Origin of the sequence: Psychrobacter sp. KFRI-CH2-11, from assembly GCF_038239325.1 — a bacterium.
GTDB lineage: Bacteria > Pseudomonadota > Gammaproteobacteria > Pseudomonadales > Moraxellaceae > Psychrobacter > Psychrobacter celer.
Genome location: NZ_CP151283.1, coordinates 2,249,181 through 2,479,866, shown reverse-complemented (window position 1 = coordinate 2,479,866; position 230,686 = coordinate 2,249,181). Strand labels below are relative to the sequence as shown.

The following is a 230,686-nucleotide window of genomic DNA, read 5'->3' as shown; positions in this document are numbered from 1 at the left end:
CAAAACGCCCAGACACAGCTGCAGCAGTTATTTGCCATGACGGGCGCGGTGGTGACGGTGACCACCCAAGGCGCGGGAGCGTGTCAGTTGCCCTCGTAGCACGTCAGTCGACTGTATTATGATTTTTTAAACTCAGCAATGGCCAACTGACGAGCCGCTTTATGCTCGACCATCGGCACAGGGTAGTCGATATCAGCAAACTTGCCGCCCTTTGCCAGCTCTTTACGCATCTTGTCTTCACTATGCAAAATGCTGGCAGGAATATCTTTTAATTCAGGTAGCCAAGTTTTGATAAACACGCCATCCTTGTCATGTGTTTTGCCTTGGCTAAAGGGATTCATGATCCGGAAGTAAGGCGCAGAGTCCGTACCGGTTGAGGCGCTCCACTGCCAGCCGCCATTATTAGAGGCAAAGTCGCCATCGATCAGCTGCTGCATAAAATAGCGCTCGCCTAAGCGCCAATCAATCAGCAAGTCTTTGGTCAAAAACATCGCTGTGACCATACGCAGGCGATTGTGCATAAAGCCAGTCGCATTTAGGCCGCGCATCGCCGCATCAACGAGTGGCACGCCTGTCTTGCCAGTACACCATGCCTCAAGGTCATCCTTGTCATATGACCAATCAATCTTCTTATCTGTCTCTTCTTTATAGGCCTTGTGGCGGATAAGAGCCGGCTTGTCCACTAGCACATGGCGATAAAAGTCGCGCCATGCCAGCTCACTTATCCAGCGATTGATGTCTTCATTGTCGCCATCATTGCCGTGTAGTTTTTCTTGCGCTAGGCTTGCCTGTAGATAGCATAATCTAGGACTGATGACGCCAATGGTCAGGTAGGCGGATAGCTGACTGGTGGCCTCGAGGCTAGGCGTATCACGGCTGATATCATAGTCGTCGATGTCGTCGGCAATAAAGTCGTTTAGACGCTGACAGGCGGCTGTTTCGCCTGCAGGGTAGGCGGCGCGGGCTTTTGTTAATTGAGCATCCATATCGAGATGCTGCGATAAATCAGCCTTTTGCCGTGCGTTTTGATAAGTGCTGACCACCTTGTTACTCAATGCTTCGATGTCTTGTAGCGTGGTGGCGCTGTCTTTTGATAATTTTAGCTCGATTTTATTATTATTTATGGCGGTGGCTTCATGCATTTGTATGCTGCTGATATCCAAAGTATGCCGCCATTTTTTATAAAACGGGGTAAACACTTGATACATGCTATCGCCATCATTGGTGGTGATGCTTTGTGGTGGCAAGATACATTGGTCGTGCCAGCGTACAAACTCGATACTGTCCTTTGCTAGCTGCTTTGCTAGTTTTTCATCACGGTCGATCTCATTGCCTTCGTACTCATGATTGGCCATGATACAGCGGATATTATTGTCCTGACACAGTATGCTGAGCGCGTCGATGCAGTCGGCAAAGCTGGGGCAACGTTGTACAGTCAATGTGATGTTTAGCTGCGCTTGTAGCGATTTGGCAAGTATGGGCAAGGTGCGGGCGATATGATCCACCTGTACTAAGGAAGTATCGTGCGCATGCCACTGCTCTGGCGTCAAAAAAAACACCGCACTGACGCGCGCATGATCTGCCTGCGCGCGCTCACAAAGTGCCGTCAGCGCTGTATTGTCATGCAGTCGTAAATCTCGGCGAAACCACATTAGATAATGCGGTATATTCATATCCGTATTATCATTGTTATCGCCATTAGCAGACGCAGTCTTAGACATGCAAGTATCCTTATACCAATCAATCGTAATCATAAACAAAACTATGAATAAAAGTATGCTAGGATAAGTTTTTTGATGCAATGGGTTTGGCAGATGAGTAACAAATCAGCATCATAGAATCAGGTCAACATAAGAGGGATACAACGAGATTGGGATCACCAGACTCTCAGTGCAATATACGCTCAGGACAAGGGTAGATATTGAACCTATTAAATCTTTTAAGCCTTTCAAATTAAGGTCAAACAATGCAGGTGAAGTTTTGCGGGTTTACCCAGCTCAGTGATGTTCAGACCGCTGTGCAGTTGGGTGTGGATGCGGTTGGTTTGGTGTTTTATCCACCAAGCCCGCGTGCTGTCACGCCCAAACAGGCGCAGGCATTGAGTGCCGCTGTACCAGCGTTTGTCAGTGTCGTGGCACTGGTGGTCAATATGACTCATGATGAGCTGCTGGCGCTGGCAAACCATGTACCTTTTGACATCATTCAATTCCACGGCGACGAAACGCCTGAGCAGTGTCAGCAGCTGGCAAGCGCGGTCAATAAACGCTGGATCAAGGCGCTACGTATCGATGCCGAGCAAGACACGGCAGCTAGCGTGCGCGCGCGTATCGATAGCTTTGCCGCGATGGGTGCCAGTAGTATCTTGCTTGATGCCTATCATCCGCAAAAATACGGCGGTACGGGCGCGCGCTTTGATTGGCGTTTGATACCACAGGACAGTGCGCTACCGATTGTCTTAGCCGGCGGCCTCGCTGCTGATAATGTCGCAGGCACACTTGATTTACCTATCTATGGCGTCGATGTCAGCGGCGGTATCGAATCTGCTAAAGGCAAAAAAGACGCTGCCAAAATGCGCGCCTTTATGAAGGCAGTCAAACGTGACCGATGGCAAAACGAGACGGTCACTGACGGGCTCTAAGATAATTGCTATATTGGTGTCTATATGATGTCTATATCTTGTTATTTTCTCGTTATTCCGAAATTTTGCTTGTCGCCTAGTTATATGACGATATGGCGGCAAGCCTAGACGCTTTATCTCCTTCATTTTTATATTAAAAGCCCCACTTATCGTAGGAATTATCATGAGTCATGCCTCAAACAAAGCGCTATCTGATGCTGCAAAATCTATCAATACTTTTACCAATCCAGCAGATGTGCAAGACTTTAACCAATACCCTGATGCACGCGGACACTTTGGCGTCCATGGCGGTCGTTTTGTTTCTGAAACGCTGATGGCGGCATTAGAAGAGCTTGAAACCTTATATACCAAAGTCAAAGCCGACCCGGCTTTTTGGGAAGAATATCACAACGATTTGGTCAATTATGTCGGTCGCCCAACCCCGCTCTATCATGCCAAACGCCTGAGTGATGAGATCGGCGGCGCGCAGATTTACTTTAAGCGTGAAGACCTCAATCACACAGGTGCACACAAGGTCAATAACACCATCGGGCAGGCTTTACTCGCCAAGATGTGCGGTAAAAAACGCATCATCGCCGAGACGGGCGCAGGACAGCATGGCGTGGCGACAGCGACAATTGCCGCGCGCCTAGGCTTAGAGTGCATCGTCTATATGGGCGCTGATGATGTCGAGCGCCAAAAGATGAACGTCTATCGTATGCGCCTGCTCGGCGCGACAGTGGTGCCAGTGACGTCTGGCTCGCGCACTCTCAAGGACGCGATGAACGAAGCGATGCGCGACTGGGTGACCAACGTTGACACCACTTATTACATCATCGGCACCGTTGCAGGGCCGCACCCTTATCCGCTACTGGTTCGCGATTTTCAAGCAATCATCGGTAAAGAAGCGCGCATTCAGCATTTAGAAAAAACCGGCAAATTACCAGATGCACTGGTCGCTTGTGTCGGTGGTGGCTCCAATGCGATTGGTCTATTCTTTGACTTCTTAAACGATACAGAGGTGAAAATGTATGGCGTCGAGGCCACAGGCGATGGCATAGAGACTGGCCGCCATTCAGCGCCATTGGCTGCTGGTCGCATCGGCGTGTTGCATGGCAACCGTACTTACCTGATGGCAGACGATGAAGGTCAAATCCAAGAGACGCACTCTATCTCAGCGGGTCTTGATTACCCTGGCGTCGGTCCTGAGCATAGCTTCTTAAAAGACATGAAACGCGTTGAATATGTCGGCTGCACTGACAAAGAGTCGTTGCACGCCTTTCATGAAGTTACGCGCAAAGAAGGTATCATACCTGCATTAGAGTCTGCGCATGCTGTCGCTTATGCATTGAAACTGGCGAAAACCATGACCCCTGAGCAATCTATTGTCGTCAATATGTCGGGTCGCGGTGATAAAGATTTGCATTCAGTGATGAAGGCAGAAGGGATTGCGTTGTAGTAGTAGGCATTGTTTTTACGACAAACCCACGTTGATGACATACATTGAGTGGCTCTTTGATTGAATGGTAAAGCGCCACTATAGCCAGTTTTTATTAATTTTAGAGACGATTATGACCCGAATTAAAAGTATGACCAGAATTGAAAGCACCTTTGGGACCCTAAAAGCGCAAAATAAAAAAGCCCTGATTCCTTATGTCATGGCAGGTGATCCAACGCCTGATAACTTTGTTGGCTTGCTACATGATCTTGTCAAGCATGGCGCAGATATGATTGAAGTGGGTTTGCCGTTTTCTGACCCCATGGCCGATGGTCCAACCGTTGCCTTGGCGGGCGAGCGCGCTTTAGCAGCTGGCACCAGCACCCGCGATGCCCTAAATATGGTGGCAGAGTTTCGCAAGCAAGACACGCAAACGCCAATTATCCTGATGGGTTATCTAAACCCTGTCGAGATCATCGGCTATGATAATTTCGTCACCTTATGCGAGCAGGCAGGCGTCGATGGTATTTTGATGGTGGATTTGCCGCCAGCGGAGGCGGGGAGCTTTACTCAGCACTTGACTGAGCACGCGATGAATGAGATTTTCTTATTATCGCCCACCACTTTGCCTGAGCGCCGTGAGCAAGTGCTGACCCACTGCGGCGGCTATATTTATTATGTGTCGCTCAAAGGCGTGACCGGCTCAGCGACGCTCGATACCGATGATGTCGCCATTCAAGTACAAGCCATCAAAGCAGAGACCGATCTGCCGGTCTGCGTGGGTTTTGGTATCCGTGATGCGGCCTCTGCCAAAGCGATCGGTCAGCATGCTGACGGGATTATCGTTGGAAGTGCGCTGGTGCAAAACTTCGCTGATATCGATGCTAGCGATGCGGCGGCAGTGGCCAATGCTCAACAAAAAATCATGGCAAAAATGGACGAGCTGCGCGGTGCTTTAGACAGTTTGACAGTTTGACAGTTTAACGAACGGTATCATAGGTAAGCGGTGAGTTGTCCAAGGTGTCCCTAGATAGGTGATAAGCTGAGGCGACGGCGCGCTGGACGAATGACAAGGTTTATCATAACAGGGTTTATAATAACAATGTCTATAAAGACAGCGCGAAATGGCTTTGCTAAAGTTAGTTTACGTGTGTAAACTAACCTCACATATAAATTGTGACCGTCTCGCATGAGCGTATCTGCTGATGGCTTATATCATCGAGCGCTGTGACGGTTACATTGATTTTATAAATGGACTCTTAGGGACAAGTAAACGAGCCAACTTTCCTGTAAGCCTTTGATAATGGCGAATACTATGACTGATACAATAACCAAAGCTGATATGACAACTCCAAACAATATCGAAAAAACCGCAACTGACAAACCCAGCGCCGAAAAAAACGGCAATGCTGCTGGCCAATCGTGGTTTAATCGCCCAATACCTGGTATTAAGCAGCAACTGACCGCTCCATTGACTGCGGTTGAGACTGAACCATCGACCAAGTGTAGCAACTGCCATTCGATGATTACCAATACCGCGCTGATTTTTAACTGTTATGTATGCCCGCATTGTGACCATCATTTACCGATGAGCGCTCGTGAGCGTCTAAACTGGCTGCTGGATCAAGTAGATGGCGAGCTGGGGCAAGAGTTCAATGCAAAAGATCCATTGAGCTTCGTCGATAGTAAGCCGTATCCACAGCGCATGAGCGAAGCACAAGACAAGACAGGCGAGTCTGAAGCGCTGATCGTGATGTATGGCAAGCTGCGCAATCTAGACATTGTCACTTGTGCCTTTGATTTTCGCTTTATGGGCGGCTCGATGGGTTCGGTGGTCGGTGATCGGTTTGTCCAAGCCGCTGAAAAAGCCCTTGAGGAAAAAATACCACTGGTCTGCTTTGCAGCCTCAGGCGGCGCGCGTATGCAAGAAGGTTTGCTGTCGTTGATGCAAATGGCGCGCACCGCCGCTGCGATTGAGCGCTTGCGATTGGCGGGTGTACCGTATATCGTAGTGTTGACCAATCCTGTCTATGGCGGTGTGACAGCCTCGCTGGCGATGCTAGGAGACATTCATTTGGCAGAGCCAAAAGCGATGATTGGTTTTGCTGGCAAGCGCGTGATCGAGCAGACGGTACGCGAAACCTTAGAAGAGCCGTTTCAGCGCGCTGAGTTTTTGTTAGAGCATGGGGTGGTGGATGAAGTGGTGCATCGTCATCAGCTGATCGATACCATTTATCGTCTGCTGGCAAAACTGTGTCACGTCACCAATGTGGATGCGTAACGCCGCACCGGTTATGGCGCTTATCGCATAGCCATAGCTACAAAACTGCTCTTAAAAATAGCATTTATCGTCAATCACGGTAAATGCTATTTTTGCTTTTTGGCTAGGTAGTTATATACTGTCTTCAGTTTTTATTTGATTCTTTTTTGATAGGTTTTCTTCATGTCTGACTCCTTAGTTGCTACCTCAAGTACGCCCGATAACCAGTCTAGTTTGACCGAATGGCTCAATTATATGCAGCAAATCCATGTGTCGGCGATTGACATGGGGCTGTCGCGCGTGTTGCCAGTGGCTGAGGCGTTAGGCTTGGTACAATCCGCCAAAAACGATGCTTATGTATTTACTGTAGCGGGCACCAATGGTAAAGGCTCAACGACCGCAGTGATTGCACAAATGTGTCAAGCGGCAGGGTATAAAACGGCGCTGTATCAATCACCGCATTTAAGCGTTTTTAATGAGCGGGTGCTTATCGATGGCGAGATGGTCAGCGATGAGACCTTAATCAATGCCTTTAGTAAGGTGGAGGCAGCGCGGCTGCAGTGCGATTTGACATTGTCGTTCTTTGAGATGACGACACTTGCTGCATTATTGATATTTGCCGAAGCAAACTGCGAGGTATGGGTATTAGAAGTGGGACTGGGCGGTCGCTTGGATGTGGTTAATATCATCGATCCTGACATGGCGGTGATTACCAATATCGGTATCGATCATATCGATTGGTTGGGCGACAATGTCGAGGATATCGGACGCGAAAAGGCAGGTATCTTGCGTGACGATATCACGCTGATTTATGGGGCGACTACGATGCCAGATAGCGTGCAGCAGGCGATTGATCAGCATCAAGCGCGCTGCTATCAGGTCGGGCAGGACTTTGCTTACCAAAGCCTCGACTCAGCCACATGGCAGTATAGCAATGCCGCTGTCACGATGCAGCTACCGCGCCCAGCATTGTCGCTTATGAACACTGCCAATGCCTTATCAGCTGTGCTGGCCAGTCCATTAGATATCGATATCAGTGCCATCGAGCAGGCGCTGCAGACAGTCAAGCTGGCAGGACGGTTTGATTACCGCCATACCCAGCAGCGTCATTGGCTATTTGATGTGGCGCACAATGAGCAGGGTGTCGAGTTTTTATTGGCGCAGCTTGTACCGCTTTGGCAGCAGCACCTCGCTGAGCAGCACGAGTCTATAGACAGTCATAGCGGCAGCCAACCTGCCAGCATCAAAATGCTGTTTTCTATGTTAGGTGATAAAGATGTCGACCATGTCGTCCAGCGCTTAAGCCAAGCTGGCTTGCCGATCAGCGAGTGGTTTATCGCGGAGATTGACTATCCACGTGCCGCGAGTACCGAGCATTTATACAGCGTCCTGTCTCGCCATGTCGAGCAGGCGCAGATACATCAGTTTGACAGATTAAAAGAAGCCACGCAGGCGGTGATGCAAGCGAGCGATGCGCAGGATCTCATCGTGGTGTGTGGCTCGTTTCATACTATCGGTGAGGCATTAGCAGCACTGACTGCCGATCAGTGATAGTCGATGATGTGACGACCCGTGAGTGATGAAAAGGGCTTTGCTTTCATGTTACGCTTAGCACAAGTGTGATAGCAGACAGCGCGAAAAATATGCTTTATAATCAAAGTGATTGAAATATAGCGTATAACGCCAAAAAACTGACGGATGGGTAAGCTTGTAGAGCCTTGCCCGCCAAGGTTTTAAAGCGATAGCTGCGCCGCTCAATCAACCTTATTACCAACTAAGAGACGTAAACGGATGAACTTTTCGAGACAAGCCTTATTGGGCATTGGGATGATTATCGGCGGTAGCGTGATGCTATACGCTATGGTGCAACAAATCGGCGATAACAGTCAGCCTGCGCCGACCTCAGCGATGGTCGAAAGCTCAAGTACTGAGCAAACCACGCAGCCGCCATTGACAACAGACATCGAAACAGAAAAACGCATCTTGGCACAAAAACAAAAAGAGCGCGCCGCTCGCGTCGCAGAGCAAGAAAGACGTGCTCAGCAGTTTTTGATTGAGCAAGAAGCTGCTGAAGCTGAAGCACTAGCCAAAGCGCGCGCAGAAAGCCAACAATATATAACAAACACTACCGCTGCTGACGATAGCGACAGCACCGCAGCTGAGAAAAAAGACGATACCGCTTCGGCAACAGCAAGCCTTGAAGGTACGGAAAGTTCTGAAAGCACTGATAGCAATACGGCGCAAGCCGCCGCCGAAAAATTAAAAACTGCCCAGCAGCAAGAAGCCAAACGTCAAGCCGCTCTCAAAGAGCAACAAGCCGCCAAAGAATTGGCACAGCGGCAACAGCAAGCGGAACAAGCCAAACAAGCCAAGCAACAAGCAGAGGCCAAGCGTCAAGCAGAAGCTGAGCGTCAGGCTGCCGAGCAGGCCGCCGCAAAAAAGCAAGCGGCTGAAAAAGCTGCCGAAGCCGCCAAAAAAGAGCCGCCCAAATCCCCCACTGACTATGAAGTCAAACGAGGCGACGGCCTGATTAAACTTGCCAGACAGTATAACGTACCGGTGGAAGCGCTGGCTCAGGCAAATAATATGTCACCCTCGACCTCACTGCAGCTGGGTCAGACACTGACTATTCCTTCACGCAAACAAGTACAGCGTCTAGAGCGAGAAGCAGCGGCAGCCGAAAAAGCGCGTGAAGCGCAGCGCAAAAAAGAAGAAGCATTGGCGAAAAAATCAGCAGAGGCCAAACGTGATGCGCAGCAAAAACTGCGTGATGCCCGCCAACAGGTCAAGGAAACCGATGCCAAAGGAAGCTTTGGGGTGCAGGTCGCACTTGCCAATGATCAGGCCAAAGCAGATGAATTGGCCAAAAAGTTTCAGGCAGCAGGGTATCAAGTAAAGACCAGTCCGACCAGTCGCGGTGTCCGCGTCATCGTCGGTCCTGAGCGCGGTAAAGTGGCAGCGCTGGCGCTCAAAGACAAGATCAACAGCGACCCTAAAGTAAACACCACCAGCGCTTGGGTATTATACTGGCGCTAAACCGCGATTAATGTATCGCCGCTGGTAGTGAGTGCTGGTAGTGAGTATAGACACCTTCGCTGTTTCTATGATATGAGAAAACACGACACTAGATGTCGTGTTTTTTGTTTTATTGATTGCTCGGCTGGGTAGGTTTCGCTACCATGCCGCGCATTTATTCTGTTTTTGTATCACCTGTCAGCCTAAAAAGGTTGACCTGCCGTGATTATTCAAATGCCCATCTGTGCTTGTGAACCGTTGCAGCTGGGACTTGGATAATCACTTGTTTATTTTATAAGGTAAAACCATGTCGTTTGGCGTTGTATTTTTAATATTGGCCGTTGGGTTTTTAGGGCTAATTACGTTACCAAAACTATCCTCAAAGCGTCAAAGCACCGAGCCTGAGCCAAAGCCTGTGCGCGGTGATGAGTTGGCCATTTGGCCATTTGCACCGATGCCTATCATGACTGATACTGAGGTGATTTTTTTTAAAAAATTAAAAAACGCCTTGCCCGAGTATCACATATTTGTACAGGTGCAGCTGTCGCGAATCATCGAAGCCAATAGCGATGAGACCTCCGAGCGTAGCTTTTGGTTTAACCGCATTTGTCGTCAGAGTGTCGATTATGTCATCGTCGATATCGACGCACAGACCACCTTGGTGGCTATCGAGCTTGATGATTGGACACATAGCAGCAAATCACGCCAAAAAGCCGATGACAAAAAGGACAAAGCCCTTGCTAGTGCAGGTATTCCTATCGTGCGCTTTCACGCTGAGCGTATGCCAAGCGCGGATATGCTCAGATATGAGCTGATGCAGGTGATTGAGACGTACTGATAATGATCGTCATTGGCCGTGATTAAAACTGACCTCTCGGATTGAGGGTGCGGGCTACTCACACTGCCGCGGATAGATGACAATTGGCCTGTCGCCTTCAAAATATAGCCCTGTCTTTGGTAGGCTCTTCTTTGACCAAGTCTGTGCAAGCGCTCGTCTGGCGTAACGGTCATAAAAGCTGCGTTTGGTAAACCACTCAATATAGTACGCGCGCCGCAGAGTGCTCGTATCGAGCGTCGCAAGACTGACGGCGTCGCTGTTATCACACCATTCATGCAGCGGAAAGCTGGGCGTTAGCCAATCAGGTTTATCAAAGCCATAGATATTGAGCGGCAAAAAAAAGCGGCCTTTGATAATACCGTAGCGTTTGTCGATTTTTACTTGTCCGTGATCAGCGGTATCGACCCACACAGCGCGGAACTGCTTGGTCTGCATGTGGGTCATTTTGCGCTGTAAGTTATCATTGGAATTGATACCGACCCAGTTTGCAGGCTCAAAAGGCGGTGCCCCCATAAAAAACTTGATCGCCAGCTCCCAGTGTTCGGTCAGATTGTCCTGATGATTGTATAAAATCAGATCCAGCTCGCCTGTCGTCTGTTTGCCGTTATATAACTGCACATTGTTAGCAAGCGTCTCGTACGGATGTAATTTGCGCGCAAAGCCATCTTCTAGCCAAAATGATAACAATCCCTCAAAGTGAAAACCTAAGCGATTGGGACTGGGACGTGTCAGCAGATATCGCGTCAGCGCCTGATACGCATTGGTGGTATCGAGCTCCTCTAAGCGTGCCTGATAGGCTGCAAACTGCTGCTGCCAAAAGTGTGCGCTATGGACCGACACGGTATGTGTGTTCTGATGCGGCGCAACGTCCAACCACTTTGTTAAGACAGTGGGGCAGGCCAGCACATAAGCCAAATCGCGCACATATGGGCGCCGATAAGCTTCCCACGGTGCGGTATGTAGATAAGTAAACGGGCCATGAACCGTCGGCTCGATCATAGGATAAACCATCATTACAGTGTACGTTTACCCTAGCGGCTCATGTACCAAAAGTCTATAGTCAATCGATGGCGTATTATATTATGCTAAAATTGCAACTGTCTGGCCGCTAATGGGCGACCATTTATCCATCTTATATAATGAGGAATACGCCATGAAATACCTATTACAAATCGACTTTCCCTATAGTGGGCCTTTTGGTCACGAGTTTTTTGCCGCGATGAAAGAGCTGGCCGCTGATATCGCAAACGAGCGCGGTCTGGTCTATAAATTATGGACAGAAAATAAAGACACGCAAGAAGCGGGTGGTATCTATGTGTTTGATAACTTAGATGACGCTAATCGGTATTTGGCCAAGCATACCGAGCGCTTAGAGTCGTTTGGATTTACAGGCATCAAGTCTAAAGTGTTTGTCATCAATGAAGCGCTGAGCGCGATTACGAAGGCGTCTTTGTAGTATTTGGTAAGAAGTCATTAACCATAAAAAAAGCCAACCATTGCTATCAATGGTTGGCTTTTTCTTTAACTACGATGTTTGGTCGGAACGGCAGGATTTGAACCTGCGACCACCACACCCCCAGTGTGGTGCGCTACCAGACTGCGCTACGCCCCGAATGACTGACTATTTTACGCAAAATTAGGCATATTGCAAGGGCTATTTATCTTGCTACCCATTTGCCCCAAAATTTGACATATCCATAGCCAGTATGAGCGCCATATTAGCAGAGCTATCCCAGCAGCTCTTTTAAAATTTGGTTGACTTGCTGTGGGTTTGCGCTACCGCGGCTGGCTTTCATCACTTGCCCGACCAGACCATTAAAGGCTTTTTGCTTGCCGCCTTTATACTCATCTACCATCGTTTGATTGTTGGCGATGACCTCTTCGACCATGGCTTTGATAGCGCCAGTGTCCGTTTCTTGTTTTAGGCCCTTTTCTTCGATGATTTTATCTGCCGCATCATCGCCGTCGCCGCCTTCGCGCTCATATAAGGCACTAAAGACTTTTTTGGCCAATTTGCCAGATAGCGTATCGTCTTTGATACGAGCCAGCATACCAGCCAATTGCTTGGCGCTGATAGGGGAGTGGGTGATGTCTTTATCATCTTTGTTGAGGGCACCGAGCAAGTCGCCCATCACCCAGTTGGCTGCCATTTTGGCATCTTGCTGGCCCACTTCTGCCACCACAGCTTCGAAATAATCAGCAAGCTGACGGCTGCCTGTTAGGATGCGAGCATCGTATTCTGACAGACCAAGCGCTACCTCAAAACGGCCACGGCGAGCCACAGGCAGCTCAGGCATGGCAGCACGAATGCTGTCAATCGTATGCTGCTCGATACGGACAGGCAGTAAATCAGGGTCAGGGAAATAACGATAATCGTTGGCGTCTTCTTTGGTGCGCATGGTGCGGGTTTCGTCGCGCTCAGGATCATAGAGCATCGTTGCCTGCACGACTTTGCCGCCGTCTTCGATGATGTCGATTTGACGTTCGATTTCGCGGTTGATGGCGCGCTCGATAAAACGGAACGAGTTTAGGTTTTTGAGCTCAGTACGAGTACCGAGCTCGCCGCCAGGTTTGCGCACAGAGACGTTACAGTCACAGCGGAATGAGCCTTCTGCCATGACCGCATCCGAGATACCCAGCCAAGTGACCAGCTGATGAATGGCCTTGATATAAGCCAGCGCTTCATCCGCTGAGCGCATGTCAGGCTCAGAGACGATTTCGATGAGCGGCGTGCCCGCACGGTTGAGATCGACACCCGTCATGCCATCGACGGCATCGTGGACTGATTTACCCGCGTCTTCTTCTAGATGCGCGCGGGTGATGCCCATCCGTTTTGGGTATTCGTTTTTTTCGCCTTCATTGACCACCACATCGATATAGCCGGTACCCACGATAGGGTTGGCCATTTGGGTGATTTGATAGCCTTTGGGCAAATCAGGATAAAAGTAGTTTTTGCGATCAAAGGTGTTAAAAAGACCCAGCTCGGCATTGACGCCCATACCGAACTTCAGTGCGCGCTCGACCACGCCAGCGTTGAGTACCGGTAGCACGCCAGGTAAGCCTAAATCGACGATGTTGGCTTGGCTGTTTGGCTCGTGGCCGAAGTCAGTTGGGGCGCTAGAGAAAATTTTACTGTCAGTGTTTAGCTGGCAGTGAATCTCAATGCCGATGACCACTTCGTAACCATCAACAAACAATTCGGGACGAACGCTGTCGTTATGAGCGGTATTCTCAGTCGTAGTAGCTGTGTTCATTATACCGTCTCCTTTGCGACGAGTGAGTGTTGTAGATGATGATCGGTATGCTGCTGAAACAGATGAGCGGTCGTTAGCAGCTGACTTTCTTGCCAGTGCTTACCGATTAACTGTAAACCGATCGGCAGACCTTCTGAGGTCAAACCAACGGGCTGACTGAGTGCGGGCAGACCCGCTAGGTTGACTGCGATGGTATACACGTCGCCTAGGTACATGGTCGCAGGGTCGAGGTCTTCTGCCAGCTTATAAGCTGCGGTCGGCGCGGTGGGACTAGCGATGACATCACAATTGGCAAAAGCATCATCAAAGTCTTTGACGATTAAGCGGCGCACTTTTTGCGCTTTGGTGTAGTAAGCGTCGAAATAGCCTGCCGATAGTGCATAAGTACCAGTGAGGATACGGCGCTGTACTTCAGGGCCAAAGCCTTCAGAGCGTGAGCGCGTGTATAGGTCAATCAGATCTTTTGGTGTTTCACAGCGATAGCCAAAGCGCACGCCATCAAAGCGTGATAGGTTGGAAGACGCTTCGGCAGGGGCGAGCATATAGTAAGTGGCCAGCGTGATATCGGGATCGGTGATATTGACCTCGACGATGGTCGCTCCCAGTTCTTCGTATTTTTTGAGTGCGGTACGGGCGGCTTGTTCTACTTCGCTGTCGAGGCCTTTGCTAAAGTATTCTTTGGCGACGCCGATACGTAGTCCTGCAAAGGGTTTATCGCCTGCAGCGGCCTCTGCATCATTGATGTCTTGTACATAATCTGGCATGTCGTGCTTGATGGAGGTGGCATCGCGCGGATCATGACCGATCATCGGCTGCAGCAGATAGGCACAGTCTTTGGCGCTTTTGCCCATGCTACCGGCTTGGTCGAGACTTGAGGCATAGGCAATCATGCCAAAGCGTGACACACGGCCATAAGTGGGCTTGATGCCGGTGAGGCCACAAAACGAAGCTGGCTGACGAATCGAGCCGCCCGTATCACTACCGGTCGCCACAGGCACAAAACCGGCGGCGACAGCGGCTGCACTACCACCAGATGAGCCACCAGGGACGCGCTCCAAATTCCATGGGTTTTGTACCGTGCCATAGTAAGAGCTGCTGTTGTCTGAGCCCATTGCAAACTCATCCATATTGAGCTTACCTAGGCTGATCATGCCCGCTTTTTCGATATTGGTCACGATGGTGGCATTATAAGGCGAGACAAAATTGTGTAGCATCTTTGAGCCACAAGTGGTCAGCACGCCTTGGGTACAAAAGATGTCTTTATGCGCCATGGGCACGCCGAGCAGGGGACGCTTATCGCCTTGGGCGCGCATCTCGTCCGCGGCTTTCGCTTGCGCGCGCGCCGTCTCAGCGGTGTGGGTGATAAAGCTGTTGACCTTAGTGTCTAGGGCGTCGATACGTTTGATATAGTGTTCGGTTAATTCTGCGCTGCTAAACTGCTTTTCTTGCAAGCCTGTAATCAGCTGCTCGGTACTTAATAGGTGAATCTCAGACATAGGGTGTCGTCCGTCAAAGTGTTAATAGCATAAAATAAGATAAAGCCAATAAAGCTAATAGAGTCATGCAAGTCGTTATTCAATCACTTGTGGCACCAGATATAGGCCGTCTTCGATCGCTGGTGCGACCGATTGATTGCGCGTGCGATCGATATCATGTTTGGCGACGTCAGCACGCAGCTCTTGGCAGGCTTCATGGATGTTTGATAAAGGCTTGATGCCTGCGGTGTCGACACTGCTTAGCGTGTGCATCAGTTTTAACACTTTGCTAATGTCGTCCGCGTAGCTGCTCGCCGTGCTTTCATCCACGCCCAAGCGGGCAAGGTTGGCAACTTCTAAGATTTCTTCACGGCTGACGTTGTTGTCAGACGTTGCTGGTTGCTGTGACATAGTTTCTCCAATGAAGGACAGTTTTGGTTAGTGTCAATTTGGGTGGTGTCAAGACATGACCACTAAAAATAAGAGGATTGCTAAATAAGATTGTATCTTGAGTTGGATTATTATAAAGCATCTGGCCTAAGTTTACAGAGCACAGCATTTGATTGATGCATAATATCAACCAAGTTAAAATGATTTACAAAACTGACCGTATAGTTAGTGTTTCATTCTTAAATGCTCACCCATTGTTCGCTGAAATACGTTACAGTATGCACCTGCTACTGAGCAAAATCATCATCTGTCTGTAGCGCCTTATTAGTTATTGAATTAAATGGTCTTTCATGAAGTCAAATGGTCTTGCTGACGATTTCAAACTTTGTAACAACTTTTAGCATCTAGGACCAAAATCCTGACTTACTGACGCAAATATCTATGTTTTTTTTGAGCCAAATCGGTATAATTTGCCTCAGTTTTTTCATTTCATTATTATTGCTTAGGTTTGACTTGTTGCGAGGTTCAGTTTTCGCCACAGGTAATGTCTATCGACGACCTGCTCAACACTGACGAGGAACGCCTCAGTCACTCTCATTCGCCTCATTCGCCTCATTTGTAATACGCTGGAAATATTAGTCATGAACCTGTTTGGATTTTTATCAAATAATATCGCTATCGACCTCGGTACTGCGAACACCCTTATCTTTATTCCTAATAAAGGCGTCGTGCTTGACGAGCCTACGGTGGTCGCGCTACGAAGTAATCGTACTCAAAACCCTACCGTCGCCGCTGTTGGTATCGATGCCAAGCAGATGCTAGGTCGTACACCTGCCAACATCACCGCCATTCGTCCACTAAAAGACGGGGTGATTGCAGACTTTGAGGTGACCCAAAAAATGCTAAAGCACTTTATCACTAAGGTAAAAGCCAAACGTTTTATGGCGGAGCCAAATGTGGTGGTATGTGTGCCATGCAAGTCTACTTTGGTAGAGCGTAAAGCGATACGTGAGGCGGTGTCATCAGCGGGCGCCAATAAAGTATTGCTGCTTGAGGAGCCAATGGCAGCAGCAATCGGTGCTGGCATGCCTGTCCATGAAGCCAGCGGTTCGATGGTGGTGGATATCGGTGGCGGTACCACTGAGATTGCTGTGATTGCACTATCTGGCTGCGTCTATGCCGAGTCGATTCGTATCGGCGGCGATATGTTTGATGAGGCCATTATCACCCACGTACGCCGTACTCATGGCTGCGTCATCGGTGAGACGACAGCTGAGCGTATCAAACAAGAAGTGGGCTCGGCACTAAACGAAGACAGCCAGCTAGAGGTAGAAGTACGTGGTCGTAGCATGGCAGAGGGTGTGCCAAAGACCTTTACCGTCAATTCAGAAGAAGTACAAAAAGCCCTTAGCGATCCATTAAGCGGTATCGTCAGTGCGGTCAAAGCAGCACTCGAGCAAACGCCACCTGAGCTATCATCAGACATCGCTGAGCGCGGTATTGTCTTGACAGGGGGCGGTGCGCTATTACGTGATTTAGACAAGCTTATCTCCAAAGAGACCGGTCTGCCAGTGACGGTCGCCGAAGATCCATTGACCTGCGTGAGCCGCGGTGGTGGTATTGCGCTTGATTTTATCAATAACAAAAGCCTAAACATGATCTTTGTCTAAACGATTTTAGCAGGCGCATGGCTGGGGTGGTACTAGTCGTGCGCTGATGAGGGCAGTAGAGCGCGTGGCAGTATCCATCATGTTCAAAAGACCCTAATAAGTACAAAGTACGCTCAAGCCATGAAAAGCAAGACCATATTCTTGCTTATTTTAAAATTGCTAATTAGACCTCTTATGATTCCAAGTATTTTTGCCCGTCAGCCGTTATCACTTCGTAAGACTGCCATTGTATTGATAGTCGCTTCGATACTGATGTGGTTTGATAGCAAAAACGCAGAGTGGTTTAACCCTGTCCGTAATACCAGCCATGCCGCCATGCAGCCCATCTATCAGCTGTCACTGTTGCCGAGTTATGCTCAGCACTGGGCTAGTGGTCGTTTACAGTCCAAAGAAGCCTTGCGCCGCGAAAACATGCAGCTAAAATCACAGCTGATCCACGCGCAGGCCAAGCTGCAGCAGCAAGATTATATCTTGGCACAAAACGCTCGCTTGCAAGGCATTTTGTCGACCACCAAGCCTGAGCAGTTTGATCTTAATTTGGCGCAAGTGATTGGTACCGACACCAACTTACTCAGGCAAATTGTGGTGATCAATAAAGGCGCGCAAGATGGCGTACAGGTGGGTCAGACGGTCATCGACGAAGATGGTATTTTGGGGCAAATCATCAATGTCTATCCCAACACCAGCCGATTGCTACTAATCACCGATGAGCAGCAGTCTGTGGCGGTGACGGTCAAACGTACCGGTCAGCGTGCCATCGTGACAGGCAAAGGCATCCCGACGTCTTTGAGTTTGGATTATGTGTTTAAAACTTCAGATGTGCGGGTGGGGGATGAGCTAGTGTCGTCAGGGTTGGGTGGCCGTATCCCAGCAGGGTATCGCGTTGGCCGTATCGCTCAGATCGAGGACACGCAGGCGGATAACTTTAGAAGCATCGAGGTCACACCCACTGCCAATTTTATTGACAATGCCTATGTACTGATATTGCAAGACAAGCTGATTAATAAAAACAATACCGTCATCAATTAGCTATCGCCTAAGCCTAAGAAGGTGTCTCATCGTTTGGCGTTTGCAGCTGCTACGTCTCATTAAGGTAAGTGCTCATGTCGTATCCTGATTCTGAGAATGAAACAGTACTGCTGATTGCTGTCATTATTGTCAGTATCGTCGTGGCCTCATCCCTCAATGTCTATCCATTAAGCCCCAGTATGGCCACCTTGCGACCCATGGTCATGATTATGGTGCTGATTTTTTGGCTGTTGTTTCAGCCGCGCTATGTCGGTATCTTTACCGCCTTTACGGTGGGCATCATTGCCGATTTGTTGATGGATACCCATTTAGGTCAGCAAGCCTTTGCTGCTGTGCTGGTCGCTTTTGTTATCAAAGTTACCAGTATTTATGTCAGACAATTAAATACATGGAGCGCTTGGCTACTTGCCAGTTTTAGTTTGCTAATCTTTCAGTTGACGCTGTGGATATTGCAAATGTTTATCCAAAATGTGTTTGTCGCTCAGTCCGCTTTGTCATTAGTCATGAGTATTCTTAGCTGGCCTTTGGTGCTTTTGGTGCTACGTAAGTTTGCGCGTTGATACTGACGCATCCATGAGCGAGTCGATCATCCTATAAAACAAGCGCGCTCATTGTGCGTGCTGCTAGCAAAATACGCCCTCATGAAATGTTAAAACGAATCAACATGACCGTATTTATGACCTTATCTGCAAGCGCTGTCAGCCCACAAGTTTATACAATCAGACAAATTTATATAATAAGAGATGAATCATGGATATTATTTTAGCGTCCGGTTCGCCGCGTCGTCGTGAGCTGTTGTCTAGAGCGCAGCTGGACTTTACGGTCATGAGTGTCGATATCGACGAAACCCCGCATGCCAATGAACCCCCCAAAGACTATATCGAGCGCATGGTCGCGACCAAAGCGGCCGCCGCGGTACAGCAGCTAAATGCTACCAGCAGGGAAGAGAATGCCGATAAAGACGTTGAGTCGCGTCTGGTGTTAACAGCCGATACCATCGGTGTCTTAGCAGACGGCAAGACGGTGCTGGTCAAGCCTACAAGCCGTGAGCAGGCGTATGAGATGTGGCAGCAGATGTCTGATACGGTGCATGAAGTATGGACAGCGGTGCAAGTGACCCTTATCGCCCGCTCTGCTCATCTGGTGCGCTGCGATAACGCCGCTGTCCATGCAACAGCCGTCCATGCACTCAAGCAGCCTGTATGGCAGGTCGTTTCTCAGCAGCAGCTCACGGAGCGCACGGCGGTGACCTTTATTCCCTTAACGGCGCAGATGATGCGTGAGTATTGGGACAGCGGCGAGCCTCAAGACAAAGCAGGAGGTTATGGCATTCAGGGGTTAGGCGCTACTTGGGTGAGCCGTATCAACGGTAGCTATACCAATGTCGTCGGCTTGCCACTTGCGCAAACGTTGGCCCTGATCAATACCGTCAGCCAGCACAGCAGCGCAAGTGTGTCATGATAATCAGCTGCTGAGTTGTTTTTGTGCACACACTTTTTATCCACATAATGACACGCTAGGATAATGGGCAAGCACAAGGCGCATTTGTTACACTGTAAGCCTAACAGGCGATGAACGTCGAATAAGAAAGCTGAGAGATAAGAGAAAAATATTATGTCCGAAGAGCTGCTGATTAATATTAGTCCAATGGAGTCGCGTGTCGCCGTGCTAGACAACGGCATTTTGGGCGAGATTTATATTGAGCGTCATCATAAATTGGGGTTGGTGGGCAATATTTATTTGGGTACGGTGGTACGTGTCCTGCCAGGTATGCAGGCCGCTTTTGTTGATATCGGTCAATCACGCACAGCGTTTTTACACGTCAACGATATGCAGCGCGAGCCGCGTCCGGTAGTAGATAAGACAAACACAATAGCCAACGACAGTCACGCTCAAGCTGGTACTACTGTCGATGGTATGGCCAATGAGCACGCGATTAGCGATGACACCGTGATTGGTGCGACAGAAGACCTAGCAGTGACGCCGCCTGTGGTCGAGGTGCAGAGTACAGAAGTCGTACCAGCCGCCAAGACCTTGATTCAGCACCGTTTGCATGAGAGCCAACGTATCCTTGTGCAAGTGACCAAAGATCAGCTCGGCAGTAAAGGCGCGCGCTTGACCACCAATATCTCGCTGCCTTCACGTTATTTGGTTTATCTACCATCGAGCGACCATATCGGCATCTCACAGCGTATCGATGGCGCTGATGAGCGCACGCGTCTAAAAACCGAGCTGACCTATCTGATGCAGACAGTCAATCTCAAGGGCGGCCTGATTGCACGTACGGCTGCTGAGCGTGTGCCAGTCGCAAAACTAGAAGAAGACATCTACTATCTGTTGCAGTTATGGCGAACGATCTGCGCACGCCGTCAAGAGATCAATCATCATCAAAGCTCAGAGCTGATCTATCAAGAATTATCCTTACCGTTACGTTCGATACGCGATTTGGTACATAGTGATACCGAAAAAGTCGTCATCGATAATAAGCAGGTGTATGAGCAAGTCAGATACTTTGCCAAAGAGTTTGTACCCTTTATCTATGATCGCATCGTTCACTACACGGCAGAACAATCACTATTTGATGTGCACCGAGTCGAAGATGATCTGCGAGATGCGCTCAAACGCCGTGTCGATCTCAAATCTGGCGGCTATTTGATTATCGATCAAACCGAAGCCATGACGACCATTGATGTCAATACCGGCTCTTTTGTCGGTGGTCGCTCATTAGAGGATACGGTTTATAAGACCAATCTTGAAGCCACCCATGCCATCGCCCGCCAACTACGACTGCGCAATCTGGGCGGTATTATTATCCTCGACTTTATCGATATGCTCGAGCAGCAGCACAAAGATGACGTATTGACCAGTCTGCAAGAGCAGTTGGCGCAAGATTATGCTAAGACCAAAATCACCCAAGTCAGTGAGCTGGGCTTGGTTGAAATGACGCGCAAACGTACCCGTGAGTCGCTGGGGCAGCAGCTCTGTGAGCCGTGTTCTACCTGCCAAGGTCGCGGCTTTGTTAAGACCGCTGAGACCGTCTGCTTTGAGATTTTTCGCGAAATCATGCGCTGCGCTCGCACTTATAATTCTCCAAAAAAGTTTACCGTGGTGGCTCATGCCGCTGTGATCGATTTACTGCTCACCTCAGAATCAGACACCGTCGCTGATTTGGAGTATTTATTAGGCCGGGTTATCACCTTCGATGTCGAAAACCTTTACACTCAAGAGCAGTATGATATCGTTTTAGACTAGCGAGTGAATTGAATACACACCCTAGAATAACGGCCATTATTGAGAGGTTTTATTGATGTTTTATCAGGGTGTAAAAGAGACTTTAATAAAAATATTATCGATAAAAACGCTTGTTTATAAAGGGTAAAATCTCAAGCGCCCATTGATATTACTCTTGCAATGACCAAAATTCTATGTATAATACACACCACTGAATTATATATGCGCAGCCAATAAAACAGCTGGCGCTATGACAGCTAGAGCATCGTTTCTAGCACTATTTCATTATGCCTTTGCTGACATCCATAAAAGTGGGAGGGTTGGCGGGGCTTTAAATTATTTTGCTTTTAGCACGCTGCTGGTTCTCTCGAAGAACAGATTCTGCAAAGAATGGGAAGCCGCTTGAAGTAAATCTTTAACCAAACGGCTTTTGATCATAATCTTGCAGCGCAAGAATGACAAAGGCACATATTAGGAGCTTGCTGGCATGGCTAACCAGAGAATCCGTATCCGTCTCAAGTCATTTGATCATCGTCTGATTGATCAGTCGGCCCAAGAGATTGTCGATACTGCAAAGCGCACCGGTGCGCAAGTTTGTGGTCCTGTACCGTTGCCGACTCGCATTGAGCGTTTCAACGTTCTAACCTCACCACACGTCAACAAAGACGCACGTGACCAGTACGAAATTCGTACCCACAAGCGTATGGTTGATATTGTTCAGCCTACTGACAAAACTGTGGATGCGCTAATGAAGCTTGATTTAGCGGCGGGTGTTGACGTTCAAATTGCTTTGGGTTAATGCAAAACACACCCAACCCATTAATATAAGATATAAAGAGGTCTAAAATGGCGATCGGTTTAGTCGGTAAAAAATGCGGCATGACCCGTGTCTTCACTGAAGCAGGCGCATCTATCCCTGTCACAGTGGTTGAGGTCGATGCAAACCGCATTACTCAAGTAAAAAATACTGATGTAGATGGTTATCAAGCCATCCAAATCACCACAGGTACCCGTCGTGACAGCCGCGTAACGGCCGCACAAAAAGGTCACTTCGCGAAAGCTGGCGTTAAAGCTGGCCGTGGTGTTTGGGAATTTCGTGTCAATGATAGCGAACTTGAAGGTCGTGAGATTGGCGGTGAGATCCTAGCTGACTTGTTCGAGCAAGGTCAGATGGTTGATGTCACAGGACAAAGTAAAGGTAAAGGCTTTCAAGGCGGCGTAAAGCGTCACAACTTTAGCATGCAAGATGCGACTCACGGTAACTCAGTATCTCACCGTGCCCTTGGTTCAACTGGTCAGAACCAGTCTCCAGGTAAAGTCTTCAAAGGCAAAAAGATGCCAGGTCAAATGGGTAACAAGCGCGTTACCGTTCAGGGCCTAGAAGTGATATCAGTGGATGCCGAAAAAGGGTTACTTGTCATCAAGGGTGCTATCCCAGGTGCCACCGGTGGCGATGTCATCGTACGTCCGTCAGTCAAAGCCTAAGCAAGGGGATTAACGTGGATTTAAAAACAGTTACAGGTGCGGCGGTTGAGCTTTCTGATACGGCTTTTGGTCGTGAATTCAACGAAGCATTAGTGCATCAGGTCGTCACTGCATATCTTGCAGGTAGCCGTCAAGGTACACGTGCGCAAAAAACCCGTGCCGAAGTTTCTGGCGGTGGCATCAAGCCATGGCGCCAAAAAGGTACTGGTCGCGCTCGTGCAGGCTCTATTCGTAGCCCAATCTGGCGTTCAGGTGGTCGTGCATTTGCTGCAAAACCACAAGATTGGTCACAGAAAGTAAACCGTAAAATGTATCGCGGTGCGATGCAGTGTATCCTAGCCGAATTGATTCGCCAAGAGCGTTTGATTTTGGTAGAAGAGCTAAGCGTTTCTGAGCCAAAGACCAAAGAGCTGATTGCAAAGTTAAATGAGCTTAATGCACCTCGTGCACTCATCGTCACCAAAGAAGTTGACGAAAATTTATACTTAGCCGCTCGCAACATTCCACACGTCAATGTACTTGGTACAAACGAAGTGGATCCAGTGAGTTTGATCGCATTTGATAAAGTGATCATGTCAGTTGAAGCTGCGAAACAATTTGAGGAAGCACTAGCATGAATAACGCAAGACTTTATCAGGTCTTAAGAGGGCCTGTATTCTCAGAAAAATCTCAAATGCTTGGCGACTCACTTGGTGTGCAGGTATTTAAAGTTGACTCTAACGCTACTAAGCTAGAAGTCAAAAAAGCAGTTGAGATGATGTTCGAAGGTGTTGAAGTTACTAAAGTGAACACTTTGAATGTTAAAGGTAAGACAAAGCGTTTTGGTAAGAGTATCGGCCGTCGTAACGACTATAAAAAAGCCTATGTTACCTTAAAAGCTGGTCAAGATGTACAAATGGCTGATGCTGGTGAAGAAGTTGCAAACGCGACTGATTCTACTAGTGAAACAGCGAACAACGAATAAGGATTACACTCATGCCTATCGTAAAAGCAAAGCCAACATCACCAGGCCGTCGTTTTGTTGAAAAAGTGGTGCATCCACACCTTTACAAAGGTCGTCCTTATGCAGCGCTTGTCGAATCAAAAAGTAAGTCAGGTGGTCGTAACAATAACGGTCGCATAACCACTCGTCACGTTGGTGGTGGTCACAAGCATCATTATCGTATTATCGATTTTAAACGTACTAAAGACAATATCCCAGCGACGGTCGAGCGTATCGAATACGATCCTAACCGTACTGCTCATATTGCACTACTTAAGTACGCTGATGGCGAACGTCGTTATATTATTGCACCAAAGAAACTAGCTGCTGGCGATACTGTACAGTCAGGCGAAGCTTCTCCAATCCGCCCAGGTAACTGCTTACCGCTAAAAAACATCCCATTGGGTACTGTGATTCACAATATCGAGCTTAAAATCGGTAAAGGTGCACAGATTGCTCGCTCTGCGGGTGCTAGCGTTCAGCTACTAGGCCGTGATGGTATCTACGCAATTCTACGTCTACGTTCAGGTGAGACTCGCCGCGTACACGTGAACTGCCGTGCGGTTATCGGTGAAGTATCTAATACTGAAAATAACTTGAAATCACTTGGTAAAGCCGGTGCTTCACGTTGGCGCGGTGTTCGTCCTTCAGTTCGTGGTGTCGCTATGAACCCGGTTGATCACCCACATGGTGGTGGTGAAGGTCGTAACAAAGGTCGCCATCCTACTAGCCCTTGGGGTCAGAAGTCTAAAGGACTTAAAACGCGTCACAATAAGCGTACTGACAGTATGATCATCCGTCGCCGTCGCGCCAAGAAGAAATAAAGGAAGAATTTCATGCCTCGTTCATTGAAAAAAGGTCCATTCATAGACGCGCATTTGTTTGCCAAAGTTGAGAATGCTATTGACACCAACTCTCGCAAGCCAATTAAGACTTGGTCGCGCCGCTCGATGATTCTGCCACAAATGGTTGGCCTAACTTTATCTGTTCACAACGGCCGTACTCACGTACCGGTTATCGTAAGCGAGCAGATGGTTGGTCATAAACTAGGTGAATTTGCCCCGACTCGTACATATCGTGGTCATGGCATTGACAAAAAAGCTAAGAGATAAGGTGCTTACCATGGAAGTAACTGCAAAATTACGCGGTGCCGCCATATCGGCACAAAAAGTTAGACTCGTTGCTGATGAAGTTCGTGGCAAATCGATTGAGCGTGCTTTGGATATCCTAACGTATAGCAACAAAAAAGGCGCTGTGTTTGTTAAGAAATGCCTTAACTCAGCCATCGCCAATGCCGAACACAACAACGGCTTAGATATCGATACTTTAAAAGTATCAACCATCTACGTTGATGAAGGCATTACGCTAAAACGTATCCTACCACGTGCTAAAGGTCGCGCTGATCGTATCAGTAAGCGTACTTGTCACATCACTATAAAGGTAGGAGAATAAGTTATGGGTCAAAAAGTACATCCAATCGGAATTCGTCTTGGTGTTGTAAAAAAGCATAACGCAAACTGGTATGCTAACCCTAAACAATACTCAGAATACCTCATCAACGATATTCAAGTTCGTGAGTATCTACGCAAAAAGCTAGACAACGCGATGATCAGCAACATCATGATCGAGCGTCCTACTGGCGCAGCTAAGATCACCATCGCTACTGCGCGTCCTGGTATCGTGATCGGTAAAAAAGGCGAAGATATCGAAAGACTTCAAAAAGAATTGACCAAAATCATGGGCGTACCTGCTCAGGTCAACATTGAAGAAATCACATCGCCTGATCTAGATGCACGTTTGGTAGCAGACGGTATCGGTAGCCAGCTTGAGCGCCGTGTTATGTTCCGTCGTGCCATGAAGCGCGCCGTACAAAACAGCATGCGCTCTGGTGCTAAAGGTATTAAAGTTGAGCTGTCTGGCCGTCTTGGCGGTGCTGAGATTGCTCGTACTGAATGGTACCGTGAAGGTCGTGTGCCATTGCATACACTCCGTGCTGATATTGACTATGCGTCAATTCGCGCCGAGACAACTTACGGCACCATCGGTGTTAAAGTTTGGATTTTCCGCGGAGAGATCCTTGACGGTATGAACAGTGTTTACAATCCCGTCAACGAAGAGAAGCCTCGTGCGCCAAAACGCCGTGGTCGTGGAAACCGTCGAAACTCAGACAGAGGTTAAACTATGTTACAGCCAAAACGTACCAAGTTTCGTAAAATGCACAAAGGTCGTAACACAGGTCTTGCTCATCGTGGAAGCACCGTTGCATTCGGACAAATTGGTCTAAAATCACTGACGCGTGGTCGTATGACAGCTCGTCAAATTGAAGCAGCACGTCGTACCATCACTCGTAAAATCAAGCGTGGCGGTAAAATTTGGATTCGTGTATTCCCAGACAAACCAATCACCAACAAGCCTCTAGAAGTACGTATGGGTAAAGGTAAAGGTCCTGTCGAGTATTGGGTATGCGAAATCAAACCTGGTAAAGTGCTATATGAAATCGAAGGGGTCTCAGAAGAGCTTGCTCGCGAAGCCTTAACGCTTGCTGCGGCAAAACTGCCCTTTAAAACTACCATTGTTAAGCGGACGATAATGTAATGAAGATCAGTGAATTACGTGATAAATCATTAGAAGAACTGACCCAGTTACTTGATGAAAAGCAACTTGATGCTTTCCGTATTCGTATGGCTAAAGCAACTGGTCAGTTGGGTAATACCCATGAAGTACGTGCCAATCGTCGTACGATTGCTCAGCTTCAGACTTTGATTAACGAGAAACAACGAGGCGACTCATGAGCGATAACAATCAAACAGCTACCAATGCTAGCGTATTGACAGGACGAGTTGTCAGCGACAAGATGGACAAATCCATCACAGTTTTGATTGAGCGTCTGGTCCGTCATCCTTTGTATGGCAAACAGCTTCGTCGTTCTACAAAAATCAAAGCCCATGATGAGAATAACGTTTGCCAACAAGGCGACCTTGTCCGCATCAAAGAAACGCGTCCAATCTCAAAAACTAAGTCTTGGACTTTAGTTGATGTGGTTGAAAAAGTAGAAAAAATCTAAGTAAATTGCATTAAAAGCCAGAAGCTGTTAAAATAGCCGCCTTTTTAAGGATGCTGATTGCGCCCGTCGCATATCACTCACATTAAGAGTAAGTCGCGGTTATTTATTAAAAAATGCCGTCTACTCATACTGTGCTAGCGGCAGCAACTGGTTTTTATTGCTCATACGTGTGGAGTAACGCTATGATTCAGGTTGAGTCAATGCTGGAAGTTGCAGACAATAGCGGTGCAAGGCGAGTTCAGTGCATTAAAGTACTGGGTGGTTCTCATCGTCGTTATGCATCAGTTGGCGACATTATTAAAGTAACGGTTAAAGAAGCCATTCCGCGTGGTCGTGTCAAAAAAGGCGACGTGATGAATGCAGTAGTTGTACGTACCAAAAAAGGCGTTCGTCGTCCTGATGGTTCTGTCCTGCGTTTTGATGACAATGCTGCGGTATTGTTGAACCAAAATAAAGCACCGATTGCAACTCGTATTTTTGGACCGGTAACTCGTGAACTACGTGGTGATCAGTTTATGAAAATTGTATCACTAGCACCAGAAGTATTGTGAGGTAATCCATGTCAAAATTACGTAAAGGCGATACAGTTATCGTGATTGCTGGGAAAGACAAAGGCAAGCAAGGTACTGTACAAGCTGTAAAAAATGATCGTATTAAAGTTGAAGGCATTAACATCGTCACCAAGCACCAAAAGCCAAATCAGGCGACTGGTACTGAAGGTGGTATCGTTAAGCAAGAAGCTTTTTTGCATATTTCAAATGTCGCAATCTTAAATGCGCAAACCCAAAAAGCAGATCGTATTACTTATCAGTTTGACGAAGACGGCAACAAACAACGCGTCTATCGTTCAAACGGTGAAGTAGTGGCGACTGCGTAAGACACTAAGGGTGTAATGGTAATGGCAAGATTAAAATCTTTATATAACGATAAATTAAAACAGCAAATCAAAGAAGAGCTTGGTTTGGCAAACGTGATGCAGGTGCCTAAAATCACCAAGATCACACTGAATATGGGTGTAGGCGGCGCGTCTCAAGACAAGAAATTGCTTGAAGGTGCTGTTTCTGACATGACCGCTATTGCTGGTCAAAAACCTGTTATCACCAAAGCGCGCAAATCAGTTGCTGGTTTTAAGATTCGTGAAGAATGGCCAATTGGCTGTAAAGTAACGCTACGCGGTGAGCAAATGTACGAATTTTTAGATCGTCTCATTGCCATTGCAATTCCTCGTATTCGTGATTTCCGCGGTTTTTCGCCTAAAGCCTTTGACGGACGTGGCAACTACTCATTGGGTATCAAAGAACAAATCGTATTCCCAGAAGTAGATTTTGACAAGATCGATCGCATCCGCGGTATGGATGTGACCATCACTACGTCAGCAGGTACTGATGAAGAAGGTCGTGCGTTGCTTAAAGCATTCGGCTTCCCATTTAAATAAGGTAAAGACGTTATGGCAAAGAAGAGCATGATTAACCGCGAATTAAAACGCGAAAAAATGGTTGCTAAGTATGCTGAAAAGCGTATCAAGCTAAAACAAACTATCAGTGATATCAACGCATCAGACGAAGAGCGTATGGACGCGATGTTAGAGCTACAAGCACTACCACGCAACGCCTCACCAGTACGTCTACGCAATCGTTGTGCTATCACCGGTCGTCCTCACGGTTACTTCCGCAAGTTTGGCTTATCACGCAATATGCTGCGTGAGCGTGTCATGCAAGGCGATGTGCCTGGTGTTCGTAAAGCAAGCTGGTAAGGAGTAACTACATGAGTATGCAAGATACCGTTGGGGATATGCTAACCCGTATTCGTAACGCACAAATGGCCAATAAAGTATCGGTAGCAATGCCGAGCTCTAAACTACGTAAATCAATCGCTGATTTATTGGTTGCTGAAGGTTATGTGGCGAGCGCAGTTGTGACAGAAGAAGAAAACAACAAAGCGACACTAACTATCGAGTTAAAATATTTCGAAGGCCGCCCTGTCATCGAAACGATCCAACGTTATAGCCGTCCTGGCCTACGCCAGCATCGCGGCAAAGACGCTATCCCTACTGTTAAGCAAGGTATGGGTGTTGCTATCGTATCAACCAGTCAAGGCATCATGAGCGATCGTGCTGCACGCGCTGCTGGTGTCGGTGGTGAAATCGTCGCATTCGTTGCCTAATTAGCATTTGTTGCTTAGGTAATCAGACGATAAAGTCTACTTGAACCCATTAAGCCTGTCGTAATTTATAGTGGTACATGACAAGCTTAGAAAGCTAAACATCAGATTTTAATAAAATTGTATGGTGTTTAATGGGGACAATTATGCTAAACTAGCAGGCTTTTTAGCCTGTTAGTTTTTTCGCTAATAAAAGCAAGTTAATTTTTTAAGGAATATTCCTATGTCTCGTGTGGCTAAAGCCCCAGTGACGCTGCCAAACGGCGTAAGCGTTACTTTGAACGATCGGCAGGTCGAAGTTAAAGGCAAGAACGGCACTATGTCTTTACGCCTGCATGAATTGGTCGAGCTGAAACAGGAAGATGATGCTATCATTTTCTCACCTGCAGTCGATTCAAAAGAAGCTATGATGCACACAGGCACCATGCGCGCACTGTTAAACAACTATGTAACAGGCGTGAGCGAAGGCTTTGAAAAACGTCTTCAGCTAATTGGTGTTGGTTATCGCGCACAAGCTACTGGTAACAAAGTAACCCTAAACGTTGGTTACTCACATCCAGTAGAATATACGCTACCTGAAGGTGTGTCAGCTGAAACCCCAACGCAAACTGAAATCGTTTTGAAATCAAACGATAAGCAGCAGCTTGGTCAAGCAGCGGCTAATATCCGTGGTTTCCGCCCACCTGAGCCTTATAAAGGTAAAGGTATTCGTTATAGTGACGAGCATGTGATTCGCAAAGAAGCTAAGAAAAAATAAGGTGAGTTGAAATGTTTGATAAAAAAGCAGCTCGTCTACGTCGAGCAAAGAAAACCCGTGCGCATATCCGTCATCTAGGCGTTCATCGCTTAACGGTTAACCGTACACCAAGACATATTTATGCCCAGATTATCTCTCCAAACGGTGGTGAAGTGATTGCTCAGGCATCTACCTTAGACAGCAGCTTACGCTCTGGCTCAACTGGTAATGTTGATGCAGCAACGTCTGTAGGCCAAATGATCGCAGAACGCGCAAAAGCAGCTGGCATTACGAAAGTTGCCTTTGACCGTAGTGGTTTTAAATATCATGGTCGAGTAAAAGCTTTGGCTGAAGCTGCTCGCGAAAACGGATTGGAGTTTTAATCATGGCTAGAAATGATAAAAATGATAAAAATGAACAGACTGACGGTCTAGTAGAACGCTTAGTTACCGTTGATCGTGTTGCAAAAGTAGTTAAAGGTGGTCGTATTTTCTCATTCACCGCCTTGACGGTAGTGGGTGATGGTAATGGCCGTGTTGGTTTTGGCCGTGGTAAAGCACGTGAAGTGCCAGCTGCTATCCAAAAAGCACTAGAAGCTGCTAAGCGCAACATGATTACTGTTGAGCTAAATGATGCAACTTTGTATCATCCGATCAAAGCACGTCATGGTGCTAGTAAAGTCTTTATGCAGCCTGCATCTGAAGGTACTGGCGTAATCGCCGGTGGCGCAATGCGTGCGGTATTAGAAGTTGCTGGTGTCAAAGATGTTTTGACTAAATGTTATGGTTCTACCAACACTGCTAACGTTGTTCGTGCAACGTTTAACGGTTTACGTGATATGTCAACTCCAGAAAAGATGGCAGCAAAGCGTGGTAAATCTGTAGACGAAATCTTGGGTTAACTTAGACTAGGTGAGTTACGATGAAAAAAATGAAAGTCACTCAATTTAAATCGGGTGCCCATCGCCTAAAGAGCCACAAAGCGAGCTTGAAAGGATTGGGTTTACGCCGTATTGGTCATAGTGTGGTCGTTGAGGATACTCCTTCAACCCGTGGTATGGTTAATCGCGTCAACTACATGGTAAAAGTGGAGGAAGCGTAATGGGTCTTAGATTAAATGAATTATCACCAGGTGTTGGCGCAAAGAAAACTGCCCAACGTCGTGGTCGTGGTATCGGTTCAGGTCTTGGTAAGACTGGTGGCCGCGGTGTAAAAGGCCAAAAGTCTCGTTCAGGTTCTAGCATTCGCTCAGGATTTGAAGGTGGTCAAATGCCTTTATATCGTCGTCTACCAAAATTCGGTTTTACCAGTAAAATGGCAATGACAACTGCAGAAGTTCGTCTGTCTGAGCTGAACAAAATTGAAGGCGATGTGGTTAGCATTGAAACGCTAAAAGCAGCCAACCTTATCCGTCACGATATGAAACGTGCTCGCGTTATGCTATCAGGCGAAGTTACTAAAGCTTATACCTTCAAAGGTATCAAAGTAACAAAAGGCGCTAAGCAAGCAATCGAAGCTGCTGGTGGTAGCATCGAGGAGTAGTAACGTGTCAAAACAATCAATGACCTCAAGTGGTATACCGCTCAATCCATTTGCCTTCATACGCAAGTATGATGAGCTATGGACGCGTTTATTATTCTTAATCGGCGCATTGATTGTTTATCGTTTAGGGTCGCATATTCCAGTACCGGGTATCAATCCGGTCAACTTGGCTGATCTGTTTTCGCGCAACGAAAATACCATTTTGAGCATGTTCAATATGTTTTCAGGTGGTGCGCTAGAGCGTATGTCGATCATGGCACTTGGCATCATGCCATATATTTCAGCATCGATTATTGTACAGATGATGTCTGCGGTACTGCCATCGCTTGAAGCCCTCAAAAAAGAAGGTGAAGCAGGACGACGCAAGCTAAACAAGTATACCCGTCAAGGAACGCTTGCTTTGGCTCTAGTACAGTCATTAGGAATGTGTGCTGGCTTAATCAGCCAAAATCTTACTTTATCTACCGGCCTGACCTTTTATATTCCAGCGGTTACTTCGCTGGTAGCAGGTGCTATGTTCTTGATGTGGCTTGGTGAGCAGATTACAGAGCGCGGTGTCGGTAACGGTATCTCAATGCTGATTTTTGCCAGTATTGTAGCCGGTACGCCAGGTATGATTTCGCAGTCTATCGAGCAGGTCAATCAAGGTCAGATGAATTTGATTGTACTGTTTATTTTTGTGTTACTAGGCATCGCGGTGACCGCTGGTATCGTTTATATTGAACGTGCCCAGCGCCGTGTCCCTGTTAATTATGCACAGAAACAGCAGCAAGGGCGCAAGATTTATGCTCAGCAGCAGTCACATTTGCCGCTGAAATTAAACATGGCAGGGGTTATTCCCGCCATTTTTGCCAGCTCTTTATTGTTGTTTCCAGCCAGTTTAGGGCAGTGGGTCGGTCAGTCAACAGATCCTACTTTTACACAAAAAATATTACAAAATATGGCATTGGTACTGTCGCCAGGACAACCGCTATATTTAGTACTGTTTGGCGCAATGATTATTTTCTTCTGTTATTTTTATACGGCATTGGTCTTTAGCCCGCGTGAAGTAGCAGAAAACCTTAAACGTAGTGGAGCGTATATTCCAGGTATTCGCCCCGGACAACAAACTCAGCGTTACCTCGATCATGTATTAAACCGACTGACCTTTATTGGCGCGATGTATATGACGGTTATTTGTTTAATGCCAATGGTCGTCCAGTCATCGTTTGGTGTACCTTTCCAGCTTGGTGGTACGTCTTTGCTGATTATGGTGGTTGTGGTAATGGACTTCATCTCGCAAATTCAAGCGCACTTGATGACCCATCAATATCATGATCAGACGTTAATTCAATCGCCCACTCAACCTTAAATGAGCGGTACGATATCTCAAAGGAGCATGCTATGAAAGTTCAAGCATCAGTTAAAAAGATTTGTGGTAGCTGTAAAGTTGTGCGCCGTAAAGGCCGTGTACATGTTATTTGTACAGCAGAACCTCGCCACAAGCAACGTCAAGGTTAATATCTAGTAGCAACAAACCTTCGGTTTTGTTACTATAGCAATTAATACTTGAAAAATAACGGCGGATGCGATATCATCCGCCACTTGCCGTAGTTTATGCAAAACTTTTATAATGCTGTCGATGAATGGGCTTGTTGATGAGTCAAAGTAGCGATAGTCATTATAAAAGCTTTCGTATTGACAGCAACAAATCTGAAAAATACAGCCTTATTGATAAATAACGCTTATTTTTCTTTAATGGAGAGAAATCAATGGCTCGTATTGCCGGCGTAAACATTCCGGATAATAAGCATGCTGTTATTTCACTAACTTACATCTTTGGTGTAGGCCGTACCACTGCTCAGAAAATTTTAGACGCAGTTGGCATCGCTCCTACTACTAAAGTCAGTCAGTTAGATGATACACAGTTAGATGCTATCCGTGCACAAGTTGCAGAATACATGACTGAAGGTGATCTTCGTCGTGAAGTGTCTATGAATATCAAGCGTTTGGTTGATCTAGGCTGTTACCGTGGCATCCGCCATCGCCGTAACCTGCCTGTTCGTGGTCAAAACACCAAAAACAACGCTCGTACTCGCAAGGGTCCGACACGCCCTCTCAAAAGATAATTAACTTAGGAAGCTAAAAGATGGCTAAAGACACTCGTAGTCGCAAAAAAGTGACTCGTCGTTCAGTATCGGAGGGCGTTGCCCATATCCATGCGTCTTTTAATAACACCATTGTTACGATTACCGATCGTCAAGGTAATGCACTGGCTTGGGCCACTTCAGGTGGACAAGGCTTCCGTGGTTCACGTAAATCTACACCATTTGCAGCCCAGGTTGCAGCTGAAGTTGCTGGTAAAGCCGCTCAAGAGTATGGTGTTAAGAATATCGATGTTTTGGTCAAAGGACCAGGACCGGGTCGTGAGTCTGCGGTAAGAGCACTAGGTGCATTGGGTTATAAAGTAAACAGCATTTCTGATGTAACCCCAATCCCACACAATGGTTGCCGTGCGCCGAAAAAGCGCCGCGTCTAATATTAAAGACGAAGCTTTTTATCATAAGAGCTTATAGGAGACATAACAATGGCCCGTTATATTGGACCAAAACTCAAATTATCACGTCGTGAAGGCACAGACTTAGGCCTTAAGTCTGGTGTTAAGCCATATGACGTAAAAACAAAGAAAGCTGCTCGTCCACCTGGTCAACATGGTGTGAGCCGTAACAAAAGCTCAGAGTACTCTTTGCAGTTACGTGAAAAACAAAAAGTTAAGCGTATCTACGGTGTACTAGAGCGTCAGTTTGCGAACTACTATAAAGAAGCTGCTCGTAAGCGTGGTGCTACTGGTGAAAACCTACTAGCCATGCTTGAGAGCCGTTTAGACAACGTAGTATATCGCATGGGCTTTGGCTCAACTCGCGCCGAAGCACGTCAGCTAGTCAGCCATCGTGCTGTTATGGTAAAAAAAGCTGGCCGTGATGAGTTTGTTCGTGTGAACATTCCATCAATTCAGTTGCAAGATGGTGATGTCATCGCTATCCAAGAGAAGTCTCGCGAACAGCTACGTATCAAAAACGCTATCGAACTAGCGACTCAGCGTGGCATTCCAGAATGGCTAGATGTTGATCACAGCAAACTACAAGGCACGTTTAAACAAGCGCCTGATCGTATTGATCTACCTGCTGAAATCAACGAAAGCTTGATCGTTGAGCTATACTCTAAGTAAATGACGTACCGCTCAATGTCATAATCATGGCGTTGAGCAATGAACGTTAATTAAACCAGTTTAATAAATCGAGGTGACATCATGATGCTAAATGCAACTGAGTTTCTAACGCCGAACGCCATTAATGTGGATACGGTGAATGAAACGATTGCGAAAGTCACGCTCGAACCGTTAGAACGCGGCTTTGGGCATACCCTCGGGAATGCTCTGCGTCGCATCTTGTTATCTTCATTACCTGGTGCTGCAGTCATTGAAGCTGAGATTGATGGTGTTGACCATGAGTACTCAACGCTTGAAGGACTACAAGAAGACGTACTTGACTTGCTTTTGAACCTAAAAGGCTTGGCGATTACCCTTCATGACCAAAATGAAGTATTTTTGACCTTGGATAAACAAGGTCCAGGCACTATTACTGCTGCAGACATCACGCTACCGCATAATGTCGATATCATCAATCCAGATTTGGTGTTGGGTACATTAAGTGACCGTGGTCATCTTAAGATGCGTTTGCGCGTAGTAATGGGTCGTGGATATGAGCCAGCAAACCAGCGCCGTGAAGATGGTGACACCAAAGCAATCGGACGTTTAAAGCTTGATGCAAGCTTTAGTCCTGTGCTACGTGTTGCTTATCAGGTTGAGAACGCTCGCGTAGAGCAGCGTACTGATCTTGATCGTCTTATCGTTGAGCTTGAAACTAATGGCACTATAGATCCAGAAGAAGCAATTCGTAAAGCAGCCACTATTTTACAACAACAGATTTCTATCTTTGTTGACCTAGAAGCTGAAGAAGCGCCTGAGCCTGTGAAAGAAAAAGAAGAGGTCGATCCGGTGCTATTACGCCCTGTGGACGATCTTGAACTAACGGTTCGCTCAGCCAACTGCTTGAAAGCTGAAAACATTTACTATATCGGTGATTTGGTACAGCGTTCAGAGACTGAACTACTAAAAACCCCAAATCTTGGTAAGAAATCATTGACCGAAATCAAAGACGTACTAGCGTCTAAAGATTTAGAGCTCGGTATGCGCCTAGACAACTGGCCGCCAGCTGACCTTCGTGTCGATGATCGCTTTTCTTATCGTAGCCGTTAAACTTTAAGGATTTTTGACTATGCGCCATCGTAAGAGTGGAGTCAAGCTGGGTCGTACCGGCAGTCATCGTAAGGCAATGTTTCAGAACATGACCAACTCATTGTTTGAGCATGAACTGATCAAAACTACTTTGCCAAAAGCTAAAGAATTGCGCCGCGTTGCTGAGCCATTGATCACTTTGGCTAAAGAAGACAGCGTTGCTAATCGCCGTTTGGCATTTAGCCGTATGCGTAGCAAAGCTATGGTCGGTAAACTATTTGGCACGTTAGGTCCTCGTTACCAAACGCGTCCAGGTGGTTATTTACGTATCGTAAAATGTGGTCATCGTGACGGTGACAACGCGCCAATGGCTTATGTAGAATTGGTTGATCGCGACTAATTTTGCATTGACGATATAATGTATAAAAAAGGCTCCAATTGAATTGGAGCCTTTTTTTATGTTTCGAGTTTGTCGCTAATTACAATAATAATGAATCAACATCGGCTGCACCTTGTCTGATGATTTCAGGCACCCCACCAGTCATATCTACAATGGTCGTCAGCTTGGTGGTCTTGATACCAGCATTGATCAAACCATCAATTTGATTGCTTAATAGTTCTTCGATTTCAAAGGGATCATCAAGGATGTTGTCACGCTCGGGCAGTATCAATGAGCTGGTCAAAATTGGTTCATCCATGGCTTCTAATAATGCTTGAGCGATAGGATTGCTTGGTACACGGATACCAATGGTTTTTTTCTTAGGATGCGCCAGCTTTTTAGGGACATCTTTTGTCGCATTTAGGATAAAAGTAATTGGGGCTGGGGTATGCGCTTTTAGCTGTTTATACTGAGCATTGTCTACGGTCGCATAGGTGGCAATCTCGCTTAAATCGCGACAAAGTAAAGTAAATTGGTGTTTGTCATCCAGTGCGCGGATTTGCTTAAGTTTGTCTAAGGCCTCTTTTGCGCCCAAACGGCACCCAAACGCGTAGCTGGTATCGGTAGGGTAAATGATTAGTTGATCTTTGCGCAGCAGCTCGGCTGCTTGAGCGATCAGACGAGGCTGCGGATTGTCGGGATGAATATAAAAAACTTGCATAATCGTTCCTTATTTTATAATTATAACAGTATCGATGATCGGTACTACGTCGCCTTATTGTGAGTCATACTCCGGGTCAATGACTGCTGACACGGGGGTATGATATAGAGTGACAAAGACAAGTAAGGCACTTTACTGGTTTAGTATAACGCAAGGCAAATATAAGTTTAGTGGTAGGGCGTTACGATGCGTAGAAAATCGTTAACGGTTTATGATGATATCAAAAGCGCCTGCTTTATTTTAGCCGCGCTTATGGTGACTTTATAGACGATGCTGCGTGAGATAAATACCAGCAGCACAGAGCACATATACTATATGTTCGTTTTATTTAAGATGAATTATAAATTAATTGCACACGCACAAAAAAGTATGCAATAAGGTTTTAGCATCGCGGGGCAGGGTATGAGGGCGGGCGATATAGTCCTCAGCTTGCTGATATACGTCGAGTGCAAAGGTGCTACCGCTGGTATCGAAGTCCGCAAACAAGTTGTCTTGTGACACTCGAAACACACGCCCGCATGCTAAGGTGAATAAACACTCTAGGGCTTGCGGTTTGATTTCTACGCGCTCAAACGCTTGCTGCTGCGCTTCACTACGGCCATCTGGGGCATACCAGTAGCCAAAGTCTGCCAACTGCCGACGCGCCTCACCAGCGATGCACCAATGGCTGCACTCGTGCAGGGCGCTGGCAAAGAACCCATGCGCGAACTCAATTCTCGCTGGTAGAGAGTCTGTTGCAGGGAAGTATTCTGGCTCACCCTGACCACGAACCAATACAACCTTTTGATGCGCAAATACTGTATTAAACAGGCCAATCAGCCAATCAGTCGCCGCTTTCTCACTATCTGCTTCTGAAGGCTGCTGGCCACTGTCTACTTTTATAGTAGATATTTTTTGCCAGTCCTCTTGCCAGATTGATAGGTGCGCATTTGTCATGAGTGATGGTAGTGCACTATCTGGGCGGCTAGAGGCTATTAAATGGCTCAGCCGCTGACGTAATATCGGTGCGTGAATACGAGGCTGGAGAGTAGAAAAATCCATTGGATCGGTAAAACAAGTCATAGATCGAGTACAGAGTAAATAGAGAATAAAGACAAAAGACCTTGTGAGAAGAGGCCAAGTGACAGTGCTAAACGGTAGTGTGAAGCGACAATGCGGTAAAATATAGCCGGGATCAAAAAATAGTAACATACTAGCGCTGGCACCCCTCGGTGCTTTCCGTTAGTATGGCAAGCAATATTATACACCGTTTTGATGAATGAGGCCGCGCATGTCAAACACTTTAGAAAATAAGCCGTCAGCAAATAACACTGACCATAAAAAAGCGCCCGTATCAAGCGTTATGCCTGAAAATATCTCGTTAGATAAATGGGCCGACAGTGGGTTTGAGTGGGCAGGAGAGGTGGAACCACGCAGTTTTGAGCGTTTGGCTGCCATACTGACCACAGAGCATGAGCAACAAACAATACAGCTAAATACTCAATTATACCGTCATAATAATGTGCTGCATCTCGCCTTTACCTTGGCGGGCGATATCTGGCTCACCTGTCAGCGCTGTTTGCAGCCAATTGCCATTGATTTGTCTGATGATTATGACATTGCTTTGTTGGATGATGACAGCCAAATAAGCTTGGTCGATGAAGAGCAGGATTATTTATTACTTGATGAAATCATTCCTGAACAATCGCCAGAAAACTTGCTGCCATTAAAAAAGCTGGTAGAAGATGAGATATTGCTTAAAACACCCATGGCCCCTAAGCACGATGATTGTGAAATGAGTGTTGAGCAGTTTGGTGAGATTCCAGAGGAAGAAGAAAACGAAAATCCTTTTGCAGCATTGGCATCGCTCAAAGGCAAACTATAATCGCGGTGGCAAATGAGCCTATGGCAGATTATGATGCCTTTTATCCGCTTTCTGTCAAAGAGTGAAAGGCAGGGCTTTATTAATCCATCAAACATGCGTATAATGTCCGGTTTATTGCATTCTAGCAACAAGTTGCTTGCTGATAGAAGCTGACTGGGCAAATTTCCCATCGATTTTAGACGCAGTCAGCACTTTATGTAGGTGGCAATCTATTTAACCAATGATGCTTAAGACTTAGGTTGTTGTGATTCTATAGCCTCTGTCAGTATCGACTAAAGCTGAATTTTAAGCTTATCCCTTTAAGTATAGGAGCTATATCATGGCTGTTCAAAAAAGTCGTAAAAGCCGTTCTCGTCGTGACATGCGCCGTTCACACCATCGTATGGAAGTGGCTGAGCTAAGCGTAGATGCTACCACTGGTGAAAAACATCGTCGTCACCACATGACTAAAGATGGTTTCTACCGTGGCCGTCAGTTATTTAAGGTCAGTCAAGACGCTTAAGTCGTTGGTTTTATAATGGTCAATACAAAATAATGATAGTACAGGTGACTATCATTATTTTTGTGTCGCTGTTATGAGGCAATTCGCTTTAAGCCAAAAAAAGCCAAGTTATTTCGCTATCATAAATTATGTGGCTGGATAACTTGGCTTTTTGCTATCGTTTTTTTAGACTTTTTGTCTAAAAAGCGTATGATGTTATTCTCTTTTGTAGACAAGCACCGATGTAGCTACCATCCATTAAATCGGGGTTTTGCTCAGCTTTGCTGCACCACCTACTATGATAATAGCGTGTGTCAGTGTATAGTTTACGAATGTTCCGTTTTTTAGACCAAACGTCAAATCAACGGCTTTATACAGTATTTAATAATATAATAACCCCCATTGATTTAGGGATATTTCCAATTAAATAAGGAATATTGGTTATGGCCTCTGTACCCGATATGGTAAAAAAGCAGCCGACTCGTATGGCGGTGATTTTTCCTGGACAAGGATCGCAAGTAGTCGGGATGACTAGCGAGCTTGCTGACCTCTACCCAGAGATTCGTGAAACCTTTACCGAAGCCAGCGATGCGCTTGGCGAGGACTTATGGGCAATCTGTCAAGACGAAGAAAAGCTCAATCAAACCCAATATACGCAGCCTGCGCTACTCACAGCAAGTATGGCAATTTGGCGTATCTTACAACAAAAAATCACCACGGCGCCTTGCTACTTAGCGGGTCACTCGTTAGGTGAGTACAGCGCCCTTTGCGCCGCTGAAGTGATCTCACTTGCCGATGCTGTCACCTTGGTACATAAACGTGGCCAGTTGATGCAAGAGGCTGTGGTCGGTGTAGATACCGCTATGGCAGCTGTGTTGGGGTTAGAGGATCACCGAGTCGAAAACCTCTGTGAGCAAGCGACCGAGCATGTCGATGATGCCATCGTGGGCGCTGCTAACTTTAACAGTCCAGGGCAAGTGGTCATTTCGGGCAACGCAGCTGGTGTGAATGCTGTTATCGATAAAGTACAAAATACGGGCAAAAAATCCATACCTTTGAAGGTCAGTGTACCGTCTCACTGCGCATTGATGGCGCCTGCAAGTGACGCCCTAGCCGAGATATTGGCAGGTATCAAGTTTGATCAAGCCACCATTCCTGTGATTCAAAACCGCCATGCGCGCGTTGAAACCAGTGCCGCTGGCATCAAACAAGCACTGACTGAGCAACTAAGCCAACCAGTTTTGTGGTCACAGACCATGCAAGAGCTGGCTGATAAACAAATTAATGTATTAATCGAATGCGGCAGTGGCAACGTACTCAGCAACTTGGCCAAGCGCCAAGCACAGCCGATTACCAGCTATCCTACAGATAAGCCTGCCCGTCTGGATAAGTTAATGGAGGTGTTATCATGAGCCGCACAATTACCCTAGTCACTGGTGCCAGTCGCGGTATCGGTAAAGCTGTCGCCAAGCGGTTTGCAAAAGAAGGACACTTTGTGATTGGCACGGCGACCACCGAAAAGGGCGCTGAGCTGATTGATGAGTATCTACACGATACTGGCGGTATCGGCCGCGTATTAGATGTCCGTGATACTGCGCAAATCGAAAAGTTATTTGAAGAGATTGAAAGCGTCTACGGTGCTGTACAAGTATTGGTCAACAATGCCGGTATCACCCAAGACGGGTTGCTAATGCGTATGAAAGACGAGGATTGGGAAAACGTCGTCGATACCAACTTAACCTCAGTCTATCGTATGAGCAAACGTGCGGTACGCGGCATGATGAAAGCACGCCGAGGACGCATCATCAACATCACCTCTGTGGTGGCGCAGATGGGTAATGCAGGTCAGTCCAACTATGCTGCTACCAAAGCGGGTGTTGAAGGCTTTAGTCGGACGCTGGCGCGCGAGATTGGCTCAAGACAGGTGACCATCAACTGCGTCGCACCAGGTCTGATCGAAACGGACATGACGGACGAGTTGGACGAGCGCTTGCTAAACTCGATGCTCGACGCTGTCCCTATCAGCCGTTTGGGTCAGCCAGAAGATATCGCTGCTGCTGTACACTTCCTAGCCAGCGATGAGGCCAGCTATATAACTGGCGCGGTCATTCCAGTCAATGGCGGGATGTATATGTAAAGTGACGCACAAGTGTTACATAGAAATAATAAAAAACTGTGTGAACGAGTGTAAACTATAATAAAGGGTGTTATAATGACGGACACTTTTATGTCAAAGCACTGTATCATGACAGGACTTTAGTAGACATTAGACAGACTGTATCAGGTGTCATAGAGTACTCAGACAGCGATGTCGCTGATCTGGCAAATCCCATTTTATATACCATGCTATAGAGTGTAGACCGCACGCTAGAGCAGTTTATTAAAAATAATAGATGATAAAGGAGCAATCTACATGAGCAACGATACCGAGCTAAGAGTTAAATCAGCTGTGGCTGAGCAATTGGGTATGAACGTTGAAGACATCAACAACGACGCCTCATTCATGGAAGATCTAGGTGCAGATTCACTAGATTTGGTTGAGTTGGTAATGTCATTTGAAAGTGATTTTGGTATCACTATTCCTGACGAAGACTCTGCAGAGTTGACCACGGTTCAAAAAGCAATCGATTACGTACAAGCCCAGCTATAATGCTGTAGTCATCGCCATCTGATTGGCTCAGCCAGTCTAAAAAGCCGCTTGCCCTATGGGTTGGCGGTTTTTTTTGTGCTTGTTGCATTTCATATATGGACCTCAGGGGTACATTTGAGTGTTTAGCAATCTCAAAGTATTAACATATACTTTATGAAATTAACATTACTCAACATACTCTTACTATTTAAATGAAGCGTTTTTGTTATACTCAAAATGTCGACGTGATGCAGACATCGTTGTATACGGATTGATGCTATGTATGAATTAATTGCATATGAAGCTATTGCGTTAACGTTTATATACGATGAATATTCCTGACATCACTGATAGTGAGACATTATCTACAACAATAACGATGCATAACAAATAACAATAGTTCAAGGAGTAGTTAGATGGGTATTTTTAGTTTTGCAAAAGACATCGGCGAAAAAATCTTTAACCGTGATGATGCCAAACATGACGCCAAATCAGAGACCAAAGCAGATGCTAACACCCCAGTACAGAGCACTGAGCCTTCTGCCCAGTCAGTAGCCAATATTTTGCTTCGCCGTATTCAGCAGCAAAATCTGAATATCAGCAATCTAAAGATCAAATACAATGGTACGACAGATACTGCAGAAATCAGCGGTAATGCCAAGACACAAGCAGACCGTGAAAAAGCCATTATCGCTATTGGTAACGTGCAAAATGTAGCAAAAGTCATCGATAATATCGATATCGAAGAAGATGCTCCAGAATCAACCATGTATACGGTAAAATCTGGCGATAGCTTATCGAAGATTGCCAAAGAGGTGTATGGCTCATCTGGGGATTATATGAAGATTTTTGAGGCCAATAAGCCCATGTTATCTGACCCAGACAAAATTTACCCAGGCCAAGTCTTACGTATTCCAAAACCCTAATGTAATAGCTTAATACAATAGATAAATAAGCTGGAAAGTGTTGTATTAAAAAGTACTGTATTAAAAAGATTGCTCACCCAATAAACAGCGTCTCTTACATAAGAGGCGCTTTTTATTGGGTAAGAGGTTGTTGACATCACTGGTTAAAGCTATTTGACTAAGCAGCGACTCATCATAAGAAGCGAATAACCATAAGCATCTGTGATAAGACAGGATATTAATCATCAGTACCGCTGAGCTTTCGTTGTTGTTCAGCGATTGCCCAATGTATATGCTCGTCTAGCATGGCGTTATGGGTCTGCAGCTTAGCCTGCAACTGGGTAATAACTTCTTGACAGCCGTTGGCATTGCCAAGTGCAATCGCGATATTGCGTAAAAAATTAACGTAGCCTGTGCGTCTAAGCGGGCTGCCTTGGGTTTTTTGCATAAAATCCGCTTCTTGCCATTGCCACAGCTCAAGCAAACTGCTGTTGTCAAGACTGTGCCGCGGTGCAAAGTCTTCGACAGTTGTGATATTGGCATAACGGTTCCACGGACAGATGAGCTGGCAATCATCACAACCAAAGACGCGATTGCCAATGGCGCGGCGATATTTTTCATCGATAATACCATCATGTTCGATGGTCAAATAAGAGATACAAGCAGAGGCGTTTAGCTCATAAGGCGCGACAATGGCCTGAGTGGGGCAGACATCAATACAAGCGCTACAACTGCCGCAATGCGACTTGACAGGAGCGTCGTCTGGTAGCTCGAGACTGATGAACAGCTCTCCTAGTACAAAAAAAGAGCCTGCTTGTTTGTTGAGTAGCAAAGTATGTTTGCCTGTCCAGCCAAGACCAGCGGCATCTGCGATTGGCCGCTCAAAGATGGGGGCTGAGTCACTAAATGGCCGAAAAACAAACTCTTGCGCCGAGCCGATATCCAAATGTTGCCACTCAGGAAGCATGGCTTCGATTTGTAATGCCAATTGCTTTAGGCGACTGCGCATGGTTTTATGATAGTCGCGCCCTCGCGCGTAACGCGCTATGATGCCTTGATTGGGAAAATCGTTATCAGCGACCGTCCGCGGCGTAGGCGTCTGCGTCAAATAATCCATGCGCACACTGATGATGGTTTTGGCACCCTCTACCAGTTGGTCGGGATGAGCGCGCAAATGGTGATTGTTGTGCATAAACTGCAACTGTCCTTCATAGCCTTTTGCCAGCCATTGCTGTAGCTGCGTCATCTGCTGAGCAAATAACGGATGATGCACGGAGAGAAAACCACAGTCCCCAAACCCCAACGCCTGTGCTTGAGACTTAATCCACTGCTTGACATCCTCGGCACTTGTGAATGGTGAGTCATTTTTGACGTCGATTTTCTTGCTGGGTACCTGTGACAGGTGAGCAGGCGTCTCAGCCGCTGTCTGGCCGTTAGAGGTGTCAGGTAGGTCGGGTTTTGAGAGAGTAGACATAAAGGATAATAAAAATCAAAGAAGTACCGCTATGATAAGGCAGTGAGTATGGAGTGCAAGCATAAAAATGAATAAAGGAGCAAATATGAAACCGGATTGTCATTTAGCAGCATTAGCGTCAATAACGCCTAATGAGGCCACGGCACTGTATAACAGTGAGCAGGTCTATGCCATGGAGCAGGCTTGGTTTGCACAAGGGCACGATAGCTTTGGGCTTATGCAGCAAGCAGCGTGGCAGATGGCGCAGTATATACAAAAGGCAAATGAACAAAAATGTGCGAGGCCGAGCGCTTCTATCAACGGTACACCTGCCCGTCGTCATAGGTATCAGCAGCGGGTCAGTATCTGGGTAGGTAAGGGCAATAATGGCGGTGATGGCTGGCTCATTGCGCATTATCTACGGCGTATGGGCTGGCAGGTACAGGTCGTGACAGTTGGTTTTAGTAAAGACGATCTTGAGACAGATAACTCCATAATAAAGGATACTGATATAAATAGTGCGACATCTATCTCTGATGCCGAAAGAGCGAAACAAATAGCATTGGCACATGGGTGTCGTTATCAGCGCTTTGAAGAGATGTGCGCTGAGTGGAACGCTAGCCCTAATATCGATGCTGATGCTGATGCTGATGCGAGTACATGGCAAGCGAGTGATTATGCAGCGCATGCTGATGTCTATATCGATGCAATCTTCGGTATCGGGTTGGACCGTGCGCCAGCAGGCATCTACCAGAGCGCTATTTATCGGTTTAACCAATTGGCCAAATGCTATAAGCCGTTTGTGATTGCGGTGGACATTCCTAGTGGTTTGGTCGCGTCGACAGGTGAAGTGTTTTCTGGTGCCGCGATACAGGCGGATATGACTCTGTGCTTGGTGGCGCGTAAGTTTGGTCTGCATACCAAAGACGGTATGGATTATAGTGGCCAAGTCGTCGACATCGCGCTGATACCTTATGCGCTGGGGGATAACGCTCTTAAACCGGTGGCAAAGCTGGTCACAAGTGCGTACGCTCTAACCCCTCGCCAACAAAACAGCTATAAAGGTAGCTATGGCCATGTGCTCATCATCGGTGGCAACCGTGTGGATGGCTCGCAAGGGATGGGCGGTGCGGCGATACTATCAGCTTCTAGTGCCATGGCAACGGGAGCAGGTAAGATCACTGTGGCATGTCATGAGGCTTTTCATGCAGCCTTGCTGACCTCACTGCCTGATGCCATGACGATAAACCTACATGATGTCGATGGGGTAAGGCAATTGCTTAAGGGAGCCAGCGTCATCGCTATCGGTATGGGCTTGGGACGTGATGATAAGGCCAAAAAATTATTTGTCTGCTATCTAAACGCTGCCATTGCAGAAAAAAAACCAATCGTCATCGACGCTGATGGCCTGTATCATCTGGCAGCTTTGCACAAGGAGCATCACCCGCTTATCGCCGCCTTGCAGCAGCATAGCGCCCATCACTCAGTCTGCCTGACACCGCACAGTGGTGAAGCCGCAAAGCTATTAGGTATGGAGGTCAGTCAAGTAGAGAGCGACAGATTGGCTGCTATTAGACAGTGTGCGACAGATTATGGTGGTGATTGGGTATTAAAGGGTGCAGGATCGTTGGTGCTAGAGCAAAGAGTGCAGCAGGCACAGATCTATGTCTGTGCGACAGGCAATGCAGGCATGGCGACAGCAGGCATGGGCGATGTCTTATCTGGTCTGATCGCTGGACTGCTGGCGCAAAAGGATTTGATAAGAGAGTTGCGCGGTCTACAGCAAGCAGTGCTTCTGCACGGTATGGCAGGCGATATGTTGATCAACCAAACCGATAAAACGGCGTTATTGATTGGTCAACGAGGGCTACAGGCGCAAGATATGCCGGCGGCCATTCGTCATGTCATGCAGGAACTTACCGTCAGTGATGACAGCTGGTCGTAAGACCAACAGGAAGACCGATAACGCTATAGGTAGGGTGTGCCCTCAATTGAGTCATAGTCATCCAAATAGGCGAGAGTTGAAAACACGTCCCAATCCACTGGCATAAGCGGCAAACCGCCATGCCCAGAGCGGCAGTTTACAAGGCTGCAGAGTTGCCGCAATATTGATCGATGGCTTGCTGCACCCGTTCACGTTTTAGCTCAATCTCTCGGCCATCCAAATATTGACGTTTACCATTGGCATCCATTTCATAGATACGGCCACCGACATTGAGGTTGGTCAAGTTATTACGTAGTGACTGACAACGCTGCGCATTGGCTTGTGCCTCTTGCTCTTTGATGCGAGCCTCTAGCTGTGCCACGCGTTGCTGCTCGGCGGTCTGAGCATTGCTACTTTGACTGGCATCTGTTTTTCCCGCCATTTCTCCTGCGTTGTTTTGCCGTCCATCGCTGCGAAACTCAATCAACTCGACATTTTTGCCATTTTGCGGTGCATGTTGGCTATATTTTACCTCACCATGCGCGCCGATAGACTTATACACTTGAATAGCATGACTGGCGCTCATCGACAGCATTAGCATACCTGCCATACTCGCACTGACAAGGAGTTTGGCAGCAGTATATTGTGAAAACGCATATGCCATAGCAGAGTTCCTCTTAAGCGGCAAAATAAAAATATCGATATAAATATAACACTTTAGTATTGGGATGGTACTAAAAATGTACCGAGGTTTGATTCTATCAAATAATTCTTATCAATGTATATTATTTAATAACCAATAGTTAGGGATAGGGGATATAAGTTTTTCTTGACAATAGCTGATAAACCATCGAATATAAGGACAGTTGATTGGTCAGTGAGCGGCTTTTATGATATTGCCGTGGCACTTGAGGACAAGGACCAAAGGTTACTTATCGGTAGCTTGCAGGTTTTGTTTTCTTTGTGATGATGTGTGTTGTGAGGGTGGTCAGGAAGACCACTACAAATCACAATATACATTGTCTCCGGACTTATCTGTCTACAATGACTAAGATAAACTTGTTATTTGAACCCTACTAAGTGTCATGCTTACGTTTGTCTCAAAAACGGCTCGATATGTAATGATAATACGAAATCAATAGTCGGTTATAGGACTTAACGACCTTGTTATACGCCACTAACCATAAGTGCTATCTGATTTGTTTATGATGATTTATGTATCTTGTGTCAACGCCATTGCATCCGTTAGTCTGACAGATGCTAAGTTTTGAAAACAACGGTTTTGAGAACAGCTGCTTGGTAATCGCACTCAATAATAAGCTTCTTTTATAGATGCGCTCGCATCTTGTCATCGTACATCGATAACTTCCTGTCACAAACTGACCTCAATACCTTGCTGTATTTGAGTCTAATGCTGTGTCCAAACAGTATGACTTACGTATGGTGGGCACACATTCTTGATATGGATAAGAGTTGGCGCTTGTTTTATGGTGCTAAAAATCACACCAGTCGGTAATGGTTTTTTATTATAAAACACCGCAAATTCTCGCCGCAAAAAAAGGTGATGACAGTGACGCAAACCACGCAAAGTCCGAATATGACCGGACATACCCAGACGGGTAATGCCGCAAAAAACTTCGAAGAAAAACAGCAACGTCTTGCAGAGGATAGTGCGCAGCCAGTGATGCTATCTGGTGCTGAGATGTTGGTGCAATCGCTGACCGATGAAGGGGTTGACTATATCTTTGGTTACCCAGGTGGCGCGGTACTTCATATTTATGATGCTTTGTTTCAACAAGACGCCATTGAGCATATTTTGGTACGTCATGAGCAGGCCGCAGGTCATATGGCAGATGCCTATTCACGCGTGACAGGCAAGACAGGGGTGGTGCTCGCCACCTCAGGCCCTGGTGCGACCAACACGGTGACGGCCATCGCAACCGCCTTTATGGATTCAGTTCCGATGGTGGTGATTTCAGGTCAGGTGCCAAGCAGCTTGATTGGTGAAGACGCTTTTCAAGAAACAGATATGGTTGGGGTATCACGCCCTATCGTCAAGCACAGCTTTCAGGTGCGCCATGCCAGCGAAATCCCGATGATCGTCAAAAAAGCCTTTTATATCGCCCAGTCTGGACGCCCAGGTCCTGTGGTTATCGATGTGCCAAAAGACATGACGGCTCCTAGTGAAAAGTACGCTTACGAGTATCCTGCTGAGGTATTCTTGCGCTCGTATCAGCCATCACAAAAAGGCCATAGCGGTCAAATCAAAAAAGCGGTTGAGACTCTGTTATCAGCACAGCGCCCTGTCGTCTATGCTGGCGGCGGCGTGATTTGGAGTAAAGCCCACGAAGAGCTGACCGATCTTGCTCATCGTTTAAACTTACCTGTGACCAACACCTTGATGGGACTTGGCACCTTCCCAGGCTCAGATCGTCAGTTCTTAGGTATGTTAGGTATGCATGGCACTTATGAGGCCAACATGACTATGCACCACGCGGATGTCATCTTGGCAATTGGCGCACGCTTCGATGACCGCGTGACCAATAACGTCAAAAAATTCTGTCCAAATGCGACGATTATCCATATCGATATCGATCCGGCTTCTATTTCTAAGACGATCAATGCCCATATTCCAATCGTCGGAGATGTCAAAGCGGTCTTGACAGATATGCTAGGTATCATTGGTGATGACAAAGAGCTTGAGCAGCATGCCTTGCAAGACTGGTGGTCGCAAATCAACGAGTGGCGTACGCGTCATGGCTTGCGCTACGACACCAGTACCGATGAAGGTATCAAGCCGCAAAGCGTCGTCCAAGCCCTGTGCAAAGTGACAGATGGCAAAGCCATTATCACCAGTGACGTCGGTCAGCATCAGATGTTTGCCGCTTTGTATTACACCTATGATGAGCCGCGTCAATGGCTAAACTCAGGTGGTCTTGGCACCATGGGTGTGGGACTGCCTTATGCAATGGCGGCCAAGCTTGTAAGGCCTGAGCGCGATGTGGTGTGCATCACTGGTGAAGGCTCTATTCAGATGAACATCCAAGAGCTATCGACTTGCTTGCAATACAATCTACCTGTCAAAATATTAAACCTAAACAATGCTCAGCTGGGTATGGTTAAGCAGTGGCAAGACATGCTGTATGAAGGCCGTCACGCACAGTCTTATATGAATTCACTACCAGATTTTGTGAAGTTGGCAGAGAGCTACGGTCACGTCGGTATCAAAATCACCGATCCTGCGACGATGGAGGCTCAGCTGGCTGAAGCCATGGCAATCAAAGACAGACTGGTATTTATCGATGTTTATGTCGATCGTCATGAGCATGTATATCCAATGCAAATCGCGGGTCAATCCATGCGTGATATGTGGTTAACAAAAGGGGAGCGCACCTAATGCAACAACAACATCTGATTTCGGTATTGATGGAAAACGAAGCGGGTTCGTTGTCGCGATTGGTCGGCTTGTTTTCCCAGCGTGGCTATAACATCGAGACCCTCAACGTCGCGCCCACTGATGACCCAAGTATCTCGCGTCTGACCGTGACGACCATTACCTCACCTGAGCGAATCGAGCAAATCACGAAACAATTGCATAAATTAATCGAAGTGGTTAAGGTACTGAATCTGACGGATAATGTCCATGTCGAGCGTGAGCTGATGCTGATCAAAGTGCGCGCGACTGGCAGCGTACGCGAGGAGATTAAGCGTAGTGCTGATATCTTCCGCGCACAAATCGTGGATGTGACATCCAATCTATATACCATCCAAATTGTCGGTGATAAAGCCAAGCTAGACGGCTTTATCGATGTGATTGGCCGCGAGCGTATTATGGAAGTGGTTCGCTCAGGCGTCATCGGTATCGCACGTGGAGAAAAAACCCTAAGTCTTTAGTCGGCAGTAGTGACTAATACTGTGAACAATGTAGTTTATTATCAACAGCGCGCTCATCTTAGCCCACACTCTATGAGAATGGTTGAAGTAGGAGCGCTTACTATCCATGGCACGCCATGATTGAGGAAAAGGACTCTATTTATGAACGTTTATTATGATAAAGATTGTGATCTATCGATTATCCAAGGCAAAAAAGTGGCCATCATTGGCTACGGCTCACAAGGTCATGCCCACGCGCTGAACCTACAAGACTCAGACGTCGATGTCACCGTGGGCCTACGTGCCAACTCGGGCTCATGGAAAAAAGCTGAAAATGCTGGTCTAAAAGTCGCTGAAGTCGAAGAAGCGGTAAAAGCGGCCGACGTTGTCATGATTTTGACGCCTGATGAGTTCCAAAAAGAGCTTTATAATGAAGTAATCGAACCCAACATCAAAGAGGGCGCTACCTTAGCTTTCGCGCACGGTTTTGCCATTCATTACAACCAAGTAGTGCCGCGCGGTGATCTTGATGTCATCATGGTCGCACCAAAAGCACCAGGTCATACTGTTCGCTCAGAGTTTACCAAAGGCGGCGGTATCCCAGATCTTATCGCGATCTACCAAGACGCATCTGGTCAAGCCAAGCAGTTGGCACTATCTTATGCAGCAGGCGTGGGCGGTGGCCGCTCGGGTATCATCGAGACGACATTTAAAGATGAGACAGAAACCGATTTATTCGGTGAGCAAGCAGTGCTTTGTGGCGGCGCAGTAGAGCTGGTCAAAATGGGTTTTGAGACGCTAACAGAGGCAGGTTACGCGCCAGAAATGGCATATTTTGAGTGCTTGCATGAGCTAAAGCTTATCGTCGACCTCATGTACGAAGGCGGTATCGCTGACATGAACTACTCGATCAGTAACAACGCTGAATACGGCGAATACGTCACTGGTACAGAGGTCATCAACGAGCAATCACGTGAAGCGATGCGCAATGCCCTAAAACGCATCCAGTCTGGTGAGTACGCGAAGATGTTTATCTCTGAAGGCGCGACCAACTACCCATCAATGACTGCCCGTCGCCGTAACAACGCTGAGCATCAGATCGAAATCACTGGTGCCAAACTGCGCGCTATGATGCCATGGATCGGTGGCAACAAGATCATCGATAAAGACAAAAACTAAACCAAAGCACTAAGCCTACGCTTATAAGTAGCCATATGCGCTATCTTTAGACTGGCTGCGTTAAACAAACCCATGTTATCAATAGATAGCATGGGTTTTTTGTAGGTGGGTATGGGCCAAGAATACATGATATGGGTTGAAAATCAAAAAACGCTGCCCAATATAGGCAGGCATTACGATCTTAATTATGGTAGCTAATAGTGATGATAGTTGGTGCGTATAGCAGTTAGCTGCCACGTATTTTTTGTTGATGGTTGCCGCCATCAGTATTTTGTTTTTTTATCTTTGTCTTATTGTCGCAAAGTGCTTCTTTTTTCTAGAATACAGGTTGTCTGTTGTGCAAATATCTTATCCTGACTGGCTAACGCCGCAATTCGTTTACATTACTCTGAGCGCTGTGGTAGCAGTCTTGATTTGGATAGAAGGGGAGATGCTCAAAAAAACAGACGGCAAACTGCCCAAATCAAAGTTTTTTCAGATCAGCTCATTATTGGATACATCGTGGTTTTTTGTCTCTGTCGTCATGCTCTATGCCATAGACCTAACGCCACTGGCCATTACCGTCCCAGCGGCCTATGGTATCTATACCACCTTTGGCTGGGTCTATGGCACACGCCTGCTCAAACGTAAGGGCATTCCAGACTCACCGCAGGATCTGGTGGTTCCGGCCAAATACATCGCTTATAGCCAGTCGTTTTCATTGATATTTTTTGCGCTTTGTCTATTGGTACTAAGTGCGCCATGGCTCCCGATATCGCAGGGGTAGGTCGCTATGTAGTCATCTCGTTAGAAGGATGAATAGAAGAATAAAAGGATGGCCAAATAAAAGTAACGTCGATCATAACGAAAGCAGTTGATGTTATTGTTGATAATTCCTTTATTATCAAATAATTATGTTGTATCAGTACTGCCGATGATCATTGGTTTTTATTCCTCATAACTATTTACAAAAATCATCAATTTAAGCTGTTGCCGTTAGGAAAAGCTGTTATAATCGGCTTGTACTCAGAGGATTTAAAGCAATAACTTTGCTTTATTTAACAGAGGCTTGGTGGTTTTTGCCAGTCCGCTGCAACAAAAGTCATTTGGGTATATATCAATTAATCGGTGACGACACCAGTCTCGCCAACAGTTAAAGAGTTAGGAAAATTTATGTCAGATAAAGTTGAAGGCACTGTAAAGTGGTTTAATGAAGCTAAAGGTTTTGGTTTTATCGCTCAAGACAACGGCGGACAAGACGTATTCGCTCACTACAGCGCTATCCAAGGTAACGGTTTCAAAACTCTAGCCGAAGGCCAAAAAGTGTCGTTCATCTTAGGTGAGGGCAAAAAAGGTCCACAAGCTGAGCAAATCGAAGCACTATAATTTCTTTGCTGTTTGGGCACACTGATGTTCAGTACGCTCGATGACAGTTAGAGTGACGATATGCATAAAATTTTTGTTTATAAAAACAATAAAAATACTGTTTAGACTTTAAAAAAAAGCAACCTCTTATCAGGTTGCTTTTTTTGTGGGGTTTGTTTTTCGGTTATTTTCGATATAGGATTGATTGAGAATAGCGATATAAGGTTGATTTATGAAGTGGCAGACATGGTTTTCGATTGATTGGCAGCAGCTGGTGGGCATATCTTTATCTGCTGCAGGGTTTTATGTGGGCTTGATGCTTTTTACTCGCTTGATGGGGCTGCGCAGTTTTTCAAAAATATCTAGTCACGACTTTGCCATGACGGTTGCTATCGGTAGTATTTTAGCCTCTACGGTGTTGTCTGATTCGCCATCACTGATGCAGGGTCTATTTGCTGTGGCGGTGTTATTTGTCATGCAAGGGCTGATTTCTATGATCAGGCGCAAGGTCAAACCACTCAAATCGTTGATTGACAATAGAGCCATTATATTGATGGCTCACGGCGAGTATTTTGCAGACAATTTGGCCGAGGCAAATTTAAGCACCAGTGATGTACAAGAAGTGCTGCGCAAAAATGGCCTAAAGTCCAAGACAGAAGTGTTTGCGGTGATTATGGAGACGACAGGAGACATGAGCGTCATCAAAAACAATGACGTCCCGCCTGACTGGGCGTTGTTTGATGACATACGTGACAGCGAGCTGTTGATGAGACCGAGCCACCATGAGTCAAACTAAGCTCAGGCTGCTTTGATGAGCTATGGCGCGCCAAACACTGGTAGGGTAAGAAGTCATAACAAAGCCTTAAGCAAGCTGTATGCTAGCAATGCTATAACGGAGTGAAGAATAAAGCTTGGGTTCAAAAAAAGGAAGAGGACATCAGGGGGGGGATTGTGCGTTTATAAACTATTTATTATAGAATGGTGACAAATTTATGACGCATTATTCACGGCGTTGTCTTGACCTTAGGCCTGTGCTCACGCAAGATACGTAGGTCTGATAATAGCGGCGGGCTTAGCCTTAGTGGATTTTATTAATAAGAAATATGCGACAAATATGCGTTTTGGTATTGTTTCATCTCTCTTAATTAACTACTATCTATTGACGCAGTATAAACCTTGAGTAGTATTTTGAACGACAGTTTGAATAACCATGAACCTTTGGTTCTTAACTGGCAATTTTTTAATTCATAACATTAATAAACGAGGAACGTATGAAAGCATTAGTAGCGGTCAAGCGTGTCATTGATTACAACGTAAAAGTTCGTGTAAAAGCTGATAACTCTGGCGTTGATTTATCAAACACCAAGATGTCAATCAACCCTTTTGATGAGATTGCAGTAGAAGAAGCAGTTCGTCTAAAAGAAGCTGGCGTCATTGACGAGATTATTGTTGCCTCTATTGGTCCTAAAGAGTCACAAGAGCAGATTCGTGCGGCCTTGGCACTGGGTGCGGATCGCGGTGTTTTAGTATTGACTGACGACAAGCCATACCCTCTACAAGTCGCTAAAATTCTAAAAAATATCGCCGAAAGCGAAAGCACCGATATCATTCTTTTGGGTAAACAAGCGATCGATGATGACAACAACCAAACAGGTCAGATGCTCGCAGCATTGATGGGTATCGGTCAAGGCACCTTTGCATCAGAAGTAAAAGTCGAAGGCGATAAAGTAAACGTCACTCGCGAAATCGATGGCGGCTTACAGACAGTTGCGCTTGATTTGCCAGCAGTCATCACCACTGACTTGCGCTTGAATGAGCCACGTTATGCCAAATTGCCAAACATCATGAAAGCGAAGAAAAAACCGCTTGATGAAAAAACGCCAGCTGATTTTGGTGTAGATATGGCATCTAAGCAAGAGATTATCAAAGTCGTACCACCTGCTGAACGCAAAGCTGGTATCACAGTGGGTTCTGTTGATGAGTTGGTCGATAAGCTAAAAAATGAAGCAAAAGTAATCTAATATCTTAATGATTGGATACTTCGCGGCGGCACATTGTGTACAAGGCTACGCCTATAAAGCTGCGTCTATAAAGATAAGTCATAGGGCCATATAGACCACGTTGTACACAAACCACTTCATGAATCGATGATACGAACAAATAAAGGATTAAAACAATGGCAATTTTGGTATATGCAGAACATGACAATGCCAGTCTAAAAAAGGCAACTTTGAACACCATCGCAGCAGCAAAACAAATGGGCGATGACGTTCATGTATTGGTCGCAGGTAGCGGCGCGCAAGCAGTCGCTGATGAAGCAGCAAAAGCTGAAGGCGTGACCAAAGTATTATTGGCAGACAACGCAGCATATGAGCACCAATTAGCGGGTAATGTGGCTCTATTGGTTGCTGATGTGGCCGGCGATTATAGCCATATCGTTGCTGCAGCGACCACCACTGGCAAAAACTTTATGCCACGTGTTGCCGCATTGCTAGATGTGAGCATGCTCTCTGAAGTCTCAGCAGTCGTAGATGCGCAAACCTTTGAGCGTCCTATCTATGCTGGTAACGCAACCGCTACCGTGAAGACATCAGAAGATAAAGTGGTCGTTACGGTTCGTACCACAGCGTTTGATCCAGTAGCTGCTGACGGCGGCTCGGCGGCGGTTGAGACTATTGACAGTGTGCAAGAGACGGGCAAGGCAAGCTTTGTCAATGAAGAGATGGCGCAGTCTGACCGTCCTGAGCTGACGTCAGCGAGTATCGTTGTCTCTGGTGGCCGTGCATTGGCAAACGGTGAGAACTTCACCAAATACATCGAGCCATTAGCTGACAAGCTAGGCGCTGCGGTTGGTGCATCACGTGCCGCTGTGGATGCAGGCTATGTACCAAACGATATGCAGGTCGGTCAAACCGGTAAGATCGTTGCGCCGCAGCTATATATCGCAGCTGGTATCTCAGGTGCGATTCAGCATTTGGCCGGTATGAAAGACTCTAAAGTCATCGTGGCGATCAACAATGACCCAGAAGCGCCAATCGCTAGCGTTGCTGATTACTTCTTAGAAGCAGATTTGTTTGAAGCGCTTCCTGAGCTAACCAGCAAAATCTAAGCTTACATGACTAAGCGCTTATCTGTGTTTATACATAGTTAATGGTAAGTTAAAGGCCTTCGGTTTATTGGACCGGAGGCTTTTTTATGAGTGTTTTATCACAACCGCAAAAGACGATAATGTCGTGATGATTGGCTGATAACATGCTATGTTATACGGCTGAGAGGTAACGATAGCAGTGATGACGCTGTCTATTAATGGCTTTATAAAGCAAAGGCTTTATAAAACCAAAGCATCAATCAAGGAATGAGTAATCTAAAGGATTAGGAGATACCAATGAGTGCAGCACTACATACGGCAACAGCTTTGCCCCAAGAGTGGCAAGAGTGGGTGATGACCAATATCATGCGCGGCGTACAGACAGACGCCATCATCGACACCCTAAAAAACCATCGCTTTTCTGATGCTCAGATCAAAGCTGCGTTAAGCGACGAGCCAGAGCTGGCAGCGAATGAGAGCAAGCAGACCATACGCAAGCTGCCAAATAATTGGAAAGAGTGGGTCGCTAGCAACTTGCTTGCAGGAACGAGCAAGGCGGGTATAGCTAAGACGCTGGCGCAACAAGGGTTTAGCAGCGCTGAGATTGCGCTAGAGATACAAACCGCGAGCAAAAGCCCTTATCTACGAGCAGCGGCAAAAACCGCTCAGACCCTCAAAAAACGTGAATGGCTACTTGCGACTTGTGACCACCTCGCGCGGTTAGACCCTGGCTACAATCAGCAGCTTGAGGTCATCGATACGCCGGCTTTTGAGGTGTTTATTAAAAACTACTACAGTAAGCACAAACCCGTCGTGCTCCAAAACGGCATCGAGCATTGGCCAGCGCTCAAAAAATGGAGCCCGCAATACTTTGCTGAGGTCTTGGGCGCGGCTGAGATTCAAGTACAGTTTGACCGTGAAAGTGATGCGTTGTTTGAACGTCATTCTGATAAATACCGCAAATCGATGCGCATGTCTGAGTTTGTCGATATGATAGAAAATGATGGCGAAAGCAACAATTATTATATGACTGCCAACAATACACAGCAAAATGTCGATACCATTAGGCCTGTATTTGCCGATATTGGGGATTTTGGAGACGGCTATCGCCAGCTTTTGGCTGATGATCCAGCCTTTAGCACGTATTTTTGGATGGGACCAAAAGGTACCTTTACGCCGTTACACCATGATTTGACCAATAACATGCTGGTGCAAATCTACGGTCGCAAAAAAGTCACCTTGATTCCAGCGTGGCAGGTGCCGTGGATGTACAACGATTTGCATGTCTATAGTGAAGTGGATTTTCCTAATGTGAATCTAAAAACTCACCCGCTAATGCAGCATGTCACGCCTGTTGAGGTGACGATTGCGGCAGGCGATGCGTTGTTTATTCCGATTGGATGGTGGCACTGCGTGGAAGGGTTGGATAAATCCATTAGTATCAGCTTTACCAATTTCAATGCACCAAACAGCTATGCAGAAGGCTTTAAAAAAGCACAGGGCTGAGCGGCATCATAAAGGTTTTTCGGTTTTGTGACTTCAACGAAAAAGGACTGATAACCTACTGCGTTATCAGTCCTTTTTATGCGTATCTCGAAAGCTGAGGCACGCGTTTTAGCACAAAGATAGGTGCACTAAAGGGTAGTGTATTTCCGTTGACGTAATGTCTCATATAGACATAGTGAGCCTGCGATGGCGACGTTGAGGCTTTCTTGACCATTGGGCTGTGGTAGGGCAATGGGCGTGGCGCATTGCATCAGCTCGGCAGACACCCCTTGACCCTCATGACCCATAATCCAAGCGATAGGCTGGGTCAAATCGTGCTGATAGATAAGCGTATCAGTGTGGGAGCTGGTGGCAAATAACGGCGCTTGCACATGATCTAAAATGTCTTGAATACTCAAGCCTTCATAGATATGTAGGGCAAACTGTGCGCCCATACCTGCTCGCAAGGTCTTAGGCGACCAAGCCTGCGCCGTCGCGCTGGTGCATAAAACATGAGGGATACCAACCGCCGCCGCTGTGCGCAGCAAGGTGCCCACATTGCCACTGTCTTGTACGTCATTGAGGATCAAACAATCCTCTGCAATCATCGGTAAGCTGGGCGCGGGTATGGTAATCAGCGCCATGATATCGATACCCGTACCGAGACTACGAATACTCTCGTACAGCGAGTCTGATAGCGTTATGATCGGCGTATGACTTGGTAGGCGCGTCAATAGTTGCCCGACCTCAGGATGCGTATGCGCTGATTCAGCCAGCAGGATTTGGGCAAATGGATAATCACTACGCAAGGCGGCGTCAATTAAATGTACGCCTTCGAGCACGGTTTGGCTGTGTTTTTTGCGCTGGCGGGCTTGCGTCAACAAACCTTTGACCAGCTTGACGGTGTTATTCTTATCTGAGGTAATCAGCTCGGTGGGGTTTGCTACCATAATAGATCGCTTAGAGAAAAATATAAGTGGAGCAATCAGGATAAGGCGCGATTAAACAACATAATCGTTATCCTGATTGCGATAAACCGATGGGTCAAGCTTATGAGTGAGCGTGCTGTACGTGCAAGTCTTTGACATAGTTGACTTCATTTTTGCTGCCTAATACCACCGGCACACGTTGGTGAATGTCGGTCGGCTCGATGTCCAAAATACGGTTGATGGCATCTGTCGCCGCGCCTCCTGCCCGCTCAATCAGCAAGCTCATCGGATTGGCTTCATACATCAAACGCAGCTTACCTGCCTTGTTAGGGTATTTGGTGTCGAACGGATAAGTAAAGAGACCACCGCGGCATAAAATGCGATGAACATCACCGACCATTGCAGCGACCCAGCGCGTATTAAAATCACGGCCGCGTACGCCCGTTTTGCCCGCGATAAGCTCATCGATATATTGCTGCATTGGCGCCAGCCAGTAGCGATAATTGGAAGCATTAATAGCATATTCGCTGGTATCGGCGGCGATTTGCACATGGTCATTGATAAGAATATAGTCGCCACTGTCTGGGTCTAGGCTAAACATAACCACATTATCAGCGATGGTCAGTGCCAGCACCGTAGAGGTGCCATATAGCAAGTAACCGGCCGCCAGCTGCTGATTGCCCGCTTGCAAAAAGTCACTGTTTTCGCTGTTTTGACCTTGGCGCTCATACGGTAAGATAGAAAAAATGGTGCCGACCGCCATGTTGATGTCGATGTTTGATGAGCCGTCGAGCGGGTCAAACAACACCAATAAGCTACCATCTGCATTGGCAGGGGTGGCATCATCTAACTCTTCTGAGGCGACGCCTGCGCAGTGAGTGTTTTTTGCTAAGGCGTCCAGCAGTAAGTCATTGGCCAGCACGTCTAGCTTTTTTTGCTCTTCGCCTTGGACGTTCTGATTGCCCGCTTCGCCCAAGATATCGGCGAGCGCGCCTTTTTTGAGCAGCCCAGAGATGGTCTTGCCCACCTCCGTCACGGTGGTGATTACGTTGCTAAGCGCAGGGTCTTTAGCATGCGCGTCTAGATAATTTGCTAAGGTGCTCATAAGGCTTCCTGATAAGTTATATAAAGAGATAAAATAAAAAACGGATCATGATAAAAAGATGTCGTGGCCATCGCTCAACGGCTAAGCAAATTTTGAAATAGCTGATAGCGCGTCTTTGTCCTGACCACAAAATCAGCTACACTATGTGTATTGTTAATGATTTATGGTTTGACTCGGCGGCGTCCTGAAGGCGACAAGATATCTCACCGATAAGACGCTTGTGTCATTAGGGTAAATTGTAGCAAATAAGCGCTAAAAAGTCCCCGTGTCTGCCCATGCCAGCACCAAATGATCAAATAAAAGCCAATAAAGACTGACGGGCTGTGTATTATGGTCGTATCTTATACAGTCCCTCATATAGCCTCATATCAACTCACAATAAAGACGTGCCCTTATGCCAAACTCTATCGATAATCCCTTAACGCAGTCGGTCTCACCCACTGATTATGCCAAGTTTGATCCCAATACCATTCATCAAAGGCTCAATAGCTCATTGAGCCGTCCGCAGCTCAATGCAGACAGTAGTATTCGTCACTTTTTGGGCGTAGAGGGACTCAATAAGGCTCAGCTGCAAGCAATCATCGCCAAAGCAGAGACTTTTTTTGACGAAAATGGGCAACTGATTAACCGTCCTGAGCTTGAAGGCTATACGGTGATGAACTTGTTTTTTGAACCATCGACGCGTACCCGTACAACCTTTGAGGTGGCTGAAAAACGTCTTGGTGCCAATGTGCTCAATATCGATATCGAACGCTCCAGTACCAAAAAGGGCGAGAGCCTACGCGATACGTTGTGGAATCTGCAAGCCATGACCGCAGATATCTTTGTGGTGCGTCATTCGGCCTCGGGTGCAGCGCACTTTATGGCGACAGAGGTGACGCCTGATATCGCTATCATCAATGGTGGGGATGGCTGGCATGCGCATCCGACTCAAGGTATGCTCGATATGTTGACGATTCACCGCGAAGCACCGCGGCCGTTTGAGGCGCTATCAGTAGCCATTATTGGTGATATCAAACACTCTCGGGTAGCTCGCTCGGACATCAGTGCGCTGCAGACCTTAGGCGTAAAAGACATTCGTGTCTGCGCGCCGCGTACCCTGCTGCCCAAAGGTATTGAGCGGTATGGTGTCAAGGTCTATGAAGACATGAATGCGTGCGTCAGTGATTGTGATGTCATCATGGGCTTGAGAATCCAAAATGAGCGTATTGGCTCGCCGCTACTGGCATCATCTAGCGAGTACTACAAACATTATGGCATCACTCCAGAGCGGGTGGCATTGGCCAAGCCTGATGCCCTCGTCATGCACCCAGGGCCGATGAACCGCGGAGTAGAGATTGCCTCAAGCGTGGCTGATGGCGCTCAGTCGGTCATCTTAAAACAGGTGAATAATGGTATTGCGATTCGTATGGCGGTGTTGGCATTGGCCATGGAAGGTCAGCGCGCCCATCAGACGTCTCGCCTATAAAGCCCAAACGACTATTTTACTTTTTTTTATTTTTATTTTATCGATACGGTAATAACGCTCATGTCTACTACACTCAATACAGATGCGCCGATATTTGACCACCTGCCGGCTGCCATCAAACAATCATTACCAAGCACCGTCTATGACAAGCTCGCAAGCTTAGAGGCGGGGCGCGAGATGTGGCTGCTCCCACCATTGGTCGACCTGTGCGCGCGTTTGCGCGAGCCAGGTCAGCAGCAGCATGGCACCTTACAGTCAGAAGGGTCAGCGGCGCGTGGCAATGGGTTTTTGCATGTGGTCATTCCGCCCGACACGACCCCCATTTTAGAAAACGGCTCATTATTAAAAGGCCTACGTGAGCGTGCGCTGAGCGATGGCGGCATTCATTTGCATATTTTAGGCGCATTGACAGCAGGTCTAGAAGGTGAGCGCCCCTCTAACATCGCTGGCCTAAAAAAAGGCGGCTGCATCGCGGTTTCTAATGCGCGCAGACCTTTTAGCAACGATCTGGTGCTGCTACGCACGCTTGAGTACGCGGCCACGTTTGGTATGAAGGTGTTCTTTTATCCCAATGAGCCAAGTCTGGCGGGAGAAGGGGTGGCGCATGAGGGCTATATCGCATCTTATCATGGCTTACAAGGTATCCCGTGGATCGCTGAGACAGTGGCTTTGTCTACGCAGCTGCTGATGGTGGAAGAAACAGGCATTGCCGCCCACTTTAGCCAGCTGTCTTGCAAGTCTTCGATTGAGCTGATGCGCTGGGCAAAAGATAAGGGCTTGCCTGTCACGTGTGATGTGGCCATGCATCAGCTGTATTTGACCGATGATAATTTGGAAGGTTTTAACGCCCAAGCGTATGTGCTGCCACCGCTGCGTAGTAATACCGATCAGCAAGCCATCCGCCGTGGCCTAAAAGACGGGACCATCGATGCCATCTGTAGCCATCATGAGCCACTCAATAGCACCGCCAAAAAAGCCCCGTTTGCTGAGAGCACCCCTGGTATCTCAAACTTTGATACTTTTATGGCGCTGGCTTGTCAGTTGGTACACGATGAGGTCTTAACGCTCGAGCAACTGGTAGATAAAGTCTGTCTCAATCCGGCCAAAATCGCCGGCATCAGTGAGAAATATGAGCACATCGGTGGCGCGGTATTGGTCGATCCTACACTAAAATGGCAAGTCACCAAGGAGTCTATGCTCTCAAACGGCAAAAACACGCCATTCTTTAACCAGCAGTTGCAAGGCCGCGTCGTGGAGACTTTCTTTGGCTAATCTGCCTCGATCAGATGATCGTTTGCCGCCATCTGTCGAGGATAGCTCTTCTCATGCGCCCCACCGATTACACAAGCCGGCGAGCACCGCCAGTGAATCTATCAAAGCGGTGGCCATCTATGAGGTGGTCAAAGGGACGGGGGCTATTCTTGGCGCTGGGGCGTTATGGTCGTGGAATGCAAGCCTTGAGTACTGGCTAAGCCATGCAAATGACGCTTGGCAGCAAAGCTTCGGTCAGCTGCTAGCGCCGCAGATCGAAAGTGCGGTGCGCATTGCCCAGCAGGCCAGTAAAAACTGGCCCGTGTTTTTGCTACTGATCGTTGCGTACGCCAGCTTGCGTTTTTTGGAGGCGTATGGCTTGTGGCAAGATAAGACATGGGCGTATTGGTTTGGTGTGCTGGGCTATGGCATATTTATACCTATCGAGATTTACTATTTGCTAGCTCACCCGTTTGATTGGTTTAAGCTTGCGATACTGCTCTCAAATATCGTTATCGTGTTTGTGGTTTATCGCAATATGAAACGAAAGGGGTTGATATAACGATTTTATTTGGCCCATCAACTCAGTAGTACCGTCAAACATAGTCGAGTCCAAATAAATCAGATACATGGCTATCAAGTCGCTCAATGAAACGTTGTTTTTCTTGCGTGCTGTGCCTACGCCGACAGAGATTAGGAAAAACAACGTTTCCTCTCAAGGTATCGTTTTTATATCGGATTGACTGGGCAGCAGGCCGGCATAGCAATAAATGCTTATGCTGGTCTTTTTTTATGGTGATAATAGAGGGCCAAACGACTTTTAAACGAATTATAGCGTGGCGGCCTGTTTATCAGGTGCAATGCTTTTTGCGACCTTACCAACGCTCAAGCCTTGTACCAAGATAGAGAAGATAACCACCGCATACGTGAGCGCCAGTAAAATATCACGCTCTGCGCCCGTTGGTAGCTGCAGCACCAGCGCCACCGAGATGCCGCCGCGCAGTCCGCCCCATGTCAGTACTTTCCACGCCCCAGTTGGCAAGTCAAGCTGCCGCTGAAGGGTCTTGGTGGTCATACCGACAACGATAAAACGGGCAAGCAAGGCAATAACAATCGTCAAACCTGCAGCGATAAACAGATTGCCAGAATATGCAATCATCACCACCTCAAGCCCAATTAAGACAAATAAAATCGCATTGAGAATCTCATCGATCAGCTCCCAAAATAGGTCGATATAGTGTCTTGTTTTGTCACTCATCGCCAGTGCTCGTCCGCGATTACCGACCATCAGCCCCATCATGACCATGGCCAGTGGCCCTGAGAGATGCCAATGACTGGCCAGCGCATAGCCGCCGATCACCCCCGCCAGCGTCAATAGCACCTCTTCTTGATAACTATCAATGCTCTTTAGCATATAGTACAAAATCGCCCCGAGCACCAGACCAAACACAATGCCGCCGCCTGCCTCAACGGCCAAGGTATGGGCCACATAGTTGGCTGTTGGGATATCGCCGCTGGACAAAATACCAAGTAGCAGGACAAAAATAACGACGCCGATACCATCATTAAACAATGACTCGCCTGCGATGACGGTCTCTAAGCTTTTTGGGGCGCCAGCGGATGATAAGATGCCCATCACCGCGATAGGGTCGGTCGGCGAGATTAAAGCGCCAAACAACAAACACCAAAGAAACGGCAAGCCAAATCCAAAGAAGGGCAACATAAGGTAGAGCGCAGTGGCGATTAGCAGGGCCGAAACTAGGGTACCCACGCAGGCGAGAATACCAATGGGCAGTCGATAGCGTTTTAAGTCACCGATATTGACATGCAGCGCCCCTGCAAATAAAAGCATCGAGAGCATACCGTCCAATAGCACCTCGGTAAAATCTAGCTGCTCTAGTAAGCTCACTTCATAATCAATGAGCTGGTCGAACCCCAAAAAACCCAAAAAAATCGCACCGATAGATAGGACAATCGAGATGACCATGACTCCAATGGTCGTGGGCAGACCGATAAAGCGATGATTGACATAGGTCAGCAGGGCAGTAATCGATAAAAAGATAGCGCTGATTTCAAGTATGGTCAGGCTGGTTGCAGATGCCATAAAACAGGTCTCTTAGGAGTGATAAGTAGTAAAAGTAATCAGTACAAATTATTTAGCGTGCGCCTGCAGACTTTGGCGAATGCTGGCGGCAAAGTCGCTGACATAGTGAAAGTGTTGGTGCTGCGAGTTTTTATCAATAATAAAGGCTTTGGCTTGCTGGCACATCGCGCTTACGTCATCGATAAGCTCTTGGTAGCTTAGGTTTTCTTCTCCTGCGCGCTCAATCAGCTGTAGCTCATGCAGCAAGGTCTGCTGCTGTGCTTGATTGATACAGGCATAGTTGAGATTGACCATCGCTTGACACAGCGCCTTTAGAACCATGGCATCAGCTGCGGCATAGCGCCGAATCTCTCCAAGTGAGGTATTGATGAATTCTGATATTTTGGGCGTATAAGTCACCACGGCCAAGATAGCCACGCGCTGCTGCGCCACCACTTGTTTTGGTATGGCAGTATGCGGCGGTTTGTCACGGTGCTCGGCAGGTATATAAAAATGATAGGGGCTGGGCGGCTGACGACGTATCATAATGCTCAGGCAACTGGTGAGCGATTGTACGCAGTTGACGGCTGTTTTTGGGTCATTGATACCAGGTGAGAGGGCGCGCACCGCAATCTCGGTCATCTGCCCCAGACTATAGGCAATATCATTGGAGTGTGCCAGTCGCTGCTCGATACGAATACAACCGGCAAAGCGCTGCCAAAACATACCATCAGGGGCACGTGGTACCACGGCTAACTGCGGCGTTGCGGTTTTTTGCCTATTATTGGGATGGTCTGTCGGACGTTGATAAAAATGCCCAATGACGTTTTTGTCAGTGACATAATCACCGAGGTTACTTTGTAGATGCACCACGCCGCCATACTCTTGAGTCAGGGTGATTAATGACTCCAGATAAATGTGCTGCAGGTAGCCGGATTGCGGCGGATAAATCGGCGTTGCCTGCCACTGGCGAAACTGCTCGACATCGTGCTGCTCGACATCGCACTGATGCTGAATATCACAATAATCGCCATACCAGTAGTGAATATTATTAATGGCATCGTTGCTGGCGTTTTGAATGACGTGCGAGGCCTGAATAGCGTGGACCATATGCTGGACAAAATAGACCAATAAAAGCGCACAGATGATCGCCATGATAATGCCAAAGGTCACCGCCAATTGCGGTACGCCAAAGGCCACATCATACTTATGAATCGACTTGAGTACCAACAAGCTATAGCTAAAGGTGCCAATAAACGCCCCTAAGACAAACTGATTTGGTGTGTCTGTCAAAAAGTTGCGTAATAGCCGTGGGCCAAACTGGGAGGAGGCCATCGAAAGGACAGCGATGGTAATTGAGAACGTCGTACCAGCAACGCCCAATACAGCGCCAGCAATCGAGGTCATGATGGCCCGCGCCGCATCGTCATCACCCGTAAAAGCAAAAGTAATCTCTCGAACGGTCTCGCGGTCAAAATGCTGATCTATCGTCACCAATACTGGCGCCAGTAAGATGCCAGCGATGACGCAAGCAGTTGGAATAAACCAATAAGAGCCGATCAACTCCTGCCACAAGTTTCTTAAACGGTCGGGCAGGTCAGTCAATGTCTGTAACGACCAAAGCTGCGAAAATGCCTTCATCCTCTGCAGTGAAAACATGAGTAGTCGTTTAAAAAAGCCATTTTCAGGGTGTTTGTCCAATGTTCGCGCTCCAAAAATGACTGACGAGATCGTATATAATGAATCTATTTTAAAACAGGTACCGTCCTACAGGGATTCATTGTTCTTGCGTGCTGCGTCTACGCCCTATAGCCGGTTCAAAATAAAATGGTGATAAGTTTAAGCGTGCCGCTAGGGTAATCTTTTGACTATTCATTACCTTATCATATAAATAATAACGATGAAAAACTTAGTCAAAATAAGCCCCTATCATAGGAGCTTATTTTTATCATTATTGTGTATTATCAATTAGCTGATTAGACTATAAAACCAAGTACTTATCGCGTTGCTTACTTTTGCTAGCGTAGAAGGTTGCTGATGATTACTATTGGCGCTTGCCAACTGCATTTGCATGGTGTCTGTCGTCACTGCTTGTTTTTGCATACTATCTACTATCAGTGGTAGATTTTTGCCAGCGCTAGATAATATCAAACTCGAGTTTTGCGTGAGCATCGTCCATCTTTGGTTGCCGCCACCTGTACAGCTATAGCGAATGAGTCGAGCGCGATTATTACTCATATAGCCATTTTCTAAGTCAAAGCATTGATTGCCTTGCTTGATGGCGTTGGCGGATACATCCATTTGCCAAACTTGCGAGCTTGCTTGATCATCACAAGGGGCTAGGTTAATGACATTGCCACCTTGCGGCATTAGGCACTGATCTGGTGCCATTTTATTGTGGATACGACCTTTGCTGTCTTGAATCCATTGCTCAGAGTCATCTCCTGTGCAAGCACTTGGTCCGCTGATAAAGGCATTGAGCTTACCATCTTCTAATGTCTCGACCTTAAGACAGTTGTTACCATTCATGAGTGGGCTGACATTTGCTAAAGGCTGATCATCTTGCAGTTCTAATTCGTTGACAAACTTATGAAAGGCAGTGATGACCTCCGGCCCGCCATCGATTAAATCATCACGATAAACATCGACCCAACGATTTAGGCGATGCATGGTCTGTTGTTGCTGCTCATAACGCTCGAGTACCTGAAAGGCAAGCGGGCTAAGCGCTTGACTGAGTGCATCACGATCATCTTTATAAGAGTGGTAGATCAGCTCACCCTCGGCGTCCAAATTGATAGTCGAGTTGGCCGATTGATCGATAAGTTGTTGTTCTAATAGTGGTAATTCGATTTTTCTTAAGGCGCTAAAGCCATGCTCTTTACCAAAAGTAACGGCTGGCTTAATGGGGTCGCTATAGGGACCAATAGCGGTTGATGATAATAATACCTGTGCTTCGTTGGCTTTTTTACAATACAAATCGACTTTGTTAGGGTTTTCAGAAATCGCTAAATTGACGTGAAATTTATTGGCATTGCTATTGCCCTTCATGCGATGAGGGGCAAGGGCGATGTTATTGACCATATTATTACTATAAGTGACGGTCAGCCAGCAGCTAGCGACGTCAGCTGAAGTATTCGCCGCCGGTAAATCAAAGACGTTACCCCAGTTACCTCGTGCTGCCGGATAGATAATACCCTTTTGGGTGACAGGGTCATAGCCGCCTAAAATAGTATAAACAGGCACGCCTTGCAAACGCGGTCTTAAATAGTTGCCATCGGCGCTGTTGTACCAAACATTATTAGATCGTGGTACTTTTGGTTGTGCGATCTGCATTCTTTGACGCTCAGCATCCCATTTTTTATAGCCCGTCGGTGAGTCACTGGCAAACATATAACGATCAAGTGCTGGCTGGATTTTGGTTTTTGTACTATAGCCGGTGTAATGAGTATAGCGCGAGATGTCACTGTTATTAGAGCCACCAGACATGGCGTCACGACCATAGCTGTATTGACCTAAGAAAGTAGGTGAGTCTTCAGTACCGGCACCGATGTCTTTTCGCCACCATTCAAAGTTACCCCGCATTCTATTTCTAAGGGGCATGTAACCCCAACCACTATCGGCATGGTGCTCTGACCAGAATTTTTTATCACCAACTTTACCTGGATAATGCCCCAATCCATAATGATGGCCAATTTCATGACTAAACTCATTACCGACCGAGTCAATCAAAGTCAGCATACCATTGCCACCGCTCAAGCCATGGTTGAATGTACCGTTGGCGTATTTGCCACGGGCATGGTGTGCATTGACATTTTGGGTGAGCTGCGGCTGCTCTTGGCTTAACATCGATGCGCTAGTGATGCCCCAGTTGGCAAGGTTAATACCGACGCCAAAGGTTGATTTGCCCGTGTTTTCGCGCATATCACCCCTGTATACGCTGCCATCTGAGCTGCTACCTGAAGCTGTATCATAAATAGTACCGTTCGCTACCATCACCCGATCAAGCACGACGTCATCGTATTTAGCGACAGTCATCTTTGCTGCTGGAATGGTCTGGAAATAATCTGCGCCCGCCTTTTCTGGCTGTAGCAGCATATAATGACCATTGTTGTTTACAGTCACTGGGCTCAAAAGACCAAGACGGATATTGGTTAAGACCAGCTCGCCTGGCGCCGCAAAGTCTATTTTATTCTCTAGTAATTCACCGCTACGATTTTGTTCATCGACAATGCGAATCTTAAGGCCGCTTTGTACTTCATTCCAGTTGAGTTTGGTTGACCAAGCGCGCTTACTATAGGCGACCCGTGGTCTATCATCGCTGTTGTTTTGGTCAGACGGTGGGATTTGAGTCGGGTCGTCTAAATTGACCCTGCGTAATAACAGACCATCTTGATAAATCTCAGCAACTAGTTGATTGACTGCTCCCATCTCAAGCGTAGGCGTAACCAGTAATAAGGCCTCTTTTTCTGCAGTTAGGCGTGGCATGTTTTTTGCTTCGTTGCCCTGAGGATCTACCGTATGATTCTGCCCAAATTGAATCATAGCTTGGAAAGAACCTAGTAAATCAGAACGGATCTCTCGTGTTTCACCGGCACCGTCATAGTCAAAGAAGCCTAATTGATAATAATCAGCACGGTCTTTTTGTGGTTCTGGATATTTGATTGGCGTACTCGGCTCAAGCGGTGTTAATGGTTCGCTAGGTTTGATTGGCGTACTCGGCTCAAGCGGCGTTAATGGCTCACTAGGTTTGATTGGCGTACTTGGCTCAAGCGGCGTTAATGGCTCACTAGGTTTAATTGGCGCGCTCGGCTCCAGCGGCGTTAATGGCTCACTAGGTTTGATCGGCGTGCTTGGTTCCAGCGGCGTTAATGGCTCACTAGGTTTAATTGGCGCGCTCGGTTCCAGCGGCGTTAATGGCTCACTAGGTTTGATCGGCGTACTCGGCTCAAGTGGCGTTAATGGCTCACTAGGTTTGATTGGCGTGCTCGGCTCAAGTGGTGTCAGCGGCTCACTTGTATCAGGTGGAACCACCACAGGCGGCTTATCAGATGGTGCAGGCTGTGTGTTGTCATCATTACCTTCACCGCATGCAGATAGCATTATAGAGATGATGCCGATACTTATGGTTTTTAATGGAAACGCTGTGCTATGTGTCAAAAGAATACCCCAACAAATGTGTTGCTGGGAATATAACAGCTATATGAATAAACTGTACTACATTTGTTTTTTTATTTCCAATTAGCTTTCTTTTATATATTTTAGCAAACTAATTTTTATTGTTAGAGCTGTGTTTAGGGTTGTCCGCTTCGGTGATGATTGTGCTTTTGTGTCCCCATCTGCTGGTTTGTGGAGACGGCGGCGTTTCTGGGTCTATAGGAATGATGATTTCATTATCATATGCATCACATTCAACCTTACTGTCCTTGTTATAAGCGGCTGGATCAAAGTGCGGGGTCGCTGTTGTATCAGTTGACTGTCGAGCTAAGCTGTTAGGAGCGGCTTGCGATGTTTTTCTAAATTCAGATTTTTTAAACAAAGGGTGTGGGGTGTTTTTATTCGTGCCTTTATCATCAGGGTTTTTGCGCGGTTGGGCGTTGGTAAAGATAACATTCAACGGCAAATCTAGCTGCTGCTTGGCATAGGCTTCTGTATGCTCAAATCGATCCACTAGGAGGCTGAGCCATGGCTTTTGCTCTTCTACTCTTATCTCATCGAGCTCGTCTTTGATCGGCAAAGGGTAGGGCAAAGTGCGATAAAAATCCCACAATGTCATCTTGCTCAAGTCTTTTTTGAGTACATAATCCTCATCTTCGGTCATGGTGATGAGGTTGCTGTCTTGGAGATAGTTGATATAGGTGTACCATTTGGGTAGCTCTTTGCGGCCCAACACATTGCGCAGGGCTTGCTCACTGACCGCTTCGCCTTTTAGATGATGGGTGTACACAAGGTTTAACATGTCGAGCAAGCTGAGCAGTGGATGGCGCGGGTAGACTTCTTCGGTCTCAAAAATGGTCAAGGTATAGCTGATCTCAACGCCTAACAAAATCAAATTCCAAGACAGGTATATCCATAACAAAAAGATAGGCAAGGCGGCAAAGGCTCCGTAAATGGCCTCATAGCTGGTAAAGTTTGCCATCACTGTACCAAACAGATGCTTCATCAGCTCAAAGATAATCGTCACAAAGACCCCAGCGATGGCTGCATTTTTTGCGGGCACACGGGCTTTGGGAATAAACCAATACATCCCTATAAAGCCGGCCATGGTAATACCAACCGACACCACTTGTACCCAAAACCCCCAATCAATACCGTAGCCTGCTATTTGGCGATTTAAAAAACTCAAGCTTTGTACCGTGCTCGAAGCGATAAACGCCGTACCCAGCACCATAGGCCCCAAGGTGACAATCGTCCAATAGCGCAGCAGACTCTTTATACCACCTGAGCGGCTCTCCACCCGCCAGATTTGATTAAAAGCACGCTCAATGGTGGTCAAGGTCATGATGGTGGTAAAAAACAGCACCATGGCGCCGATGATGGTAAGGTTCGATGATTTTTCAGCGAAGCTATTGATATACTCACTGACTTGCATGCTCGATTGCGGCAATAAGTTGCTATAAATTACCTCGTATATCTGCGCTCTGACGGATGCCAGTGCCGGTACAGAGGACAATATCATGAGCAAAACGGTCAATACAGGCACGATCGATAGCATGGTGGTATACGTAAGGGAGGCAGCTTTTTGTTGGCAGTTGTCTTCAAAAAAGTGCCGCGTCAAAAACCGTAAAAACTGGAACCAGCGCTGATGTAAAAATGGGAGTCTTTTGCTTAAGTTTTCCATAGTGACCGTTTAGCAAGAAGTAGAGAGACAATAGTGTAACAAAGATGCGTCGTTATCATCTGCCGTTTAATTGTGTCAAAATGCACAGCGGCTCAATGCACAGCGGCTCTTTAATAAGGCATCGCGTAACCGTAGCTGGAGTAGGTGATCGTAAAATAGTCGTCAGCTGGTTTGCATGTCGGTGAATGACTGGGGCATAATGAGCACATCATCGCATCGCCTATCGCGGGCGATATCGTTATTGATCGGTAAATAATGACACATAGATAATAATATCAATGATTTTATGAGGAAGGACGGTTAATGAGTCAGGCCAACCCTTACGTTTTGGTGCTTTATTATTCAAATTATGGCACGACAAAGACATTAGCATACGCCATCGCTCAAGGTATCGAAGAGGCTGGGATGACAGCGCGCATCCGTACAGTACCGACCGTCGCGCCTGAGACTACGGCCAGCAAACCTGCGATTCCTGATGAGGGCGATCTGTATTGCACCATGGACGATCTCAAAGACTGTAGCGGCCTTGCACTCGGTAGCCCCACGCACTTTGGCAATATGGCCGCGCCCATGAAGTACTTTTGGGACAGTACGGTCACGCTTTGGCTGGCGGGCAATCTACAAAACAAACCTGCCTCAGTATTTACGGCAACAGGTTCGATGCATGGTGGCCAAGAGTCCACATTGCTCACGATGATGTTGCCATTGATGCATCACGGTATGATCATCGTTGGGGTACCGTATGCTGAGCCTGCACTAAATCGGACGCATCGCGGCGGGACGCCTTATGGTGCCAGTCACGTGAGCGGTGCATTACATGACCAACCTGTAAATGATGATGAGCGCGAGTTAGGTATCGCTCAAGGTCGGCGTTTGGCGATTAGTGCCCGTGCATTGGCACAGGCCAATTGGCAACGATAAACGGCTTTTGTCTTCTACTATCTTTTATCTTCTACTATACTGTCAGTAGCCCCCAACTGTCGCTGCTGTGAATGAGGAAACCTGTATCTCTAATGGCTACCAACCGCTCTGATAGCGACACCCATAGCAACGCGCCAACTGTAGAGTCTGGGCGCGCGGCCACACCGCAAAAACCTATTACGCCCATGCGTCAGCGCTTGATGATGACGTGGCTGATTTGGTTGGTGTATAGACTGCTTGGGTTGCCCATCTTAATCAATGTGTTTAATGCCAGTCACCCTGATATTGTGGGCGGTATCGCATGGCAAGCACTATGGCTTTTGCCAGCTTTTATACTGACGCCATGGATCGTGCGCGGGCGCTCGCCTTATGCATTATTGGTCGGTAGTATGTTTACTCTAGTATATTTGGGCGCAAGTGGAGTGGTGCTGTTTACTCGCGCGTATGGCAGCAGCTGGGCGGAAATAGCGGTATATCTGTTTGATTTTGTATTGTTGTTTGCCATCAACATTTGGTTGTTTATTTTACTAAAACGCCTGCCGTCGATGAATAATGTCGTCAAGAAGCCGCGCTCTCGCTAGATTGGTTTTTACCTCTGCTGTTGGCATAAAAAATCTTAGATAACAAAAAGATTGGATAACAAAAAGCGGCACTCTCATGTAGAGTACCGCTTTTTTTATAAGGCTCGCTCAGCGTCAAGTGAGCGATAAGCTGAAACTTAATTGACCTTAGTCAGCTCTAGATCCATCTTTTTACCATCGTTAATCTGACTGACTTTTACGGGCAGATAATCCAAGCTTGGCGCTAACCAAAAACTGGTTGAGCGGTCATTGTCGTCATGAATACGGTCAACACGGACAGTATCAAAGGTACCGGCTGGTACCGTGACTTTGGTATTGCCCGATTTTTTAAATGGCGTTTTTTCTACCTTGTCTTTTTTGGCCATGTAGTAGTTACCAGAGAACTTACCGTTTAGTAAATCTTGACGAATTTGCACCTCAAGACTTAAGTCATCAAAGGCTTGCTGCGCCATATCCATGGTCATGGTTTTGCCTTTATAAGTACTGGTAACTTTTTTGCTGCTTGGGTTAAAGCTTAGCTTGTGCGTACGGCCGAGACCCAGCAGTTTATAAGTGGTGCTGGCCTGCGTTGGAATGACGTTGTTACCCTTGATGGTAAAGGTACTGCTTTGCGACGCATTGGCAACACCTGCCACCCGTGCTTTGACATTATATTTCCAAGTATTGCCCGATTTGCCTAGCGTACGGGTGGCAGTACCTTTGTATTTGTCTTCTACCGTAAAGCTATAATTGGCACTAGAGGGCTGGACGGTTTTGGCGCTAGCGAGGGTGGGTGCGGTCATACTCAAGGCTCCAATAGCAGCAATGCTCACACCTGTGGTGAAGGCGGACAATACTGTCGATTTGCTGCGGGCGGGGTTGTTAATGTTAGATTTAGATATAAAGCTCATGGATAGTCCTTAATACATTCTGTTTATCACTGTCTGTTTAAAACTGTCTGTTTAAAACTGCTTGAGCAGTGGTAAATTATTGCTATTATTATGATCTCAGAGACTATGATGGTCATACTCTGTTACACTTTCAAGGCAGGCACTCCCAAGTGACGTTTGCCTCTTGTAGCCAATGTTACTAGCCACGCGGTCGCCCTATCTGTACGTAACTTGCTGTAAAACTAGTAAAGCACAGCGCTGCCTACAAAGTTGCCCAATAAGGCTGCCTGACAGCTGATATACGAACAGGATAAAAAATTCTTGTAAATTTTTGGTTTTTACACTTGAACCAAACTCCCCCTGCCCCCACTTTTTGATACAAGCTCAAAGCTTATCTATGAGATGTCACTTTTTGGTTACATTTCTTATAGATACTGGTCTTGAGACCATTAATTCAAATAAACCCTTTAACGTTATAACCAACTTTTGGAGTCATATCGATGAACATTCGTCCTTTACATGACCGTATCGTCGTTCGCCGCGTAGAAGAAGAGCAAAAGACTGCTGGTGGTATCTTGCTACCTGGTTCGGCACAAGAAAAACCATCACAAGGTGAAGTGTTGGCAACAGGCAATGGTCAGATTCGTGACAATGGCGACATTCGCGCGTTAGATGTAAAAGCTGGCGACAAAGTCTTGTTCGGTCAATATGCTGGTCAAACCGTGAAAGTTGACGGCGAAGAACTACTTATTATGAAAGAGTCTGATGTATTGGGTGTGCTAGAAGGCTAGTCCTTTTGAGTATGATTGAGTACTCAGCATATCTTTGACCATAAGCGTTTTTAATGACCTATATTTAATGACGCTCATTTAAAACGTCAAGCTGGTCAATACACTATCGACTCATTTAAATGTATTTTTATATTTATAATAATGGAGTAAATTAACATGGCAAAAGATGTAAAATTCGGTATTGATGCTCGTAAACAAATGATGGACGGTGTCAACGTTTTGGCAAACGCCGTAAAAGTCACGCTAGGCCCTAAAGGTCGCAACGTGGTGATTGACAAGTCTTTTGGCGCACCAACCATCACCAAAGACGGTGTGTCGGTTGCCAAAGAGATCGAGCTTGAAAACAAATTCGAAAACATGGGCGCGCAGTTGGTTCGTGAAGTCGCGAGCCGCACCAACGATGTCGCTGGTGACGGTACCACGACGGCGACCGTATTGGCTCAGTCGATCTTGCAAGAAGGCATGAAGTCTGTCGCTGCTGGCATGAACCCAATGGATCTCAAGCGCGGTATCGACAAAGCGGTACGCGAAGCGGTTAAAGAGATTCATAACCTATCTACCCCAGCTGATGATCACAAAGCAATCGCCCAAGTAGGCTCTATCTCTGCCAACTCAGACACCAAAATCGGTGAGCTGATCTCGCAAGCGATGGAAAAAGTCGGTAAGCAAGGCGTTATCACGGTTGAAGAAGGCTCAAGCTTTGAAGATACCCTAGAAGTGGTCGAAGGTATGCAGTTTGACCGTGGTTATATCAGCCCATACTTTGCCAATAAGCAAGACAGCCTAACTGCTGAATTTGAAAACCCATATATCTTATTGGTTGACAAAAAAATCAGTAACATCCGTGAAATCGTGCCACTACTTGAGCAAGTCATGCAGCAAAGCAAGCCATTGCTAATCATTGCTGAAGACGTAGAAAACGAAGCATTGGCTACGCTAGTGGTCAACAACATGCGTGGCGGCCTAAAAACTTGTGCCGTTAAAGCACCAGGTTTCGGCGATCGTCGTAAAGCCATGCTAGAAGATATCGCAACGCTCACTGGTGGTACAGTCATCTCTGAAGAGATTGGCCTGAGCCTTGAGACGGCGACCCTAGAGCAATTGGGTACTGCGAAAAAAGTCACTGTTGGTAAAGAAAACACCGTCATCGTCGATGGTGCTGGTAACAAAGCCGACATCGAAAACCGTGTTGAATCTATCAACCGTCAGATCTCAGAGTCTACCTCTGACTACGATAAAGAAAAGCTACAAGAGCGTGTGGCCAAACTGGCAGGCGGCGTAGCAGTTATCAAAGTCGGCGCGGCTACTGAAACAGAAATGAAAGAGAAAAAAGACCGCGTTGATGATGCGCTACATGCCACTCGCGCTGCGGTTGAAGAAGGCGTTGTCCCTGGTGGCGGTGTTGCATTAGTCCGTGCGATGAATGCCTTGTCTGACTTAACTGGCGACAACGACGACCAAAACGCAGGTATCAACATTCTACGCCGCGCGATGGAAGCACCACTTCGTCAAATCGTCACCAACTCAGGTGAAGAAGCGTCAGTGGTCGTCAATGAGGTGAAAGGCGGTAGCGGTAACTATGGCTATAACGCTGCTAGTGGCGAGTATGGCGATATGCTAGAAATGGGTATCCTTGACCCTGCCAAAGTATCACGCTCAGCATTAGAAAACGCAGCCTCTGTTGCCGGTCTGATGCTCACGACTGAAGCGATGATTACTGATCTACCAGAAGGTGATGACCCAATGGCTGCTATGGGCGGCGCTGCTGGTGGAATGGGCGGTATGGGTGGAATGGGCGGCATGATGTAATTTTACTTCTGCTACAAAGCGATTTCTTTTTGTCAGACGCGCTCAATGTACAATAGGTGCTATTTCCGCTCGTCTTCCTTGATAAATCGCTTTTCGCTGAAAGTATGAATAACATCACGTACCTGTAAAATCTAGTCCAAATAAAACCCCCGATAGGCTGAGCTTATCGGGGGGGGTTTTTATGCAAGATAAGTATGTTTTGGCTAAAAGATTACGCATCTGCCTCATTACGTCGAAACGTCCACGTTTTATCATCAGACAGCTCATCGATATAATAATATCCTGCCAAGTCAAAATTCTTTAATTGCTCAGCCTTGGTCAATTTATTGTCAGCGGCGTATTTCACCATCAGGCCGCGCGCTTTTTTGGCATAAAAGCTAATTACTTTATAGCTGCCGTTTTTTTCGTCCTCAAATCTGGGCGTGATAACCTTAGCATTTAACGTTTTCTTTTTTACCGACTTAAAATACTCATTGGAGGCCAGGTTTATCAATACCTTGTCTTCGCTATCAGCCATGCGTGCATTGATAACATCAGTCACTTCCTCGCCCCAAAACTCGTATAAGTTATCTCCGCGCTCATTTTTCAGCTTAGTACCCATCTCTAGGCGGTACGGCTGAATCAAATCTAGTGGTTTCAATACGCCATACAGCCCCGACAAAATACCCAAATGCTCGTTGACGTAGATGGCAGTGTCCTTGTCCATACCATACATATCCAGACCCGTATACACATCGCCATCAAATAGGTAAGCGGCAGGCTTGGCGTTTTCGGTGGTAAAAGGTTTGTCATTATCCCATTGCCACTGCTGGTTGCGCGCTGCATTGAGCTGCGCCAAATCGTCAGAGATGCTCATCAGCGCTTGCAAATCAACCGGCTCTTTTGTCTTAAGTATTTTCATTAATGCCTGCGCATGGTCAATCAGCTCAGGCTGGCTATAGTAGTTGCCTAGGTTGACAGGGATGTCGTCTGTCTCATTTAAAGACTTGGCGGGAGAGAGTAAAAAATACATGGCTAATCCTTATTCTGTGAAGTCAATGACTTATCCATCGCGGTGTCAAGTGCTCTGATTATACCTTATATGCAATTTTAACGTGATTTGACGTCATGGTTGAGGGATTTTGCTGCTTTATCGAATAATAATAAACACTTGAAAGGTAGTTAAGATGACCAGTAGGCTATATTTGGCAAGGGGTTAGCTTTCGTAGAAAAATAAAAGTTTTTAATATAACAATAAAAGTTATCCAGATGGTGTAAATGCCTAACTTTTAATTTTACTTGTTGGTCACCATTAGGCAATGAAAGTTGGCGGATGATGTCTCTATAATAAAAAGACATGATGGTGATGTAGTCATCATTTATTAAATTGATAGCCTTTGGTCAACATCTTGAACCAACAACGACCAAAGGTTTTTTTGTCCCCTGTGCTTTTTAAATGTGCGTTGAGGGTATTAAAGGTAGTCATTGAGACGTAAATAAAGTCATTAGACGTAAGTAAGGAGACGGTATGAAAATCGGTGTAATCAGTGCAGATATCGCAAGCGAGAGCCGTGTCGCGCTAACCCCAGACGCAGTCAAAAAACTGCGTAAGCTTGGGTTTGAGGTCGTCATCCAGTCAGGTGCAGGGCAGGCAGCCTACTATGCTGATGCGCTGTATCAGGCGGCAGGAGCAGACATTGCCAGCAGCAGCGCCGAGGTGATTGCCCAGTCTCAAATTATTACCACCATTCACGACTTGCCCACCGAAGTGACAGAGCATTTGAGCGCAGGCCAAATCGTCGTCGGGATGCTAGACCCTTACCGCAATACGCAGTTAGACAATTATGCTGCTAAAGGCGTTACGGCCTTTGCGATGGAGCTATTACCGCGCACACTGTCACGTGCCCAAAACATGGATGTGCTGTCGTCACAAGCCAACCTTGCAGGCTACAAAGCAGTGCTGCTGGCCGCCAATGAATACTCGCGCCCATTTCCGATGTTTATGACCTCGGCAGGGACAGTAAAACCCGCTAAAGTAGTGATCTTGGGTGTCGGTGTTGCAGGGTTACAAGCCATCGCGACAGCCAAGCGTTTGGGCGCGGTGGTAGAAGCCAGTGATCTGCGCCCTGCTGCGAAAGAGCAGGTGGAGTCGCTGGGCGGTAAGTGGCTGGATGTGCCGATGAGTGACGATGAAGCACAAAAAGCCAAAGCAACGGGCGGCTATGCGTGGACGCCATCAGAACAATATATCAAAGATCAAGCTGCAGTCGTCGATAAGGCGTTGAGCAATGCCGATATTGTCATTACCACAGCACAAATCCCTGGTCGTCAAGCTCCGCGCTTAGTCCATCAGGCAACCCTTGCCAAAATGAAAGCCGGCTCGGTGCTGATCGATATGGCAGCTGGCACAGGCGGCAACGTCGAGGGCAGTGCGCCAAATGAGACTGTCACCACAGACAATGGCGTGCGTATCGTTGGCGCGGCCAATATTCCATCACAGCTAGCGGCGCAGTCTTCAGACTTGTATGCCAATAACCTTGTCAACTTTATCACCACCTTAATTGCACCAGCTGCTACAGATGATGCGTCAGCAAATAAACTGGCACTGAACTTAGATATGGAAGATGAGATTCAGGGTGCACTGGCAGTGACCCACGACAACCAAGTGCGCTTGACCAAACGCTAGCCCTTGCTGATCGCCATGCATTTGCCAGACACGAATAAATTTTTAGGAGGATAAGATGATTGCCACCATTTTAGCGGCAGCGCCTGCCGGTGCAGCCATGAGTAGCACACCATTTGTCGCAATTTTTACCGTATTTGTACTCGCTATCTTTGTTGGATATTACGTCGTTTGGGGTGTGACCCCAGCGCTACATACGCCATTGATGGCGGTGACCAACGCCTTATCAAGTATCGTGATCGTCGGTGCGATGCTACAGACCGTCCATATCGACGGCTCGATGTTTACCCCGACCAGTTTGCTTGGTGCTTTTGCGGTATTTTTGGCCAGTATCAATATCTTTGGTGGTTTTGCGGTGACTGAACGTATGCTCGCGATGTTTAAGCCCAAAGCAAAAAAAGCGCCAGTAGCAACATCTGAAAATGGAGGTGATGCATGAGCGATTTAACCCAATTTATTGCCACCAATGCAGATTGGTTTTATTTAGTCGGCGCTATCCTCTTTGTTTTAACGTTACGCGGATTGTCGAGTCCAAAGACAGCGATTCATGGTAACCGCTTTGGTATGGCAGCGATGGCAATTGCTGTTATCACCACCTTTTTCTTAGTAGAAGGCCCTGTACTGTGGTTAATCATCGGTGCGATGATCTTAGGTGCCATCGTCGGCATGTGGAAAGCAAAAACCGTCGCGATGACGCAAATGCCAGAAACGGTGGCGTTGATGCACTCATTTGTCGGTTTGGCAGCGGTGGCGATTGCGCTTGCCACGGTACTGCATACCGAGCAGCAGCATGGCGCGGTTGCCCGTGTTGAGCTATTTATCGGGTGCTTTATCGGTGCGATTACTTTTTCTGCCTCTGTCTTTGCTTTTGGTAAGCTTGCGGCAAAAAGCTGGGCAAAAACAGTCACTGGCGGCTGGGTAAAACCTGTTCAAGCCTTGCTATTTATAGCGATGATTGGGTTTGGCGGAGTGTATTTTGTCACGGATTCCTTGCCTGCGTTTTATGCGATGGCAGTGATTGCAGTGATTTTTGGCTGGATGTGGATTGCGCCCATCGGCGGCGGTGATATGCCAGTAGTCGTGTCGCTACTGAACTCATTTTCAGGTTGGGCGGCAGCAGGTATTGGCTTTACGCTGGGCAACTCGATGCTCATTATCGCAGGTTCGCTTGTTGGCTCCTCAGGTGCTATTTTATCTTATATTATGTGTAAAGCCATGAACCGCTCTCTACTAAACGTTTTGTTTGGTGGTATGGGCACGTCAGCGGCCGCTGCAGGCGATGATGATGGCGCACCAAAAACATATAAAGCAGGCTCAGCAGAAGACGCAGGGTTCCTTATGTCCAATGCCAGCAATGTGGTCATCGTACCAGGTTACGGTATGGCACAAGGCCGCGCGCAAAACGCGGTAAAAGAATTGTACGAGCTATTAAAAGACGAAGGTGTCAACGTTCGCTTTGCCATTCATCCTGTTGCTGGTCGTATGCCAGGGCACATGAACGTACTATTGGCAGAGGCCGACGTGCCTTATGACGATATCCTAGAGATGGATGAGATTAATTCCGACTTTGCCAGTACCGATGTGGTCTTGGTCATCGGTGCCAACGACGTCGTCAACCCGTCAGCAAAAGACGATCCGACATCTCCTATCTTTGGTATGCCCATTTTAGAAGCCAACAAAGCGCAAACGGTAATGGTCATCAAGCGTTCGATGAGCACCGGCTATGCAGGTCTTGATAACAGCCTCTTCTATATGGACAAAACCATGATGATCTTTGGCGATGCCAAAAAGATGGTCGAAGAGATGGTACGTAGTATCAATGGCGGCGGTCATTAATCGCTAAAATCAGCTTTTCAGCATAAGTTTTGAGTATGTTTTCTTAAATAAAAAAGTCACTTAGGTGGCTTTTTTGCGTTAAGGTAGGCCATCTTTCTATTCAGTTAGACTTTATACAAAATCAGAATTAAGAGAGTCATTTATGAACATGTTGATACGTTTTTTTATTATGATCAGTTTGCTAAAACAGCAGCGTGATAAACAGTCAGTAAAACAGCGTCTGAGCGCCGAGATGTTGGCCACACCGATAGTACGTCAGTACCGTGTCTTGCCGCACGATATGGGGTTTCGCGATCATCTGCCCAATTATCGTTATTTGTCCTTTATAGAATTAAACATCACCAACTGGCTGATGACTTGCTGTCATCAAAAGGGGATAAAAAATCTTGGCTGGATTATCGCCATGCAAGAGATGGTCTATCTTAAAGAAATCAAATTTCTTAATAAAATGGCGGTAAATAGCGTGCTTGTCGGTTGGGATAAAAAATACGTGTATTTTGAAACGCGGTTTTTTGTCAAACATCAACTGATGGGTATTGGGATGACGAAGTTTGTCTTGACCGATAAAAAAGGCAAGTGCGCGCCGGCGGTATTGGATATGCTCGGCGAGCTGACCAATGACGTCATCGACTCATGGAATGCGCATCAAGTAGCGATAAAGTCTGCGCCGGCTGCTCACTAGCTGACTGTAAGACAGTTTGGTGAAACAACATGGCTATAATCGGCTGCCGAAGTTTGGTACGATGTAGGCTGCTAAATCGTCGATAAGAGAACTGACAAAAGAGCTGACAAGCGATCGCGCCACTCAACGTAATATTTTTAACTGACACAAGCTAAGGAGCCACCATGACCCCGCAAAAACTAAAATGGACAGACAGCCTCGATATCGCCATTGAGCTTTATGAGAAGTTTCCAGAGGTCGACCCGCAGTACATTCGTTTTACTGATTTGCACCGCTGGGTGACTGAGCTTGAAGGCTTTGATGATGATCCGCAGCGCTCAAACGAAGGTATTTTAGAAGCCATTCAGATGAATTGGATCGATGAAGCCGATTAAGGCGATTTTCTTCTTTAACAGTACATCCAATAACAATAACAGAGAACAACAGGGCAGGCAGCATCATGACGTCTCAAATTAAAGAGTTAGCCGAAGCGATCGCATGCAAAGGCATCAGTGTGCGTACCACCAATCACGCCGAGACGCGTCACGAAACGGCAAAACTGGGCCGCTTATGGCAAAAGTTTTATCAAAATCACATGGGCGACTTGCCTGAAGGTGAAGATATTTATGGCGTTTACCACAATTATGAGAGCGATGATTTGGTCGGTGCTTTTGATGTGGTGGCCAGTTGGGAGGTAACGGGTGAGCCTGAGGCATCAAGCGCGCCTAATCCTGCAGGCGGCTTGGTCGCGGTAAACATTCCTGCAGGCAAGTATTTGGTTTTCTCTGAAACAGGCAATATGCCAAATACGGTAATGAATGCATGGGAAAAGGCATGGGAGTACTTTAACGATCCAAACTGTGAACACACTCGCAACTTTGATGTAGACTTTGAGCACTATATCGATGGGAATTTAGAGTACGGCCAAGTCGACCTTTATATAGGTATTAAATAAAGCCATAACTATAGTCAATCCTAAATAAAACAGATACATTATATATCAAGGTGGAACTGGTCTAAATTTTCCTTGCGTGCTGTGCCTACGCAGACAGAGGCTGCGAAAAATTTATCCCAGTCCCACTGTATCGTTTTTATACTGAATTCACTATAGCCAATAACTTAAATGAGTTTTGAGCCAAAGCCGCCCATAAAAAAGCGCCAGTCATCTAAGACTCGCGCTTTTTTACTTTTCGGTTTTATCTACACAGTTACTCTAATAACAAATTTTCCAAAATTCCTTCATATATCTGCGCCAATTTGCCCAAGTCATCCACTTCTACTTTTTCATCGACCTGATGAATGGTGGCGTTACGGACACCAAGCTCGACCACTTGCGCACCAGTCGGCGCGATAAAGCGTCCATCGGATGTACCGCCTGATGTCGATAGCGTCGTGTCTGTACCTGTGACTGACTTGATCGCATTCTGACAGGCTGAAACCAGTTTTCCTTCAGGGGTCAAAAACGGCTGACCGGATAATTTCCATTGGATATCATAACTGGCTTTGCTATCAGCAAAATGCTTATCAAAGATAGCATGGGTTTTTGCTTTGAGTTCTTCTTCACTGGTTTCGGTCGAGAAGCGAAAGTTAAAGACGACCTCTAAGATTTCGGGGATGACGTTGGTTGCGCCCGTACCACCATTGATATTTGAGACTTGTAAAGTCGTGGGCGGGAAGTAGTCGTTGCCGTTGTCCCAAGTTGCTGATGTCAGCTCGCTGAGCGCCGCCATCGCTGCATGGATAGGGTTAGATGCCAAGTGCGGATAGGCAACGTGACCTTGTTTGCCAGTGACCGTCAACACCGCACCCAACGAGCCGCGGCGTCCGTTTTTGATGATATCGCCTAGCGTATCAGTACTTGACGGCTCACCAACGAGGCAGTAAGTTATTTTTTCTTGACGGGCCTCTAAGGTTTCAATGACTTTCACCGTGCCATTGATAGAAGGACCTTCTTCGTCTGAAGTGATTAAAAAGGCAATCGAGCCATTGTGCTCAGGGTGACTCGCGACGAAACGCTCGGCGGCGATGGTAAAGGCTGCAATGCCCGTTTTCATATCTGCCGCACCGCGCGCCCAGAGATAGCCGTCTTTTATGGTTGGGGTAAAGGGCGGGTAGGTCCAGTTTTTTTCGTCACCCGTCGGTACGACATCGGTATGACCAGCAAAACAAATCACAGGGTCGGCTGTACCACGGCGTGCCCAGAGGTTTTTGACTTCTGCGTGTTCGCCGCTCTGCTCTTTATTACCAAAGTACATAAACTCGCAGTCAAAGCCTGCTTGCGCTAGGCGAGACGACAAAATATCTTGACAGCCATCATCATCTGGAGTGACGGAAGGGCGCTCAAGTAAAGCGATGCTTAAGTCCAGTGTTTGCTGCTGATGAGTCATGTTTTGATTGTGAGCGTCAGACATGAAAAAACCTTTTTATTATAAAGTGAGAGGATAAGATTTTGGATTAAAGACTAGGGCGTGTTGCACATTCAACCATGGCACAAGCCGTAGCGGCTTATGATAGATTTATACGTTTTACATACTATCTTCAACAAACGGCACCAAACCATCTCGGCGCATCCATGTTGCGATAGAGTAGCGTTGCCGATGAGCGATTTGTACTTGATGTTGCAGATCGCTATCAAATATGACTAACCTGTTGGCAACAGGCATGACACTGTGATGGCTGCCGTGTTTATCAATGATTTCTAACGCGCCGCCATCGCTGGCTGTCCATTCATCATTAAGATAAAAAACCGCTGAGATAACACGCTCGTCGCGGCCCGCAGGATTGTCGCTGTGCCATTGATAACCAAAGCCTGCCGGATAGCAGGCATAGTGTGCTTCACTATGGCGAATACCAGCAAACAAGCTTTGATTGAACAAAGCCGCTAGCGCGTTGATGGACTGCAAGTAATAAAACCCAGCAAAAAAGTTTTTTGTGATCCAGCGGATGCGATCACCGCGTATGTCACGGACTCGCACCCCGGCCGTCAGCTCGGCGTCTCGGTATTGGACAAACCCACTCTCTGCCTGCAACGCCAGTAACGCTGTATGCGTAAACACCTCATCGATTACTATCCAACCATCATCGACGAGCTGATCGAGCTGTTTATCGGTCAGTTTATCAGCCCAGCACACCTCAAAGTCTGACATCTGCAAGGCATCTTGGCTCAATGACTTATCGTCTATGTCAGCGCAATTAGGGCTGTATGGGGTGAATCGCGGCGGATTGTCAGGACCTATTGGATGATCGACCACCAGCTTTGTCACATTTAGGTTGCTAATAATCTTAGTCATCTCACCTCGTTATTATCAATCAGCTGGCATTCAAGGCCCTTTTATTAAGAGCATTTACCAAAACCACATTATCTTTTACGCTGCCTATGCTACCATAGATGCAATTTTTCTTACTTTAAACTTTTGAGATTATGAACTATAAACACGCCTACCACGCTGGTAACTTTGCTGATGTGGTAAAACACATTTTATTGGTACAACTGCTTAATCAGCTGAGCCAAAAAAACAAACCCTTTTATGCGCTCGACGCTTACGGTGGTCGCGGTCTTTATTCACTCAGCAGTGAAGAAGCGCGCAAAACTGGTGAAGCCGAGGGCGGCATCAAAGCATTGTTAAAGCTCGATGACACCAAGATGGCACAAGCCCCAGCGGCTGTCAAAGACTATCTAGCAGGCATCAAGCAAGCCAAAGCCACTTATGATAATAAAGTCTACCCGGGTTCGCCATGGTGGATCGCCCATCATATCGAAAAAAACCCAGACACTGGCGTACGCGGCGAAGCGTTTGAGGCCAAAGCCAGCGAATATGATGCGCTCAACTACCAATTGTACAAACTGCCCATTGGCATTCATCATCGTGATGCGTTTGAAGGCGTCACCGCTGTGATTCCGCCAGCCGAGCGCCGCGGTCTTATTTTTCTTGATCCTCCTTATGAGCAAGAGCATAAAGACTTTACGCGTCTGATCAATTTACTCGTCGCCGCCTATAATAAATGGCCACAAGGCACATACGCACTTTGGTTCCCGATCAAAAACATCGAAGCCGTTGAGCTGTTTTACAAAAAGCTGAAGCGTACCGAGATGAGACGTCAGCTGGTCTGTGAGCTAAATATCTATCCAAATGATGTCGCCGTGGGTCTCAATGGCACAGGTTTACTCGTCATCAATCCGCCATGGCAATTTGATAGTCATGCCCGTGAGATATTGCGCTTTTTGCAGCCTGCTTTAAAAGTCGCTGATGCGCCAGAGCTGACACCTGATAGTGCTACCAATGTCCGCTGGCTAGTTGGCGAATAAGGATACCGTTATGACGACTGAGCAACCATCTCACCATAGTCTAAATGATAATGCCGCAACTCAGCCGCCTTTTGTTGACGAGCATGAGTTCAATATTCGCATGGCGGATAATGATAATTACGATGGCTTAACGTTTGAGGTGATTGAGACAGAAGTTGCAGAGGGGCAGCCGGTGGTCAGCCGCGGTGTCTATTTGGCCCCCAATTTGATTACCACCTTGTCGTTGTTGTCTGGCTTTTATTCGATTTTGGCCAGTACCCAAGGATCGTTTTACAAAGCCTCTCTGGCTATATTTTTGTCGGGGATTTTAGATGGGGCTGATGGCCGCGTCGCACGTATGCTCAATGCGCAAAGTCCCTTTGGCGAGCAGTATGACTCTCTAGCAGATATGCTGGCCTTTGGGGTTGCGCCTGCTATTTTGGTATATAGTTTTGCGTTGCAGCCGCTAGGCCGCATTGGTATTGGCTGTGCTTTTGTTTTTACCGCTTGCGCCGCTTTTCGTCTAGCGAGGTTTAATGTACAAATAGGCGAAGTTGATAAAAAATACTTTGTCGGTTTGGCCAGTCCATTGGCGGCTATATTGGTCACGTCCGCTGTCATGGTCGCGGTCGATCATAATGAGTGGGTCGGACAGTATGATACCGCTATTATACTCTTGTTTGCGGTGTGGGTTGTTATCTGTGGTCTGCTGATGGTCAGCAATGTCAAATACTATAGCTTTAAAGAGTTTGATAAAAAGAAAGTCCCATTTGTGGTACTTATTATTGGAGTGTTGATCATGAGCATCGTCCTCTATGATATTCCTGTTGGAATCTTAGCCATTGGCATTCTCTATGCGTTATCGGGCATTTTTACGACGATTAAAGCAAAAGCAAAAAGTTAGAGCTGCCTTTAAGCTTTGTATCTAGGGATTTACCGATAGGTAGATCCCCTTTTTATATTTTTAAGCACGATGCTAAGCCCAAGGATATAGACTGAGATAAACAAAAATAATGATGAATAGATATTAATAGTAATAACAATTAGTTAGGAGGAGTCATCGGAGATACAATTAAAGAGTGCGAATTATTTATCAGTTCCCCCTTGACCCCCACCCAAATACGCGTATAATGCCACCCAGTCGAAAGGGAAGGCGGATAAAAGAGTGACTCATTTAAAGAATGATTCATCATTTTAAACTCCAAATCTAACCAACTGATTTAAAATAAACCAAATTAGTTCTTGACTTACCAAATAAAGCGTCTATAATACGCACCTCATCAGGACGAGCTAAGTATTACTAGGGTAGATTACATAGTAACAACGCAGCGAACCTTGAGAAACAAATTAGATAAAAAGCTTGACAAACCAAATCGTTATGATATGATAGTCGGCTCGCTAGATAGGATAAACCACTAAGGTTTAGCGCTATTTAGCCTTACTTGCTATAAGTAAGCGAAACATCTTACTACTGGACGACAGTATAAGACACTATTTAAAAGCACAACTAAAGAACAACTTGTGTGGATTTTTGCTGATTTAGAATGCTAAAAAATAAAGTTGGTTTTACTCTCATTTCGGGAGTCAATCTAACTATAAAAATTATCATTTACTCAGCAGAAAAACTCAAAGTTAATTCATTACGAACATAATTTTAAGCGATTTGCTAGAATAAATGAGCCAAGTTTAGAAGCTTCTTTAAAGAGCTTCATAGCAAGATTAAACTGAAGAGTTTGATCATGGCTCAGATTGAACGCTGGCGGCAGGCTTAACACATGCAAGTCGAGCGGAAACGATACCAGCTTGCTGGTAGGCGTCGAGCGGCGGACGGGTGAGTAACACTTAGGAATCTACCTAGTAGTGGGGGATAGCTCGGGGAAACTCGAATTAATACCGCATACGACCTACGGGAGAAAGGGGGCAGTTTACTGCTCTCGCTATTAGATGAGCCTAAGTCGGATTAGCTAGATGGTGGGGTAAAGGCCTACCATGGCGACGATCTGTAGCTGGTCTGAGAGGATGATCAGCCACACCGGGACTGAGACACGGCCCGGACTCCTACGGGAGGCAGCAGTGGGGAATATTGGACAATGGGGGCAACCCTGATCCAGCCATGCCGCGTGTGTGAAGAAGGCCTTTTGGTTGTAAAGCACTTTAAGCAGTGAAGAAGACCATATGGTTAATACCCATATGCGATGACATTAGCTGCAGAATAAGCACCGGCTAACTCTGTGCCAGCAGCCGCGGTAATACAGAGGGTGCAAGCGTTAATCGGAATTACTGGGCGTAAAGCGAGCGTAGGTGGCTTGATAAGTCAGATGTGAAATCCCCGGGCTTAACCTGGGAACTGCATCTGATACTGTTAAGCTAGAGTAGGTGAGAGGGAAGTAGAATTCCAGGTGTAGCGGTGAAATGCGTAGAGATCTGGAGGAATACCGATGGCGAAGGCAGCTTCCTGGCATCATACTGACACTGAGGCTCGAAAGCGTGGGTAGCAAACAGGATTAGATACCCTGGTAGTCCACGCCGTAAACGATGTCTACTAGTCGTTGGGGAACTTGATTCCTTAGTGACGCAGCTAACGCAATAAGTAGACCGCCTGGGGAGTACGGCCGCAAGGTTAAAACTCAAATGAATTGACGGGGGCCCGCACAAGCGGTGGAGCATGTGGTTTAATTCGATGCAACGCGAAGAACCTTACCTGGTCTTGACATATCTAGAATCCTGCAGAGATGCGGGAGTGCCTTCGGGAATTAGAATACAGGTGCTGCATGGCTGTCGTCAGCTCGTGTCGTGAGATGTTGGGTTAAGTCCCGCAACGAGCGCAACCCTTGTCCTTAGTTACCAGCGGGTTAAGCCGGGAACTCTAAGGATACTGCCAGTGACAAACTGGAGGAAGGCGGGGACGACGTCAAGTCATCATGGCCCTTACGACCAGGGCTACACACGTGCTACAATGGTAGGTACAGAGGGCAGCTACACAGCGATGTGATGCGAATCTCAAAAAGCCTATCGTAGTCCAGATTGGAGTCTGCAACTCGACTCCATGAAGTAGGAATCGCTAGTAATCGCGGATCAGAATGCCGCGGTGAATACGTTCCCGGGCCTTGTACACACCGCCCGTCACACCATGGGAGTTGATTGCACCAGAAGTGGTTAGCCGAACCTTTTAGGACGGCGATCACCACGGTGTGGTTGATGACTGGGGTGAAGTCGTAACAAGGTAGCCGTAGGGGAACCTGCGGCTGGATCACCTCCTTATAGACGCATTCGGTCAGCAAGAATTCACAACAAGTTGTTCTTTAGTTTAAGCTTACGTTTTAGGACGTACTAGGGTCTGTAGCTCAGCTGGTTAGAGCACCGTGTTGATAACGCGGGGGTCGGTGGTTCAAGTCCACCTAGACCCACCATTATACATGGGGCCATAGCTCAGTTGGTAGAGCGCCTGCCTTGCACGCAGGAGGTCAACGGTTCGACTCCGTTTGGCTCCACCACTACAAACTTTGGTAGCTTAGCGTGCAAATAAATACAATAGGTATTAAATAGAAACAAGTGATTTATCTTTGAACAAAGACACGATTACTTCTTTCTGTTTTATACGGAAATCTATGACTTGACGAGAGCATAGAGACTATTTAAAAACATAGATATGAGTCTGGGTTAGCAACAACATTTCACGTGTTATTGCTAACCTGAAGACTAGCCTTTTAACGACATTGTTTGTTATCCCAAGGGCTAGTCTTCAAAGTAAAGAGAACTGAATCAAGCGTAAACATAGGTGATATCGTTATAATTGCTGACAAAGACCCTTTGGGGTTGTATGGTCAAGTAATTAAGCGCACATGGTGGATGCCTTGGCAGTCAGAGGCGATGAAAGACGTGACAGCCTGCGATAAGCTTCGGGGAGGCGGCAATATCCTGTGATCCGGAGATTTCTGAATGGGGAAACCCACTTACCATAAGGTAAGTATCTTGTACTTGTACAAGAAGCGAACGAGGGGAAGTGAAACATCTCAGTACCCTTAGGAATAGACATCAATTGAGATTCCCCTAGTAGCGGCGAGCGAACGGGGAGAAGCCGATTAATGCTAATGTAGAAGAACAGCGTGGGAAAGCTGACCATAGTAGGTGATAGTCCTGTATTCGAAACATTAGCGTTAACATATTAAGTAGAGCGGGGCACGAGAAATCCTGTTTGAAGATGGGGGGACCATCCTCCAAGGCTAAATACTCCTGACTGACCGATAGTGAACCAGTACCGTGAGGGAAAGGCGAAAAGAACCCCTGTGAGGGGAGTGAAATAGAACCTGAAACCGTGTGCGTACAAGCAGTGGGAGCCACCTTGCGTGGTGACCGCGTACCTTTTGTATAATGGGTCAGCGACTTATATTCTGTAGCAAGGTTAACCGTCTAGGGGAGCCGTAGGGAAACCGAGTCTTAATAGGGCGTCTAGTTGCAGGGTATAGACCCGAAACCGAGTGATCTATCCATGAGCAGGTTGAAAGTGCCGTAACAGGCACCGGAGGACCGAACCCACTGTCGTTGAAAAGCCAGGGGATGACTTGTGGATAGGGGTGAAAGGCTAATCAAACTCGGTGATAGCTGGTTCTCCCCGAAAGCTATTTAGGTAGCGCCTCGGACGAACACCATTGGGGGTAGAGCACTGTTTCGGCTAGGGGGTCATACCGACTTACCAAACCGATGCAAACTCCGAATACCGATGAGTGATATCCGGGAGACACACGGTGGGTGCTAACGTCCATCGTGGAGAGGGAAACAACCCAGACCGCCAGCTAAGGCCCCAAATTCCTAGTTAAGTGGGAAACGAGGTGGGAAGGCATAGACAGCTAGGAGGTTGGCTTAGAAGCAGCCATCCTTTAAAGAAAGCGTAATAGCTCACTAGTCGAGTCGGCCCGCGCGGAAGATGTAACGGGGCTCAAACTAGGAGCCGAAGCTGCGGATTTGAATTTGTTTTCAAGTGGTAGGGGAGCGTTGTGTAAGCCTGTGAAGGTGTGTTGTAAAGCATGCTGGAGGTATCACAAGAGCGAATGCTGACGTGAGTAACGATAATGCGAGTGAAAAGCTCGCACGCCGGAAGATCAAGGGTTCCAGTCCAACGTTAATCGGGGCTGGGTGAGTCGACCCCTAAGGCGAGGCCGAAAGGCGTAGTCGATGGGAAATCGGTTAATATTCCGATACTTGTTTATGATGCGATGGAGGGACGGAGAAGGTTATGCCAGCTCAGCGATGGTTGTCTGAGTGGAAGGATGTAGGTTTATAGCTTAGGTAAATCCGGGCTATTTTATACCGAGATCTGATAGCAAGTCCTACTTGTAGGACGAAGTGGCAAATACCATGCTTCCAGGAAAAGCTTCTAAGCGATAGTCATAAACGAATCGTACCCTAAACCGACACAGGTGATCAGGTAGAGAATACCAAGGCGCTTGAGAGAACTCTGCTGAAGGAACTAGGCAAAATGGTACCGTAACTTCGGGAGAAGGTACGCTGCTGATGGTGAAGGACTTGCTCCGTAAGCTATTGGCAGTCGCAGATACCAGGCTGCTGCAACTGTTTATTAAAAACACAGCACTCTGCAAACACGAAAGTGGACGTATAGGGTGTGATGTCTGCCCGGTGCTGGAAGGTTAATTGATGGGCTTAGCGTATGCGAAGGTCTTGATCGAAGCCCCAGTAAACGGCGGCCGTAACTATAACGGTCCTAAGGTAGCGAAATTCCTTGTCGGGTAAGTTCCGACCTGCACGAATGACATAATGATGGCAGCGCTGTCTCCAGCAGAGACTCAGTGAAATCGAAATCGCAGTGAAGATGCTGTGTACCCGCGGCTAGACGGAAAGACCCCGTGAACCTTTACTACAGCTTTACATTGAACTTTGACCTGACTTGTGCAGGATAGGTGGGAGGCTTTGAAACCGAGACGCTAGTCTTGGTGGAGCCAATCTTGAAATACCACCCTGGTCATGTTGGGGTTCTAACTCAGGTATAACAATACCGAGGACAATGTATGGTGGGTAGTTTGACTGGGGCGGTCTCCTCCTAAAGAGTAACGGAGGAGTACGAAGGTGCGCTCAGAACGGTCGGAAATCGTTCATAGAGTATAAAGGCAAAAGCGCGCTTAACTGCGAGACCCACAAGTCGAGCAGGTACGAAAGTAGGTCTTAGTGATCCGGTGGTTCTGTATGGAAGGGCCATCGCTCAACGGATAAAAGGTACTCTGGGGATAACAGGCTGATACCGCCCAAGAGTTCATATCGACGGCGGTGTTTGGCACCTCGATGTCGGCTCATCTCATCCTAGGGCTGAAGCAGGTCCTAAGGGTATGGCTGTTCGCCATTTAAAGAGGTACGCGAGCTGGGTTTAGAACGTCGTGAGACAGTTCGGTCCCTATCTACCGTGGGCGTTGGAAATTTGAGAGGATCTGCTCCTAGTACGAGAGGACCAGAGTGGACGAACCGCTGGTGTTCGGGTTGTCATGCCAATGGCATTGCCCGGTAGCTACGTTCGGATGGGATAACCGCTGAAAGCATCTAAGCGGGAAGCCCACCTCAAGATTAGATTTCCCTAAAGAGCCGTTCAAGACTAGGACGTTGATAGGCAGGGTGTGGAAGCGCAGCGATGTGTGGAGCTAACCTGTACTAATTGCTCGTTTGGCTTGACCATACAACACCCAAGTGGTTTGTATCAAGCATTATATCGATATCACCTTTATCCTTGATTCAGTTAGGATAAGTGATACTTAAGTCATTAAGTAAAACAAACACAGACTCATATCTAACCCCCTTTGCTGACGACAATAGCACGATGGCACCACCTGATCCCTTCCCGAACTCAGAAGTGAAACATCGTTGCGCCAATGGTAGTGTGGCTCCGGCCATGTGAGAGTAGGTCATCGTCAGCTCCCTATACCCTAAAAGCCCCCTAACTTGATTGTTAGGGGGCTTTTTTTTACTTTCAGTTATTGTACTACTCTAAATTTCATGTATTGATTGGCTACTAGTTATTATTCGTTCATTCCATTACACTATTTATAAAGTGCATTTAATCTGTTTAAAAGGAATGAAAATGACAACCTCAAAAATAACCTATCAAGGTGACTTGCGTACTAGCGCTATTCATTTGCAATCAAACAATGAAATTATTACTGATGCGCCGACTGATAATCAAGGCAAGGGTGAAGCTTTTTCACCGACTGATTTGTTAGCGACGAGCTTGGCAAGCTGTATGTTAACGATCATTGGGATTAAAGCTCGTGATATGGAGATTGATATCACCGGTACTACCGCTGAGGTGACCAAAGTGATGACAGCTGATCCAAGACGCGTCAGTGAAATACATGTCGCGATCACTTTTAATCGGCAGCTAGATGAGAAAACGCAAAAGATATTTTATAACACAGCGCTGACTTGTCCAGTTGCGAAAAGCATCCATCCTGATATCATGCAAAAGGTGACTATTTATTCTAAGAACTGATATATTTTATAATGGTGATTAATATGGCTACTAAAACCTTACTTATCGTCGCGCATGCGCCATCACCGAATACTAAGAAGTTGGCGCAAGCGGCCTACGATGGCGCTAATCATCCCGATATAGATATCAACGTCATACTTAAATCTCCTCAAGATACGCAGCCTGAAGATGTATTAGCAGCCGATGCATTATTATTAGGCACGACTGAGAACTTGGCGTATATGGCAGGATTGACCAAGGATTTCTTTGATCGTTGTTATTATCCAGTACTAGAAAAAAAACAGGGTATGCCGTTTGCGTTATATATTCGCGCAGGACACGATGGTACAGGGACTAAAAATGCGATGAAAACGATTACGACGGGGCTGCGCTGGGAATGGATTCAAGAAGCGCTAATTTTACAAGGTGATTGGCAAGAGGCGTTCACTGAGCAAGTCGAAGAGCTGGCAATGACATTGGCAGCAGGCATTGAGGCAGGTATCTATTAGGTCGTTGTGGTGGGTTATTATTGCTTATCTTCGTTATTGATATCTGTGCTTGATGAAAACAGTATTATAAGGATGGCCGTAGTGTTTAATAGTGATTCAGATAATACGCAATTGATTACTCCAGCTGGAGCGCCATTTTCGCAAGCGTGTGAAAATAATAAAGCACCTATCTTAAACGTGCTACAAAAAGAGCTACAAGAGCATACTCATGTCTTAGAAGTCGGCTCAGGTACCGGCCAGCATAGCGTTTACTTTGCACCAAGATTGCCACACCTACAATGGCAAACCAGCGATGTAACTGATAATCATCAGGTGATACAAGCTTGGCAAAATCGTTATCCTGCGCCGAATTTGCATGCGCCTGTCGCGTTTGATTTGACGACAGATTCGATACCGAGCTCAACGATGGGCAAGCCTTATGATGCCGTGTTTACGGCCAATACATTGCATATCATATCGTGGTCATTGGTACAGCAACTTTTTATTTTGGTTAGCGATAGTTTACCTATAAACGGCAAGCTGATTGTTTACGGGCCATTTAATGAAGACGGACGCTATACCAGTGCAAGTAACCAGCAGTTTGATCTCAGTTTGCGCCAGCGTGATGCTGGTAGCGGTGTCCGGCATAAAGAAGATATCATTGCTTTAGCCAACACTCACCATTTAACATTAATGACTCAATATCAGATGCCAGCGAACAACCAAATTTTGGTTTTTCAAAAAATAACCGCTAACTAAGTCAGCGGTTATTTGCGTTTTAATATCAGTATCAAGTTCTAACCAGTATTACGTAGTCCTGCTGCAAGGGCATTGATACTGCGAATCAGGGGATCTTCTACCGACAGTTTGTCGGTACTTTTAGCATCCTTATTATCAGGTTGGCGCATGCGTTTGAGTAGCTCGATTTGGATATAGTTGATCGGGTCTAAGTAAGCATTGCGCCATTGTAAAGACGCTGCCAGCTCTTGCTGCGTGGACAATAACGAGGTTTGCTCAAGCAGGGAGTTTAGGCCATAGTGAGTAAGCGCGTGCTCTTGCTCGACGGCCTGCATGACCTGTGTGCGTAAGTGTTCGTCTTTGCACAGCAGGCTGTAGGCGTGGGCGATATTCATCTCCGATTTGGTAAAGGCCATTTCGATATTGCTGATAAAAGCACTAAAAAACGGCCAGTTTTTATTCATCTCTTTCATCAATCCTTCGTTTTGTTTGACACTCTCTAATGCCGTGCCTACGCCATACCATGCAGGAAGAGTAAAGCGGGCCAATGACCAGCCAAATACCCAAGGTATCGCCCGAATGGTTGATTTGCTTGGCAAGCCTTTTTTGCGGTGGGCAGGGCGCGAGCCGATATTTAGCAAAGAGATCTCTTGTACAGGCGTGGCCTCGGAGTAAAACTGATAAAAGCCTTCTGTATTATCCGTCAATGCTCGATATTGCTGCTCACCAGCATCGGCCAAATCCGCAAACAGTGCTTCATAGCTATCGAGCTGGCCCGGCTGCGCTACAAAGCGTGATGAGCTGGCTTTTAGCGCGCCTGTGATGCCCATGGTTAGCTCAAACACTGCCGTATCTGGATTGGCATACTTGGCATAGAGCACTTCGCCTTGCTCGGTAAACTTGATTTGTCCGTTTAATGTGCCAGCAGGCTGAGCGGCGATGGCCTGATGAGTGGAGCCGCCGCCGCGACTGACAGAGCCGCCGCGGCCATGGAACAGACGGGTGCTGATGCCGTATTGGTTGGCAATACGGGTGATAGTCTGCTGGGCGCTATACAGCTGCCAAGCCGAGGTGATGATGCCGCCGTCTTTAGAAGAGTCCGAGTAGCCCAGCATAATCTCTTGAATATTGCCTGAGTGCTCAAGTAGCTCGCGATACAGCGGGTTATCCAGCACCGTTGGCATGATTTTATCGATGTTTTTAAGGTCTTCGATGGTTTCAAACAATGGTGCTACCGGCAAGGCGGCAAATAAGTGTCCGTCGTCATCGATACCAGACAAACCCGCAAAACGCATCAGCAGCAGTACTTCTAGCAGCTGACTGGCGTTATTGGTCATTGAGATCACGTAGCTGCCAAAAGTATCGTCGCCGACCAATTTGCGCAGTTTGGCCACCGACTGCATCAAGGCTAGCTGTTCACGGGTTTGCTCGCTTAAATTATCGGTATAAATCAGTGGCGTGCCTGGTTTTTGTAGTAGGCGGGTCAGCCATTCTTGGCGCTCTGCTTCGCTTAGCACCTTGTAATCGGGCAAGTTGGAGGCATTGGCAAAAATATCGGCAATGACCTCGCCATGATAGCCTGAGTCTTGGCGAATATCGAGCGCGGCCAGATGAAAGCCGCAGGTTTTGACCAAGCGGATGGTATCTAGCAGTAGCCCTTCGGCATGGGCGCTATCATGCGTGTTGACGCTCTTGCGGATAAGGCGTAAGTCATCTAACAGTGCGGCCGGCGATAAGTACGCGTCTTTTGCTGCATTGTCGTCTGTGCCTTGGCTTTGGATATACTGGTTGGTGGCTTTTATTTTGGCAAGGATGAGTGATAACAATCTACGGTATGGTTCATGATTGTAGTCATCAGGGTTATAACAAAACACCTGCTGATCTAGCTCGCTGTAGTCTTGGATGCGCTCATAAATCTCGGGCGCGATGGTAACGATGCTATCGCTATGAATGAGCTCGCGGCGCAGCTTTCGGATCAATACTTGATAATGGCGCAGCACCGTATTGGCGTGCATCAACACGGCCATTTCTGTGGTCTCATGAGTGACAAAGGGGTTGCCATCTCTATCGCCGCCGATCCAAGAGCCAAAATTGACAAAAGCGGGTAGCGCATAGTCACTAAGCTCTGGATAAATCTCTACGATTGCGTCTTTGATATTGCGATAGACTTTCGGTATAGCGGTAAAGAGACTGGCGTCAAAATAATGCAGGCCATTATTAATCTCATCATAGACCAAAGGCTTGCGAGTACGGACTTCATCTGACGACCATAGTAGATCAATGGTTTCCGCGGTTTTTTGTTTGGCCTGCTCAAAGGCGAGACTGCCCTCAGGATAGACACCCATGGCATCGGTGTGCTCATATAGCGTTTGCAAGATATTCATCGTCGTACGGCGACGCGCCTCGGTAGGGTGCGCGGTAAAGACAGGGATAAATTTTAGCTGATCGATGAGCTCTTTGATTTGTTCAGGTTCGATCTGCCGCTCGCGGCATTCTGATAAAGTGCGACGAAAAGAGCCTTCCCAGCTTTGGTTAGACTCCGCGCGCATCACTCGCCGCTGCTCACGTAAGTAGTTTTCTTCGGTCAAATTTGCCAAAAAAAAGTAAATAGAAAACGCGCGAATGACATTTTTTAGTGTTTGATTGTCTAGCGAGGCGATGAGCTCGATAAGTTGCTTTTTTTGTCCGTCGTTATGCTCGCGGCGCTCTTGGATAAAACCTTGGCGCAAGGTCTCGATGGTATCTAAGGTTTGTTGCCCAGATTGGCGAGAGATGGCTTCGCCTAAAAACGATCCTAATAAACGAATGCGCGCACGCAATACGTCGTTATCTAATAACATAACTGTCTTCCTTGTCTATAACTAGGGAATATATCCAATAAAGCTTGGATATGGCTATTTTCCTTACTCAACGAACAATACGCCCTAGACGGATGAATAAAGACGGCCCGTAAATACAGTTACGAACCGCCTTATACAAAGTGATACATCAAGCCTTTTATGATGGCTATAAGCGATGGTTATAAAAATTTTGCTTGTTCAGAACTCGCCGCTAGTGTTTGCCACAGCTTTGATGTCGGCTGACTTTATTTTATGGCTGTCCTTATAATTTAACTGATAATAGGCCCGAACGCTATCGATATTCTTGAGGCAAAAAATCTAAAGAACGCTGCCATGAGCGTTAAGGACTTAGCAATATATTTGATGATAGTAATGTGCCAATAGTTTGGGTCATTGGTTTAACCAAAAATCAACAAGCTTCACGATATATGTGACATAAATCGCGAAGTTTTTAAGTAAGATGAGTGATGAGCACCATGGTTGGCAATGCTAGCAGTTGACATTGCGAACGGTTGGCACTGCCAGTCATAGTAGCGAAAGAGCAACAATAAAAAGTTAGATAATCAACTGCCGCGTAACCCATAAAACATGAAGCGACAGCCGAAGTCACTATATAGATACCAGGATATAAATACTGGGTTTACGCGCTTTGGATGGTTTCATCAGAGGCCATTTTATTCATCAGCTAGGATATATTATGAAAAAGCATCTTGATCATACTGACCCCGCAAACAACATGACTATTGAACGTGGACATGGTGGCGAGACGCACCAGCGTGCAGACGATGATGGTAAAGTCTTAACGACGCAGCAAGGCGTTGCGATTTCTGATAACCAAAACTCATTAAAAGCTGGCGCACGTGGGCCAACTTTGCTAGAAGATTTTGTCCTGCGTGAAAAAATTCATCATTTTGACCATGAGCGTATCCCTGAGCGTATCGTCCATGCACGTGGTAGCGCCGCACATGGTTATTTTGAGTTGACAGAATCGTTAGAAGAATACACGACCGCCAAAATTCTTACAGAAACAGGGAAGCAGACACCTTTATTTACTCGTTTTTCGACCGTGGCTGGCAATAAAGGCTCAAAAGATACGCCTCGCGATGTCCGCGGCTTTGCGGTCAAGATTTATACCGAAGAAGGTAACTGGGATATCGTTGGTAATAATATGCCGATTTTCTTTATTCAAGATGCCATGAAATTCCCAGATCTGGTGCATGCAGTCAAGCCGGAGCCTGATCGCGGCTTTCCGCAGGCAGCATCTGCTCATGATACCTTTTGGGACTTTGTGTCGTTAAGTCCTGAGACCATGCACAATGTCATTTGGCTGATGAGTGATCGAGCGCTCCCGCGTAGCTTTAGCATGATGGAAGGCTTTGGCATTCATAGTTATCGTTTGATTAACAAAGACGGAAAAAGTACCTTTGTACGTTTTCATTGGAAGCCAGTAGCAGGTGTACAGTCGCTTACTTGGGATGAAGCGGTAAAAATATCTGGTGCTGATCCTGATTATAACCGCCGTGACATGTATGAAGCGATTGATAATGGCAAATACTTTGAGTGGGAGTTCGGTGTTCAGTTATTTACTGAAGAAGAAGCCAATGAGTTTCCATTTGACCATCTAGATGCGACCAAGTTGATTCCAGAAGAGACGGTGCCTGTGAAAATCATCGGTAAAATGGTCTTGAACCGTAACCCTGATAACTTTTTTGCAGAAACGGAGCAAGTAGCATTTTGTCCGTCACATCTGCCGGCTGGTATCGATTTTAGTAATGATCCTTTACTGCAAGGTCGTCTATTTAGTTATCTTGACACCCAGCTGTCGCGTCTGGGGTCGCCAAACTTTGCGCAAATCCCTATTAACGCGCCAAAATGTCCGTTTGCCAATAATCAGCAAGACGGCCACATGCAAATGCAAGTACCCAAGACGCGTACCCTCTATGAGCCACAAAGTCTGGATTTAGATCGTCCACGTGAAAGCGTCAAAAAAGGCTTTGAGTCGTATGCAGAGCGCTTAGATGATAATGTAAAAGGCCGTATTCGCGCAGAGAGCTTTGCAGACCACTATAGCCAGCCGCGCATGTTCTACCGTAGTCAAACCCCAGCTGAGCAGGCACATATTGCGACGGCCTACGCATTTGAGCTGGGTAAAGTAGATACTCCTCATGTACGTACCCGTATGCTCAGCCACCTGCTGCATATTGATGAAGATTTGGCCAAGCGCGTGGCAACTGCCTTGGGTATGGAGTTACCAGAGCCTGCTGATGCGGCAGCGCCTGTACAAGACATGACGATATCAGAGGCTGTACAGACCATCGGCCGTACGCCTAAGAGTTTAAAAGGGCGATTGGTGGGTATCTTGGTCGCCGAAGGCTCTAAGCATAGCGAGATTAAAAAGTTCGAAGATGCGGTCAATGCTCAGGACGGGATGGTAAAAATCGTTGCGCCGAGTAAAGAAGTAAAACTAGATGATGGTACTCGCATACAAGCTGAAGAGCGCGTAGCAGGGGCGCCTTCGGTATTTTTTGATGCGGTGGTCAGTATCATCATGCCAGAGCAAGCCAAGAAACTAGCAAAAGACAGCTCGACCTTAGATTGGTTTACTGATGCTTATGTACATTGCAAAGCCATTGCCTACTGCGGAGCGACTGAAGAATTCATCTTAAGTAAGCTGCCAGTAGAAAAAGACAGCTTTGTCACGCCTCTTGCTGACTTAGATGCCTTTACCGAAAATGCCAAGTCGCGTCTGTGGGAGCGTGAGCCAAAGGTTCGTGACCTTGCATAGTTGACTGGTACGGTATCAGTTTTTACCTTCAAACGCTTTATCTTAAACTCAGCCTAGGTGCTGAGTTTTTGCTTTTTTAGGGCTGGGTGCGGCAGTGTATGATTTAAAGCTGACATAAGGTGAACTATTTATAGTCACAAGCGTTCACTCAAAATCGTTTTTTTAGCCATAATGAACGTTATACTAAATAGCAAATGGATTTAATAAATGCTCATGGCATTGAATCATGGGTCAGGGAATAAATAATAATGAGCTTATGTGAGATTGTACGTTTAGAAGGCTATATCCAAAGTACCTATCTTGCGGTATATCCAGACAAGATCATGCTGTTAGATGGTGGCTGTCGTCCTGATGTGGCGTTGGTGCTTGATTATATAAAAACGACGCTACAACGCCCGCTAACGGATCTAAAGGTGGTGATGGTCACACATATGCACCCTGATCATGCTGGCGGTGCTCTGCAGTTTAAAAAACAGACAGGCTGCCTGATCGTATCAGCAGACAAAAAAACTCAGTGGTATGGCGGTATCGGCGGGCGAGCCATGCATGTCATCGATATGAATTTGGCGCATTATGTGGCGAGACGGCAAGGACGCTCGGCCAAAAATCTTTATTACCCGGCACATCTGAATCCTGATGTGATGGTAAAAGATGGCGACTGCGTGCCTGAGTTTGATGAGTGGCAAGTGCTTGAAACGCCAGGGCATACAGATCGTGACTTATCGCTATTTCATCTGCCAAGTCGGCAAGTATATACAGCAGACTTGATTATCAAGCTGCGTCACAAGTTCGTCGCGCCATTTCCTATTTATGATCCAAAACTCTATATCCAGTCGCTGCAAAAAATCAAAGCGTTAAAGCCCTCGGTGGTGATGATGGCGCATGGCCGCGAGCTGGCGATAGACGACGCCACTTTTGATATGCTCATCACGCAGGCACCCAAGCATCCGCGTACCATCAAAGACACCATCAAACATAAGCTGCTATGGCGCAAAGACGCTGACTTTACTGTCTTTTCGCGTCGCCGTAAATCCAAACGATAGCGCTAACAGGCACGCAAAAAAAAGCCCCGTCACTATTAAGTTAGTGATGGGGCTTTTCAAATATGGTGGGCCGACCGCGACTCGAACGCGGGACCAATTGATTAAAAGTCAACTGCTCTACCAACTGAGCTATCGGCCCTGAGAAGCGTATAAAAAAAGCACTGCTTTTTTAGCTTCGCAAGAGAAAATCCTTTAAATAGGGTTTTCTAACATTTATGCATATAATCAATGTATCTGACGCTATGCAAGAATAATTTTCTTAAAAGAAAACTATATAAATCTAAACATCTTAATGATGTTTTTTACTCATTTATCACTACCGGATAGGGCAGAACGATAAACAAGCATCAAACTAAATATGGTGGGCCGACCGCGACTCGAACGCGGGACCAATTGATTAAAAGTCAACTGCTCTACCAACTGAGCTATCGGCCCTGAGCGAGGATAAAATGAAGTACTACTTCATCCGAGTGCAAGAGAATTTACATTTTCGTAAATTCTAAGAAACTCGATATCAACACTAGGTTTGCATATTACTGCAAGAGAAAATTCTTTAAATAGAATTTTCTATCAAGCTTATTATCTGAGTATATCGTATTATCAATATTAGCAGAGACAGTAAGCTTGGTTTCTCGTTTAGAAAGTTTGTATCCCTAAACGTGAGAGCACATTATATATATTATTATGACAATTACAACCCCACATGATAAAAAAAGTGCAAATCTGGCAGGATTTTTTAGTTTTTTTGCCATTTTTATCATTTTTGCTCTTTTTAGCCGTGTGTGTTTGGTCAATGCGTCATTATGTGTCGTGATTAGTCTCGAGATAGTGCGTCAACGGGATCAAGTTTGGCGGCATTACGGGCTGGCAAAAAGCCAAATACAATCCCAATGAGCGTCGAGCAAACAAAAGCTGCGATAATAGAGGTCGGTGAGTAGATGACTTTAAAGCTATCGCCGCCGATGCGGTTGATCAGCTCACCGATGGCAAATGCCAAGCCAATACCCAGTAGTCCTCCTAAAATACAAACCAAAACAGCCTCTATCAAAAACTGCTGCATGATATCGCTTTGCCGCGCCCCAACCGCCATACGCACCCCAATCTCGTTGGTACGTTCGGTCACAGACACCAGCATGATATTCATCACCCCGATACCGCCGACGATCAGTGAGATAACCGCCACTGAGGAGATGAGCAGCGTCATCGTCCCTGTCGTGGCCTCGATGGTCTGGCGAATAGAGTCAGAGTTGATAATCTGAAAGTCCGCCTTGCCATGACGGCCTTCTATCAGCTCGTAGATAGCAGACTCGGCGACACTAGATGAGACACTGTCATCGAGTAATGCCACAAAACGATTGATATAAGCGCCGCCCGTAATACGGGACATGACGGTGGTATAGGGCATATATATGGTGGGTGTGGTGATATCAGGGCCAAAGCCGCCATCGTTCTCTGCCAGTACACCGATCACCCGCCCTGGTACGCTGCCGATTAGTATGACCTCACCGATAGGGTTGTCGATATCGGCAAAAAAAGCCTGCTTGGCATTGTCGTCGATGATGATGTCCTGACTGCGCAGACTGATACTTTGTGCATCAAAGCCTTGACCTTGTACCAGTGTTTCACCTGTGACTTGTAGATAGTCTTCGCCGATCCCATTGACCGTTGCGTCTTCTTGTACACTGCGATAACGAACGCTAGAGGTGCTATTTACTTGCGGACTGACGCTAATGACGTAAGGTTGATTGCCCACAGCTTGCGCATCTTCAGGGGTCAGGTTGTCGTCATTATACCGGCGGCGCGGATCGCCTCTGGGGTAGCCGTCATTGACAGTAATGGTGTTGGTGCCCAATGAGCTGATGTTGGCAAGTATCTGCTGCTGTGAGCCTTGACCGAGGCCGACGATAGAGACCACCGCCGCGATGCCGATGATGATGCCCAGCATGGTAAGCAGGGTACGCATTTTGTGCGCACGCATGGCGAGCAAGGACATCTTAAAAGCTTCAAGCAAGCGATCAAGAAAGCTTGCCAAGGCGCTTTTGCGGTGGCTACCTAGAATAGGAGCTGGCTGCTGGGTGGTTGGCTGATAATGCTCGGTTTTATAATCTGCAATGATATGGCCGTCTTTTAGCTCAATGACACGCTCGGCTTGCTCGGCCAGATGCGGATCGTGGGTGACCATGATGATGGTATGACCCTGAGCATTTAGGTCATGCAAAATCTCCATCACATCATCGCCGGACTTGCTATCGAGCGCGCCTGTCGGCTCATCGGCCAAAATTACATCACCACCGTTCATCAAGGCTCGAGCGACAGAGACTCGCTGCTGCTGACCGCCTGAGAGCTGATTAGGACGGTTGTCGACTTTATTGCCTAGTCCGAGATCGGTGAGCAGCGCCTCTGCCCGTGTCATGCGTGCACTCGTATCCATGCCTGCATAGACGGCAGGGACAGCGACATTATCACGGGCGCTGATATCGCCGAGCAGATGATAGCGCTGAAAGATAAAGCCGAAGTGCTCACGGCGCAGCTCGGCCAGCTCGTCAGCATCAAGCTTGTTGGCTGATTGTCCATAAATCTTATAGTCTCCCGCTGTCGCTTGGTCCAAGCAGCCCAAGATGTTCATCAACGTCGACTTGCCAGAGCCAGACTGACCGATAATCGCGACCATCTCGCCTTGATAAATCGTCAAGTCAATATCGTGCAACACGCGAATGGTCTGCTCACCTGCCGCAAACTCCCGAATAATCCCCGATAGCTGCATGATGGGCTTGGTAGGAGGAGTGGCTACTTGGCTTTTTTTATCAGCTATCAGCGAGCGCTCGCTCGGCTGTGGAGAAGGTTGAGGTGTCATCATAGCAGTGTCTCAATAAGGTCATGAGCTTTGTCATAAAAGCGCTTGTGTGCGTCAGTGCTTGTATGGCCGAGTGAGTTTAAGACAGATTCAGTTAACATCTACATTCTTGGCGGGCCACCTGCGCGGCGACCACTGCGCAAGCCTTCTGCATTTTCTGTACTGATGATGATTTCTTCGCCTGCTGTTAGGCCACTGAGTATTTGCGCGTTGACGCGGTTGTCGATACCGACTGTGACGGCGCGCTTCTCTACGCTGCCGTCGTCTTTTAACACACGGACAAACTTACTGGTATGCTCAGACGTGTTATTACTTACTTGGCGGCTGGTTGCATCTGTGGTTTTGCCATCAGCAGGCCCGTCATGGATGACAGCAGAGGGCACCAGCAGTGTGTTTTTTGCTTGATCGATGACAATGTAAATCTGCGCGGTCATATCGATGCGAAATAAACGCTCAGGATTGGGAACTTCAACGTAGCCGACGTAGTAGATGGCGGCATCGGTGGAGCTGGTTTCGCTGATTTTTTCTGGTGCAGGCTCTATTGCGGTCAAGGTAGCATCGTACTTTTGGTCTGGATTGCCAATGATGTTGAAATAAGCGGGCATGCCAGCTTTAACATTGATGACATCAGCTTCAGAGATTTGCGCGTTGATACGTACGGTCGAGAGGTCGGCGAGAGTGACTAGCGTCGGGGTGGTTTGATTGGCATTGACCGTGGTGCCTTGCTCGGTGGTGATCGAGACGACAGTACCAGAGATGGGTGCGCGGATAGTGGTATAGCTCAAATCCTCGCGAGCAGTATTGACGTTGGTCTCTGAGATGCGTAGCGCCGCTTGCTGGCTATTGATATTGGCGTCTGTGGTGGCGATAGCGGCTTTGGCTGTATCAATAGCGGCGCGCGCATTGGCCACCGCGGCCTTTGCTGTCTCGACGTTGGTCGCTTGTGTGTCATGCTCCTGCTGCGATATTGCATCGATAGCGACTAAGTCTTGTAGGCGAGCAAAATCAGACTGAGCTTGTTTGAGCTCAGATTGGCGGCTGGCAAGATCGGCGTAGGCGCTCTTGAGGCTGGCTTGTCGGCTTAGCGCTTCTGCACGGGCGCTTTGTAGTGCGGCGCGGCTTTGCTCTAGACTGGCTTGCTGATTGCTTAAGTTGTTGTTTTGTGTCACTTGATCGATTTGGGCAATCAAATCGCCTTGCTGCACTTCGTCTCCCACCTCTACATAGAGCCGTTTGACCTCACCTGATACCTGCGCGCCGACATCGACGGTATTGAGGGCTTTGACCTTGCCTGAAGCCATGACGTTATTTTCGATATCACCGACCTCCACCTTCGCCGTTAGGTAGTTAGGCGCTGTTTCTTTTGGCATAAAAAAACGATAGGCCAGCGCGCTGAATACGACGACGACCAAAGCGACCACTGCCCATTTGATCGCAGGTTTTTTGCTTATTTTGCCCATGACAACTATCCAATCACAATAAAATCAAGTGTAGCTATAGTAGAGGCTTGCTGCGCAAAAAGGAATGGCAATTAGTTTAAGAAAGGTTAAGGAGGATCGAGAGAACCAAAATCTGCCACTCGGTTGTGGCGGATTTGGTCGTCGTTTATACAAGTAATTTAGGGATGGCGGTCAAACGAGAGGTGTATCAAGTGATAAACAAGCGTTTGCCAGACAGCTCAAGCGCTGCTTGTAATAGTAGCTCCCATGCAGGCTGACGGATAAGTCCTTTGATGGCTTGGTCGCAGCGATAAAGCAGCGCCGGCCACTGCGCGGTCTGCGCCTTTGACTGGCGACGACACGCCTGCTGATATAAGCCTTGTTTGCTGCGCCAAATGCCGAGCGCCTGCGGGTCTTGTCCATCTAGCAGCTGCATAATCTGGCGCATGTCTTTACTGATTGCCCACAGTACCAACGTCGTTGGCTCATCGGTGGCCTTGAGCTGCGTGATGATTTTGACTACCTGCGCGCTGTTGCCAGCCAGCATGGCATCGGATAAATCAAAGACACTAAACTGAGCATCACTGACCAGCGCGGCTTGTAGATCATCAATATCTAATGCGACGTTTTCGGTAGGAGCTTTGCCATCAGTTGAGCTGGTAGAGTGATGGGTTGACTGTTGATGAGGAGTTGCCGCAGGTGCGAGCTGCGGCGCAAACAGATAAGAGAGCCGCCATAAGGTTTGATAGGCGCTTAGCAGATGATGCTCGGTATGCGACATCAGCAGCTGCCACGCTTCTTGTGACAGCGTGAGGCCAAACTGCTGGGCCTGTATCTGTAATAGCTGCTGACGCTGCTGCTCATTGTACAAGTTGCAATCAATCACATGACCGTACTGAGCAAACGGCGCAAACCATTTGCTGCTCTGGCTGCGCTTGTCTTGCTTAGGCGTAAGCCATAGCAGGCTTTGACTATGCGTGCCTGCTTGTGCCTCGATAGCAAAACGTTCGAGTGCGGCAATGACGGCTTTATCAGGTTTATGATTGCCTGTCACAATCAGCGCACTGGCATCGTCAAACAACGACTGACTGCCAAGCTCGGATAGCACATCTTGCCAGCTTTTTACTGACACCAGTTCGATACGTTTGATGGCATAGTTTTGCGCGCGCCAGTGCGGACGCATGGCATCGATAAGCCATTGACTGAGTAACGGCTCATCACCGTGTGCCAGCCACAAGCCAGCTACTGCCGCCGCGGGTTGTAGTAGTTTTGGATAGGCTTGGATAAAAGTATCTTGCATAGGCTGATGATACACAGGTTAAAAAAAGAAGAAAAGAGCGGCATTACATGATCATGAAGAATGACGAAGCATTCCTACAAACTTATAAAATTACTGGGCGTTTGGCACCATCACGGTGGGTGCAGTGGCGCTGTTTATCATGGGTACTGCCTGCTTATTAGAAGGTGGCACTTTGGGTAAGGAGATGGCGACGTATTGATCCGTGATACGGCGTGCCAAGCGCTCATAGAGCCAGTCACGAATCTGATCGCCTTGCTGATCGTCAGTGCTAACCGAGGCTTCGTTGTACTGATAGCTGCGATCGACTTGGATGGCGTTTTTGAGTATCACAGGTTTGCCATTTTCAAAGGTCTGATAACTGACATCGGCTGAGAGCACCAAACGGATTTCTGTCAAAACCCCAACCAGCTCATAACGCTTAAATCGCACATTGCTGATATCGATGACGGCGATGGGCTCTGCATGTGCTTGTCGATTGTTACGTGCCACATCATCTAAGGTCATATTGCTCATGACTTCCGCGCCTAGGGTTTTTAGGCGCTGAGTCAATGGCAGCTTGAGCGGAAACGACGTGCGATCATCCTCGATAATGACCGCTGTTTTGGCCACATCGAGCAGCATTGGTGTTTCATAACCGCGCAGCTGAAAGCCGCAGCCACTCAGTGCGGTGGTGGCACCGAGCACGGTCATCATCGGCAAAGCAGCCAGTAACGCTGTCGCAAGTTTTCGTCCGCTGGTCGATGATTGTGACGGTACTGCTCGGTGCTTATACGACATAATCGCTATCCTTTAATGATAAAAAGCTTGGAGAGTGTCCTCAAATCCTCGTCTTTGGCCTAGTGAAGCAGTAAAGGCCGCTATCGATGGAGGTGAGGGCACGCACTAAGGTAATAAAGACGCATCGCAGAACAGCGCTAGCGGGTAGCGCCTAGCTAAAGCTAAAGACGATGTACTAGCCTGCGACCACGATATTGACCAGCTTATTGGGCACGACGATCTCTTTTTTGATGTCCCCTGTCAAAAACTTGGCCACACCCTCAAGTGCGCGTGCTTGCGCTTTTAGCTGCTCAGGGTCGCTGTTGGGGGCGACATCCATTTTGCCGCGCATCTTACCATTAACCTGCACCACCATGGTGATGGTGTCTTGTACCAGTGCGCGCTCGTCGACAGCAGGGTAGCTTAAGTTGACCGTATCGACACCCAGCTGCTCAAGCAAATGCTCGCCGACGTGCGGTGCGTAGGCAGATAGCATGATTAATAAATCAATCAATGCTTCGTGCTGTACTTGCAGGTCTTGCTCACTGCTGGCTTTAAAACCAGTCAGCTCATTGGCAAGCTCCATAAGACTTGAGACTGGCGTGTTTAGCGCCAAGCGCTCGCCTAGGTCACTGTCGATCTTGGCGATGGTTTCATGAGTCTTACGGCGTAAGTTTTTCGCCGCTTTGCTAAGGTGCTCTGTGTTTAATGCTTCGTTATTGAGCGTGGCTTTATTTAATGCATCAGGGCTTAGACTTGCAGCCGCTAGGGCTTGCATATGGTCGGTTGCGATGCGCCATACTTTTTTGACGAAGTTATAAGGGCCTTTTAGCGCGTCATCTGACCACTCAAGCGTCTGGTCGGCAGGGGCGGTAAACAGCGTGTACAAACGTACGGTATCCGCGCCATATTTATCGATGGTGATTTGTGGATCGACGCCGTTGTTTTTTGATTTGGACATTTTTTCTATTTTGCCGATGGTGACAGGCTGTCCATCAGATTTTAAAATCGCTTTAACTGGCTGACCGCGCTCGTTGTAGTCGATATCGACATCTTCGGTGAAGTAGTAAGTGGTGCTGCCATCAGCGTTGCGGCGGTAAAAAGTGCCCGCAAGCACCATGCCTTGCGTCATCAAGTTGGCAAATGGCTCATTGCCTGATACCAAGTTTTCGTCGCGCATGAGCTTATGGAAGAAACGCGCATAAAGTAGATGCATGACCGCGTGCTCGACACCGCCGATGTATTGATCGACAGGCAGCCATTTATTGGCGGCAGATTTATTGACCATGTTTTGCGTGTCGTTTGGACTGGCAAAGCGTGCGTAGTACCAGCTCGACTCAACAAAGGTGTCAAAGGTATCCGTCTCGCGCTCAGCTGGGTTGCCGCACTTTGGACAAGTGGTATTGACAAACTCTGGCATACTTTTGAGCGGGTTGCCGCGGCCATCAGGGACGACATCCGTTGGCAGTACGACAGGTAGATCTTGCTCTTCGACAGGCACCGTGCCGCAGTGCTCACAGTTGATCATTGGTATAGGGCAGCCCCAATAGCGCTGACGTGAGACGCCCCAGTCACGCAGACGATACTGGATTTTTTTCTTCGCAAGCTGTTGTGGCTCAAGTTTGGCAAGCATTGCCTCAAACGCTTGATCAAAATCCAAGCCGTCAAATTCGCCTGAGTTCACCAAGATGTTGCGCTCAGTATAAGCAAGATTTGGCTCAGAGCCGTCCGCTTGAGCCGCAGCAAGGACAGATGCTTCAAAGTCTGCAGGCGACTGGATGACTTGCTTGATAGGTAGGCTGTATTTGGTGGCAAACTCATAATCGCGCTCATCGTGCGCTGGTACCGCCATCACTGCGCCTGAGCCGTAGCTCATCAAGACATAGTTGGCGACCCACACAGGGACTTCTTCACCAGTGAGAGGATGGGTCACGGTCAGGCCTGTATCCATACCGATTTTTTCGGCTTTGGCCAGATCCGCTTCGGCGACCGAGCCTTTTTTGCACAGTGCACAAAACTGAGCGATGGCGTCATCCTGCTCAGAGGCGTACTGCGCTAACGGATGCTCAGCGGCAACGGCGACATAAGTGACGCCCATCAAGGTATCAGGGCGAGTGGTAAACACCTCTAAGGTGTTGCGCTCGCCGCTCAGCTCATAAGGGAAGTGTACTTCCATACCCGCGCTACGGCCGATCCAGTTGCGCTGCATGGTCAGAACTTCAGATGGCCAATGACCCTCTAGCTGGTCTAAATCATCGAGCAGCTCATCGGCATAATCAGTGATGTTAAAGTAATACATCGGGATGTCGCGCTTTTCAACGGGCGCGCCACTACGCCAGCCTTTGCCATCGATGACTTGCTCGTTGGCAAGGACGGTGTTGTCGACCGGATCCCAGTTGACGGTAGAGAGTTTTTTGTAGACCAAGCCTTTTTTGTAGAGCTGCAAAAACAACCACTGCTCCCACTGATAATACTCAGGGCTACAAGTGGCAAACTCACGTGACCAGTCGATAGAGAGACCGAGCAATTTTAGCTGGGCGCGCATGTTGTCGATGTTGGCAAATGTCCAAGCAGCAGGCGGCGTTTGGTTGGCGATGGCGGCGTTTTCTGCTGGCAGGCCAAAGCCATCCCAGCCCATTGGCTGCATGACATCAAAGCCTTTGAGGCGATAATAACGGCTGAGTACATCAGAGATGGTATAGTTACGCACGTGTCCCATGTGCAGCTTGCCACTTGGGTACGGAAACATCGACAGCATATAGCGACTTGGTTTGTCGCTTGGCTCATTGCTCACTTCATAGCGTTTGTCCGTTGCCCACTTGGCTTGTTGTGCCGCTTCGATCAGCTGCGGTTGGTATTGGGTAGGGTCTATGGAAGTATTGTTGGTCTGATTGGTATTAGCAGTTTCTGCTGTCACGGCGTTGCTCATAGTCGGCTCGAAATTGATGATTACAGATAAATTGGGTAAAACAAAATAATGCCATAGCATAGCGTAATTTGGCGAAAATTGCGATGGTATGATGACGCGTTTGCGCGCTGTCACGACGACAGGTTGGCAAGTTGGGGGAAAGGCATCATAGTAGCGACAGGAGGTTTTTGTTTAACAAACCAAAAATTAACCGGCTTCGGTATAATACAGCGACTAATGATTATGGATTGGGAGTTTTTATGAGCATCACTGTTTATGGCATCAAATCTTGTAGCACCATGAAAAAAGCGTTTACTAAGCTTGATGAGTTGGGTGTCAGCTATGATTTTCATGATTATAAAAAGCAGGGTATTGATAAAGAGAGCGTAGAGCGTTGGGTAGATGCGCTAGGTATCGATAAAGTGCTAAACAAGCGTGGTACCACATGGCGCAAGCTGACCGATGAGCAAAAACAAGCCGCTGATGACAGTGTAGATAAAGCGATAGATTTGCTGGTAGAAAACACCAGCATGATTAAACGTCCGATTGTGGAAGGTCAGATTGACGATAAAAATCAAGGTCAGCCAATATTGTTGTGCGGCTTTAATGAATCTGAGTTTGAGGCGGTTATTTATAAATAATTTTTATAAAAAAGCTGTCACTTTGACAAATTATAAACTATGCTCTCATAGATAGAATTAAGTTTACTAATTTATAGGGTCTATTGAACATTCAGATGTGCTACCAGCACGATATCTGAATGTTCAATAGACCCTAATGTTCGAGGATAGAATGATGAAAAAATTATTACTGATGGCTACGCTTGCAGCAGCACCTATAATGGCCACAAGCGTACAGGCGGCAGACTCATCAACTAAAGTAACCTTTGCAAAAGACAGCTATTGCGGTAACTTTACAGGCAATATCAAAGATGGCAAAGTGTTTCGTTTATGGCTTGCAGCAGACCAGAATTTAGTGATTCGTAATGTCGGCGATGATCGCATCAATATGGCTTACGTCTCAGGGCCAAGTGGTCGATTGGACGGTGACCGCTATGATAATGAAACGTCTTATATTACTGAGAGCAAAGGCAATCACTATATGAAGGTTTATGGTAATAGTTACCATAGTTCTGTTGAGTTCTGTGCTTATTAAATTCATCATTGTTTGAATGAATGTTGATGGGCCATAAAATTGATAGACAGTTAAAAAGCCCAAGCTTAGAGTCTAAGCTCGGGTTTTATAATACCTACGACAAACCAAATCACACTGAAGCACCAAATAATGAGCACGTAAAGACGAATTTGCTCTGCTGTCCAATCAAGCGCAAACCACTCAATCATAAAGAACGACTTCCAGCCTTCTATCCAGCGCGCACCGCCGTAGCCAATAATCCACCAGCAATATAGGCTCTCTAAAACAAACAGTAGGCACCACAGCCACAGCGGCATGATCGACTCCTCAAGAAGTTAAAGCATGGCCGCATCAAGGTCACGGCTAATCAAAGTACCGACACCTTCGTTGGTAAAGATCTCAAGCAAGGTTGCATGCGGCACACGGCCATCGACGATGACGGCGCTTTTGACGCCGCCACGAACCGCATCGAGCGCGCATCCTATTTTAGGAATCATACCGCCTGAAATGGTGCCATCTGCGATCAGACTATCGACAGTTTTTGGTGTCAGGCCCGTCACCACTTTACCATCACGGCCCAAGACGCCTTTGATGTTGGTCAAGAGCATGAGTTTTTCTGCCTGCAAAAACTCCGCCACTTTACCGGCCACCAAGTCGGCATTGATATTATAAGTATGCCCTTCGCTATCGACGCCAAGTGGGGCGATGACAGGGATGAAGTCGGAGGCAATAAGCATATTTATCACGTCTTTGTTGACGCTCACCACATCACCGACAAACCCCAAATCCACAGGTACAGCGACTCCATCGGTACCTATTTTGTCCATCATCAGTTTTTTTGCTTGGATTAAGTTGGCATCTTTACCAGTTAGGCCGATAGCGCGGCCGCCGTGTTTGTTGATGAGACTGACGATAGATTTGTTGACGCTGCCGCCTAGTACCATCTCGACGACATCCATGGTGCTTTTGTCAGTGACACGCATGCCATCGATGCGATCAGACTGCCGCCCCAACTCTTTTAGCAGGTTGTCCACCTGCGGGCCGCCGCCATGAACGACGACAGGATGCATGCCAACGGTTTTGAGTAAGACGATATCACGGGCAAAGGAGCTCTCAAGCGCAGGGTCAGTCATGGCGTTACCGCCGTATTTGACCACGATGATCTTATCGACAAAGCGCTGAATATAAGGCAAGGCCGTGGTCAATACTTCAGCGGTGATTTTGGCATCGTCTAGATTAAGCGTCATTACAAACTCCTACGGTAAAGGTACAGGGTAAAAAATATAAGCCAAAAAAGTGGGGGTGATAAGTTATTCAGCAGCAATCGCGATGATTTGCTCTGCCAGTCTTTGATCAAAGGGTCGGCACAAAGCGGCAAATCTGTTTTGTACTTCTTTTAAATCGTCAAGACTATCACCTGCAAAGCGCGCGGTCAGGTGATGACTGGTATTGGACTGCCGCAATACGCCAAAACCATGCGCAAAATCCAAGCGCACACCGTCGATACAGCTCAGTCTCGTGCCGATAGGCAATAACTGCCGCGCCTGCGCTAAGGTGATAGCGGGCTGTTGCGCTATACAATCACAAGACGAGCGTTCATTAACAACTGCGTGGCTGCAGGCGGGATTGACCAAGCAATCTTCTTGAGAATCTGCTATATCTGACTGCTCGCGGGCCGCATCCATGAGCTGCTGTATATACTGACAAAAAACCTGTAGCTGCGTCACGATAGAGCGCTCGCGCGTGAGGGCATACGGTATTGGCAGATAATGATCGGCGGTACTGACCAGCGTAGGCAGGCTTTGGGTGATAGCTGCTAAGGAGGTTTGGGTAACATCGTCCGGCTGAGCGGCCAATCCATGCAATAGCCGTAAAGCCGCGTACATGGCATCATCATAAGCGATAAAACGCTTGTCATTAAAAATAAAATGCCCTGATAGCTCGCCTGCAAAGACAATGCGGCTATCGGTATGCTGCATCTGCTGGCGCATCAGACTGCTCCCCGTCCGGCTCACGATAGGCTCAGCGCCCAGCTCGGCCAGCAATGCAGGCAGATGGTGAGAGCACTTAATATCAAACAGTACTTGAGGCACCGCGGTTGAAGCTGGGTTAGGCGCGCTATCGCAGAGCGCGGATTTTGCCAGTAGATACAACAGATGATCCGGCATCACTGTCTTGCCATTTTCATCGACGACCATCAGCCTATCGCCATCGCCATCGAACGCCAGTCCGATATCGGCTTTGTGCGTGGTGACCGCTTGCTGCAACTGTTTGAGCCGACTTGGCTCAGTAGGATCGGGGTTGCCTAAGGGAAAGTGACCGTCTGCTGTATTGTTAAGCATGATAACGCTCTGACAAAAACGCTGAAATAAAGGCTGAGCGATGTGACTGGTCGCCCCATGCATACAGTCGATCACTACCGTCAGCTCAAGCTTGGGCGCAGCATGGCGCCAGTCGCTGCATGGCTGCTGGGCTGCGCTGTATTGTCCGTGATGGTGCGATGCTTTATCACAGGCCTGCTCACCACTTATAGGGTATAGACTTATAGGGTGTAGAGGGTATAGCTGGATAAAAACATGATAAATGGCATCGATATAGCCATGACTCACTTGCTCCGTTGGCAGATGACCCATCGAACCTATCGCTGCAGTCAGAGCAAGCGGCGTATCAGGAGGCGCTAGCTGCTGATAGAGCGCCTGAATTTCAGCACAGCTAGGGGACTGATGGTTTACCAGCCATTTTATGCCTAGTATATTTTTGGCCGAGTGACTGGCGGTCACCATGATGCCGTGTCCCTGATATTGCGCTGCCCAATATGCCATCATCGGTGTGGTCACCAAACCGAGCTGAATGACATGCAGGCCATGCTGTGCCAAGATATTCGCTAAGGTATGTGCGATGTCATCACTGCTGCAGCGCACATCGTAGCCGATGACGACGATGCTTTGTTTATTGGTGTTGTTTATGGTATTGGGAAGGATATGCTGCTGATTGATGCTGTGCTGATCCGTGTTTGACTGACTGATATTTGACCGATCGACGTTTGCCAAAACATCCGTATCAGCACTGGTGCCTCGGTATTCGGCGGTTTGATACAGATAGGCAAAAGCGTGCCCCAACGCTTGAATAAAATCGGTGGTAAAATGCTGACGCGGCCCGCGAATATCATAAGCACGAAATAAGGATTGCTGCGCAGCAAAAGATGGCATCGCTTACTCTCCTTATGGCGTGATGGTTAAAATAGTAGAGGTTTTCTAGAGCTTGTCTTCAATTCAAGCGACAGTTATTAAATAGTCAAAAAAAGCAAGTCGGTCTACTGGCGACCTGAATGACCAAAACCGCCTGCGCCGCGCGCACTGGTCTCACTAAACTCTGACACCACGGTAAACTCAGGACGAGCGACAGGGACGACAATATACTGCGCCATGCGCTCTGCTGGGTTTAATACAAAATCCTCAGCGCTACGATTCCAGATACTGACCATCAGCTCGCCTTGGTAGTCGGCATCGATCAAACCCACCAAATTCCCCAAAACAATACCGTGCTTATGGCCCAGTCCTGAGCGCGGCAGAATCATCCCAGCATAATTAGGGTCCTCGATATACACAGCCAGACCTGTACCGACAAGATGTGTTTCCCCGGCTTTGATGGTCAAAGGCGCATCGATACAAGCGCGCAAATCAATACCAGCACTACCATCGGTCGCACGTGTCGGCAAAGAAAAAGCCTTGTCTTCAACGATTTTTGGGTTTAACACTTTTACTTGTACAGCTTGCATAACGCACTCACTCAACGATTGGATAGGTTGTAAATTAAATTCAAAAAAATGCCTGATTTAGGCGAAGCCGATTGGCTTTGTAAAAATAAAAAAAGTCAATGACTACTACATGACAGCTTTGGTGCTCACTCACAGTATCAGCACACTTGCTAGGCCCAAAAACGACATAAAACCGACAATATCAGTGACGGTGGTCAAAATCACCGACGCTGATAGAGCAGGATCGATATTCATGCGTTTTAGGAGTAAAGGAATGCTAATGCCTGAGACATTGGCCGCAGTCATATTGATGGCGATTGCCAAGCCAATGACCGCACTGATCTTGATATCATGAAACCACAATTGGGCGATAAACGCCATGATTATTGCCCATATCATACCGTTTATCGCGCCGACCCACAGCTCTTTGTTCAGTAGCCATAAACGGTTGGAGCCACCAATTTGACCCATCGCCATACCACGAATGACGACTGTTAAGGTTTGCGAGCCAGCGATACCGCCCATACTGGCAACCACGGGCATTAAAATCGCCAGCGCCACCACTTTTGCCAACACCGCCTCAAACTGACCGATGACCGCCGCCGCTAATAGCGCGGTACACAGATTGATACCAAGCCAGATACTACGGCTTTTGGCGCTGGTCAAGATAGGAGCAAACAGCTCCTCATCTTGGCTGACACCTGCGAGGTTTTTCATGGTGCTATCGACATCATCTTGGATAATCTCCATGATGTCCTCGCCATTTAACTGACCGACCAGCTCGCCATGGCTGTTGATGACGGGGGCAAAACGAATGTCTTCTGAGCGAAAAATCGCCGCCGCATCGGTGATGTCGAAGCGATCATTGATGGTGACGGCAGGGTCGATAAGCACTGAGACCAAAGTGGTTTGATCATGTTTGATCAAATCCACCAAGCTTAGCAGCCCAAGCAATTGCTGGCTTTGATCGACGACCAACAGCTCTTGGCTTTCGTCATCGAGTAGATCGTCATTGTCACGCAGCCATTCTTGTACCTCAGCCAGCGTAATGTCGTCTCTGACCTGAATGAGATCAGGGTCCATATAGCTACCGACTTCCCAATCGGCATAGGTGTCGAGCTTATTGACCTGCACACGGATATCTTCGTCCAGCGTCGCCATCACCGAGGTGCGGACGCTGTCGGTCACCGTGTCCAAAATCTCTGAGATGTCTTGGGCATCTAGGTCTTGTGTAAACAGTGATATCTCTTTGGATGAGATGTTTTCCATCAACGGCTGGCGCGTATCGACTTCTAGCTCGGCCAGCACCTCACCTTTGATGTTATCGGGTACTTGCTCCCAAATCAGCAGGCGGTTTTGTGTTGGAAAAGACTCAAGTAAGCTGGCAATTTCATATTCTGATTGCTTGTCTAAAAACGCGGTAATGTCCTCAAATGCCCTGTCAGCCACCAGACCTTGTAGATACAGCAGCTTGTACTCAGCGCTATACTCTGCAGGATTGTAATCTCCTTGCAGGGTCGATGGTCGTTCTTGTTCAGGCGGTGGCGTAGGCATAAAGGTTCCAATGTTTTTTACAAATGCTAGGACAGGTACTAGGGCGTGTCTTCAATTCACTCGGTAGTTGTTTCATCACGCAGCCATGTCGATGTTTTCTGTGCTGTGCCCTTATGATAACAAAGACAGGGACGGGCGATGAAGGCTGAACGTTTAGTGACCGTTAACGATTGCCCAATAATGCCCGAATATTGGCCAAGTATTCATCAGCGACTTTTTCAGGGTCTTTGCTGGCTTTTTTCTTTTTGGCTTTGGCAGGCCAGTCGATATGATCCTCTGGCAGCTCATCTAAAAACCGCGACTCGGAGGTGACGCGCATTTGTCCACCAGCACGGCGCTGGGTTGCCAGCGTCAGCGTCAGCTCACGGCGCGCGCGGGTGATGCCCACGTACATCAAACGCCTCTCTTCTTCGATGGTCTCACTGATGATAGAGTTGCGATGCGGCAGCATCTCTTCTTCTAACCCCATGATATAGACAAAATCAAACTCCAAGCCTTTGGCCGCGTGCAGGGTCATCAGATTGACTTTATTGGTGTTTTCTTCTTCTTGCTGCTGCTCGAGCATATCGAGTAATACCAGTTTGCGAATGATGGTATCAATGGTGCGATCTTCATCGTCTTCTGCGCGGTTGATCAGCGACTGAATACTGGTGTAGAGCATGTCGATATTGTCAAGGCGGTTTTTTTCTTGCTGCGGCGTCTTGGCGTCGCTGCGGACAAAGTCGATATAGCCTGTCTCATCAATCATCTGGCGCACGATGGGGACTGGGTCAGGGTGCTGATCCAGCTCGCGGGTATAGTGCTCGATAAACTCGCCAAACTCCTTTATCGTACCATAGGCTTTGGATGGCAATACGTGCGAAAGGCCTGCATGGGTACAAGAGGCGAGTAGGGAGATACTATGCTCTTGGGCAAATAAGCCTAACTTCTCAAGCGTTGCAGGCCCCATACCGCGTTTGGGCGTGTTGATGATACGCAAAAACGCACTGTCGTCTTCTGGGTTCAATATCAGGCGCAAATAACCCATGATGTCTTTGATTTCACTGCGTGCAAAAAACGACTGACCGCCAGAGAGCTTATAGGGCACTTGCAATTGGCGCAATTGTGCCTCGAGCATACGCGCCTGAAAGTTGCTGCGATAAAGCACCGCGTATTGCTCCCACTCATTGCCAAAGCGCAGCTTGTGTGTGACGATTTCTTTGGCGACGCGCTCGGCCTCGTCATCGTCATTACGGCAGTTGATGATGCGGATTTTTTCGCCTTGGCCTTTATCCGACCAGAGCTTTTTTTCAAATAAATGCTCGTTGTTAAGAATCACCGCGTTGGCTGAGGTCAAAATACGGGTGGTCGAGCGGTAGTTTTGCTCGAGCATGACGATTTTTAGTTTGGGAAAATCTTCTTTGAGCAGTGCCATGTTTTCAGGTTTGGCACCGCGCCACGCATAGATCGACTGATCGTCATCGCCGACCACGGTAAAGCGACCTTGCGGCCCAACCAAGTATTTGATCATCTCGTACTGGGCGGTGTTGGTATCTTGATATTCATCGACCAATAAGTAGCGAATGCGGTTTTGCCATTTGTCGCGCAGCTCCCTGTTTTCACGCAGTATCTTGGTTGGCAAGACGATCAAATCATCAAAATCCACAGCGTTATACGCACGCAGATTGCGCTCATATAGACCATATAGCGTGGCAAAAATCATGTCCTCTGGATCGTCCAAGGTCTCCATCGCCTTATCCGGCTCAATCAAGTCGTTTTTCCAGTCTGAGATCATCTTGATGGCTTTGCCGACCAGCTCACGACTCTCAGCGCCGCTTAGGTTGTCGCGCATCATCAGCTCCATCAGCAGGCGCTTACTGTCGTCGCTGTCCATGATAGAAAAATTGCCCTTGAGCGGCGTATGCATCAGCTCATAACGCAAAAACTGCAGACCAAATTGGTGAAAGGTTGAGACCGTCAGACCGCGCATCTTGTCGCTAGGGAGTAGCTTGCTGACACGCGCCTTCATCTCGCGCGCCGCCTTGTTGGTAAAGGTCACCGCGGTGATACGCTCCGCTGGCATGTTGCACTCTTCAATTAGATACGCAATCTTGCGGGTGATCACTGATGTCTTACCAGAGCCGGCACCCGCCAGCACCAGTAGTGGGCCTGAGACGTAGAGCATGGCCTCGGATTGTTTGGGATTGAGTTGACTCATAACGTGACCTGTAAGACAAAAGCAAAAGATAAAATATAGTCGGTTCTAAATAAAAGCGTCATGTATTTATTGACCAGCAAGGCCGATAAAAATTTTCTGGCGTGCTGTGCCGCTGCAGACAGAGGCTGCAAAAATTTCTATCAGCCTTGCTATAACATTAACATTTTATAGTGAACTGACTATAGCGGTATAAAACAGTACCGACAGCCGCTGGATAAAAATAAACCATCACTGTCATCTAAGAGGGATAAACAAATATCGCCAATATAGGCTAAGATTTTTCATTAGATATTTTTCATCAGATATCGTGCTGTAGGTTTATCATTACCAAAGATGATTGAGACGCTGCCAAAGGTGTCTTTGTGCCAATGGCGAGACATCATTAAAATTCGGTGAGGTATTATAAAGCAAAAACAACGACTTTGGGGAGGAGATGGACGAGCAGAGATGCCGAGTAAAGCCAAGTGGTTTTGCTCAATAATGATATGATATCAGTCATAAGTAAAAGTTATGGATTTGGGGTTAATATAAGGTAATGTCTATATCATAATTTATAGTAAAAAAAACATATTTTTTTTATAGAGAAAGTGACCGTTCAATACAGTTAAAAACTAGCTTTTAGACACTGAAATGCGTATAGTACGTAAATAATTTATGCCAGTTGTCTCGTCCATTGTTGACTACGTGTAATGAGTTATTAAATCAATTAAGTAAGCAGTGCGATATGATATTGATTTAATAAGTTGATCTTACGTTGTTACAAGCGGGGTTAGACGACCAGCTTGCTCCGTATGTCTAGCGGAACCTCTACAGTTGGTCATGTCTGACATCGTCGTCAATACACTTGATAATTGGCTATTACCAGCACAGTACCTAATATGGTTATTTAGTCGTTACTTAAATACAGTGGCTCAATGACAGTCGCTTTGTGTTTTCGTCTGCGTCAAGCCTGCCGCTCACCGATCCTTGTTGGTCAGTCTCTGCGCGGCGCTTGGCACTCGATTGGGTGAGGAGCACGTATTATCATGTCTGCTTTTAATTGGTCAGCAATTGCTTTTATCTTAGCCGCCATTGGGCTGGTTGTTTTTATGCTGGTCGTGCCGCGTTTGCTTGGCGGTCGCTCTCAAGGCTCACAAAAAGAAGAAGTATTTGAAGCGGGTGTTGTCGGAGCAGGCAACGCCCGTATTCGTCTGTCTGCCAAATTTTATTTGGTGGCGATTTTCTTTGTTATTTTCGATTTAGAGGCGCTTTATCTTTATGCGTATGCCGTTTCAGTGCGCGAAGCCGGTTGGTTAGGGTTTGCTGCCGCCGCCATCTTTATCACAATCTTAATCATCAGTCTGATATATGAGCTGAGTCTGGGCGCGATGAACTGGGCACCAGCGGACAAGCGCCGCAAAAAACCTCGTCTACATGCCGCGCCAGCTGGATTTAATTTGGCAGACATCACCCGTTTTGATGGGGCGCACGAGCTGATGGTCGATCCGACAGGTAAAGTCCCAGCGCAGTCATCAGGGCAGATCAACGTCTCAAACAATATTGAGACCAATCGTCGCCATCTACAAAATATCGATCATATCAATACCACGGGCAATGTGACCTCCGTGGATTTTGCCACGTCTGCGCAAAAAGACAGTGTTGAGCGTTAAGACGGTCAAGCTGTACAAAACCTTAGGGTTTATGATGGTATATCAATGATCACTTATGAATAATGGGCGCGCGCGGTGGCAAGAAGATAGTCCTGCAGTGCCCCATATAAAGGTTGTATGTTATGAAATACACATTAACAAAAGCCAACCCTGATGCAGATACCTATCCTGCTCAGACCAGTCAAACGGTCAATGACCCTATCGAAGATGAAGTCAATAAAAACGTCTTTATGGGTCGTCTCGAAGACCTTGTCCATTCAACAGCAAACTGGGGTCGCAAGCACTCGCTTTGGCCATTTAACTTTGGTACCTCTTGCTGTTATGTCGAATATGCCACCACGTTAACTGCGGTTCATGACTTATCGCGATTTGGTGCCGAAGTCATTCGCGCCTCGCCGCGTCAGGCCGATGTGATGATCGTTGCTGGGACTTGTTTTGTCAAAATGGCCCCTGTTATCCAGCGTCTTTATGAGCAAATGCTAGAGCCAAAGTGGGTCATATCAATGGGTGCCTGCGCCAACTCAGGCGGTATGTATGACATCTACTCTGTCGTACAAGGTGTGGATAAGATTATTCCTGTCGACGTTTATGTGCCAGGTTGCCCGCCGCGTCCAGAAGCGCTGATTCAGGGGCTGATGCTGCTACAAGAGTCTATTACCAAAGAGCGCCGTCCGCTGGGTGTCCATGTCAATGAGCAGGGTATCTACCAGCCGCAAATGACGCCTGAGCGCGATCGCAAACAGGCAGACCGTATCGCGGTAAAAAACCTGCGCAGCCCAGACAGTATCTAAGCGCGCTGTTAGCGCCAGCGGTTATGTAGTCTGGCGAGGGTTTTATCGTTAATAATTCGTAGACGTGCTCAATACGCGTACGCCCATCACAGTTCGGTTATGATTAACATCGTTTAGTTATGATTAATGAAGGAATACATCATTCATGGTCACGGTAGTCGAAAACACAGATCCTAATAATAGGGGTCCTAAGAGCAAGCCTGCTCCAGCAGTCATCCAAGAGCTTACCCATAAATATGCTGGCAAGTTTGTGGTGCAGCATACGGTTGATGAGATTCCAACGGTGTGGGTGGCGCGCGCAGATTTGCTTGAGATATTGTTATTCTTGCGCAAATTGCCCAAGCCCTATGTCATGCTATTTGACTTATCCGCGATAGATGAGCGGTTGCGCCAGCACCGTGCAGGTCTGCCAGATAGCGACTTTACGGTGTTTTATCATTTGATGTCGCTTGAGCGCAATAGTGATGTGCGTATCAAAGTGGCGCTAGATGAAGACGATTTGACGCTGCCGAGCGCCACGCAGATTTGGCCAAATGCCAACTGGTATGAGCGCGAAGTCTGGGATATGTTTGGGATTGTCTTTAGTGGCCATCCACATCTGACGCGCATCTTATTGCCGAAATACTGGGAAGGCCATCCACTGCGCAAAGAGTATCACGCGCGCGCCACTGAATTTACGCCGTATTTCCTAAACGCGGCAAAACAACAATACGAGCAAGAAAACCTGCGTTTTGTCCCAGAAGAGTGGGGTATGAAGCGCTCGGGCCGCGATGAAGACTTTATGTTTTTGAACATCGGGCCTAACCACCCCTCAGCGCACGGTGCCTTTCGTTTGGTACTACAGCTCGATGGCGAGGAAGTCGTTGATTGTATCCCTGATATTGGTTATCACCACCGCGGCGCAGAAAAAATGGCTGAGCGTCAGACGTGGCATTCATTTATCCCTTATACCGACCGTATCGATTATCTGGGCGGGGTGATGAATGAGCTGCCCTACATCATGTCGGTGGAAAAGCTCGCTGGTATCAAGGTACCGCCACGCGCTGAGACCATCCGCGTGATGATGAGCGAATTTTTCCGTATTACCAACAACTTATTGTATGTCGGTACCTTTATTCAGGATGCCGGTGGCATGACGCCGGTATTTTATATGTTTACCGACCGCCAAAAAGCCTATGATGTCATCGAAGCCGTCACCGGCTACCGTATGCATCCAGCATGGTTCCGTATCGGCGGTACTGCTGCTGACCTGCCGCGTGGCTGGCAGCGCTTGGTACGTGAGTTTTTGGAATGGATGCCCAAGCGTTTGGATGAGTATGTCAAAGCGGCACTACAAAACAGCGTGCTCAAGGGCCGTACTCAAGGCGTGGCACAGTACAATGCCAAGCAGGCTTTGGCGTGGGGTGTCACTGGAGCCGGTCTACGCGCGACAGGGGTGGACTTTGATCTGCGTAAGGCGCGTCCATACATGGGCTATGAGAATTTTGACTTTGAAGTGCCCATCGGCTACAACGGTGATGCTTATGATCGTTGTATGGTAAAAGTCGAAGAGATGCGCCAGTCGCTGCGTATTATCCGCCAGTGTATGGACAACATGCCGCAAGGCCCGTACAAAGCCGACCATCCGCTAGCGGTACCACCGCCAAAGGACCGTACGCTAAATGACATTGAGACGCTGATCAACCACTTTATCTCTGTCTCTTGGGGTCCTGTGATGCCAGCGGGTGAGTGTGCCACCATCGTGGAAGCAACCAAAGGCCTCAACAGCTATTACATCACGTCTGACAAAGCCACGATGAGCTATCGTACTCGTATTCGCACCCCGACATTTGCTCATTTGCAGCAGATGCCGTCAGTGATTAATGGCTCCTTGGTCTCTGATGCCATTATGTATCTGGCATCGATTGATATTGTGATGGCAGACTGTGACCGCTAGCGCTGTGATTTGAGATGAGTGTTTTTTTAAGATAAGTCAATCAATATATTATTGCCTGATGGCACGCCAAAATGCGATCACCTGTCAATATCATACAGTGTCTTTATGTCAGTGATGATAAAGCTGTAGTGGCTAGGTGCTTAGCATGATGAGTGAGGAAAGATAGAAGATTATGAAAATTGTTTCCGACAAAATGCCAAAAGTAGATGTGGCAAGTATCCTCACTGCTGAGGAAATTGCTGCCATTCATGAATATATGCATCACTATCCCCATGCGCGCGCCGCCTCGCTAGATGCGCTAAAAATCGTGCAAAAGCGCAACGGCTGGGTCGATGATGCGCAGGTCAATGCCATCGCCAATATATTAGACATTCCGATGTCGGATATGGACGGCGTTGCGACTTTCTTTAACCGTATTTATCGTCAGCCTGTCGGCCGTCATGTCATCCTGATTTGTGACTCAGTGGCCTGTTATCTAACAGGTTATGAGGCATTATCGGCTGAAATTCGATCACAGCTGGGTATTGAGTATGGGCAGACCACAGCTGATGGCCGTTTTACGCTATTACCGATTTGCTGCTTGGGTAACTGTGATAAAGGCCCTGCGGTGCTGATAGACGAAGACACTTATGGTCCTGTCCAGCCATCTGAGGTTGCGCAATTATTGGAGCTATACGCATGAGTTTAACGATTTCAGAGCAGATTGCTCGTCGCGGTCAAGGTAAAGCGCCAAGCCAACTAAATGAACAGCGTATACCAATTTATGGGGATAAGGCGACCGCCACCAGCGAAACCAAACCATTGACTTGGCGTTTGGCGCATCATGATGCCGTTTTGGATTTAGCGACTTATGAGTCTCTACAAGGCTTTACGGGTTTAAAAAAGGCATTGTCCAAATCACCAAAAGAAGTCGGCAATATGATCAAGGCGGCCAATGTCAGAGGACGCGGCGGTGCAGGCTTTAACGCCGGTCTGAAATGGTCGTTTATGTCGCCGCCAGATGGCTTGCCACGTTATCTCATCTGTAATGCTGATGAGATGGAGCCGGGCACCTTTAAAGACCGTTTATTGATGGAGCGCCTACCGTTTCAGCTTATCGAAGGTATGCTCATCACCGCTCATGCGATTGGTGCCACCGATGGTTATATCTTTATCCGCGGTGAATATATATTGGCTGCTGAGCGTTTGGTTGCGGCTATTGAAGAATGTCTAGCCAATAATCTGATGGGCGACAACATTCTTGGCTCAGATTTTAGCTTTAATCTGCATGTACATACGGGTGCTGGCCGCTATATCTGCGGTGAAGAAACCGCCTTGATCAATTGCCTAGAAGGTCGCCGCGCCAACCCTCGTACCAAGCCGCCGTTTCCGCAAATCTCTGGGGCGTGGGGCAGACCGACGGTGGTCAATAACGTCGAGACGTTAAATAATATGCCAGCGATTCTCAATCATGGTGTCGAGTGGTATCAGTCACTATCGAAAATCAAAGGCAAAAGCGAAACCCCTGGTACTAAGCTCTTTGGCTGCTCAGGATTGGTCAATGACCCAGGTTTATGGGAGCTGCCATTTGGCTATACCGCTCGCGAGATCATCGAAGAGTTGGCTGGCGGCATGAAAGATGGCAAAACACTCAAAGCATGGTTGCCTGGTGGTGCCTCGACCGACTTTTTGACCACAGAGCATTTGGACGTGGTGATGGATTTTGACACCATTCAAAAAGCCGGTAGCCGTATGGGTACTGGGCTGATTATGGTCGTCGATGAAGCGCAGGACATGGTGCCGCTGCTGCGCAATCTTGAGATTTTCTTTCAGCGTGAGTCATGCGGTTGGTGCACGCCATGCCGTGATGGTCTGCCGTGGGGTGTCAAGCTGCTCACCGCCATCAATGATGGCGCGGGACAAGTCGGCGATGTCGAAAAACTAGAAGGCCTCACCCGTGACTTGTGGATCGGCAAAACATTCTGTGCCCATGCGCCTGGTGCGATGGAGCCACTGATGAGTGCGATTAAATATTTCCGTCCTGAGTTTGATCAAAAAATCGCGCAGGCGGTTGGTGTCGATGTCATTGATGCGGCAGCCAACCAACAGCCAGAAGTGAAATAAGGAGAGCGGCATGGCAGTCATACATATTGATGGTACCACTGTCGAAGTAGATAGCAGCGACAACTTGCTGCAAGCCTGCTTATCACTCGGCATTGATGTGCCGTATTTTTGTTATCATCCAGCCCTTGGCTCGGTCGGCTCGTGTCGTCAGTGCGCAGTCAAGCAGTTCCAAAACAAAGACGATATGGAAGCAGGGCGCGGTCGTCTGGTGATGTCTTGCATGGTCGCTCCTGGCGATGACATGTATATCTCTGTGACGGATGACGAAGCCAAAGCATTCCGCAAGTCGATGGTTGAGCTACTCATGACCAACCATCCACATGATTGTCCAACCTGTGAAGAAGGCGGGCATTGTCACTTGCAAGACATGACTTATATGTCAGGTCATAGTCGTCGTCGCTATCGCTTTACCAAGCGCACGCATCATAACCAAGACCTTGGGCCATTTATCGCCCACGAGATGAACCGCTGTATCGCGTGCTATCGCTGTGTGCGTTTTTATAAAGACTACGCAGGTGGCGAAGATTTGGGCGTTTATGGCTCAAACAACCGTGTGTATTTTGGCCGTGATAAAGATGGTCAGTTCGAAAGCGAGTTTTCAGGCAACTTAACCGAAGTGTGTCCAACGGGTGTGTTTACTGACAAAACGCACTCTGATCGCTACAATCGTAAATGGGACATGCAGTATGCGCCCAGCATTTGTCATGGCTGCTCAGCGGGCTGTAATATCTCGCCAGGTGAGCGTTATGGCGAGCTGCGCCGTATCGAAAACCGCTATAACGGTGACGTAAACCGCTATTTCTTATGTGACCGTGGCCGCTTTGGTTATGGCTATGTCAACCGCGCTGATCGTCCAACCCAAGCGCTTGAGCGTATCAATGACAAACACGTCAAAATCAATATTGACTACGCACTTGATGAAACCATCAAACGACTCAAAGACAAAAAAATCATCGGTATTGGCTCACCGCGCGCCAGTCTTGAGACCAACTTTGCGCTAAAAAATCTGGTTGGATTTGATAACTTTTCAACCGGCCTCAATCATCAGCAGCAAGCACTGGTCAATAAATGTATCGAAGTGCTCAGTACCGAGGGTATTTATAACCCAAGTATGACTGATATCGAGGCGCATGATGCTGTGCTGGTGTTGGGCGAAGACATCACACAAACTTCATCACGTGTGGCGCTGTCGGTACGTCAAGCGGCAAAAAACAAAGGCCTAAAAATGGCGGCGGCGCTGCAAACGCAGCCCTGGCTTGCCGAACCTGTCAAGCGTATTGCCCAAGACGCGCTAAGCCCAGTGTACGTCGTCGATGTAACGCAAACCAAGCTAGAAGACATCAGCAAAGCTAGCGTGGTGGCGACACCTGAAGATATCATCACTCTTGGCTTTAAAGTAGCGGATGAGATTGCAGGTCTGGCAGATGATTTGACGCAGATTGTAGCGCCGCAAGCCGATACTGCCGAGCGCGAGACCGATGCGATGCAGGCACTCGCGCAGCAAATCGCTTATGACTTGATTCAAGCCGATCAGCCGCTGGTGGTGTCGGGTAGCAGCTTATCTTCTACCGCACTGATAGAAGCAGCGGCGCAGATTACTCAGGCGCTCACGCAAAAACGTGCGGCAATCAAAGCGACCGAGCAACAAAAAGTCAATGCCCACAATGCCAAGGTCACAGCAGCTCAAGCGCAGGCGGCGGATGATCAGCCAGAAGAAAACAAAGAGCTGGCGGCCAAGCCTGAAAAACCACAAACCGGTACAGATAAAGCGGCTCAAGAAGATATCAATCGTGAGCCTGCAGACAGCCATGAGCTAAAAGAAGTCAATAAAAACTATCAAGCACAAGCAGGTATTTATTTAACGGTACCTGATGCCAATAGCATGGGCGTTTGTATGCTTGGTGGGCAGTCGGTTGAAGAGCTACTAGCCACTGACTTTGATGTGGTGGTGGTTGCAGAAAACCAGCTGACCGATGCCATTGATGCCAATAAGTTGACACAGTTACTCGCTGATAAGACCGTCATTGCCCTTGATCATCAGCTGCTTGATTGGCACAAAGACGTCGACATCGTCTTGCCAGCCGCCAGTTTTGCCGAAGCGGACGGTACGCTCATATCTGCTGAGGGCCGTGCGCAGCGCTTTTTCCAAGTTTATGATAATGAATATTATCATCCAATGAGCAGTATTAAAGAAGGCTGGCGCTGGTTGCATGCGGTGCATAGCAGTATCGAAGGCCGTGATGTGGATTGGACACAGCTCGATGATGTCATCAATGCATTGATCGCCACCCATCCAAAGCTTGCTGGTATCAAGGGCGCCGCGCCCGATGCGGACTACCGTATCACGGGCCTTAAAATTGCGCGTCAGCCGCGCCGTTACTCTGGTCGTACCGCCATGCGTGCGCCGATCTCAGTGCATGAGCCAATGCAGCCAAAAGACTTGGATACAGGCTTGACCTTCTCTATGGAAGGCTATACGGGCAAACAAACACCAAGCTCGATGATTCCTTTTGCTCATGCTGCTGGCTGGAACTCGCCGCAAGCATGGAACAAATACCAAGACAAAGTCGGTGGTCATCTAAAAAATGGTGACCCAGGCGTGCGTTTGTTCGATATGCTCGAGCGCCTACCGACACGTCAGTATGTCGCACCAGACGCACTGTCTGCGACCACGACCGATATACAGCAAGGACAAGCCAAACTGGTGCCTATCTATAATATCTATGCCAGCTCAATGATGGCATCGCGCAGTCCTATCGTCGCCGAACAGCTGCCGGTGGCGGCATGGCGTATCGGTATGGATGATGCCAAAGACTGGAATGTTGCCGCTGGTGATTACTTAGCAATCGAGATTGACAAACAGCAAATCACCCTACCAGTACAGATTGTCGGTTATCTAGCAGAAGGCTGTATTGGTTATCCTGTCGGGCAGGTGAGCATCATTCACCCTTCGATGCCAGCCTCAGTCCGTAAAGTCGATGCACCCGTGACAATGAGGGGCGATATGGCGGATAGCGCTGACGATACCACCAACCGCGCAGCGCCAACTGGCACCGCGCCGACCACCACACAGGAGGTGTAATATGCAAGTTACCCGTATTATCCCTGATGTGCCAAGCTTTTTGGCCAGTAGTATGAGCTTTGATACTTGGTCCGTTTTATTTATGGTGGTGCAAGCACTGGTCATATTTTTGGTGGTCGTTATCGTGGCGGCGTTGATGATTGTCTATGAGCGCCGCATGCTTGCCTTATGGCAAGATCGTTATGGCCCCAACCGTGTCGGGCCGTTTGGCTCCTTGCAGCTGGTCGCTGATATGCTCAAAATCTTCTTTAAAGAAGACTGGACACCAAATTTCACCGATAAGTTTATGTTTACCTTGGCACCTGCGGTCGCCATGTTTACCGCATTGGCCTCATTTGCCATTATCCCTGTCTCGCCGACCCTTGGGGTGGCTGATTGGGATATCGGTATTTTGTTCTTTTTTGCCATGGCAGGTATTGCCGTCTATGCGGTAATGTTTGGTGGCTGGGCGTCTGCCAACAAATTCTCGCTATTGGGCGGCCTACGCTCGGCGGCACAAACCATCAGTTATGAGGTGTTTTTAGGCTTATCATTGATGGGCGTGGTGGCCTTGACCGGCTCGTTTAATTTGCGCGAAATCGTTGAGTCACAAATCGATGGCTGGTATATCATTCCGCAGTTTTTTGGATTTTTGACCTTTGTGGTCGCTGGTGTGGCGGTGACCCACAGGCATCCATTTGACCAGCCAGAGGCCGAGCAAGAGCTGGCTGAAGGGTATCATGTCGAGTATTCCGGCATGAAGTTCGGTATGTTCTTCATTGGGGAATATGTCAACGTCGTCCTGATTTCAGCCTTGATGACTTGCTTATTCTTTGGTGGTTGGCTGGCGCCGTTTAATTTAGATATTCCATTTATTCCACCAGCTTTTTGGTTCATGATTAAGACGCTGTTTTTTATGACCCTATTTGTTTTGGCTCGAGGCTCACTCATGCGTCCGCGCTATGATCAGGTGATGAACTTTGGCTGGAAAGTCTGCCTGCCAGTGACGCTGATTAACTTAATCGTTACTGCTGCAGTCATTTTGATCTTTTCCCCAACGTTGTAATCATTACTAGCCATCATTGATGAACTAGGGTAAAGCTGATAAGGATAATAATCCCATGTTTACTACCATAAAAAAGACCGTCATTGGTATCTTTACCATTGTCCGCAGCATGTGGATGGTCAACAGCCATGCGCTTAGGCCACGTGACACCATTCTTTATCCTGAAGAGCCAGTGCCAGTGCCGCCACGCTTTCGCGGGCGTATTGTGCTGACGCGTGACCCTGATGGTGATGAGCGCTGTGTGGCGTGTAACCTATGCGCCGTCGCCTGCCCAGTAGGCTGTATCTCACTACAAAAAGCCGAGCGTGACGATGGACGCTGGTATCCAGAGTTTTTTCGTATTAACTTTTCGCGCTGTATCTTTTGCGGAATGTGCGAAGAAGCCTGTCCGACGACAGCGATTCAGCTGACGCCAGATTTTGAGCTGGGTGAGTATAAGCGCCAAAACTTGGTCTATGAAAAAGAGCATTTGCTCATCTCAGGTCCAGGCAAATATCCTGATTATAACTATTATCGTGTGACCGGTATGGCGGTAGCGGAAAAACCAAAAGGCGCTGCTCAAAACGAAGCGGCACCGATTGATCTAAGGAGCTTGCTACCATGATGACTATTTTAAACAGCCCTGAGCTGGCAGGGTTTTATGCGCTGGCTGCTGTGGCGATATTTGCCAGCCTGCGTGTGGTGACGCAGGCCAATCCAGTACATGCCATCTTGTCGATGATTGTGTCTTTGCTCGCCATCTCAGGTATTTTCTTTGTCTTAGGTGCACCGTTTGCAGGGGCGCTAGAGATCGTCGTCTATGCTGGCGCTATCATGGTGCTGTTCGTCTTTGTCATTATGATGCTCAACTTGGGCATGAGTAATGATGAGCGCGAAGAGCGCTGGCTCGATGCTGGCACGTGGGCGCTGCCGACAGGCCTGACGGTTATCATCGGCGTTGTGCTGTATGCGATGATAGGTATGGGGCATGATGACGCGGCGATGATTGGTGGTACCACCATCTCTGCCAAAGCAGTCGGTACGGTGCTCTTTACCAAGTACGTCATGCTCATCGAGGTGGCGGCGCTACTGCTGCTAGCCGCTTTGGTTGCCGCCTACCACTTGGGCAAAGAGACGAAAGATGATGAGGTCATCGGTAAGGGTAGCCAAGATGTGCAGCCAGCTGTCGGCAGTATCAAATCATATGATAACGACGATAGCCATACAGCACAGATGGCGGAGCCTTATGAATACAAAGATGTTGACCCGCATGACTATGTCGGTAAGCAAGTAGGTGTACAACGAGTCACGCGCAAGGAGTCAGACTGATGGTACTAGCAGCGAGCGTGGCACAAGATGTGTCAAACGTGCCGTTTGCCCATGAGGTAGCAGGCTTAGTACAGCCAGCTGCTGAGGCGCAAAATGTACTGGGTATGATACCCATGAGTCATGGACTGATTTTGGCAGGTATTTTATTTGCTATCGGTCTGTGCGGCGTCATGGTACGACGTAACTTTTTATTTATGCTAATGAGTCTTGAGATTATGATGAACGCGACGGCATTGGCATTTGTAGTAGCAGGCAGTCGCTGGGTCGATCCAGATGGGCAGATTATGTTTATCTTTATTTTGACTTTGGCCGCGGCTGAAGCTTCAATCGGTCTGGCAATATTATTGCGGTTTTATCATAAGCGTGGGCATCTCGATGTCGATAGCGCCAATGAGATGAAAGGATGATGTCATGAGTTTATTACCATTAACCTTTATATTCCCGCTCATTGGCTTTTTAATCTTAGCCTTTATGCGCGACAAACTCACCGAGCAGGTGGCGAGGATAGTCGGTGTCGGTAGCATGCTGCTATCTGCGCTTTGTACGCTCGTCGTCAGCTATACTTTTTTGACCAGTCACCCTGCAGGTACGGTCATCGAGATGCCGCTGTGGACGTGGTTTCAGGTCGGGGATTTTGCTCCGAGCTTTGGGCTGAGTTTTGATGGCTTGGCATTGACCATGACCGGCGTCATCACGGGTATCGGTTTTTTGATTCATATGTTTGCCGCTTGGTACATGAAAGGCGATACCGGCTTTGCCCGCTTTTTTAGCTATATGAACTTATTCGTCGCCAGTATGTTGTTGCTGGTGCTAGCAGATAACTTGTTTTTGTTGTATCTGGGCTGGGAAGGCGTGGGTATTTGCTCGTACTTGCTGATTGGTTATTACTACCACGACAGAGCCAACGGCCGCGCGGCGATGAAAGCCTTTACGGTCACGCGTGTCGGTGATGTGTTTTTAGCCTTTGGTTTGTTTTTATTGTTTCGCGAGTTCGGCACGCTGCATATTCAAGAAATTATCACCCGCGCGCCCGAAGTCTTTGACCTAAACAACCCCATAATGATGCTCACCACTATGATGCTGGTGGGCGGCGCGATGGGTAAATCAGCCCAGTTGCCACTACACACATGGCTTGCTGATGCGATGGCAGGCCCAACACCAGTATCGGCATTGATTCATGCCGCGACGATGGTCACCGCAGGGGTGTATTTAATCGCCCGCCTGCATCCATTGTTTGAGCTAACGCCAGGTATTTTATTGTACTGGGTCGGCGGTGTCGGGGCGTTAACGCTTGTGGTCGCTGGATTTTGTGCGCTGGCGCAAACCGATATCAAACGTATCCTTGCTTACTCGACCATGAGTCAGATTGGCTATATGTTTTTGGCCTTAGGCGTGGGCGCATGGCAAGGGGCTATCTTCCATTTGATGACCCATGCTTTTTTTAAGGCGCTGTTGTTCTTGGCATCAGGTGCGGTCATTCTAGCGGTGCATCATGAGCAAGACATCTTTAAGATGGGCGGCCTGCGCAAAAAGATACCTTTGGTATTTTGGTGTTATATCGTCGGTGGCGGAGCACTCGCTGCGATACCTTGGGTCACCGTTGGTTTTTATTCTAAAGAAGCGATTCTTTGGGAAACTTATGCCACTGGTCACTTAGTACTATTTTACATGGGTGTGTTTGGTGCATTCTTAACGGCAATTTATACCTTCCGTATGATCTGGATTGTCTTTTTTGGTGAAGAAAAGACCCATGCGCATAAGCTGTCAGGGGTCTCCTATTGGTTACCACTTACCGTGCTTTTGGTACTATCGACCGCTGTCGGTGCGTGGATTACGCCGCCGCTACAAGGTGTGTTGCCCCAGAGTGTTGGGCATCTATTAGAAGTGGCTGGTCAAGCAGAGGCCAAGCATACTGCAGAGTATATCGCCATGGGTGCGATGCTGGCAGGTTTGGTATTGGCCGCGCTGTTATATGTGGTCAATAAAGGTCGTCTGCTAACGAGCTTTAAGCGCTCGCGTGTCGGCGGCGCGCTGTATCACTGGTGCTATCACGGCCTAGGTTTTGATGCGCTATACGATTTACTTTTTGTAAAACCCTTTTTGTTCATCGGCCGCTTATTAAAAGCCGACCCTATCGATAAAACGTGGTATGTCTTACCTAAGCTGGCATCAGCAGGTAATAAGGTATTGTCTGCGACGCAAACAGGGTCACTTCGAGGTTACGCTGCAAGCTTTGGCTTAGGCGTTGCTGTATTGCTCGTGCTGGTAATGATAACGGTGGTATAAGATGATTGAGTTACAACAAACGTGGATGCTACCAGCATTGATTGCAATTCCTTTTATTGCAGGGTTGCTATGCTGGCTGGTAGAGCGGATTAATAAACGTCTGCCGCGCTGGATCGCCTTAATCGGGATGATCATAACCTTTGCTTTGTCACTCGTGCTATGGCAGTACGGCGACTATAGCGGTATGAGTAAGCAGGTGATCGCGCCAGATGCAAACGTGCCATGGGTCGCTGAGTTTAGTGTGCCGTGGATACCAAGCTTTGGTATCAGCTTTCATTTGGCGCTAGATGGTTTGTCGCTGCTGATGGTGGGTCTAACAGGGCTGCTCGGTATCGCTGCTGTCGCTTGTTCGTGGAACGAGATTCAGCGCCGTGTGGGTTTTTTCCATCTCAACTTACTGTGGAGCTTGGGCGGCGTCATCGGTGTGTTCTTGGCCATTGATCTGTTTTTGTTCTTCTTCTTTTGGGAGATGATGCTGGTTCCTATCTACTTCTTGATCGCGCTATGGGGTCATGATGTGGTGGGCAAAACCAAAGAGTACGCAGCGACCAAGTTCTTTATTTATACCCAAGCGTCTGGGCTAATCATGCTCATCGGTATCTTGGTGTTGGTCATTATCAGCTATGCGCAAACTGGGGTGGTCAGCTTTAATTATAATGATTTGCTCGGCACCTCGCTTGGCGGCTGGGAATATCCCATTATGCTGTGCTTCTTTATCGGTTTTGCGGTGAAGTTACCGATTGTACCTTTTCATGGCTGGTTGCCCGATGCGCACGCTCAAGCACCAACAGCAGGTTCGGTGGATTTGGCCGGTGTTCTAATTAAGACTGCCGCCTATGGTTTGATTCGTTTTGTCTTGCCATTATTTCCAGCCGCGTCGCAAGAGTTTGCACCGATTGCCATTACCTTAGGGACGATTGGTATCTTTTATGGGGCGTGGCTCGCCTTTATGCAGACCGACATGAAGCGTCTATTGGCATATACCAGTGTCTCGCACATGGGCTTTGTGGTATTGGCCATCTATGCTGGGACGCTCATCAGCTTGCAAGGCCTGATGATTCAGATGCTGGCGCACGGGCTTAGCTCGGCGGCATTGTTTATCATGGCAGGACAGCTGTATGAGCGCTTACATACGCGCGATCTGACTTTGATGGGCGGTATGTGGGGTCAGTTCCGCTACTATGCACCGATACTGATGTTCTTTTGCGCCGCTTTATTGGGTATCCCGGGTACGGGTAACTTCATTGGCGAATTTATGATCTTATTTGGCTCATTTGCTCAGTATCCTGTGTTTGTGGTTTTTGCTACGTTCAGCTTGGTACTTGCAGGCCTATACTCGCTCATTTTGATTCACCGCGCCTTGTTTGGTAAAAACAATATCGAAGCGCTGGCGATACACGAAACCAAGTCGCATGGTCTGCCGACGCGTAGACTAAAAGATTTGGGCAAGCGTGAGCTTTCGTTGCTGCTTATGTTAGCAGCAGGTTTGGTCTGGCTAGGATTGTATCCGCAGCCATTCCTCGATACGTCAAGTCACGCCATGCAGTGGATCAATAATGCATATATATACAGTCAAGTCACACAGGTAGATGCCATGCAACTGCTTGATGCAATGGAGGCACGTTAAGTCATGAATGATATTACGATGAATGATTTGATGGGATTGCTACCTTACGCACCGATCATCGCCGTAGTGATTACGGTGTTGGTGGTGATGATTGCCATCGCGGTAAAACGCTCACATATGGTGACAGGTACTGTTACGGTGGTGGGCTTAAACGTTGGGCTATTTACCTTGCTGGCGCAGATGGCTGGTATTGTCAGTAGCGGCGCGGCTGCGCCTAGCGCTGAGCAATTATTTATCATCGATAATTTTGCTCAGTTTAATATGGTGGTGATTTTTATTTGTGCATTGGCGTGCTGTACGCTGTCTTATGCTTATCTTGCCAACCTAAAAGACAATAAAGACGAGCTGTATCTGCTGATGTTGCTATCGACAATCGGCGCGCTGCTGATGGTTAGTGCCCAGCATTTGGCGGCGTTCTTTATGAGTCTTGAGATGCTATCGATACCGCTATATGGCTTATTGGCCTATACTTATATGCGTAATCGTTCGCTTGAGTCGGGGCTGAAGTATCTGGTGCTATCAGCGACCGCATCGGCCACACTGCTGATGGGCATGGCCTTTATCTACGCTGAGGTGGGCGCGCTGGCGTTCAAACCGATAAGCTTGGTATTAGGTAATGTATTTGAGTCGCCACTCTTGATACTTGGGGCGGCGATGATGCTGTTCGGTATTGCCTTTAAACTCTCAGCAGCTCCTTTTCATATGTGGACCCCCGATGTCTATGAGGGTGCACCAGCCCCTATCGCTACGTTTTTGGCGTCTGTCTCAAAAGTGGCGATGATGGCTTTGGCCGTGCGTTTCTTAATAGATACCGCGTTATTGGCGCTGCCGTCTGTACAGATACTGCTGATGGTGATGGCAACTTTATCGATATTGGTAGGTAACTTACTAGCCGTACGTCAGACCAGTCTCAAGCGTTTATTGGGTTATTCATCCATTGCGCATATGGGTTATGTGCTGATCGTTATTGTTAGTATCGGTACCGCAGCCGATAGCATCTCTAGCATGTATATGGCGGTCTATGCCTTTACCTCTATCGGTGCCTTTGGGGTAGTGACCTTGATGTCGAGTCCTTATCGCTTGGCAGGTGAGGCCGATGAGCTGACTCACTATCAAGGGCTGTTTTGGCGTCGTCCCGTGCTGACAGCGGTCATGACCATTATGATGTTGTCACTGGCTGGTATTCCGCTTACCGCAGGCTTTATCACCAAGCTGTTTGCGATATTGGCAGCGGTACAAGGGACCAACTGGTTCTTGGCTGCGATGATTATCCTAGGCAGTGCCATCGGTCTGTTTTATTACTTGCGCGTGTTGCTGACCTTGTTTAAACGTCCTAAGCAATTCATCGAGTTTGATGTGGCAGGACAGTGGGGTATTCGCACGGGTGGTATCATGGTCATCGCCGTCACAGCGATTATTTTGTTCTTTGGTATCTTGCCAAACAGTATGATTGAGTGGGCGAGCATGGCACGTATCTGGTAATGTACTGATAGTAATATGCTGATAGATAGGTAGCAAATAAACCGCTACAGTGCAGCAATCTATCGTGCCGCACGTCCGCTGTGATGGTAAACCACCCAAGATGCGCCAGCTTTATGATAAGTTTGGCGCATCTTTTGGTTTGACCCCTTTAAAAACAAATAAACACAACCATCAATAGAAGTATTAAAAGAAAACGACTAATAAAAACGAGAGTGATTAACTATTATGAGTGACAATATTCAGACAGTAACGGTGCTCAGTAAGACCACGTGGACACCCAATTTATTTAGCTTTACAGTCAGCCGTCCTGACAGTTTTAAGTTTACTGCAGGGCAGTTTGTGCGTTTGGGGGTCAACCCCAGTCGGCTGAAGTATTATCAGCAGCAGGACGAGGCATTAGCAGCATTGGACGAAGACATATTTCGTGCCTACTCAATTGTCTCCTCACCATTTGATGAGGTGTTAGAGTTTTTCTCTATTGTCATTCCTGATGGCGCTTTTACCTCGCAGTTGCAGCACTTAGAAGTGGGTGATGAGCTGCTTCTCAATACCATGCCATTTGGCTTTTTGACGTTGGCTCGCTACCAAAAACCCTTGCCCAAAGACTTATGGTTATTGGCGACAGGTACAGGCTTGGCACCGTTTTTGTCGATGCTCCAAGACCTAAAGACATGGGAAGACTACGAGCATATCGTACTGGCCTACAGTGCGCGCTCGGTGGAAGAGCTGGCTTATATTGAGCTGATTGAACGCTTGCAAGCAGACTTTGGCTCGTTGGTGGACAACCCTGCCAAGCTGATTTTTATCCCTATTGTCACTCGCGAGCCCGTCGATGGCGCATTGACGGAGCGCCTGCCAAAGCTGCTATTGGATGGTACGCTACAAGAGCGTGCAGGTATTGCGCTGGATGTCGACAGCACCCATGTGATGCTCTGCGGCAACCCTGAGATGGTAGAGGACACCAAAGAAGCCCTAAAGACATTAGGGCTGGTGATGAACCGCCGCGGCGAGGGCAATATCGCGGTAGAAAATTATTGGTAAAAGCTATTAATAAAAGCTGCCGCTACAGGTGTTTGCTTAAATCTGATAAATAAAAGCTGTATTTCCGCTGTACAAAAACGCCGCTACTTGATAGACGAAAAGTAGCGGCGTTTTAATGGTCTATTACGTACGATTGATAGCCCATATAGTTGGATATCAAACCTGATTGGGCTCGGTGGCATCTGCGACAGGGTTGATCGGGCCTTGCATCAGCTCAGGCTCATCGGCGTCGCTAATGATGTCTTCATTGCTACTGGCGGCCAGTAGATCACGATAGTTGATCTGGGTCTTTAAGATCATCTGCTCTTCTTCAAGCTCGCCATAATTGACCTGCACCTTGTGCAGTGTGCTGATGATTTTTTTGTTCTTTTTTAGCCAGCGGTTGATATCGAGGTAGATCACCTCGTCTTTGGCACGAGCAATGTTGATATAAGATAAGATAAAGCCGAGCGGGTCTTTTTTGAGGATACGATGATAAAACCAGATAAACAGCTTGATGCCTTGGCGCTTGATAAAAGACTCGCAGCGCAGGTTTAGCACATCGGTATAGGTCTGCTGGCCGAAGACAAAACGCTGCACATTGCGATCGAGCTGTACATGAATCAAGCTAAAGTTACTGGCGACCTCGATATAGATGCCTGAGATATCAATAGTACAGTATAGGCGAAACCAGTCGTCGTGCATCTCAACGCGCAGCTCTAAGATGGCCTTTACATTGTCGGTGACAAACTTTTGCAACGCATCGTTGACGTATTGCTGCGCCACAGGCAGCGATAGCTCGTTTTCAAACTTATCGGTGGTTTTGTTATAAAGGTTTTTAACAGATTGGGTGAGGCGCTCCCAGCCGTCGCTAAATGACTCATCAAAACGATAGCCAATGTTTTCAAAGTACTCATCAAAACTGTCTGAATTGTTTACGTTATCACTCATGTTATCAAAGCCACTCAAACGTATTATCCTTATAGTGCGCTATTAAAGTATGCACTTCTTGTTGTGTTCCTGCATATTATTGAAAGCAAGCATCCCAATGATAGGGTGTTTGTTTTATAGTATCTCGACTATAGCATTTATAAAGCAGTATATAACAAATATCGTGGCTTCAAAATGAACACAGGCGTTTTATCGTAAATGATTTGTTTGCAGTGTGGATGGCGCGCCTGTTTGGCGGTTGTGCTGGCGACGCAATTCTATGTCATGTTATGATAGCCTCGGCACGGCATGAGTCAACCGCTTAGCGGTGCCTATTCATTGATACATAGATGAGCGGCAGACTTGTGCTGCGCCGCTCATACCCTTAAGCTGAGAGCAACTGTGGCCTATATTAAAGACTCACAAAGTTATCATTTTTCAGCGCAAGCCCCTAAGCGCGATAGAGGCCTGCCTATGGCTATCGTCATCGCTGTGAGTGTGCATGTGCTGATTATTTTTGGTATCAGTTTTTCTATGGGGCAAGATCCGGCAGCGATGATGCAGGATGTGGCCAAGGCCTTGACGGACAACATGCAGCCAAATGAGGACGCGCACTTTATCGCCAACGCCTCTCAGGTCGGTGGCGGCACGATAGAAGAACAGCTCAGGCAAGAAACTGATCAGGTCAGCCCGCTGTCAGCTGAGCAAATGAGCGAGACACAAGATGTGATCAATTTGCAGCGGCAGACCCGTCAGCAGCGCTATCAAGAAAGCTACCTGCGTACCACCTTGAGCTGGCGACAGGCAACCGTCGAGTCTGATACTGACAGTACGCAAGAGCAAGATGATATCATGGCGCAAGAAGAGCGCCTGCGCAAACAAATCGCGACATTAGAGGCGCAGCTGTCCCAGCGTCAGCAGGTCTATGCGACCAAATCAAAAGTGGTGACGGTCGATAGTAACTCGACGACGCGCGGCGCGGCAGCGGATTATATCAATACGTTTCGTGAGCATGTCGAGCGAGTCGGCAACCTGCATTATCCAGCGCAAGCTCGGGCGCAGGGTATCACCGGTGATGTGCGCTTGATGGTGGTTATCAGTAGTGATGGCAATGTCAAAGCCATTCGTTTGCTAGAGAGCTCAGGCTCGACGATATTGGATGAAGCGGCAAAGCAGTCAGTGCGGCAAGCGGCACCCTTTGGCAAATTCACCGAAGACATGAGCGATATTGTAGAGCTGCGTTTGATACGCACTTATCAGTACAGCGATACAGTCAATGTGACGTATTAGCGGATAAGGTATCAATAAGTGATGTATCAATGAGTGTACAGCAAATCAAAAAAAGCCGTTTACCAGCATAGGTGAACCGCTGCTTTTATCAATACCTTGGATATAAAACACACTTAGACATAAAGAGTCAGTATGGAATTTTTAGGTTTTACAGTCGATGTTGCTGCTTTGACCAGTAACGCATTGAGCTTGGTAATCAAAGTGGCTTTTGCCATTGTTATATTTGTGGTCGGGCGCTGGCTGGCCAAGAAAGCCGTCACCTTTGCTCATGGTATTATGCTCCGCAGTCATTTAGATGATACGGTGGCCAGCTTTTTAGGGCGCTTGCTTTATGGCGTATTACTGGTGGTGGTGGTGTTGGCCGCGCTGAGCAAGGTCGGGGTCCAAACGACATCGGTCGTTGCCATACTGGGCGGTGCAGCAGTCGCGATTGGTTTGTCGTTAAAGGATCAGCTATCAAACTTTGCCGCTGGTATCATGATCGTTACTTTTCGCCCCTTTGTGCGCGGTGATTATGTACAGATTAGCAGCTATACAGGGACGGTGACCGAGATTACGTTGATCAACACCCACCTAACCACGATCAACAACCACGATATCATCATCCCAAATGGCGATATCACCACCTCAGCGGTGACCAATTATACGGCGCTGCCCAATCGGCGCGTCGATATCACGGTTGGGATCGGCTACGATGCCGATATCAAAACTGCCAAAGAGGTGATGCTGAGCTTGGCCAGAAACAACCCAATGGCCTTTACCGACCCTGAGCCTATCGTACGCGTGACCAATCTGGGTGACAACTCGGTAGATTTGACCCTCAATGTCTGGACGACCAATGCTGATTGGTGGACGATGCAGTGTGACTTGCTTGAGCAGTTTAAATACGCTTTAGATGATGAGAAGATTGAGATTCCATTCCCGCAGCGTAGCGTCCATGTCAAAGGCTTGGATCAGATGATTAATCAAATGGGTCAGTCGCAAAAACTGCCCATGACTAAAGACTGAGCCTATGACTAAAGAGTGAACAAGGATTGGTTATTCAGTGCCTATTCTAAGGGATTGTTTCGGTCAAAAACCATCTCGTCAAATTCAAGCGTTTGGTAGATAGGGGTTTGGTAGGTTGAGACTTGCCAAAATCTCTATCTCAAACCCTTCCATCTCCTCTTGCTCAGCTTGTCCAAGCTCGTGATCAAAGCCTAATAAATGCAGCATACCATGTACTAGTAAATGATTGATATGCTGCGCGACGCTCTTGTCTTGTTCGCCGGCTTCTCGTACCACGACTTCATGACAGATGATCAGCTCGCCGAGTGGTAGGGTCGGCATCAAGTCAATAATGGCGACGGGTAAGTCGCTTGGATAGGATAAGATATTGGTCGCATAGTCCTTGCCCCGCGCCTCTAGGTTTAATTCACGACCTTCAGTTTTGTCAGTAATATAGATATCTAGCGCTTTGATTTTGTGCTGCCACGTCTCAAGACTAATATCTGTAAAATAAGGGAGCATCAGACCACTCTCTATACGTCTATCTATATATTTCAAAGTTGCAGCCATGATCGGCAATAGACGATCTGCACTGTAGTAACGACTGATTAACCCCTCATCGATACTATCGAGAGCGCTGACATCAAGCTCAATTTTGTCTAGATTATTTATCTTTAGGGCGTTTATATTATCGTTGTTAGATTGGTTCATAGCGTCACCTTCAGGAGAGATATAGTCGATTATAAATAAAACAGATAGATTGTATGTCAACGTGGAACTGGTATAAACTTTTCTTGCGTGCTGTGCCTACGCCGACAGAGGCTTCGAAAATTTCACTGCGTATTGTCTGAAAAATAGCCGCCGCCAGTGCCACATTTGAATGTTCAACACGCCCTAATATTAACGAAAAGACCAGATCACTATGTTTAGTAATCCGGTCTTTTGGGTTAGACATAACGGTTTAATGACGTTTAGCTACAGTTTAGAGGCTGCATCTGCCACCGCCTGTCTGCGCTCTTGCTCCTTGATGCGCTCAAACTTACGTTTTTCTTGTAGCGCGATTTGCTCTTCATCAAACACATCATAGGCTTCGACGATTTTTTGTACCAACTGATGGCGCACCACGTCTTTTGAGTCAAACTTAGTAATATGAATCTCTTCGATACCGCTCAAGATATCCATCGCCTGTGCCAAGCCTGATTTGGTACCGCGTGGCAAGTCGACCTGTGAGATATCACCGGTGATGACGGCGCGTGAGCCAAAGCCCAGACGCGTCAAAAACATCTTCATTTGCTCAGGTGTGGTGTTTTGCGCCTCATCCAAGATGACAAATGAGTTGTTTAAGGTGCGGCCACGCATATAAGCCAGCGGCGCAATCTCGATGATTTGCCGCTCGATCAATTTGCCGACCTTCTCAAAGCCAAGCATCTCATAGAGGGCATCGTAGAGTGGACGCAGATAGGGGTCAATCTTCTGTGTGAGATCACCGGGTAAAAACCCCAGCTTCTCCCCAGCTTCTACCGCTGGACGTACCAGCAGTATGCGCTCAATCTCATTGCGCTCTAGCATATCGACCGCGCAGGCCACCGCCAGATACGTCTTGCCGGTACCAGCAGGCCCAATACCAAAGGACACATCGGAGCTGAGCACGTTTTTGACATAGCGCTGCTGGTTGCCCCCGCGCGGGATGATACGGCCTTTGCGCGTACGCAGGCTAATGGGGGTAAACTCATCTGCCGAATCTAAATCAGCTGTATCGCTCTCATCATCGGCAGACTCTTGCTCATCATCTGCCATGTCTTCATCGCGGGAGACGCTCGATTGGATAATCAAATGCAGCTCTTCTGCACTGATATCCTTGGTGTTTTGCGCCTCATCGACCAGCTTATAGATGATGCGTTCGCCGCGCTCGACCGCAGTCACATCCCCGCTCAGGCAAAAGTCGCCTTGGCGTTGAATGATCTTGATATCGAGGCGATCTTGTAGGTATTTCATGTGGTTGTTGTATTCACCAAGCACGGTTTTGAGCTGTGCTGGGGTCAGTGATTCAAACTTTATACGGCGGCTCATAGAATCAGTCAAGCGATTATCCTTGTGTTGTGTACCCGCTGCTATCGCCTAGTGCTGATGAGATCAACATGGAATACGCCACGGGCTTCAGAGATAAAAAATAAAATAATAAAATGGGTAATAAAAATCGCTCGTCAAGGTGTCTGGGCGGGCAGTGTGTCACGCGCCTTTTAACACGCATTTGGCGTATCTGCTAGCGATATAGATAACGGTAAATTATTATTGGTTTTGGGGTTAATGATAAATCAATGTCTTGTCTTCATTATGGTAGATAGTTTTTAAAATTCAAGCCATCGCCTGCCCAGATGGCGGGGTTTTTGTATGTAGATTGCAACCACGGGCTGGTGGGCAAACGGCTGCAATGGTCAGGTATGCTGTGGCTTAGCTCACCCTCATGTCAGTCTTTTATGATATGACCGCAAACAGGCGAGTACACGCTTTGCATACGTGTCAGGGCACAGAAACTCAAGCAAACTGTGGTAATCTAGGGCATTAATAAATAACGCCTGAAAAATAAGAAAGCACACCATTAAAAGCAATATGATTAGGAATAGCATGATGCAAAACACTAATGCAACGTCATCAACTGTCAAAAAAAAAGCAGCAATCACTGAGCAGCAAGTGCTGATCGCAGGCGGCGGTCATGTGGGTCTGTCCTTTGCCTTGCTGCTTGCCCATCACGGTATCGCCAGCACCTTGCTCGAAAAAAACAGCTACCCAACCATCAGCCCGCAAGATGACCGCACGCGCAGTCATTATTTGGACAGTCGCAACACCGCTCTGTCGCGGCGCACCGTACAGATTTATCAAGAGATTGGGCTGTGGGATGAGCTACAAAGCCATGCCTGCCGTATTGATGCGGTACAGATCAGCGAGCAAGGCAGCTTTGGCCGCGCGCAATTAAATAAGGCGGACGAGCAGGTCGAGTCGTTTGGGCAAGTGATGGAAAACGCTTGGCTGGGGCGCAAGCTATTACTGGCCGCGCAGCAAGAGCCGCTGATTAGTATCATTGATAATGCCAACGTCATCGCTGTCGAGCAGCAGCCTGATGGCGTGACGCTCAGCTTTAGCTACTACGGCGAAGAAGAGCACGAGCAGCAGTTGCAGGCCAGTCTACTGGTCGCTTGCGATGGCCGCGACTCTACCGTGCGCCAGCTATTAGACATCGGCACAACGACGTATGATTATCAGCAAACCGCCATCGTCGGAGTGGTAGAGACGGATAAGCCGCACGACCATGTCGCCATTGAGCGATTTAGTCCAGCAGGGCCACTGGCGGTGCTGCCATTGACCGACCCAGATGGCGATGGCAATGAGGAATATCAACAAGGCTACAGACGCTCGGTGGTTTGGGTCTGCCCAAAAGGCGAAGAGACAAGATACCTAGAAGATGATGCGCATTTCTTGGCGACGTTGCAGGGAGCATTTGGCGATCGTGCTGGCACGTTTGTCAACGCTGGTCGCCGCGGTGCCTATCCGCTGACGCGCGTACTGGCAGATAAGCAAGTCGCTGGCCGCTGCGTCATCATGGGTAATGCCGCCCACACCTTGCATCCTGTGGCAGGTCAAGGCTTTAATCTATGTATGCGCGATGCTCACGTACTGGCAAAAATGCTGAGCGCGCAAGTGCTGCGAGGCGAGGATATCGGTAGTCCGGCATTGCTCACGCGCTACGAAAAAGCCCGACAAACCGACCAAAAACGCGTCATTCGTTTTTGTGATGCGGTCGTCCATGGCTTTACCCACCCTAATCCCGCCATCAAATTGGCGCGTAACATGGCACTGGTGGCGTTTGATAAACTGCCCAATATCAAACCGTTGGTGGCAAATTATGCCATGGGCTTAAAATCGTAATATAGTGAATCCTAAATAAGAAGAATACAGCTATGCCATCGTGCTACTGATATAAATTTTTCTTGCTTGCTGTGTGACTTCGTCACTCCAGAGGCTGCATAAAATTCATCCCAGTAGCAGTATTTATTTCTAAATGTTTAAAACGTCCTGATATCGAGAGCTAACTTATGACAAACAACCATACACTCATTATCGGCGGCGGTATCGTCGGTGCGACGCTGGCGCTAAAGCTGGCACAGGCCAAAATGCCCGTGACCTTAATCGATGCGCGTCCTGCTCGAGATGAGTCTGCATGGCAACAGGTTCTTGGCAAGCGAGATGCCCGTGTTTATGCACTGAGCCTCGCCAGTATTGCGCTGCTAAAAGACGTAGGCGCTTGGCAAAAGATAGCACTATCTGGACGCAAGGCGGATTACTCGCAGATGCAGGTATGGCAGCTCAATGGTATGGGCGAGCTATTATTTGGCGATAGTGACCGCAGTGCGCCAGAGCTGCTTGGCAGTATGGTTGAACCAGCGGTCATCGAGTATGCTTTGTGGCAGCGTCTGTCTGAGGAGGATGTCAGTGATTATCTGACCGTCATCGCAGGGCAAAAAGTCGTCAATATGGACTGGCGCGGGACGCAGCAGGGCTACCGTGTGACGCTAGCGGACGGCGCTGCTATCGATACGCATCTGCTCGTCGGTGCCGATGGTCGTGGCTCGTTTGTCCGTCAGCAGGCGGCGATTGGGCTGGACACGCTTGATTATAACCAAACCGCGATTTGCTGCGCGATTCAGACTGCCAAGCCCCATCAAGCGACCGCGCGCCAAGCCATGCTACCGACCGGCACGCTGGCTCTGTTGCCCTTAGCGGATATCACTGATGAAGATAAAGCCAATCCGCAGCATTGGCAGTCTATTGTCTGGACACTGCCGCGCAATGACGCACTGGCTTTGCTCGAGGAAGACGAGCGCGTGATCGCTGATAAATTGGCTGCTGCTAGTCACTATGAGCTGGGCGCAATCGAGCAGATAGAGTCCATCGCCAGCTTTCCACTGAGCGCGCAGCAAGCGAAGCGTTATGTACAGGACAATTTGGTGCTAATAGGCGATGCCGCCCATGGTGTGCATCCGCTGGCAGGTCAGGGGTTAAATCTGGGCATGCTCGATGTGAAGGCGCTAAGTGAGCAGCTGATGCACGACTATGCGCGTAGCGGCAATAAGCTGTGGGGCAGTAACCAAACCTTGCGTAGCTATGAGCGTCTACGCCGACCGCATAATAGCCTGATGATGCATAGCTTTTCGGCGCTTAACTGGCTGTTTGCAGGCTCGCTTGCGCAGATGCGTCCGATTCAGCAGATTCGCAGCGAAGGCATGTACCGCGTTGGCAAGATAAAACCACTCATGCGATTGTTTGCGAAGCAGGCGAGTGGGGTTTAGGGATGGTTATTTTTAATTCGATTGATTCGAAATGTTTTACTTGATGTGAGTGTTGTGGTTATAGATAGCATAATCAGCTTAATAAGAGAGAGTATGAAAACCAGAGTAGAAATGATTATTGAAACGCTTAGAGAGAATCCTGAACGCACTTTCACTGCTCGGGAACTTGCAGAGTTTTTTATAAGTCGTTATCCGGCTGAGATGGAGGAGAAGCAAAAAAATCCACGTTATAAAAACCATAATGAACTTGTAACTCAGTTAGCTGCCGAAATTGGTGGAAGTCGTACACAGGCAGCTAAAAAGAAGTGTCCAAATATAATTACTCAAGATAAACCAAGGCCGAGGCTATATTATTGGTCAGACAAGCCTATTGCTACAAGTGAGCCAATAACACAAGCTACCTTTGCAGGGGTAAAAATTCAGACTCAATCTGAGTCTAAAAGTGACAGTACTCTTACACCTAACTTAAGTGAGCATGACCTATATCCATTATTAATCAAGTTTCTTGCAGAAGAAATGGGGTTGTTTTGCAAGCGAATTGATGAACGAAAATCACGTAATACACAGGGTGCGGGTGGAAATCACTGGTTACATCCTGATATCGTAGCTCTAGAAACACTAGATAAAAATTGGTCTAGCGTTGTGCGAGACTGCGTACGTAATAGTAATGATGCTTTTGTGCGGCTTTGGTCGTTTGAGGTAAAAAAAGACTTAAATAAAAGCAATGTGCGTAGAAGCTTTTTTCAAGCAGTTTCTAATTCTAGTTGGGCTAATTATGCTTACTTGGTCGCAACTGGTCTAGATTCGGCAGTAGAAGGAGAGCTGCAAATGCTCTCAGGATTACATGGTGTGGGAGTATTAATACTAAACACTCAGTCACTATTTGATAGTCAAATATTAATCCCAGCGCGAGAACGTAACAATATAGACTGGTTATCAGTGAATCGAATCACTGAGGAGAATAAAGACTTCGAATCATTTGTTGATCAAGTTGGTATATATATTCAAACAGGCAGAGTCACTAAGAGTTTGTGGAATGATAAAGTGAACAAGTAGGTCTTGTTTTTCCAAATCTGCTTTTACCAGTGTAAGCTTGCTTAGATTTTATTTGTAGTCAGCAAGCTCAATATATCTTTTATATTCTAAACGATAATTTAATCACCCCAACGCCGAAAACGCCACCATCAGTACAGGCGAGACAATATTAATAATAAAGCCAAAACTAATTGCCAGTGGCACAACTTTTAGGCCACCTGATTGTTGAATGATAGGCAAGGTAAAGTCTAAACTGGTCGCACCGCCAAGTCCGACCGCTGCTGATGGATACTTACGCATAAAGACAGGAATAAATAATAGCGCAAAAAACTCACGTATCAAGTCATTGAACAGCGCCACACTGCCCCAAATCGCCCCATAAGCATCGGTCATGACGATGGCCGATAGCGAATACCAGCCGAAGCCAGACGCCAGCGCCAAGCCTTTGGTCCACGATACATCGCTAAACATCAGCGCAAAGACAAGGCCGCCTACCAATATCGATAGGGTAAAGATAATACTCATCTCCACTCCGCGCTTATTGAGCAAGACTTCTTTTAGGGTGATGCCTGAGCCTTTGAGACCGATACCGACCAATAAGATCAATATCATCAGCATGACGGTCATGGTGTTTTCAGGCGGCATATAACCTGCCGGTAAAAAATAACCAATCACCATGCCAATCACGACACAAACCACTTGTGCCAAGCTACCGCGGATACTGACGCGGTGCTCTTTGGATTTGACGCTGGGTTTTTTGGCATGCCACGGGCGCAGACGGTCAAAGAGCATGAGCGCAAACAAACCACTGCCAATCGTCAAAATCGATAAGATGGTGACATATAGAGCAATCTCACCTATCTGACTGCCCAGCCCTTCCACTTGTGACAGCTCGATACCGATGAGCGCCAAGATAATAAACACCAAGTACGACAAGCCTTTATCCGCAAGCTTGGTCATTTTGGGATTCGAGGGGATGGCAAAGCCAATAAACATTGGCATTAATACCAGTACAAGGGTAATCAGGCTTTGCATGTCGGCAGGCTCGCAGCGGTTTTAAACAAGCCGAAGATTGTATCATATTCATTTATAAATACGGCTATCCGCGCATGATATTCATCATAAAATAGAACGATACTGGCCGCGAATAGTACTTTTATATGCTTGGCTTATCTTTACCTGATCAACTTTTGTTGCTACATTAAGGCACTCAACCTCTGTGGTCAGCCCTATGTCGCTCTATCAGCTCAAATCTCAGTTTCAAGACCAGTTGCGCCCCATAAGCGATACATTGGCTACGTCAGGATGCCGCGCCAATCAAGTGACGATATCTGCTGTGATGCTCAGCCTAGGGACAGCCTATGTGATTGCCAAGCCTGCGGCTCACCATCAGGCGCTTTGGGCGCTGCTACCGTCGTCGCTGTTTGTACGTATGGCGCTCAACGCCATCGATGGCATGATGGCGCGTGAGCATGCACAGGCATCTGCGCTGGGCGGTGTGCTCAATGAAGTAGGTGACATTATTGCCGATACGGCACTCATCAGCAGCTTGCTACCTCATAGCGCTCAGCCAAGCTGTCCATCTAAAAATGTGATTGACCAACAGGCTCATCAGCAGCGTCATGTCTTTGGGCTGATGATACTGAGTGTCAGCACTGAGCTGATAGCAATCGCTTGCGATGCTGCGGTGGGCGCTCGAGCCAATCAAGGGCCACTGGGCAAAAGTGACCGTGCGTTTGTGTTGGGCGCGCTTGGGGCGGCAAAAAGCCTTAGCGTACCGATATCATTGTCTCATCGCTCAGCAAGTCCGTTTTTTATTCTAATAGAAATACTACTGCTAAAAACGTGCCTCAATCGTCTGCGCTATATGGCCGCACTGTATCTACAGCGTCAGCCGCCTGTACCGCGCTCAGCCCATACTACTTTGGAGTCCCAGACCATGTCTTCTGATTTTATAAATATAAATGATACAGCGGCGCAGGATATACCAGCCTCTCCTAGCGCGGCTACGGAAGTATTACAAGCTGCCGTGATAGAAGGCGAGAGCTGCTATAACGCGTATGATGGCACGGCGATTTATTACCGTTATTGGCTAACGATGCCTATTGAGCAGTTAAAAGACGCCGATCAGTGCTTACGGCAAGTGATTTTGTTGCATCGTGGTCATGAGCATTCAGGACGTCTGGCAGAGCTGGGGCAGCAGTTTGCAGCGGCAGGCTATCAGGTGTTTGCGTGGGATGCGCGCGGCAATGGCCGATCAGGCGGTATCAAAGATCATGCCGAGAGCGTCACCGAGCTTGAGCGCGATTTAAATGACTTTGTTCAGCTGGTGATGGAACAAACTGGCATCGCCATCGACGACACGCTAATCGTCGCCAGTAGTATCGGTGCCGTGCTCGCCGCCGCGTGGGTGCATGATTATGCGCCCAACATCCGCGGCATGATACTCGGCACACCTGCGCTCAAGATTCGTCTGTATCTGCCTTTTGCCATACCGTCGCTAAAGGTAGCGCGTACGCTTGGGCTGATGTCACGCGTCAGCAGCTACGTCAAAGCGCAAGTACTCACCCATGACCAAGACGCGCAGCACGCCTACAATGCCGACCCGCTGATCTCTAGCAGCATCTCAACCGACCTGCTGATCGACACGCACGCGACCGGTCAGCGTCTGCTCGATGATGCAGAGGCCATCACCGTACCGACCTTTGTCTTGTGTGCTGGCAAAGACTATGTGGTGGATAAGCAAGCAGAGCGGACATTTTATGAGGCGATCAATAGCCCAAGCAAACGCTGGCAGCTGTATCCTGATAGCTACCATGCCATCTTTCATGAGACCAACAAAGCCGACGTGTTTGCCGACTGTTTAGCGTTTGCCGAGGAGGTATGTAGCACACCGGTACAAACAGCGGATTTAAGGGCGGCGCATTTACATAGCGCCAGCAAAGACAAGGTCGATCGACTGGCCATCAAGCCATTTAATCCAAGCTTTGCGCTGACTCGGTTGGCGATGCAAACATTTGGTCATGTCAGCGATGCGATTGCCACAGGGCTTGAGCATGGCTTTGACTCAGGGCATTCGCTCGATCATGTCTATCAAAACCAGCCTAGTGGCCAAAACAAGTTTGGTCAAGCGGTCGATAAATTCTATCTTAACAACATCGGCTGGCAAGGCATTCGTATTCGCCGCGAGCATATATTAGAGCTGGCGCGTATCGCACTGACAGCTATCGAAGACAACAACCCTCAAGGGAAAAAACCAAGTAGCTCTAAGCGCTATCAACCAAAGCTGCTAGATATCGCCAGTGGTCATGGTTATTATGCATTTGATCTGTTGACGGAATTTACGGGGCTACAAGCTGAGCTGCGAGATTATGAGGTGCATAATATTCAAGCGCTACAAGCAAAAGCTGAACGCTTAGGTATCACTGATCGAGTGGTGGTCAGGAAGCAGGACGCTTTTGACCCTGCCAGTTATACGCAGGCCGTGCAGGAGGATAGTGCCACCGCGTCATCACTACATATGCCATCATCAAACAACGCAAAATCTGATGCAGGGTTTGATATCGCTATCGTCTCTGGATTGTTTGAGCTGTTTTCTGACAACCGCTTACCCGAGACTGCATTAGCAGGTATTTATGATAACTTAAACACAAATGGCTACCTGATTTATACCAATCAACCATGGCACCCTGAGCAAGAGTTTATCAGTAAAACCTTAAACAACCATCGCGGCCGTGACTGGGTGATGCGTTGCCGCTCTCAAGCGGAGATGGACCAGCTGGTCAGGCAGGCAGGCTTTCAAAAAGTCAGCATGCGTATCGATCGTTTTGGTATCTTTACAGTGTCGCTGGCGGTAAAGGTCGGCCCGCTCGATGACAAATAAGCACACAACATATGAGCGCGTGCAGCTGTTTTCGGGAGGCGGCTCGCGCTTTGCCTATTATCTGGGCAGTTATGCCGCGCTGGTCGCCCATGATTTGAGGCCAGATATGATCATAGGTACTTGCGGCGGCAGCCTCTCGGCGTACTTGGTACATCTTGCACCTGAGCCAAAAGACTTGCAAGCACTGCTGTATAGCCATGAGCTGTATACCGCCATTTGTGCAATCAGGCATGTCAGGCCAGATGAAGCAAATAGACGATCAAAAATGCGCTATATAACGCAGGCCATACAGCGTTGGCGCTTAGCAAGCAAGCAAAGCGCCAAACCGCAATGCTCATCGCCAGCCAGCTATGAGCAGCTACTCGCAGAGCTGCAGCAATTGGCCATGTTTCGTATCGATGATGAGCGGTATTGGCTCGATGCGCTATCTGGTGTTGCCAATGAGCGTAATGAGCGTAGAGACAAGAGTGCCCGTGGTCATAATTGTATTCAAAGCACCAAGCAAGCCATACCTGAGGTTGCCATCATCGCCAGCCGTCTGCAAAAAGCCTCTGGGGTTGACAGCGCGTGGCCACCTGCCTCATATACGGCGGCGGGTCCAGCAGCAGTATTGCAAGAGTTGTTATTTGCCTCGCCGCGTATGGCGACTATGATGTCGCTTGCCGCCGCCATGCAAGGCGCAGCTGACAATAAGATACGATCACCTGCGCATGCGTTTGCTGATGGGCGCATACCGCCGCATGTACAGATAGTGAGCCAGTGGAGTTTTGCGGACGCGATACGTGCGTCTATGGCCGATATGTATTATCTACCACCCACCCATATTTCAGCGCTCGGTTGGTGCTTAGGCGGTGTCATCAACCTCACACCCGTTGAGCTGGCCTGTCAGCTGGGGCAAACGGTATTTGCCGAGAGCAAAGCGGGGTATGATACCTGGCTTGCTGCCCCAGCGATTAAGCGTGTCTTTGGTTTTGATCCCAATGCTCGTTTGGCACAGGTGCATGGCTATCAGAGAGAGGCAAGCCCTCGCCATACCGAGCAGCTGCATTGGTTGCCGTTTGCTGACAATGCCGAGCAGCTCGCAGACCAAAGCGTGCAAAAGCGCTTTAGTATAAAGCAAATGACCGTAGCGTTGATTCATCGTGATTATGATGGTTTTGTGCAGCAAATGCAGGCGCAGTGGCAATATGGCTATCAGCGAACGAGCAGCTATATTCGGCAGCATACGCTATAGTTGACTACTTTCGCGCTACCGTTTTACAGGCGTACTGTGTTTATACCTTTGCTTATGCCTATACCGCCAGTGGCTATGCCGCATTTATCCTAGTAGCGCGCTTAGACTTATAACGATGGTGTTTTGAACTGACGATATACGCATACCGCGATTTATGCCGAACCGATGATATGACAGATCTTAAACCAAAAGCCTTAAAGCCTGCCACCGCTGATGCACCGCACGTTATCATCGTCGGTGGCACCAGTGGTCTGGGGTTGGCATTGGCACGTCATCACCAGCAACTGGGCTGGCATGTGAGTGTGGTGGGTCACGATCGCCAAAAAAAAGCGCAGATCAATCGTCAATATCCGCACATCACCACCTATCGCTGTGATCTGACTGACCGTGCCCAAACGCATGAGTTTTTGCAGCGCTTATCTGCCATCACGTTTTATCGGCTGATTTATAGTGCGGGCAGTTATACCAACGAGCGGGTGCGGACGCTCAATGCGGCAGACAGCACGCGCATGCTAGCGATTAACTTACAAGCATTTGAGCAGGTGTTTTGGTGGGCAAGTGAGCGGCTAAAACAGCAGCCGACATCGTTTGACATGAGGCAATATGGCAAGCCAAGTCTCATCTGCATTGCCTCCATCGCTGGGGCGTTGAACTATCCCTATGCCAGCCTCTATGCCAAAAGCAAACGCGCGATGATAGCCACGGCCAGCGCTTATCGCTTGGCACTGCGCCCGTATGATATTCAAGTAAACGGCATCGCCTCAGGCTATATCGATACCCAAGCGCTGCGTGATCTAAATGACGGTGACGCCAGCCATAAGCCATTTATCATCAGTACACAGACCGCCGTCCAGCATGTCATGCAAGCGATCGCTGATGATACCGAGCTTGCCATATTTCCACGGGCGATGCGTTATATTATTTATGCCTTAAACAGTGTGCCCAAGCCGTTATTAGACTGGGTATTACGCAGCCAGCTTGATAAAAAACAATGAGTAATGAAAAATGAGTAAAAAAACTGTCTTTGCAACAGGCTTTATTTAACCCAGTAACCAATAAAGGATGGTAAAGATAGGCACGCCAATCAGCAAGCTATCGATACGGTCCAATACGCCGCCGTGCCCTGCTAGCATGGTACCTGTGTCTTTGATACCGTGCTGACGTTTAAACGCAGACTCTAGCAGATCGCCTGCGATACCGCTCACTGCCAATCCATACGCGGCTAGCAAGCAAAGCCACCATTCAAACCCCGTCAGCCAGGCCCCCAGTAGCGATGCCAGTAGCGCGGCACACATGCTACCAAAGACAGCGCCTTCAATGCTTTTATTGGGGCTGATGCGCGGCGCTAGGCCACGTGAAAACAGGCGATGACCAAGTAGGCGACCGCATAGATACTGCGCGATATCGTTAAATTGACTGGCAAATAATACAAACAATAAGACACCATACTGCTCGCGTTGCCACGTCAGCTGCTGGAGGGCAATCAAGCTGACAATCAAGGCGACAAATGCCATGCTTAATAACCCATCTAAACCCGTTGGACGCGTGTAGTGTGGAGTGGTCGCGCTAGCGCTAGCGGTGTGGTCAGCAGAAGAGGTGGGGGTGACGCTTGGCTGCAGGCCGCGGCTTTGTAGCTTATGGATCAGTCGCGCTCTACTAGGTAGGCACCATATCCGTTTGATTTCGTAGCCACCGCGCAGACCAATCAGCACAAAAAAACCAATAAGCAGCCATTGATAGGGATATCTGGACGTCAAAAGCTCGGCATGGCGATCTGCTATCTTTGCGATTGCATAGCAGCCAAAAAGCGCCGCCAGCATAAACCACCATGAGCGTGCGATCAAATAAATCTTCGGTAGGCGTCTGCGCAGGCGTGGTATGGCCAGCGCTCCCCATACCGCGCTAACCACCCCCATCAGCGCGATCACAAAGACGATATCAGAAGCCATACCTTTAAGATCCAAATGCCACCATTTTATGTCGCGGGTTATGTCGCAACGCTTACAGCCGAGTTGTTATGATAGCGTAAATGCTTCTTTAATCCTAACTATAGTTGATAAACTATGTGGTGTTGGTAGATATTAACCGGACTCCCACATGGCTAAAGGCGATACAGTTGTTTTTTGCACTCCGCTGTTGTTATATGGGCTGTCATGTCTATATCGTCAATAGTAGCAAATGCGGTCAGCGAGGGCGGCTCAATGACACTGGTCAAAGGTTTGCTCGCTAAGTTTGGATAGTCTTGTCTATAATGACCGCCGCGACTCTCATGACGCTGATAAGCCGACTGCATAATCAAAGCCGCTAGCTGCAACTGCCTAGTTAATTGAACGTAGGGCAGCGTATGGTAAGAGATGACGTGGTCTTGGCTTTTAGTATCTATATGATCAAAGCTTCTACCACCGAGCTGCTGTTGCCACTGACAGATTTGCCCCAGCGCTTGCTCAAGCTGCTCGGCGCTACGAGTGATGCCCAGATGCGACGTCATTAACGCTTTTAATTGGGTGGTTATGCCAGCAATGTCCTTATTTGTACTGGTGTGGATATTGGCATTGTGATGGTCATTAGCATGGCGTTGGTACTCAATGGGCGATGGCAAGGTAATACGCTGACAGTTTGCCAGCACCGGCGGGGTCCAAATATCATAGATGGATTGCTCTGAGTTAATATAAATGGACGTGGCGTCTGGTTTTTTAGTTGCGTGTAGATAGCGCGGGATATCGGCGGCGATATGGCGCCCGACCACCACGCACTCAAGCAGCGAATTACTGGCCAAGCGATTAGCGCCGTGTAAGCCTGTATAAGCAACTTCTCCTGCCGCATAAAGCCCTGTCACATCGGTCAAGCCATTAGCAGAAGTGACCACGCCGCCGCAGCTATAATGCGCGGTGGGGGCTACTGGGATCGGGTCGGTGGTGATGTCGATGCCAAGGTCTAATAGTGTCTGATAAATCTGCGGAAAGTGCGCTTGGAGAAATGCCGCTGGTAAGTGACTGACATCGAGATGAACGTAGCCAAGTCCATTGATGCTAATTTGCTCGGCGATAGCACGAGCGACGATGTCTCTTGGTGCCAGCTCTGCGCGTGCGTCAATATCTAGCATAAAGCGTTTACCTGTCTGCGGGCAGTACAGCCGTCCGCCTTCACCGCGCAGGGCTTCAGAGATTAAAAAACTACTGTCACCAAGCGCCAAGCCTGTCGGATGAAACTGGATGAACTCCAGATTTGCCAAGCGGCAGCCTGCTTGCCAAGCCATCATCACGCCATCACCGACACAGACATTGGGCGCACTGGCACGTTTAAACAACTGCCCTAAACCGCCACTGGCCAGCACCACCGCGCGACTATGCAAGGTTAGCTGTCGTTGATGAACGTGATCAAAAACAAGTGTACCTTGGCAACGATTGTCAGTATTTTTTAGCAGATGAAACGCTTCATGATAGGGCAGGATAGTGATATTGGATGCCGCTTGCGCTTTTATAACGAGGGCTTCCATAATATGTCGACCAGTGGCATCATCAGCATGGGCGACGCGCCGGCAGCCATGGCCGCCTTCTTTGGTCAAGTGTAAGTAAGAGAGGTCAAAACCTGCTTTTATATGACTTTTTGATTCTTGCTGAGGAATTTGAGTAAAGGGCACGCCTTGCTCGCACAGCCATTGTACCGCTTGCTCGCCCGCGCTTAGGATTTCTGTGGTGTTTTTTGCCTCGCACAATCCTGCGCCAGCGATGAGCGTATCAGCGATATGGTCGGCGGCGCAGTCTTTGGCATCCAAACTTGCCGCGATACCACCTTGGGCATAATGACTGGAGCACACATCCAGCGCCGCTTTGCTTAATACAGTCACGTTCAGTGTTTGCGGTAAGGCCAGCGCCGTGCTCAATCCAGCAAGACCTGCGCCAATGATTAACACGTCTGTGTGTCTGACGCCATGGGTATCCTCAGCAGAGGTGCTTGTATTAGCGGCTGTATGCGCCTCACTCATCTTAGGCGGCTCCCACATTGGCAAAGAGTGCGCGGTCTTGGGTGATATCACCGCTTGCAGTGACGCGCCGCTTTTGTGCTTCGGCAAAATCAAGCATGCGTTGTAAAGGTTTTTTGGCGGCGGCTGCCAGCTCAGGCGTCAACATAACCTCACCGCTTCGCTGCGTCAGACACTGCTCGATGCCTGTTAGGCCATTCATCGCCATCCATGGGCAAAACGCGCAGCTCTTACAGCTGGCGCTTTCACCAGCGGTCGGTGCGGCCAAAAAACGCTTGTTTGGCGAGCGTTTTTGCATCTCGTGCAAGATGCCCAAATCGGTCGCTACGATAAAGGTCTCGGCATCCATCTCATAGGTTGAACTGAGCAGCTTACTGGTCGAGCCGACGACATCAGCGAGCGCAACCACGCTATCAGGCGACTCTGGATGTACCAGCACTTTGGCGTCAGGGTGCTCCTCTTTTAATTGCAGCAGCTCGGTCGCCTTAAACTCATTGTGCACCAGACAAGAACCTTGCCAGAGCAGCATGTCTGCGCCAGTCTCACGAGCGATATATTTGCCCAAATGACGGTCAGGCCCCCAAATGATAGGCTCACCTTGCGCGTGTAAATGACGAACGATATCGATACCGACAGAGGAGGTCACCACCCAGTCGGCACGCGCTTTGACCGCGGCGCTGGTATTGGCATAAACCACCACGGTACGCTCAGGATGGGCGTCGCAAAATGCGGCAAACTCATCTGCAGGACAGCCCAAATCAAGCGAGCATTCCGCTTCTAAATCAGGCATCAGGACGGTCTTTTCCATACTTAGAATTTTTGCTGACTCGCCCATAAAGCGCACGCCTGCCAACACCAATGTCTGTGCCTCATGGGCTTGTCCAAAGCGCGCCATCTCAAGCGAGTCACCGACACAGCCGCCAGTCGCCAATGCCAAATCCTGAATAAAAGGATCGACATAATAATGAGCGACGAGCACAGCGTTATGCGCTTTTAGCAAGTGCTTGATGTTTTCTTCAACTGCCAGCCGCTCAGAGCGTGGCAGCTCGGTAGGTATCTTTGCTCTGGCGTATTCTATGGTCATCTGAGTGGCGATGCGCTGGTCGGTACTCATGATAGGGGCGTCGTACGGATAAGTTTTCATAGCTGCAACCTTTCCTTTGGTGCGATAGTGACACATCATATGTCGTAATATTGGAATGACTCGCTAAAGCAAAATCATAAATTGTTTTAATTATGCTCATTTTGAGCATAAAAACAAGGGTTTTTTATGATTTTTCTACCTATAGTCAATCCTAAATAAAACTGACATGCTAGATGTTATGTTCAAGTGCTACTGATATTTATTTTGCGCAGCCTCTGTCGGCGTAGGCACAGCACGCAAGAAAAATGAATACCAGTAGCGCTGTACCTGTTTTAAAGTAAATTAACCATATTAAGGCGTGCGGCTTGGCTGGTGTTACAGCGACAGACTGTGATCGTCTTAGATTCGAGCTATACTAGGAAGTGTTACTGTTTGTAGGTAAACGGTGCTAACGACTGCTGTAGCACGGCTGTTTTGATTGTATACTGAGTTTGTTTTTGTATTCAGCTTGTTTTTGTACTACGTTTGATTTTCTACCGAGGATGATAAATACACTTATGACGTTGTCTTATTCACATGCGCATCAGCAAGGCAGTGGTACCACCGAGGTGGTTGCCGTACTCGTTGCGATTACCGAGCATACCGCCCGTGTCCTAACGGTCGATCAAGGTAAGCTATTGCCCAATGGGCCACTGATGCCGCTGCATCGCTCGTTGCAAGCAGGGGTGCGCCAGTGGGTGGAGGAGCAGACGCAGCAGCCACTTGGGTATTTAGAGCAGCTTTATACCTTTGTCGATACCAATAGACGCAACGTCGATGGTCATGCTTTAGTGTATGTCAGCTATCTAGGGCTGGTGCAAGAGACGCAGACGCCAAGGCTGCCAAGCCAAGCGCTATGGCGAGATTGGTATGATTACTTTCCGTGGGAAAACCACTTAGATGGCGCGCCAACTATCATTACCTCGTTTATCGTGCCAGCGTTATTGGCATGGGCACAGGAGGCAGATGACGCTATCACCCAGCAGCGGCGACGTCAGCGTATTGAGCTGTGTTGGGGCGTCGGTGAAGCGCATGTGATAAGCCAACAGCCGCCAAGCTTGGGTGCCAGCGCGGCCAGCCGGGAGCAGCTGCCAGAAAATAAAGAATGGGTCGCCGAGCATGTACTGCTGCGCTATGAGATGCTTTATGAAGCAGGGTTGATACCTGAAGCGCCAAGTTATCCGCCAAGCTACTTAGCCAATGTGTCCACCGAGCTGCCCAAAAACTGGTCGCAGCTAATAGGCGAGCCGATGTATTACGATCATCGCCGCGTGATTGCCACCGCCATCTCTCGATTACGAGCCAAAATAGAGTACCAGCCGCTGATTTTTGGTTTGATGCCTGAGGTGTTTACTTTATCGCAGTTACAGCAGAGCGTAGAGGCGTTATCAGGTGTGCGCCTGCATAAGCAAAACTTTCGCCGTCTGCTGGAGGCACAAAACCTAGTGATGGAAACAGGAGAGAGTAGTAGCGCTCAGCGCGGCCGTCCTGCCAAGCTGTATCGTTTTCGGCACGATATCGAGTTACAAAGCCTGCTCATGGATAGCAAGCTGCCCAAACGCAAATAATTAAATGACATTATTTTATTGCAGGGTGGGGTGCTTTACGTTATATTTATGCTCATTTTGAGCCTAATAAATGCCCGTGGTGCTAGTGATATGATTGCTATTTGTGGTGTTATCACTGGCGATGACGTATTTATTAGGCAAATGCGCAACGATAAGGATAACCGATGACAGGCAAACAAGAACCAGCATTAAATGAGGTGTTGCTACGCCCATTAGTAGAGGCCGCTCTCACAGAGGATCTAGGCAGGCGCGGCGATGTCACCTCACAAGCGACCATCCCAGCCGATATGCAAGCGCAGCTACAGATTAAAGCGCGCCAAGCAGGGGTTATCTGCGGTATGGATTTGGCGCGATTGGCCTTTGATATGATCGATACGCAGATTGGTTTTGATGCTCAGGTCGCTGATGGTGAGAGGGTTGAGGCGGGGACAGTGCTGGCGACCGTGTGCGGTAATGCGCGTCATTTGCTCACTGCTGAGCGTACCGCGCTCAACTTTATGACACATCTGAGCGGTATTGCGACCGCGACACGGCAGATCGTCGATAGTGTGGCTGCATACCCTGCGCAAATCACCTGTACGCGCAAAACCATTCCTGGGCTACGGACGGTACAAAAATACGCCGTACGCTGCGGCGGCGGGCGCAACCATCGCTTGGGGCTGGACGATGCGATTTTGATCAAAGACAATCATATTGCGATTGCAGGCGATATCGCAACTGCCATCAAGCAAGCGCAAGACTTTGCCGGCCATCTGATTCCAATTGAGGTAGAAGTCGACACCTTAGCGCAGTTAGCGCAGGCACTTGATGCCGGTGCGAGCTTGGTATTACTGGATAATATGACGCCTGATATTTTGGCGCAAGCGGTGGTTATGTGCCAAGGCCGCGCCAAGACAGAAGCCTCAGGAGGTATCACCCCCGAGACAGTACAAGCGGTCGCCCAAACAGGGGTGGATTTCATTGCCATGGGTTATCTGACGCACAGTACCACTGCGCTCGATATCGGTCTGGATTTTATGGTCAGTGATAATACGGAAAATTAAGCAAAGTTAATGATTTTATTGGCTTATCTGCCTATGCTACAATGGCGCTTATGCGGTGGTTAGCCGCCTAACAGGTCATCGCTGTGCGCCGTGATGACCTGACTTTAGCATCATTGCTGCAACAGATAAGCGAGACTCAGTGAACACTGAAATAATCAAGATAATCTTAGCCTTTTTGGTGCTGATCAATCCATTTAGCGCATTGACGTTGTTTTTGGATTTGACCCGCGGTTATTCGATGAATAATCGGCGCAAAGTGGCGCGTGTTGCTTGCTTGACCATTTTTATTACCATCAGCTTTTTTACTGTGGCAGGGGAAACCTTGCTTAAGCTGCTGGGTATTTCTATCGGCTCGTTTCAGCTAGCGGGTGGTATCTTGGTGTTTTTGATTGCGCTCAACATGATGAATGGGGAAGGTAACCCCGTCAAACCCGATCAAGAAAATTTCGATGTCGAGTATGATAAACACGCGGCACCAAGTACTGCTTCTGCTGTCGTGCCGCTCGCTATTCCGATGATGATCGGCCCTGGCGGTATCTCCACCGTCATCATTTACTCTTCGCAAGTCTCTGGGATTTTGCAAGTCTCGGCCATTCTTATCGCTGGATTGTTTATCAGCTTGTTTTGCTACTTGGCCTTGATGGCGGCAGGCCGTATTAGCCGGCTGCTGGGCGATACTGGACTAAATATCATGAGCCGCATCATGGGCATGCTCTTGGCTGCAGTGTCTATCGAAATCATCGTCAATGGTTTGCGTACCTTGTTTCCTGCCTTGGTATAACCGCTTATCTGACGCGTGGCGGCCTGTATGTTTGTGTGACTAATCACCAAAGGCGCTGGCAAAAAACGCCATTAATGAAAATATGTTATAGTAGTGATTCACTATTTTTTTACAGGAGTTGATCTTGAGTAAGAAAAGAATTGCTATTTTAGGAGCAGGTCCAAGTGGTTTGGCGCAGTTGCGTGCCTTTGAAGCAGCGCGCTTGGCAGGTGTAAAAGACTTACCTGAGATAGTTTGTTATGAGAAACAAAACGCCATTGGCGGTATGTGGAACTATAGCTGGCGCACAGGTCTAGACAGAAATGGTGAGCCCGTCCACGGCAGTATGTACCGCTATCTATGGTCAAATGGCCCAAAAGAATGCTTGGAGTTTGCAGACTACTCGTTTGATGAGCATTTTGGTGAGCCTATCCCCTCATACCCTCCGCGTGAAGTCCTAAAAGACTACATCATGGGCCGTATCGACAAACAAGACATTCAAAAATATATTCGCTTTGAATGCCCAGTACGCTGGGTGGCTTTCGATGATGACACGCAAAAATTCACCGTCACGGTGATGAACCATAAAACCGACGAGCAAGAAGTCGAAGAGTTTGATTATGTTGTGGTTGCGACAGGGCACTTTTCGACGCCAAACATGCCGTACTTTGAAGGTCTCGAAGCCTTCCCTGGCCGTATCTTGCATGCTCACGACTTCCGTGATGCCCTAGAGTTTAAAAACGAAGATATTTTACTTGTCGGTAGCAGTTACTCCGCCGAAGACATCGGTACGCAGTGCTATAAGTATGGCACCAAATCAGTAACCATCAGTTATCGCAGCCAGCCACTTGGCTATGAGTGGCCTGAGGGTATCAAAGAAGTGCCATTGGTGACGCATTTTGAAGGAGATGTGGCGCATTTTGCTGATGGTACCAGCCAGAGCTTTGACGCCATCATTATGTGTACCGGCTACTTGTTCCATTTCCCATTCCTGCCGGATGAGCTGCGTTTGCAAACGCATAATTGCTTGTACCCTGCCAACCTTTATAAAGGTGTCTTTTGGCAGCCCAATCCCAAGCTTATCTATTTAGGCATGCAAGATCAGTACTTTACCTTTAATATGTTTGACGCCCAAGCGTGGTATGCGCGTGATGTCATCATGGGTGAGATGGCGCTGCCGGATTTGGCAACGCGTGAGGCCGATGAGCAAAAATGGCTGGAAACCTATGCCAAATGCGTCACGGTCGACGACTCCATCGACTTTCAAGCGGCTTATATTCGCGACTTGACCGATGCGACGGACTATCCTGAGTTTGCGGTAGAAAAACAAGGCGATATTCTAAAGCAGTGGCAAAAGGACAAAGCAGAGAACATCATGACCTTTAGAGAAAAGGCCTACCGCTCGACGCTGACGGGCACGCTAGCGCCTGAGTTGCCAGAGCCGTGGCTGGATGTGTTAGATGACTCGCTTGAGCACTTTTTAAACTTGGCATTTGTCCAGCCCAAAAAGCACAAAAAAGCCTCATAAGCAGTTTTTATCTATAAGTGTTTATTGTAAAAAACCAAACCTTCAAGTGAGGGTTTGGTTTTTTTAGGTTAAGTCATCCATCTTTGATGATTAGCTTTGATACAGATGCCATGCCAGATAGAGCATCAAGATACCGACGAGGGCGTCCAAAATATTCCAAGCTTTTGGTTTGGCAAACAGCGGCTTGAGTAAGCGCGCGCCATAGCCCAGCGCAAAAAAGAAAAAGAAAGACGCGCTGACGGCACCAGCGGCAAACACCACTTTGCTATTAGCGCCTGTTGAAACCATGCCGACGAGCACCAATGTATCTAAATAGACGTGCGGGTTGAGCCATGTAAAGCCAAAGCACAGCAGCAGCGCTTTTTTTAGGCTGCTGACCACTTGACCCTCGACGGTCAGTGCATGTGATAGGCGCACACTGGCATATAGGCTTTGTAAGCCATAACCGAGCAAAAACACCACACCGGCGAATTTTGCGACATCGACGATGTGCGGATAGCGTGCTGTCACGGCGCCAAAGCCGCCGACGCCTGCTGATATCAAGATGGCATCGCTAAGGGCACAAAACAAACAGACAAAAAAGATGTGCTCGCGCTTTAGCCCTTGTTTGAGTACAAATGCGTTTTGCGAGCCTATCGCAATGATGAGCGATAGCCCAAGCAAGAAGCCAGAAAGAAAGTCAGGGGCATACATAATTAAGTGCTTAATCGGTGGTGGAGCGGGGCGGATAGTGCCAGCGGCGCTGACATTTTGCGTACTGGCAGCATCATAAAAAACTGTTAAGATACGCTATTGATTGCACCGATGCAATAAAGCAAAGCCCCTTACTGTAAAATGGGTATGTAACAAGAGGCGTGTATAACAGAGAGGTAAGATCGGTCATGGTGGTAAGTTTGACAAGAATGCTACAGTCATTTGGGCAAGCCCAAGACGATCTGCCAGCGCAAGCGGCCTTACAGGCGCAAAAGACAGCGAGTCACTATGAGTGCCAAACAAAGAGCAAAGGCGGCGAGCAGGCAGATGACGACAATATCAAGAACCCGCGTACTACGCTGACGCCACCTGAGCGTGCCGACCGTATCTGTGCGGCATTGGCGCAAGTGGGTGATGCGCGTTCGGCCACACCGCTCACCGACCGCTATCTGGCCAATCACGCACAAATGCGCCCAGCCAACAGACCCCCTTTTGACCCTGATACCTTATGGTATCTCAAACATGGACGTTGTCCGATTATGACTGAGCTTGTAGATGTGGTCGATGAAGCCACCTTAAACGCCATGCCCATCGAGGCGGTGGCGATACTCGATAGAATCAATGGTAAGCTAAAGCGCTACCGTGAGTGGAGTCATGAGCTCAACGATGAGCAGCAGCAACAGCATAACGAGCGGCAGTTCGTCATCGACAAGCTGGTGTCTGAGAGTATCCCTGAGGCGCTGCATCATTATGAGCAGCTGCAACGATTTAGCCCGCACCGTACTAGAAACCATACAGCACAAGGCAAGATGAGCGCAGGCGATATGCTGACGGATTTGTTTTTAGAGATTGACTACGAGCTTGATGAGCTGCTCGATGAATTGCACAACACCGTGATGAGCCGCCTTGCTTCTACGCATCGCTATGTCAAAAGCCGCACGCAAAGCTAAGCTAAGGGCGGCGGTTGTGACTGCGAACTTGCTCTCATTGATACCACTATTGATACCGTTTTATACCGCGGTGCTTGCCAACCATTTTGCCAAAAAAAACGGCCAAAAAACTTGCCATAAAATAAGGATCAGCCAATGACCCAAATGACTGCGATGTTTATCATGTTTGTATTGTATGGTGTGCTACCAGCGGCTGGGTTGTACTTGGGATATCGTGGTATCAAAAAAATGACCGCGCCCAAAATGCTGGAGTATAAGGCGATGCCGCAGCTGGGTTATATCCCCGAAAAGAGCCTACCGGCTGATATCAAGGTGATGCTGGCGCAGATCAACGAAAAAGGCGAAAAGCTGCGCGTCATTTATGGTGATACCAATAATGATGGTAAGATTGATGACAAAGACACTGTCAATGAGACCTATATCATGATTCAAAATCTCATGGACAGACATGTGCCGCTGGCGGTGGCGGACTATCGGCGCTTGCATGACTTAGATGTGGGCGATGGTGCGCGCGCTGATACGACCAAAATCAAGCACTCCAACGTGACAGGCAAAGAAGCGCTGCTTGAGGTGCTCACCACCATTGACGCGCAGTTTGATGATTTGCTCAATGCCTCCTATCACCAAGATGGGCAAAAGCTACTCGCGACCAATCGCTATCTACAAAAACGCTTTAAAACGCCTGCTGTCAGTCACGAAGGACAAAACCTCGATGACAGTGCTGACGATGAGGCAGGTATCCAAACGCTTGAAACCCCAGCTGGCGCTGCGACCAAAAAGGCGCGCGCTGACGATATCAAACGGTAAAGATTAAAAGCTAAGCACAATAACGGTAAAAGAGTAAGATATATGAGTGTGCTCATTGGTGTCGGTATCGTGACGACCATCACGACCATTTATTTGGGTAAAAAAGGCTGGCAAGCGCTGCATAAAGCCGTCGGCATCACCCCAGGCGTGCTTACATATCAAGATGATCAAGCGCCTTTGTCATTGTCTTCAATCACATGGCGGCATCTGCGTTTACACAAAAAACATCTACAGCGCTTACCAAATGATCAGCTGCGCCAGCTGCAGCGTATCGACGATAAGGTGAGTCGCTATCAGTCTTATCAAAAAACACAACAGGCTGATGATAAGACGCCGACGGTGACCGAGTCGCAGTTTGTGCTACAAAAGCTGCTGTACACGCGCTTGCCTGACACACTAGCCAGTTATGATTATCTGGTCAGTATCGATAGCGCTGACCTATCACAGACAGAAAAAAAAGCAGAAGCCGGTGCGCTGTTGCAGCAGGTATTAGACCATATCGAGCAGCGTCTAGATGCGTTATTGGACCAAGCGCAGACGCAGCATCTACAAGCGTTACGCGTGATGAAAAACTATGTCGAGAGCCACGATCGTTAAAGGGTAGGGCAAAACGACAGCAAATGGCGCAAAAAAAGCTGCCTGTGATATCTCTCACAGGCAGCTTTTTTATGATCTAGGTGTATGAAGCCTCAGTAAAACTAACGCTTATCGCCGCGACCACGAGTGTGCCGAGTGCCGCGACTGGCAGGGCTGCCGCTGCTTTTCGGTTTGCTACTGTGCGACTTATCGCTACGACTATCGGCACGGCGCGCTTTGAGCGGTTTGCTTTTGATACGTTCTTGTTTTTCTTTAGCCGCGCCGTGCAGACCTGTACCATAACGCGGGCGCAAGCTGACTAAGTCGGTTAGGGTGTTGATCTCTTTTTTGTCCAGCTCCAAGAAGCGGCCTGTACGCAGCTCTTTGGGCAGTGAGATCGTACCATAGCGGGTGCGTAATAGGCGGCTGACCTTGAGGCCTTGCGACTCAAACAAACGGCGCACTTCGCGGTTGCGGCCTTCTTTTAGTTTGACGTGATACCACTTATTGACGCCTTCACCGCCGCCTTCTTTAATGTCTTCAAACTGCGCCATGCCGTCCTCTAGCATAACACCAGCGGTCAAGTTGCGAGCGATATCAGGGGTGACCTCACCCAAGACACGTACCGCATATTCACGCGTGACTTCACTTGAGGGGTGCATCAAGCGATGGGCCATCTCGCCATCGTTGGTAAACAATAACAGTCCGGTTGAGTTGATGTCCAAACGGCCAACCATCACCCAGCGATCGTGGGTCAGCTTTGGTAGGCGCTCAAACACAGTCGGGCGACCTTCAGGGTCTTTTGCCGAGCACACTTCCCCTTCAGGCTTGTAGTATGCCAAGACGCGGCGGCGCTTTTCGTTTTCGGCGTTGTATTTGATCTGACGACCATCTACCCGTATCTCATCGCCTTGCTGCACGCGATCACCAATGGTCGCAGGCGCATTATTAACAGACACGCGGCCTGATCTGATGACCTCTTCCATCTGACGGCGTGAACCCAGCCCCATACGGGCGAGGGCTTTTTGTAATTTCTCATCTTTCATAATCATGTCCTTGAGTCGGTGGGTTTACATTTCTCAATGTAAAAAATGAAGTGCCTATTCTACGCGAATTTCAAACATTTAGCACGCAAACTGGCATAAATGCTCTAGGGAAAAAATTTTATCAGGTGGCCTTTGGCTCGTCCAGATAGTTCTCGATTGAACTGAGCAGATGTCCTAGTTTAATAAATAAAAGTTTGCTTGGTTGGCTCAATGACCGTTAGGTATTAGGGACACCGAGTCAACGAATTAGCTCATCATGAATTAACAAATAGTTACATTTAGCCATAAGTAAAATTAAAAAAAGTCATATTAGACATTTGGTTTTATTAAACTAAATATGAAGTTGCCATGTCTATGGAAGTATATATAACAAACGAAGAATGGTGGTGCTATAAAGAAAAATATATTTTAATTTTTTTATAATCAGAATGCGATAAGTGTAAAAACTGCTTCAAGCCTTTAAGTATAAGGGTTTTTTGATAGAAATAAGGGCTGTTAAATATTTTTATATGAGTATTTTTAAATATTGCGTTACGTATATTTTAAGTGTATATTCAATAAATACATTCTTTTTTATGAATATATTAGTAATGGCAGCATGCGATGGTTTGATTCACCAATATAAATATGAGTAACTGTTATGGTTTATAAATATTTCTCTTATGTACATAGGCGCGTGATAACACGCAGCATGGCTGGTTTATTACTAATGGCATCGTTTGCTGGTTGTACGATAAATTCAGGACTTCAGTCTGGAAAACTGCCTGAGTCTGGCGCATTTGTCGCAGAAAACGGTTTACCATTTTATATTCAACCACTGAGTCTGGCCAATTTACCTGCAAAACAGCCCCTCGCGCCCAGCGCAGATTTGTATCATTTATTAAAAACGTCTGGTGCTACCAGCTATGGCATCGCCAAAGGCGATATCCTGAGCATCATACTCACCAATTACCCAGATATTAACGCCTCTACCGAAAGCCTTACGGTCGATCAACAAGGGTTTATCCAGTTTCCACTAATCGGAAGGATCAAAGCGGCGGGGCTGAGTGTGCCGCAGTTTACCGCGACGCTACAGCGCCAGCTACAGCGTTATCTAAAATACTCAGATCCGCAGGTCAAAATCATCAATTACCGAGGCAGTAAGTTTTTTGTCGATGGCGCGGTCAAGCAATCTGGTGAATTTGCGATTGCTGATGTGCCCATCTCATTATATGGCGGCATCTCTATGGCAGGCGGTGTGTCCGAGACGGGCGATGCAAATCACATCATTTTACATCGGCAAGGTAAAAGCTATCCGCTAGGGATGCGCACCTTAAACCAGATGGGGCTATCTGCCAATCAGATCTATCTAAAAAATGGTGACGCGATTCATGTCAACAGCCAAAGCCGCAACAAGGTTTATGTGTTAGGAGAGTTTGGCAAACTCGAGCCCGTCGCCATTCCAGAGCAAGGGTTGAGCTTGGCGCATGTATTGGGGGAGTCAAATGGCCTAAACCCAAACACAGCCAATGCCGCGAAGGTCTATATCGTACGTGACAATCCACAAAGTAAATTTACCAACATCTATTATGTCGATATGCAGAGCATCACAAGCTTTGCACTAGCAAGTCGTTTTGAGATGCAAGCCAACGATATTTTATATGTCGACCCAACGGGGCTGGCACGCTGGAATCGTGTCATCAGTGCCATCTTGCCATCGACATCGGCCATCAATGTAATCTCAGGGATATAGGAGTCAGTCATGGAAGCGTTTGACAACTTGCTGGTGGTTTGTGTGGGCAATATCTGCCGTAGTCCGATGGCCGCTGCCATCTTGACAGAATACTACCCTGAAAAGTATATCGACTCTGCTGGGCTATCAGCGTTGGTCGATCAAGGCGCAGACCCAAAAGCGGTGTCATTGATGGCGACGTATCAGATAGACATCGGCGCTCATGTTGCCAAACAGATCAACACCGCGCTGGTTAGTCAAGCGGATTTGATTTTTACCATGTCGACTGGCCAAACCAAGTGGCTCGAGAGTCGCTGGCCGCATTGCCGCGGTAAGACATTTCGGGTCGGTCATTGGCTGGATAAAGACATCATTGACCCTTATCAGCAGGACGATAGAGCGTTTGAGAAAAGCCGGCAAGATATCGCCGATGGGCTCAAACAGTGGCACAAGAAAATGCAGGAAGTAACAGCGATCAAAGCGTTAAGGATGAGCGAGTGCTATTAGGGTGTGTCCTTATTTTTATTATCATATTTTAAATAAGAACACGCTAGCCAACTAACATTAAGCGATGAGTGAATGGTTATGAATAATATAGATTCAAAAGACCTATCGATGCCTACGGGCAAAAAAGACAACGACGACATCGACTTAATGGCGCTGGCTTTGGTATTGCTGCGCGGCTGGCGAATTATTGCGGTGATGGCAGTGCTTGGGCTTTTACTTGGTCTATTATATAGCCGCTATGTCAATCCGACTTTTAAATCAGATGCGCTGATACAAATCGAAGAAAATACCCAAGGAGTTGAGGCGCTGGGCGAGAGTATCTCAGAGCTCGTCGGGACGGAAGTCAGTAAGGCGGAAACCGAGGCGGAACTGATTCGCTCGCGGATGATATTAGAGCCAGTGGTTGAACTTTTGCATTTGCGCATAAGGCTTACGGACCCAAATATCGGCCATCTCGACAAACTAAAAAGCGACGGTATCGCCACTCAGGTAAATACTCCTGATGAGGTGTCGCTCAATACCGAAAGCGGCGCCGTCAAAGTCAGTCAGTTTCAGGTAGCGCCTGCTTATCTGAACCAAGCCTTTACCTTGACACGATCGGAGACAGGGTTTGTGCTAAGTAATGGCATGGACAAGTTTCAGGGTCAAATCGGTCAGGCGCATCAGTTCCAAGGTGTAGAGGGGCTGATAGCTATTTTGGTCACAGATTTGCCTGCCACAGCTTACCCCGTTCAGATTCGTAAGCAAACGCTAAAGACGACAACAGATGCCATCAATAGTGCGCTGTCGGTCGAAGAAAAAGGCCAAAAGACAGGCATCCTCCAGCTGTCGATGGTGGGCGGTAACCAAGAGCAGGTCACCACCATACTCAATCAAATTGTCCTATCTTATGTGGCACAAAACCAATCTCGCGGCTCTGAAGAGACCACCAAAACCTTAGCCTTTATGGAAACGCAAATACCGCTACTAAAAGAAAAGCTAGAAGCTGCCGAGGCGCGCTTTAATGATTTTCGTAAAAAATATGGCACCATCGATGTGGGCAAAGAAGCGGAGCTATTATTAAACGAAAAATCCCGCATCGATGAGCAGCTCAATGAGCTTAATCTCAAAAAAGCAGATCTGACCACTTATTATACCGAGCAGCACCCCTTGGTCGTCCAAATCAATCAACAGCTCAAGGTGCTCAACAATCGAACGCGAGAGATAGGCAATACCGTTGCAGGATTGCCTGAGATACAGCGAGAGTTTTTGAAGCTATCAGAAGACACGGCCATCAACCGAGAAATCTATCTGACCCTACTCAAAAACTATGAGCAGCTCAAAATCGTCAAAGCCGGTCAAATTGGCTATGCCCGTATCATTGACTCACCGACCAGCACCTTTAAGGCTATTGCTCCAAACAAACTACAGATCATGATGCTTGCCGCCTTGGTTGGCACGATGCTTGGGGTCATCATGGTGCTACTCAAAAACCTGATGAGGAACGTGGTCAAAGACCCAGAGCACCTAGAAGCCAGCACGGGCATCCCTGTCATTGCAACCATTCCACGCTCGCCTTTGTTATCCAGATTGAGCAAAAAGAAAAAAGCGCACGCTCGTATGCTCGCCCATGTCGACCACAGTAGCTTGAGCTATGAGGCAATCAAAAGCTTAAGGACCAATTTGATCTTTGGAATGCCGACAGGCGCCATCACCGAACCGCCAGCACAGGTCATACTGATCACAGGCGAGAGCCCAGGTGTTGGTAAGTCGTTTATTACAGCGAACTTATCTGAAGTATTTGCACAGCTGGACAAAAAAGTCTTAATCATCGATGGCGACATGCGCTTAGGGGAGCTGCATAAGATGTTTAATAAGAGTGCAGAGGATGGGCTTGCTGATTATTTATTACAAGATAAAGAAACCGTATTTGTAAATGATGAGCAGCCGACAAGCGTGCAAATAGACAAGGCGGCGTCTGTTTTGACCATTGAGAGCATCATTCATCCCACTGGTATGGCACAGATCGACTTTATACCGCGTGGACGACAATCGGCCAATCCTACTTCACTGCTGATAGGCGAGTCGTTTCGTCAGCTATTAGCGGCGCTAAAGACGCGGTATGACTATATTGTCATTGATTCGCCGCCGATACTCGCCGCCTCAGACGCTATGGTGCTAGCGCAGCAGGCAGATAAGGTGCTGATCGTCACAAAGTTCAACCAGTCGGTCGAGGGGCAATTGGTCTATGCCGTCAAGCAGATGAACAAAGCCAATGTAAAAGTCGACGGTATTGTATTAAACGATGTGCAGCAAGGTTTGATGGATAAATATAGCTATCATTACCATTATGCCTATGGGGATAATCGCTGACGTACTCTTTACGACGATCATGATAATAACGACGTTTTATCATTATGCTAGGCACATAACATGGACACATAATACAGCGGAAGTAGGTGGATCTTATGTTTATAAAGACAGAGTCTAACAATGCTTATCAAGCGTCTAATGGTTTTGATCGACGATTAAAACGTGCGGCTCTGTATTTGTTGTCGCTACCGCGTCCAGCCAAATGTAGTCTGTTATTTGGTATCGACTTTGCGGTGTCCAATGTTTGCTTGCTGCTCGCGTTATCGTTACGTTATGGATATATAGATTTGCATATCGGTATTGCCGCTCAGCTCTTTTATGCCTTTATCCCTGTCGCTAGTTTGTATCTTATTGGTTTTTATAGAGGGGCGTCTAGAGGGTTTTTTGATGCGCTAATGAGCCGCGTATTACAGCTGTTTTTATTGTTAATTATCGTCTATCAGCTTATTATTTATCTTAGCCCAGCAGTGGCGATACCACGCTCTGTGCCTATCATCTTTTTATTTTTGATGTTTATTTGGTTATGGAATAGTAGGCTGCTGATACGTACCTTACTAAAGCGTGTGCAAAGCACCAAGAAAACCCGACATCCAGACGGCTGTTGTGACAATGTAATCATCTATGGGGCAGGAGAGGCAGGCCGCGAGCTATTAGCCAGCCTAAGAGACTCCCATCAATACAATGTGGTGGCATATATCGATGACGATCCTCAGCTGATAGGGGCGTATCTACATGGCAAACAAATCTACGCAGCGCATGCGCTGCCATGGCTGATTGAGACCCTGAAGGTAGCGCAGGTGATTTTGGCCATGCCGTCTACGAGCCGTACACGAAAAAAACAAATCATGGATAGCCTCTCAGGTGTCTCTGTCAAAATAAAAGACTTGCCTAGTCTGCGCGAGCTGGCTGATGAAGTCGTGACGGTCAGCCATATACGGCCTGTAGATATATTGGACGTGCTGGAGCGAGAAACGGTCGAGCCGGTCGCAGAGCTGCTACAAAAAAACATCTCTGGCAAAAACGTCCTAGTCACTGGAGCGGGTGGTTCGATTGGCAGTGAGTTATGCCGTCAAATCATCAAAAGCAAACCCAACTGCTTGGTGCTATATGAGCAATCTGAATATGCGCTATATACCATCGATCAAGAGCTTAGAGCTTTAGAGATAGTAGGGGCTGAGACGGCGCAGATTACGATTGTAAGTGTGATCGGAAGCGTCAGTAACGAAAAAAAATTAACCGATATATTCAAAAATAACCATATAAATACCATTTATCACGCTGCCGCTTATAAGCATGTGCCTATCGTGGAGTCCAATCCGTTTGAAGGCATGATTAATAACACCAAAGGAACCTACCACTGTGCCCGTGCTGCGATACAAGCGGGCGTCGATACATTTGTCCTGATCTCGACCGACAAAGCGGTAAGACCGACCAACATCATGGGCGCATCCAAACGCTTGGCGGAGCTGGTTTGCCAAGGGCTAAGTCAAAGTAGCAGCCATACCTGCTTTAGTATGGTGCGTTTTGGCAATGTTTTGGGATCGTCAGGCTCTGTCGTGCCGCTATTTACCAAACAAATAGAGCAAGGTGGCCCCATTACCATCACCCATCCAGACATCACACGCTATTTTATGACGATTCCAGAGGCAGCCAGCTTGGTCATTCAAGCGGGGGCGATGGCGTTTGGAGGCGAGGTGTTTGTGCTGGACATGGGTGCACCGGTCAAAATCGTTGATCTTGCCAAACGTATGATTCGTCTGACAGGTTGTGAGCTCAAAGATGACAGCAACCCCGAGGGCGATATTGAGATTGTGTTTACAGGTTTGCGGCCAGGAGAGAAGCTCTATGAGGAGCTGATCCTCGGTGAGGATAATATCGAGCCGACATTTCATCCTCTGATTATGCAAGCCATAGAGCATAGCTTTCCGTTGGCAGATATCGAAAATATCTTGTCTGAATGTATAGACCGCGCCACTCAGCAGGACGTGGCGTGGCTCAAGACCCAGTTTAGATGTTTTGTCGAAGGTTACCAAGAAGGCTGCGGTACGGCGATGCCCACCGAGGAGAATGCCTTGCTAAACGAGGTTGGCTGATAACTGGGCAGTCTTAGGCTCTGTCAGTGTTGGCAGTGTTTTTTACCGTAGCATTTTTACCTTGGCATTTTTACAAACATAACGTTTTTTTACCAGAGCGTTTTTACAATGGCCTGTAGTTGAGTACATCATGTTTAACGTCATTAAACAGCTGTTTTCTCTGCTGACAGACAAGCAGAAAAAGCAATTTTATATCTTACAAGTGCTGGTGGTCATAATGGCTTTCACAGAGCTGTTAGGGATTGCCTCTATAGCGCCGTTCATGGCGCTGGTCGGTGATATAAGCATTCTAGAAAAAAACGCGGTGTTTGCTGAGCTGTATCAGATGTCGGGTCTAGATAGCCCTATGGATTTTTTGTTTTATAGCGGTGTGCTGGTGCTGGTCATGTTGACGTTTTCGACGTTGGTGTCGATGTTTACGATATGGAAGCTGTCTATCTTTGGGGCGCGCATCGGTACCGAAATCGCTGATCTGCTCTATACCTATTATATGCAGCAAAGCTGGCAGTTCCATGCTAGCAGTAGTAGCGCGCAGCTGACCAAGCAGGTATCGACTGAGGCGGCGCGTATCAGTATCGGTATCATGCAGCCGCTGGTGCAGATGAATGCCAAGATTGTGTTGGCCGTCTTTATCTCTATTAGTATCGTCATCTATGACCCGCTAATCGCGATACTTGGGCTGGTTATTTTTTCGCTGGCATATTTGCTGTTGTACCGCTTGGTGCGCGAAAGACTGATGGCGAATGGGCAACGGCTCTCGAGGATTTCGACTGAGCGTTTTCGGCTGATGAATGAGGGTTTTGGTGGTATCAAGGATGTCTTATTGCTTGATCGTAGTCATGATTTTATCAAAAGCTTTCAAGACAGTGGCAAGGTCTTTGCGCATGCGCAAGGCACCAATATCGCCATCAGCCAAGTGCCACGCTATTTTATCGAGCTTATCGCCTTTGGCGCGATGATATCGTTGGTGCTACTACTGATCAAGCTGCATGCTGGCAACTTAGGTGAAGTGTTACCGATTTTGGCTGTTTATGCGCTGGCCGCCTTTAAGCTACTGCCAGCACTGCAGCAAATTTACTCTAGCATCTCGCAAATTAAAGGCAATATCGCCGCTTTTGAGGCAGTAAAAGAGGATTTGGAACGCGCCTTTTATCAACAAAAAACCATCAGTCAACGTCCTGTACCGCCGCCGATGTCGCTAAAAAAAAGCATCACCCTAACAGAGATTGGCTTTAGTTATGCTGGCAAAGACACCGCAGCAGTCAATGGTGTCAATATGCGCATTCCGGTCAATAGCGTGATAGGTTTGGTCGGCTCTTCAGGCTCGGGCAAATCCACCTTAATCGATATATTGCTTGGTCTGCTGACGCCGCAGCAAGGCTGTCTGTATGTGGATGGTACGCGTATCACCGATAAAAACAAGCGCGCTTGGCAGGATTTATTGGGGTTTGTGCCACAAAGTATCTTTTTGAGTGAAGGCAGTATCGCAGAAAACGTGGCGTTTGGTATTCCCATATCCGATATCAGAACAGATCAAGTCTATAGAGCACTGATTTTGGCCAATCTTATGGAGTTGGTCGAGCAGTTGCCAGAGGGCATCGATACCAAAGTGGGCGAGCGCGGTGTCAAGCTCTCAGGCGGCCAGCGTCAGCGTATTGGTATCGCGCGGGCGCTCTATCACGAAGCGGCAGTGTTGGTGTTTGACGAAGCCACCAGTGCGCTCGACGGTATCACAGAAAAAATAGTCATGGATGCGATTCATGAGTTTAGTGGCAAAAAAACCATCATTATGATTGCCCATCGTCTAAAGACAGTAGAACAGTGTGATCGGATTTATTTTATGGAGCAAGGAAAAATCATTGATTACGGCACGTACCAAGAGCTTGTGGTTCGTAATCTAAAATTTAAAGAAATGGCAAGGCATGCCTAAGTTTGGCTTACTTTTATAAGGATATGATGATGTCAAATTTTATCGTAAACAGTATCGAGCTGACAGGCGTTGGGACTCGTATCTCCTATGAGTACGAGGTCTCAGACGACATAAAAAAGTATTTCAAAACGCCATTTTTTATTGAATATGACTGTAGTGTAGCAGAGGTGCCAGAGAGCATTTTGATCATTCCATTATTGGCCAATATATTGCCCATCTCCTGGTTGGCAGGGTTTGATATTACGATAAATACCCTTGACCGTCAGTTTTACCAAGCGGCTTTAGACATCAAGGCCGTCTTTATCAAGGAGTTTCCAGAGATTCTAAGCCATTCATCTAGCCTTATGGTCAATCAGCTAGTGGACAATACCGCAGCCTACCACCGAGACAAAGGCAAAAAAGACGCTTTATTGTTTAGCGGCGGCGTCGATGCATATGCTTCGTACTTTAATCATCAACAAGATGACGTGGATCTGATACTGATACAAGGGGCTGATATCCCGCTGAACGATAGCAAGCAATGGGCGACTGCCAAAAAAAATATCAATAATGAGGTGATATTGCAGCAAAACCACAAGCACTATATCGCCATGAATTGTCGAGATTTTTATACGTATCGAGTCAAAGAGCTGGTCTATGGTGGCGGCTGGTGGGGTAAGGTGCAGCATGGACTGACGTTGACCTGTGCGGTGGCTCCGCTGGCTTACAAAAAAGGCTATCACTCACTTTATATCGCTGCCACAGATACCATTGGTTTTCAGGTGTTTTGGGGTTCGATGCCTGATATCGACAACAATGTGCGGTGGGCTGGCACGCAGGTGGTGCATGATGGCTACCACATGCACCGTCTCGATAAAGTGGAGTCCATCATCCAAAACGCCGAGCGGTTAGAAAAAAACGTCAACCTTCGCGTTTGTTATTCTGAATTAAACAACGGCCTAAATTGCAATAAGTGCGAAAAGTGTTATCGAACCATTTTTGCGCTGACGTTGTTTGGTCGCAACCCCAATCATTTCGGTTTTGCGGTGGATGGCAATGTGTACACGCATATCGAGGCGCTATGGGCTAAGGGTTTTGCTAATGAAGGGGTGCGTTATGACTGGGCACCTATGCTGAGTCTGTTGAGCGCTGATAATTTATATCAGTTTGCAGGACACAATCATAATACCGAGCGACATAGTGCCGAGCAACACAATACCGAACGACATAGTGCTGAGCGACTAAAAGATAGCCTCAAAGTAGCGCTTGACGCCACCATCACCCAAACAGACTCTAAGGTGGATAAAGGCAAAAGAGCCATCATTGCCACTTTTCCTAAAACGTTTAAAAGCTATTTAAAAATCAGGGAGTTATTGAGATGAAATATGGTTTGATGACGTATGCCGAAAACAAAAGAACGTTTAATATTGGCGACTATATCCAAAGTCTGGCAGCCAAGCAGTTTTTGCCGCAAGTAGACTGTTTTATCAACCGAGAAAAGCTGGCGCGCTATACAGACAGCGAAGCCAAGCTGATTATGAATGGCTGGTTTACGCACAATACCACCAGCTGGGTGCCGTCCGCACACATAAACCCTTTACTTATCTCCTTTCATGTAAACAACTCAGCGGCGCCCAATATGCTCAGCCCTCAAGGCATTGCGTTTTTAAAAAGCAAACAACCGATCGGCTGCCGTGATCACTTTACAGTGAGTCTATTGCAAGAAAAAGGCATCGAGGCTTACTTTTCAGGATGCCTGACCCTGACTTTAGATAGCTACCAAGCCTGCGAGTCTGAGCGCGGTGAGGATATCTATATCGTCGATCCATTATATGGGTTTCCCAACAAACAGCGCATTTTTTATGACGTCAAATCCCTGCTCAGATCGACACGTAGCGGTGATGTTTTTCACATGCACATCAAGCAGCAGTACCTCAAAAAAATATTTACCAAAGAACTATTAAACAAAGCGCAAGTCATTCATCAAGAACTACCAGCAAAGACGTATTCAGAGGCACAAAAATTCATCATGGCAGAGACGTTATTGCACAAATATGCTCGCGCAAAATTGGTCATCACCTCACGTATTCATTGTGCGTTGCCTTGTCTGGCCTTGGGTACGCCGGTGATTTATCTCAATGGCTTTGATAGTTTTGTTGATTCATGTCGATTAGCGGGTTTGGCAGATTTGTTTAATCGTGTGGATGTCGAGCGCTCGACGGGCAAAATCAGCAACAATTTCCATGCAAACGGCAAGATAGGCTCAAACACCACCCTTGCCAACCCAGTGCGATACAAAGCCCTAAAGACGGCCATGGAAGCCACCTGCCACGCGTTTGTTGAGGCATAACGGACGCGGGCCTAAAAGGAGTTAGGACGATGCATATCGATAGAGTGATTCATTACTGCTGGTTTGGCAAAACTCCCAAGCCAGACTCAGTGTTGGACTATATCGCCAACTGGAGAGAGATGCTGCCCACCTACCAGATAATCGAATGGAATGAAGATAATTTCGATATCGACTGCTGTCAGTATGTCAAAGAAGCTTATGCTGCAAAAAAGTATGCGTTTGTTAGCGACTATGCGCGGTTGTTGGCGCTCTACCAGCATGGTGGGGTGTATTTAGATACGGATGTTGAGGTCTGTAAAAACCTTGATCCCTTGCTAGCGCGGGGTGTCTTAACCTTTGGTTTTGAAGAAGGCCATTACGCCGCGACAAGCACCATTATTGCGCCCAAAGCCAGTACTTTCATCGCTGACTTTATAGACAGCTATCACGCCAGACATTTTATCGATAGTAACGGAAAGCTAGATACCACCACCAATGTCCAAGTGCTGACCGCCTTATTAGAAGCAATTGGGCTGGCAAAAAATGGCGTAGAGCAAGTCCTGCATTATCAAGGCGAGGAAATTGTGGTTTTGCCGCAGCGCTTTTTATCTCCTTTTGACTATCTCAATCATCAAGACAAATCCGGCGACCATACTTATACCATTCATCATTTTAGTAACTCGTGGGCCAGTGTGAGCAGCCTCAGAAAAAATAAAATAAAAAAACTGATAGGCAGTCGCGGCGTCAGAGTATTAAGAAAAATACTGAGCACGCGCTTTAATTCCAAGAATGTTTAGACAAATGACAAATGACAAATGACAAATGACAAATGACAAATGACAAATGACAAATGACAAATGACAAATGACAAATGACAAATGACAAATGACAAATGACAAGGTGTGATACCAATGAATGCGATAAAGATTTGTATTATAGCGGATCAAATATATAAAAGCGGCGGCATCGAAAGGGTGCTGTCACATCGTATCAATCATTGGATAAAGGACGGCTATGAAGTACATCTGATTACCAGTGAAAACGAGGGGCGCAGCCCATATTTTTTCTACGATTTGCGTCTGGTGCGGCATGACTTAGCCGGTGGGTTTGATAAATCGATTTCTTTGCTGTCACCATTGAACCTAAAGCTGGCCTATCGATATTTTTTTAAATTAAGAGCGGCTATAAAAAATATAAACCCCGATGTGATTGTGATGACAAACTACAATTACGATTATTATTTTTTGCCGTTAATCGCGGCTGGCACTCATTGTATTAAAGAGTATCACTCTAGTTTTTCTCAAAAAACAAATGCGATAGATGGGTTAAAAAAATACTATACTAAATTTTATGATACCCATGTTTTTTTGAGTAAAGAAGAGGCGTATCTACATTCGCTTAATGGTTCAGTGGTCATACCCAACCCCATCGTTATGAGTGATGATTCTCCTTGTGAGCTGACAAAGCGCCGCAAGGTCATCATGACGGCGGGACGTATCGTTGCTATCAAAGGCTTTGAGCGCCTGCTTGCTAGCTGGTCGACTATCGCCAGTAAGTATCCAGACTGGCGGCTGGAGATTTATGGTGATGGCGAGCATACATATATACAGTCATTGCAGGCGCTGATCGAGCATCATGATATAGCAGCAAACACCGCAATTTATCCGTCTAGTCCCGATATCATCAGCAAAATGCTGGACAGCCGTATATATGCCATGAGCTCGTTGTCAGAGTGCTTTCCGATGGTGCTGTTAGAAGCCATGCAATCTAGAATGGCTATCGTGGCCTTTGATTGCCCGACAGGCCCGCGAAATATCCTCAAAAATAACAAAACCGGCATTTTAGTTGAAAACCATCATATCAGTGATTTTTCACGCTCTTTAGAAAAACTGATGACCCGTACAGATCTGGCGCAAGCGCTTGCCGATAATGGGTGTTTAGAAGTGAGGCAATATGACGCAAAAGCAGTGATGAAAAAATGGAACACCCTAATCGATGAGACTTGTTTTTCATAAGTGGTTTATAACCAGATATTTATAGTCAATGTTTTAGGGTTATAAAAAATAGTCGTGGTATAAATATATATACACACCAATTGATAATAAAGGGATTTATATTATCTAAAGAGGGATAAATGCTGCCATACCTGCTCATGCTTGGTTTTGTCATGTTTTGGATAGTGCTGGAGAAGCACGCTCTAAATCGTACCTCTTTTTGGCTGCCATTATTTGTTTTGACTGTATTTGCAGGGTTTCGTAGTGATCAGGTCGGCACAGACACGACAAACTATACCAGAAACTTTACCCATCAGATGAATGCAGAGTATTTTCAGTTCAATGATGATATTGAGATTGGGTATCAGCTATTAGAATATGCGATATTGAATTTTACCAGTCAGTATTTTTGGCTGCTGACAATCACCAGCTTTGTCATTGTATATTGTTATCTCAAGATAATAAAAAAATATAGTGTGAATTATTGGTTTTCTGTTTTTTTATTTATTACTTTAGGCGTTTATACATTTTCTTTTAATGGGTTACGTCAAGGAATGGCGATGGCGATATTTACTTTGGCCATTCCTTATTTGTTAGAAAAAAGGCTGATACCTTATTTGTTGTGGTGCGCTATCGCTTCATTGTTTCATGTCACTGCGTTATTTATTATCCCGTTTTATTTTATTGTGAATTTAAGAATAAAGCCGACATACAAGGTCTTTGCCACGTTTATAGGGTCGTTATTGGTCAGTGGGTTGTTGGTATCTTATATCTCCTCGACCAATGATAGGTATGAGAGTTATGCCAGCGCCTCCACCGAAGCGGGTGGGTTTTTGACTATTGGTTTTTATGTAGCGCTCATGATTTTGCTTCTGACGGCGCGCTATATATACAAAATCAAGGATGTGGCTTTTCAAAAGCTGTTGACTTTTTATGCTTCAGGCGTGGTTTTTGTCATTCCTTTGGCCATATTGGGTACCAATCCATCAGGGCCACAGCGGCTATTGGCATATTTTACGTGGGCATTGGTTTTGATAGTGCCTGTGGTCTTTAAACGAATAAACAACGTTTATCTCTATATGCTGAGCATCGTGGTGTTTTTGCTGTACTTTATATTGACGACTTCGCGATTTAGTGATTTGAGCCCGTATCTTCTTAATCCGACATTTAAGGTTTTGTTATGAAAAACCAAACGTACGTCTCTATCGGCATCCCCATCTACAATGCTGAGGCATATTTGGCAGACGCCATCAAATCCATATTGGCACAGACACATGAACGGTGGGAGCTGATACTGCTAGATGACGGCTCAACGGATGGCTCGCTAGCCATTGCTCAGCGCTTTGCTGTGTCAGATGACAGAATAAAAGTCCTCTACGACGGGGTAAACAAAAAGCTGCCTGCCCGCCTAAATCAACTGATCGCTGTTGCTCAATATGACTACGTGGCGCGGATGGATGCTGATGATTTGGTGCATCCTGACAGGTTGGCGACTCAATTGCGTTTTTTAGAAAAAAATCCAGATTATGATTTGGTGTCTACTGGCGTGGTCTCTATCGATAATCACAATCAGGTATATGGTTGCCGTCATGTGGAGCACCTATATACAGGGTTTGAAAAAATAGAAGCCGCGTACCCCATCGTGCATGCCTCCATACTCGCAAAAAAAAGCTGGTACCAGCGTCATGCCTACAATGAGGCATACCCCAGATCTGAAGATTATGATTTGTGGTGCCGTGCCATCGCCAGTCAAGACCTAAAATTGGCGGTATTGCCGGATTTGCTTTATTACTATAGAGAAGAGGGGAACTTGTCATTAGCAAAAATCATTAGATCATACAAAGACAGCTTTCAGACATATTGTGACTATAAAAACCCTCGCCGTTTAAGCGCCACGAAGCTGGCTGGCTCAATCAAGCTGGCTGCCAAAGTGAGCACCGTCAAGCTGCTGGATACAGCGGGGCTGCTACAAAAAATAGCCAATAAAAGAAACAAGCTCACAATGTCTGCTGCGCTCAGGGCGCAGCATCAAGCTGTGGTCGATAGTATCTGCGGTATATGAAGTTTGATAGATGTCGATGGCGGTTTAATAGCGGATGTTTTATCCAATCATCATGCCCATAACAACCAAATGCTGAGGTGTACAAATGACGTCAAAAATATGCTTTGTGATGACCGATGCGGTGTCATTTAATCTGCTGTACCGTGACCAGCTGGAGTACCTCAGAGATCAGGCAGATATCGATATCACGCTGATCTGCGGCGGCAGTCCAGAGCAGCTTGCTACATTGCGCGCACGTAATATAGGTCAGGTGGTTGATTTGGATTTTCAGCGTCAGCCCAGTGTGTTAAAAGATGGTAAGGCGCTTGCTCGATTGAGTGCTTATATGCTAACCCACCGTTTTGATGTGGTTATTTATATCACCCCAAAAGCGATGCTTTTAGGTAGCATAGCAAGCGCGATGACCCTACAAAAAAGAAGGATTGCGTTTAGTGTCGGCCGTCCTTATGAGAATTTTTTAGGAATAAAAAAACGCGTGTTTCAAGGTTTTGATGTCTTGAGCTTTGCGCTATCACACGAGGTACTGTTTGTCTCAAAGTCTTTACGCAGCGTGTGCCTAAAAGAAGGCCTCGTCAACAAAAGCAAAGCGTGGGTCATCGATCAAGGCTCGTTTAGCGGCATAGATGTCAAGTGCCTGACACCTGTCTCACTAGAACACAAAAAGGCATTGAGACAAAAATATCAGCTGCCTATAGATGCCTTTGTCATCTGTGTGGTCGGGCGTGTATGTACAGATAAAGGCTTTGCGGATATCGGTGCCATCGCTCAGAAACTAAAAGAAAAAAACATCCATTTTATCTTTGCAGGCGACCTTGAGGATACGCTCGGAGAAAGCGTCGTTGAGACTATTGTCAAAGACAATAAAGGCGTGTATCTGCCCACCAGTATGGATGTGCATGAGGTGTTTCAATGCGCTGATTTACACTTGTTTTTGAGCCACCGTGAGGGCTTTGGAAATGTCGCTATCGAGGCGGCCAGCTGCGCTATTCCAACGTTTGCTTATGATGTCGTTGGTGTCAAAGATAGCGTAAACGATGGGGTCAGCGGTCGAAAGTTTGCGCTCAAAGACATATCCGCTGTCGCCGAGGCCATTGCTTATGCTGCCGATGACGCACATTTCAAAACCCGCTATCCGCAGGCAAGAGACTGGGCGATGGCACATTTTGAGCGCCAGCAGCTATGGGACGACTATCTAGACTTTTACTTATCCAATGTGGATCATAGAGACTAGCAGAGGCAGGCCAATATATGATGAAACGACTGTTTGATATCACCATCGCCACCACCGCGCTGATTGTGCTCTCTCCGGTATATGCCATTACCGCTTATCAGGTCAGGCGACACTTGGGAGCGCCAGTATTGTTCCGTCAGACGCGCCCAGGCCTACATGGCAAGCCGTTTGAGATGATAAAGTTTCGGTCGATGAAGGATGGTGCTGATTTGCACGGCAAGCCACTAGAAGATGATGAGCGTTTGACGCCGTTTGGCAAGGCGTTACGCAATAGCAGCCTCGATGAGCTGCCTGAGCTGTGGAATGTTATCAAAGGTGATATGAGTCTGGTCGGCCCGCGGCCGCTACTGATGGAGTATCTACCGCTATACAATGCTGAGCAAGCACGCCGGCACGACGTGCGCCCAGGTATTACAGGTCACGCGCAGGTCAATGGCCGCAATGCCATTGGCTGGGACGAAAAATTTGCCCTCGATATTTGGTATGTCGATCATCAGTCGTTATGGCTGGATACAAAGATATTATTAAAGACTATCAAAAAAGTCATACGTAAAGATGGTATCAGTGCTGATGGTGAAGCGACCATGAGTAAATTCACTGGCAATGGCGTCGATACAAGGACGCTTTGATGAGGAACTTATGCTAAACACTCCGTTTTCACCGTGGCCCAGCTTTACCAAAATCGAGGCCGATGCCGTCAGTCAAGTGCTGTTATCTAACAAGGTAAACTACTGGACAGGACAAGAGTGTCGTCAGTTTGAGATGGAGTTTGCTGAGTGGGCGGATAGTAAGTATGCCGTTGCGATGGGTAATGGTACGTTAGCATTGGATGTGGCGTTACAAGCCTTAGATATCGGCGCAGGCGATGAAGTGGTCGTTACCCCGCGTACCTTTATCGCTAGTATTTCATCGGTAGTCAATGCTGGCGCGACGCCTGTATTTGCTGATGTCGATGAGGCGACTGGCAATATCACACCAGACTCTATCGCGGCAGTGTTGACGCATAAGACCAAAGGCGTCGTCTGTGTGCACTTGGCCGGCTGGCCTTGTGATATGGATGGCATCATGGCATTGGCAGATCAGCATAATCTATATGTGATAGAGGACTGCGCGCAGGCGCATGGTGCGCGCTATAAAGGTCGCAGCGTCGGTAGTATCGGCCATGTGGGTGCGTGGAGCTTTTGCCAAGATAAGATCATGACCACAGGCGGTGAGGGCGGTATGGTCACCACCAATGACGAGAGCTTGTGGCGCAAGATGTGGGCATATAAAGACCATGGTAAAAGCTACGCGGCTGTGTATGAGACCGAGCATGCGCATGGCTATCGCTGGTTACATGAGAGCTTTGGTACCAATTGGCGTATGACCGAGATGCAGGCAGTGATTGGGCGTATTCAGCTACAGCGTATGAGTGACTGGACAGCCAAACGTACGGCTAATGCGCATGCGATACTAGATGCTTGTACTCACTGGGAAGCAACAGGCTATCTGTCGGTGCCAAGACTAGAAGCATCAGCGCAGTTTGCAGATTCGGTCCATGCCTATTATAAGCTCTATGTCTATGTGCAGTCAGACAATCTACCTGACGGCTGGTCGCGCAATCGGATTATTGCAGAGATAAATGCGCTGGGCGTGCCTTGCTTTTCAGGGTCTGCCTCGGAAGTGTACCGTGAAAAAGCCTTTGATAATACCGGCTTGCGTCCTAAGACGAGACTGCCAGTTGCCAAGCAGCTCGGCGAGACCAGCCTGATGTTTCTTGTGCATCCAACGTTGACAGAAGACGACATCAAGCAAACTGTACAGGCGATCGATCAGGTGTTTGGTGCCGTGAGCGCTAGCGTCTGTGGCGATATGGATTGTGGTGAGATAAACAAGGGTTGACTAGAGCTGAGCATGCGCGAGAGGGAGTCGCCGAGACACTTGTCGGTTACCAATGTCGGTAGGCAAGTTTTATATCGCGCTAGGATTTTTTGCCGCAGGCAGGTACAATATCGGTATTCATCCTATATTGACCAAGCATAAGACAGGCATGCAAGTAGTTGCGGGCGCTGTCTTTACTTTTTTATCGTACCCTATATTGGAGTTCTTATGTCTACTGCCCAAGCGTCTGCCACCTTATTAGATGGTAAAGCCCTTGCCAAACAAATCGAACAGCAACTGAGTACGCGTGTAGACGCTATCAAAGCTAAGACGGGACGCACCCCAAGTCTAGCGACGATATTGGTCGGTGATGACCCTGCCTCTGCGACCTATGTACGTATGAAGGGCAATGCCTGTAAGCGTGTCGGCATGGACTCTATTCGGGTCGAGATGCCAAGTGCTACGACTACCAAAGAGCTGATGGCAAAGATTGATGAGCTCAATAACGACCCTGATGTCCATGGTATCTTGCTACAGCATCCCGTCCCTGCGCATATCGATGAGCGCGCATGCTTTGAGCAAATTGACTTGGCAAAAGACGTCGATGGCGTGACGTGTCTTGGCTTTGGTCGTATGGCGATGCAGCAGTCTGCGTATGGCTCTTGCACACCGCAGGGCATCATGCACTTATTGGCACATCATGATATCGAGTTATCAGGTAAAGAAGCCGTGGTCGTTGGCCGCAGTGCTATCTTGGGTAAGCCGATGGCGATGATGTTATTAAATGCCAACTGCACAGTGACGATGTGTCACTCAAAAACACAAGATTTGGCCGCTCATATCAAGCGTGCTGATATCGTGGTCGGCGCAGTGGGTGTGCCTGAGCTGATCAAAGCTGAGTGGATCAAACAAGGGGCTGTGGTGGTCGATGCAGGTTTTCATCCCACCGACAATGGCGGCGTTGGCGATATCGAGCTGACAGGCGTTGAGAGCATTGCTAGTGCTTATACACCTGTGCCAGGCGGCGTAGGCCCGATGACGATTAATACGCTCATTCGCCAGACGGTAGAAGCCGCTGAAAAATCAGCAGGCCTGAGCGGTGGTGATATTAGCGAATGAAGCCGCTAAGCGAGCAAGATACAAAACACTCAACCGAATCGCACACTCATAAAACAGACGATACACATTCGCTGGGGTCAATGATGGGCATACATGAGCGCTTGCAGTATATCGGCCGTGAGTTCGTCGATATTTGCCACTACATTATCTTGTTTTTGATCAGTGTGGTGGTGGTTTGGACCGCGGGTAAAGAGTTTTTGGTGATTTTTCAAAAGGGCTCAGCAGATCTAAAAGATATCTTACTGTTGTTTATTTATCTTGAGCTGCTAGCGATGATTGGTATTTACTTTAAGACCCATCGCCTGCCTGTGCAGTTTTTGATATTTATCGCCATTACTGCCTTGTCACGACATCTAGTGGTGGACGTACAGGCCGTCTCTGACAACTTTCATCTGTGGCTATTGGCGACGATTTCGTTTGCCATTATGGTGCTTAGCGCTTCGATCGTCATCTTGACTTGGACGGCCAAAATGTTTGGTCGCCCTGAGGACTATCTGGACGATCATCAAAGCATTAGCCCTGAGCATCATTTGCCAAGCTATAGTATTAAGCGCCGCGATGATTAAGTGATTTGTCGTTGATGGCGTGTTTAATCTACAGATTGGGTGTAGTGTTGATGATTGTGTATTGATGACAGACTATTGATACTTTTATAAAAAAGAGGGCGACTATGGCAGTGGCCCTCTTTTTTTTGCGTGTTATATATTTTGAAAAAAATCGATACGTTGGTCGCATGATATCGGTTTTTATAACCTACAGTCTAACCTCTATGGCAGACTAAATACCATTTAAAAAGGTCATTAACGTCTGCTGCTCGGTGGTAGAGAGTTGGCTAAAGCGTGTTTTTGCGCCTTGTGCTTCACCGCCATGCCACAGTATCGCATCTCTCAAGCTGCTGGCACGCCCATCATGTAAAAACCGAGCTTGAGGATCGCGGGCCACGATGCCGATACCCCATAATGGCGGCGTGCGCCACTCATAGCTCTCTGCGTTCTTTTCTTTTACGCCATCATCTAGCCCCGCGCCCATATCATGTAGCAGCAAGTCGGTATAAGGGTAGATGGTTTGCTGTGATAGAAGCGGGAAGCGCGCACTGTCGCCAGTTTTTTGTTTGGGTGTATGACAGCTGGCACAGCCCACTTGGGCAAACAGTTTGGCACCTGCATTAAAAGTCGGCAAGTCATTTATTCGCCGCTCAGGTACGGCAAGCGCTGTCATAAAGTCAGTCACCGCATCCAGACTGCTGTCTGAGACTTCAGGAGTGCCGCCGCTGGGTGCCGTCCAGCAAATCGGCTGATTGACCGTGCAGTTAGGTGCCATAAACACTGAGGTCGTCAAGCCCATATCTTGTGACATGGCATTGGCGTTTTGGGTGCGTAGGCTGACGTTGATGGCTTTCCAGCCAAAGCGTCCAACGCGCTGCTGCTGATCGTCATCGACCCAATGGACGCGGCCGCTGATACCGTCATTGTCGCTATCGTTAGGGTCGGCCGCTGCGATGATATCTGCTTCAGGGATAAGATCCAGCAAGCCCATACCGACCAGTTGCGGCGAGATGCGCCCGCTGATGGCAGTTTGTCCTAACGGCTGATTGGGGTCGGTGGGAGTGAAATCAAAGGTCACACCAGCAGGTTTGCCGTTTTGACTGGCTGTGGCGGTATAGTGCATACGACCTTCAGTGGCGATACTGGGGTCGATGCTTTGGTGCTGCATTTGCTCACCGTAGTAAGCGTGCGCCGCGCCTTGCTTATCCCCTAAGCGAAATAAAATCGCATCGGTGAGCTGACCGTTGGCGGCATAGACAGGCTTGCGGCCGTCTGCACTGTGGCACTGGGTACAGGCATTGGCATTAAACAGTGGCCCCACACCGTCGAACAGCGCGCGGCCCTCGCCAGCAGGTGTCCACTCTGTGATAAACAGCTCACGCCCAGGCGATACGCCGCCCAGTGCGCTGCTTGGCAGGTTTGGCATAATCTGCAAAAAAGGCTGTGCGACACTGGCGGCGATCGTCGCGTTGCCACCTGCTGGCTGCCAGTCGCTATCGACAGTGGGACGATCAGGCGTGGTCGGCGGACTTGGAAGGTTTGGTTGAGTGCTGCTTGCGTCATCCGAGCCGCCACAGGCGCTAAGCAGCGCTATCGTCACGCCAAGCGCCGTGCTTTTTATGACCGAAGAGGATAAAGACAGGGGGCGAGTGCTGCCTGCCGGTGTTGATAATAAAAACATGGTATGACCTAAAAGTATATTGACTATAGTTGGCTTGGTAGTGTCACTGGTATCGGGGTGTTGTACATCCACACATGAGCGGTGTTGGCATTGCCCAGCGAGCCTTCAAAGCTCCAGCCCCATGTGAATAACTGCTCGGCTTTTGCAGCATCCTCATTTACGGCATCATCGTCTTGGATTTGCGGTTTTTGATGAGCGATCAGGTGCATAGCGCCCATGGCCATATTGTCGATATCTTTTAGGCTAGGCAGTTTGTTGGTTGGCTCATCTAAATCATGGTAAATGGTCTTGCCAGCACCGTTTGTTTCGCCAAACATGCCCCATGCGTATAGGACACCATTGTTCGTTGCAGCGTTGTCACTTGCAGCGTTGGTGGCTGTGCTATTGGTCGCGACGTTGTCAATCAGCGCGTAGCTGGCATTGCCATTGGCATAGACACGGCGCACGTCTTTGTCAGTGAACCAAGGCAGTTTGGTTGGGGTAGTGATGATATCTGCCCATGCATTTTGGCTGCCTTGATAGGTTTCACCGTTATAGCCCAGTTGGCTTGCGGCATTTAACCCCCAGCCGTAGACGGCCTCTTTATTGGTCAAAGCCAAGATGTGATCTCTACCAGCGGCCAGTTGTGTGACTTTTTCTGCGCTTAGCGGGGCTTCTATGCTTAGTGGCGCAGTCTTATCTATCGCACTATTGCCTAGTACGTTGATACGTACGGGCGTAGCGTTTATGTTGGTGCAGTCATTAGCCAGCGTACAGGCGGCTCCCTTGCCAAGGTTGGCATAGGCATCGCTGCCCCAACCCCAGACTTGACCTTTATCATCTAACGCATAAGAGCTATTGGCGCTAGCGACCACCTGAACGATATGGCCAGCTTCTGCCATGGCCGAAAAATCTACCTCGACAGGGGTACTGCTATCGCGGCTGGTATTATCTCCAAGTTGACCTTGGCCATTGGCCCCAAAAGCCCAAACGCTACCGTCTTTGGTCAATACTAAATTGTGCTTATAGCCTGCAGCGACCATGACGGCGTCTTCGATACCGTCGATGGCGCTGATATCTAAACGGCAGTCTGCCGTTTTGCTGCAGTCATGACGACCACCATCACCGCGGCCGAGCTGTCCGTATTTGTCTTCGCCCCAGCTATATACCTGACCATTTTGTGCGATGGCAAGCGAATGGTTTTGATTAAAGCTGATGGACATCACATCTTTGGGTGCGCTGCGCATTAGCATTGGCGTGACTGGGTGGCCCATCACGTCAGTGAGTTTTGTGGTCAGCCCCAGCCCTGTTTGACCATAGTTATTGCGGCCCCAGCCATATAGCTGACCGTCACGTAGGGCGGCGGTATGCGAGCCACCGGCCGCGATGGTATCGCCTAGATAAAGGGTTTTGACCTTGCGCATGATGTTGCCGGCATTATCCGTGGCCTCTAGGACAATGCGGTTGCTACCGAGGCTCAATAAAATACGATCCTCAAAGTAACCTTCGGCATCTAGCGTTAGCGCTCGGGCTGGTTGTCCATTATGAGAGTAGGTGAGCGATTTGACGCCGCTGCTGTCTTGAACTTGCCCTGAGACAAAAACGGCTGCGACGGCGCTATAGCCATTGCTAAAGTTACTGTCGGTAGTGATAAGTGGCGGCGTCCCATCTATGATCGTGGTGTGATCAGAGTCATCGCCGCATGCTGTCAAAGTCAAGATAGCAGCAGTACAAGCGGCGATCGGGGTAAGACGGGATAAACGCATAAATAACCTCAATAGGTACAAAATAATAGATATAAAATGACAATACAGCCCCATACAAATGCTACGCGCGTAGTATTTGTCGTGCTGGCTGACAATGTAGCGAAATAATAATAACGGTAAGAGTGTGGCAATAATATCTAAGAATAATATTACAAATAATAATCATTATCAATCATTAATAAAAAACAGCACCTTGAGCGATGCTGTTTTTCATCTGCATGGTAGGCGTGAGCCAAATACCAAAGCCTAGCTTTATCGAGTTTTGTGTGGGGTGTTTTGTATTTTTTGGCTGAAAAAATGACGTTAGCTTACAGCCGTTATAACCATTATAGCCATTTGAGGCGTTTAAAGTTGTAATACAAATAGCCGCACAGTGAGCCGATGATCACCATGATGACCAGATACGAGTACTGCCAGTGCAGCTCAGGCATAAAGTCAAAGTTCATACCATAGATACCAGCGATGGCCGTTGGCACCGCTAAAATCCCTGCCCACGCGGCGAGCTTACGTACCACCTCGTTTTGCCCCATATTGACCATGGCCATATAGGTGTTCATCACCACGCTTAGCATCTCATTGAGGCCGTTGATGGCGTCTAACGAGTGCAGCAAGTGGTCATTGACGTCACGAAAGTAGGGCTTGGCCGCTTGCGAAAACCCAGAGACCAGCTCGCTTTTTTTGTGATTGATAAAAAAACTACAGATGTCTTGTACCGGTAAGATAATCGCCCGCATGTGTACCAGCTGTGACTTGAGCTCGTAGAGGTTTTTGAGCGTGCCTTTATCAAACTCATAGGTAAATACGTAACGCTCTTGCTCACGCAGATAACGCCCCAAACGATCGGTAATCGGCATATAGTTATCCACGATAAAATCGAGAATAGCGTGCAAGACAAATATCGGCCCCATTCTGAGCTTTTCTGGGCGGCGGTGGCAGTGCTCGCGGACAGGTGCGTAGGAGTTGGATGGACCATTGCGAATGGTGATTAAGTAGTTTTTGCCCATAAATATCGCAGTGGTACCGTAGCGAATGACGTTGTCCTCAAGCTTGGCGGTACGTAAGACCACAAATACCATGTCGTTGTCATAATTTTCGACTTTGGCGCGCTGATGGTCGGCAAAGGCATCCTCGATGGCAAGTTCGTGCAGACCAAAGGCTTCTTTGACTTTGACCATGGTTTGGAGGCTGGGGTCATATAAACCCAGCCAGATAAACTGGCCATTGTTACTCAGCGCCCGACTGACATCATTTAGCGCTACTTTATCAAGGTTTTCACCGGTCTTACGAGAGTAGGCGTAGCAATTGACGACCTCATCTTCACTGGATAGATCGATATCTTCATAGCGCTCAGAATCAGGGTCATAGACCGTCATGGTCTCGATGGTGTCTTCTCTGGTGGCATCGGCATCGCCGTAGATATAGCTATCATCATTATCGAGATACAAATGCTCATCATTCATATCCGCATAAAGACGGTTGATGTCGGAGTTAGGTTCAATACGTGCGGTTTTTTTGAGCAATTGATCGTTATTGTGGTCCATACCCCCTCCCGTGATAAAGTAAAAAATGTCTCACAAATAAAACGCTGTGCCGTCATTAAAGCGCGTGGCTTTTTAAAGTCTCAATATCGACCAAGCTAAGCAGGCTTTCGTGACAGGCTTCGAGCTTGATAGGCGGAGCGATATCAAAGTCCAAGGCCTCGACCCAGCGCAGCGCACAGATGCACCAGTAGTCGCCAGGTTTTAATCCAGCAAAACCATACTCAGGCAGGGGCGTGATCAAGTCGTTGCCGCGACTGGCAGAAAAATTCAAAAACTCGCTGGTCATCTTGGCACAGACGGTATGCTGGCCGACATCATGACTGCCAGTATGACAAAAGCCATTGCGATAATAGCCGGTAATCGGGTCAAAACAGCAGCTGGCAAGCGCCGTCCCTAAGACGTTGGTTTGGTTGATGGCTGGGTTTGGGTGGTAATCAGGTGACATAAGGCTTCCGAGATAAAAATATGTGTTAGTGTAACATGAGTCTGTCTGCATGGCGCTGTTCTTGCTGAGGCAATTCGCGCACGTTTTTGTCAAGTAATGCAAGCGCATAGCGGCTATTTCACGGACGCTATTTGTTCAATACGAGCAGATAGCCGTCGCCATATCTGCTGATGCTCATGATGCCATGGACGATAATTAGATAGTAATTGTGCCCAATTGTCACTAGGCGAACCTTGACTGCTATGCTAAACTAAAGCATAAAGTGCCTTGATTATTTATCTCTGTTTATTAGCGCATAAAGATACTCGTCTTATCATCCTAAATTATACTTATTACTCACCCTGTTGCGGTTACCTAGTTTGTTTATAAATAATTGGGTCAATGATGTTGTGTGTTAAAAACACAACGATACGATGTCAATGCCCTTATAAATACAACCTTTTAGTACCGCATCAGTACCGCGTTTTTTGGTAAGCGATACGCCAAACAAGGATTTATTGTGTCTGTCAGTTCTGATTCTGCAAAACCTGCCCAGTTAAATGCAACAAAAAACGCGGCCACTCAGCCTGCCGATAGCGTTGCTAAATCCAATAGCATGCCCTACCTAAACCACTTTGCCAGCGATGTGGCCAACAGTTGGCTGTTGCCTGATGGCGTGGTGGATGTGTTGTTTGAAGACGCGCATAAGCAAGAGGTGCTTAGGTACCAATTGACGCAGCAGCTGATCACTCATGGCTATCAGTTGGTCAACCCGCCGATGATTGAGTTTACTGAGTCACTGTTAAGTGATGCTTCAGAAGATTTGAAACGTCAGACGTTCAAGATCATCGATCAGCTGACGGGTCGTTTGATGGGCTTGCGTGCCGATATTACCCCACAGATTTTGCGTATTGATGCGCATCATGGCGGTACCGGTATTGCGCGTTACTGCTATGCAGGTGATGTGATTCACACCTTGCCGTCAGGACTGTTTGGCTCACGTACGCCCCTGCAGTTAGGCGCTGAGATATTTGGCTGCGCCGATTTGGCAGCCGATATCGAGCTGATTGATGTCTTGTTTGGGATGGTCAATACACTAGATATGAGCGCGGCACTGCATATTGACTTGGGTCATGTGGCGATATTTAAGCGTTTGGCTGAGATGGCTGCGCTATCTGACAGCGACGCTGAGCAATTGATGCATTTATATGCCAATAAAAACCTACCAGAGCTCAAACGCGTTTGCCAAGCATTGCCAATGGGCGATGACTTTTATGCCTTAGCGCGTTTTGGTCACGATATTGATAACTTGCTGACCAAGCTCTCTACTGCTGCGCAGCAAGATGAACAGATATCTACGGCTATCGATGAGCTACAGCGCCTAAAAACGCATCTAAAAGCGCAGTGGCAGTGTCCGGTGAGTGTCGATGTGACTGAGCTATCAGGCTATCACTATCATACTGGTATTGTCTTTAATGGCTATATCAATAGCGAGACTCAGCCGCTGGTACGCGGCGGGCGTTTTGATGGTATGCAAAGCGGTGGCCATCTGTCCGCCAGCCAGCCACGTGAAGCCACAGGCTTTAGTATGGATGTCAGCCGTTTGCTGGCGCACACGCAGCTTGAAGCGCCAAGTATCGTGCTGATCGATTATCAAGCCGCCACTCAAGCAAGCCCTGAGCAGCGACAAACCTTGCTCCAGCAGGCCACCAGCTTACGCGAGCAGGGCTACCGTGTCACCATGCCACTAAACGCGGACGATCGTCCCGATGGCGTGACACATCGTTTGGGTTTTGCTGACAATCAATGGCAACTACAAACCATCTCGCTTAACTAGATTCAGTTTGGCTGATTTATAAGTACATTTACAGTGGCTCGCCGCTTGAATAAAGATTTTAAGATAAAACATACTTGGTTTGGCGCGGCAATGATAAGCGCGCTGAGCGCAAGCATCAAACACCGCTAACATCACGTTAGTTTTGCAACCGTTATTGCACACACCTCAATACATAAAGGTAAGGATTGATCATGGGTAAGAATGTCGTAGTTTTGGGTAGCCAATGGGGCGATGAAGGTAAGGGTAAAATCGTTGATTTACTTACCGAAAAAGCCTCAGCCGTTGCTCGTTTTCAAGGCGGTCACAACGCTGGGCACACACTGGTTGTCGATGGCAAAACCACCGTCCTACATTTGATCCCATCTGGTATCTTGCGCGAAGGCGTCACCTGCTTCATCGGTAACGGTGTGGTACTAGCGCCAGACGCCCTACTAAAAGAGATAAAAGATCTAGAAGCCAACAACGTACCAGTACGCGAGCGTCTACGTATCTCGCCAAACTGCCCACTCATCATGCCATATCACGTGGCACTTGACCAAGCACGCGAAGCCAAACGCGGTACAGGCAAAATCGGTACCACAGGTCGCGGCATCGGCCCTGCGTATGAGGACAAAGTGGCGCGCCGTGCCATCAAGCTTGCTGACTTGTTCCGTGATGATTTAGAAGAAAAACTACGTAACCTAATCGAATATCATAACTTCCAACTGACACAGTATTATAAAGTCGATGCCATTGATTTTGATGAGACCTTTAAGCTGTGCCAAGAGTGGCGCGAAGAGATCAAAGGCATGGTTACTGATGTGACCGAAGACCTCAACCAATTGCGTCTCGCTGGCAAAAACCTAATGTTTGAAGGTGCACAAGGCACGCTACTTGATATCGACCACGGTACCTATCCGTTTGTCACCAGCTCAAGCGTTACAGCAGGCGGCGTATCGACTGGTACTGGTATCGGCCCATTATACCTAGACTATGTACTTGGTATCACCAAAGCCTACACCACGCGCGTTGGTAGTGGCCCATTCCCAACAGAATTGTTTGATGATGTGGGTGCCCACTTAGCCAAAGTCGGCCATGAGTTTGGTGCGACCACTGGCCGCGCGCGTCGCTGCGGCTGGTTTGATGCCGAGGCACTACGCCGTGCGGTGGTATTGAACTCTATGTCAGGTATCTGCTTGACCAAGCTTGACGTCTTAGATGGTCTTGACGAGCTGTTGATCGGTGTGGGTTACAACCTCCCTGAGACAGAATGTGCTGGCGCGCACGACGCAGAGTTTTATGAGTCTGTCACACCGAAGTACGAAACGATGGAAGGTTGGAGCGAGTCTACCGTTGGTATTACCAACTATGACGACCTACCAGAAAACGCCAAAAAATACATCAAACGTATCGAAGCATTGATTGGCTGCCCAGTAGATATCATCTCAACCGGCCCTGACCGCGAAGAGACCATCGTACTTCGTGACCCGTATGATGCTTAGAGCTTACTATAAGTCTTGGTGTTATAAGCACTAACTGGCTTGTAGTATTAATCAAGTAGTATTCATCAAATGGCATCAATTAAACGAACCCCAGTGCTGAGCATTGGGGTTCTTTTTGGTCAATGTGATGACCGTATTAACAATTAGTGGATCATAAATTTACTTTTATGCAAGGTGCGGTCATAAATTAACCCTATCATTTATAGCCTCAATCATTATAATAGGCAACAATCCTATGTTGACGCTCGTGTTTTGCTATCGATAAATCATGAGTTATCCGCTTCGTCGACATGGCGGCCAACGTTAAAACAAAGCATCTATCCCTTTACTTTTACCAAACTGACCCCCTATTAGGAGTTTTTTTATGGCTAACGAACGTACTTTATCTATCATCAAGCCTGATGCCGTCGCTGGCAACAATATCGGCGCTATTTATAGCCGTTTTGAAGAAGCGGGTTTAAAAATCGTTGCTGCAAAAATGTTGCATCTTGATGACAAAAAAGCAGGCGGTTTTTACGCTGAGCATGCCGAGCGTCCATTTTATAATGCTTTGGTCTCATTCATGACTTCAGGCCCTGTTGTCGTTTCTGTATTAGAAGGCGAAAACGCCATTGCTAAACACCGTGAAATCATGGGCGCAACCAACCCAGCCGATGCTGCCGAAGGCACTATCCGTGCTGACTTTGCTAGCAGCATCGACGAAAACGCGGTTCATGGTTCAGATTCAGCTGAGTCAGCAGCACGTGAAATCAGCTACTTCTTTAATGATGATGAAGTATGTGCACGTACGCGCTAAGAGCAGCCAGTTATTGATAGCAGCCGAGAGGTTGGTTATGAATAATTTGTGTCGCAAGACGGCTTATATCTGATGGGTATAAGCCGTTTTAGCTATTTTGGTTTGTCTGTTTTTTCGCCGTCTTTGTGTTATTGAAATTTTTTATTATTAGCCTCATTATTGTCTTTATCTAGCATTATCAATCCTTTATCAGTATAGTTGCTCATTTTTTGTGCTTGTCGCTATGGATGATTGGCATGAGTACAAGAGCCGCTGCGCTCATAATGGATTGCTAATGGCCATATTTGCCATAAGGCGTATGGAGAGCAACACTCATCGCTTATATCAACAATTGCCACGCTTAATTTAGCTGATGCAAAAAGGTTACCTATTATGTCCACTGTTCAATCTCCGATCCAGCATGTCCCTGCCACCTCCAAAGCCAACATCAAGCTGGTCGATGAAGCGCAGGCCAAGACCAATCTTTTGGGGATGACCCAAGCACAATTGGCTGACTATTTTAAAAGCCTTGGCGAAAAGCCATTTCGCGCGACGCAGGTGATGAAATGGATATATCAGCACGGGGTGACAGATTTTGAGCAGATGACCAATCTGAGCAAGTCACTACGCGATAAATTGTCGCTGAATGCCTGCGTGACTCCGCCTAAGGTTATTCATCGTCAGTACAGTGATGATGGTACGCGTAAATGGGTGTTTGAAGTGACGGGTGGCTCGCTGGTGGAGACGGTATTGATTCCGGCGGATGATAATAAATCAAATGGCCGCAAAACCTTGTGTATCTCTTCGCAAGTCGGCTGCGCGCTCGACTGTAGTTTTTGTAGTACCGGTAAGCAGGGTTTTGAGCGCGATCTGACGGCGGCTGAGATCATTGGGCAGCTGTGGGTGGCCAATGCTTCCTACATGAGCGATGACAATGACAGCTTAGAGGCTGTCGATCATAGCGCCTGGGAAAACCATGTCACCAACGTGGTGATGATGGGTATGGGTGAGCCTTTGTTAAACTACAAGCCTGTAATCGGCTCGATGGAGATTATGCTCAGCGACCATGCTTATGGCCTCTCAAAACGCCGTGTGACATTGTCGACCTCAGGCGTGGTACCCAAGATGTATCAGCTGGCACAAGATCTCGATGTGGCTTTGGCGATATCCTTGCACGCGCCCAATGATGAGCTGCGTGATGAGCTGGTGCCTATCAATAAAAAATACCCGTTAAGTGAGCTGATCGCCGCGGCAAAAAACTACGTGTACGATGTCAATCCACGCCACAAAAAACACGTCACCATTGAGTATGTCATGCTTGATGGCGTCAATGACAGCGATGAGCATGCGCGGCAGTTGGTGGCGTTGTTGGATGGCCTGCCAAGTAAGATTAATTTGATACCGTTTAATCCGTTTCCGCATGCACCATATGACAAATCAAGTAACAACCGCATCCATGCGTTTAGCAATATCTTAAGTGACGCTGGGTTTGTGTGTACCATTCGTCAAACGCGCGGCGACGATATCGATGCGGCTTGCGGCCAGCTGGTCGGGCAGGTCGCCGATCGTACTCGTCGTTCAGCGGCATGGCAGCAAAGCATCAAAGCGCGTGAAAACGCTGATTTGTGATTCATCATACAATTAATCACAACTAAATTGTACTTATGGGGGCTAAATCTATTAAACTGATGCTTCGATTATCGAACGCATTGAATCCAGTTTTATGATGGCGGCTATGATGACTTCTAAAAATTCTTGTCAAAATAAGTATCAAAGCGTGTGTTTTTTGACTGATAAACCATTGACGGACAACATGCAGCCAGTAGTGGCACAGGCGGCAGTGACGTCCAAACGGCTACTGCTCGGCATGGCGATGGTGGGGCTGTTTTTGACGGGGTGTCAAAGCACGCCAACCGATGATTTATTGGGGGATACCCCTTATCAGACGTCGACGCGGCCGAGCAATGATCGAAACTTGGATCAACAAGAAATTGCGCGCGTACGCACCTCGCTTGCGGCGCAATATATCCGCAAAAACGAGCTTGATACCGCCCAACGCCAACTCGAAAAAGCCTTCGCTGCCGATAGCCGTTACGCGCCAGCCTATGATATGATGGGCGTTTTGCTGCAGCAAGAGGGCAGCCGTATCAATCTGCAAAAAGCCGATCAGTACTTTAAAAAAGCCATTGCGCTTGATAAAGACTTTGAGCAAGCTCACAATAACTATGGCGTGTATTTGTCGCAGATGAAACGCTATAAAGAGGCGGCTGAGCAGTTTGAGATTGCAGGGGCAGCGCTTGGCTACGAAGGTCGTATCGGCGCGCTGGAAAACCTAGGCCGTACCTACCTACAGATGGGCGACCGTACTGCTGCGGCCAAAGCGTTTTTGCGCGCGCTGGATGGCAACCGCAATAGCATCATCGCCCATATCGAATTGGTAGATTTGTTGCTTGAGCAGCAGCGGGTGGCCCAAGCACAAAAACTTTATGATGAGACATTGATCTTGGTACAAGGGCAAGGTATCAGCCCGCGCTTGCTATTACAAGGCATCAAACTTGCGGCGGCTCAAAACAACATAACCACACGCCAGCAATTGGCACAGCAGCTTTTATCCGCTTATCCACTAAGTGATGAAGCAAAACAACTTAAGACTTGGCTTAACAATCCAGAGGCACCATGGAAATGACCACCCCATCATCAAACACTCAATCAAACACTCAGGGATCATTTGGTGCCATGTTGCAGCAAGCCCGCAAAACAAAGCAAGTCAGTCTAGAAGAGGCCGCCGCCGAGCTGTTTATTTTAAAGCGTCACCTAAAAGCCTTAGAAAACGAGAATTTTGCAGATTTGCCGCAAGCCGCGTTTGCTCGTGGTTTTGCTATCAACTATGCCAAGTTTTTGGGGTTGGACCCTGTAAAGATCGCCAGCAGCTTTGATGCCGCCTATCCCAATGAGCTAAAACCATATTCAGTCAACAACATTGATACACCGCTGCGCCCGATGGGCACCTTGCAGCGCGACACTCACAACCGTATTCGTTTCAATCCGTTACTGATTATCGCGGTCATTGGCGTTATTATCTTAGCGATTTTTTTATTCCGCATGGTCAGTAATGCCAGCAAAGAAAACACCCAAGCACCGACCAACGCTGTCGAAGACATCTCGGCACTCGAGCAGGCTCAAGGCGCTGCTATCGATAGCGAGACGGGTGTGGGTGCCGCAGGCTCTGCGCTTAACATAGGCGCGGCGAGCAGCACCGCGACGCTAGAGGTGATGTTAAGCGACGAGGCGGTGGTGGTGATTACTGATGCGTCAGGGAGCAATCTGATGAACGGCGCTCAAAGCACGGGTAGCTATAAGTTGTCTGGCATGCCGCCATTTAATGTACAGATCGATAATGTCGATAATGTCAGCTTAATGCTCAACCAAGAGGCGGTGGCATTAGAGGCGTACGCCACTGATAAGCAAGCCAGTTTTGAGCTTGCGCCATAAGTGGGCAAAAGCATAACGCCGCATTGTTAGGTATTATTGTCAGGGTTTGTTTTTATTTTTTTGCTTTAACCAAAGGGTTTGTCTATGTCAACGTCAGCGCCTATTAACCGTCGTCTTACCAAAAAAATATATGTCGGTGATGTCGCGATTGGGGGTGATGCACCGATTAGTGTGCAAAGCATGACCAACACCGAGACTTGTGATGTGGCTGCGACGGTCGCACAAATCGAGCGCTGCGTAGAAGCAGGCGCTGATCTGATGCGCGTCTCGACCCCGACGATGGATACGGTCAACGCCTTTGCCGAAATCCGTAAACAGGTCAGCGTGCCGCTCATCGCCGATGTGCATTTTGATCATAAGATTGCTTTGGCAGTGGCCGAAGCAGGTGCTGATTGTTTGCGTATCAACCCAGGTAATATCGGTAGTGATGCCAAAGTACGTGAAGTGGTTGCCTGCGCCAAGCATCACAATATCCCGATTCGTATCGGTGTCAACGCAGGCTCGCTAGAAAAAGACATCCAGCGAAAGTATAAAGAGCCGACGGGTGAGGCGATGCTAGAGTCAGCGATGCGCCATATCGATATTTTGGATCGTCTCAACTTTGATCAGTACAAAGTCTCAGTCAAAGCCAGTAATGTGTTTTTGACATTAGAGGCGTATCGTCTGCTCTCAGCCCAAATTGACAACCCGTTGCATCTAGGCGTGACCGAAGCTGGTGTCTATCGCACCGGCGCGGTCAAATCTGCCATTGCATTAGGAGGGCTGCTCCTAGACGGCATCGGCGATACCATTCGTATCTCTCTAGCGGCAGAGCCTGAAGAAGAAATCAAAATCGGCTTTGATATTTTAAAATCGCTAAATATCCGCTCAAACGGTGTCAATTTTATTGCTTGTCCTAGCTGCTCGCGCCAAGAGTTTGATGTGATCAAAGTGATGACAACGCTAGAGTCGCGCCTCGAGGATATTCGTGAGCCGATGGATCTGTCAGTGATTGGCTGTAAAGTAAATGGCCCAGGAGAGGCCAAAGAAGCCGATATCGGTGTCGTCGGTGCTGCGCCAAAGTCATTGGTCTACCGTATGGGCGAAAAAAGCCATTTGATCAATACCGAAAACCTAGTCGATGAGATTGAAAGTATGGTGCGCGCCCATGCTGAAGACTTGGCAAAAAAGCGCGAAAATGAGATTATTCGCGTTAAATAAATATCAGTAGCGCTAACGGATACCAGTAGCGTTGTTGCTGTTTTTAGGTTAACTATATAAAAAAGAACTTGTGATAAATTTAAGGATATGACCGTACCATGATCAAAGCTATCAAAGGGTTTAATGATATTTTGCCTACCCAATCGGCAAAATGGCTACAATTAGAAGCGATATTGGCGGATGTGCTGGGTAGGTACGGTTATGAGCATATTCGCCTGCCTATCGTCGAGCAGACTGACTTGTTTGCCCGTGCTATTGGCGGGGCCACCGACATTGTCGAAAAAGAGATGTATAGCTTTGCCGATAAATCTGAGCCGCCCACTCCTTTGACCTTGCGCCCAGAGGGCACTGCAGGCGCGGTAAGGGCTGTAATCGAGCACAATCTACTGCGCGGTGATACGCCTAAATTATGGTACATCGGCCCCATGTTTCGCTATGAGCGCCCGCAAAAAGGCCGCTATCGTCAGTTTCATCAATTAGGGGTCGAAAGCTTCGGTAGTGCGCTGCCCGATGCCGATGCTGAGCTGATCGCGATGACGCATCTGATGTGGCAAGCGCTGGGTCTCAAAGACGAGATGCGCTTGCAACTAAACAGCTTGGGTGAAATCGACGAGCGCCATGCTTATCGTGAGGCTCTAGTCGCTTATCTAACCGATAAACAAGATCAGCTTGACGAAGACAGCAAGCGCCGTCTGACGACCAACCCGCTACGTATCTTAGACAGTAAAGAGGCGAGTACGCAGGCGTTATTGGCAGAAGCGCCAAAGCTGGCTGAGTTTTTGGGTACGGAGAGCATGGCGCACTTTGAGCAAGTGCAGGCATACTTGACCGCGCTTGGTATCGATTTTGAGATCAATCCGCATCTGGTACGCGGTCTGGATTATTACAATAAGACCGTCTTTGAATGGGTGACAGACAAGCTAGGTAGCCAAGCCACCGTCTGTGCAGGTGGCCGTTATGATGGTTTGATTGGCCAGCTAAAGTCTGTTGGTACCGACGGCAGTAAACCTGCCAAATCTGAGCCTGCCGTTGGATTTGCCATGGGGCTTGAGCGTTTATTATTGTTACTAGAGGCGGTCGCGCCGATGGCAGACGTGTCGGCCTGCGATGTCTTTGTGGTCGCTCATCCAGAAGTCTATAGCGCAGGTATCAAGTATGCCCAAAACCTACGTTATGAGCGTCCAGATATCCGAGTCAAGATGGCAAGTGCCACCAGTCTAAAAGCGCAAATGAAAAAGGCGGATAAATCAGGGGCCGCGCTCACGGTGATTATTGCTCAGCAAGAGCTCGATGACAATCTGGTGAGTATCAAAGACATGCAGACAGGCGAGCAGCGGAGTGTCTCGCAAGACTGGCTATCGAATGCAGACAATTTTTCGCGCCAGTGATGAATGGGTCGATTGATTAGTCGATCAATTAATAGATTAATCAGGTGATATCGGCTTTCGCCTCAGCATTTTTATAACACTTTTATTAGGTAACCCTTTATGGCTTTGACACCCAATTCGCCAAATCCAGACAATTCCATGGACGCGTTAAAGCAGTATGGCAGCTATATCGTCACTGCAATTTTGTTGGCGTTGGCCGCTTATTTTGGTTGGACATACTGGCAAAATAACCATGCGCGCGTCGATACAGTCGCAGCAGATCACTACGCGGATATCCAACGGCTCAATGAAGAAATCAGTCTGGCGGCGCAAAACCCAGATTTGGAAGCTGAGGCGCAAGAAGCGCTGGCACAAAGCCGTACACAACTGGACAAAGATATCGACGCATTGGTTGCCGCCCATGGTGAGTCAGTCTATGCGTGGCAAGCACTGATGATAAAAGCCCGCCATCAAGTGGATAGTGATGACTTTACCGCCGCGGAAAATACCCTGAAGCAAGCATTGGCGATTGACTTGGGCGACGCTGGCCTAAGCGCCATTACCCGTCTACGTTATGCCAACACGCTACTGGCAGCAGGCGATGCTGAGGGCGCACTGGCAGAAGCCAAACAAGACATGCCAAGCTCATTTGAAGCCAGTCAGCAAGAGTTGCTAGGCGATATCTATCTGGCACAAAACGATAAAGATTTGGCCATCAACGCTTACAATAATGCGTGGGAGCTGTTACGTGAGCGTCAAGAAATGCGTGCAGTATTGGCATTGAAGATGGAGAGCTTGGGGGTAATGCCTGAGCCTATCGAGGCGCAAGCCAGTCTGATCCAAGAGCCTGCTGTACCAGCGCCTGCGATAGCTGAGCCGCCACCAGCGGTAGAGAGCGCATCGGCCGAAGTTACACAGTAGTGGTATTGTATTAGGCGCTACTAACGAATAATAGCGCTGATGTCTTATCAGCACCCTAGGCAGTACCAACAGAATTCTATATGCTAGATTGGCGGCCAGTGGGCTGATCGTGAGAGCAGAGTTGATAAGTGGCTGTTATCTATTTAAAAAATTTTATAACAGTCACCAAGATAACTAAAACCAAGCAACACTGTGAGCAGATCATTGATGGATGAGCCACAGACTAACCGCCCAATCTACTAATCCATAATAATTTTTGTAGTGAGAACCTATGATGACTCAATCCATTCGCTCGAGCAACATGTCAACCGCCAATATTATCAAAAAGACAGTCATGCATGTGGCCGTACTGGCAGTAATGAGCACTGCAGTGATTGGGTGTAATCGCGGTATCAAGCCTGTCGTCAATGATCCTGTCGATTTGGTACAAATTGCAGAGCCGGTCACTGTGCTACAGCCTGTCTTTAGCGCAGACGTTGGCAATAAAAAAGCCAGCAAAAAAGATCCTTTGGCGCTGCAAGTTGGCTATGCCAATGGTCAAATGGTCGCAGCCTCACGCGGTGGCGACTTGATAGGGTTTGATAATGCAGGTGAGCGTCTGTGGTCAGTCAATGTCGGAGATCAAATCACCGGCGGCGTGACAGTAGATGCCTTAAGCCAAACGGCAATCATTAGCACACGTGGCGGCCAGGTGATGGCGTTTGATAGTACAACGGGTGCCAAACGCTGGCAGCAGCAGCTATCAGGGTCGGTATTGACACCGGCTTTGGTCAGTAATAATCGCGTTATTTTGTCAGCGAATGATGGATTTTTGCACGGCTTATCTCTACAAACCGGCCAGTCCGTATGGCAGTTTGCCACTCAAGTGCCTGCCATCAGTGTACGTGGTAGCGCCGCACCAACCCTACTAGACAGCAAGACCGCGCTGCTGGCGACCGCGGATGGCCGACTGCATGCGGTGACGGTTGATAGTGGTCTGCCGCAGTGGTCGAGACGCGTCGGTGTCGGTACGGGCAGTAGCGAAGTTGAGCGTATGAGCGATGTCGATGGCACACCTATCGTTGATCAAAACCAGCTGTTTGCAATCAGCTATAGTGGTCAGTTATTGGGTATTGATTTGGCCTCGCGTCAGGTTTTATTTGTCAATGAGCTTGCCAGTCTCAAATCCCTTGCTGTCAATAATCAGCAAGTCATCGCCACCAGCCTAGATGGTAAAGTGGTTGCGTATGATCGCAGCAATGGCGAGATGCTCTGGGAGAGCGATGAGCTGGCGTATCGTCACTTGACCAACCCTGTGATGATTGGTAACTATATCGCGGTTGGTGATTTAGAAGGAGTGGTGCATTTGTTCAACCCTGCTAATGGTCAAATCATCAGCCGTGTACAGACCAAGGGGGCGTTGACCAACTTGCAAGTACAAGGAAGTCGTTTGCTAACACAGAGCACCTCAGGTCAAGTGGCTATCTGGCAGCTGATGCGTTAAGTATCATAGGCTGTGCCGCGCGGCAGCTGATGAGTCGTGATATTGTTATCAGCCAGCCATTAGACTTGCGGTTTGACATCACGATCACTACTATTATCACTCACGCTGCTAGGTCAGCGTTTTGTGCTTGGTTGTAAACTGCTTGTTTAAACGCAGGCTTTCGCGTACTCTATGCGACCGATATGCGGTAGGTTTACCATATAGACGACATCATTTGATAGATCCGATAAAATGATGTCTGAGAGATATAATCATCACTGTAGGCTTGCTTACTATAGAGTCGATGTTATAGGGTTGATGAGTGTATCTGCTGTCGTTTTATCATTTATATTAATTTGCGGTCACGTACAACAATATTTGCGACTATGATTTTAGTCGCTGTACGGTCTGCCATTGTGCCTTTCACTGAGAGTAACCCATGAGTATCAAGCCTGTGGTCGCCTTAATTGGTCGTCCAAACGTCGGTAAATCCACCTTATTTAACCAGTTTACAAAAAGTCGGCAGGCATTGGTTGCTGATATGTCGGGGCTGACGCGTGACCGTCAGTACGGTGATGCTACCTACGAAAACAAATCGTTTATCGTTGTCGATACGGGCGGTATCGGTGAGGCAGATGATGGCAGTGGCAATATCGATGACTATATGTCTGAGCAATCGCACACAGCGATTCATGAGGCAGATATCATCGTGTTTGTGGTAGATGCGCGGTCTGGAATGATTGGTGCTGATGCTGAGATTGGTAAGTTTTTGCATACATTGGGCAAGCCTGTCTATGTGGTCGCCAACAAAGTCGATGGCGTCCATGATGCCGCGCCTGCGGAGTTTTATGCGCTTGGTTTGGGCGAGCCGTATCCGATGGCCGCCAGCCACGGCCGCGGTGTTGGCAACTTGCTAGAAGTGCTGACCGCTGACATGCCTGAGCAAGAAAACGTCGTCGAACCAAATGGCTTAAAACTTGCCATTATCGGTCGTCCAAACGTCGGCAAATCCACCTTGGTCAACCGTTTGCTTGGCGAAGATAGGGTGGTGGTATTTGATATGCCAGGCACCACGCGCGACAGTATTTATATTCCTTATAAACGGGATGGTAAGGACTATGTCCTTATCGACACCGCAGGCGTGCGCCGCCGCGGCAAAATCGACGAAAAAGTAGAGAAATTCTCTGTTATCAAGACCCTACAAGCCATCGAAGACTCCAATGTGACGGTGATTGTCATCGATGCGCAAGAAGGCATCGTCGATCAAGACTTGCATATGATAGGCTATGCGCTCGATGCAGGTCGGGCGCTGGTGGTCGCGATAAACAAATGGGATGGCCTCAGCCAAGATCAAAAAGACTATATCAAGCTTGAGATGGATCGCCGCTTTAGCTTTATTCCTTTTGTGAAAGTGCACCTGATCTCAGCGCTACATGGTACCGGTGTGGGCAACTTATACCCGTCGATCTTGCGCGCTTATCAGTCATCTATGTTTGAGGTATCGACCAATCGCTTGACGCAGATATTGCAAGACGCTGTGACGGCCAACCCACCACCGACCGTCGCAGGTCGCCGTATCAAGTTGCGTTATGCGCATATCGGTGGTCACAACCCACCGGTCATCGTCATTCACGGTAACCAAACCAGTGCGCTACCGAAGAGCTATCAGCGTTACCTTGAAAACCAATTTCGTCAAGTCTTTAAGCTTGAAGGCACACCGCTGAATGTCATCTTTCGACAAAATGACAACCCCTATGCCAATAAAAGCGACACACCGACGAAAGCAAAAGCGCAGCAGTTACGCCAACGTGAGCGCAATCGGGCAAAAAAATTCACCACCAAAGACAAAAAACCTCGCTAACTTGCCAGTGGCGAGGGTACGAACCAGTCGCTTTATGATGTCGCCTGTATCGTTGTTATGACAAGGCGACATAGTGCTGCGCCGCTGTTTTTATTCTCACCTCGTTGTGTATAGTCAATCCAATATAAAATTGGCACCTCTGATGCCAGTAGGACGGTACCTGCCCAAAAATATCTGCATGTTTGTCTTATCACTTCTGCAAAATACCTGTAGTATGAATAAAAAGTTGTCTTGGCTTCGTTGAGTGATATGAACAGCCCTCGTTCTCGCACCATTCCTATGCTTATCTGGCGCTCTGTCGTACAGGCCATTACGCTGGCTGTGTTGGCAGGGTTTATATTGTCTTTTGTCTATGGTCTGACTTATCATTACAAAGAAACGCATCGGCATATAGATCAGCTTGCCGCGGTATTGACCGCCAGTGCCTCGACAGCAGAAGGGGCAGATATCGTAGCGGAGCAAGTTGCCTTTTTATTAGAAAATGAGCCAAGTATTCAGAGTATTTTATTTTACTCAACCCCTCAGCCTATCAGTGATACCAATCAATCTAGAGGCGACTGGAAAAATGCCCTGTTTGCCGATACGGTCAGCTTTAATTACCCAGTCGTCAGTAATGACTTGCAACCAGACAGTCTCACTATTGCCGCTACATTCTCTGATGCTGATGGTTTACCGCGCCAGTCATCAGGCGTAGCGGCGCCCTCAAGCACCACAAAAAATGCCAATAGTACGCTGGTCGGTTATATTAATATCACCTTAGATGTCGATAAACTGCGCGCAAGCTGGTTTCAAAGCAATGCTTTATTGTGGCTGGTTACGATTTTGCTGGCTGTGGTCTGGGCGCTGTATGTCTTACGTAAGCTCAACTGGCCGGTTAGGGATGTGGACGCGCTCACTGAAGTATGCGACATCATCATTAGGACGCCTGAGCTTGAAAAACTGCCTGTCATCGCCCAGCATTTTAATTTTCAGGAGCTGGCACAAATCAAGCAAGCTTTGATTGTACTGTTTAAACGCTTGCAAGACATCAAACAAGACTATGAAGCGGTGGCGATCTTTGAGCAGCAGCTACACAGCAAAGATGTATCGCTCGATGTGCAGCTGCATAATTTTCAGAGCATGATAACCCACGAGCTAAAAACCTCATTAAATGCCATTGTCGGCGGCTTACAACTGCTAGATTATGAAACCTTGAGCCGAGAGCAAAAAGACGCGGTCGATATCATCAGTAGTGGCAGTGACAAGCTGGTGTCTTCGCTTGAGCATATCATTCAGTTGAATCAGATACAAAAAGGTCAGATGACCATTCATCTTAGTGAGTTTAACCCACTACAGCTGATCGCTGATCTGTTGGCAGAGTTTGAGCCTGTCGCTAAACGTAAGGGCTTAGAGCTGATTAGCCAAGTGCATCATATAGATTATGGCCTACAAGGTGATGTAAAAAAGATACAGCAAATACTCTCGATTTTGCTAAGTAATGCCATTAAGTTTACCTCAGCGGGGCAGGTTACCATTACCTCGCAGCTCACGCATTTTGATAAAAGCAATCGCTGGCAGATTAGTGTCAAAGACACGGGCATCGGCATCGATAACAATCACATCGACGATATTTTTAATCCGTTTTTTCAGGTGGATTCGTCACAAACTCGGCAATACGAAGGCTCAGGGATAGGCTTGCCCGTCGTCAAACAAATGGCCCAGCTGATGGGAGCGAGCATCGATGTCGATAGTGCGCTGGGCGTCGGTACAGAGTTTGTCTTGACCATTCCACTACCCAACCAGCAGCAAGTTCATCAGCAGCAAGTGCTGGCAGGGCTGAGTATTATTTACTATTATTATCACGAAGCGGGGTTTTTGGTGGAGGAGCTTGAGCGGTTAGGCGCGCAGGTGATCTGCCATCAGCATGAGCAGCTGGCGCTAGATGAGATATGCCACAAAAAAATCGACATAGTGATGTTTGCAGAAGACATGTATCCTGCGAGGGCTGAGGCATTGGCCACCCGTATTCGTCAGATAGAAAACGCTGATATCACCCATCGGGCGCTATTGATATACTGGTATCCAAAACACCACGTGCGCAGCTTAGAGAGCTTTGAGCATGGGTTAAAAGCCGCTGGTGTCGACTATTGCCACATGGTGACGTATAGTGATAAAGGATTGAGCGATTTGATAAAACGCTGGCTCGTTTGGACATGATATGGTGGGATTAACTGCAGATATGGCGAGATGAGTGTGATACCACAAGCCTTGATTTTATGAAAAAAAAGACGCCCACCTATCGGAGCGTCTTTTTTTGTATATAATTTATGCCAAATACTTAAAAAAAGCTTTGTACCCAGCGAACCACACGCTGCCAAGTGCGGCTCAAAAATCCTGATTGTTCGATATCACTGGTGGCAATAATAGGCACGGATGCCACTGCCTTGCCGTCGATGACCGCCATCATTTTACCGATCTCTTGTCCTTTTTTGATAGGGGCTTCTAAGCTTTCGGGAATATCGACCACGGTGGTTATTTTGTTTTTTTGCGTCTTACTGGTCAGTATTTGCAAGTTATCACCTGTGACCAGTTCAATTTCGTCAATTTCGCCAAACCAGACTGGTACCTTACTGACAAACTGCCCAGCAGGTGCTTTGGTGACGGTGGTAAAATGCCCAAAACCCCAGTTGAGCAGCTCGCGCGACTGGTCGGCACGGGCTTGCGGGCTTTCGGTGCCCATGATCACAGAAATCAGACGCATGTCATCACGTTTGCTCGAGGCGGCCAAGCAGTAGCCTGCAGCGTCTGTATGCCCTGTTTTTAGACCGTCGACCGTGGGGTCAGTCGCTAGTAGGGCGTTGCGGTTGCCTTGTGTGATGCCATTGTAGGTAAACTCTTTTTCGGCATACAAGCCATAGTAGTCGCCGCTGTTTTTGATGATGGCGCGCGATAGCTTGGCCAAGTCCAGCGCTGAAGCTCTATGGCCTTCGTCAGGCATACCTGTCGAGTTAACAAAATGGGTGTTTTCCATGCCCAGTTTTTCTGCTTGCTCATTCATCAAGATGGCAAACGAGGCTTCGCTACCAGCGATATGCTCTGCCATAGCTTTTGAGGCGTCATTACCTGATTGAATAATAATACCGCGTAGCATGTCGATAACGCTCGCAGATTTATTTACCGGTACATACATACAAGACTGACTGCTACTGCCGCGGCACCACGCATTTGGGCTCATCAGCACTTGATCGTCTTCTTTTAGGTCGCCTGAGGCGAGGCGCTGCTCGATGATGTAGCTGGTCATCATTTTTGTTAAAGATGCTGGCGGTAGCGCTTCATTGGCGTTTTTTTGTGCCAAGATTTCACCAGTGTTGTAGTCCATTAATACATAGGCGGTATTGTCCATCTCGGGTGGCTGAATGGCGGCATTTGCCATCATCGCACTCATAGAAACACTTACACCAACGACCAGCTGTACCAGCTGATTTTTTACACGCTTTACTGTCATATATCGTTACACCGCATCATAAAACCAAATGTATCTGCCGCTTGCGACTCGCCCCAAACCTCGGTCATTTTTTTCGTATGTCTTAAATATTATATTTAAAAACAAAGGATTAATGATGGTAGTGACGATGGTGCGACAGACATAAAATTAACGCCTTATCTTAGCAAAATGATAACCGATGGGGAATCGATAACTGCAAAAAATAAGGCACCACCAAAAATAAACTCTATGATCGCTTATCGCGTTTATCACGTAACTCAGGCTATCTAACGCTATTTTTACCTATTTATAAGGTATCTTAAAAAACAAACCCAGCGCGATCTTCGGTTGCAAAAAAGCCTGCTGCATGGCCCATCTTCTGGCAATACAGCAAGCTTTTAGGTCATCTATCACTCGTCAGAAAAACATTAAAAATATTGACGCTTTGCCTCGCGCTTGACGCCCGCTTGTGTCGTTTTTTATTGTCGTTGATGATCAATGTTATTTTGGCGTCAAAAGCACAGTGGTACGTTTTTGTTTATTTTTTTAAATCGTCTGTCCTATCATGCTTATCATAAGTGGTGATGAGGGGGTACTAGTATTCAGCATTGGCCAAGTCTTCGCACAGCGCTCGGTTGTCTTGCTTAGAAAACCCCATCGTCCAGCTACGAATGCCTTGGAGAATTTGGCGATAGTCTTGCTGCGTTGATAGGTATTGAATCGCCGCTTTGGGGTCTTCTAGTGACGGCATCAGCTCGTGCAACTGCACGTTATAAGACTTATAAAAACGCTGTTTTTGCTTGCCGTTTAGCATCGGCGGGCAAATCTCTGAAAGTACTTGCATCACGGCAATTTCATGCTTGGTGATGTTGATGCCAGACATGTCTAAAGGAATGGTCGTCGCAGCATTGTTTGCCGCATAGGAGGCTTGAGACAGCATGGCAACAGACGTTATCAGTCCTGCAAGACCTACCTTGGATGCGGTCTTCGCTAGCACAGAAGCTATAGATAATATCGATTGATTTTTCATTCTGTATTACACTCGCTTATCTTTATTTAATGGTCATATGTTAATGGGTAAAAAAACAAAAGTCACATAAAATATTGATTTATGTGTAGATATATTGTGAGCCAAAGCCATCTTGCAGCAACATATCAGCAGCATCGTCAGCTAAGTTACGTCCGCCTAAAAGTATAAGTTTGTATTGTAGTGCGTTGTTGCCTATTGTAACCTAATGGCAAGTTTTTGCTTATCATTTAATCTGTACTGGCGGTATGACACTCTGCCATAAACAGTTCAGGATAATGCTGCTAAAGCGGCAAAGCCTTGAATACTGTAGGCTGAGAGCCTTCATATTTGTATCTATTGCATCTATGGTTTGGTCTGCTATGTGTGCGTCAGTGTATGATTGGGGTATAATCGCCATTTATTTTTGCCCTTTTGCTTTTTTTGCGCTTTTACTTACGATACCAGCAGGGCGCGCTGATGATGTCTACCATGGGTAGTGAGTTAGCGCGATGTATAAGTATAAGTAAGAAGGTGTCATTGGGCGATAAATTTTACCAATCAACCGTTTGCGCTGTCGCCCTTTACTCTGTAGGCTAAGGCACCCAGCATTAGGGGTCAAGCTGAGCAAATAAGCAGTTTGCCAAGGGAAACCACGTGCTTATCATCTTCGTGATGGCCTATCATCTAGGCAATGCTGCGCCGAGTATAGCAATATTATGACAAAAAGGCTGAAAAGCAGACAAACGGTCAAAGACAAAAACAACGAGCAAATATGAGATTTTTACTTAGCAATGATGATGGCGTACACGCGCCAGGGCTATTGGCATTGGCTCAGGCACTATCGGCCATCGGTGAGGTCGTCGTCGTCGCCCCAAGCGAAGAGCAAAGTGGCTGCGCAAGCTCGCTGAGTGTCTCAAAGCCGCTGTATGCTCATCAGTTGCCGTCGGGGTTTGTCGCTGTCAATGGCTCTCCTGCCGACTGTATTTATCTGGCATTGCACGAGCTGTACCGTGATACGGACTTTGATTGTATCGTCACTGGCATCAATTCAGGCGCCAATTTGGGACAAGATGTTTTGTTTTCTGGTACCTTTGGCGCGGCATTGACCGCTCAGATTTTTGGTATACCCGCGATTGCCACTTCTTTGGTAGGCGGCGGTGTCAAAGGAAAAAAGGCAGGCAAACGACGAGAGCCAGAGGATGCCAGTCACTATAAAGTGGCTGCTGAGGAGATTGCCAAGCTCATTCGTGAGACCGCTATTTTGTCGATGTGTAAAAGTTTGCCCTATCACGTATTAAACGTTAATATTCCTGATGTGCACAGCAGCGCTGAGATAAAAGGCCGAAAAATCACCACGCTTGGCCATGCTCAGATTGCGCGCCCCGTCCATCACATGGTAGATCCGCGCGGGCGAGATGCGTATTGGCTGTCGTTACGCAAACGCAAAAATGCCTACGCCGCATCAGCGCGAAATGATGAGGAAGGTGACGAAACGACCCAATTACCAGATCGTCAGGCGCTTAACACCTTATACCAGCAACCCTGTGAGGTGGCAGGCGTGATGACCGACGATAAAGCCGTGGCCGAAAACTATATCAGCCTATCGCCTGTGCGATTGCACCATGCGCCAAAAGCTGCGTTAGAGACGTTGTCGAGTTTGGCCTTATGAGAATAATTGAGGCGATAAAGGCAAGAGTAATAGCACAAATCATAGACAGCTGAGGTCTGTGACCATAGGATAGATGACCCAAAAAGCATAATACGTATGAGTGGCACACAAACCACTTAATAAGACAAAAACTGATGAGTGAGAGAAAGAATAGGAATCTTGTATGAAAAAGCTTAACACAGGATCGCACCTTGCAACGTCGGTGTTGATTGGTAGCATGGCCGCCGCCGCGCTAACGATGGTAGGCTGTGCCACCAAACCTACTTATCAGACAGCAAACCAAGCTGCGCCCAAGATCATCACCAATGCACAAGGGGTTCCTAACTACCATCTGGTCCAGCGCGGTGATACCGTCAGCCAAATCGCCTCCCGTTATCGCCTAAATTATCGTCAAATTGGCGCGATCAATGGCTTAGATAGCAAATACACCATCTATCGCGGCCAATGGTTAAAGCTCTGGCAAGGACAGCCAAGTGCTGCCAATAACAATCGCTATAACGCGCCTGCTCAGACACGGCCACAGCCTACTTACAACCCGCCTGTCACCAGCACACCTAATAACACCAGCCCTGTCTATGAAGTCACGGCAAACGCCACGTCAGGCTATGAGTACCCGAGCCGCAACCAAGTGACACGTAACTTTGATGCGGCGGCTGGCACGATGGGCATGTGGTTTGCTGGCAATATCGGCGACCCTGTACTGGCAAGCCAATCAGGGACAGTGCTATATGCAGGGAACGGTCTGCCTGAATATGGCAATCTGATCATGATTCGTCATAGCGACAACTATATCACCGCCTATGCTCACAATAGCCAGCTTTTGGTTAAAGAAGGGGACGCGGTACAGCGTGGTCAACGTATTGCCAATATGGGTAGTAGCGGCCAAACCAATCAAGTGGGTCTGGAGTTTCAAGTACGCTTAAATGGCAACCCTATTGATCCACGGGCAGTATTGGGACGCTAGTCTTTGTCAGTGCCATGATTGATTGTGCAACACGTCCTAGCCGTCTTAGCATTGCTGCTCTACCGCTGCTGGTTTTTATTTGTTAAGTTATCCCAAGCCCTAAAAAGATGATAAGCGACAGATGAGCGATATACTGATGAGCGACATATAGCTACTCTATGCTTATTACTCTGATTTTTGGCAATGGTATGGCTTACCGATAGTACTTATTCACACCTGAGACTTCTTATGATTTTAAAAAAACACTATATTGCTCTTTTCCCAGCGCTAGTCATGGTGGGCTGTACCAGCCAGCAAGCGATGCAAAAACCTAGCAAACCTGTGCGTCAGGCTAACGTGCAGATTACTCAGACTCAGACCATTCAGGTCAAGCCGACCCCCAAGCCTGCTGTCAACCCCCAGCCAGTCGTAAAACCAAGCTATGGCAGTTTTTCTGACTGGAAGTCGGATTTTTCTATGCGCGCCATGGCGTCAGGTCATGATGCACAGACCATCCGCCGCCTGCTAGATTTGGCGTATCTCAATCAGCAAGTCATCTCTTTAGACTCAGGGCAGCCTGAGTTTTCTAAAATGCCGTGGGAGTATGTGGATTCGGCGGTATCAGACGGAAGAGTCAGCATAGGTAAGCGTAAGTTTGCAGAGCAGCGGGCGTTTTTGTCCCAGTTACAGTCGCAGTATGGTGTCAGTGCCGAAATCATCGCGGCAATATGGGGGATGGAGTCCTCGTATGGCGCGGTGACGGGCAACAGTAGCATTCCAAGCTCGCTTGCCAGCCTTGCCTATGACGGTCGTCGCCAAGAGTTTGCCGAAACTCAGTTGTTGTCGCTTGCCTCGTTGTTGCAGCGCGGCGATGTGTCATGGTCACAGCTGGATGGCTCTTGGGCGGGCGGCATGGGGCAAACCCAATTCATCCCTGATACTTGGCTAAAACAAGGGGTGGATGGCGATGGTGATGGTCACCGCAACCCTTGGGCAACGGGGGATGCATTGGCGTCTACTGCCAATTATCTGAGTAACTCAGGCTGGGTACGTGGCTTAGCACCTTTTTATGAAGTGAGGATTCCTGCGTCTTTTGATTATGCCGTTGTTGGCAGCAAACAGTCGGCGGCCAGATGGGCGGCGCTTGGTATCGATACCATCGATGATGTGTCTTTGGATGCCAATACCCAGATGGAGTTGTGGCTACCGGCTGGCAAAGACGGCCCTGCACTGCTGCTCAGTCCCAATTTTGATGTGATCAAAGTCTATAACAACTCATCAAGCTATGCCCTAGGGGTCAGCTTGTTGGGCAAAGCGCTGGCAGGGCAAGGCGGTCTATATAAGTCATGGCCGCGTTATGAGCGCCCATTATCGACTGTGCAAGTACGCAATCTCCAGCAGCGCCTGACCAGCATGGGCTATGATACCAAAGGTGCTGACGGTATCGTAGGCACCAATACGCGTAGGGCGTTTCAGCGTTGGCAAGCAGATAATGGCCAGACGCCAGATGGCTTTATTACTCAGCGTAGTGCTGCAAGCCTAGCCTCATGGTGAGCTAGGCTGTTAAACTGGCTGTGTCATCTGGTTGGCTATTAATGTTAAGCTGTTAAAGAAGGCATTTTGCTCACTTGCTAACTAGGCTTTACAGGAAGCCTTTAACAACTACAACAAAAAGCACCTTATTAGGTGCTTTTTTTGCGCTAATCTAGGATTGCTATATCAGCTATAGTCAATCCGATACGCGAGAAAAATAGCTGCTCATTGAGCGATTTAATAGCCGTCAAAAAAAGAAGAGTACCCTTTTATGATTACCATGGAAGCCTTGCAATTAGCGATAAAAGCGCGCGTAGAAGATTACATTAATAACGATTTTTCTCTAAGGCAAAGAGCTGTTAGGACGTGCGCTTTGCAAGACAGCGGCAATCAGATACTGGCGCAAGATATTGCCTCGCCTTTTGATATACCCAGACAAAACCTATCGGCGATGGATGGTTATGCTATCGCGCAAGGCAGCGAACTATCGGCAGATAGCACTATCGAGATCATCGGTGAGTCACAAGCGGGCAGCGCTTATACAGATCGGCTTGTAGCAGGGCAGGGCGTACGGATTTTTACAGGGGCAGTGGTGCCTGATAGCTGCGATACCGTCATCATGCAAGAAAACACCAACTTTGCAAAAATAAAAGACACAATCGACAAATCAAGACCTTATCGGGTAACACTGACCCAAGCGGCCAAAGTGGATAGCAATATTCGCCGGCAAGGCGAAGAGATAGAGGCAGGTGAAGCGGTATTGACAGTCGGTAAGCGCATAAACCCTGCTGATATTAGCCTACTTGCAAGCTTGGGTATCAGCCAAGTCAGCGTCTTTGCGCCGCTTATCGTCGGGCTACTGGCAACAGGCGATGAGCTGGTGGCTGTCGGTGATGCGCTGACAAGTCTGGCACAAATATACAATTCCAACACCCCAACGCTAAAGACTTTGCTGGCTGGTTTGCCGATTACCATTCGCGACTACGGCATTATCCCTGATGATTTGGATAAGACCACGGCTGCTATTAATGAAGCCGTGCAAGACTGTGATGTGCTAATCTCGACCGCTGGCGTGTCGGTGGGTGATTATGATTTTTTGACTACCGTCATCGAGCAGCTCGGGCAAATTAACCATTACAAAGTGGCGATGAAGCCTGGTAAGCCTTTTGTGTTTGGGGAGCTTGCTAAAGATTTGGATAAGCCAGTACTGTACTTTGGCTTACCTGGTAACCCCTTGTCGACAGTCGTTGGTACGCTACAGTTTGTGCTACCGGCACTATGGCAACTATCAGGCGCGCGCGTATCTGAGCAGCCGATGCAAATACATATCAAGGCTAAACTAGCAAACGACATCAAAAAATCAGTCGGTCGCAAAGATTTTCAGCGCGGCGTATTGAGGCAAAACGCTGCAGGCGAGTATGAAGTGGAGTGTTTTGCCAGGCAGCAGTCACATAGAATCAAACAGCTTAGCCTTGCCAACTGTTTTGTCGTGTTGGACAAAGACAGCGGTGATGTCGCAGCAGGTAGTGAAGTGATTGTGCAACCTTTTCCTTGGCTCCATCAGACGAATAGATGAGACGTATAAATCGCAATTGGCAGTAAATTATGAATGATGACAAGCTTAGCATCGGCAGTGCTCAACTGTATTCGCCAGCCGCGCCTGCGATATCTGATGGTACTCACGCCTTGCCTACCGCTGCGTCTACGGACGTTGATGTTAGCCATTTAACTAAGAGCCATCAGCTTTTAACGGACAGCTTTGCGCGTCGTTTGACTTATTTGCGTCTCTCTATCACTGATTTTTGTAACTTTCGCTGTGAGTATTGTTTGCCCAATGGCTATCAAGGCAAGCGTCCTGATGATGAATTAAGCATGCCTGAGATTGCCACGCTCATTCGCGGTTTTGCCGAAGTTGGCACTAAAAAGGTGAGAATCACCGGCGGTGAGCCATCCATTCGCCGCGATGTTGTCGAGATTATTCAGACCATTAAACAGACACAAGGCATCGAGACCGTCGCTATGACCAGTAATGGTTATAAGCTGGGTAAACATCTACCTAGTTGGCAAGCGGCTGGACTGGATCAGCTTAATATCAGTATGGACAGCTTTGATGCGGCGACCTTTTATAAGATGACAGGCTTTAATACATTGCCGCAGTTGCTCGCTGATATGGATACCTTGCTTGCCACCACCGATATCAAGCTAAAGATTAACAGCATCTTGATGGCAGAGACCGCCTTTGAAAATCTAATCACTGCCATCGACTATATCAAAGACCGACCCGTCACTTATCGTTTTATAGAATTTATGCAGACAAGCGACAACAGCGATCTGTTTTTTGCCCAGCATGCGCATTCGGATAGTATTATCGATTATCTGACTGAGCACGGCTGGGAGTCCCACGAGCGTGGTAGTAGCGATGGCCCAGCGGTAGAGTATAGTCATCCAGACTATGTGGGACGCATCGGTATGATCGCTCCTTATGCCGCGCACTTTTGCGATACTTGTAATCGCCTCAGAGTAAGCAGCCAAGGCAAAGTACACCTATGCTTGTTTGATCAAGGCAACTACGATATTCGTCAACACTTACAAGCCAATGATGTGCAAGGGTTGGTCGATACATTACACAGCTTTATGCCGATCAAACCTGAGCATCATCATTTACATGAGTCCAATAGCGGCATCATGCATAATTTATCGATTATCGGTGGGTAGGTAGTTGCCACTTTTTTGATTATTTAAATCTGTATGTGAAGGAGTTTTTATGAGTAAGCCTGCCGCCCAGTTTATACCGCTTAATATTGCTATTTTAACGGTTTCTGACAGTCGTACGCTGGCAGAAGATACCTCGGGTCAGTACTTAGCAGACAGCCTGACCGAGGCAGGTCATAACTTGGCTGATCGCAAGCTGATTAGCGATGATATTTATCAGATACGAGCAGTGATTAGCGGCTGGATTGCCGATCCAAACGTGCATGCGGTGATTACCACGGGCGGTACAGGGTTTTTTATCAGAGATAGCATGCCAGAGGCGGTGAGAGTCTTATTTGATAAATCGATCGATGGTTTTGGTGAGATGTTTCGTCTGATCTCAAAAGATGAGATTGGCATGTCAACGATGCAGTCGCGCGCCGTTGCAGGCATGGCAAATCATACCGGTATTTTTTGTTTGCCAGGCTCCTCGGGCGCTTGCCGTACAGGGTGGGAGAATATCTTAAAAGAGCAGTTCGATAGCCGTACGCGTCCGTGCAACTTTGTACCGCATTTTATGGCACAAAACCCGACTCATAATTCACATGACTGACGTTATAAAAAACTCGGCTCATTTGGCAGGCGTGGTCATTTTAGCAGGCGGCGCGTCCACACGGATGGGCGCGGCAAAAGCCCAACTTAGATTGCCGACAGGTGAGCGTCTGCTGGATTATCACGTCAGACACACGCTGAATTTGGCTACGTTTGATACTGGCAATAATAAAAATACCCCTATTATGATTGCTGATAATGGTCGCGGGTTTGACGTTGATTCAGCTTTAAAAAATAGCAACCTGCAAGCCGCTATTATGCACATTGCTGATTATACTAGCGCTGATAGTCAAGATAAAAACCAAGATGAGAAGATTGATAAAAAGATTGATGATAAGATCAAGACGGGCGGGGCATTGGTCGCTATCGAGTCGGCTTTGCAAACGGTAATAAAGTCTCAATCATTAAATGCGTTAACAGAAAACCAGTCATTATGGTTATTGGTGATTAGCTGTGACAGCTTGATACCAGCCACCGACTTATGGCAAAAGTTGCAGCCGATAGCGACTCAAATAACCAAAAACCAAGCAGCTGATAAGAAGGTGATTTGCTTAACTGATGACAGTCATTTATATCCGCTGTTAGGGCTTTATCCATTAAGTCTTGAGCCTGATTTAAAGGCCTATATCGATAATGGCACGCGGCGAGTTATGCCTTTTATCAAACCTTATTTACAAGCGGTATCCTTTCCAAACAATTGGCAGTATTTGACCAACTTTAATACGCCTACAGAATTTGAGCGCGCCTGCCACTCGCTAAACACTCTATCAATGTCAGACTATCAATATCAGAGAAATTTTCAATGAATAACAACGTCCAAACAGACAATCGAGCTACTCAATGTGGCTTATCACACCTAGATAGCGACGGTGATATCACTATGGTCGATGTCAGTGGCAAGCGTGCTACCACGCGAGAGGCTCATGCGACCGGACAAGTGCGATTTCCCAGCGAGGTTTATCAGCAGATTAAAGCCGCTGATGGCATGACCAAAAAGGGCAGTATCACCCAGACCGCGCATATCGCCGGTATTATGGCTGCAAAGCGCACGCATGACTTGATACCGCTATGTCATCCATTACCACTCGATAAGATAGGTTTGAGCTTTGACTATGATAACAATCTTAACAGCATAACTGTCAGCGCTACGGTCAAAGTCACGCACAAGACGGGCGTTGAGATGGAGGCCTTGACGGCTGTAAGCGTGGCATGCCTGACCATTTATGACATGACCAAAGCCATATCGCACGATATTGTTATTGATAATGTACACTTGCTAAAAAAGACAGGCGGCAAATCAGATTATAGTCATGCTTAGAGTCATAAGACTTTTTTTAAGACAGTAAGACAGGGAACATAAAGCTAAGTAGCTTGTAGAGAATGGAGAGTGTGATGAGCGCTATCAAATCAAAAACCGATGAATCAAAAACCGAGTCAGCAACCAGCGTCGATACCGCTATGGATATCAATATTTTATATTTTGCTAGCCTCGCTGATGAAGCAGGCTGCCAGCAAGAAACCGTTAGCGTGGCGCAGTCGACCTCATTGAGCCAGCTATACGAGCAGCTTCGTCAAAAGCATGGCTTTAGTCATTCGCAACAAGAGCTGCGGGTGGCGGTGAATGATTATTTCGCTAAATGGACCGATCCGATTAATGATGGTGATAGCGTGGTATTTATCACCCCAGTCGCAGGCGGCTAGGCAACCAAGGGGGTAGAGATAGTAAGTAGAAACCATGAGTAGAGATAACATATGATAGACAACGTCCACAGCCATTCTATGACCATCAAACGCAGCGTTGATGAGGTCTATGCCATTGCACAGCGTGATGGCTTTGCATTGTTAGATATCGCCATAGACGAGGATAGATTGAAACGCACGTTGGACAATGACGGCTGCGGCGCGTTTGTCTGCTTTGAGGGCCGCGTGCGCAATCATAACAACGCCACCAGCGTTGAGCGCTTGAGTTACTACGGCTATGAGGATTTGGCGCTAAACCAAGGCCGCGCTATCATTGAGGCGGCCAAACAGCGTTTTGAGATTACCCATGCCATTGCTATCCACCGTATCGGCGCATTAGAGATTGGCGATGTGGCGGTATGGGTAGGGGTGGTCTCTGCCCATCGTTATCCCGCGTTTGATGCCTGCCGCTGGATACTCGATGCCATTAAGGCTGATATTCCTGTGTGGAAGCAAGAGTATTACGAGGATGCGCCCTCTAAATGGCTGAGCAACAATGGTTAAAGTAGCCGTTTTATGTGGTGCGCTATTGGCCTTAAGTGCTTGTACGTCAAAGAGTGCTACAGATACCTCTACTGATAATGAACCTAAGCAATTGCAGACGCTACGTATCGCCGCCGCCGCCAATTTATCGGATGTACTGCCTGAGGTTATTGATGGCTATCAAACCGCTAATAAGCTGTCCAAGGATAATATAGAAGTCACGTATGCCTCATCTGGCAAGTTGTATGCGCAAATAATAGCAGGCGCGCCTTATGATATGTTTTTATCAGCCAATCAAGAGTTCCCTGCTAAGCTTGCTGATAAGATCCCCAAAGATAGCACGACGCATCAACCTTTTACCTATACGCAAGGTCAGCTGGCGCTATATAGCGTCAACAAACCTTTGGATGGATTCAGCCCAAAAGCGCTGAGTGATATGTTGCTAAGCGACAGCAGTAGCAAGATCGCTATCGCCAGTCCTGAGCTTGCGCCTTATGGCGCGTCGGCACAGTCTTATTTGCAGGCGCAAAAGTTATATGACCCTTTAGTGCAGCAAAAACGCATAATACAAGCAGAAAACATCGGGCAAGCCTTTCAATATGCGCATACAGGCAGTGTCGATTATGGCTTTGTCGCGCAATCACAAATTAGCGCTATCAATGCGAAACCTGAGCAATTTATTACCTTAGCGCCTAAGTCTTATCCGGCTATTTTCCAAGATGGTATTATCATTAGTGATAAACCTGCTACCATAGATTTTACGAACTATTTGCGTTCAGCCGAGGGGCAGCGACACTTCTCACAAGCAGGGTATTTAACCGTGCAATAGCAATCTCTTAGATACAATAAACCTTTGTGAATACAATGAGCCATGAGAAATGACATCATGATAGATTCATCGCTAATGTCAGACATGCTCGCGCCTTTCTTAGTCAGTCTTAAGCTCGCCACCGCCAGCACTTTGTGTTTACTGTTTTTTGCCACTCCTGTGGCTTATTGGCTAGCCAAGCCCAGTCGTGGACGTATCATTGCGCGGGTAAAGGTAGTGCTGATGGGCATTATCGCTATGCCGCTGGTTTTACCGCCCACTGTGATTGGGTTTTACTTACTGCTTTTGCTAAGCCCTAGCGCTGGTATCGGTCACTATCTTCATGAGCACAATATCAGCCCGCTTATTTTTACCTTTGAGGGCTTGGTTATTGGCTCTATTATTTATTCCTTGCCGTTTTATATTCAGCCGGTTTATGCGCAGTTTTTGCGTATTCCAAAGAGCGTGATGGAGATGGCACAATTACTCGAGCCAAGCCGCCTAAGGCGTTTGATGACAGTTGCGCTCCCACAAGCCAAGGTTGGTATTATTTTGGGTAGTTTAATCAGCTTTGCTCATACCATTGGCGAGTTTGGCGTGGTGCTTATGATAGGCGGCAGTATCTCTGGTGAGACCAAAGTTGTGTCTATCGCCATATATGAGCAAGTCGAAGCGCTCAATTATGACGCCGCGCATATGATGTCAGGCGTTTTGATTATGATAGGTATGATCATGGTGGCGCTTATTGCGAGTGTGAATAAACTTAATGAGCCGCGGTAGGGTGGGCTTGGCTAATTGGCTATTAAGCGGCTCTGTTTTTTATCGCTTACTTTTATATCCTCAAGTCATTGGCATAAGCAAATAAGGCAGGAGCGCCGCCCGTATGCCAAAACAATACCCGATCGGTGTGTTTGATTTTGCCTGTACGAATCATATCGATAAGCCCGCCCATCGCACGGCCTGTATAGACAGGATCTAATAATATTCCCTCGGTCTGTGCTGTCAAAGCGATGGCTTCGTTTTCTAATGCGCCAACCACGCCATAGCCGTCGCCGACATAATCATCGTTTAGACATAAATCAGCTGCTGTAAACTGATGGTCTGCGCCGATAAGCTCTGCTGTACGGTTGGCAAGCGCAAGCGTGTATTCATCAAAGGGGATTTGGTCGGTTTCGCCCTTGTCGATATTGATACCCATAATTTGCGAGGGTGAATCAAATAGCCTATTGCCCAGCATCAGTCCTGCTTGGGTACCGCCCGAGCTAGAGGCAAAAACAATATGGGTAAAGGTCTCATGGATGTCACTACGCTGCGCCTCAAGCTCCTTAAATGCTTCTACAAAAGCAAGCGCGCCCAGCTCACTTGAGCCGCCATATGGCACCACATAGACGTTTTTGCCAGCATTGGTCAACTGCTCTACGAGCTGAGGGATATCCTCGCCTTTGCGATGAGCACCTGCCCAGTGAATATAACAACCAAAAATCTGATCGAGTAGTAGGTTGCCGTTAGCTGCCGCAGGTGCCTGTCCGCCTAATACTAAATGACACTCAAGCCCTAAGCTTGCAGCAGCGGCGGCCGTCTGCCGGCAGTGATTGGACTGCGCAGCCCCCGCAGTAATGATGGTATCGGCACCTTTGGCAAGGGCGTCACCAATGATAAACTCTAGCTTGCGAGTTTTATTACCGCCTAATGCCAGCCCCGTCTGATCATCGCGCTTCATAAAAACCATGGGGCCACCGAGCGCATGACTCAGTCGAGTCAGCTCAATCAATGGCGTTGGGAAAAAGCCGAGCGGCTCTCTAGGTATGTGGTGATATTCCATGTGTTTGTTCACTTTTTTATTCATCGAGGGTAAAAGGGGCGGTGTCAGATCAAAGCTGGGACAGCGACTAGCGCTATACAGGGTTTAACTATATTAATAGCATATAAGCCACGATGATAAAAGCAGTTGGTTTTAATATTTTAGCTCGTGACTTGGTATTAGTTATAGTGTTAGTAGGCAATGCTTGGCGTTTTATGGTTTTGATTGTTATATGTTAATCGCGATAAGCGGACTGGTTTTTATGGTTAGGCTTGAAGTTGTCGAGAGGTTGTTGAGGCGGGTTTATAGACACAAAAAAACCTCAAGTAAACTAATACTTGAGGCGAAACTTGCTTAAACTTGAAAGTCTAAATTCGTTTTAAATATGGCGCAGCGGACGGGACTCGAACCCGCGACCCCCGGCGTGACAGGCCGGTATTCTAACCAACTGAACTACCGCTGCTTAGGTCGTCTTAGCATCTTGCCTTTATAAAAGGCCCACTTGCTAATAAGTGGTGGGTGATGACGGATTCGAACCGCCGACATTCTGCGTGTAAGGCAGACGCTCTACCAACTGAGCTAATCACCCGCTCTGTGGGTGTGTATTATATAGATTTAGATATGGCTGTCAAACGATATTTTGATTATTTTAGCAAATAATCGAAAATATATTTTTAAGCCGTTGATTTATTGTCATAAAATCTAGAAAAACAACAGTGTTTTCTGTAAAACACTTATGATAGTTATCTGTTGTTTGAAGATTAAAAGCTACTATACTACTGAATGTTTTATAAAGGTCATTGATTTTATCTGAGTGGTTGGAGGCGAGCATAGATACTTTTGCTATTGAACAGTACTTTACGGCTTGGTCTTGGGGCGACTTTGCCGGACTGGGTCTGGTATTGCATATTGTGCTGATGATAGTAATGACGCTGCGTATCGTATCTGTGCAGCGCAATATCGGCGTGTCTATCGCTTGGGTTGCGGTTCTTTATACGTTGCCGGTGTTTGGTTTTATCGCCTATATTTTGTTGGGTGAGCCGATGATTGGCCGCCGTTATCGTGAGCGGGTGGATCAAGCCAGTTTATTGATGAATGATATGGCACGGCGTGAGCATTTGGTGTTTGATCAAGGTCAAGAGCTGCTACCGCCCAACTATCGCGGCGTCAGTCAGATAGGGACGCGCTGGACAGGGTTTGGCGTGTTTCCAGATCACAATATGCAGCTGTTGACAGAGCCGAGCGCAATCTTTAACAGCTTAATCGATGATATCAATGCCGCTCAGCGGACTGTTTTTATGGAGTTTTATATTGTCTATCCAAAAGGGCAGGTGTTAGAGCTGATAGAGGCGCTGGCGGCGGCGGCGCGGCGCGGGGTAGAGTGTCATCTGTTGGCCGATAGCGTGGGCAGTTTTAGCTTTTTTAATAGCGGCGCGCATCGTACGCTTGAGCGGGCGGGGGTATTTGTCCATCAGTCGCTTCCTGTGGGCTTATTTAAGACGCTCTTTAAGCGCTCTGATTTGCGCAATCATCGCAAGATTGTGGTGATTGATGAGTATATTGGCTATATCGGTAGCTTTAATCTGGTGGATCCAAGGTTTTTTAAACAAAACAAAAACGTCGGTCAATGGATTGATGTGGCGATTCGGGCGACCAGTCAGCAAGCGATTAGTATCGCGACGGCGATGGCAAAAGTGGTGGTGACCGATATCGGCGCCGAAAACAACGAAAACCTAGATGCGCTCAATCAGCGAGTCAATAACTATACGCGCAAGCTCTATGTGATGGATCCGACCATCAACGACTTAAACAGTCGCGTAAAAGTATTGGGCGATCACGTTGATTATCACGAGCAGCCAGATATTGGCTCGACGTCGATTGTGATACCCAAAAAACCGATCGTAAAAGACGTGTTGGCACAGCTCATACCCTCAGCACCGCAAGTCACAGCGCATGTGATTTATAACACTTTGGTGACGGTCATTCATCGCGCCAATAAACGCATTCGCATTACCACGCCGTACTTTGTGCCTGATGAGGCGCTATCAGGAGCGCTGACCATCGCCGCGAAGCGCGGGGTCGAGGTGACGCTGATTGTACCGGAAAAGGTCGATTCGTTTTTGGTGCAGCATGCCTCACAAGCGTATTATCAAGAGCTGCTAGAGGCGGGGGTCAATATCGCTTTGTTTACAGGCGGGCTGTTGCATACCAAAACGGTGGTCGTCGATGATGACTATTGTCTCTTTGGGACGGTGAATATTGATATGCGCAGCTTTTATTTAAACATGGAGGTCAGCTTGGCGATTTATACGCCAGAGATGGTCGCACAGGTGGCAGACTGTCAAGAGGTGTATTTACAAAGCTGTCGCTATGTGAGTCTTGAGGCGTGGCAGCAGCGGCATGGTGCGGAGCGTCTTTTTGATAATGTGGTGCGTCTGTTTAGTCCGTTATTGTAGCCTGTGGTATTTTAGGATAAGGTAAGCGGGCGCTCGCTGCCGCTTTGTAAGTGAGCTGGTTGATAAATGCGCTGTGTTACCGATTTTTTGACTAAATTTTTGAATATTTAAATAAAGGACACGCTGGTCTATGGCTGCATCGCCCGTAACGCCCCTTGATTATATGGCAGCTGGCTATTGGCAGGATTTTTTGGCCAATCGTCCTATCGCAGGCGGTATGGCTTATGAAAGCCAGCTGCGCGCTTGTATGCTGGATGAGTCGCTGGCAAGCTTGCAGCGCGTCGATACCTTGCTGTCTCAGATACGCCGCGATCTGATCAAAACAGAGCGCTGGTCTGAAGAGGTGCTGCTGGTTGATGAGCACTATCGCGATTTAATGATGTTTTTGGCGTTTTATGCAGGTCGCGTGCTGGCGCAGCACTGGCAGCAGACGCCGCACTGGTACGGGCAGTTTGAATTAGGCAAGCGTTATCCTGAGCTCGCGCTCATTCGTGAGGATTTTTATCAGCATATGGCGGTCGTCTATCGTGAGGATAATGAGGCGACTGAGGGGACTGAGGCAGATAAGCCGCCGCTGTTTTTTGCGTTAGAGCCTATCGGGCTGCGGCTGTTTGGCCATATCGATCGCCCCTTTGTTGCTGTGCAAGGCGAACAGGTGGCAAGCGGACTGTATCAAGCGGTGAGCGCCAGATTGCCAGCGGCATATACGCCCAGCACTCATGGTACTGAAGCACCCGATACCGCGCCATCTTTTACCAAAGACAGCATCACTACAAATAAATATGTTGACAGCCGCAATAGCGCTGCTGGCATCGATAGCATAGACCGCCAAGTCAGTATCGATGATGACACAAAAGCAGGCGCGCGCGTCAGTACCGCGAGCACGGCAGATAACCAAATTGCCTCCAGTGACGTATCGCGCAATAAAGCACAAACGCCAATCAGTAACTTATCCCATGACGCATCACTGATAACTGAACCTGCCTCGCCGCGCACTCAGCAACCAACACCTTCAACGCTTCAGCTTTCAACACCTCAGCCTTCAACACCTCAATCATCCCAAGCACCCCAGTCATCCCCAGAACCATTGGTACCATTGGTACCATTGGCACCGAGCGCCAAACTAGCGCCTACGCCCGAGCTGTTTACTCAGCTAATGACTGAGCTAAAGGAAATTGAGGTCATGCAGAGCGCTGGCGAGTCAGACTATCAGCAAGCCAGTCGCATTTTAGAGCAGTTCGAGCAGCATATCGCCAAGCAAAACACACCGCGCGCGCAGGTGAAATTTGCCCCAAAGTATTTGGCTTTAAAAAAACAAGCACTACTCAAATTACAAACCGCAGCAGAGGCGGGTAATACTGCTGCCATGCTACGCTTGGCAATGTATGAGCTGCTCGGCGAAGGCGTCACAGCCGAGACAGAGGCGGCGCTGGCAGCGGGCGCTGAATGGGTCAAACAAGCGGCAAGCAAAAACGACAGCCGTGGCCAGCGTCTGCTAAGTAAGATGTACTACCAAGGGCTGGGGGTGGCGCAAGATATCGACAATGGTAAATATTGGCTCGAGCAAGCGGCAAAAAATGGTCATGCAGAAGCGGCAAGTGTGCTCGAGCAGTGGCAGCAAGCGCAAGCGCTGATCACTACCCAAAAACAAGAGCAACATAGTAGTAAGCGCTATCAGTTGCTGCTCGCTGCTGTCGTTATGGTGGCGATACTGATATTTATCATTGTTTAACATATAGTCGTTTCAATCTAAAAAGAACGCAATTCTTAACGTATACCTTTTATTTTGAACTGCTTATACTTATGGCGGGTAGTAATTAAAGGCGTGTTGTTCAGTGTCAAATTGAGGTAGAATTGGCGCGTTTTTTATTACTATTTTGTCATCATTGATTCAATCTAAAAAACTCATAGCAGCCAAGTACAGACATATACGAGTGTATCGGTATGTGTAATACTTCAAGCGCGTTTAATACTGTCATTCTTTTATATAATGAATTGACCATATAATCTGATTCATTACCAATCTGGGCGACGCTATGTCATCTTCTCCTACGCCATCTGAGCACGTTTCACAGAGATCTGATTCAGTATCAGGGCTTAATCATGCGGTGTATCAGCCGCCATTTTATTATCAATGTGCCATCAACGTCCTAAAGCCCTTGTATCGACTGCAAGTATGGCGACGCTCGCACCAGCGCGACAACTATCAGCAAGAAGTGGCGCAGCGCTTTGGTAAGCATTATCCCTCACGTCCCATAGCTGTGAGCGATAATGTGACGCATCATGGCGTCATCTGGTGTCATGCGGTTTCATTGGGTGAGACCAATACGGTCGCGCCACTACTGGAGGCGTTATTGGCAGCGGGTTATCAGATATGGTTGACCAATACCACTCAGACGGGTTTTGCCCGTGGTGCCAGCCGTTTTGCTGATGAGATTGCCCAAGGCCAGATGAGCCATAGTTATGTGCCGGTCGATAGCCCTGTCGTGATTGAGACGTTTTTGGCCCATGTACAGCCTATAGCGGCATTGTTTGTCGAGACAGAGCTGTGGGCAAATATCTTATCTAAATTGGCCGAGCAGCGTATTCCCAGTATTTTGGTCAATGGCCGGCTCTCAGCGTCTTCTTTTACCAGTTATCAAAAAATTGCCGCTGTCAGTCGTAGCATGATGAAAAACCTTACCTTAATTATCGCGCAAGATAACGAGTCTGCTAAGCGCTTTCGGCAGCTCGGTGCCAGCAGTGCGCAAATCCGTGTGGCAGGCTCGCTAAAATGGGTCATTAATGCGCCAAAGCAGGACAGCAGCGCCAGTGAGCCGCGCGTAGATGAGCAAAGCAATTCGCTGCACGATAGCATCAGCGATCAGATGAGTCTGGCCGAGCGATTTGGGGTCGCCGATCGTCCGATTTGGGTGGCGGCCAGCACTCACAGCGGCGAAGAAGAAATCGCCCTGTCATTACAGCAGCAATTGTTGTCACAGGCAGCACTGACTGATACGCTGCTTGTACTCGTGCCCAGACATCCTGAGCGCTTTGATGAGGTGGCCGAGCTCGTCAAAAAGTCGGCATTGACGATGGCGCGGCGCAGTCGTGATGAGGCGATTGAGGCAGCCACGCAAGTGTATGTGGCAGATAGTATGGGCGAGCTGATGATATGGTATCAGCTTGCTGATGTGGCATTGGTCGGTGGCTCGCTTGTCGATATCGGCGGACACAATCCTGTGGAGCCGGCAAGTGTGGCCACGCCTGTCATCATGGGACGCTATACGCAGTCGTGCCAAAGCGTGGTCGACAAGCTCGCTGAGGTTGGGGCGCTGTATCAGCCGTACAATGCTTTTTATCGTCCTGTGACGACCTCTCACGCGCATAATCCTCCTGACACGGCGGCACCAGCTAGTCTCACAGACGAGACAAGGGCGTCAGCCGCCCATACTGTTGGCGACATCCGTGCGGAAACCGCGCTGATTTACCAGCAGTTAGCCGCTTGGCTTTGTGATCTGGCACTGGCCAAACGGGCAGGGCTTGCAGGCGAGCGGCTGACCAGACAACAACAATCCGTACTGACCCGTCAAGTGACCATGATAGAAGAAGTGATTGCCCAGCAGTCGCACCAAGAGCCTTTATGAACTGTATCTTATTGCCCAGCGATAACTTTTCGGCAGACACCGCTTATATTGATGACGCGGCGCAAATCACGCACGTCACTCAAGTATTAGCCGCCACCGCCGGAGATAGGCTAAAAATAGGCCAGCTCGGTGGCCAGCTCGGTACGGGACAGATAGCAAGCATGCACTCTGATAGAATCGAGCTATGCGATGTACAGCTGAGCAGCGAACCACCCAAAAAGCTTGATTTGACGGTGGTGTTAGCGCTGCCACGGCCAAAGGTCTTACGTCGCCTAATCATGGATATGACGGCGCTGGGTGTGCGACATATCGTCCTGATTAATAGCTACCGCACCCAAAAAAGCTACTGGCAAAGCCCGATGCTCGACCGTTTGGATGAGTTTGTCTTAGAGGGGCTACAACAAGGCGTCGATACCATCGTGCCGCGCATCACGTTGGCCAAGCGTTTTAAGCCGTTTGTCGAAGATGAGCTGGCGGGCTTGATCACTTGCCGTGCCATCGTGGCGCACCCGTACAGCGCGCAATCATTTGCCCAATACGTCCAGCCGTCATCACTGGCGCTACCGAGCTTGGTTTGTATCGGTAGCGAGGGCGGCTGGATAGATTACGAGATTGACTTACTTGCCAAGCAAGGCTGTACGGCGGTCACCATTGGCCCACGTATCTTACGCACTGAGGCGGCGGTCAATGTCATCTTGGGTCAGTGGTTGCTCTAACTGCTATGTCTGTGTTGGGAAGGCATGGCCTAGAAATACAGCAAAAATGAGCCGAGATGGGGGCTAAATCTCGGTCAAACAAATGTATTGATAATTAATCTCATTTCTATTAGTATGTTGTTTTCATATATTAGGGGTTATCAATCGCCAGTAACATAACTTGCTAGTAGCTGGCATGACTATTTTGACATGTCTAACATGATTATTAACGTCTTGTGTCAGCGATCCGCACTGCAGCAAGTGTTGTTATTGATAATATAACCATTTTATATCGTCGCCATCTTATCTATCTCACCTTTTTTATAGCACTATTATGGGGAAAACCATGTCATTGAACACCATCAGCGCTACGCGTTCTGCTTCTAAGCTTACTTTACCTGTTGTCGTCTGTGGCATGATGCTCGGACTAGCGGGTTGTAGTAATTCCTCAACGACAGAGGAAAGCGCCGAGACTACGGCCAGCGAGAGCACTGCGCCGCAAGCAACCACCGATGGTGCCACGAGTGCAGATGGTCAAACCATTACTATTTATTCTTCTCGTAATGAGCAGCTGATCAAGCCGCTACTTGATCGTTATACTGAAGAGACAGGTGTAAAAATTGAGCTGGTAACGGACAAGACAGGCCCGCTAATGGCGCGTTTGCAAGCAGAAGGTCAGAACACGCCAGCTGACATGCTATTGACCGTCGATGCGGGCAACTTATGGCAAGCCGCTCAGCAAGGCCTGCTCCAGCCTGTGGCTTCGACGGTACTTGAAAACAATGTCCCTGCCAAATATCGTGACCCAAAAGGCCAGTGGACAGGGCTGTCACTACGCGCTCGTACGATATTTTATGATCCAAGCAAGGTCAGCGCCGATCAGCTATCAACTTATGCAGATTTGGCTGATCCAAAATGGAAAGGCAAGCTATGCTTACGTACCTCAAAGAAAGTCTATAACCAATCATTGGTTGCTAGCATGATTGAGCACTTGGGCGCAGAAAAAACCGAAGAAATTATCCGCGGCTGGGTAGATAACTTAGCCACAGATGTGTTCAGTGATGACACCAGCATGCTAGAGGCGATCGCGGCGGGTCAGTGTGAAGTCGGTATCGCCAACAGCTACTATTATGGCCGTATATTGGACGAAAAACCAAACTTCCCAGTAAAAATATTTTGGGCCAATCAAGGCACCACTGGTACGCATGTAAACGTCTCAGGTGCCGGTGTGGTCGCAGGCTCAGACAATCCAGATGGTACGCTAAAGCTGATCGAATGGTTGTCCTCTGATGAAGCCCAAGGAATCTATGCCAGCTCGGACAAAGAGTTTCCGGTCAAAGAAGGCGTGGATGAGTCTGAGATGCTAAGATCATGGGGTAGCTTCAAAAAAGACGACATCAATGTACAAAAATTTGGTGAGCTGCAAACCCAAGCCATTCAGATGATGGATAAAGCGGGTTATAAATAGATCCCGATGACTAATGCCAATCTCAAATTTCTTTGGGATTGGTATTGTTGTTTTTTGGACTCTATAAGTATGACACGGTAATAATGATATGATCACAACGCCAGATGCGTCTGTAAGTCAAAGCGATATCGTCGATGGTGATATGAGTGACGGGCATCCCGCAGTCAGTCAAGACCACACTTTGCGTAAGCGTATTCTTTCAAAATCAGTCTTAGGACTGATTTCGTTGTTTATGCTGGTGCCAATTTTGATCGTGCTGTTGTCTTGGACGCAGCCTGTCGCTGATATTTGGACACACATGCGTGAGTATGTGCTGCCACAAGTGCTCAAAAACACCGCTATTTTATTGATGATGGTCACCGTTATTTCTGGGACAGTCGGTACTGCCTTGGCGTGGGTGACCAGTATGTACCGCTTTCCTGGCCAGCGGTTTTTTTCGTGGGCGTTGATGTTGCCGCTGGCGATACCTGCCTATGTTTTGGCATTTGTGACCGTCGGTATTGTGGATTTTAGTGGACCGTTACAGACCGCCTTACGTGATTTGGGCATAAGTACGGCGATTCCGTCCGTGCGAAATGTCTGGGGCGCAGGGCTGGTGCTATCGCTGGCGTTTTATCCTTATGTGTATCTGCTGGCGCGTCAAGCGTTTTTATCTCAAGGTCGGCGGGCGATTGAAGCTGGTCAAATGCTGGGGCTGAGCCGTCGACGGGTGTTTTTTCGTTTGGCCTTGCCGCAAGCCTTGCCGTGGATTATCGGCGGTTTACTGTTGGCCAGTATGGAGACCTTGGCGGACTTTGGCGCGGTGTCGGTGTTTAATGTTGATACCTTTACCACTGCGATCTACAAGGCGTGGTTTGGGTTTTTTAGCTTGACCACGGCCGCGCAGCTTGCCGCGTTATTGATTGGTGTGGTCTTTGTCGTGGTGTTGTTTGAGCAGTATTGGCA

At 47.7% G+C, this 230,686-nt stretch carries 202 protein-coding genes, 7 tRNA genes and 3 rRNA genes (2 of these 212 only partly in view); 160 read left to right on the top strand and 52 right to left on the bottom strand.

Translation table 11 applies throughout. From position 1 onward, the window contains the following. On the top strand, positions 1–99 hold the 3' portion of the coding sequence (locus tag AADH33_RS10300) for a DUF4230 domain-containing protein (RefSeq protein WP_075102254.1). Its footprint begins 684 nt before the window's first position; 99 of the gene's 783 nt are visible here — the last part of the coding sequence; its start codon lies beyond the left edge, outside the window; it ends in the stop codon at positions 97–99. A gap of 17 nt (positions 100–116) precedes the next feature. Here AADH33_RS10300 and AADH33_RS10295 read toward each other — a convergent pair whose 3' ends face one another. Continuing rightward, positions 117–1,721, bottom strand: coding sequence for a cryptochrome/photolyase family protein (locus AADH33_RS10295; protein WP_075102255.1), 1,605 nt, complete (start codon positions 1,719–1,721; stop codon positions 117–119). A 245-nt stretch (positions 1,722–1,966) separates the two neighbouring features. On the opposite strand from AADH33_RS10295, the gene AADH33_RS10290 reads away from it, so the two are divergent. From AADH33_RS10290 to AADH33_RS10260, 7 genes are all read left to right on the top strand, one after another. Beyond that, entirely contained in the window at positions 1,967–2,638 is a 672-nt protein-coding gene (locus tag AADH33_RS10290) for a phosphoribosylanthranilate isomerase (protein WP_348548816.1), read from the top strand. 163 nt (positions 2,639–2,801) lie between these two features. Continuing rightward, positions 2,802–4,076 (top strand): tryptophan synthase subunit beta, encoded by a 1,275-nt coding sequence (trpB, locus tag AADH33_RS10285; protein ID WP_348548815.1) that lies wholly within the window; start codon positions 2,802–2,804, stop codon positions 4,074–4,076. 130 nt (positions 4,077–4,206) lie between these two features. Continuing rightward, positions 4,207–5,031 (top strand): tryptophan synthase subunit alpha, encoded by an 825-nt coding sequence (gene trpA / locus AADH33_RS10280; protein WP_075102329.1) that lies wholly within the window; start codon positions 4,207–4,209, stop codon positions 5,029–5,031. A gap of 327 nt (positions 5,032–5,358) precedes the next feature. Further along, entirely contained in the window at positions 5,359–6,336 is a 978-nt protein-coding gene (accD, locus tag AADH33_RS10275) for an acetyl-CoA carboxylase, carboxyltransferase subunit beta (protein ID WP_178377953.1), read from the top strand. Positions 6,337–6,498: 162 nt separating this feature from the next. Beyond that, complete coding sequence (gene folC, locus AADH33_RS10270) at positions 6,499–7,866, top strand: bifunctional tetrahydrofolate synthase/dihydrofolate synthase (protein WP_348548814.1); 1,368 nt, start codon at positions 6,499–6,501, stop codon at positions 7,864–7,866. A 240-nt stretch (positions 7,867–8,106) separates the two neighbouring features. Beyond that, on the top strand, positions 8,107–9,351 hold the full coding sequence (locus AADH33_RS10265; RefSeq protein ID WP_348548813.1) for an SPOR and LysM peptidoglycan-binding domain-containing protein: 1,245 nt from the start codon (positions 8,107–8,109) through the stop codon (positions 9,349–9,351). 286 nt (positions 9,352–9,637) lie between these two features. Beyond that, entirely contained in the window at positions 9,638–10,168 is a 531-nt protein-coding gene (locus tag AADH33_RS10260) for a DUF2726 domain-containing protein (RefSeq protein WP_075102259.1), read from the top strand. Positions 10,169–10,222: 54 nt separating this feature from the next. Here the strand turns inward: AADH33_RS10260 and AADH33_RS10255 are convergent, their stop codons facing one another. Continuing rightward, on the bottom strand, positions 10,223–11,167 hold the full coding sequence (locus tag AADH33_RS10255; RefSeq protein WP_075102260.1) for a DUF1853 family protein: 945 nt from the start codon (positions 11,165–11,167) through the stop codon (positions 10,223–10,225). Between the two features lie 154 nt (positions 11,168–11,321). Here AADH33_RS10255 and AADH33_RS10250 point away from each other — a divergent pair, with 154 nt between their 5' ends. Beyond that, positions 11,322–11,624 (top strand): monooxygenase, encoded by a 303-nt coding sequence (locus AADH33_RS10250; RefSeq protein ID WP_348548812.1) that lies wholly within the window; start codon positions 11,322–11,324, stop codon positions 11,622–11,624. Between the two features lie 79 nt (positions 11,625–11,703). Here the strand turns inward: AADH33_RS10250 and AADH33_RS10245 are convergent. The 4 genes from AADH33_RS10245 to gatC form a co-directional block, all read right to left on the bottom strand. Next, positions 11,704–11,780 (bottom strand) — tRNA-Pro (locus AADH33_RS10245). A gap of 115 nt (positions 11,781–11,895) precedes the next feature. Continuing rightward, positions 11,896–13,422 (bottom strand): Asp-tRNA(Asn)/Glu-tRNA(Gln) amidotransferase subunit GatB, encoded by a 1,527-nt coding sequence (gene gatB / locus AADH33_RS10240; RefSeq protein ID WP_192994636.1) that lies wholly within the window; start codon positions 13,420–13,422, stop codon positions 11,896–11,898. After that, entirely contained in the window at positions 13,422–14,918 is a 1,497-nt protein-coding gene (gene gatA, locus AADH33_RS10235) for an Asp-tRNA(Asn)/Glu-tRNA(Gln) amidotransferase subunit GatA (RefSeq protein ID WP_075102262.1), read from the bottom strand. Before gatA ends, gatB begins: the two co-directional genes overlap by 1 nt. Positions 14,919–14,993: 75 nt before the next feature. Beyond that, positions 14,994–15,308, bottom strand: coding sequence for an Asp-tRNA(Asn)/Glu-tRNA(Gln) amidotransferase subunit GatC (gene gatC, locus AADH33_RS10230; RefSeq protein ID WP_075102263.1), 315 nt, complete (start codon positions 15,306–15,308; stop codon positions 14,994–14,996). A 620-nt stretch (positions 15,309–15,928) separates the two neighbouring features. Between gatC and AADH33_RS10225 the strand changes: the two genes are divergently transcribed. From AADH33_RS10225 to rplQ, 33 genes are all read left to right on the top strand, one after another. After that, complete coding sequence (locus AADH33_RS10225; RefSeq protein WP_083608617.1) at positions 15,929–16,957, top strand: rod shape-determining protein; 1,029 nt, start codon at positions 15,929–15,931, stop codon at positions 16,955–16,957. Between the two features lie 174 nt (positions 16,958–17,131). Then, complete coding sequence (gene mreC, locus AADH33_RS10220; protein ID WP_075102265.1) at positions 17,132–17,986, top strand: rod shape-determining protein MreC; 855 nt, start codon at positions 17,132–17,134, stop codon at positions 17,984–17,986. 74 nt (positions 17,987–18,060) lie between these two features. Beyond that, positions 18,061–18,546 (top strand): rod shape-determining protein MreD, encoded by a 486-nt coding sequence (mreD, locus tag AADH33_RS10215; RefSeq protein ID WP_075102266.1) that lies wholly within the window; start codon positions 18,061–18,063, stop codon positions 18,544–18,546. A 190-nt stretch (positions 18,547–18,736) separates the two neighbouring features. Continuing rightward, a complete protein-coding gene (locus AADH33_RS10210) occupies positions 18,737–19,447 on the top strand; it encodes a Maf family protein (protein ID WP_075102267.1) in 711 nt (236 codons plus the stop codon). A 153-nt stretch (positions 19,448–19,600) separates the two neighbouring features. Then, the gene (locus AADH33_RS10205) at positions 19,601–21,238 is read left to right on the top strand and encodes an Rne/Rng family ribonuclease (protein WP_075102268.1); all 1,638 of its coding nucleotides are present in this window, start codon (positions 19,601–19,603) and stop codon (positions 21,236–21,238) included. A 466-nt stretch (positions 21,239–21,704) separates the two neighbouring features. Then, the gene (gene rpsJ, locus AADH33_RS10200) at positions 21,705–22,016 is read left to right on the top strand and encodes a 30S ribosomal protein S10 (RefSeq protein WP_010196670.1); all 312 of its coding nucleotides are present in this window, start codon (positions 21,705–21,707) and stop codon (positions 22,014–22,016) included. A gap of 47 nt (positions 22,017–22,063) precedes the next feature. Beyond that, positions 22,064–22,702, top strand: a complete 639-nt coding sequence (gene rplC, locus AADH33_RS10195) for a 50S ribosomal protein L3 (RefSeq protein ID WP_075102269.1) — start codon at positions 22,064–22,066, stop codon at positions 22,700–22,702. Positions 22,703–22,716: 14 nt separating this feature from the next. Further along, on the top strand, positions 22,717–23,319 hold the full coding sequence (gene rplD / locus AADH33_RS10190; protein WP_075102270.1) for a 50S ribosomal protein L4: 603 nt from the start codon (positions 22,717–22,719) through the stop codon (positions 23,317–23,319). After that, entirely contained in the window at positions 23,316–23,666 is a 351-nt protein-coding gene (rplW, locus tag AADH33_RS10185; RefSeq protein ID WP_075102271.1) for a 50S ribosomal protein L23, read from the top strand. Before rplD ends, rplW begins: the two co-directional genes overlap by 4 nt. An 11-nt stretch (positions 23,667–23,677) precedes the next feature. Beyond that, complete coding sequence (rplB, locus tag AADH33_RS10180) at positions 23,678–24,508, top strand: 50S ribosomal protein L2 (protein ID WP_348548811.1); 831 nt, start codon at positions 23,678–23,680, stop codon at positions 24,506–24,508. A 12-nt stretch (positions 24,509–24,520) separates the two neighbouring features. Further along, positions 24,521–24,796 carry a 30S ribosomal protein S19 gene (rpsS, locus tag AADH33_RS10175; RefSeq protein ID WP_058368265.1) on the top strand — a complete coding sequence of 92 codons (276 nt, stop codon included), beginning with the start codon at positions 24,521–24,523 and terminating at the stop codon, positions 24,794–24,796. 10 nt (positions 24,797–24,806) lie between these two features. Next, positions 24,807–25,136 (top strand): 50S ribosomal protein L22, encoded by a 330-nt coding sequence (gene rplV / locus AADH33_RS10170; protein WP_045446615.1) that lies wholly within the window; start codon positions 24,807–24,809, stop codon positions 25,134–25,136. 3 nt (positions 25,137–25,139) lie between these two features. Beyond that, complete coding sequence (gene rpsC, locus AADH33_RS10165) at positions 25,140–25,862, top strand: 30S ribosomal protein S3 (RefSeq protein ID WP_075102273.1); 723 nt, start codon at positions 25,140–25,142, stop codon at positions 25,860–25,862. Positions 25,863–25,865: 3 nt separating this feature from the next. Then, positions 25,866–26,279 (top strand): 50S ribosomal protein L16, encoded by a 414-nt coding sequence (gene rplP, locus AADH33_RS10160; RefSeq protein WP_075102274.1) that lies wholly within the window; start codon positions 25,866–25,868, stop codon positions 26,277–26,279. Next, positions 26,279–26,476 carry a 50S ribosomal protein L29 gene (gene rpmC, locus AADH33_RS10155; RefSeq protein ID WP_025644397.1) on the top strand — a complete coding sequence of 66 codons (198 nt, stop codon included), beginning with the start codon at positions 26,279–26,281 and terminating at the stop codon, positions 26,474–26,476. The genes rplP and rpmC overlap by 1 nt, the downstream gene beginning before the upstream one ends. Continuing rightward, complete coding sequence (gene rpsQ / locus AADH33_RS10150) at positions 26,473–26,748, top strand: 30S ribosomal protein S17 (protein ID WP_021813375.1); 276 nt, start codon at positions 26,473–26,475, stop codon at positions 26,746–26,748. The genes rpmC and rpsQ overlap by 4 nt, the downstream gene beginning before the upstream one ends. 182 nt (positions 26,749–26,930) lie before the next feature. Continuing rightward, positions 26,931–27,299, top strand: coding sequence for a 50S ribosomal protein L14 (rplN, locus tag AADH33_RS10145; protein ID WP_010196702.1), 369 nt, complete (start codon positions 26,931–26,933; stop codon positions 27,297–27,299). Positions 27,300–27,307: 8 nt separating this feature from the next. Continuing rightward, positions 27,308–27,625, top strand: coding sequence for a 50S ribosomal protein L24 (gene rplX, locus AADH33_RS10140; RefSeq protein ID WP_075102275.1), 318 nt, complete (start codon positions 27,308–27,310; stop codon positions 27,623–27,625). Between the two features lie 21 nt (positions 27,626–27,646). Further along, on the top strand, positions 27,647–28,183 hold the full coding sequence (gene rplE / locus AADH33_RS10135) for a 50S ribosomal protein L5 (protein WP_075102276.1): 537 nt from the start codon (positions 27,647–27,649) through the stop codon (positions 28,181–28,183). A gap of 12 nt (positions 28,184–28,195) precedes the next feature. Further along, the gene (gene rpsN, locus AADH33_RS10130) at positions 28,196–28,501 is read left to right on the top strand and encodes a 30S ribosomal protein S14 (RefSeq protein WP_075102277.1); all 306 of its coding nucleotides are present in this window, start codon (positions 28,196–28,198) and stop codon (positions 28,499–28,501) included. Between the two features lie 11 nt (positions 28,502–28,512). Further along, positions 28,513–28,911, top strand: a complete 399-nt coding sequence (gene rpsH, locus AADH33_RS10125; protein ID WP_075102278.1) for a 30S ribosomal protein S8 — start codon at positions 28,513–28,515, stop codon at positions 28,909–28,911. Between the two features lie 220 nt (positions 28,912–29,131). Then, on the top strand, positions 29,132–29,665 hold the full coding sequence (gene rplF / locus AADH33_RS10120) for a 50S ribosomal protein L6 (protein ID WP_075102279.1): 534 nt from the start codon (positions 29,132–29,134) through the stop codon (positions 29,663–29,665). A gap of 11 nt (positions 29,666–29,676) precedes the next feature. Beyond that, positions 29,677–30,027, top strand: coding sequence for a 50S ribosomal protein L18 (rplR, locus tag AADH33_RS10115; protein ID WP_075102280.1), 351 nt, complete (start codon positions 29,677–29,679; stop codon positions 30,025–30,027). Between the two features lie 2 nt (positions 30,028–30,029). Continuing rightward, positions 30,030–30,545 carry a 30S ribosomal protein S5 gene (rpsE, locus tag AADH33_RS10110; protein ID WP_075102281.1) on the top strand — a complete coding sequence of 172 codons (516 nt, stop codon included), beginning with the start codon at positions 30,030–30,032 and terminating at the stop codon, positions 30,543–30,545. A gap of 20 nt (positions 30,546–30,565) precedes the next feature. Then, complete coding sequence (rpmD, locus tag AADH33_RS10105; protein WP_071003155.1) at positions 30,566–30,745, top strand: 50S ribosomal protein L30; 180 nt, start codon at positions 30,566–30,568, stop codon at positions 30,743–30,745. Next, positions 30,745–31,185: a 50S ribosomal protein L15 gene (gene rplO, locus AADH33_RS10100; RefSeq protein WP_198336875.1), complete on the top strand. Its 441-nt coding sequence runs from the start codon at positions 30,745–30,747 to the stop codon at positions 31,183–31,185. Before rpmD ends, rplO begins: the two co-directional genes overlap by 1 nt. A gap of 19 nt (positions 31,186–31,204) precedes the next feature. After that, positions 31,205–32,536: a preprotein translocase subunit SecY gene (gene secY / locus AADH33_RS10095; protein WP_178377954.1), complete on the top strand. Its 1,332-nt coding sequence runs from the start codon at positions 31,205–31,207 to the stop codon at positions 32,534–32,536. A 32-nt stretch (positions 32,537–32,568) separates the two neighbouring features. Next, positions 32,569–32,685 carry a 50S ribosomal protein L36 gene (gene rpmJ, locus AADH33_RS10090; RefSeq protein WP_011279805.1) on the top strand — a complete coding sequence of 39 codons (117 nt, stop codon included), beginning with the start codon at positions 32,569–32,571 and terminating at the stop codon, positions 32,683–32,685. Between the two features lie 251 nt (positions 32,686–32,936). Next, the gene (gene rpsM, locus AADH33_RS10085; protein ID WP_075102284.1) at positions 32,937–33,293 is read left to right on the top strand and encodes a 30S ribosomal protein S13; all 357 of its coding nucleotides are present in this window, start codon (positions 32,937–32,939) and stop codon (positions 33,291–33,293) included. Between the two features lie 20 nt (positions 33,294–33,313). Continuing rightward, positions 33,314–33,703: a 30S ribosomal protein S11 gene (gene rpsK, locus AADH33_RS10080; protein WP_058368279.1), complete on the top strand. Its 390-nt coding sequence runs from the start codon at positions 33,314–33,316 to the stop codon at positions 33,701–33,703. Positions 33,704–33,751: 48 nt separating this feature from the next. Beyond that, complete coding sequence (gene rpsD / locus AADH33_RS10075; RefSeq protein ID WP_075102285.1) at positions 33,752–34,393, top strand: 30S ribosomal protein S4; 642 nt, start codon at positions 33,752–33,754, stop codon at positions 34,391–34,393. Positions 34,394–34,474: 81 nt separating this feature from the next. After that, positions 34,475–35,482, top strand: a complete 1,008-nt coding sequence (gene rpoA, locus AADH33_RS10070; RefSeq protein ID WP_075102286.1) for a DNA-directed RNA polymerase subunit alpha — start codon at positions 34,475–34,477, stop codon at positions 35,480–35,482. A 19-nt stretch (positions 35,483–35,501) separates the two neighbouring features. Next, positions 35,502–35,861, top strand: a complete 360-nt coding sequence (rplQ, locus tag AADH33_RS10065) for a 50S ribosomal protein L17 (protein WP_075102287.1) — start codon at positions 35,502–35,504, stop codon at positions 35,859–35,861. A gap of 79 nt (positions 35,862–35,940) precedes the next feature. Here the strand turns inward: rplQ and AADH33_RS10060 are convergent, their stop codons facing one another. Further along, positions 35,941–36,561 (bottom strand): L-threonylcarbamoyladenylate synthase, encoded by a 621-nt coding sequence (locus AADH33_RS10060; protein ID WP_348548810.1) that lies wholly within the window; start codon positions 36,559–36,561, stop codon positions 35,941–35,943. A 345-nt stretch (positions 36,562–36,906) separates the two neighbouring features. After that, on the bottom strand, positions 36,907–37,623 hold the full coding sequence (locus AADH33_RS10055; RefSeq protein WP_348548809.1) for an elongation factor P hydroxylase: 717 nt from the start codon (positions 37,621–37,623) through the stop codon (positions 36,907–36,909). Positions 37,624–37,831: 208 nt separating this feature from the next. Between AADH33_RS10055 and AADH33_RS10050 the strand changes: the two genes are divergently transcribed. From AADH33_RS10050 to lysM, 6 genes are all read left to right on the top strand, one after another. Further along, positions 37,832–38,425: a YceD family protein gene (locus AADH33_RS10050; RefSeq protein WP_075102290.1), complete on the top strand. Its 594-nt coding sequence runs from the start codon at positions 37,832–37,834 to the stop codon at positions 38,423–38,425. A 319-nt stretch (positions 38,426–38,744) separates the two neighbouring features. After that, complete coding sequence (gene rpmF, locus AADH33_RS10045; protein ID WP_010196743.1) at positions 38,745–38,927, top strand: 50S ribosomal protein L32; 183 nt, start codon at positions 38,745–38,747, stop codon at positions 38,925–38,927. 422 nt (positions 38,928–39,349) lie between these two features. Then, complete coding sequence (gene fabD / locus AADH33_RS10040) at positions 39,350–40,318, top strand: ACP S-malonyltransferase (RefSeq protein ID WP_075102291.1); 969 nt, start codon at positions 39,350–39,352, stop codon at positions 40,316–40,318. Further along, complete coding sequence (fabG, locus tag AADH33_RS10035) at positions 40,315–41,043, top strand: 3-oxoacyl-ACP reductase FabG (protein ID WP_075102292.1); 729 nt, start codon at positions 40,315–40,317, stop codon at positions 41,041–41,043. Before fabD ends, fabG begins: the two co-directional genes overlap by 4 nt. 276 nt (positions 41,044–41,319) lie before the next feature. Beyond that, positions 41,320–41,556, top strand: a complete 237-nt coding sequence (gene acpP / locus AADH33_RS10030) for an acyl carrier protein (RefSeq protein WP_068034635.1) — start codon at positions 41,320–41,322, stop codon at positions 41,554–41,556. Between the two features lie 395 nt (positions 41,557–41,951). Further along, complete coding sequence (lysM, locus tag AADH33_RS10025; protein WP_105244917.1) at positions 41,952–42,461, top strand: peptidoglycan-binding protein LysM; 510 nt, start codon at positions 41,952–41,954, stop codon at positions 42,459–42,461. Positions 42,462–42,678: 217 nt separating this feature from the next. Here the strand turns inward: lysM and queG are convergent, their stop codons facing one another. Further along, positions 42,679–43,914: a tRNA epoxyqueuosine(34) reductase QueG gene (gene queG, locus AADH33_RS10020; protein WP_348548808.1), complete on the bottom strand. Its 1,236-nt coding sequence runs from the start codon at positions 43,912–43,914 to the stop codon at positions 42,679–42,681. An 85-nt stretch (positions 43,915–43,999) separates the two neighbouring features. Between queG and AADH33_RS10015 the strand changes: the two genes are divergently transcribed. Next, positions 44,000–45,838 (top strand): NAD(P)H-hydrate dehydratase, encoded by a 1,839-nt coding sequence (locus AADH33_RS10015; RefSeq protein ID WP_348548807.1) that lies wholly within the window; start codon positions 44,000–44,002, stop codon positions 45,836–45,838. 136 nt (positions 45,839–45,974) lie between these two features. Here AADH33_RS10015 and AADH33_RS10010 read toward each other — a convergent pair whose 3' ends face one another. Continuing rightward, a complete protein-coding gene (locus AADH33_RS10010; RefSeq protein WP_207969316.1) occupies positions 45,975–46,481 on the bottom strand; it encodes a DUF4124 domain-containing protein in 507 nt (168 codons plus the stop codon). Positions 46,482–47,501: 1,020 nt separating this feature from the next. Here AADH33_RS10010 and AADH33_RS10005 point away from each other — a divergent pair. The 9 genes from AADH33_RS10005 (at position 47,502) to AADH33_RS09965 (ending at position 56,807) form a co-directional block, all read left to right on the top strand. After that, the gene (locus tag AADH33_RS10005) at positions 47,502–49,214 is read left to right on the top strand and encodes an acetolactate synthase 3 large subunit (RefSeq protein WP_075102332.1); all 1,713 of its coding nucleotides are present in this window, start codon (positions 47,502–47,504) and stop codon (positions 49,212–49,214) included. Beyond that, positions 49,214–49,711, top strand: coding sequence for an acetolactate synthase small subunit (ilvN, locus tag AADH33_RS10000; RefSeq protein WP_075102296.1), 498 nt, complete (start codon positions 49,214–49,216; stop codon positions 49,709–49,711). Before AADH33_RS10005 ends, ilvN begins: the two co-directional genes overlap by 1 nt. A 141-nt stretch (positions 49,712–49,852) precedes the next feature. Continuing rightward, positions 49,853–50,869: a ketol-acid reductoisomerase gene (ilvC, locus tag AADH33_RS09995; protein ID WP_348548806.1), complete on the top strand. Its 1,017-nt coding sequence runs from the start codon at positions 49,853–49,855 to the stop codon at positions 50,867–50,869. A gap of 337 nt (positions 50,870–51,206) precedes the next feature. After that, entirely contained in the window at positions 51,207–51,635 is a 429-nt protein-coding gene (locus AADH33_RS09990; RefSeq protein WP_075102299.1) for a hypothetical protein, read from the top strand. Positions 51,636–52,021: 386 nt separating this feature from the next. Further along, on the top strand, positions 52,022–52,234 hold the full coding sequence (locus AADH33_RS09985) for a cold-shock protein (RefSeq protein ID WP_058025376.1): 213 nt from the start codon (positions 52,022–52,024) through the stop codon (positions 52,232–52,234). 211 nt (positions 52,235–52,445) lie between these two features. Further along, positions 52,446–53,009, top strand: a complete 564-nt coding sequence (locus AADH33_RS09980) for a DUF421 domain-containing protein (protein ID WP_348548805.1) — start codon at positions 52,446–52,448, stop codon at positions 53,007–53,009. A 475-nt stretch (positions 53,010–53,484) separates the two neighbouring features. Then, positions 53,485–54,234, top strand: coding sequence for an electron transfer flavoprotein subunit beta/FixA family protein (locus AADH33_RS09975; RefSeq protein WP_075102301.1), 750 nt, complete (start codon positions 53,485–53,487; stop codon positions 54,232–54,234). A gap of 155 nt (positions 54,235–54,389) precedes the next feature. Beyond that, positions 54,390–55,322, top strand: coding sequence for an electron transfer flavoprotein subunit alpha/FixB family protein (locus AADH33_RS09970; protein WP_348548804.1), 933 nt, complete (start codon positions 54,390–54,392; stop codon positions 55,320–55,322). Between the two features lie 276 nt (positions 55,323–55,598). After that, positions 55,599–56,807, top strand: coding sequence for a cupin-like domain-containing protein (locus tag AADH33_RS09965; protein WP_348548803.1), 1,209 nt, complete (start codon positions 55,599–55,601; stop codon positions 56,805–56,807). Positions 56,808–56,935: 128 nt separating this feature from the next. On the opposite strand, the gene AADH33_RS09960 is transcribed toward AADH33_RS09965, so the two are convergent. Together AADH33_RS09960 and AADH33_RS09955 are read right to left on the bottom strand one after the other, a co-directional pair. Further along, positions 56,936–57,736 carry a TrmH family RNA methyltransferase gene (locus AADH33_RS09960; RefSeq protein WP_348548802.1) on the bottom strand — a complete coding sequence of 267 codons (801 nt, stop codon included), beginning with the start codon at positions 57,734–57,736 and terminating at the stop codon, positions 56,936–56,938. A gap of 100 nt (positions 57,737–57,836) precedes the next feature. Beyond that, positions 57,837–58,820, bottom strand: coding sequence for a class 1 fructose-bisphosphatase (locus AADH33_RS09955; protein ID WP_348548801.1), 984 nt, complete (start codon positions 58,818–58,820; stop codon positions 57,837–57,839). Between the two features lie 394 nt (positions 58,821–59,214). Here AADH33_RS09955 and AADH33_RS09950 point away from each other — a divergent pair, with 394 nt between their 5' ends. From AADH33_RS09950 to AADH33_RS09940, 3 genes are all read left to right on the top strand, one after another. Next, complete coding sequence (locus AADH33_RS09950; protein ID WP_075102306.1) at positions 59,215–60,288, top strand: aspartate carbamoyltransferase catalytic subunit; 1,074 nt, start codon at positions 59,215–59,217, stop codon at positions 60,286–60,288. A 177-nt stretch (positions 60,289–60,465) separates the two neighbouring features. Beyond that, complete coding sequence (locus AADH33_RS09945; RefSeq protein ID WP_143507125.1) at positions 60,466–61,560, top strand: dihydroorotase; 1,095 nt, start codon at positions 60,466–60,468, stop codon at positions 61,558–61,560. Next, positions 61,553–62,101, top strand: a complete 549-nt coding sequence (locus AADH33_RS09940; RefSeq protein ID WP_075102307.1) for a DUF2127 domain-containing protein — start codon at positions 61,553–61,555, stop codon at positions 62,099–62,101. Before AADH33_RS09945 ends, AADH33_RS09940 begins: the two co-directional genes overlap by 8 nt. Positions 62,102–62,368: 267 nt before the next feature. Here AADH33_RS09940 and AADH33_RS09935 read toward each other — a convergent pair whose 3' ends face one another. From AADH33_RS09935 to AADH33_RS09920, 4 genes are all read right to left on the bottom strand, one after another. Then, positions 62,369–63,643, bottom strand: coding sequence for a cation:proton antiporter (locus AADH33_RS09935; protein WP_075102308.1), 1,275 nt, complete (start codon positions 63,641–63,643; stop codon positions 62,369–62,371). Positions 63,644–63,691: 48 nt separating this feature from the next. After that, the gene (locus tag AADH33_RS09930; protein WP_083608620.1) at positions 63,692–65,281 is read right to left on the bottom strand and encodes a DUF2254 domain-containing protein; all 1,590 of its coding nucleotides are present in this window, start codon (positions 65,279–65,281) and stop codon (positions 63,692–63,694) included. Positions 65,282–65,590: 309 nt separating this feature from the next. After that, a complete protein-coding gene (locus AADH33_RS09925; RefSeq protein WP_348549981.1) occupies positions 65,591–68,722 on the bottom strand; it encodes a M66 family metalloprotease in 3,132 nt (1,043 codons plus the stop codon). Positions 68,723–68,888: 166 nt separating this feature from the next. Then, on the bottom strand, positions 68,889–70,460 hold the full coding sequence (locus AADH33_RS09920; protein ID WP_075102312.1) for a YihY/virulence factor BrkB family protein: 1,572 nt from the start codon (positions 70,458–70,460) through the stop codon (positions 68,889–68,891). 303 nt (positions 70,461–70,763) lie between these two features. Between AADH33_RS09920 and wrbA the strand changes: the two genes are divergently transcribed. Together wrbA and AADH33_RS09910 are read left to right on the top strand one after the other, a co-directional pair. Further along, positions 70,764–71,381 carry an NAD(P)H:quinone oxidoreductase gene (wrbA, locus tag AADH33_RS09915; protein ID WP_075102313.1) on the top strand — a complete coding sequence of 206 codons (618 nt, stop codon included), beginning with the start codon at positions 70,764–70,766 and terminating at the stop codon, positions 71,379–71,381. A 92-nt stretch (positions 71,382–71,473) separates the two neighbouring features. After that, complete coding sequence (locus tag AADH33_RS09910) at positions 71,474–71,962, top strand: hypothetical protein (RefSeq protein ID WP_075102314.1); 489 nt, start codon at positions 71,474–71,476, stop codon at positions 71,960–71,962. A gap of 137 nt (positions 71,963–72,099) precedes the next feature. Here AADH33_RS09910 and AADH33_RS09905 read toward each other — a convergent pair whose 3' ends face one another. Further along, positions 72,100–72,852 carry a DUF3108 domain-containing protein gene (locus tag AADH33_RS09905; protein ID WP_075102315.1) on the bottom strand — a complete coding sequence of 251 codons (753 nt, stop codon included), beginning with the start codon at positions 72,850–72,852 and terminating at the stop codon, positions 72,100–72,102. A 479-nt stretch (positions 72,853–73,331) separates the two neighbouring features. On the opposite strand from AADH33_RS09905, the gene AADH33_RS09900 reads away from it, so the two are divergent. Continuing rightward, entirely contained in the window at positions 73,332–73,622 is a 291-nt protein-coding gene (locus AADH33_RS09900) for a co-chaperone GroES (protein ID WP_075102316.1), read from the top strand. A 156-nt stretch (positions 73,623–73,778) separates the two neighbouring features. Next, positions 73,779–75,431 carry a chaperonin GroEL gene (gene groL, locus AADH33_RS09895; RefSeq protein WP_348548800.1) on the top strand — a complete coding sequence of 551 codons (1,653 nt, stop codon included), beginning with the start codon at positions 73,779–73,781 and terminating at the stop codon, positions 75,429–75,431. Between the two features lie 211 nt (positions 75,432–75,642). Here the strand turns inward: groL and yaaA are convergent, their stop codons facing one another. Then, positions 75,643–76,443, bottom strand: coding sequence for a peroxide stress protein YaaA (yaaA, locus tag AADH33_RS09890; protein ID WP_348548799.1), 801 nt, complete (start codon positions 76,441–76,443; stop codon positions 75,643–75,645). Positions 76,444–76,938: 495 nt separating this feature from the next. Between yaaA and AADH33_RS09885 the strand changes: the two genes are divergently transcribed. The 6 genes from AADH33_RS09885 (at position 76,939) to AADH33_RS09860 (ending at position 81,545) form a co-directional block, all read left to right on the top strand. Continuing rightward, a complete protein-coding gene (locus AADH33_RS09885; RefSeq protein WP_348548798.1) occupies positions 76,939–78,096 on the top strand; it encodes a Re/Si-specific NAD(P)(+) transhydrogenase subunit alpha in 1,158 nt (385 codons plus the stop codon). A gap of 97 nt (positions 78,097–78,193) precedes the next feature. After that, positions 78,194–78,532 carry a proton-translocating transhydrogenase family protein gene (locus AADH33_RS09880; protein ID WP_348549980.1) on the top strand — a complete coding sequence of 113 codons (339 nt, stop codon included), beginning with the start codon at positions 78,194–78,196 and terminating at the stop codon, positions 78,530–78,532. After that, a complete protein-coding gene (locus tag AADH33_RS09875) occupies positions 78,529–79,929 on the top strand; it encodes an NAD(P)(+) transhydrogenase (Re/Si-specific) subunit beta (RefSeq protein ID WP_348548797.1) in 1,401 nt (466 codons plus the stop codon). The genes AADH33_RS09880 and AADH33_RS09875 overlap by 4 nt, the downstream gene beginning before the upstream one ends. A gap of 142 nt (positions 79,930–80,071) precedes the next feature. Then, positions 80,072–80,611 carry an acyl-CoA thioesterase gene (locus AADH33_RS09870; RefSeq protein WP_348548796.1) on the top strand — a complete coding sequence of 180 codons (540 nt, stop codon included), beginning with the start codon at positions 80,072–80,074 and terminating at the stop codon, positions 80,609–80,611. 164 nt (positions 80,612–80,775) lie between these two features. Continuing rightward, the gene (iscX, locus tag AADH33_RS09865; protein WP_071003236.1) at positions 80,776–80,985 is read left to right on the top strand and encodes a Fe-S cluster assembly protein IscX; all 210 of its coding nucleotides are present in this window, start codon (positions 80,776–80,778) and stop codon (positions 80,983–80,985) included. A 65-nt stretch (positions 80,986–81,050) separates the two neighbouring features. Continuing rightward, positions 81,051–81,545 (top strand): GyrI-like domain-containing protein, encoded by a 495-nt coding sequence (locus AADH33_RS09860; protein ID WP_348548795.1) that lies wholly within the window; start codon positions 81,051–81,053, stop codon positions 81,543–81,545. Between the two features lie 253 nt (positions 81,546–81,798). On the opposite strand, the gene dapE is transcribed toward AADH33_RS09860, so the two are convergent. After that, on the bottom strand, positions 81,799–82,977 hold the full coding sequence (gene dapE / locus AADH33_RS09855) for a succinyl-diaminopimelate desuccinylase (protein ID WP_348549979.1): 1,179 nt from the start codon (positions 82,975–82,977) through the stop codon (positions 81,799–81,801). Positions 82,978–83,115: 138 nt separating this feature from the next. Next, positions 83,116–83,880: a 2OG-Fe(II) oxygenase gene (locus AADH33_RS09850; protein WP_348548794.1), complete on the bottom strand. Its 765-nt coding sequence runs from the start codon at positions 83,878–83,880 to the stop codon at positions 83,116–83,118. A 131-nt stretch (positions 83,881–84,011) separates the two neighbouring features. Between AADH33_RS09850 and rlmJ the strand changes: the two genes are divergently transcribed. The 10 genes from rlmJ to AADH33_RS09800 all read left to right on the top strand — a co-directional run bounded on the left by rlmJ (position 84,012) and on the right by AADH33_RS09800 (position 93,590). Then, positions 84,012–84,896, top strand: coding sequence for a 23S rRNA (adenine(2030)-N(6))-methyltransferase RlmJ (gene rlmJ, locus AADH33_RS09845; RefSeq protein WP_075102326.1), 885 nt, complete (start codon positions 84,012–84,014; stop codon positions 84,894–84,896). A 100-nt stretch (positions 84,897–84,996) separates the two neighbouring features. Beyond that, positions 84,997–85,779 (top strand): CDP-diacylglycerol--serine O-phosphatidyltransferase, encoded by a 783-nt coding sequence (pssA, locus tag AADH33_RS09840; protein WP_075102334.1) that lies wholly within the window; start codon positions 84,997–84,999, stop codon positions 85,777–85,779. Positions 85,780–86,596: 817 nt separating this feature from the next. Beyond that, positions 86,597–88,136: ribosomal RNA gene (locus tag AADH33_RS09835) — 16S ribosomal RNA — on the top strand. Between the two features lie 72 nt (positions 88,137–88,208). Further along, a tRNA-Ile gene (locus AADH33_RS09830) sits at positions 88,209–88,285 on the top strand. An 8-nt stretch (positions 88,286–88,293) separates the two neighbouring features. Continuing rightward, a tRNA-Ala gene (locus AADH33_RS09825) sits at positions 88,294–88,369 on the top strand. Between the two features lie 328 nt (positions 88,370–88,697). Continuing rightward, positions 88,698–91,554, top strand: a 23S ribosomal RNA gene (locus AADH33_RS09820). 123 nt (positions 91,555–91,677) lie between these two features. After that, positions 91,678–91,792, top strand: a 5S ribosomal RNA gene (rrf, locus tag AADH33_RS09815). Together the 16S, 23S and 5S rRNA genes with 2 tRNA genes alongside form the textbook arrangement of a ribosomal RNA operon. Before the next feature lie 164 nt (positions 91,793–91,956). Further along, positions 91,957–92,364: an OsmC family protein gene (locus tag AADH33_RS09810; RefSeq protein ID WP_075101437.1), complete on the top strand. Its 408-nt coding sequence runs from the start codon at positions 91,957–91,959 to the stop codon at positions 92,362–92,364. A gap of 23 nt (positions 92,365–92,387) precedes the next feature. Next, a complete protein-coding gene (locus tag AADH33_RS09805) occupies positions 92,388–92,852 on the top strand; it encodes a flavodoxin family protein (RefSeq protein ID WP_348548793.1) in 465 nt (154 codons plus the stop codon). An 81-nt stretch (positions 92,853–92,933) separates the two neighbouring features. Then, positions 92,934–93,590 (top strand): DUF938 domain-containing protein, encoded by a 657-nt coding sequence (locus AADH33_RS09800; RefSeq protein WP_348548792.1) that lies wholly within the window; start codon positions 92,934–92,936, stop codon positions 93,588–93,590. A 38-nt stretch (positions 93,591–93,628) separates the two neighbouring features. On the opposite strand, the gene ppc is transcribed toward AADH33_RS09800, so the two are convergent. Further along, on the bottom strand, positions 93,629–96,409 hold the full coding sequence (gene ppc / locus AADH33_RS09795; RefSeq protein WP_348548791.1) for a phosphoenolpyruvate carboxylase: 2,781 nt from the start codon (positions 96,407–96,409) through the stop codon (positions 93,629–93,631). Between the two features lie 697 nt (positions 96,410–97,106). On the opposite strand from ppc, the gene AADH33_RS09790 reads away from it, so the two are divergent. Continuing rightward, complete coding sequence (locus tag AADH33_RS09790) at positions 97,107–99,194, top strand: catalase (protein WP_348548790.1); 2,088 nt, start codon at positions 97,107–97,109, stop codon at positions 99,192–99,194. A 248-nt stretch (positions 99,195–99,442) separates the two neighbouring features. Then, positions 99,443–100,237: an MBL fold metallo-hydrolase gene (locus AADH33_RS09785; RefSeq protein WP_207969400.1), complete on the top strand. Its 795-nt coding sequence runs from the start codon at positions 99,443–99,445 to the stop codon at positions 100,235–100,237. Positions 100,238–100,300: 63 nt separating this feature from the next. On the opposite strand, the gene AADH33_RS09780 is transcribed toward AADH33_RS09785, so the two are convergent. The 7 genes from AADH33_RS09780 to leuS form a co-directional block, all read right to left on the bottom strand. Next, positions 100,301–100,376: transfer RNA gene (locus AADH33_RS09780), tRNA-Lys, on the bottom strand. Positions 100,377–100,596: 220 nt separating this feature from the next. After that, positions 100,597–100,672: transfer RNA gene (locus AADH33_RS09775), tRNA-Lys, on the bottom strand. Positions 100,673–101,051: 379 nt separating this feature from the next. After that, on the bottom strand, positions 101,052–103,001 hold the full coding sequence (locus tag AADH33_RS09770) for a MacB family efflux pump subunit (protein WP_243456149.1): 1,950 nt from the start codon (positions 102,999–103,001) through the stop codon (positions 101,052–101,054). 191 nt (positions 103,002–103,192) lie between these two features. Next, positions 103,193–104,551 carry an efflux RND transporter periplasmic adaptor subunit gene (locus tag AADH33_RS09765; protein ID WP_348548789.1) on the bottom strand — a complete coding sequence of 453 codons (1,359 nt, stop codon included), beginning with the start codon at positions 104,549–104,551 and terminating at the stop codon, positions 103,193–103,195. A 187-nt stretch (positions 104,552–104,738) separates the two neighbouring features. After that, complete coding sequence (locus AADH33_RS09760) at positions 104,739–105,830, bottom strand: DNA polymerase III subunit delta (RefSeq protein ID WP_348548788.1); 1,092 nt, start codon at positions 105,828–105,830, stop codon at positions 104,739–104,741. Between the two features lie 90 nt (positions 105,831–105,920). Then, complete coding sequence (locus AADH33_RS09755; RefSeq protein WP_243456143.1) at positions 105,921–106,607, bottom strand: LPS-assembly lipoprotein LptE; 687 nt, start codon at positions 106,605–106,607, stop codon at positions 105,921–105,923. Positions 106,608–106,782: 175 nt separating this feature from the next. Next, complete coding sequence (gene leuS, locus AADH33_RS09750; RefSeq protein ID WP_075101563.1) at positions 106,783–109,515, bottom strand: leucine--tRNA ligase; 2,733 nt, start codon at positions 109,513–109,515, stop codon at positions 106,783–106,785. Between the two features lie 239 nt (positions 109,516–109,754). Here leuS and AADH33_RS09745 point away from each other — a divergent pair, with 239 nt between their 5' ends. Continuing rightward, a complete protein-coding gene (locus AADH33_RS09745; RefSeq protein WP_348548787.1) occupies positions 109,755–110,135 on the top strand; it encodes an arsenate reductase in 381 nt (126 codons plus the stop codon). 154 nt (positions 110,136–110,289) lie between these two features. Further along, positions 110,290–110,649, top strand: a complete 360-nt coding sequence (locus tag AADH33_RS09740) for a hypothetical protein (RefSeq protein WP_075101445.1) — start codon at positions 110,290–110,292, stop codon at positions 110,647–110,649. 65 nt (positions 110,650–110,714) lie between these two features. Here AADH33_RS09740 and AADH33_RS09735 read toward each other — a convergent pair whose 3' ends face one another. From AADH33_RS09735 to AADH33_RS09710, 6 genes are all read right to left on the bottom strand, one after another. Continuing rightward, positions 110,715–110,945 (bottom strand): hypothetical protein, encoded by a 231-nt coding sequence (locus tag AADH33_RS09735; protein WP_075101446.1) that lies wholly within the window; start codon positions 110,943–110,945, stop codon positions 110,715–110,717. An 18-nt stretch (positions 110,946–110,963) separates the two neighbouring features. Beyond that, positions 110,964–111,875 carry an acetylglutamate kinase gene (gene argB / locus AADH33_RS09730; RefSeq protein ID WP_075101447.1) on the bottom strand — a complete coding sequence of 304 codons (912 nt, stop codon included), beginning with the start codon at positions 111,873–111,875 and terminating at the stop codon, positions 110,964–110,966. A 63-nt stretch (positions 111,876–111,938) separates the two neighbouring features. Then, positions 111,939–113,837: a phosphomannomutase gene (locus AADH33_RS09725; RefSeq protein WP_348548786.1), complete on the bottom strand. Its 1,899-nt coding sequence runs from the start codon at positions 113,835–113,837 to the stop codon at positions 111,939–111,941. A 104-nt stretch (positions 113,838–113,941) separates the two neighbouring features. Further along, positions 113,942–114,406: a dUTP diphosphatase gene (dut, locus tag AADH33_RS09720; RefSeq protein WP_207969395.1), complete on the bottom strand. Its 465-nt coding sequence runs from the start codon at positions 114,404–114,406 to the stop codon at positions 113,942–113,944. A gap of 129 nt (positions 114,407–114,535) precedes the next feature. Further along, positions 114,536–115,939, bottom strand: coding sequence for a magnesium transporter (mgtE, locus tag AADH33_RS09715; protein ID WP_075101450.1), 1,404 nt, complete (start codon positions 115,937–115,939; stop codon positions 114,536–114,538). A 163-nt stretch (positions 115,940–116,102) separates the two neighbouring features. Continuing rightward, on the bottom strand, positions 116,103–118,136 hold the full coding sequence (locus tag AADH33_RS09710) for a UvrD-helicase domain-containing protein (RefSeq protein ID WP_207969393.1): 2,034 nt from the start codon (positions 118,134–118,136) through the stop codon (positions 116,103–116,105). A 1,025-nt stretch (positions 118,137–119,161) separates the two neighbouring features. Here AADH33_RS09710 and ndhC point away from each other — a divergent pair. From ndhC to AADH33_RS09640, 14 genes are all read left to right on the top strand, one after another. Beyond that, the gene (ndhC, locus tag AADH33_RS09705; RefSeq protein WP_348548785.1) at positions 119,162–119,785 is read left to right on the top strand and encodes an NADH-quinone oxidoreductase subunit A; all 624 of its coding nucleotides are present in this window, start codon (positions 119,162–119,164) and stop codon (positions 119,783–119,785) included. A gap of 122 nt (positions 119,786–119,907) precedes the next feature. Further along, positions 119,908–120,576 (top strand): NuoB/complex I 20 kDa subunit family protein, encoded by a 669-nt coding sequence (locus AADH33_RS09700; RefSeq protein ID WP_105244960.1) that lies wholly within the window; start codon positions 119,908–119,910, stop codon positions 120,574–120,576. A 145-nt stretch (positions 120,577–120,721) separates the two neighbouring features. Then, on the top strand, positions 120,722–122,512 hold the full coding sequence (nuoC, locus tag AADH33_RS09695; protein ID WP_317052753.1) for an NADH-quinone oxidoreductase subunit C/D: 1,791 nt from the start codon (positions 120,722–120,724) through the stop codon (positions 122,510–122,512). A gap of 172 nt (positions 122,513–122,684) precedes the next feature. Beyond that, positions 122,685–123,194 carry an NADH-quinone oxidoreductase subunit NuoE gene (gene nuoE, locus AADH33_RS09690; protein WP_348548784.1) on the top strand — a complete coding sequence of 170 codons (510 nt, stop codon included), beginning with the start codon at positions 122,685–122,687 and terminating at the stop codon, positions 123,192–123,194. Continuing rightward, a complete protein-coding gene (gene nuoF, locus AADH33_RS09685; protein WP_348548783.1) occupies positions 123,191–124,615 on the top strand; it encodes an NADH-quinone oxidoreductase subunit NuoF in 1,425 nt (474 codons plus the stop codon). The genes nuoE and nuoF overlap by 4 nt, the downstream gene beginning before the upstream one ends. Before the next feature lie 10 nt (positions 124,616–124,625). Continuing rightward, complete coding sequence (gene nuoG / locus AADH33_RS09680) at positions 124,626–127,697, top strand: NADH-quinone oxidoreductase subunit NuoG (protein ID WP_348548782.1); 3,072 nt, start codon at positions 124,626–124,628, stop codon at positions 127,695–127,697. A 52-nt stretch (positions 127,698–127,749) separates the two neighbouring features. Continuing rightward, on the top strand, positions 127,750–128,742 hold the full coding sequence (nuoH, locus tag AADH33_RS09675) for an NADH-quinone oxidoreductase subunit NuoH (protein WP_207969408.1): 993 nt from the start codon (positions 127,750–127,752) through the stop codon (positions 128,740–128,742). 55 nt (positions 128,743–128,797) lie between these two features. After that, positions 128,798–129,346 carry an NADH-quinone oxidoreductase subunit NuoI gene (gene nuoI, locus AADH33_RS09670; RefSeq protein WP_198335865.1) on the top strand — a complete coding sequence of 183 codons (549 nt, stop codon included), beginning with the start codon at positions 128,798–128,800 and terminating at the stop codon, positions 129,344–129,346. Beyond that, the gene (gene nuoJ, locus AADH33_RS09665) at positions 129,343–130,050 is read left to right on the top strand and encodes an NADH-quinone oxidoreductase subunit J (protein ID WP_348548781.1); all 708 of its coding nucleotides are present in this window, start codon (positions 129,343–129,345) and stop codon (positions 130,048–130,050) included. The genes nuoI and nuoJ overlap by 4 nt, the downstream gene beginning before the upstream one ends. A 98-nt stretch (positions 130,051–130,148) precedes the next feature. After that, positions 130,149–130,457 carry an NADH-quinone oxidoreductase subunit NuoK gene (gene nuoK, locus AADH33_RS09660; RefSeq protein ID WP_075101564.1) on the top strand — a complete coding sequence of 103 codons (309 nt, stop codon included), beginning with the start codon at positions 130,149–130,151 and terminating at the stop codon, positions 130,455–130,457. A 4-nt stretch (positions 130,458–130,461) separates the two neighbouring features. After that, positions 130,462–132,336 carry an NADH-quinone oxidoreductase subunit L gene (nuoL, locus tag AADH33_RS09655; protein ID WP_207969389.1) on the top strand — a complete coding sequence of 625 codons (1,875 nt, stop codon included), beginning with the start codon at positions 130,462–130,464 and terminating at the stop codon, positions 132,334–132,336. A 1-nt stretch (position 132,337) separates the two neighbouring features. Continuing rightward, the gene (gene nuoM, locus AADH33_RS09650; RefSeq protein WP_075101462.1) at positions 132,338–133,963 is read left to right on the top strand and encodes an NADH-quinone oxidoreductase subunit M; all 1,626 of its coding nucleotides are present in this window, start codon (positions 132,338–132,340) and stop codon (positions 133,961–133,963) included. A 3-nt stretch (positions 133,964–133,966) separates the two neighbouring features. Next, complete coding sequence (locus AADH33_RS09645; RefSeq protein ID WP_348548780.1) at positions 133,967–135,445, top strand: NADH-quinone oxidoreductase subunit N; 1,479 nt, start codon at positions 133,967–133,969, stop codon at positions 135,443–135,445. Between the two features lie 225 nt (positions 135,446–135,670). Then, positions 135,671–136,486: a ferredoxin--NADP reductase gene (locus AADH33_RS09640; protein WP_105244967.1), complete on the top strand. Its 816-nt coding sequence runs from the start codon at positions 135,671–135,673 to the stop codon at positions 136,484–136,486. Positions 136,487–136,642: 156 nt separating this feature from the next. On the opposite strand, the gene AADH33_RS09635 is transcribed toward AADH33_RS09640, so the two are convergent. Continuing rightward, the gene (locus AADH33_RS09635; RefSeq protein WP_348548779.1) at positions 136,643–137,416 is read right to left on the bottom strand and encodes a hypothetical protein; all 774 of its coding nucleotides are present in this window, start codon (positions 137,414–137,416) and stop codon (positions 136,643–136,645) included. A 381-nt stretch (positions 137,417–137,797) separates the two neighbouring features. Here AADH33_RS09635 and AADH33_RS09630 point away from each other — a divergent pair, with 381 nt between their 5' ends. After that, on the top strand, positions 137,798–138,685 hold the full coding sequence (locus tag AADH33_RS09630) for an energy transducer TonB (protein WP_348548778.1): 888 nt from the start codon (positions 137,798–137,800) through the stop codon (positions 138,683–138,685). A gap of 132 nt (positions 138,686–138,817) precedes the next feature. After that, complete coding sequence (locus tag AADH33_RS09625; protein ID WP_348548777.1) at positions 138,818–139,693, top strand: mechanosensitive ion channel family protein; 876 nt, start codon at positions 138,818–138,820, stop codon at positions 139,691–139,693. An 84-nt stretch (positions 139,694–139,777) separates the two neighbouring features. Here AADH33_RS09625 and ybeY read toward each other — a convergent pair whose 3' ends face one another. Both ybeY and AADH33_RS09615 read right to left on the bottom strand, forming a co-directional pair. Continuing rightward, on the bottom strand, positions 139,778–140,383 hold the full coding sequence (ybeY, locus tag AADH33_RS09620) for an rRNA maturation RNase YbeY (RefSeq protein ID WP_348548776.1): 606 nt from the start codon (positions 140,381–140,383) through the stop codon (positions 139,778–139,780). 264 nt (positions 140,384–140,647) lie between these two features. Continuing rightward, positions 140,648–141,742: a PhoH family protein gene (locus AADH33_RS09615; RefSeq protein WP_348549978.1), complete on the bottom strand. Its 1,095-nt coding sequence runs from the start codon at positions 141,740–141,742 to the stop codon at positions 140,648–140,650. Between the two features lie 558 nt (positions 141,743–142,300). Here AADH33_RS09615 and AADH33_RS09610 point away from each other — a divergent pair. From AADH33_RS09610 to AADH33_RS09600, 3 genes are all read left to right on the top strand, one after another. Continuing rightward, positions 142,301–143,596 carry an FAD-dependent monooxygenase gene (locus AADH33_RS09610; RefSeq protein WP_348549977.1) on the top strand — a complete coding sequence of 432 codons (1,296 nt, stop codon included), beginning with the start codon at positions 142,301–142,303 and terminating at the stop codon, positions 143,594–143,596. Positions 143,597–143,763: 167 nt separating this feature from the next. After that, positions 143,764–145,017, top strand: a complete 1,254-nt coding sequence (locus tag AADH33_RS09605) for an FAD-dependent oxidoreductase (RefSeq protein ID WP_348548775.1) — start codon at positions 143,764–143,766, stop codon at positions 145,015–145,017. A 93-nt stretch (positions 145,018–145,110) separates the two neighbouring features. Then, complete coding sequence (locus tag AADH33_RS09600; RefSeq protein ID WP_348548774.1) at positions 145,111–146,073, top strand: COG2958 family protein; 963 nt, start codon at positions 145,111–145,113, stop codon at positions 146,071–146,073. A gap of 102 nt (positions 146,074–146,175) precedes the next feature. Here AADH33_RS09600 and AADH33_RS09595 read toward each other — a convergent pair whose 3' ends face one another. Further along, complete coding sequence (locus AADH33_RS09595) at positions 146,176–147,087, bottom strand: lysine exporter LysO family protein (RefSeq protein ID WP_207969379.1); 912 nt, start codon at positions 147,085–147,087, stop codon at positions 146,176–146,178. A gap of 196 nt (positions 147,088–147,283) precedes the next feature. Here AADH33_RS09595 and AADH33_RS09590 point away from each other — a divergent pair, with 196 nt between their 5' ends. The 3 genes from AADH33_RS09590 (at position 147,284) to AADH33_RS09580 (ending at position 152,164) form a co-directional block, all read left to right on the top strand. Continuing rightward, positions 147,284–149,935: an alpha/beta fold hydrolase gene (locus AADH33_RS09590; RefSeq protein ID WP_348548773.1), complete on the top strand. Its 2,652-nt coding sequence runs from the start codon at positions 147,284–147,286 to the stop codon at positions 149,933–149,935. Further along, positions 149,925–151,169, top strand: coding sequence for a patatin-like phospholipase family protein (locus AADH33_RS09585; protein ID WP_348548772.1), 1,245 nt, complete (start codon positions 149,925–149,927; stop codon positions 151,167–151,169). The genes AADH33_RS09590 and AADH33_RS09585 overlap by 11 nt, the downstream gene beginning before the upstream one ends. Positions 151,170–151,339: 170 nt before the next feature. Further along, entirely contained in the window at positions 151,340–152,164 is an 825-nt protein-coding gene (locus AADH33_RS09580; RefSeq protein ID WP_348548771.1) for an SDR family NAD(P)-dependent oxidoreductase, read from the top strand. Between the two features lie 45 nt (positions 152,165–152,209). Here the strand turns inward: AADH33_RS09580 and AADH33_RS09575 are convergent, their stop codons facing one another. The 3 genes from AADH33_RS09575 to nadA form a co-directional block, all read right to left on the bottom strand. Further along, positions 152,210–153,118, bottom strand: a complete 909-nt coding sequence (locus AADH33_RS09575) for a phosphatidate cytidylyltransferase (RefSeq protein ID WP_348548770.1) — start codon at positions 153,116–153,118, stop codon at positions 152,210–152,212. Positions 153,119–153,270: 152 nt separating this feature from the next. Continuing rightward, positions 153,271–155,241 carry an L-aspartate oxidase gene (gene nadB, locus AADH33_RS09570; protein ID WP_348548769.1) on the bottom strand — a complete coding sequence of 657 codons (1,971 nt, stop codon included), beginning with the start codon at positions 155,239–155,241 and terminating at the stop codon, positions 153,271–153,273. Beyond that, positions 155,156–156,265 (bottom strand): quinolinate synthase NadA, encoded by a 1,110-nt coding sequence (gene nadA / locus AADH33_RS09565; RefSeq protein WP_348549976.1) that lies wholly within the window; start codon positions 156,263–156,265, stop codon positions 155,156–155,158. The genes nadB and nadA overlap by 86 nt, the downstream gene beginning before the upstream one ends. 527 nt (positions 156,266–156,792) lie before the next feature. Here nadA and AADH33_RS09560 point away from each other — a divergent pair. The 4 genes from AADH33_RS09560 to AADH33_RS09545 all read left to right on the top strand — a co-directional run bounded on the left by AADH33_RS09560 (position 156,793) and on the right by AADH33_RS09545 (position 161,173). Further along, positions 156,793–157,842, top strand: coding sequence for an NUDIX hydrolase (locus tag AADH33_RS09560; protein ID WP_348548768.1), 1,050 nt, complete (start codon positions 156,793–156,795; stop codon positions 157,840–157,842). Positions 157,843–158,006: 164 nt separating this feature from the next. Continuing rightward, positions 158,007–158,885 carry a carboxylating nicotinate-nucleotide diphosphorylase gene (gene nadC, locus AADH33_RS09555; protein ID WP_348548767.1) on the top strand — a complete coding sequence of 293 codons (879 nt, stop codon included), beginning with the start codon at positions 158,007–158,009 and terminating at the stop codon, positions 158,883–158,885. Positions 158,886–159,024: 139 nt separating this feature from the next. Continuing rightward, the gene (locus AADH33_RS09550; protein WP_075101480.1) at positions 159,025–159,666 is read left to right on the top strand and encodes a MarC family protein; all 642 of its coding nucleotides are present in this window, start codon (positions 159,025–159,027) and stop codon (positions 159,664–159,666) included. Positions 159,667–159,790: 124 nt separating this feature from the next. Beyond that, positions 159,791–161,173, top strand: a complete 1,383-nt coding sequence (locus AADH33_RS09545; protein ID WP_348548766.1) for an NAD(P)/FAD-dependent oxidoreductase — start codon at positions 159,791–159,793, stop codon at positions 161,171–161,173. Positions 161,174–161,263: 90 nt separating this feature from the next. Here AADH33_RS09545 and AADH33_RS09540 read toward each other — a convergent pair whose 3' ends face one another. Continuing rightward, positions 161,264–161,866: a LysE/ArgO family amino acid transporter gene (locus AADH33_RS09540; protein ID WP_075101482.1), complete on the bottom strand. Its 603-nt coding sequence runs from the start codon at positions 161,864–161,866 to the stop codon at positions 161,264–161,266. A gap of 209 nt (positions 161,867–162,075) precedes the next feature. Here AADH33_RS09540 and AADH33_RS09535 point away from each other — a divergent pair, with 209 nt between their 5' ends. The 3 genes from AADH33_RS09535 (at position 162,076) to AADH33_RS09525 (ending at position 164,220) form a co-directional block, all read left to right on the top strand. Further along, positions 162,076–162,816, top strand: a complete 741-nt coding sequence (locus AADH33_RS09535) for a hypothetical protein (protein ID WP_075101483.1) — start codon at positions 162,076–162,078, stop codon at positions 162,814–162,816. Between the two features lie 135 nt (positions 162,817–162,951). Further along, on the top strand, positions 162,952–163,623 hold the full coding sequence (locus tag AADH33_RS09530; protein ID WP_348548765.1) for a hypothetical protein: 672 nt from the start codon (positions 162,952–162,954) through the stop codon (positions 163,621–163,623). Positions 163,624–163,665: 42 nt separating this feature from the next. Continuing rightward, positions 163,666–164,220 (top strand): hypothetical protein, encoded by a 555-nt coding sequence (locus AADH33_RS09525; RefSeq protein ID WP_348548764.1) that lies wholly within the window; start codon positions 163,666–163,668, stop codon positions 164,218–164,220. 101 nt (positions 164,221–164,321) lie between these two features. On the opposite strand, the gene rluB is transcribed toward AADH33_RS09525, so the two are convergent. Then, entirely contained in the window at positions 164,322–165,245 is a 924-nt protein-coding gene (gene rluB / locus AADH33_RS09520) for a 23S rRNA pseudouridine(2605) synthase RluB (RefSeq protein ID WP_075101486.1), read from the bottom strand. A 691-nt stretch (positions 165,246–165,936) separates the two neighbouring features. Here rluB and AADH33_RS09515 point away from each other — a divergent pair. The 16 genes from AADH33_RS09515 to AADH33_RS09440 all read left to right on the top strand — a co-directional run bounded on the left by AADH33_RS09515 (position 165,937) and on the right by AADH33_RS09440 (position 184,978). After that, positions 165,937–166,977 (top strand): polysaccharide biosynthesis/export family protein, encoded by a 1,041-nt coding sequence (locus AADH33_RS09515; protein WP_348548763.1) that lies wholly within the window; start codon positions 165,937–165,939, stop codon positions 166,975–166,977. A 9-nt stretch (positions 166,978–166,986) separates the two neighbouring features. Further along, positions 166,987–167,463, top strand: a complete 477-nt coding sequence (locus tag AADH33_RS09510) for a low molecular weight protein-tyrosine-phosphatase (protein WP_348548762.1) — start codon at positions 166,987–166,989, stop codon at positions 167,461–167,463. Positions 167,464–167,541: 78 nt separating this feature from the next. Beyond that, positions 167,542–169,815, top strand: a complete 2,274-nt coding sequence (locus AADH33_RS09505) for a polysaccharide biosynthesis tyrosine autokinase (protein ID WP_348548761.1) — start codon at positions 167,542–167,544, stop codon at positions 169,813–169,815. 95 nt (positions 169,816–169,910) lie between these two features. Further along, positions 169,911–171,908: a polysaccharide biosynthesis protein gene (locus AADH33_RS09500; RefSeq protein ID WP_348548760.1), complete on the top strand. Its 1,998-nt coding sequence runs from the start codon at positions 169,911–169,913 to the stop codon at positions 171,906–171,908. Between the two features lie 130 nt (positions 171,909–172,038). Next, complete coding sequence (locus tag AADH33_RS09495; protein WP_348548759.1) at positions 172,039–173,838, top strand: ABC transporter ATP-binding protein; 1,800 nt, start codon at positions 172,039–172,041, stop codon at positions 173,836–173,838. A gap of 23 nt (positions 173,839–173,861) precedes the next feature. After that, the gene (locus AADH33_RS09490) at positions 173,862–175,199 is read left to right on the top strand and encodes a hypothetical protein (protein WP_348548758.1); all 1,338 of its coding nucleotides are present in this window, start codon (positions 173,862–173,864) and stop codon (positions 175,197–175,199) included. Next, positions 175,196–176,167, top strand: a complete 972-nt coding sequence (locus AADH33_RS09485; RefSeq protein WP_348548757.1) for a polysaccharide pyruvyl transferase family protein — start codon at positions 175,196–175,198, stop codon at positions 176,165–176,167. The genes AADH33_RS09490 and AADH33_RS09485 overlap by 4 nt, the downstream gene beginning before the upstream one ends. A 29-nt stretch (positions 176,168–176,196) precedes the next feature. Beyond that, positions 176,197–176,943: a glycosyltransferase family 32 protein gene (locus tag AADH33_RS09480; RefSeq protein WP_348548756.1), complete on the top strand. Its 747-nt coding sequence runs from the start codon at positions 176,197–176,199 to the stop codon at positions 176,941–176,943. 114 nt (positions 176,944–177,057) lie between these two features. Continuing rightward, positions 177,058–178,161 (top strand): glycosyltransferase, encoded by a 1,104-nt coding sequence (locus AADH33_RS09475; RefSeq protein WP_348548755.1) that lies wholly within the window; start codon positions 177,058–177,060, stop codon positions 178,159–178,161. Positions 178,162–178,280: 119 nt separating this feature from the next. Further along, positions 178,281–179,324 (top strand): EpsG family protein, encoded by a 1,044-nt coding sequence (locus tag AADH33_RS09470; RefSeq protein ID WP_348548754.1) that lies wholly within the window; start codon positions 178,281–178,283, stop codon positions 179,322–179,324. Further along, a complete protein-coding gene (locus AADH33_RS09465; RefSeq protein ID WP_348548753.1) occupies positions 179,321–180,202 on the top strand; it encodes a glycosyltransferase family 2 protein in 882 nt (293 codons plus the stop codon). The genes AADH33_RS09470 and AADH33_RS09465 overlap by 4 nt, the downstream gene beginning before the upstream one ends. Positions 180,203–180,287: 85 nt before the next feature. Further along, positions 180,288–181,433, top strand: a complete 1,146-nt coding sequence (locus tag AADH33_RS09460) for a glycosyltransferase (protein ID WP_348548752.1) — start codon at positions 180,288–180,290, stop codon at positions 181,431–181,433. A gap of 17 nt (positions 181,434–181,450) precedes the next feature. Further along, complete coding sequence (locus tag AADH33_RS09455) at positions 181,451–182,062, top strand: sugar transferase (protein ID WP_348548751.1); 612 nt, start codon at positions 181,451–181,453, stop codon at positions 182,060–182,062. 10 nt (positions 182,063–182,072) lie between these two features. Next, a complete protein-coding gene (locus AADH33_RS09450) occupies positions 182,073–183,314 on the top strand; it encodes a DegT/DnrJ/EryC1/StrS family aminotransferase (protein ID WP_348548750.1) in 1,242 nt (413 codons plus the stop codon). Between the two features lie 207 nt (positions 183,315–183,521). Continuing rightward, positions 183,522–184,412 carry a bifunctional methylenetetrahydrofolate dehydrogenase/methenyltetrahydrofolate cyclohydrolase FolD gene (gene folD, locus AADH33_RS09445; RefSeq protein WP_348548749.1) on the top strand — a complete coding sequence of 297 codons (891 nt, stop codon included), beginning with the start codon at positions 183,522–183,524 and terminating at the stop codon, positions 184,410–184,412. Next, entirely contained in the window at positions 184,409–184,978 is a 570-nt protein-coding gene (locus AADH33_RS09440; protein ID WP_241900640.1) for a phosphate-starvation-inducible protein PsiE, read from the top strand. The genes folD and AADH33_RS09440 overlap by 4 nt, the downstream gene beginning before the upstream one ends. Before the next feature lie 211 nt (positions 184,979–185,189). Here the strand turns inward: AADH33_RS09440 and AADH33_RS09435 are convergent, their stop codons facing one another. The 4 genes from AADH33_RS09435 to AADH33_RS09420 form a co-directional block, all read right to left on the bottom strand. Beyond that, positions 185,190–186,638, bottom strand: coding sequence for a di-heme oxidoredictase family protein (locus tag AADH33_RS09435; RefSeq protein WP_348548748.1), 1,449 nt, complete (start codon positions 186,636–186,638; stop codon positions 185,190–185,192). 23 nt (positions 186,639–186,661) lie between these two features. After that, positions 186,662–188,383, bottom strand: a complete 1,722-nt coding sequence (locus tag AADH33_RS09430; protein WP_348548747.1) for a chromosome condensation regulator RCC1 — start codon at positions 188,381–188,383, stop codon at positions 186,662–186,664. Positions 188,384–188,709: 326 nt separating this feature from the next. Continuing rightward, the gene (gene corA / locus AADH33_RS09425; protein ID WP_075101502.1) at positions 188,710–189,924 is read right to left on the bottom strand and encodes a magnesium/cobalt transporter CorA; all 1,215 of its coding nucleotides are present in this window, start codon (positions 189,922–189,924) and stop codon (positions 188,710–188,712) included. 55 nt (positions 189,925–189,979) lie between these two features. Next, complete coding sequence (locus AADH33_RS09420; RefSeq protein WP_100749125.1) at positions 189,980–190,369, bottom strand: DUF2237 family protein; 390 nt, start codon at positions 190,367–190,369, stop codon at positions 189,980–189,982. Positions 190,370–190,868: 499 nt separating this feature from the next. Between AADH33_RS09420 and AADH33_RS09415 the strand changes: the two genes are divergently transcribed. The 12 genes from AADH33_RS09415 to AADH33_RS09360 all read left to right on the top strand — a co-directional run bounded on the left by AADH33_RS09415 (position 190,869) and on the right by AADH33_RS09360 (position 206,940). Beyond that, entirely contained in the window at positions 190,869–192,185 is a 1,317-nt protein-coding gene (locus AADH33_RS09415) for an ATP phosphoribosyltransferase regulatory subunit (protein ID WP_348548746.1), read from the top strand. Positions 192,186–192,376: 191 nt separating this feature from the next. Beyond that, the gene (locus tag AADH33_RS09410) at positions 192,377–193,666 is read left to right on the top strand and encodes an adenylosuccinate synthase (RefSeq protein WP_348548745.1); all 1,290 of its coding nucleotides are present in this window, start codon (positions 192,377–192,379) and stop codon (positions 193,664–193,666) included. Positions 193,667–194,030: 364 nt separating this feature from the next. Next, positions 194,031–194,462 (top strand): nucleoside-diphosphate kinase, encoded by a 432-nt coding sequence (gene ndk / locus AADH33_RS09405; RefSeq protein ID WP_100749128.1) that lies wholly within the window; start codon positions 194,031–194,033, stop codon positions 194,460–194,462. Positions 194,463–194,834: 372 nt separating this feature from the next. Beyond that, a complete protein-coding gene (gene rlmN, locus AADH33_RS09400; RefSeq protein ID WP_348548744.1) occupies positions 194,835–196,070 on the top strand; it encodes a 23S rRNA (adenine(2503)-C(2))-methyltransferase RlmN in 1,236 nt (411 codons plus the stop codon). A gap of 148 nt (positions 196,071–196,218) precedes the next feature. Then, complete coding sequence (pilW, locus tag AADH33_RS09395) at positions 196,219–197,127, top strand: type IV pilus biogenesis/stability protein PilW (protein ID WP_348549975.1); 909 nt, start codon at positions 196,219–196,221, stop codon at positions 197,125–197,127. Next, positions 197,118–197,933, top strand: a complete 816-nt coding sequence (locus AADH33_RS09390) for a helix-turn-helix domain-containing protein (RefSeq protein WP_348548743.1) — start codon at positions 197,118–197,120, stop codon at positions 197,931–197,933. Before pilW ends, AADH33_RS09390 begins: the two co-directional genes overlap by 10 nt. Before the next feature lie 84 nt (positions 197,934–198,017). Further along, positions 198,018–199,133 (top strand): flavodoxin-dependent (E)-4-hydroxy-3-methylbut-2-enyl-diphosphate synthase, encoded by a 1,116-nt coding sequence (ispG, locus tag AADH33_RS09385; RefSeq protein WP_348548742.1) that lies wholly within the window; start codon positions 198,018–198,020, stop codon positions 199,131–199,133. A gap of 98 nt (positions 199,134–199,231) precedes the next feature. Beyond that, positions 199,232–200,521, top strand: a complete 1,290-nt coding sequence (hisS, locus tag AADH33_RS09380) for a histidine--tRNA ligase (protein WP_100749132.1) — start codon at positions 199,232–199,234, stop codon at positions 200,519–200,521. A gap of 99 nt (positions 200,522–200,620) precedes the next feature. Beyond that, positions 200,621–201,421, top strand: a complete 801-nt coding sequence (locus AADH33_RS09375; RefSeq protein ID WP_348548741.1) for a YfgM family protein — start codon at positions 200,621–200,623, stop codon at positions 201,419–201,421. A 271-nt stretch (positions 201,422–201,692) separates the two neighbouring features. Beyond that, entirely contained in the window at positions 201,693–202,904 is a 1,212-nt protein-coding gene (bamB, locus tag AADH33_RS09370) for an outer membrane protein assembly factor BamB (protein WP_348548740.1), read from the top strand. Positions 202,905–203,322: 418 nt separating this feature from the next. Beyond that, complete coding sequence (der, locus tag AADH33_RS09365) at positions 203,323–204,744, top strand: ribosome biogenesis GTPase Der (RefSeq protein ID WP_075101512.1); 1,422 nt, start codon at positions 203,323–203,325, stop codon at positions 204,742–204,744. 249 nt (positions 204,745–204,993) lie between these two features. Continuing rightward, a complete protein-coding gene (locus tag AADH33_RS09360; protein ID WP_348548739.1) occupies positions 204,994–206,940 on the top strand; it encodes a sensor histidine kinase in 1,947 nt (648 codons plus the stop codon). 121 nt (positions 206,941–207,061) lie between these two features. Here the strand turns inward: AADH33_RS09360 and AADH33_RS09355 are convergent, their stop codons facing one another. Continuing rightward, a complete protein-coding gene (locus AADH33_RS09355; protein ID WP_348548738.1) occupies positions 207,062–208,228 on the bottom strand; it encodes a D-alanyl-D-alanine carboxypeptidase family protein in 1,167 nt (388 codons plus the stop codon). A gap of 574 nt (positions 208,229–208,802) precedes the next feature. Beyond that, positions 208,803–209,237 (bottom strand): MCR_0457 family protein, encoded by a 435-nt coding sequence (locus tag AADH33_RS09350; RefSeq protein WP_075101516.1) that lies wholly within the window; start codon positions 209,235–209,237, stop codon positions 208,803–208,805. A gap of 751 nt (positions 209,238–209,988) precedes the next feature. Here AADH33_RS09350 and surE point away from each other — a divergent pair. From surE to modB, 12 genes are all read left to right on the top strand, one after another. After that, a complete protein-coding gene (gene surE / locus AADH33_RS09345) occupies positions 209,989–210,885 on the top strand; it encodes a 5'/3'-nucleotidase SurE (protein ID WP_348548737.1) in 897 nt (298 codons plus the stop codon). Between the two features lie 163 nt (positions 210,886–211,048). Then, entirely contained in the window at positions 211,049–211,849 is an 801-nt protein-coding gene (locus AADH33_RS09340) for a peptidoglycan DD-metalloendopeptidase family protein (protein ID WP_348548736.1), read from the top strand. 228 nt (positions 211,850–212,077) lie between these two features. After that, positions 212,078–213,382 (top strand): lytic murein transglycosylase, encoded by a 1,305-nt coding sequence (locus tag AADH33_RS09335; RefSeq protein WP_348548735.1) that lies wholly within the window; start codon positions 212,078–212,080, stop codon positions 213,380–213,382. Between the two features lie 250 nt (positions 213,383–213,632). Beyond that, positions 213,633–214,937, top strand: a complete 1,305-nt coding sequence (glp, locus tag AADH33_RS09330; RefSeq protein ID WP_348548734.1) for a molybdopterin molybdotransferase MoeA — start codon at positions 213,633–213,635, stop codon at positions 214,935–214,937. 29 nt (positions 214,938–214,966) lie between these two features. Then, positions 214,967–216,076, top strand: coding sequence for a GTP 3',8-cyclase MoaA (moaA, locus tag AADH33_RS09325; RefSeq protein WP_348548733.1), 1,110 nt, complete (start codon positions 214,967–214,969; stop codon positions 216,074–216,076). Between the two features lie 49 nt (positions 216,077–216,125). Continuing rightward, positions 216,126–216,665 carry a molybdenum cofactor biosynthesis protein B gene (gene moaB / locus AADH33_RS09320; RefSeq protein WP_348548732.1) on the top strand — a complete coding sequence of 180 codons (540 nt, stop codon included), beginning with the start codon at positions 216,126–216,128 and terminating at the stop codon, positions 216,663–216,665. After that, positions 216,658–217,470 (top strand): molybdenum cofactor guanylyltransferase, encoded by an 813-nt coding sequence (locus AADH33_RS09315; RefSeq protein WP_348548731.1) that lies wholly within the window; start codon positions 216,658–216,660, stop codon positions 217,468–217,470. Before moaB ends, AADH33_RS09315 begins: the two co-directional genes overlap by 8 nt. Then, positions 217,467–217,982 (top strand): cyclic pyranopterin monophosphate synthase MoaC, encoded by a 516-nt coding sequence (gene moaC, locus AADH33_RS09310; RefSeq protein ID WP_348548730.1) that lies wholly within the window; start codon positions 217,467–217,469, stop codon positions 217,980–217,982. The genes AADH33_RS09315 and moaC overlap by 4 nt, the downstream gene beginning before the upstream one ends. A 74-nt stretch (positions 217,983–218,056) precedes the next feature. Continuing rightward, positions 218,057–218,365 (top strand): MoaD/ThiS family protein, encoded by a 309-nt coding sequence (locus AADH33_RS09305; RefSeq protein ID WP_348548729.1) that lies wholly within the window; start codon positions 218,057–218,059, stop codon positions 218,363–218,365. A 51-nt stretch (positions 218,366–218,416) separates the two neighbouring features. Next, on the top strand, positions 218,417–218,908 hold the full coding sequence (locus tag AADH33_RS09300; protein ID WP_100749144.1) for a molybdenum cofactor biosynthesis protein MoaE: 492 nt from the start codon (positions 218,417–218,419) through the stop codon (positions 218,906–218,908). Further along, positions 218,901–219,716 carry a molybdate ABC transporter substrate-binding protein gene (gene modA / locus AADH33_RS09295; RefSeq protein ID WP_348548728.1) on the top strand — a complete coding sequence of 272 codons (816 nt, stop codon included), beginning with the start codon at positions 218,901–218,903 and terminating at the stop codon, positions 219,714–219,716. Before AADH33_RS09300 ends, modA begins: the two co-directional genes overlap by 8 nt. Positions 219,717–219,773: 57 nt before the next feature. Beyond that, positions 219,774–220,475: a molybdate ABC transporter permease subunit gene (modB, locus tag AADH33_RS09290; protein WP_100749355.1), complete on the top strand. Its 702-nt coding sequence runs from the start codon at positions 219,774–219,776 to the stop codon at positions 220,473–220,475. 52 nt (positions 220,476–220,527) lie between these two features. On the opposite strand, the gene AADH33_RS09285 is transcribed toward modB, so the two are convergent. The 3 genes from AADH33_RS09285 to AADH33_RS09275 all read right to left on the bottom strand — a co-directional run bounded on the left by AADH33_RS09285 (position 220,528) and on the right by AADH33_RS09275 (position 222,085). Beyond that, a complete protein-coding gene (locus tag AADH33_RS09285; RefSeq protein ID WP_348548727.1) occupies positions 220,528–221,517 on the bottom strand; it encodes a D-cysteine desulfhydrase family protein in 990 nt (329 codons plus the stop codon). A 365-nt stretch (positions 221,518–221,882) separates the two neighbouring features. After that, positions 221,883–221,959 (bottom strand) — tRNA-Asp (locus AADH33_RS09280). A 50-nt stretch (positions 221,960–222,009) separates the two neighbouring features. Beyond that, positions 222,010–222,085 (bottom strand) — tRNA-Val (locus tag AADH33_RS09275). A 211-nt stretch (positions 222,086–222,296) separates the two neighbouring features. On the opposite strand from AADH33_RS09275, the gene AADH33_RS09270 reads away from it, so the two are divergent. From AADH33_RS09270 to AADH33_RS09245, 6 genes are all read left to right on the top strand, one after another. Continuing rightward, complete coding sequence (locus AADH33_RS09270; RefSeq protein ID WP_348548726.1) at positions 222,297–223,952, top strand: cardiolipin synthase; 1,656 nt, start codon at positions 222,297–222,299, stop codon at positions 223,950–223,952. A gap of 130 nt (positions 223,953–224,082) precedes the next feature. Beyond that, positions 224,083–225,684: a sel1 repeat family protein gene (locus tag AADH33_RS09265; protein ID WP_348548725.1), complete on the top strand. Its 1,602-nt coding sequence runs from the start codon at positions 224,083–224,085 to the stop codon at positions 225,682–225,684. A 304-nt stretch (positions 225,685–225,988) separates the two neighbouring features. After that, on the top strand, positions 225,989–227,578 hold the full coding sequence (locus AADH33_RS09260; RefSeq protein WP_348548724.1) for a 3-deoxy-D-manno-octulosonic acid transferase: 1,590 nt from the start codon (positions 225,989–225,991) through the stop codon (positions 227,576–227,578). Beyond that, on the top strand, positions 227,575–228,294 hold the full coding sequence (locus AADH33_RS09255; protein WP_348548723.1) for a 16S rRNA (uracil(1498)-N(3))-methyltransferase: 720 nt from the start codon (positions 227,575–227,577) through the stop codon (positions 228,292–228,294). The genes AADH33_RS09260 and AADH33_RS09255 overlap by 4 nt, the downstream gene beginning before the upstream one ends. A gap of 325 nt (positions 228,295–228,619) precedes the next feature. After that, positions 228,620–229,741, top strand: coding sequence for an extracellular solute-binding protein (locus tag AADH33_RS09250; RefSeq protein WP_207970202.1), 1,122 nt, complete (start codon positions 228,620–228,622; stop codon positions 229,739–229,741). Between the two features lie 88 nt (positions 229,742–229,829). After that, positions 229,830–230,686, top strand: partial view of an ABC transporter permease gene (locus AADH33_RS09245; protein ID WP_348548722.1) — the 5' portion only. It continues 823 nt past the right edge of the window; 857 of the gene's 1,680 nt are visible here — the first part of the coding sequence; it begins with the start codon at positions 229,830–229,832; its stop codon lies beyond the right edge, outside the window.

What these genes read in the sequence shown, in the direction of transcription:
- AADH33_RS10295 (WP_075102255.1), bottom strand. Translation starts at nt 1,721, where the DNA reads ATGTCTAAGACTGCGTCTGCTAATGGCGATAACAATGATAATACGGAT.
- AADH33_RS10290 (WP_348548816.1), top strand. Translation starts at nt 1,967, where the DNA reads ATGCAGGTGAAGTTTTGCGGGTTTACCCAGCTCAGTGATGTTCAGACC.
- trpB (WP_348548815.1), top strand. Translation starts at nt 2,802, where the DNA reads ATGAGTCATGCCTCAAACAAAGCGCTATCTGATGCTGCAAAATCTATC.
- trpA (WP_075102329.1), top strand. Translation starts at nt 4,207, where the DNA reads ATGACCAGAATTGAAAGCACCTTTGGGACCCTAAAAGCGCAAAATAAA.
- accD (WP_178377953.1), top strand. Translation starts at nt 5,359, where the DNA reads ATGGCGAATACTATGACTGATACAATAACCAAAGCTGATATGACAACT.
- folC (WP_348548814.1), top strand. Translation starts at nt 6,499, where the DNA reads ATGTCTGACTCCTTAGTTGCTACCTCAAGTACGCCCGATAACCAGTCT.
- AADH33_RS10265 (WP_348548813.1), top strand. Translation starts at nt 8,107, where the DNA reads ATGAACTTTTCGAGACAAGCCTTATTGGGCATTGGGATGATTATCGGC.
- AADH33_RS10260 (WP_075102259.1), top strand. Translation starts at nt 9,638, where the DNA reads ATGTCGTTTGGCGTTGTATTTTTAATATTGGCCGTTGGGTTTTTAGGG.
- AADH33_RS10255 (WP_075102260.1), bottom strand. Translation starts at nt 11,167, where the DNA reads ATGATCGAGCCGACGGTTCATGGCCCGTTTACTTATCTACATACCGCA.
- AADH33_RS10250 (WP_348548812.1), top strand. Translation starts at nt 11,322, where the DNA reads ATGAAATACCTATTACAAATCGACTTTCCCTATAGTGGGCCTTTTGGT.
- gatB (WP_192994636.1), bottom strand. Translation starts at nt 13,422, where the DNA reads ATGAACACAGCTACTACGACTGAGAATACCGCTCATAACGACAGCGTT.
- gatA (WP_075102262.1), bottom strand. Translation starts at nt 14,918, where the DNA reads ATGTCTGAGATTCACCTATTAAGTACCGAGCAGCTGATTACAGGCTTG.
- gatC (WP_075102263.1), bottom strand. Translation starts at nt 15,308, where the DNA reads ATGTCACAGCAACCAGCAACGTCTGACAACAACGTCAGCCGTGAAGAA.
- AADH33_RS10225 (WP_083608617.1), top strand. Translation starts at nt 15,929, where the DNA reads ATGAACCTGTTTGGATTTTTATCAAATAATATCGCTATCGACCTCGGT.
- mreC (WP_075102265.1), top strand. Translation starts at nt 17,132, where the DNA reads ATGATTCCAAGTATTTTTGCCCGTCAGCCGTTATCACTTCGTAAGACT.
- mreD (WP_075102266.1), top strand. Translation starts at nt 18,061, where the DNA reads ATGTCGTATCCTGATTCTGAGAATGAAACAGTACTGCTGATTGCTGTC.
- AADH33_RS10210 (WP_075102267.1), top strand. Translation starts at nt 18,737, where the DNA reads ATGGATATTATTTTAGCGTCCGGTTCGCCGCGTCGTCGTGAGCTGTTG.
- AADH33_RS10205 (WP_075102268.1), top strand. Translation starts at nt 19,601, where the DNA reads ATGTCCGAAGAGCTGCTGATTAATATTAGTCCAATGGAGTCGCGTGTC.
- rpsJ (WP_010196670.1), top strand. Translation starts at nt 21,705, where the DNA reads ATGGCTAACCAGAGAATCCGTATCCGTCTCAAGTCATTTGATCATCGT.
- rplC (WP_075102269.1), top strand. Translation starts at nt 22,064, where the DNA reads ATGGCGATCGGTTTAGTCGGTAAAAAATGCGGCATGACCCGTGTCTTC.
- rplW (WP_075102271.1), top strand. Translation starts at nt 23,316, where the DNA reads ATGAATAACGCAAGACTTTATCAGGTCTTAAGAGGGCCTGTATTCTCA.
- rplB (WP_348548811.1), top strand. Translation starts at nt 23,678, where the DNA reads ATGCCTATCGTAAAAGCAAAGCCAACATCACCAGGCCGTCGTTTTGTT.
- rpsS (WP_058368265.1), top strand. Translation starts at nt 24,521, where the DNA reads ATGCCTCGTTCATTGAAAAAAGGTCCATTCATAGACGCGCATTTGTTT.
- rplV (WP_045446615.1), top strand. Translation starts at nt 24,807, where the DNA reads ATGGAAGTAACTGCAAAATTACGCGGTGCCGCCATATCGGCACAAAAA.
- rpsC (WP_075102273.1), top strand. Translation starts at nt 25,140, where the DNA reads ATGGGTCAAAAAGTACATCCAATCGGAATTCGTCTTGGTGTTGTAAAA.
- rplP (WP_075102274.1), top strand. Translation starts at nt 25,866, where the DNA reads ATGTTACAGCCAAAACGTACCAAGTTTCGTAAAATGCACAAAGGTCGT.
- rpmC (WP_025644397.1), top strand. Translation starts at nt 26,279, where the DNA reads ATGAAGATCAGTGAATTACGTGATAAATCATTAGAAGAACTGACCCAG.
- rpsQ (WP_021813375.1), top strand. Translation starts at nt 26,473, where the DNA reads ATGAGCGATAACAATCAAACAGCTACCAATGCTAGCGTATTGACAGGA.
- rplN (WP_010196702.1), top strand. Translation starts at nt 26,931, where the DNA reads ATGATTCAGGTTGAGTCAATGCTGGAAGTTGCAGACAATAGCGGTGCA.
- rplX (WP_075102275.1), top strand. Translation starts at nt 27,308, where the DNA reads ATGTCAAAATTACGTAAAGGCGATACAGTTATCGTGATTGCTGGGAAA.
- rplE (WP_075102276.1), top strand. Translation starts at nt 27,647, where the DNA reads ATGGCAAGATTAAAATCTTTATATAACGATAAATTAAAACAGCAAATC.
- rpsN (WP_075102277.1), top strand. Translation starts at nt 28,196, where the DNA reads ATGGCAAAGAAGAGCATGATTAACCGCGAATTAAAACGCGAAAAAATG.
- rpsH (WP_075102278.1), top strand. Translation starts at nt 28,513, where the DNA reads ATGAGTATGCAAGATACCGTTGGGGATATGCTAACCCGTATTCGTAAC.
- rplF (WP_075102279.1), top strand. Translation starts at nt 29,132, where the DNA reads ATGTCTCGTGTGGCTAAAGCCCCAGTGACGCTGCCAAACGGCGTAAGC.
- rplR (WP_075102280.1), top strand. Translation starts at nt 29,677, where the DNA reads ATGTTTGATAAAAAAGCAGCTCGTCTACGTCGAGCAAAGAAAACCCGT.
- rpsE (WP_075102281.1), top strand. Translation starts at nt 30,030, where the DNA reads ATGGCTAGAAATGATAAAAATGATAAAAATGAACAGACTGACGGTCTA.
- rpmD (WP_071003155.1), top strand. Translation starts at nt 30,566, where the DNA reads ATGAAAAAAATGAAAGTCACTCAATTTAAATCGGGTGCCCATCGCCTA.
- rplO (WP_198336875.1), top strand. Translation starts at nt 30,745, where the DNA reads ATGGGTCTTAGATTAAATGAATTATCACCAGGTGTTGGCGCAAAGAAA.
- secY (WP_178377954.1), top strand. Translation starts at nt 31,205, where the DNA reads ATGACCTCAAGTGGTATACCGCTCAATCCATTTGCCTTCATACGCAAG.
- rpmJ (WP_011279805.1), top strand. Translation starts at nt 32,569, where the DNA reads ATGAAAGTTCAAGCATCAGTTAAAAAGATTTGTGGTAGCTGTAAAGTT.
- rpsM (WP_075102284.1), top strand. Translation starts at nt 32,937, where the DNA reads ATGGCTCGTATTGCCGGCGTAAACATTCCGGATAATAAGCATGCTGTT.
- rpsK (WP_058368279.1), top strand. Translation starts at nt 33,314, where the DNA reads ATGGCTAAAGACACTCGTAGTCGCAAAAAAGTGACTCGTCGTTCAGTA.
- rpsD (WP_075102285.1), top strand. Translation starts at nt 33,752, where the DNA reads ATGGCCCGTTATATTGGACCAAAACTCAAATTATCACGTCGTGAAGGC.
- rpoA (WP_075102286.1), top strand. Translation starts at nt 34,475, where the DNA reads ATGATGCTAAATGCAACTGAGTTTCTAACGCCGAACGCCATTAATGTG.
- rplQ (WP_075102287.1), top strand. Translation starts at nt 35,502, where the DNA reads ATGCGCCATCGTAAGAGTGGAGTCAAGCTGGGTCGTACCGGCAGTCAT.
- AADH33_RS10060 (WP_348548810.1), bottom strand. Translation starts at nt 36,561, where the DNA reads ATGCAAGTTTTTTATATTCATCCCGACAATCCGCAGCCTCGTCTGATC.
- AADH33_RS10055 (WP_348548809.1), bottom strand. Translation starts at nt 37,623, where the DNA reads ATGACTTGTTTTACCGATCCAATGGATTTTTCTACTCTCCAGCCTCGT.
- AADH33_RS10050 (WP_075102290.1), top strand. Translation starts at nt 37,832, where the DNA reads ATGTCAAACACTTTAGAAAATAAGCCGTCAGCAAATAACACTGACCAT.
- rpmF (WP_010196743.1), top strand. Translation starts at nt 38,745, where the DNA reads ATGGCTGTTCAAAAAAGTCGTAAAAGCCGTTCTCGTCGTGACATGCGC.
- fabD (WP_075102291.1), top strand. Translation starts at nt 39,350, where the DNA reads ATGGCCTCTGTACCCGATATGGTAAAAAAGCAGCCGACTCGTATGGCG.
- fabG (WP_075102292.1), top strand. Translation starts at nt 40,315, where the DNA reads ATGAGCCGCACAATTACCCTAGTCACTGGTGCCAGTCGCGGTATCGGT.
- acpP (WP_068034635.1), top strand. Translation starts at nt 41,320, where the DNA reads ATGAGCAACGATACCGAGCTAAGAGTTAAATCAGCTGTGGCTGAGCAA.
- lysM (WP_105244917.1), top strand. Translation starts at nt 41,952, where the DNA reads ATGGGTATTTTTAGTTTTGCAAAAGACATCGGCGAAAAAATCTTTAAC.
- queG (WP_348548808.1), bottom strand. Translation starts at nt 43,914, where the DNA reads ATGTCTACTCTCTCAAAACCCGACCTACCTGACACCTCTAACGGCCAG.
- AADH33_RS10015 (WP_348548807.1), top strand. Translation starts at nt 44,000, where the DNA reads ATGAAACCGGATTGTCATTTAGCAGCATTAGCGTCAATAACGCCTAAT.
- AADH33_RS10010 (WP_207969316.1), bottom strand. Translation starts at nt 46,481, where the DNA reads ATGGCATATGCGTTTTCACAATATACTGCTGCCAAACTCCTTGTCAGT.
- AADH33_RS10005 (WP_075102332.1), top strand. Translation starts at nt 47,502, where the DNA reads ATGCTATCTGGTGCTGAGATGTTGGTGCAATCGCTGACCGATGAAGGG.
- ilvN (WP_075102296.1), top strand. Translation starts at nt 49,214, where the DNA reads ATGCAACAACAACATCTGATTTCGGTATTGATGGAAAACGAAGCGGGT.
- ilvC (WP_348548806.1), top strand. Translation starts at nt 49,853, where the DNA reads ATGAACGTTTATTATGATAAAGATTGTGATCTATCGATTATCCAAGGC.
- AADH33_RS09985 (WP_058025376.1), top strand. Translation starts at nt 52,022, where the DNA reads ATGTCAGATAAAGTTGAAGGCACTGTAAAGTGGTTTAATGAAGCTAAA.
- AADH33_RS09980 (WP_348548805.1), top strand. Translation starts at nt 52,446, where the DNA reads ATGAAGTGGCAGACATGGTTTTCGATTGATTGGCAGCAGCTGGTGGGC.
- AADH33_RS09975 (WP_075102301.1), top strand. Translation starts at nt 53,485, where the DNA reads ATGAAAGCATTAGTAGCGGTCAAGCGTGTCATTGATTACAACGTAAAA.
- AADH33_RS09970 (WP_348548804.1), top strand. Translation starts at nt 54,390, where the DNA reads ATGGCAATTTTGGTATATGCAGAACATGACAATGCCAGTCTAAAAAAG.
- AADH33_RS09965 (WP_348548803.1), top strand. Translation starts at nt 55,599, where the DNA reads ATGAGTGCAGCACTACATACGGCAACAGCTTTGCCCCAAGAGTGGCAA.
- AADH33_RS09960 (WP_348548802.1), bottom strand. Translation starts at nt 57,736, where the DNA reads ATGGTAGCAAACCCCACCGAGCTGATTACCTCAGATAAGAATAACACC.
- AADH33_RS09955 (WP_348548801.1), bottom strand. Translation starts at nt 58,820, where the DNA reads ATGAGCACCTTAGCAAATTATCTAGACGCGCATGCTAAAGACCCTGCG.
- AADH33_RS09950 (WP_075102306.1), top strand. Translation starts at nt 59,215, where the DNA reads ATGCCAAACTCTATCGATAATCCCTTAACGCAGTCGGTCTCACCCACT.
- AADH33_RS09945 (WP_143507125.1), top strand. Translation starts at nt 60,466, where the DNA reads ATGTGGCTGCTCCCACCATTGGTCGACCTGTGCGCGCGTTTGCGCGAG.
- AADH33_RS09935 (WP_075102308.1), bottom strand. Translation starts at nt 63,643, where the DNA reads ATGGCATCTGCAACCAGCCTGACCATACTTGAAATCAGCGCTATCTTT.
- AADH33_RS09930 (WP_083608620.1), bottom strand. Translation starts at nt 65,281, where the DNA reads ATGTTTTCACTGCAGAGGATGAAGGCATTTTCGCAGCTTTGGTCGTTA.
- AADH33_RS09925 (WP_348549981.1), bottom strand. Translation starts at nt 68,722, where the DNA reads ATGCTATCTGCATGCGGTGAAGGTAATGATGACAACACACAGCCTGCA.
- AADH33_RS09920 (WP_075102312.1), bottom strand. Translation starts at nt 70,460, where the DNA reads ATGGAAAACTTAAGCAAAAGACTCCCATTTTTACATCAGCGCTGGTTC.
- wrbA (WP_075102313.1), top strand. Translation starts at nt 70,764, where the DNA reads ATGAGTCAGGCCAACCCTTACGTTTTGGTGCTTTATTATTCAAATTAT.
- AADH33_RS09910 (WP_075102314.1), top strand. Translation starts at nt 71,474, where the DNA reads ATGGCTACCAACCGCTCTGATAGCGACACCCATAGCAACGCGCCAACT.
- AADH33_RS09905 (WP_075102315.1), bottom strand. Translation starts at nt 72,852, where the DNA reads ATGAGCTTTATATCTAAATCTAACATTAACAACCCCGCCCGCAGCAAA.
- AADH33_RS09900 (WP_075102316.1), top strand. Translation starts at nt 73,332, where the DNA reads ATGAACATTCGTCCTTTACATGACCGTATCGTCGTTCGCCGCGTAGAA.
- groL (WP_348548800.1), top strand. Translation starts at nt 73,779, where the DNA reads ATGGCAAAAGATGTAAAATTCGGTATTGATGCTCGTAAACAAATGATG.
- yaaA (WP_348548799.1), bottom strand. Translation starts at nt 76,443, where the DNA reads ATGTATTTTTTACTCTCTCCCGCCAAGTCTTTAAATGAGACAGACGAC.
- AADH33_RS09885 (WP_348548798.1), top strand. Translation starts at nt 76,939, where the DNA reads ATGAAAATCGGTGTAATCAGTGCAGATATCGCAAGCGAGAGCCGTGTC.
- AADH33_RS09880 (WP_348549980.1), top strand. Translation starts at nt 78,194, where the DNA reads ATGAGTAGCACACCATTTGTCGCAATTTTTACCGTATTTGTACTCGCT.
- AADH33_RS09875 (WP_348548797.1), top strand. Translation starts at nt 78,529, where the DNA reads ATGAGCGATTTAACCCAATTTATTGCCACCAATGCAGATTGGTTTTAT.
- AADH33_RS09870 (WP_348548796.1), top strand. Translation starts at nt 80,072, where the DNA reads ATGAACATGTTGATACGTTTTTTTATTATGATCAGTTTGCTAAAACAG.
- iscX (WP_071003236.1), top strand. Translation starts at nt 80,776, where the DNA reads ATGACCCCGCAAAAACTAAAATGGACAGACAGCCTCGATATCGCCATT.
- AADH33_RS09860 (WP_348548795.1), top strand. Translation starts at nt 81,051, where the DNA reads ATGACGTCTCAAATTAAAGAGTTAGCCGAAGCGATCGCATGCAAAGGC.
- dapE (WP_348549979.1), bottom strand. Translation starts at nt 82,977, where the DNA reads ATGACTCATCAGCAGCAAACACTGGACTTAAGCATCGCTTTACTTGAG.
- AADH33_RS09850 (WP_348548794.1), bottom strand. Translation starts at nt 83,880, where the DNA reads ATGACTAAGATTATTAGCAACCTAAATGTGACAAAGCTGGTGGTCGAT.
- rlmJ (WP_075102326.1), top strand. Translation starts at nt 84,012, where the DNA reads ATGAACTATAAACACGCCTACCACGCTGGTAACTTTGCTGATGTGGTA.
- pssA (WP_075102334.1), top strand. Translation starts at nt 84,997, where the DNA reads ATGGCGGATAATGATAATTACGATGGCTTAACGTTTGAGGTGATTGAG.
- AADH33_RS09810 (WP_075101437.1), top strand. Translation starts at nt 91,957, where the DNA reads ATGACAACCTCAAAAATAACCTATCAAGGTGACTTGCGTACTAGCGCT.
- AADH33_RS09805 (WP_348548793.1), top strand. Translation starts at nt 92,388, where the DNA reads ATGGCTACTAAAACCTTACTTATCGTCGCGCATGCGCCATCACCGAAT.
- ppc (WP_348548791.1), bottom strand. Translation starts at nt 96,409, where the DNA reads ATGTTATTAGATAACGACGTATTGCGTGCGCGCATTCGTTTATTAGGA.
- AADH33_RS09790 (WP_348548790.1), top strand. Translation starts at nt 97,107, where the DNA reads ATGAAAAAGCATCTTGATCATACTGACCCCGCAAACAACATGACTATT.
- AADH33_RS09785 (WP_207969400.1), top strand. Translation starts at nt 99,443, where the DNA reads ATGAGCTTATGTGAGATTGTACGTTTAGAAGGCTATATCCAAAGTACC.
- AADH33_RS09770 (WP_243456149.1), bottom strand. Translation starts at nt 103,001, where the DNA reads ATGCAGCTATCGGGGATTATTCGGGAGTTTGCGGCAGGTGAGCAGACC.
- AADH33_RS09765 (WP_348548789.1), bottom strand. Translation starts at nt 104,551, where the DNA reads ATGGGCAAAATAAGCAAAAAACCTGCGATCAAATGGGCAGTGGTCGCT.
- AADH33_RS09760 (WP_348548788.1), bottom strand. Translation starts at nt 105,830, where the DNA reads ATGCAAGATACTTTTATCCAAGCCTATCCAAAACTACTACAACCCGCG.
- AADH33_RS09755 (WP_243456143.1), bottom strand. Translation starts at nt 106,607, where the DNA reads ATGTCGTATAAGCACCGAGCAGTACCGTCACAATCATCGACCAGCGGA.
- leuS (WP_075101563.1), bottom strand. Translation starts at nt 109,515, where the DNA reads ATGAGCAACGCCGTGACAGCAGAAACTGCTAATACCAATCAGACCAAC.
- AADH33_RS09745 (WP_348548787.1), top strand. Translation starts at nt 109,755, where the DNA reads ATGAGCATCACTGTTTATGGCATCAAATCTTGTAGCACCATGAAAAAA.
- AADH33_RS09740 (WP_075101445.1), top strand. Translation starts at nt 110,290, where the DNA reads ATGAAAAAATTATTACTGATGGCTACGCTTGCAGCAGCACCTATAATG.
- AADH33_RS09735 (WP_075101446.1), bottom strand. Translation starts at nt 110,945, where the DNA reads ATGCCGCTGTGGCTGTGGTGCCTACTGTTTGTTTTAGAGAGCCTATAT.
- argB (WP_075101447.1), bottom strand. Translation starts at nt 111,875, where the DNA reads ATGACGCTTAATCTAGACGATGCCAAAATCACCGCTGAAGTATTGACC.
- AADH33_RS09725 (WP_348548786.1), bottom strand. Translation starts at nt 113,837, where the DNA reads ATGCCATCTTTTGCTGCGCAGCAATCCTTATTTCGTGCTTATGATATT.
- dut (WP_207969395.1), bottom strand. Translation starts at nt 114,406, where the DNA reads ATGCAAGCTGTACAAGTAAAAGTGTTAAACCCAAAAATCGTTGAAGAC.
- mgtE (WP_075101450.1), bottom strand. Translation starts at nt 115,939, where the DNA reads ATGCCTACGCCACCGCCTGAACAAGAACGACCATCGACCCTGCAAGGA.
- AADH33_RS09710 (WP_207969393.1), bottom strand. Translation starts at nt 118,136, where the DNA reads ATGAGTCAACTCAATCCCAAACAATCCGAGGCCATGCTCTACGTCTCA.
- ndhC (WP_348548785.1), top strand. Translation starts at nt 119,162, where the DNA reads ATGTCTGCTTTTAATTGGTCAGCAATTGCTTTTATCTTAGCCGCCATT.
- AADH33_RS09700 (WP_105244960.1), top strand. Translation starts at nt 119,908, where the DNA reads ATGAAATACACATTAACAAAAGCCAACCCTGATGCAGATACCTATCCT.
- nuoC (WP_317052753.1), top strand. Translation starts at nt 120,722, where the DNA reads ATGGTCACGGTAGTCGAAAACACAGATCCTAATAATAGGGGTCCTAAG.
- nuoE (WP_348548784.1), top strand. Translation starts at nt 122,685, where the DNA reads ATGAAAATTGTTTCCGACAAAATGCCAAAAGTAGATGTGGCAAGTATC.
- nuoF (WP_348548783.1), top strand. Translation starts at nt 123,191, where the DNA reads ATGAGTTTAACGATTTCAGAGCAGATTGCTCGTCGCGGTCAAGGTAAA.
- nuoG (WP_348548782.1), top strand. Translation starts at nt 124,626, where the DNA reads ATGGCAGTCATACATATTGATGGTACCACTGTCGAAGTAGATAGCAGC.
- nuoH (WP_207969408.1), top strand. Translation starts at nt 127,750, where the DNA reads ATGAGCTTTGATACTTGGTCCGTTTTATTTATGGTGGTGCAAGCACTG.
- nuoI (WP_198335865.1), top strand. Translation starts at nt 128,798, where the DNA reads ATGTTTACTACCATAAAAAAGACCGTCATTGGTATCTTTACCATTGTC.
- nuoJ (WP_348548781.1), top strand. Translation starts at nt 129,343, where the DNA reads ATGATGACTATTTTAAACAGCCCTGAGCTGGCAGGGTTTTATGCGCTG.
- nuoL (WP_207969389.1), top strand. Translation starts at nt 130,462, where the DNA reads ATGAGTTTATTACCATTAACCTTTATATTCCCGCTCATTGGCTTTTTA.
- nuoM (WP_075101462.1), top strand. Translation starts at nt 132,338, where the DNA reads ATGATTGAGTTACAACAAACGTGGATGCTACCAGCATTGATTGCAATT.
- AADH33_RS09645 (WP_348548780.1), top strand. Translation starts at nt 133,967, where the DNA reads ATGAATGATATTACGATGAATGATTTGATGGGATTGCTACCTTACGCA.
- AADH33_RS09640 (WP_105244967.1), top strand. Translation starts at nt 135,671, where the DNA reads ATGAGTGACAATATTCAGACAGTAACGGTGCTCAGTAAGACCACGTGG.
- AADH33_RS09635 (WP_348548779.1), bottom strand. Translation starts at nt 137,416, where the DNA reads ATGAGTGATAACGTAAACAATTCAGACAGTTTTGATGAGTACTTTGAA.
- AADH33_RS09625 (WP_348548777.1), top strand. Translation starts at nt 138,818, where the DNA reads ATGGAATTTTTAGGTTTTACAGTCGATGTTGCTGCTTTGACCAGTAAC.
- ybeY (WP_348548776.1), bottom strand. Translation starts at nt 140,383, where the DNA reads ATGAACCAATCTAACAACGATAATATAAACGCCCTAAAGATAAATAAT.
- AADH33_RS09615 (WP_348549978.1), bottom strand. Translation starts at nt 141,742, where the DNA reads ATGAGCCGCCGTATAAAGTTTGAATCACTGACCCCAGCACAGCTCAAA.
- AADH33_RS09610 (WP_348549977.1), top strand. Translation starts at nt 142,301, where the DNA reads ATGCAAAACACTAATGCAACGTCATCAACTGTCAAAAAAAAAGCAGCA.
- AADH33_RS09605 (WP_348548775.1), top strand. Translation starts at nt 143,764, where the DNA reads ATGACAAACAACCATACACTCATTATCGGCGGCGGTATCGTCGGTGCG.
- AADH33_RS09600 (WP_348548774.1), top strand. Translation starts at nt 145,111, where the DNA reads ATGAAAACCAGAGTAGAAATGATTATTGAAACGCTTAGAGAGAATCCT.
- AADH33_RS09595 (WP_207969379.1), bottom strand. Translation starts at nt 147,087, where the DNA reads ATGCAAAGCCTGATTACCCTTGTACTGGTATTAATGCCAATGTTTATT.
- AADH33_RS09590 (WP_348548773.1), top strand. Translation starts at nt 147,284, where the DNA reads ATGTCGCTCTATCAGCTCAAATCTCAGTTTCAAGACCAGTTGCGCCCC.
- AADH33_RS09585 (WP_348548772.1), top strand. Translation starts at nt 149,925, where the DNA reads ATGACAAATAAGCACACAACATATGAGCGCGTGCAGCTGTTTTCGGGA.
- AADH33_RS09580 (WP_348548771.1), top strand. Translation starts at nt 151,340, where the DNA reads ATGACAGATCTTAAACCAAAAGCCTTAAAGCCTGCCACCGCTGATGCA.
- AADH33_RS09575 (WP_348548770.1), bottom strand. Translation starts at nt 153,118, where the DNA reads ATGGCTTCTGATATCGTCTTTGTGATCGCGCTGATGGGGGTGGTTAGC.
- nadA (WP_348549976.1), bottom strand. Translation starts at nt 156,265, where the DNA reads ATGAGTACCGACCAGCGCATCGCCACTCAGATGACCATAGAATACGCC.
- AADH33_RS09560 (WP_348548768.1), top strand. Translation starts at nt 156,793, where the DNA reads ATGACGTTGTCTTATTCACATGCGCATCAGCAAGGCAGTGGTACCACC.
- nadC (WP_348548767.1), top strand. Translation starts at nt 158,007, where the DNA reads ATGACAGGCAAACAAGAACCAGCATTAAATGAGGTGTTGCTACGCCCA.
- AADH33_RS09540 (WP_075101482.1), bottom strand. Translation starts at nt 161,866, where the DNA reads ATGTATGCCCCTGACTTTCTTTCTGGCTTCTTGCTTGGGCTATCGCTC.
- AADH33_RS09535 (WP_075101483.1), top strand. Translation starts at nt 162,076, where the DNA reads ATGCTACAGTCATTTGGGCAAGCCCAAGACGATCTGCCAGCGCAAGCG.
- AADH33_RS09530 (WP_348548765.1), top strand. Translation starts at nt 162,952, where the DNA reads ATGACCCAAATGACTGCGATGTTTATCATGTTTGTATTGTATGGTGTG.
- AADH33_RS09525 (WP_348548764.1), top strand. Translation starts at nt 163,666, where the DNA reads ATGAGTGTGCTCATTGGTGTCGGTATCGTGACGACCATCACGACCATT.
- rluB (WP_075101486.1), bottom strand. Translation starts at nt 165,245, where the DNA reads ATGAAAGATGAGAAATTACAAAAAGCCCTCGCCCGTATGGGGCTGGGT.
- AADH33_RS09515 (WP_348548763.1), top strand. Translation starts at nt 165,937, where the DNA reads ATGGCTGGTTTATTACTAATGGCATCGTTTGCTGGTTGTACGATAAAT.
- AADH33_RS09510 (WP_348548762.1), top strand. Translation starts at nt 166,987, where the DNA reads ATGGAAGCGTTTGACAACTTGCTGGTGGTTTGTGTGGGCAATATCTGC.
- AADH33_RS09505 (WP_348548761.1), top strand. Translation starts at nt 167,542, where the DNA reads ATGAATAATATAGATTCAAAAGACCTATCGATGCCTACGGGCAAAAAA.
- AADH33_RS09500 (WP_348548760.1), top strand. Translation starts at nt 169,911, where the DNA reads ATGTTTATAAAGACAGAGTCTAACAATGCTTATCAAGCGTCTAATGGT.
- AADH33_RS09495 (WP_348548759.1), top strand. Translation starts at nt 172,039, where the DNA reads ATGTTTAACGTCATTAAACAGCTGTTTTCTCTGCTGACAGACAAGCAG.
- AADH33_RS09490 (WP_348548758.1), top strand. Translation starts at nt 173,862, where the DNA reads ATGATGATGTCAAATTTTATCGTAAACAGTATCGAGCTGACAGGCGTT.
- AADH33_RS09485 (WP_348548757.1), top strand. Translation starts at nt 175,196, where the DNA reads ATGAAATATGGTTTGATGACGTATGCCGAAAACAAAAGAACGTTTAAT.
- AADH33_RS09480 (WP_348548756.1), top strand. Translation starts at nt 176,197, where the DNA reads ATGCATATCGATAGAGTGATTCATTACTGCTGGTTTGGCAAAACTCCC.
- AADH33_RS09475 (WP_348548755.1), top strand. Translation starts at nt 177,058, where the DNA reads ATGAATGCGATAAAGATTTGTATTATAGCGGATCAAATATATAAAAGC.
- AADH33_RS09470 (WP_348548754.1), top strand. Translation starts at nt 178,281, where the DNA reads ATGCTGCCATACCTGCTCATGCTTGGTTTTGTCATGTTTTGGATAGTG.
- AADH33_RS09465 (WP_348548753.1), top strand. Translation starts at nt 179,321, where the DNA reads ATGAAAAACCAAACGTACGTCTCTATCGGCATCCCCATCTACAATGCT.
- AADH33_RS09460 (WP_348548752.1), top strand. Translation starts at nt 180,288, where the DNA reads ATGACGTCAAAAATATGCTTTGTGATGACCGATGCGGTGTCATTTAAT.
- AADH33_RS09455 (WP_348548751.1), top strand. Translation starts at nt 181,451, where the DNA reads ATGATGAAACGACTGTTTGATATCACCATCGCCACCACCGCGCTGATT.
- AADH33_RS09450 (WP_348548750.1), top strand. Translation starts at nt 182,073, where the DNA reads ATGCTAAACACTCCGTTTTCACCGTGGCCCAGCTTTACCAAAATCGAG.
- folD (WP_348548749.1), top strand. Translation starts at nt 183,522, where the DNA reads ATGTCTACTGCCCAAGCGTCTGCCACCTTATTAGATGGTAAAGCCCTT.
- AADH33_RS09440 (WP_241900640.1), top strand. Translation starts at nt 184,409, where the DNA reads ATGAAGCCGCTAAGCGAGCAAGATACAAAACACTCAACCGAATCGCAC.
- AADH33_RS09435 (WP_348548748.1), bottom strand. Translation starts at nt 186,638, where the DNA reads ATGTTTTTATTATCAACACCGGCAGGCAGCACTCGCCCCCTGTCTTTA.
- AADH33_RS09430 (WP_348548747.1), bottom strand. Translation starts at nt 188,383, where the DNA reads ATGCGTTTATCCCGTCTTACCCCGATCGCCGCTTGTACTGCTGCTATC.
- corA (WP_075101502.1), bottom strand. Translation starts at nt 189,924, where the DNA reads ATGGACCACAATAACGATCAATTGCTCAAAAAAACCGCACGTATTGAA.
- AADH33_RS09420 (WP_100749125.1), bottom strand. Translation starts at nt 190,369, where the DNA reads ATGTCACCTGATTACCACCCAAACCCAGCCATCAACCAAACCAACGTC.
- AADH33_RS09410 (WP_348548745.1), top strand. Translation starts at nt 192,377, where the DNA reads ATGGGTAAGAATGTCGTAGTTTTGGGTAGCCAATGGGGCGATGAAGGT.
- ndk (WP_100749128.1), top strand. Translation starts at nt 194,031, where the DNA reads ATGGCTAACGAACGTACTTTATCTATCATCAAGCCTGATGCCGTCGCT.
- rlmN (WP_348548744.1), top strand. Translation starts at nt 194,835, where the DNA reads ATGTCCACTGTTCAATCTCCGATCCAGCATGTCCCTGCCACCTCCAAA.
- AADH33_RS09390 (WP_348548743.1), top strand. Translation starts at nt 197,118, where the DNA reads ATGGAAATGACCACCCCATCATCAAACACTCAATCAAACACTCAGGGA.
- ispG (WP_348548742.1), top strand. Translation starts at nt 198,018, where the DNA reads ATGTCAACGTCAGCGCCTATTAACCGTCGTCTTACCAAAAAAATATAT.
- hisS (WP_100749132.1), top strand. Translation starts at nt 199,232, where the DNA reads ATGATCAAAGCTATCAAAGGGTTTAATGATATTTTGCCTACCCAATCG.
- AADH33_RS09375 (WP_348548741.1), top strand. Translation starts at nt 200,621, where the DNA reads ATGGCTTTGACACCCAATTCGCCAAATCCAGACAATTCCATGGACGCG.
- bamB (WP_348548740.1), top strand. Translation starts at nt 201,693, where the DNA reads ATGATGACTCAATCCATTCGCTCGAGCAACATGTCAACCGCCAATATT.
- der (WP_075101512.1), top strand. Translation starts at nt 203,323, where the DNA reads ATGAGTATCAAGCCTGTGGTCGCCTTAATTGGTCGTCCAAACGTCGGT.
- AADH33_RS09360 (WP_348548739.1), top strand. Translation starts at nt 204,994, where the DNA reads ATGAACAGCCCTCGTTCTCGCACCATTCCTATGCTTATCTGGCGCTCT.
- AADH33_RS09355 (WP_348548738.1), bottom strand. Translation starts at nt 208,228, where the DNA reads ATGACAGTAAAGCGTGTAAAAAATCAGCTGGTACAGCTGGTCGTTGGT.
- AADH33_RS09350 (WP_075101516.1), bottom strand. Translation starts at nt 209,237, where the DNA reads ATGAAAAATCAATCGATATTATCTATAGCTTCTGTGCTAGCGAAGACC.
- surE (WP_348548737.1), top strand. Translation starts at nt 209,989, where the DNA reads ATGAGATTTTTACTTAGCAATGATGATGGCGTACACGCGCCAGGGCTA.
- AADH33_RS09340 (WP_348548736.1), top strand. Translation starts at nt 211,049, where the DNA reads ATGAAAAAGCTTAACACAGGATCGCACCTTGCAACGTCGGTGTTGATT.
- AADH33_RS09335 (WP_348548735.1), top strand. Translation starts at nt 212,078, where the DNA reads ATGATTTTAAAAAAACACTATATTGCTCTTTTCCCAGCGCTAGTCATG.
- glp (WP_348548734.1), top strand. Translation starts at nt 213,633, where the DNA reads ATGATTACCATGGAAGCCTTGCAATTAGCGATAAAAGCGCGCGTAGAA.
- moaA (WP_348548733.1), top strand. Translation starts at nt 214,967, where the DNA reads ATGAATGATGACAAGCTTAGCATCGGCAGTGCTCAACTGTATTCGCCA.
- moaB (WP_348548732.1), top strand. Translation starts at nt 216,126, where the DNA reads ATGAGTAAGCCTGCCGCCCAGTTTATACCGCTTAATATTGCTATTTTA.
- AADH33_RS09315 (WP_348548731.1), top strand. Translation starts at nt 216,658, where the DNA reads ATGACTGACGTTATAAAAAACTCGGCTCATTTGGCAGGCGTGGTCATT.
- moaC (WP_348548730.1), top strand. Translation starts at nt 217,467, where the DNA reads ATGAATAACAACGTCCAAACAGACAATCGAGCTACTCAATGTGGCTTA.
- AADH33_RS09305 (WP_348548729.1), top strand. Translation starts at nt 218,057, where the DNA reads ATGAGCGCTATCAAATCAAAAACCGATGAATCAAAAACCGAGTCAGCA.
- AADH33_RS09300 (WP_100749144.1), top strand. Translation starts at nt 218,417, where the DNA reads ATGATAGACAACGTCCACAGCCATTCTATGACCATCAAACGCAGCGTT.
- modA (WP_348548728.1), top strand. Translation starts at nt 218,901, where the DNA reads ATGGTTAAAGTAGCCGTTTTATGTGGTGCGCTATTGGCCTTAAGTGCT.
- modB (WP_100749355.1), top strand. Translation starts at nt 219,774, where the DNA reads ATGATAGATTCATCGCTAATGTCAGACATGCTCGCGCCTTTCTTAGTC.
- AADH33_RS09285 (WP_348548727.1), bottom strand. Translation starts at nt 221,517, where the DNA reads ATGGAATATCACCACATACCTAGAGAGCCGCTCGGCTTTTTCCCAACG.
- AADH33_RS09265 (WP_348548725.1), top strand. Translation starts at nt 224,083, where the DNA reads ATGGCTGCATCGCCCGTAACGCCCCTTGATTATATGGCAGCTGGCTAT.
- AADH33_RS09260 (WP_348548724.1), top strand. Translation starts at nt 225,989, where the DNA reads ATGTCATCTTCTCCTACGCCATCTGAGCACGTTTCACAGAGATCTGAT.
- AADH33_RS09255 (WP_348548723.1), top strand. Translation starts at nt 227,575, where the DNA reads ATGAACTGTATCTTATTGCCCAGCGATAACTTTTCGGCAGACACCGCT.
- AADH33_RS09250 (WP_207970202.1), top strand. Translation starts at nt 228,620, where the DNA reads ATGTCATTGAACACCATCAGCGCTACGCGTTCTGCTTCTAAGCTTACT.